At 72.2% G+C, this 208,031-nt stretch carries 201 protein-coding genes, 1 pseudogene and 1 riboswitch; of the genes and pseudogenes, 107 read left to right on the forward strand and 95 right to left on the reverse strand.

The window, feature by feature from the left end:
- Positions 1-742: 742 nt before the first annotated feature.
- Entirely contained in the window at positions 743-1,048 is a 306-nt protein-coding gene (locus tag ACFVXG_RS22420) for a hypothetical protein (protein ID WP_387930017.1), read from the reverse strand.
- A 238-nt stretch (positions 1,049-1,286) separates the two neighbouring features.
- On the opposite strand from ACFVXG_RS22420, the gene ACFVXG_RS22425 reads away from it, so the two are divergent.
- A complete protein-coding gene (locus ACFVXG_RS22425) occupies positions 1,287-2,138 on the forward strand; it encodes a helix-turn-helix domain-containing protein (RefSeq protein WP_387930019.1) in 852 nt (283 codons plus the stop codon).
- Positions 2,139-2,151: 13 nt separating this feature from the next.
- Positions 2,152-2,349, forward strand: coding sequence for a DUF397 domain-containing protein (locus ACFVXG_RS22430; protein WP_387930021.1), 198 nt, complete (start codon positions 2,152-2,154; stop codon positions 2,347-2,349).
- A gap of 297 nt (positions 2,350-2,646) precedes the next feature.
- On the opposite strand, the gene ACFVXG_RS22435 is transcribed toward ACFVXG_RS22430, so the two are convergent.
- On the reverse strand, positions 2,647-3,180 hold the full coding sequence (locus ACFVXG_RS22435; protein WP_387930022.1) for a GNAT family N-acetyltransferase: 534 nt from the start codon (positions 3,178-3,180) through the stop codon (positions 2,647-2,649).
- Between the two features lie 10 nt (positions 3,181-3,190).
- Positions 3,191-4,147 (reverse strand): hypothetical protein, encoded by a 957-nt coding sequence (locus tag ACFVXG_RS22440; RefSeq protein WP_387930024.1) that lies wholly within the window; start codon positions 4,145-4,147, stop codon positions 3,191-3,193.
- A 538-nt stretch (positions 4,148-4,685) separates the two neighbouring features.
- Here ACFVXG_RS22440 and ACFVXG_RS22445 point away from each other — a divergent pair.
- The 5 genes from ACFVXG_RS22445 to ACFVXG_RS22465 all read left to right on the forward strand — a co-directional run bounded on the left by ACFVXG_RS22445 (position 4,686) and on the right by ACFVXG_RS22465 (position 9,796).
- Entirely contained in the window at positions 4,686-4,853 is a 168-nt protein-coding gene (locus ACFVXG_RS22445; protein WP_387930026.1) for a hypothetical protein, read from the forward strand.
- Positions 4,854-4,971: 118 nt separating this feature from the next.
- A complete protein-coding gene (locus ACFVXG_RS22450) occupies positions 4,972-5,898 on the forward strand; it encodes a hypothetical protein (RefSeq protein ID WP_387930028.1) in 927 nt (308 codons plus the stop codon).
- A 36-nt stretch (positions 5,899-5,934) separates the two neighbouring features.
- The gene (locus ACFVXG_RS22455; protein WP_387930030.1) at positions 5,935-7,179 is read left to right on the forward strand and encodes a tetratricopeptide repeat protein; all 1,245 of its coding nucleotides are present in this window, start codon (positions 5,935-5,937) and stop codon (positions 7,177-7,179) included.
- A 344-nt stretch (positions 7,180-7,523) separates the two neighbouring features.
- Positions 7,524-8,915 carry a helix-turn-helix domain-containing protein gene (locus ACFVXG_RS22460; protein ID WP_387930032.1) on the forward strand — a complete coding sequence of 464 codons (1,392 nt, stop codon included), beginning with the start codon at positions 7,524-7,526 and terminating at the stop codon, positions 8,913-8,915.
- The gene (locus ACFVXG_RS22465; protein WP_387930034.1) at positions 8,912-9,796 is read left to right on the forward strand and encodes a phosphotransferase enzyme family protein; all 885 of its coding nucleotides are present in this window, start codon (positions 8,912-8,914) and stop codon (positions 9,794-9,796) included. Before ACFVXG_RS22460 ends, ACFVXG_RS22465 begins: the two co-directional genes overlap by 4 nt.
- A gap of 42 nt (positions 9,797-9,838) precedes the next feature.
- Here ACFVXG_RS22465 and ACFVXG_RS22470 read toward each other — a convergent pair whose 3' ends face one another.
- Entirely contained in the window at positions 9,839-10,312 is a 474-nt protein-coding gene (locus ACFVXG_RS22470; protein ID WP_387930035.1) for a hypothetical protein, read from the reverse strand.
- A gap of 210 nt (positions 10,313-10,522) precedes the next feature.
- Complete coding sequence (locus tag ACFVXG_RS22475) at positions 10,523-11,749, reverse strand: helix-turn-helix domain-containing protein (RefSeq protein ID WP_387930036.1); 1,227 nt, start codon at positions 11,747-11,749, stop codon at positions 10,523-10,525.
- A 412-nt stretch (positions 11,750-12,161) separates the two neighbouring features.
- Between ACFVXG_RS22475 and ACFVXG_RS22480 the strand changes: the two genes are divergently transcribed.
- On the forward strand, positions 12,162-13,448 hold the full coding sequence (locus tag ACFVXG_RS22480) for an Ig-like domain-containing protein (protein ID WP_387930038.1): 1,287 nt from the start codon (positions 12,162-12,164) through the stop codon (positions 13,446-13,448).
- 66 nt (positions 13,449-13,514) lie between these two features.
- Here the strand turns inward: ACFVXG_RS22480 and ACFVXG_RS22485 are convergent, their stop codons facing one another.
- Positions 13,515-14,675 carry a mechanosensitive ion channel family protein gene (locus ACFVXG_RS22485; RefSeq protein WP_387930039.1) on the reverse strand — a complete coding sequence of 387 codons (1,161 nt, stop codon included), beginning with the start codon at positions 14,673-14,675 and terminating at the stop codon, positions 13,515-13,517.
- Between the two features lie 548 nt (positions 14,676-15,223).
- Between ACFVXG_RS22485 and ACFVXG_RS22490 the strand changes: the two genes are divergently transcribed.
- Positions 15,224-15,868 carry an HNH endonuclease gene (locus ACFVXG_RS22490; RefSeq protein ID WP_350507530.1) on the forward strand — a complete coding sequence of 215 codons (645 nt, stop codon included), beginning with the start codon at positions 15,224-15,226 and terminating at the stop codon, positions 15,866-15,868.
- 133 nt (positions 15,869-16,001) lie between these two features.
- Here ACFVXG_RS22490 and ACFVXG_RS22495 read toward each other — a convergent pair whose 3' ends face one another.
- On the reverse strand, positions 16,002-19,973 hold the full coding sequence (locus ACFVXG_RS22495; RefSeq protein WP_387930041.1) for a beta-N-acetylglucosaminidase domain-containing protein: 3,972 nt from the start codon (positions 19,971-19,973) through the stop codon (positions 16,002-16,004).
- A gap of 236 nt (positions 19,974-20,209) precedes the next feature.
- On the opposite strand from ACFVXG_RS22495, the gene malQ reads away from it, so the two are divergent.
- Both malQ and ACFVXG_RS22505 read left to right on the forward strand, forming a co-directional pair.
- Positions 20,210-22,342: a 4-alpha-glucanotransferase gene (gene malQ, locus ACFVXG_RS22500; protein ID WP_387930043.1), complete on the forward strand. Its 2,133-nt coding sequence runs from the start codon at positions 20,210-20,212 to the stop codon at positions 22,340-22,342.
- A 74-nt stretch (positions 22,343-22,416) separates the two neighbouring features.
- On the forward strand, positions 22,417-22,641 hold the full coding sequence (locus ACFVXG_RS22505) for a hypothetical protein (protein ID WP_188303613.1): 225 nt from the start codon (positions 22,417-22,419) through the stop codon (positions 22,639-22,641).
- Between the two features lie 79 nt (positions 22,642-22,720).
- Here ACFVXG_RS22505 and pepN read toward each other — a convergent pair whose 3' ends face one another.
- Complete coding sequence (gene pepN / locus ACFVXG_RS22510; protein WP_387930045.1) at positions 22,721-25,300, reverse strand: aminopeptidase N; 2,580 nt, start codon at positions 25,298-25,300, stop codon at positions 22,721-22,723.
- Positions 25,301-25,446: 146 nt separating this feature from the next.
- Entirely contained in the window at positions 25,447-27,009 is a 1,563-nt protein-coding gene (locus ACFVXG_RS22515) for a PQQ-binding-like beta-propeller repeat protein (RefSeq protein WP_387930047.1), read from the reverse strand.
- A 549-nt stretch (positions 27,010-27,558) separates the two neighbouring features.
- Between ACFVXG_RS22515 and ACFVXG_RS22520 the strand changes: the two genes are divergently transcribed.
- The 3 genes from ACFVXG_RS22520 to ACFVXG_RS22530 all read left to right on the forward strand — a co-directional run bounded on the left by ACFVXG_RS22520 (position 27,559) and on the right by ACFVXG_RS22530 (position 32,602).
- Entirely contained in the window at positions 27,559-28,737 is a 1,179-nt protein-coding gene (locus tag ACFVXG_RS22520; protein ID WP_350509307.1) for an ROK family transcriptional regulator, read from the forward strand.
- A gap of 258 nt (positions 28,738-28,995) precedes the next feature.
- A complete protein-coding gene (gene dxs, locus ACFVXG_RS22525; RefSeq protein WP_387930049.1) occupies positions 28,996-30,900 on the forward strand; it encodes a 1-deoxy-D-xylulose-5-phosphate synthase in 1,905 nt (634 codons plus the stop codon).
- 175 nt (positions 30,901-31,075) lie between these two features.
- Positions 31,076-32,602: an ArnT family glycosyltransferase gene (locus ACFVXG_RS22530; protein ID WP_387930051.1), complete on the forward strand. Its 1,527-nt coding sequence runs from the start codon at positions 31,076-31,078 to the stop codon at positions 32,600-32,602.
- Between the two features lie 114 nt (positions 32,603-32,716).
- On the opposite strand, the gene ACFVXG_RS22535 is transcribed toward ACFVXG_RS22530, so the two are convergent.
- The 5 genes from ACFVXG_RS22535 to ACFVXG_RS22555 all read right to left on the reverse strand — a co-directional run bounded on the left by ACFVXG_RS22535 (position 32,717) and on the right by ACFVXG_RS22555 (position 39,523).
- Entirely contained in the window at positions 32,717-34,864 is a 2,148-nt protein-coding gene (locus tag ACFVXG_RS22535) for a 3-hydroxyacyl-CoA dehydrogenase NAD-binding domain-containing protein (RefSeq protein WP_387930053.1), read from the reverse strand.
- Between the two features lie 2 nt (positions 34,865-34,866).
- Positions 34,867-36,084, reverse strand: coding sequence for a thiolase family protein (locus ACFVXG_RS22540; protein WP_387930055.1), 1,218 nt, complete (start codon positions 36,082-36,084; stop codon positions 34,867-34,869).
- A 260-nt stretch (positions 36,085-36,344) separates the two neighbouring features.
- Positions 36,345-37,604, reverse strand: coding sequence for a ribonuclease D (locus ACFVXG_RS22545; protein ID WP_387930057.1), 1,260 nt, complete (start codon positions 37,602-37,604; stop codon positions 36,345-36,347).
- 220 nt (positions 37,605-37,824) lie between these two features.
- The gene (locus ACFVXG_RS22550) at positions 37,825-38,541 is read right to left on the reverse strand and encodes a LuxR C-terminal-related transcriptional regulator (protein ID WP_387930059.1); all 717 of its coding nucleotides are present in this window, start codon (positions 38,539-38,541) and stop codon (positions 37,825-37,827) included.
- A gap of 319 nt (positions 38,542-38,860) precedes the next feature.
- Complete coding sequence (locus ACFVXG_RS22555) at positions 38,861-39,523, reverse strand: DUF3000 domain-containing protein (RefSeq protein WP_350509313.1); 663 nt, start codon at positions 39,521-39,523, stop codon at positions 38,861-38,863.
- 236 nt (positions 39,524-39,759) lie between these two features.
- Here ACFVXG_RS22555 and hemE point away from each other — a divergent pair, with 236 nt between their 5' ends.
- Positions 39,760-40,773, forward strand: coding sequence for a uroporphyrinogen decarboxylase (hemE, locus tag ACFVXG_RS22560; RefSeq protein WP_387930343.1), 1,014 nt, complete (start codon positions 39,760-39,762; stop codon positions 40,771-40,773).
- 48 nt (positions 40,774-40,821) lie between these two features.
- Here the strand turns inward: hemE and ACFVXG_RS22565 are convergent, their stop codons facing one another.
- Positions 40,822-41,562, reverse strand: a complete 741-nt coding sequence (locus ACFVXG_RS22565) for a DUF4349 domain-containing protein (protein WP_387930062.1) — start codon at positions 41,560-41,562, stop codon at positions 40,822-40,824.
- A 537-nt stretch (positions 41,563-42,099) separates the two neighbouring features.
- On the opposite strand from ACFVXG_RS22565, the gene hemG reads away from it, so the two are divergent.
- Both hemG and hemQ read left to right on the forward strand, forming a co-directional pair.
- Positions 42,100-43,542 (forward strand): protoporphyrinogen oxidase, encoded by a 1,443-nt coding sequence (gene hemG, locus ACFVXG_RS22570; protein WP_387930064.1) that lies wholly within the window; start codon positions 42,100-42,102, stop codon positions 43,540-43,542.
- Positions 43,539-44,264 carry a hydrogen peroxide-dependent heme synthase gene (gene hemQ / locus ACFVXG_RS22575; protein WP_387930066.1) on the forward strand — a complete coding sequence of 242 codons (726 nt, stop codon included), beginning with the start codon at positions 43,539-43,541 and terminating at the stop codon, positions 44,262-44,264. The genes hemG and hemQ overlap by 4 nt, the downstream gene beginning before the upstream one ends.
- A 61-nt stretch (positions 44,265-44,325) precedes the next feature.
- Here the strand turns inward: hemQ and ACFVXG_RS22580 are convergent, their stop codons facing one another.
- The 3 genes and pseudogenes from ACFVXG_RS22580 to ACFVXG_RS22590 all read right to left on the reverse strand — a co-directional run bounded on the left by ACFVXG_RS22580 (position 44,326) and on the right by ACFVXG_RS22590 (position 47,613).
- The gene (locus tag ACFVXG_RS22580) at positions 44,326-45,108 is read right to left on the reverse strand and encodes a TIGR04222 domain-containing membrane protein (protein WP_387930068.1); all 783 of its coding nucleotides are present in this window, start codon (positions 45,106-45,108) and stop codon (positions 44,326-44,328) included.
- 69 nt (positions 45,109-45,177) lie between these two features.
- A complete protein-coding gene (locus tag ACFVXG_RS22585) occupies positions 45,178-46,260 on the reverse strand; it encodes a TIGR04222 domain-containing membrane protein (protein WP_387930070.1) in 1,083 nt (360 codons plus the stop codon).
- A gap of 28 nt (positions 46,261-46,288) precedes the next feature.
- Positions 46,289-47,613: pseudogene (locus ACFVXG_RS22590) on the reverse strand (DUF692 domain-containing protein).
- A 266-nt stretch (positions 47,614-47,879) separates the two neighbouring features.
- Here ACFVXG_RS22590 and ACFVXG_RS22595 point away from each other — a divergent pair.
- From ACFVXG_RS22595 to ACFVXG_RS22630, 8 genes are all read left to right on the forward strand, one after another.
- Positions 47,880-48,806, forward strand: a complete 927-nt coding sequence (locus ACFVXG_RS22595) for a GNAT family N-acetyltransferase (RefSeq protein WP_387930072.1) — start codon at positions 47,880-47,882, stop codon at positions 48,804-48,806.
- 115 nt (positions 48,807-48,921) lie between these two features.
- The gene (locus tag ACFVXG_RS22600) at positions 48,922-49,725 is read left to right on the forward strand and encodes a hypothetical protein (protein WP_387930074.1); all 804 of its coding nucleotides are present in this window, start codon (positions 48,922-48,924) and stop codon (positions 49,723-49,725) included.
- Between the two features lie 121 nt (positions 49,726-49,846).
- Complete coding sequence (locus ACFVXG_RS22605) at positions 49,847-50,857, forward strand: MBL fold metallo-hydrolase (RefSeq protein WP_387930075.1); 1,011 nt, start codon at positions 49,847-49,849, stop codon at positions 50,855-50,857.
- Between the two features lie 169 nt (positions 50,858-51,026).
- Positions 51,027-52,811 carry an ATP-binding protein gene (locus ACFVXG_RS22610; RefSeq protein ID WP_387930077.1) on the forward strand — a complete coding sequence of 595 codons (1,785 nt, stop codon included), beginning with the start codon at positions 51,027-51,029 and terminating at the stop codon, positions 52,809-52,811.
- Positions 52,808-53,284 carry a roadblock/LC7 domain-containing protein gene (locus ACFVXG_RS22615; protein ID WP_387930078.1) on the forward strand — a complete coding sequence of 159 codons (477 nt, stop codon included), beginning with the start codon at positions 52,808-52,810 and terminating at the stop codon, positions 53,282-53,284. Before ACFVXG_RS22610 ends, ACFVXG_RS22615 begins: the two co-directional genes overlap by 4 nt.
- Complete coding sequence (locus tag ACFVXG_RS22620; protein ID WP_387930080.1) at positions 53,281-53,634, forward strand: DUF742 domain-containing protein; 354 nt, start codon at positions 53,281-53,283, stop codon at positions 53,632-53,634. The genes ACFVXG_RS22615 and ACFVXG_RS22620 overlap by 4 nt, the downstream gene beginning before the upstream one ends.
- Positions 53,635-53,716: 82 nt before the next feature.
- Complete coding sequence (locus tag ACFVXG_RS22625; protein WP_387930345.1) at positions 53,717-54,277, forward strand: ATP/GTP-binding protein; 561 nt, start codon at positions 53,717-53,719, stop codon at positions 54,275-54,277.
- Complete coding sequence (locus ACFVXG_RS22630) at positions 54,274-55,467, forward strand: cytochrome P450 (protein ID WP_387930082.1); 1,194 nt, start codon at positions 54,274-54,276, stop codon at positions 55,465-55,467. Before ACFVXG_RS22625 ends, ACFVXG_RS22630 begins: the two co-directional genes overlap by 4 nt.
- Positions 55,468-55,531: 64 nt before the next feature.
- Here the strand turns inward: ACFVXG_RS22630 and msrB are convergent, their stop codons facing one another.
- The 4 genes from msrB to ACFVXG_RS22650 form a co-directional block, all read right to left on the reverse strand.
- Positions 55,532-55,942 (reverse strand): peptide-methionine (R)-S-oxide reductase MsrB, encoded by a 411-nt coding sequence (gene msrB, locus ACFVXG_RS22635; RefSeq protein WP_387930084.1) that lies wholly within the window; start codon positions 55,940-55,942, stop codon positions 55,532-55,534.
- 22 nt (positions 55,943-55,964) lie between these two features.
- Complete coding sequence (gene murC, locus ACFVXG_RS22640; RefSeq protein WP_387930086.1) at positions 55,965-57,374, reverse strand: UDP-N-acetylmuramate--L-alanine ligase; 1,410 nt, start codon at positions 57,372-57,374, stop codon at positions 55,965-55,967.
- 113 nt (positions 57,375-57,487) lie between these two features.
- Positions 57,488-57,949 (reverse strand): indole-3-glycerol phosphate synthase, encoded by a 462-nt coding sequence (locus ACFVXG_RS22645; RefSeq protein ID WP_387930088.1) that lies wholly within the window; start codon positions 57,947-57,949, stop codon positions 57,488-57,490.
- Between the two features lie 51 nt (positions 57,950-58,000).
- Positions 58,001-58,792, reverse strand: coding sequence for a pyrimidine reductase family protein (locus tag ACFVXG_RS22650; protein WP_387930090.1), 792 nt, complete (start codon positions 58,790-58,792; stop codon positions 58,001-58,003).
- A 168-nt stretch (positions 58,793-58,960) separates the two neighbouring features.
- Here ACFVXG_RS22650 and zapE point away from each other — a divergent pair, with 168 nt between their 5' ends.
- From zapE to ACFVXG_RS22680, 6 genes are all read left to right on the forward strand, one after another.
- Positions 58,961-60,010, forward strand: a complete 1,050-nt coding sequence (gene zapE / locus ACFVXG_RS22655) for a cell division protein ZapE (protein WP_387930347.1) — start codon at positions 58,961-58,963, stop codon at positions 60,008-60,010.
- Between the two features lie 94 nt (positions 60,011-60,104).
- Positions 60,105-60,482, forward strand: coding sequence for a type II toxin-antitoxin system RelE/ParE family toxin (locus ACFVXG_RS22660; RefSeq protein ID WP_387930091.1), 378 nt, complete (start codon positions 60,105-60,107; stop codon positions 60,480-60,482).
- The gene (locus ACFVXG_RS22665) at positions 60,482-60,790 is read left to right on the forward strand and encodes a helix-turn-helix domain-containing protein (RefSeq protein WP_387930093.1); all 309 of its coding nucleotides are present in this window, start codon (positions 60,482-60,484) and stop codon (positions 60,788-60,790) included. Before ACFVXG_RS22660 ends, ACFVXG_RS22665 begins: the two co-directional genes overlap by 1 nt.
- 44 nt (positions 60,791-60,834) lie before the next feature.
- The gene (gene uvrB / locus ACFVXG_RS22670; protein ID WP_350509331.1) at positions 60,835-62,925 is read left to right on the forward strand and encodes an excinuclease ABC subunit UvrB; all 2,091 of its coding nucleotides are present in this window, start codon (positions 60,835-60,837) and stop codon (positions 62,923-62,925) included.
- A gap of 244 nt (positions 62,926-63,169) precedes the next feature.
- Positions 63,170-63,748: a TerD family protein gene (locus tag ACFVXG_RS22675; RefSeq protein ID WP_387930095.1), complete on the forward strand. Its 579-nt coding sequence runs from the start codon at positions 63,170-63,172 to the stop codon at positions 63,746-63,748.
- A gap of 189 nt (positions 63,749-63,937) precedes the next feature.
- The gene (locus tag ACFVXG_RS22680) at positions 63,938-64,927 is read left to right on the forward strand and encodes a TerC family protein (RefSeq protein WP_387930097.1); all 990 of its coding nucleotides are present in this window, start codon (positions 63,938-63,940) and stop codon (positions 64,925-64,927) included.
- Positions 64,928-65,000: 73 nt separating this feature from the next.
- On the opposite strand, the gene ACFVXG_RS22685 is transcribed toward ACFVXG_RS22680, so the two are convergent.
- Together ACFVXG_RS22685 and ACFVXG_RS22690 are read right to left on the reverse strand one after the other, a co-directional pair.
- The gene (locus tag ACFVXG_RS22685; protein ID WP_387930099.1) at positions 65,001-65,654 is read right to left on the reverse strand and encodes an MBL fold metallo-hydrolase; all 654 of its coding nucleotides are present in this window, start codon (positions 65,652-65,654) and stop codon (positions 65,001-65,003) included.
- A 57-nt stretch (positions 65,655-65,711) separates the two neighbouring features.
- The gene (locus tag ACFVXG_RS22690; protein WP_387930101.1) at positions 65,712-66,446 is read right to left on the reverse strand and encodes a maleylpyruvate isomerase family mycothiol-dependent enzyme; all 735 of its coding nucleotides are present in this window, start codon (positions 66,444-66,446) and stop codon (positions 65,712-65,714) included.
- A 268-nt stretch (positions 66,447-66,714) separates the two neighbouring features.
- Between ACFVXG_RS22690 and uvrA the strand changes: the two genes are divergently transcribed.
- The 11 genes from uvrA (at position 66,715) to ACFVXG_RS22745 (ending at position 79,747) form a co-directional block, all read left to right on the forward strand.
- Positions 66,715-69,696 carry an excinuclease ABC subunit UvrA gene (gene uvrA / locus ACFVXG_RS22695; protein WP_387930103.1) on the forward strand — a complete coding sequence of 994 codons (2,982 nt, stop codon included), beginning with the start codon at positions 66,715-66,717 and terminating at the stop codon, positions 69,694-69,696.
- Between the two features lie 123 nt (positions 69,697-69,819).
- Positions 69,820-70,263, forward strand: a complete 444-nt coding sequence (locus ACFVXG_RS22700; protein WP_387930105.1) for a Rieske (2Fe-2S) protein — start codon at positions 69,820-69,822, stop codon at positions 70,261-70,263.
- A gap of 42 nt (positions 70,264-70,305) precedes the next feature.
- Positions 70,306-72,363, forward strand: a complete 2,058-nt coding sequence (gene uvrC, locus ACFVXG_RS22705) for an excinuclease ABC subunit UvrC (RefSeq protein WP_387930107.1) — start codon at positions 70,306-70,308, stop codon at positions 72,361-72,363.
- Positions 72,364-72,481: 118 nt separating this feature from the next.
- Complete coding sequence (gene rapZ / locus ACFVXG_RS22710; RefSeq protein ID WP_375888361.1) at positions 72,482-73,366, forward strand: RNase adapter RapZ; 885 nt, start codon at positions 72,482-72,484, stop codon at positions 73,364-73,366.
- A gap of 66 nt (positions 73,367-73,432) precedes the next feature.
- Positions 73,433-74,518 carry a uridine diphosphate-N-acetylglucosamine-binding protein YvcK gene (yvcK, locus tag ACFVXG_RS22715; protein WP_387930109.1) on the forward strand — a complete coding sequence of 362 codons (1,086 nt, stop codon included), beginning with the start codon at positions 73,433-73,435 and terminating at the stop codon, positions 74,516-74,518.
- Positions 74,509-75,489, forward strand: a complete 981-nt coding sequence (gene whiA / locus ACFVXG_RS22720; protein ID WP_188308910.1) for a DNA-binding protein WhiA — start codon at positions 74,509-74,511, stop codon at positions 75,487-75,489. Before yvcK ends, whiA begins: the two co-directional genes overlap by 10 nt.
- A gap of 288 nt (positions 75,490-75,777) precedes the next feature.
- Positions 75,778-76,782 (forward strand): type I glyceraldehyde-3-phosphate dehydrogenase, encoded by a 1,005-nt coding sequence (gene gap, locus ACFVXG_RS22725; RefSeq protein ID WP_387930111.1) that lies wholly within the window; start codon positions 75,778-75,780, stop codon positions 76,780-76,782.
- A gap of 152 nt (positions 76,783-76,934) precedes the next feature.
- On the forward strand, positions 76,935-78,140 hold the full coding sequence (locus tag ACFVXG_RS22730; protein ID WP_387930113.1) for a phosphoglycerate kinase: 1,206 nt from the start codon (positions 76,935-76,937) through the stop codon (positions 78,138-78,140).
- 4 nt (positions 78,141-78,144) lie between these two features.
- The gene (gene tpiA / locus ACFVXG_RS22735) at positions 78,145-78,930 is read left to right on the forward strand and encodes a triose-phosphate isomerase (RefSeq protein ID WP_387930115.1); all 786 of its coding nucleotides are present in this window, start codon (positions 78,145-78,147) and stop codon (positions 78,928-78,930) included.
- Between the two features lie 87 nt (positions 78,931-79,017).
- Complete coding sequence (gene secG, locus ACFVXG_RS22740; protein WP_375888373.1) at positions 79,018-79,254, forward strand: preprotein translocase subunit SecG; 237 nt, start codon at positions 79,018-79,020, stop codon at positions 79,252-79,254.
- Between the two features lie 205 nt (positions 79,255-79,459).
- Positions 79,460-79,747: an RNA polymerase-binding protein RbpA gene (locus ACFVXG_RS22745; protein ID WP_254553118.1), complete on the forward strand. Its 288-nt coding sequence runs from the start codon at positions 79,460-79,462 to the stop codon at positions 79,745-79,747.
- 129 nt (positions 79,748-79,876) lie between these two features.
- On the opposite strand, the gene pgl is transcribed toward ACFVXG_RS22745, so the two are convergent.
- The 5 genes from pgl to tkt all read right to left on the reverse strand — a co-directional run bounded on the left by pgl (position 79,877) and on the right by tkt (position 86,731).
- Entirely contained in the window at positions 79,877-80,665 is a 789-nt protein-coding gene (pgl, locus tag ACFVXG_RS22750) for a 6-phosphogluconolactonase (RefSeq protein WP_387930118.1), read from the reverse strand.
- Positions 80,662-81,801: a glucose-6-phosphate dehydrogenase assembly protein OpcA gene (gene opcA, locus ACFVXG_RS22755; RefSeq protein ID WP_387930119.1), complete on the reverse strand. Its 1,140-nt coding sequence runs from the start codon at positions 81,799-81,801 to the stop codon at positions 80,662-80,664. Before opcA ends, pgl begins: the two co-directional genes overlap by 4 nt.
- Positions 81,798-83,354, reverse strand: a complete 1,557-nt coding sequence (gene zwf, locus ACFVXG_RS22760; RefSeq protein ID WP_387930121.1) for a glucose-6-phosphate dehydrogenase — start codon at positions 83,352-83,354, stop codon at positions 81,798-81,800. Before zwf ends, opcA begins: the two co-directional genes overlap by 4 nt.
- A 61-nt stretch (positions 83,355-83,415) precedes the next feature.
- The gene (gene tal, locus ACFVXG_RS22765; protein ID WP_387930122.1) at positions 83,416-84,534 is read right to left on the reverse strand and encodes a transaldolase; all 1,119 of its coding nucleotides are present in this window, start codon (positions 84,532-84,534) and stop codon (positions 83,416-83,418) included.
- A 97-nt stretch (positions 84,535-84,631) separates the two neighbouring features.
- Entirely contained in the window at positions 84,632-86,731 is a 2,100-nt protein-coding gene (gene tkt / locus ACFVXG_RS22770; RefSeq protein WP_387930124.1) for a transketolase, read from the reverse strand.
- A gap of 463 nt (positions 86,732-87,194) precedes the next feature.
- On the opposite strand from tkt, the gene ACFVXG_RS22775 reads away from it, so the two are divergent.
- Positions 87,195-88,142 (forward strand): heme o synthase, encoded by a 948-nt coding sequence (locus ACFVXG_RS22775; protein WP_387930126.1) that lies wholly within the window; start codon positions 87,195-87,197, stop codon positions 88,140-88,142.
- A 64-nt stretch (positions 88,143-88,206) separates the two neighbouring features.
- Here ACFVXG_RS22775 and ACFVXG_RS22780 read toward each other — a convergent pair whose 3' ends face one another.
- Positions 88,207-88,848 (reverse strand): DUF2461 domain-containing protein, encoded by a 642-nt coding sequence (locus ACFVXG_RS22780; protein WP_387930128.1) that lies wholly within the window; start codon positions 88,846-88,848, stop codon positions 88,207-88,209.
- A gap of 72 nt (positions 88,849-88,920) precedes the next feature.
- On the opposite strand from ACFVXG_RS22780, the gene ACFVXG_RS22785 reads away from it, so the two are divergent.
- Positions 88,921-89,259 carry a hypothetical protein gene (locus ACFVXG_RS22785; protein WP_387930130.1) on the forward strand — a complete coding sequence of 113 codons (339 nt, stop codon included), beginning with the start codon at positions 88,921-88,923 and terminating at the stop codon, positions 89,257-89,259.
- Positions 89,260-89,470: 211 nt separating this feature from the next.
- On the opposite strand, the gene ACFVXG_RS22790 is transcribed toward ACFVXG_RS22785, so the two are convergent.
- From ACFVXG_RS22790 to ACFVXG_RS22810, 5 genes are all read right to left on the reverse strand, one after another.
- Positions 89,471-89,770 (reverse strand): hypothetical protein, encoded by a 300-nt coding sequence (locus ACFVXG_RS22790; protein ID WP_387930131.1) that lies wholly within the window; start codon positions 89,768-89,770, stop codon positions 89,471-89,473.
- A 219-nt stretch (positions 89,771-89,989) separates the two neighbouring features.
- Positions 89,990-91,189, reverse strand: a complete 1,200-nt coding sequence (locus ACFVXG_RS22795; protein WP_387930132.1) for a methyltransferase domain-containing protein — start codon at positions 91,187-91,189, stop codon at positions 89,990-89,992.
- On the reverse strand, positions 91,186-91,320 hold the full coding sequence (locus ACFVXG_RS22800) for a hypothetical protein (protein WP_387930134.1): 135 nt from the start codon (positions 91,318-91,320) through the stop codon (positions 91,186-91,188). Before ACFVXG_RS22800 ends, ACFVXG_RS22795 begins: the two co-directional genes overlap by 4 nt.
- A 72-nt stretch (positions 91,321-91,392) precedes the next feature.
- Positions 91,393-91,554 (reverse strand): hypothetical protein, encoded by a 162-nt coding sequence (locus tag ACFVXG_RS22805; protein ID WP_387930136.1) that lies wholly within the window; start codon positions 91,552-91,554, stop codon positions 91,393-91,395.
- Entirely contained in the window at positions 91,551-92,024 is a 474-nt protein-coding gene (locus ACFVXG_RS22810; RefSeq protein ID WP_387930138.1) for an ATP-binding protein, read from the reverse strand. Before ACFVXG_RS22810 ends, ACFVXG_RS22805 begins: the two co-directional genes overlap by 4 nt.
- A gap of 150 nt (positions 92,025-92,174) precedes the next feature.
- Between ACFVXG_RS22810 and ACFVXG_RS22815 the strand changes: the two genes are divergently transcribed.
- Positions 92,175-93,440 carry a helix-turn-helix domain-containing protein gene (locus ACFVXG_RS22815; protein ID WP_387930140.1) on the forward strand — a complete coding sequence of 422 codons (1,266 nt, stop codon included), beginning with the start codon at positions 92,175-92,177 and terminating at the stop codon, positions 93,438-93,440.
- On the forward strand, positions 93,437-93,949 hold the full coding sequence (locus ACFVXG_RS22820; RefSeq protein ID WP_387930142.1) for an NUDIX domain-containing protein: 513 nt from the start codon (positions 93,437-93,439) through the stop codon (positions 93,947-93,949). Before ACFVXG_RS22815 ends, ACFVXG_RS22820 begins: the two co-directional genes overlap by 4 nt.
- A gap of 72 nt (positions 93,950-94,021) precedes the next feature.
- Here the strand turns inward: ACFVXG_RS22820 and ACFVXG_RS22825 are convergent, their stop codons facing one another.
- Positions 94,022-95,002 (reverse strand): heme A synthase, encoded by a 981-nt coding sequence (locus ACFVXG_RS22825; RefSeq protein ID WP_387930144.1) that lies wholly within the window; start codon positions 95,000-95,002, stop codon positions 94,022-94,024.
- 185 nt (positions 95,003-95,187) lie between these two features.
- Between ACFVXG_RS22825 and ACFVXG_RS22830 the strand changes: the two genes are divergently transcribed.
- The gene (locus tag ACFVXG_RS22830) at positions 95,188-96,498 is read left to right on the forward strand and encodes a choice-of-anchor A family protein (protein ID WP_387930146.1); all 1,311 of its coding nucleotides are present in this window, start codon (positions 95,188-95,190) and stop codon (positions 96,496-96,498) included.
- A gap of 338 nt (positions 96,499-96,836) precedes the next feature.
- Positions 96,837-97,499, forward strand: coding sequence for an LAETG motif-containing sortase-dependent surface protein (locus ACFVXG_RS22835; protein WP_387930148.1), 663 nt, complete (start codon positions 96,837-96,839; stop codon positions 97,497-97,499).
- A 79-nt stretch (positions 97,500-97,578) separates the two neighbouring features.
- Here ACFVXG_RS22835 and ACFVXG_RS22840 read toward each other — a convergent pair whose 3' ends face one another.
- Positions 97,579-98,298: an ABC transporter permease gene (locus ACFVXG_RS22840; RefSeq protein WP_387930348.1), complete on the reverse strand. Its 720-nt coding sequence runs from the start codon at positions 98,296-98,298 to the stop codon at positions 97,579-97,581.
- 41 nt (positions 98,299-98,339) lie between these two features.
- A complete protein-coding gene (locus ACFVXG_RS22845) occupies positions 98,340-99,269 on the reverse strand; it encodes an ABC transporter ATP-binding protein (RefSeq protein ID WP_387930150.1) in 930 nt (309 codons plus the stop codon).
- Positions 99,270-99,433: 164 nt separating this feature from the next.
- On the opposite strand from ACFVXG_RS22845, the gene ACFVXG_RS22850 reads away from it, so the two are divergent.
- The 8 genes from ACFVXG_RS22850 to ACFVXG_RS22885 are packed head-to-tail and all read left to right on the forward strand — an operon-like array spanning position 99,434 to position 106,326.
- Positions 99,434-100,249, forward strand: coding sequence for a helix-turn-helix transcriptional regulator (locus ACFVXG_RS22850; protein ID WP_387930151.1), 816 nt, complete (start codon positions 99,434-99,436; stop codon positions 100,247-100,249).
- Between the two features lie 49 nt (positions 100,250-100,298).
- Positions 100,299-101,714, forward strand: coding sequence for a Fe-S cluster assembly protein SufB (sufB, locus tag ACFVXG_RS22855; RefSeq protein WP_350506656.1), 1,416 nt, complete (start codon positions 100,299-100,301; stop codon positions 101,712-101,714).
- A 57-nt stretch (positions 101,715-101,771) separates the two neighbouring features.
- On the forward strand, positions 101,772-103,019 hold the full coding sequence (sufD, locus tag ACFVXG_RS22860) for a Fe-S cluster assembly protein SufD (RefSeq protein ID WP_387930152.1): 1,248 nt from the start codon (positions 101,772-101,774) through the stop codon (positions 103,017-103,019).
- A 5-nt stretch (positions 103,020-103,024) separates the two neighbouring features.
- Positions 103,025-103,342, forward strand: a complete 318-nt coding sequence (locus tag ACFVXG_RS22865; RefSeq protein ID WP_350506658.1) for a bifunctional 3-phenylpropionate/cinnamic acid dioxygenase ferredoxin subunit — start codon at positions 103,025-103,027, stop codon at positions 103,340-103,342.
- A 6-nt stretch (positions 103,343-103,348) separates the two neighbouring features.
- Complete coding sequence (sufC, locus tag ACFVXG_RS22870) at positions 103,349-104,113, forward strand: Fe-S cluster assembly ATPase SufC (RefSeq protein WP_350506659.1); 765 nt, start codon at positions 103,349-103,351, stop codon at positions 104,111-104,113.
- Positions 104,114-104,169: 56 nt separating this feature from the next.
- Entirely contained in the window at positions 104,170-105,417 is a 1,248-nt protein-coding gene (locus ACFVXG_RS22875; RefSeq protein ID WP_387930349.1) for a cysteine desulfurase, read from the forward strand.
- A gap of 20 nt (positions 105,418-105,437) precedes the next feature.
- The gene (sufU, locus tag ACFVXG_RS22880; RefSeq protein ID WP_387930155.1) at positions 105,438-105,890 is read left to right on the forward strand and encodes a Fe-S cluster assembly sulfur transfer protein SufU; all 453 of its coding nucleotides are present in this window, start codon (positions 105,438-105,440) and stop codon (positions 105,888-105,890) included.
- A gap of 22 nt (positions 105,891-105,912) precedes the next feature.
- Complete coding sequence (locus ACFVXG_RS22885) at positions 105,913-106,326, forward strand: metal-sulfur cluster assembly factor (protein WP_387930157.1); 414 nt, start codon at positions 105,913-105,915, stop codon at positions 106,324-106,326.
- A 374-nt stretch (positions 106,327-106,700) separates the two neighbouring features.
- Here ACFVXG_RS22885 and ACFVXG_RS22890 read toward each other — a convergent pair whose 3' ends face one another.
- The 4 genes from ACFVXG_RS22890 to ACFVXG_RS22905 form a co-directional block, all read right to left on the reverse strand.
- Positions 106,701-107,813 carry a transglycosylase family protein gene (locus ACFVXG_RS22890; RefSeq protein ID WP_387930158.1) on the reverse strand — a complete coding sequence of 371 codons (1,113 nt, stop codon included), beginning with the start codon at positions 107,811-107,813 and terminating at the stop codon, positions 106,701-106,703.
- A 114-nt stretch (positions 107,814-107,927) separates the two neighbouring features.
- Positions 107,928-109,193, reverse strand: a complete 1,266-nt coding sequence (locus ACFVXG_RS22895; RefSeq protein WP_387930160.1) for a hypothetical protein — start codon at positions 109,191-109,193, stop codon at positions 107,928-107,930.
- Positions 109,194-109,351: 158 nt separating this feature from the next.
- Positions 109,352-109,669: a hypothetical protein gene (locus ACFVXG_RS22900; protein WP_387930161.1), complete on the reverse strand. Its 318-nt coding sequence runs from the start codon at positions 109,667-109,669 to the stop codon at positions 109,352-109,354.
- Between the two features lie 7 nt (positions 109,670-109,676).
- Complete coding sequence (locus ACFVXG_RS22905; protein WP_387930162.1) at positions 109,677-109,811, reverse strand: hypothetical protein; 135 nt, start codon at positions 109,809-109,811, stop codon at positions 109,677-109,679.
- Positions 109,812-110,211: 400 nt separating this feature from the next.
- Between ACFVXG_RS22905 and ACFVXG_RS22910 the strand changes: the two genes are divergently transcribed.
- From ACFVXG_RS22910 to ACFVXG_RS22925, 4 genes are all read left to right on the forward strand, one after another.
- Entirely contained in the window at positions 110,212-111,183 is a 972-nt protein-coding gene (locus ACFVXG_RS22910) for a LuxR C-terminal-related transcriptional regulator (RefSeq protein ID WP_387930164.1), read from the forward strand.
- Between the two features lie 99 nt (positions 111,184-111,282).
- Positions 111,283-111,768 (forward strand): Uma2 family endonuclease, encoded by a 486-nt coding sequence (locus tag ACFVXG_RS22915; RefSeq protein ID WP_387930166.1) that lies wholly within the window; start codon positions 111,283-111,285, stop codon positions 111,766-111,768.
- A gap of 197 nt (positions 111,769-111,965) precedes the next feature.
- Positions 111,966-112,619: a hypothetical protein gene (locus tag ACFVXG_RS22920; protein ID WP_387930167.1), complete on the forward strand. Its 654-nt coding sequence runs from the start codon at positions 111,966-111,968 to the stop codon at positions 112,617-112,619.
- A gap of 39 nt (positions 112,620-112,658) precedes the next feature.
- Positions 112,659-113,441 carry a BTAD domain-containing putative transcriptional regulator gene (locus ACFVXG_RS22925; protein WP_387930169.1) on the forward strand — a complete coding sequence of 261 codons (783 nt, stop codon included), beginning with the start codon at positions 112,659-112,661 and terminating at the stop codon, positions 113,439-113,441.
- Positions 113,442-113,810: 369 nt separating this feature from the next.
- Here ACFVXG_RS22925 and ACFVXG_RS22930 read toward each other — a convergent pair whose 3' ends face one another.
- Positions 113,811-114,497, reverse strand: coding sequence for a pentapeptide repeat-containing protein (locus ACFVXG_RS22930; protein WP_387930171.1), 687 nt, complete (start codon positions 114,495-114,497; stop codon positions 113,811-113,813).
- A gap of 216 nt (positions 114,498-114,713) precedes the next feature.
- Here ACFVXG_RS22930 and ACFVXG_RS22935 point away from each other — a divergent pair, with 216 nt between their 5' ends.
- The gene (locus ACFVXG_RS22935; protein WP_387930172.1) at positions 114,714-115,373 is read left to right on the forward strand and encodes a Uma2 family endonuclease; all 660 of its coding nucleotides are present in this window, start codon (positions 114,714-114,716) and stop codon (positions 115,371-115,373) included.
- Positions 115,374-115,496: 123 nt separating this feature from the next.
- Here the strand turns inward: ACFVXG_RS22935 and ACFVXG_RS22940 are convergent, their stop codons facing one another.
- From ACFVXG_RS22940 to ACFVXG_RS22965, 6 genes are all read right to left on the reverse strand, one after another.
- Positions 115,497-116,384, reverse strand: coding sequence for a hypothetical protein (locus ACFVXG_RS22940; protein WP_387930174.1), 888 nt, complete (start codon positions 116,382-116,384; stop codon positions 115,497-115,499).
- A gap of 152 nt (positions 116,385-116,536) precedes the next feature.
- On the reverse strand, positions 116,537-116,968 hold the full coding sequence (locus tag ACFVXG_RS22945) for an NUDIX domain-containing protein (protein WP_387930176.1): 432 nt from the start codon (positions 116,966-116,968) through the stop codon (positions 116,537-116,539).
- A gap of 33 nt (positions 116,969-117,001) precedes the next feature.
- Positions 117,002-117,796: a 3-oxoacyl-ACP reductase FabG gene (fabG, locus tag ACFVXG_RS22950; RefSeq protein WP_387930177.1), complete on the reverse strand. Its 795-nt coding sequence runs from the start codon at positions 117,794-117,796 to the stop codon at positions 117,002-117,004.
- Positions 117,774-118,904, reverse strand: a complete 1,131-nt coding sequence (locus ACFVXG_RS22955) for a hypothetical protein (protein ID WP_387930179.1) — start codon at positions 118,902-118,904, stop codon at positions 117,774-117,776. Before ACFVXG_RS22955 ends, fabG begins: the two co-directional genes overlap by 23 nt.
- Complete coding sequence (locus tag ACFVXG_RS22960) at positions 118,901-120,823, reverse strand: nucleotidyltransferase domain-containing protein (protein ID WP_387930180.1); 1,923 nt, start codon at positions 120,821-120,823, stop codon at positions 118,901-118,903. Before ACFVXG_RS22960 ends, ACFVXG_RS22955 begins: the two co-directional genes overlap by 4 nt.
- A 736-nt stretch (positions 120,824-121,559) precedes the next feature.
- Positions 121,560-122,099, reverse strand: a complete 540-nt coding sequence (locus ACFVXG_RS22965) for an ATP-binding protein (protein ID WP_387930350.1) — start codon at positions 122,097-122,099, stop codon at positions 121,560-121,562.
- On the opposite strand from ACFVXG_RS22965, the gene ACFVXG_RS22970 reads away from it, so the two are divergent.
- The 8 genes from ACFVXG_RS22970 to ACFVXG_RS23005 all read left to right on the forward strand — a co-directional run bounded on the left by ACFVXG_RS22970 (position 121,996) and on the right by ACFVXG_RS23005 (position 127,438).
- Positions 121,996-122,385: a hypothetical protein gene (locus ACFVXG_RS22970; RefSeq protein WP_387930354.1), complete on the forward strand. Its 390-nt coding sequence runs from the start codon at positions 121,996-121,998 to the stop codon at positions 122,383-122,385. The two genes, ACFVXG_RS22965 and ACFVXG_RS22970, sit on opposite strands and share 104 nt — an antisense overlap.
- A 221-nt stretch (positions 122,386-122,606) precedes the next feature.
- On the forward strand, positions 122,607-123,692 hold the full coding sequence (locus ACFVXG_RS22975; protein ID WP_387930181.1) for a hypothetical protein: 1,086 nt from the start codon (positions 122,607-122,609) through the stop codon (positions 123,690-123,692).
- 64 nt (positions 123,693-123,756) lie between these two features.
- Positions 123,757-124,374, forward strand: coding sequence for a YdcF family protein (locus ACFVXG_RS22980; protein ID WP_387930351.1), 618 nt, complete (start codon positions 123,757-123,759; stop codon positions 124,372-124,374).
- Positions 124,319-125,086: a WbqC family protein gene (locus tag ACFVXG_RS22985; protein WP_387930183.1), complete on the forward strand. Its 768-nt coding sequence runs from the start codon at positions 124,319-124,321 to the stop codon at positions 125,084-125,086. The genes ACFVXG_RS22980 and ACFVXG_RS22985 overlap by 56 nt, the downstream gene beginning before the upstream one ends.
- A gap of 379 nt (positions 125,087-125,465) precedes the next feature.
- Positions 125,466-125,873 (forward strand): GNAT family N-acetyltransferase, encoded by a 408-nt coding sequence (locus ACFVXG_RS22990; RefSeq protein WP_387930186.1) that lies wholly within the window; start codon positions 125,466-125,468, stop codon positions 125,871-125,873.
- Between the two features lie 102 nt (positions 125,874-125,975).
- Positions 125,976-126,539: a GNAT family N-acetyltransferase gene (locus ACFVXG_RS22995; RefSeq protein WP_387930188.1), complete on the forward strand. Its 564-nt coding sequence runs from the start codon at positions 125,976-125,978 to the stop codon at positions 126,537-126,539.
- A 282-nt stretch (positions 126,540-126,821) separates the two neighbouring features.
- On the forward strand, positions 126,822-127,235 hold the full coding sequence (locus tag ACFVXG_RS23000; RefSeq protein ID WP_387930190.1) for an NUDIX hydrolase: 414 nt from the start codon (positions 126,822-126,824) through the stop codon (positions 127,233-127,235).
- Positions 127,236-127,240: 5 nt separating this feature from the next.
- Positions 127,241-127,438, forward strand: a complete 198-nt coding sequence (locus ACFVXG_RS23005; protein WP_387930191.1) for a hypothetical protein — start codon at positions 127,241-127,243, stop codon at positions 127,436-127,438.
- A gap of 77 nt (positions 127,439-127,515) precedes the next feature.
- Here ACFVXG_RS23005 and ACFVXG_RS23010 read toward each other — a convergent pair whose 3' ends face one another.
- Positions 127,516-127,950 carry an NUDIX hydrolase gene (locus ACFVXG_RS23010; RefSeq protein ID WP_387930193.1) on the reverse strand — a complete coding sequence of 145 codons (435 nt, stop codon included), beginning with the start codon at positions 127,948-127,950 and terminating at the stop codon, positions 127,516-127,518.
- Between the two features lie 418 nt (positions 127,951-128,368).
- Positions 128,369-129,700 carry an MFS transporter gene (locus ACFVXG_RS23015; RefSeq protein WP_387930195.1) on the reverse strand — a complete coding sequence of 444 codons (1,332 nt, stop codon included), beginning with the start codon at positions 129,698-129,700 and terminating at the stop codon, positions 128,369-128,371.
- A 329-nt stretch (positions 129,701-130,029) separates the two neighbouring features.
- Here ACFVXG_RS23015 and ACFVXG_RS23020 point away from each other — a divergent pair, with 329 nt between their 5' ends.
- A complete protein-coding gene (locus ACFVXG_RS23020; protein WP_387930197.1) occupies positions 130,030-131,658 on the forward strand; it encodes a hypothetical protein in 1,629 nt (542 codons plus the stop codon).
- A gap of 110 nt (positions 131,659-131,768) precedes the next feature.
- On the opposite strand, the gene ACFVXG_RS23025 is transcribed toward ACFVXG_RS23020, so the two are convergent.
- Positions 131,769-132,227, reverse strand: a complete 459-nt coding sequence (locus ACFVXG_RS23025; RefSeq protein ID WP_387930198.1) for a VOC family protein — start codon at positions 132,225-132,227, stop codon at positions 131,769-131,771.
- A 148-nt stretch (positions 132,228-132,375) separates the two neighbouring features.
- Between ACFVXG_RS23025 and ACFVXG_RS23030 the strand changes: the two genes are divergently transcribed.
- Positions 132,376-133,581, forward strand: a complete 1,206-nt coding sequence (locus tag ACFVXG_RS23030; RefSeq protein WP_387930200.1) for a hypothetical protein — start codon at positions 132,376-132,378, stop codon at positions 133,579-133,581.
- Between the two features lie 48 nt (positions 133,582-133,629).
- Here the strand turns inward: ACFVXG_RS23030 and ACFVXG_RS23035 are convergent, their stop codons facing one another.
- Complete coding sequence (locus tag ACFVXG_RS23035) at positions 133,630-135,231, reverse strand: PucR family transcriptional regulator (RefSeq protein WP_387930202.1); 1,602 nt, start codon at positions 135,229-135,231, stop codon at positions 133,630-133,632.
- A gap of 144 nt (positions 135,232-135,375) precedes the next feature.
- On the opposite strand from ACFVXG_RS23035, the gene ACFVXG_RS23040 reads away from it, so the two are divergent.
- The 4 genes from ACFVXG_RS23040 to ACFVXG_RS23055 all read left to right on the forward strand — a co-directional run bounded on the left by ACFVXG_RS23040 (position 135,376) and on the right by ACFVXG_RS23055 (position 140,172).
- Entirely contained in the window at positions 135,376-135,972 is a 597-nt protein-coding gene (locus ACFVXG_RS23040; protein ID WP_387930204.1) for a PadR family transcriptional regulator, read from the forward strand.
- Entirely contained in the window at positions 135,969-137,210 is a 1,242-nt protein-coding gene (locus tag ACFVXG_RS23045; RefSeq protein WP_387930205.1) for an FAD-dependent oxidoreductase, read from the forward strand. Before ACFVXG_RS23040 ends, ACFVXG_RS23045 begins: the two co-directional genes overlap by 4 nt.
- A 248-nt stretch (positions 137,211-137,458) precedes the next feature.
- Entirely contained in the window at positions 137,459-139,087 is a 1,629-nt protein-coding gene (gene pruA / locus ACFVXG_RS23050; RefSeq protein ID WP_387930207.1) for an L-glutamate gamma-semialdehyde dehydrogenase, read from the forward strand.
- 155 nt (positions 139,088-139,242) lie between these two features.
- Positions 139,243-140,172, forward strand: a complete 930-nt coding sequence (locus tag ACFVXG_RS23055; protein ID WP_387930209.1) for a proline dehydrogenase family protein — start codon at positions 139,243-139,245, stop codon at positions 140,170-140,172.
- A gap of 62 nt (positions 140,173-140,234) precedes the next feature.
- On the opposite strand, the gene ACFVXG_RS23060 is transcribed toward ACFVXG_RS23055, so the two are convergent.
- Positions 140,235-140,828 (reverse strand): Uma2 family endonuclease, encoded by a 594-nt coding sequence (locus ACFVXG_RS23060; RefSeq protein WP_387930211.1) that lies wholly within the window; start codon positions 140,826-140,828, stop codon positions 140,235-140,237.
- Positions 140,829-140,977: 149 nt separating this feature from the next.
- Here ACFVXG_RS23060 and ACFVXG_RS23065 point away from each other — a divergent pair, with 149 nt between their 5' ends.
- Positions 140,978-141,670: an RraA family protein gene (locus ACFVXG_RS23065; protein WP_387930213.1), complete on the forward strand. Its 693-nt coding sequence runs from the start codon at positions 140,978-140,980 to the stop codon at positions 141,668-141,670.
- Between the two features lie 5 nt (positions 141,671-141,675).
- Here ACFVXG_RS23065 and ACFVXG_RS23070 read toward each other — a convergent pair whose 3' ends face one another.
- The 5 genes from ACFVXG_RS23070 to ACFVXG_RS23090 form a co-directional block, all read right to left on the reverse strand.
- Positions 141,676-142,164, reverse strand: coding sequence for a GNAT family N-acetyltransferase (locus ACFVXG_RS23070; RefSeq protein WP_387930214.1), 489 nt, complete (start codon positions 142,162-142,164; stop codon positions 141,676-141,678).
- Positions 142,165-142,196: 32 nt separating this feature from the next.
- Positions 142,197-142,772: a GNAT family N-acetyltransferase gene (locus tag ACFVXG_RS23075; RefSeq protein ID WP_387930216.1), complete on the reverse strand. Its 576-nt coding sequence runs from the start codon at positions 142,770-142,772 to the stop codon at positions 142,197-142,199.
- Between the two features lie 83 nt (positions 142,773-142,855).
- Positions 142,856-143,821 carry an SGNH/GDSL hydrolase family protein gene (locus tag ACFVXG_RS23080; RefSeq protein WP_387930218.1) on the reverse strand — a complete coding sequence of 322 codons (966 nt, stop codon included), beginning with the start codon at positions 143,819-143,821 and terminating at the stop codon, positions 142,856-142,858.
- 204 nt (positions 143,822-144,025) lie between these two features.
- Positions 144,026-145,342: a TerD family protein gene (locus ACFVXG_RS23085; RefSeq protein ID WP_387930352.1), complete on the reverse strand. Its 1,317-nt coding sequence runs from the start codon at positions 145,340-145,342 to the stop codon at positions 144,026-144,028.
- 158 nt (positions 145,343-145,500) lie between these two features.
- The gene (locus tag ACFVXG_RS23090; protein WP_387930220.1) at positions 145,501-146,865 is read right to left on the reverse strand and encodes a hypothetical protein; all 1,365 of its coding nucleotides are present in this window, start codon (positions 146,863-146,865) and stop codon (positions 145,501-145,503) included.
- A gap of 329 nt (positions 146,866-147,194) precedes the next feature.
- Here ACFVXG_RS23090 and ACFVXG_RS23095 point away from each other — a divergent pair, with 329 nt between their 5' ends.
- Entirely contained in the window at positions 147,195-147,695 is a 501-nt protein-coding gene (locus ACFVXG_RS23095) for an SsgA family sporulation/cell division regulator (RefSeq protein ID WP_387930222.1), read from the forward strand.
- Between the two features lie 23 nt (positions 147,696-147,718).
- Here the strand turns inward: ACFVXG_RS23095 and ACFVXG_RS23100 are convergent, their stop codons facing one another.
- The 3 genes from ACFVXG_RS23100 to ACFVXG_RS23110 all read right to left on the reverse strand — a co-directional run bounded on the left by ACFVXG_RS23100 (position 147,719) and on the right by ACFVXG_RS23110 (position 151,131).
- Complete coding sequence (locus ACFVXG_RS23100) at positions 147,719-149,206, reverse strand: GAF domain-containing protein (RefSeq protein WP_387930224.1); 1,488 nt, start codon at positions 149,204-149,206, stop codon at positions 147,719-147,721.
- Positions 149,207-149,527: 321 nt separating this feature from the next.
- Complete coding sequence (locus ACFVXG_RS23105) at positions 149,528-150,661, reverse strand: M48 family metalloprotease (RefSeq protein ID WP_387930226.1); 1,134 nt, start codon at positions 150,659-150,661, stop codon at positions 149,528-149,530.
- The gene (locus ACFVXG_RS23110; RefSeq protein WP_387930228.1) at positions 150,661-151,131 is read right to left on the reverse strand and encodes a BlaI/MecI/CopY family transcriptional regulator; all 471 of its coding nucleotides are present in this window, start codon (positions 151,129-151,131) and stop codon (positions 150,661-150,663) included. Before ACFVXG_RS23110 ends, ACFVXG_RS23105 begins: the two co-directional genes overlap by 1 nt.
- 124 nt (positions 151,132-151,255) lie before the next feature.
- Here ACFVXG_RS23110 and ACFVXG_RS23115 point away from each other — a divergent pair, with 124 nt between their 5' ends.
- From ACFVXG_RS23115 to ACFVXG_RS23125, 3 genes are all read left to right on the forward strand, one after another.
- A complete protein-coding gene (locus ACFVXG_RS23115; RefSeq protein ID WP_387930230.1) occupies positions 151,256-151,942 on the forward strand; it encodes a DedA family protein in 687 nt (228 codons plus the stop codon).
- Positions 151,942-152,610 carry a phosphatase PAP2 family protein gene (locus ACFVXG_RS23120; protein ID WP_387930232.1) on the forward strand — a complete coding sequence of 223 codons (669 nt, stop codon included), beginning with the start codon at positions 151,942-151,944 and terminating at the stop codon, positions 152,608-152,610. The genes ACFVXG_RS23115 and ACFVXG_RS23120 overlap by 1 nt, the downstream gene beginning before the upstream one ends.
- A 146-nt stretch (positions 152,611-152,756) precedes the next feature.
- The gene (locus tag ACFVXG_RS23125) at positions 152,757-153,272 is read left to right on the forward strand and encodes a pyridoxamine 5'-phosphate oxidase family protein (protein ID WP_387930234.1); all 516 of its coding nucleotides are present in this window, start codon (positions 152,757-152,759) and stop codon (positions 153,270-153,272) included.
- A 1-nt stretch (position 153,273) separates the two neighbouring features.
- On the opposite strand, the gene ACFVXG_RS23130 is transcribed toward ACFVXG_RS23125, so the two are convergent.
- Positions 153,274-153,927, reverse strand: a complete 654-nt coding sequence (locus tag ACFVXG_RS23130) for a hypothetical protein (RefSeq protein WP_387930236.1) — start codon at positions 153,925-153,927, stop codon at positions 153,274-153,276.
- 137 nt (positions 153,928-154,064) lie between these two features.
- Between ACFVXG_RS23130 and ACFVXG_RS23135 the strand changes: the two genes are divergently transcribed.
- Together ACFVXG_RS23135 and ACFVXG_RS23140 are read left to right on the forward strand one after the other, a co-directional pair.
- Positions 154,065-155,246 carry a hypothetical protein gene (locus ACFVXG_RS23135; RefSeq protein ID WP_387930238.1) on the forward strand — a complete coding sequence of 394 codons (1,182 nt, stop codon included), beginning with the start codon at positions 154,065-154,067 and terminating at the stop codon, positions 155,244-155,246.
- Between the two features lie 9 nt (positions 155,247-155,255).
- Complete coding sequence (locus tag ACFVXG_RS23140) at positions 155,256-155,369, forward strand: DUF397 domain-containing protein (protein WP_387930240.1); 114 nt, start codon at positions 155,256-155,258, stop codon at positions 155,367-155,369.
- A 93-nt stretch (positions 155,370-155,462) separates the two neighbouring features.
- Here ACFVXG_RS23140 and ACFVXG_RS23145 read toward each other — a convergent pair whose 3' ends face one another.
- The 12 genes from ACFVXG_RS23145 to ACFVXG_RS23200 all read right to left on the reverse strand — a co-directional run bounded on the left by ACFVXG_RS23145 (position 155,463) and on the right by ACFVXG_RS23200 (position 165,142).
- Positions 155,463-155,714, reverse strand: coding sequence for a hypothetical protein (locus tag ACFVXG_RS23145; protein ID WP_387930242.1), 252 nt, complete (start codon positions 155,712-155,714; stop codon positions 155,463-155,465).
- Between the two features lie 30 nt (positions 155,715-155,744).
- Positions 155,745-156,305 carry a hypothetical protein gene (locus ACFVXG_RS23150; RefSeq protein ID WP_387930244.1) on the reverse strand — a complete coding sequence of 187 codons (561 nt, stop codon included), beginning with the start codon at positions 156,303-156,305 and terminating at the stop codon, positions 155,745-155,747.
- A gap of 20 nt (positions 156,306-156,325) precedes the next feature.
- Positions 156,326-157,954 carry a hypothetical protein gene (locus ACFVXG_RS23155; protein ID WP_387930246.1) on the reverse strand — a complete coding sequence of 543 codons (1,629 nt, stop codon included), beginning with the start codon at positions 157,952-157,954 and terminating at the stop codon, positions 156,326-156,328.
- Between the two features lie 30 nt (positions 157,955-157,984).
- Positions 157,985-158,317, reverse strand: a complete 333-nt coding sequence (locus ACFVXG_RS23160; RefSeq protein ID WP_387930248.1) for a WXG100 family type VII secretion target — start codon at positions 158,315-158,317, stop codon at positions 157,985-157,987.
- Between the two features lie 95 nt (positions 158,318-158,412).
- Entirely contained in the window at positions 158,413-159,042 is a 630-nt protein-coding gene (locus tag ACFVXG_RS23165) for a hypothetical protein (RefSeq protein ID WP_387930250.1), read from the reverse strand.
- Between the two features lie 315 nt (positions 159,043-159,357).
- Positions 159,358-159,849 (reverse strand): hypothetical protein, encoded by a 492-nt coding sequence (locus tag ACFVXG_RS23170; RefSeq protein ID WP_387930252.1) that lies wholly within the window; start codon positions 159,847-159,849, stop codon positions 159,358-159,360.
- Positions 159,850-159,936: 87 nt separating this feature from the next.
- A complete protein-coding gene (locus tag ACFVXG_RS23175; RefSeq protein WP_387930254.1) occupies positions 159,937-160,257 on the reverse strand; it encodes a DMT family transporter in 321 nt (106 codons plus the stop codon).
- Between the two features lie 7 nt (positions 160,258-160,264).
- Positions 160,265-160,957: an HAD family hydrolase gene (locus ACFVXG_RS23180; protein ID WP_387930256.1), complete on the reverse strand. Its 693-nt coding sequence runs from the start codon at positions 160,955-160,957 to the stop codon at positions 160,265-160,267.
- A gap of 64 nt (positions 160,958-161,021) precedes the next feature.
- A complete protein-coding gene (locus tag ACFVXG_RS23185) occupies positions 161,022-162,107 on the reverse strand; it encodes an ABC transporter ATP-binding protein (protein ID WP_387930258.1) in 1,086 nt (361 codons plus the stop codon).
- Positions 162,108-162,138: 31 nt separating this feature from the next.
- A complete protein-coding gene (locus ACFVXG_RS23190; RefSeq protein WP_387930353.1) occupies positions 162,139-162,948 on the reverse strand; it encodes an ABC transporter permease in 810 nt (269 codons plus the stop codon).
- The gene (locus ACFVXG_RS23195) at positions 162,948-163,961 is read right to left on the reverse strand and encodes an ABC transporter permease (RefSeq protein ID WP_387930260.1); all 1,014 of its coding nucleotides are present in this window, start codon (positions 163,959-163,961) and stop codon (positions 162,948-162,950) included. Before ACFVXG_RS23195 ends, ACFVXG_RS23190 begins: the two co-directional genes overlap by 1 nt.
- 8 nt (positions 163,962-163,969) lie before the next feature.
- Positions 163,970-165,142 (reverse strand): ABC transporter substrate-binding protein, encoded by a 1,173-nt coding sequence (locus ACFVXG_RS23200; protein ID WP_387930262.1) that lies wholly within the window; start codon positions 165,140-165,142, stop codon positions 163,970-163,972.
- 408 nt (positions 165,143-165,550) lie between these two features.
- Here ACFVXG_RS23200 and ACFVXG_RS23205 point away from each other — a divergent pair, with 408 nt between their 5' ends.
- Complete coding sequence (locus ACFVXG_RS23205; protein WP_350506701.1) at positions 165,551-166,330, forward strand: GntR family transcriptional regulator; 780 nt, start codon at positions 165,551-165,553, stop codon at positions 166,328-166,330.
- Between the two features lie 40 nt (positions 166,331-166,370).
- Here the strand turns inward: ACFVXG_RS23205 and ACFVXG_RS23210 are convergent, their stop codons facing one another.
- A complete protein-coding gene (locus ACFVXG_RS23210) occupies positions 166,371-167,948 on the reverse strand; it encodes a phosphonate degradation HD-domain oxygenase (protein WP_387930264.1) in 1,578 nt (525 codons plus the stop codon).
- 167 nt (positions 167,949-168,115) lie between these two features.
- Here ACFVXG_RS23210 and ACFVXG_RS23215 point away from each other — a divergent pair, with 167 nt between their 5' ends.
- Entirely contained in the window at positions 168,116-168,727 is a 612-nt protein-coding gene (locus tag ACFVXG_RS23215) for a hypothetical protein (protein ID WP_387930266.1), read from the forward strand.
- 6 nt (positions 168,728-168,733) lie between these two features.
- On the opposite strand, the gene ACFVXG_RS23220 is transcribed toward ACFVXG_RS23215, so the two are convergent.
- From ACFVXG_RS23220 to ACFVXG_RS23230, 3 genes are read right to left on the reverse strand one after another with little or no spacing between them, the layout of a single operon-like run.
- A complete protein-coding gene (locus ACFVXG_RS23220; RefSeq protein WP_387930267.1) occupies positions 168,734-168,928 on the reverse strand; it encodes a hypothetical protein in 195 nt (64 codons plus the stop codon).
- The gene (locus tag ACFVXG_RS23225) at positions 168,928-169,119 is read right to left on the reverse strand and encodes a hypothetical protein (protein ID WP_387930269.1); all 192 of its coding nucleotides are present in this window, start codon (positions 169,117-169,119) and stop codon (positions 168,928-168,930) included. Before ACFVXG_RS23225 ends, ACFVXG_RS23220 begins: the two co-directional genes overlap by 1 nt.
- The gene (locus tag ACFVXG_RS23230; RefSeq protein ID WP_387930271.1) at positions 169,116-169,475 is read right to left on the reverse strand and encodes a hypothetical protein; all 360 of its coding nucleotides are present in this window, start codon (positions 169,473-169,475) and stop codon (positions 169,116-169,118) included. Before ACFVXG_RS23230 ends, ACFVXG_RS23225 begins: the two co-directional genes overlap by 4 nt.
- A gap of 105 nt (positions 169,476-169,580) precedes the next feature.
- On the opposite strand from ACFVXG_RS23230, the gene ACFVXG_RS23235 reads away from it, so the two are divergent.
- The 4 genes from ACFVXG_RS23235 to ACFVXG_RS23250 all read left to right on the forward strand — a co-directional run bounded on the left by ACFVXG_RS23235 (position 169,581) and on the right by ACFVXG_RS23250 (position 172,643).
- The gene (locus tag ACFVXG_RS23235) at positions 169,581-170,414 is read left to right on the forward strand and encodes a helix-turn-helix domain-containing protein (RefSeq protein WP_387930273.1); all 834 of its coding nucleotides are present in this window, start codon (positions 169,581-169,583) and stop codon (positions 170,412-170,414) included.
- Positions 170,407-170,610 (forward strand): DUF397 domain-containing protein, encoded by a 204-nt coding sequence (locus tag ACFVXG_RS23240; protein WP_387930275.1) that lies wholly within the window; start codon positions 170,407-170,409, stop codon positions 170,608-170,610. Before ACFVXG_RS23235 ends, ACFVXG_RS23240 begins: the two co-directional genes overlap by 8 nt.
- A 15-nt stretch (positions 170,611-170,625) precedes the next feature.
- A complete protein-coding gene (locus ACFVXG_RS23245; protein ID WP_387930276.1) occupies positions 170,626-170,829 on the forward strand; it encodes a DUF397 domain-containing protein in 204 nt (67 codons plus the stop codon).
- A 173-nt stretch (positions 170,830-171,002) separates the two neighbouring features.
- Positions 171,003-172,643, forward strand: a complete 1,641-nt coding sequence (locus ACFVXG_RS23250) for an APC family permease (RefSeq protein ID WP_387930278.1) — start codon at positions 171,003-171,005, stop codon at positions 172,641-172,643.
- A gap of 51 nt (positions 172,644-172,694) precedes the next feature.
- Here the strand turns inward: ACFVXG_RS23250 and ACFVXG_RS23255 are convergent, their stop codons facing one another.
- Complete coding sequence (locus tag ACFVXG_RS23255; protein ID WP_387930280.1) at positions 172,695-173,774, reverse strand: pyridoxal-phosphate-dependent aminotransferase family protein; 1,080 nt, start codon at positions 173,772-173,774, stop codon at positions 172,695-172,697.
- A gap of 175 nt (positions 173,775-173,949) precedes the next feature.
- Here ACFVXG_RS23255 and ACFVXG_RS23260 point away from each other — a divergent pair, with 175 nt between their 5' ends.
- The 4 genes from ACFVXG_RS23260 (at position 173,950) to glnII (ending at position 178,162) form a co-directional block, all read left to right on the forward strand.
- Positions 173,950-175,041 carry an amidohydrolase family protein gene (locus ACFVXG_RS23260; RefSeq protein WP_387930282.1) on the forward strand — a complete coding sequence of 364 codons (1,092 nt, stop codon included), beginning with the start codon at positions 173,950-173,952 and terminating at the stop codon, positions 175,039-175,041.
- A gap of 109 nt (positions 175,042-175,150) precedes the next feature.
- A complete protein-coding gene (locus ACFVXG_RS23265) occupies positions 175,151-175,828 on the forward strand; it encodes a uracil-DNA glycosylase (RefSeq protein ID WP_387930284.1) in 678 nt (225 codons plus the stop codon).
- A 200-nt stretch (positions 175,829-176,028) separates the two neighbouring features.
- On the forward strand, positions 176,029-176,952 hold the full coding sequence (locus ACFVXG_RS23270; RefSeq protein ID WP_387930285.1) for an SCO1860 family LAETG-anchored protein: 924 nt from the start codon (positions 176,029-176,031) through the stop codon (positions 176,950-176,952).
- 187 nt (positions 176,953-177,139) lie between these two features.
- Positions 177,140-178,162 (forward strand): glutamine synthetase, encoded by a 1,023-nt coding sequence (glnII, locus tag ACFVXG_RS23275; protein WP_387930287.1) that lies wholly within the window; start codon positions 177,140-177,142, stop codon positions 178,160-178,162.
- A gap of 63 nt (positions 178,163-178,225) precedes the next feature.
- On the opposite strand, the gene ACFVXG_RS23280 is transcribed toward glnII, so the two are convergent.
- Both ACFVXG_RS23280 and ACFVXG_RS23285 read right to left on the reverse strand, forming a co-directional pair.
- The gene (locus ACFVXG_RS23280) at positions 178,226-178,672 is read right to left on the reverse strand and encodes a hypothetical protein (protein WP_387930289.1); all 447 of its coding nucleotides are present in this window, start codon (positions 178,670-178,672) and stop codon (positions 178,226-178,228) included.
- Positions 178,673-178,686: 14 nt separating this feature from the next.
- Positions 178,687-180,198, reverse strand: coding sequence for a restriction endonuclease fold toxin-2 domain-containing protein (locus tag ACFVXG_RS23285; RefSeq protein ID WP_387930291.1), 1,512 nt, complete (start codon positions 180,196-180,198; stop codon positions 178,687-178,689).
- A gap of 297 nt (positions 180,199-180,495) precedes the next feature.
- On the opposite strand from ACFVXG_RS23285, the gene ACFVXG_RS23290 reads away from it, so the two are divergent.
- From ACFVXG_RS23290 to ACFVXG_RS23305, 4 genes are all read left to right on the forward strand, one after another.
- On the forward strand, positions 180,496-181,593 hold the full coding sequence (locus ACFVXG_RS23290) for an LLM class flavin-dependent oxidoreductase (RefSeq protein WP_387930293.1): 1,098 nt from the start codon (positions 180,496-180,498) through the stop codon (positions 181,591-181,593).
- A gap of 100 nt (positions 181,594-181,693) precedes the next feature.
- Positions 181,694-182,230, forward strand: a complete 537-nt coding sequence (locus tag ACFVXG_RS23295; protein WP_387930295.1) for a hypothetical protein — start codon at positions 181,694-181,696, stop codon at positions 182,228-182,230.
- A complete protein-coding gene (locus ACFVXG_RS23300) occupies positions 182,227-182,766 on the forward strand; it encodes a hypothetical protein (RefSeq protein ID WP_387930297.1) in 540 nt (179 codons plus the stop codon). Before ACFVXG_RS23295 ends, ACFVXG_RS23300 begins: the two co-directional genes overlap by 4 nt.
- Entirely contained in the window at positions 182,760-183,572 is an 813-nt protein-coding gene (locus ACFVXG_RS23305) for an MOSC domain-containing protein (protein WP_387930298.1), read from the forward strand. Before ACFVXG_RS23300 ends, ACFVXG_RS23305 begins: the two co-directional genes overlap by 7 nt.
- Positions 183,573-183,599: 27 nt before the next feature.
- On the opposite strand, the gene cobC is transcribed toward ACFVXG_RS23305, so the two are convergent.
- Together cobC and ACFVXG_RS23315 are read right to left on the reverse strand one after the other, a co-directional pair.
- Positions 183,600-184,646: an Rv2231c family pyridoxal phosphate-dependent protein CobC gene (cobC, locus tag ACFVXG_RS23310; protein ID WP_387930300.1), complete on the reverse strand. Its 1,047-nt coding sequence runs from the start codon at positions 184,644-184,646 to the stop codon at positions 183,600-183,602.
- The gene (locus tag ACFVXG_RS23315) at positions 184,643-186,007 is read right to left on the reverse strand and encodes a cobalamin biosynthesis protein (protein WP_387930302.1); all 1,365 of its coding nucleotides are present in this window, start codon (positions 186,005-186,007) and stop codon (positions 184,643-184,645) included. Before ACFVXG_RS23315 ends, cobC begins: the two co-directional genes overlap by 4 nt.
- Positions 186,008-186,247: 240 nt before the next feature.
- Between ACFVXG_RS23315 and ACFVXG_RS23320 the strand changes: the two genes are divergently transcribed.
- The 4 genes from ACFVXG_RS23320 (at position 186,248) to ACFVXG_RS23335 (ending at position 190,548) form a co-directional block, all read left to right on the forward strand.
- Complete coding sequence (locus ACFVXG_RS23320) at positions 186,248-187,183, forward strand: alkaline phosphatase family protein (protein WP_387930304.1); 936 nt, start codon at positions 186,248-186,250, stop codon at positions 187,181-187,183.
- A 5-nt stretch (positions 187,184-187,188) separates the two neighbouring features.
- Complete coding sequence (locus tag ACFVXG_RS23325; RefSeq protein ID WP_387930306.1) at positions 187,189-188,529, forward strand: MFS transporter; 1,341 nt, start codon at positions 187,189-187,191, stop codon at positions 188,527-188,529.
- Positions 188,526-189,560: a TolB family protein gene (locus ACFVXG_RS23330; RefSeq protein WP_387930308.1), complete on the forward strand. Its 1,035-nt coding sequence runs from the start codon at positions 188,526-188,528 to the stop codon at positions 189,558-189,560. The genes ACFVXG_RS23325 and ACFVXG_RS23330 overlap by 4 nt, the downstream gene beginning before the upstream one ends.
- A gap of 97 nt (positions 189,561-189,657) precedes the next feature.
- A complete protein-coding gene (locus ACFVXG_RS23335; protein ID WP_387930310.1) occupies positions 189,658-190,548 on the forward strand; it encodes a hypothetical protein in 891 nt (296 codons plus the stop codon).
- Between the two features lie 72 nt (positions 190,549-190,620).
- Here ACFVXG_RS23335 and ACFVXG_RS23340 read toward each other — a convergent pair whose 3' ends face one another.
- Positions 190,621-191,562 carry an EamA family transporter gene (locus ACFVXG_RS23340; RefSeq protein WP_387930312.1) on the reverse strand — a complete coding sequence of 314 codons (942 nt, stop codon included), beginning with the start codon at positions 191,560-191,562 and terminating at the stop codon, positions 190,621-190,623.
- Between the two features lie 166 nt (positions 191,563-191,728).
- On the opposite strand from ACFVXG_RS23340, the gene ACFVXG_RS23345 reads away from it, so the two are divergent.
- From ACFVXG_RS23345 to ACFVXG_RS23355, 3 genes are all read left to right on the forward strand, one after another.
- Entirely contained in the window at positions 191,729-192,241 is a 513-nt protein-coding gene (locus ACFVXG_RS23345; protein WP_387930314.1) for a MarR family winged helix-turn-helix transcriptional regulator, read from the forward strand.
- 92 nt (positions 192,242-192,333) lie between these two features.
- On the forward strand, positions 192,334-192,789 hold the full coding sequence (locus tag ACFVXG_RS23350) for a hypothetical protein (protein WP_387930315.1): 456 nt from the start codon (positions 192,334-192,336) through the stop codon (positions 192,787-192,789).
- Between the two features lie 7 nt (positions 192,790-192,796).
- A complete protein-coding gene (locus tag ACFVXG_RS23355) occupies positions 192,797-192,970 on the forward strand; it encodes a hypothetical protein (protein WP_387930316.1) in 174 nt (57 codons plus the stop codon).
- 13 nt (positions 192,971-192,983) lie between these two features.
- Here the strand turns inward: ACFVXG_RS23355 and ACFVXG_RS23360 are convergent, their stop codons facing one another.
- From ACFVXG_RS23360 to ACFVXG_RS23370, 3 genes are all read right to left on the reverse strand, one after another.
- A complete protein-coding gene (locus tag ACFVXG_RS23360) occupies positions 192,984-193,640 on the reverse strand; it encodes a class I SAM-dependent methyltransferase (RefSeq protein ID WP_387930318.1) in 657 nt (218 codons plus the stop codon).
- A gap of 250 nt (positions 193,641-193,890) precedes the next feature.
- Positions 193,891-194,367, reverse strand: coding sequence for a hypothetical protein (locus tag ACFVXG_RS23365; protein ID WP_387930320.1), 477 nt, complete (start codon positions 194,365-194,367; stop codon positions 193,891-193,893).
- Between the two features lie 93 nt (positions 194,368-194,460).
- Positions 194,461-195,636 carry an FAD-dependent monooxygenase gene (locus ACFVXG_RS23370; RefSeq protein ID WP_387930321.1) on the reverse strand — a complete coding sequence of 392 codons (1,176 nt, stop codon included), beginning with the start codon at positions 195,634-195,636 and terminating at the stop codon, positions 194,461-194,463.
- A 130-nt stretch (positions 195,637-195,766) separates the two neighbouring features.
- Between ACFVXG_RS23370 and ACFVXG_RS23375 the strand changes: the two genes are divergently transcribed.
- From ACFVXG_RS23375 to ACFVXG_RS23385, 3 genes are all read left to right on the forward strand, one after another.
- The gene (locus ACFVXG_RS23375) at positions 195,767-196,396 is read left to right on the forward strand and encodes a TetR/AcrR family transcriptional regulator (RefSeq protein WP_387930323.1); all 630 of its coding nucleotides are present in this window, start codon (positions 195,767-195,769) and stop codon (positions 196,394-196,396) included.
- A 54-nt stretch (positions 196,397-196,450) separates the two neighbouring features.
- Positions 196,451-198,139 (forward strand): serine/threonine-protein kinase, encoded by a 1,689-nt coding sequence (locus tag ACFVXG_RS23380; protein WP_387930324.1) that lies wholly within the window; start codon positions 196,451-196,453, stop codon positions 198,137-198,139.
- 252 nt (positions 198,140-198,391) lie between these two features.
- Positions 198,392-198,910, forward strand: coding sequence for a hypothetical protein (locus ACFVXG_RS23385; RefSeq protein WP_387930326.1), 519 nt, complete (start codon positions 198,392-198,394; stop codon positions 198,908-198,910).
- Positions 198,911-199,029: 119 nt separating this feature from the next.
- Here the strand turns inward: ACFVXG_RS23385 and ACFVXG_RS23390 are convergent, their stop codons facing one another.
- Genes ACFVXG_RS23390 through ACFVXG_RS23420 form a run of 7 tightly spaced genes read right to left on the reverse strand, consistent with a single transcriptional unit; the run spans position 199,030 to position 206,841 of the window.
- A complete protein-coding gene (locus ACFVXG_RS23390) occupies positions 199,030-199,506 on the reverse strand; it encodes an OsmC family protein (RefSeq protein ID WP_387930328.1) in 477 nt (158 codons plus the stop codon).
- Between the two features lie 39 nt (positions 199,507-199,545).
- Positions 199,546-200,118, reverse strand: coding sequence for a chloramphenicol phosphotransferase CPT family protein (locus ACFVXG_RS23395; protein WP_387930329.1), 573 nt, complete (start codon positions 200,116-200,118; stop codon positions 199,546-199,548).
- Between the two features lie 25 nt (positions 200,119-200,143).
- Complete coding sequence (locus ACFVXG_RS23400; RefSeq protein ID WP_387930331.1) at positions 200,144-201,535, reverse strand: cobyrinate a,c-diamide synthase; 1,392 nt, start codon at positions 201,533-201,535, stop codon at positions 200,144-200,146.
- 4 nt (positions 201,536-201,539) lie between these two features.
- On the reverse strand, positions 201,540-202,145 hold the full coding sequence (cobO, locus tag ACFVXG_RS23405) for a cob(I)yrinic acid a,c-diamide adenosyltransferase (RefSeq protein WP_387930333.1): 606 nt from the start codon (positions 202,143-202,145) through the stop codon (positions 201,540-201,542).
- A 6-nt stretch (positions 202,146-202,151) separates the two neighbouring features.
- Positions 202,152-204,242, reverse strand: coding sequence for a putative cobaltochelatase (locus ACFVXG_RS23410; RefSeq protein WP_387930335.1), 2,091 nt, complete (start codon positions 204,240-204,242; stop codon positions 202,152-202,154).
- Positions 204,239-205,753 (reverse strand): cobyric acid synthase, encoded by a 1,515-nt coding sequence (locus tag ACFVXG_RS23415; RefSeq protein ID WP_387930337.1) that lies wholly within the window; start codon positions 205,751-205,753, stop codon positions 204,239-204,241. Before ACFVXG_RS23415 ends, ACFVXG_RS23410 begins: the two co-directional genes overlap by 4 nt.
- Positions 205,750-206,841 (reverse strand): cobalamin biosynthesis protein, encoded by a 1,092-nt coding sequence (locus ACFVXG_RS23420; RefSeq protein WP_387930339.1) that lies wholly within the window; start codon positions 206,839-206,841, stop codon positions 205,750-205,752. Before ACFVXG_RS23420 ends, ACFVXG_RS23415 begins: the two co-directional genes overlap by 4 nt.
- 98 nt (positions 206,842-206,939) lie before the next feature.
- A riboswitch (cobalamin riboswitch) is annotated at positions 206,940-207,070 on the reverse strand.
- A gap of 193 nt (positions 207,071-207,263) precedes the next feature.
- On the opposite strand from ACFVXG_RS23420, the gene ACFVXG_RS23425 reads away from it, so the two are divergent.
- Positions 207,264-207,956 carry a transcriptional regulator gene (locus ACFVXG_RS23425; RefSeq protein WP_387930341.1) on the forward strand — a complete coding sequence of 231 codons (693 nt, stop codon included), beginning with the start codon at positions 207,264-207,266 and terminating at the stop codon, positions 207,954-207,956.
- The last annotated feature ends 75 nt before the right edge of the window (positions 207,957-208,031 follow it).

Genomic DNA, 208,031 nt, shown 5'->3' on the forward strand with positions numbered 1-208,031 from the left:
ATATCCGTTGGGGCCCGGCGGGGGGTGGGGCCGGCCCCCCCCGCCCGACGCCATTGCCACGCCCCTGCGCAGGAAGTCGGTCGGGCCGACTTCCTGCGCCTGACCGGCCCGCATCAGAATATTCTCTGTGCCTTTTTTCGGTCTCTCAATTGTGAGATGGAGGCGCTATTTTTCCTTTTCTCTACTTCTCCCTTATGATGCCGCCTCGGCATGCCGAGGCGGCATTGCGATTCTGTATTTCTGGTGTCGCCCCTCGGCACACCGAGGGCGCCCCGTCGCCGCTTCGCACGGCTGAAGTGGCGACGGCGGCGTCCGGCCCTCTATACAGGAAGTCGGCCAGACCGACTTCCTGTGCAAGAAATGGGAAGGCTGTGGGTCAATCAAGGTTGCCTTCGCCGTTCCGCCGCGATCGTGATCGCGGTGGAACGGGGTGCGATGCAGGGTGAACCGGGAACGGATGAGAAGGGCGGGCCCGCGTCGTTGGACGCGGGCCCGCCCAGACATTGGACGCCCCATTCGCCCGCCCGCCCGCCGCCAAGTGGGCGCTCCCATCTGGCCAGACCTGCAAGCACAGCCATTCGTGGGCGGCCCGGCCGACAACGGCCGGGCCGCCCGAGCCCAGGGATAAGGAAGCGATCAGCGCAAACCGGGAAGGCCCGAGCCCAGGATCCGAGCCCGCGGCTTCCCTCGCGACCCCCTCGCGCCGGCTCCCCTGCTGGCAGACGTGCCAACAGGGTGGAGGTCAGGCGGCTTCGGCTTGGTTCAGCCTGGCGGTACCCGGTTGCGCGAGCCAGACCAGCCGCGAGGTGATCCCCGGCCGCCCGGCGAAGTGGCGCAAGGCTCGTTCCGGAGCCGTGAGGGTCATCCGTGTCCGCCCGCCGATGCCGATCACATGTGTCGGCCCGTCATTCTCGACGATCCCCCAGGCAACGACCCATCCGTCGGCGTCTGCGCGACCCTCGCCGCACACCTGCACGACGGCGAAAAGCTGGGGTGCGGTGTCGAGTACGAGCCCGCACAGCTCCTGGTCGAAGGTCAGGTCGACCACCGGGCCAGGCGTGAGCGGGCGAGTGTTTGGCGAGGGCGTAGCGGTCATGGAAGTCTCCTACGCAAACGGGAGTTGGACGCCGCGCTGCAGCCAGCAAGGGGGCAGCGGTGGTCCCTGACGCAGAATCAAAAGTAGCCAATCGGTAGTATGTAGTCCACCGCCGCCAAGAAACTCATATCACTGTCACTCCAAGGGGTGACGGCACTGACGACGGTGGTCCAGAGTGAGGAGACAGCGGATGCCGCCCAGCAAGATCCCGCCGAGCATCCGGCAGCGGCGACTCGGCACGGAGTTGCGCCGGTTGCGCGAGCAGGCAGGACTGTCGGTCACGCGAGCCGGGGAACTGCACGGCACCCCGCAGTCCCGGATCAGCAACATCGAATCCGGTGGATATCCGGTGAGCGCGGACCGGGTACGGACCCTGGCCCGCCTCTACGGCTGCGTGGATGAAGCCCTGATCGAGGCGCTGACCCACATGACCGGTGGTCGCACCCGGGGCTGGTGGGAGGAGTACCGCGAGATCCTGCCGGCCGGAGCGCTCGACCTGGCGGAGGTCGAGCACCATTCGCAATCGATGCGGATTGCAACGGTGATCCACATCCCCGGCCTTCTCCAGACCCCCGAGCACGCTCGCGCGCTCTTCCGGGATGTGGTGCCGCCCTTGTCGCCGCCCGAAGTGGAGCACCTTGTCTCCCATCGCATCAAGCGGCAGGCGGTGCTTTACGGCGAGCAGCCGAGCCCGCTGTCGGCCGTAGTCCATGAGGCCGCTCTGCGCATCGGCTTCGGTGGTCCAGAGGTTGCCCGCGATCAGCTGGAGCACCTGCTGAAGATGAGCGATCACCCGCAGGTCGACCTGCGGGTGATCCCGTTCGGCACCGGTAGCTTCCCCAGCTCCGGCGCCGGGATCGTGTACTTCGCCGCCGAAGTCGCCCGGTTGGACAGCGTGCAGGTCGATGGGGACCGGTACGACTTCATTGACACCGAGCCGCAGCTGATCAAGTATCGAGCCGTGTTGGACCGGCTGGAGGCGAGCGCGCTCGAGCCTGACGCGTCCCGCGACCTCATCAGCCGTATCGCCCAAAGCATTTGAGGTGGGAGCAATCATGGCTGTTCAGAGCTGGCAGAAGTCCTCATTCAGCGGCGACACCGCCAACTGCATCTATCTCGCCGCAGCCCCCGACAGCAGCGTCAAACTCCGCGAGAGCGATGACCCCGACATCGTCATCACCACGTCGCCCGACGGGCTTCGTGCTTTCCTGTGTGGCGTCAAGGCAGGCGAGTTCGACCATCTGACCACGTAACGAGAGTCGACGGGGGAACCATCGCAGCATGAGTGAACGCTCTGGTGTGGTGCGACATGACGACGACGCCCGGCGGCGCCCCGACCGCAGTCGAAGCATGCGTGGACGAGATCGTCGGCCGCCACCGCGCGGACAGCATCGTTGGGCGGATCCGTCGGGCGTCGCCGGTAGTCGCCGATCTGCTGGCGCAGGCTGGGGTGGATGCCGTACCGGTCAAGGTCGGCGGGCCGGACGAAGCCGCGAGCGTAGTTGTCGAACCAGCCGGTGGCGTCCGCTCGCCTGAGCTGGAGCAGCGGGCTATCGGACCATGTAGCGGTACACCGGGGCCCCCTCCCAGGCCGGGGGTTTGTCGCCCAGGTCTCGATAGCCGAGGGCTTCGTACATCTTCATCGCAGCCTGTGCTTCGGGTCGGACCGCCAGCGTCACACGCTCCACCCGGGCCCCTTCGAGTACGGCTGTGTGCAGTTCCCGGCCCAGCCCCCGTCGGCGCTGCCCCGGAGCCACGGCGATTTCCCGGATCACGAACGTCCGGTGTCCGTCCTCGCGGGTGAAGCCGTCGTCCAAGCCGAGGCCGTTCCACCAACCGCTGGCCGGCTGGAGCAGGACACCGAAAGCGAATCCGACCAACGTGGCACCTGAACGAGCCAGCACCAGCCGGAAGCCGGGCATGGTCCGGAAGGCCTCGTAGCCCTCCAGGAACCCGGCCAGGTCGCGGGGCCCCTCGAAGTAGGGCGGCTCTGCGAACACCTGCTCGTACAACGGCGCTAGCTCGTCCAGCACTCGGGCAGCGGCATCCGGATCCGTAAAGGTCTCGAAGGCGGGTGTCTGCACGGTTCTCCTTCTAGGCGATCAGGTGGGCGGTGCTGGCGGCGGCCAGGGAGGGATTCAGGAGCTTCAGGTGGGAGTGCGCCTCCTCCATCGATGTACGGGCCCGGCCTGACGACACCTCGGTCAGCAGGACGGCCCCCGAGGTGAGTTCGTGGGCCGACTCCTCGGCCTCACCTGCTTGTGCGAGCGCCCCGGCGAGGCTGAACCGCACCAGCGCCTCGTTCCGCGCGTAGTTCGTCTCCTGGTGCTGGAGCGAGCGCCGCAGCCAGTCCGCGGCTGCCTTGTGGTGCCCCGCCTCCGTGAAGAGGGATGCCTGCGCCAGCGCCAACTCCGCTGGCCCGTGGAACACCGCCCAGTCGGGTACCGGCCGCTCGTTGCGTTCTTGCTCGAAGGTGCGAGTCGCCTGCGCCAAAGTGGATCGGGCCCCGACAGGGTCGCCCATCATGGCGAGCGCGCGGGCCTCCCGGGTCATCAGGATGGACATCAATGAGGGAGGCGCCCACGACGCGGCCTTCGTCTGCGCTCCGCGAGCGAGGTCGAGCGCGGCAGCAGGATCGCGCTCTCGAAGACTCATCAGGGCCATGGACGCCATCACAACCACGGCGAGTGAGTTGTCCTGTAACTCCTCGGCTCGGGTGAGTGCGTGTTCCCAATGCGTCCGGGCCCGGGTGTTGTCGCCGGCGTCGAAGGCCAGCCACGCCACGTGTTCCGCAGTCTCCCCGGCTATCAGTCGGAGCTGACGGCCGATCGCACCCGGGTAGCTCCTGGTGGCGATCAGCCGTTCGACCCGAGCGAGGTGGGCTCGGGCGAGGGGGCCGACTGTCGCGCCGCCAAACCGGTCGTCCAGCCCGTACAAGGAGGCGAGCCCGGCGCGAAGGTCCATGACGGTCTCGGCCCCGATTCGCGGCGGCGTCAGCTTGGCGGACACGGCGGCACCGCCGGCCAGGGCGATGAAGGATCGGCGGTTCACGTCTTCTGACTCTTCTCGTGGCGTGGGTGGTGTTCCTGATCGACGGTGTGGCGGCACGGTGAATCCCGCCTGCTCCAACGGGATACCCAACATCGCTTCGAGGACCCGCTGGCGTGCCGGATGGGGGCATGGCGGTAGCGGCTGTCGCCAGCGGTGGTACTGGCGGCTGCTCACCTCTTCGTCCTCTCCGAGCTTGCGTGCCGTCGCGGCGTACACCTGTCTGAACCGGGCCGGGCTACTCCAGCCGAACTCTGCACACAGGCAGGTGAATTGTGTCTCCACATGGCAGACGGTAGCTCGCGGGTCGCTGACCGTGCAGAGGTCCACCAGCGAAAAAGTCCGTCGAAAAGTCTGTCGGTCAGCAGCCGTTGATCTCGCCGTGGCGGTCAACTTGTCCCTGCCCGTCGGAGTGACGGAGCGACTACTCGCTGATGTGCAGAGTTGGTTGCGCTTCGGGGATCGCCGGTTGCGCACGGCGGCCTTCGACAGCCCACCACCCCTGCGCCTCTCAGTGGGCGATACGGAAGGAGTGCACGGCATGGACGACAAGAACGGCACCAGCAGCGGGTCGGGCGACCACAACGGTGACAAGCCGAAGAGTGAGGGCGGCAGCTTCGTCACGGAGACGGGGGTCGAGTCCCTGACCCGCCGACTGGACCACTCGGTCCCGGACGGCGACTTCGCCCCGGTGGGTACCGAGGCCTGATCGCAGTTCCGAACTGATGCCGGTCGGTTGACGGCATGGGCGGGTCGGCGCGGGTGATCATCCGCGCCGACCCGCCGCCCGGCGTCGCACACACTTCCCCAATCAAGGAGAGTCCGCAGTGAAGACCGCCATCGCCACCCGCGTCCCCGCCGGCTCCTTCTTCGACCTCGACCGGAAGGACCCGGTGCTGATCCGGCTCCGCGAGGAGGGGGCCGAGTTGGCCCTTCCGTTCGCCCTGATGGAGCGCCTGGTGAGGTCGGGCGCCCCTTACGCCGAACATGCCCGCTCCCTGCGCAGCGAACCCGTGACCGTGGCCGGAGCGACCTTCGACTGGTTCGACGCCGAGCTGCCCGAAGAGATCGCCGACGAGATCAACCTGGCGGACTACGGGATCGTCGAACACACTGACGAGCGCCGCGCGGCGCTGACCCAGGCCCTGGACCACCTGTCTCTGATCCACCCCGAGGGCTTCGCCCGCGTGCGCGAGTTCGTCCGAGGGCTGCTGTGGGTGGGCCTCAAGCCCGGCGTCCGCATCTCCTCGCTGACGAGCTCCAGCGACCCAGCGCTCCCGTACATCATCACGTTCTCCGACAAAGCGCGCCGCCACATTCCGCCGAACACGGTCAGCGGGCAGCCGTCCCCCCTCTTCTTGGCGGAGAACCTGCTGCACGAAGGCGTGCACCAGTCGATCAGCTTCCACGTCCTCCAGTACCGGGTGTTCGCCGACGGGTACTCGTCCAAGACCTCTCCCAAGATTGAGATCAAGTGGCGGGCCGGGCAGGGAGAGGGCCGCAACCAGTACTGGGAGATCGACAGGGCCTTCCACGCGACCTGCGTGTACAACCAGCTGCTGCGGTTCCGCCGGACCGAACTGCGCCGCGACGACCTCACGCCCACTGAGCGTGCGAACTTCCGGAGTGCCTACGAGGAGGGCCTGCCGGCCGTCCGCTACCTCATGCGCGAGCTCGAGCTCCTGCGTGAGCACTTCTCCCCGCACGGGGTGGAGCTGCTGGCCGACCTGCGCCACCAGACCGACCAGCTGTAGTGCCATGCCGAGCGGAAACGAACCACGGAGGGTCACGTGCTCGATCACCTCATCACTCACGACGACAACCTGCGGATGGTCCCTACCGACCGGAACGAGCTGATCGCCGCGGTCGGCCAACTCGATGAGGAGCTACGGGCCTTGCCCGAGGAGTGCGACCTCGCACGTGTTCGGGTCCTGACCAGGTGGATCGGCATCGGCCGGATGTGCCTGGGGCACCACGAGGAGGCCCGTGCGTTCCTCCGGCAGTCGCTCGACCTGGCCGCAGCGATCGGCAACACCCGGGCCGTCGTCGCCACCGGGCTCAACCTCGCCGACGCGCACCGTTACGCCGGTGACGTGCAGACTGCGGAGGCGCTCTACCGCAGCGCCCTGAACACCGCGCGAAGCCAGCACCTGGAGCTCGTCGACTTCGCGCTCCAGCACACCGGCAAGCACCTCATGGAGCGCGGCGACCTCGCGGATGCCCGGGCTCATCTCCAAGAGGCGCTGCGCTTGCGGATCGCCAAGGAGGACACCGGGCTGATCGAGTCCACGCAGGCCGCACTCGCCCGGGTCGAGCTGTTGATCGGCCGGCCCGACGCATCGGCCGCAGACGGCGCGGTGCCGTGCGAGTGGAGCGGTCAGTGGACCTCATGGCTCCAGTCCCGCACCACGGCCCGGACGCGGGCCCGATGGGCAGAGGACTTCCCCGACCTCCGGGACGCCGTGCGTGGGCTCACCGCACATCAGCGAGTGCACCCGTGCCACCTGCGTGATCAGTCGTTCCCCGCCGAGCTGATCGCCGCCATGGCGGAGGAGGCCGAGAAGGCCGTCGCGGCTGACGGATACCTCCACAACGGCAAGTGGAACGCGGCCGTCGGTGACGCCGCGACCCGCTTCGCTGCCCAGATCGATCTCGCCGCAGTCGTGGCACGGTCCACCGGTCTGGAGGTCGCGCAGCCGCACACCGCCGTCTACATCGCCTACCTGGAGGAAGGCCAGTTCCTCGACTTCCACGTGGACGAGTCCGGCTTCGGTGAGGCCAACCTGATCCTCTGCCTCAAGCACGAGCGCCCCACCGGCCGGTCCAAGGCCAGCACTACCGTGTTCATCAAGGCCGACGGCTACCTCGAATGCGATCTCGCCGCAGGTGACTGCGTCGTGTTCGACGGCGCGCTCACTCCTCACGGCCGAACGCCGCTCAGTGCCGGAGAGAGCGTCACCCTCATCAGTTTCGGGTTCCGCGTGCGTGATCAGGCTCCGCGCACGCTCCCTAACGTCCCGCCGGCCCCCAGGTAGGGAACGTGCTCGGTCGATCCGAAGCCCCTTCCCGCCACCCGCCAGGGCTCTGAGGAACGGCCCCCGAGCAAGTCCGCTACCACTTCACCCTCCCCGGCACCAGGTGACCAACTGGGTCCGCCAACTGCGCGGCAAACCCGGCTATTTGATGGCGGGCGTCGCGCCGGGCCGGGCTTGCCAGACCGGCTGCGTCGCGCCTGTGCCGAACACCCGCACGCCAGACCCGTAGCAGTGTGTAATGGGTGCTGAACGCTTGGAGACATTCAGCCTTGCCGGTGAGTCGCCCGGCCAGTGCCGGATTCGGACAGCAGTCGCTGTCCACTAGAGACGCCGTGGGGGATCAAGTGCCGCGACCACTGAAGCCGCTGGACCCCTCCCGGTCCGCTGCCGACTGGTTCGGCGCGGAGCTTCAATACTGGCGGAAGCTCAGGAAGCTGAGCCAGGATGACCTCGGGCGGCTGGTCCACGTCAGTGGGGACCTGATCAGCAAGATCGAGCGGGCGGTACGGCCCTGCAAGCTCCCCCTCGCCCAGGCGTTGGACGCCGCCTTGAACACGGGCGGAGTTCTGGCGCGGAGCCTGGTATTGGCTCAGGCCGAAATGGACAACCGTTCCGGGGAAATGGACAAACGGCTCGGTGTGGCCGTCAGCGCGCCCCTGAAGGCTCGGCTCGGAGGCACGCTGGAAGGACCACCGCCCGCCTTCGAGTGGAACGAGTCCGATCCCATGGAGCGACGAAACTTCCTTGCTGTAACCAGTGCAGCTCTCGCCGCAAGCCCAGTGGCCCAACTGCTTACCGCCACCCCAGCCACGGCCCTGCCCTCAGTGGTCCGGTCCACCGACGTCGAGCAGATCCGTACTGCGGCGACCACGCTGCGCAGCTGGGACAACCTCTACGGCGGCGCCGGTGTTGTCCGCGACGCCGCGCTCGCTCAACTCCGCTGGGCTGCTGGTCTCCTGAACGGCCGCTGCCCCACACCGCTGCGGGCTGAACTGTTTGGTGCCGTCAGTCGCCTGGCGACCGTGGTCGGCGCCTCGGCCTTCGACGCCTTCGCTCACGACGACGCGCACCGCCTCTTCGCGTTCGCCACCTCGTGTGCCGAGGAAGTGGACAACTGGCCGTTGCGGGCCATCTCCTACAACCTGCGCTCTCGCCAGGCCACCTGGCGCGGCGATCCCGACGCGGGTCTCACGCTCGCGGAACTCGGCCTCGCCCGCTCCGACCGCCTCTCCCCAGCCGAACAGTCCATGCTGCACAACGCCCGAGCCCGTGCCCTGGCCAAGATGGGCCGTACCCAGCAGACCCTGGCCGCGATCGGCGCGTCCGACGACTCGTTCGCCTCCATCGTCCCGGCAACCGAGGGGTCGTGGATGGTGTACTACGACAGCGCGCAGCACCACGGCGACACCGGACACGCCCTGTTCGACCTCGCCCTCGCCGGTCACCCTCCAAAGGAGGCGCTCCAACGCCTGCAGACTGCCGTGAGTAGCCATGGCGACGGCTTCGCCCGGTCCCGCGCGTTCTCACGCACCAAGCTCGCCACGCTCCAGATGGCAACCAGCGACCCCGAGCAGGCCCTGGCAGAGGGGCATACCGCAGTTGCCGAGGTCAGCGACCTCCGCTCGTTGCGCGCAAACCATGAGCTGGCCGAGCTGGGTCATGTAGCCCACCGTCACCGCAACCTCTCCGACGTCCGGGACCTGCGGGCGCAGATCGCCACTACGGTGACGACGTGAGTGACATTGAGGACTCCCGTGCTCTGCTGCTCAACGCGTGTGCCGCAGCCGGACTGTCGGCGGCGGGGGCCGAGCCGATCCGGATCGGTGAGAACGCGCTGTGGCGGTTGCCGCTTCGGATAGTTGCCCGCATCGGCCGCCCCGGGCAGTCGCCCGCCGCCGCGCGCGAACTGGCGGTCGCCCGATGGCTGCACGACTGCGGGGTACCTGCGGTGCGCCCGCTCGATCAGCTACGGGAGCCGCTGGATGTGGACGGCAAGCCGGTCACTTTCTGGCACGAGCTTCCCCCGCACCGCCCCGGGACCGCCGCCGACATAGCGCCGCTACTCCGACGCCTCCACGAACTTCCTGTCCCAGCCCTGCCATTGGGCCGCCTCGATCCGTTCGTCCGACTGGCCACCAGGATCGATGGTGCGGCCACCCTGCACGACGAGCAGCGGCAGTGGTTGCGCGATCGCCTGGCCGAACTCGAAGCGGTGTGGTCCAACCGTCCGGCAGGCCTGCCGGCGAGCGTCATCCACGGAGATGCCTGGCGCGGCAACGTCGCGGTCACGCCCACCACCACCTACCTGCTCGACTTCGAGCGAACCTCCCTGGGGCCTCCCGAATGGGACCTCACTGCCACCGCCGTCGGCTTCGGTACCTTCGGCACCGTTTCGGAGAGCGAGTACACGGCGTTCTGCAAGGCGTACGGCGCTGACGTGACGACCTGGGCCGGCTATCCGGTGCTCCGGGACATCCGTGAGCTTCGGGTCACCTGCTTCGCCCTCCAGCACGCGGCAGTCGATCCAGCCCGACACCAAGCGGAGGCCCACTACCGGCTCGCCTGCCTGCAGGGAGAGAACGGTCCACGACCGTGGGGTTGGACAGCCGTCAGCTGACGCTGGAACGGTGCATCGCTCCCAGCTTGACCGGCCGGAACGTTACGGCTTCTGGAGCGTCGGGTCGTCCGTCGGGGGCTTCGGCTGGGGGATCGGTTCGGCGGCGCGGTAGCGGGGGGAGGTGGGGTCGGAGAGGGCGGACGGCGGGGAGGGTTCCGCGGCGGTGATGGAGACGCCGGTGGCGACCGCCGCGGCCTCCTCCTTGACCTTGATCCCGGCCAGGTCGAAGGCCGTCTTGAGTCGCTGGCGCAGCGCCCGGGAGACGAGCGGCGCCTTGCCGGGGGCCGTCCGGGCCTCGATCCGCACCACCACCGAGTCGGCGGCCACCGACTCCACGCCCAGGATGGACACCGGCGCCCAGACCAGCTCGTCGTACGGTGCGTCCTTGGACAGCCCCTCGGCGGTCTCCTGGATGAGGTCCTCGACCCGCTGGAGGTCCTCCTTGTAGCCGACCTGCACGTCCACCGAGGCGGTCGCCCAGCCCTGGCCCGCCCAGACATTGGACGCCCCATTCACCCGCCCACCCGCCGCCAAGTGGGCGCTCCCATCTGGCCAGAGCTGCAAGCACAGCCATTGGTGGGCGGCCCGGCCGACAACGGCCGGGCCAGCCCCACCCCAGGAATGAGCAAGCGATCAATGCGAACCGGGCAGCGACGGGTCCGCCCCGGGCCACGCGCGGGGCGACTCAGCGAAGCGTCGGCGCGGCTCCGGGGCCCGGCTCGGCCGTCATCGCTGGAAGGGGCTGGGCTCCCAGGCCTTTCCGCCGGTCGGGTAGCTGTAGAGCGGCCGGCCCTTGAGCGCGCTGGTGCGGAAGGGCGTGCCCGCGTCGGGGCCGATGGTCAGCGTGCCCTTGCGGTTGCCGCTGGTCCACTCCAGTTCCAGGTACCAGCTGACGTCGTGGGAGGTGGTCGTGGCGGTCACCTCGATGACCTCCGGGTCCCGCTCGCTCACCTTGAGCGGCAGGCCGGTCCTGCTGTCGGTCACGACCGGACGGGGGCGGGCCGCGTCGAGGTCGAGGTCGTAGGAGTGGACGTCCATTCCGCCGCCGCAGCCATCGGCCATGGAGTAGGCGTTCCAGGGCAGCGGGGCCGCGATCCGGGCGATGCGGACGTTGAGGGCGGTCAGCACCACGGTCTCGCTGCCGGTGCCCTGCACGGTGAGCTCGACCGACTGGTAGTCGCCGGGGACCGCGCCGACCCGGGAGACCCAGGCCGGGACGTCCACCAGCGCGGGCGGGCGGGGGACTTCGGACGGCGGACGGTCGACCAGGTACCTGTCGCACTCGCGGTCCCAGCTCGAGGGGTGGACCGCGACGGTGATCGGGGCGCTCGCGCCCTGGTCCTCAGCACCGACGGCCTCGGCGGCAGGGGCCGGCGTCGGGGCTTCGGTGGACGGACGGGTGTCAACGGCCCGGGCGGGTACGGAGGTGGGCGGACCGTCCGCGCGGGTCTCGAGGCCGGTGGCGACGGCCCCGATGGCGGCGAGCACCGCTGCGGCCGTCACGGCGGCGAGTGCGCCCCGGCGCACGCGCCGTTGCGGCGGTACGGCGGGGGCACGCTCCGGGTCGGCCGCTGACGAAGCCTCCGCCGCAGGTGCGGGCTCGGGTTCAGCCGCGGGCTCGGGCTCGGGCTCGGGCTCGGGCACGCGTGAGGGTTCAGCCGCGGGCTCGGGCGCGGAAGCCTGCCGGTTCGCCCGCGCCGCGTGGGCGACGCCCCACAGCCGGTAGAGCTCGGTGCGCTCCTCCGGAGTCGCCCGGCACAGCCGCGCGAGGCGCTCCAGCGGGGCGAACTCCACCGGCATCACATCACCGTTGCAGTAACGGTGCAGGGCCGACGTGCTCACGTGCAGCTGCTTCGCCAGCGCGCCGTAACTGAGCCCCGACCGGCTCTTCAGCTCCTGGAGCAGCCGCGCAACCTCGTCCGCCTCCCGCAAATCCCCGGTCCCCTCTGGCACTGTTCCTCCCCCGACTCGTGAACCCCTTCGGCGGCGCCCCCGGCTCCGGCCGTCGCCGGCCACCGGACCACCCGGCCACCGAACCACCCGGCCACCGAACCACCCGGCCACCGGAGCACCCGGCCGCCGAACCACCAGGCCATCGGACCACCAGGCCGCCGGACCCCCCCGGACGCGGGCCGACACGAGCCCCGGCAGACAAGCACGCCGCAGACCGCCCCACGGTTCCCCCGAGGGCTCCTCCGGAGCCGGCCGAGCCCTCCCCGAGCCCCGCGAACGCGTCCCAGGAAGGTTACGTCTTCCCAGCTCAAACCGGGTAACGGCGTCCCCGCGTCCCTGATCGTCGGCCCACCGTTGCGGCCGGGACGAACCGGCGCACAAGCTGACGCCGAAACACCGAGAGGGAGCAACTGTGAGCACTGTTCGGGCGGCCCGGGCCGCGATACGCACCAGCGACCGTCTCCACCGCGGCGCGGTGGCACTGGCGATGGGCGGGATCCTGCTGCTGACCGCGGCCTGCGGCGACGGCAAGGGCGAGGGCGGCGGTGACGCCGCGCCGGCCGGCACCGCCGCTTCCGGGGCCGCTTCCGGAGCCGCCTCCGCAGTTCCCTCCGGAGCCGCCTCCGGCGGAGCGCCCGCCGTGGCGACGCCGAAGACGTCGACCGCGGTGCTGGACGTGGAGCCGAAGGACGGGACCCAAGGGGTCGCGCCGACCGCGCTCCAGGTGTCCGTCTCCCACGGCAAGCTCACCGCCGTCGACGTGACGGACAAGAACGGCAAGCCCGTCCAGGGCTCGATCGCCCCGGACGGCACCGGCTGGAAGCCCGCCGCCGCACTCGCCCCCGGCACGGCGTACACGGTGAACGCCCGGGCGACGGACGCCGACGGTCTGGTCGCCGCGGCCACCAGCGCCTTCACCACCGCCCTGCCCGGCAAGAAGGTGTCGACCAACGACAACATCGCCGACGGCCAGACCTACGGCGTGGGCATGATCGTCAAGGTGGACTTCAGCGGCAAGGTCGTGAACAAGGACGCCGTCGCCAAGGCCATCACCTTCGAGACGGACAACGGCACCGAGGTGAAGGGCCACTGGTTCGGCGACGACCGGATCGACTTCCGCCCGGCCGATTACTGGAAGCCGAACACCAAGGTCACCATCCACTACCGGCTGAAGAACGTCGAAGTCGCCCCCGGCGTGTGGGGCGACGTCGACAAGGACGAACCCTTCACCATCGGCCGCTCCCAGATCTCGACCGCGGACGCCGCCACCCACCAGCTGACGATCGTGCGGGACGGCAAGTCCACCACCGTGCCCGCCACCCTCGGCGACGACGAGCACCCCTCCTGGGGCGGCGTCATGGTCATCATGTCCAAGGAGCCGGTCACCCACATGGACTCCCAGACCGTCGGCCTGGGCAAGGAGTACGACATCCCGGACGCCCCGCACGCGATGCGGCTGACCAGGTCCGGCACCTACGTCCACGGCAACTACTGGTACAAGCGCGACCTGTTCGGCAAGGAGAACACCAGCCACGGCTGCGTCTCGCTCAAGGACGTGCAGGGCAGCAGCGACACCTCCGTCGCCGGATCGTTCTACAACAGCTCACTGATCGGCGACGTCGTCAAGGTCGTCAACACCAAGGAGAAGACCGTCGCCCCTGACAACGGCCTCGGCGGCTGGAACCTCACCACCTGGTAGCCCCGCCCCACCACGGCCCCGCCGCTCTTCACCCTCAGCGGCGGGGCATTCCGTACCGCAGAACCGTTACGGCTTCTGGAGCGTCGGGTCGTCCGTCGGGGGCTTCGGCTGGGGGATCGGCTCGGCGGCGCGGTAGCGGGGGGAGGTGGGGTCGGAGAGGGCGGACGGCGGGGAGGGCTCCGCGGCGGTGATGGAGACGCCGGTGGCGACCGCCGCGGCCTCCTCCTTGACCTTGATCCCGGCCAGGTCGAAGGCCGTCTTGAGCCGCTGGCGCAGCGCCCGGGAGACGAGCGGCGCCTTGCCGGGGGCCGTCCGGGCCTCGATCCGCACCACCACCGAGTCGGCGGCCACCGACTCCACGCCCAGGATGGACACCGGCGCCCAGACCAGCTCGTCGTACGGCGCGTCCTTGGACAGCCCCTCGGCGGTCTCCTGGATGAGGTCCTCGACCCGCTGGAGGTCCTCCTTGTACCCGACCTGCACGTCCACCGAGGCGGTCGCCCAGCCCTGGCTCATGTTGGCGATCCGCTTGACCTCGCCGTTGCGGATGTACCAGATCTCGCCGTTGGCCCCGCGCAGCTTGGTCACCCGCAGGCCGACCTCCAGCACGGTGCCGGTGGCCACCCCGGTGTCGATCTCGTCGCCGACGCCGTACTGGTCCTCCATGATCATGAAGACCCCGGAGAGGAAGTCCGTGACCAGGTTGCGGGCGCCGAAACCGATCGCCACACCGGCCACACCGGCGCTCGCCAGCAGCGGCGCCAGGTTCATCCCGAGCGCGGAGAGCACCATCAGCGCGGCCGTGCCCAGGATGGTGAAGGAGCACAGGCTGCGCAGCACCGAGCCGATCGCCTCCGAGCGCTGCTGGCGCCGCTCCGGGTTGACCACCCCGTGGTTGGCCAGCAGCCCGCCGAGCAGGCTCTCCTCCCGGTGGTGCTCGTGACTGCGCGCCATGCGCGCTATCAACTGGGTGACCAGCTTGTTCACCACGGCCCGCAGCACCAGCGCCAGCACGATGATGAGGACGATCCGGAGACCGCCCGCCAGCCAGCTCTGCCAGTGGGTGTCGAACCAGCTGGCCGCCTGCTTGGTGGTGTCGGTGACCTCCTGCGCGCTGGTGGGGATGCGCAGGTCCGGCAGTTGCGGCGTGGTGGCGGAGGGGGCCGGCGTCGGGGTGGAGAGCGTCGAGGACGCGTCGGTCGGACCGGTGGCGCCGGAGCGGAACACGTGCGGGACCTTCCTTGCAGGGGGTGTGACCGGTCCCGTGCCGCGCGAGCGGCCCGCGGACCGTGCGCGCTAGCCTATCCGGCACCGAACACCAGCCCGGACACGCCGACGGGCGTGCGCCACCACCCGGACGCCCCGTCAACGCCCCGGTGCGCTCCCCCCGAACAGCACCCCGACACCGCCCCGGCACCGTCCCGGAACCACCCCCGCACCACCCCGCACCACCGGCCCCACCTCCCCCGAAAGGCCGCGACCCGCCCGCCGTACGGGCCCGGGCGCTGCTCCGACCGGCCGAGCCGCACCCCCCGGCGGCCCGCCGCGCGCCGCCCCGACGGTGCCCGGGTGCAACCGGACCTTCCCCAGGGCATACCGGCTACGACCGGGTATGACGGAGGCCACACCCGGAGTTCACGTCAGGTCCGTTACACAGGAGTGGTGGCGCCGTACGAAGGCGTAAGGCGACACTGGGGGAGATCGCGCACGAGTTGCGCGATCCAACCGCTCGTCCCGGCGCGAGCCACGCGCCGCAGGCGTCCAAGGAGGCATCCGTGCCGCATGTCCTGGTCCTCAACGCGTCCTACGAGCCACTCGGCGTCGTATCGATGCGCCGCGCACTCATCCTGGTCCTCAACCACAAGGCGGTCAGCCTGGAGGACTCGGGAGTCACTCTGCACAGCGCCACCAGCGCCCTTCCGGCGCCGTCCGTCGTCCGTCTGACCCGTTTCGTGCGGGTCCCTTTCTGCGGGCCCGTCCCGCTCACCCGCCGGGCGCTGTTCGCCCGGGACCACGGCCGCTGCGTCTACTGCGGGGCCGCCGCAACCAGCGTCGACCACGTCATCCCGCGCAGCCGGGGCGGCCAGCACCGGTGGGACAACGTGGTGGCGGCCTGCCGCCGCTGCAACCACACCAAGGCCGACCGCCACCTGACCGAACTCGGCTGGCGGATGAAACGCCCGCCCGCACCGCCCAGCGGCCTCGCCTGGCGGATCATCGGCACCGGGATCAAGGATCCGCGCTGGCGGCCCTACCTGGAGCCGTACGGCGGCGGTGACCAACTGCGCGCCCCGCAGTGGGGCGAGTACGAGCACCACGACCATACGGAGTCGACCCACTCCGTCCCGATCGGCCGGGCGCACGTCGCCCACCCCACCCCCGTCCGCCGCGGCGAGCAGCCCGAACCGCTCTCCGCCTGACCGAAGCGACACAGGGCCGGCCCGTCACACCGTCGGAACGCGCCTCATGGGCCGCCGCGCCCCCCGGAATGGGGAGCCGGCGGCCCGCCGCTTTTCCTGGAGCCCGACTCGCCGCCCCCGGCCCGCCCTATGCCTACGGCTTCGTCGCCGGAGGCGCCGCCGGAGCGACCGGCGCCACCGGCGTGCCCGGCTGGCCCGAGGTCCCCGGCCCGCCCGGCGTCCCCGGCTGCCCCGGAGCGCCCGGCTGCTGCTGCGGCGGAGCGGCCGGCGCCGTGACGGCGTACAGCTCGATCCCGTACAGCGAGTAGCCGAACTTGGTGGCCCGCGCCACCCCCTGCATCCGGACGTACCGGACGTTCGAGGCGTCGAAGCGCACCGTCTCGTCCCCGCCCTTGCCGTTGTCCACCGTCGCGGCGTCCGTCCAGCTGCTGCCGTCCGAGGAGACCTGGATCTTGTACGACGAGGCGTACGCGGACTGCCAGTGCAGTACCGCCGCGCCCAGGTGGACGGCCTGCGGCAGCGCCAGCTGCACCCAGGCGTCGTCCTTGGCCGGCGAGGACCAGCGGGTCTTGGGGTCGCCGTCGGCGACCGCCGAGGCCGGGAAGTTCGGCGTCTCGTCGCCCGAGGAGGCCGCCTGGGCGCCGAGCGCCAGGTCCGGCCCGCCGGTCGGCGGCACCACGTGGACCTGCAGCACCTGCTTCACGGTGGTGCCGCCGGCCACGTAGGACACCGGCACCTGGTACGTCCCGGACGGCGTGCCCGGTGCGGCGGCGACCAGCAGCGGCACGCCCACCCGGCCGCCGCGCGGCACGGTGACCGGGCCGGCCGGGGTGACGGTGAGGCCCTTGGCGGCGGCCGGCACCTCGACCCGCAGTTCGCCGGTGGTGCCCTCGGGGCGGCCGGCCTCCACGGTGGCCTGGGTCTTCGCGGGCGCGGCGGCGCCGGTGACCACGTCCAGGGCCGGGTCGGCGAGGCTGAGCCGGGCCGCCGGGGCGTCGGCGTACCAGGGGATGACCTGGTTGACCACCGGCGGGTCGCCGCCGGGCTTCCAGGTGATCCGGAACGCGTCGGCGAGCTGCCCGCCGGCCGGCAGCTCGTTGTAGCCGGGCTGGATGACGCCGATGTCCGTCCAGCTGCCGTCGGCGCGCCGCACCGCGACGGTGGCGGTGGCGTGCACGTTGGGGTCGGTGAGGACGGTCAGCCGGTCCAGCGGGCGGGCGGCGCCGAGCTCGACGGTGAGCGGCTCGTCCTGCGCGGTGGGCGGCTTGGCCGCGCGGTACGCGGTGTCCGGGTTGCCGTCCAGGACGGCGGCGGCCGAGGAGCCGGGCAGTGCGGCGGGGCCGCCGCTGACGCTGGCCGGGGACTCGTCCGGGGCGGTGACGGTGAACTCGCGCACCGCGACGGCGGTCTTCTGGGCGGCGGTGGCCCGCAGCCGCACCGCGCGCACCACGGTGCCGGGCGGCAGCTGGGCGCTGACCGTCTTCTGGTTCTTCACCACGGCGAGCTGCTGCCAGCCGCCCGCGCCGGTGCTGTACTCCAGCACGCCGTCGCGGATGTAGTCGTCCACGGCGGTCTGCGCGTCGGGGCCGTTGCCCCAGCCGCCCATCAGCACGGTGACGCCGCTGATCGGCCGCCCGGCGCCGAGGTCGACGCCGACGGAGTCGCCGGGCTGCGGGGGAGCGGAGCTCCAGTAGAAGGTGTCGGCCTGGCCGTCGGTCATCAGCGCGGGCAGGTGGTCCTGCGCGGTGCCCATGCTGGTGGTCGGGGTGACCCCGCCGCTGACCACGCCGGACCAGTTGTCGGCGGCGCGCACGGCCCGGTCCAGGAAGGGCGCGAGCACGCCCGCGCCGATGGTCGCCGGGGCCTGGGCGAGCTGGGCGCGCAGCCGGTTGAGCTGCACCCGGGCCTTCCAGGCCGCCGCGCCGTCGCCGCCGTGCTGGGCCAGCAGCATGTCGAGGGCGGCCTGCCCGGCCAGTCCGTAGTCGCGCAGCGGGCCGAGCCAGGGGCCGGCCTCGGTGGCGAGCTGGGCGGTGGCGTCGGTGCCGGCCAGGGTCTGCTGGGCGCCGGCCATGGCGGTGAAGGCGTCCCGCAGCGGGCCGGCCGCCGCGATCAGCTTGGCGAGGTCCGGGGTGGCGCCGGAGGTGGGCTCGGCGTTGGCCCAGAACTGGTCGAGCAGCGGCTGGAGGTAGCCGGACTCCTGCTTGGCCAGCGGGGAGGAGGTGCTGTTGCCGGCCAGCGCCTTGACGGCGGACAGCGCCGACCCGGCCGGGGTGGCGCCGGCGCCGGTGGGCCCGGCGAGCGAGCGCACGGCGGCCTGCCAGGAGTCCTCGGGCTTGTAGCCGGCCGGGTTCCAGGCGAAGTCGCCGGCGGTGGCGAGGGCTATCCGGGAGGCCACCGGCTGCTGCATGGCGCCGGTCAGCAGCACCGCCGAGCGGGTCGCCACCTCGGGCTCGCGGCCGGTGTAGGCGCCGAGGAAGAGCCGGTCCGGGCTGGCGTCGTTGACCGGGTAGTTGTCCATGGTGACCAGCGGGTGCCCGTACAGGCTGCCGGTGTCCGAGGCCTGGGCGCCGGTGATCTTCTCCGGGATCGCCCCGCCGCCGCTCCAGGCGACCTGCACGCCGCCGGGCAGCGCGTCGGCCAGCGCCTTGCGGTACGGCGTGGAGCCCTGCTTGTGGTACTCGGTCGGGACGATCGACAGCGGCGCCAGCCCCGGGTTCTTGGCGATCAGCCGGTCCTGGACCTTCTTGACCAGCGCGGCCTGCGCCTTGGCGGCGGCGGCCGGGCCGGTGCCGTACTCGTCCCGGTCGTCGTCGCAGTGCCACTCGTCGTAGCTGACGTCCAGGAACTGCAGCTGGAAGGCGGTGAAGCCGAGCTTGCGCAGCCCGTCCAGCTTGGCGACCAGCGCGTCGACGTCCTTGCCGGAGCTGAAGCAGAGGGACTGCCCCGGGTCGATCGCGTAGCCGAGGGTGACGTGGTTCTGCCGGGCCCGGTCACCGAGTTCGCGCAGCTCGGACTGCTGGTTGGCGGGGTAGGCGTCGCGCCAGCGGCTGAGCCGGAACGGGTCGTCGCCGGGGGCGTAGAGGTAGAAGTTCTGCTTGGAGCGGCCCAGGAAGTCCACCTGGTCGAGCCGTTGCTGTGCGGTCCACGGGGTGCCGTAGAAGGCCTCGGCGGTGCCGCGCACCGCCGCGCCGCTGGACCAGTCCCGCAGGGTGATGCCGGGCAGGCCGAGCCCGGCCGCGCCGGGCCCCTGGCCCTGGCCGGCGGGGACGGCGGCGAGCAGCTGGCGCAGGCTCTGCGCGGCGTAGAAGGTGCCGGCCGCGTCGGCGCCCGCGAGCACCACCGCGCCGTACGTGCCGCCGCCCTGGGCGGGCAGCTGGCCGGCGGACAGCACGTAGCCGCCGGGCGGCATGCCGGCGGTGGACGGCGCGGAGCCGTCCTTGCCGCCGGCCGCGGCGGCCAGCTGGCGCAGCGTCCGGTCGACCTCGCCCTCGGCGCCCTCGGCGGGGCCGCCGATGTACACCACCAGGGAGCCGGCGGCGGGGGTGCCGCCGTCGGCCTGCGGGGTCACGGCGGTGGCCCCGGCGATGGTCATCACCTCGCGGACGGCGTCCACCGCGCCCCGGTCCACCTTGGGTGCGGTCACCAGTGCCACGGCGGCCGGCACGGTGACGGCCCGGCCCGCGACGGTCTGCTCCTGCGGGTGCGGGAAGACCTGGGGGTTCGTCACGCTGCCCAGCGGCGTCTGGGGCGCGGTGCTCACCACGTCCGTCCCGGGGGTCGCCGCGTACGCGGCCGAGGGCATCGGTCCGGCCAGCAGCCCGCCGACCACGGCGGCGGTCGCGACCCCGGCCGCGATCTGCATGGTCCGCCGCCCCGGCCGGCCGGGCGCGCGCTCCGCCCGGACCGAGGCCAACAGCGGCTCCGTCCCCTTGAGGTCGGCGATCAGCCGGTCAGCCGTCCGCGGCACCAGCTGACGGCAGGTCCGCGCCGTCGCCCGTCGCGCGGCCAGCGCCGCCGGATGGTGCAGTACCTCGCGCAACGCCGGACTCTGCTCCAACTGCTGACGCAGCCGCCGCCCGGCCACCACGGACACACGGGCTTGCACAGGGGCCTCCTCGCCAGGCCTGGACCACAATGCGGGCAAGCCCACCAGCTACCCAACCCGGTGTCAACGCCGTCGACGGCTATGCCTGGTTTGCGCCGAAATCTGCCGTTGTCCTGACTCTCCGTCAGCGCCCGATCCACCGCGCGCACTCGTGTCGCGCAGCGTCGCCGCGCGATTACCCGGGTAGGACTTGGGAGTCCTGACCAGGCGTTGCCGAGACATCGCAGGAGCCGCGAGTGGCCGCTTACCACGACAGTGACGGAGCCGACGGACTGAAGGTCCCCGCGCAGGACGCACCGCCACCGCCCGCCGAACTGGTCGCGCTGGCACGGGCGTACGGGGTGGACACCGACTACCCGGGCGCGGGCGGGCAGGCGGTGGGCGCGCGCACGCTGGTCGCCGTGCTGGCGGCGCTGGGGGTGGCGGCCGGCTCGCCGGAGGAGGTGCGGGAGGCGCTGGAGCGCCACCGGGCCGAGCAGCGGGGCAGGTTGCTGCCGCCCTGCGTGGTGGTGCGGCAGGGCCGCCGCACCGCGCTGGACGTGCCGGCCGACGCCCGGCTGCACATCGAGCTGGAGGACGGCGGCAGTTGGCGGCTCCCGCGGGGCCACTCGCACTGGCTGCCCGCCGACCTCCCGCTCGGCCGGCACACCCTCAGGGCCGAGACCGACGGCAGGTCCGCCCAGGCGCCGCTCATCGTCGCCCCGGAGCGGCTGCCCCGACTCCCCGGCCGCAGCTGGGGGTTCCTCGCCCAGCTGTACTCCGTCCTGTCCGACCGCTCCTGGGGCATGGGCGACCTCGGCGACCTCGCCGAACTCGCCGAGTGGGCCGGCGCCGCCCTCGGCGCGGGCTTCGTGCAGATCAACCCGCTGCACCAGGCCCTCCCCGCGGCCCCCGGCACGCCCTCCGACCCGTCCCCGTACCGCCCCTCCTCCCGCCGCTTCGCCGACCCGGTGCACCTGCGGATCGAGGCCGTCCCCGAGTACGGCCACCTCACCGCCGGCCGGCGCCGGCGGGCCGACGACCTGACCCACCGCGCCGCCCGGCTGCGCGAGGAGGTCCTCACCCACGACGGCCTGGTCGACCGGGACGCCGTCTGGGCGCTCAAGCGCGAGGCGCTCCAGCTCCTCCACGAGGTCCCGCGCGGCCCCGGCCGCCAGGCCGCCTACGAGGCGTTCCAGCGCCGCGAGGGCGAGTGGCTGGGCCGGCACGCGCTCTGGAACGCCCTGGCCGAGGCGCACGGCACCGACTGGCACCACTGGCCCAAGGGCCTGCGTCACCCGAACGGCCCACAGATCGAGCAGGCGGCCAAGGAGCTCCAGGAAACCGTCGAGTTCCACCGCTGGCTCGCCTGGCAGGTCGACCAGCAGCTCGCCGCCGCCCAGCGCGCCGCCCTCGACGCGGGCATGCCGGTCGGCCTGATCCACGACCTCGCCGTCGGCGTCCATCCGGACGGCGCCGACGCCTGGGCGCTCCAGGACGTCCTGGCCGGCGGCATCTCGACCGGCGCCCCGCCGGACGCCTTCAACGCCCACGGCCAGGACTGGGGCCTGCCGCCCTGGCGCCCGGACACCCTGGCGAAGGCCGGCTACGCCCCGTACGCGGACCTCCTGCGGGCGGCGACCCGCCACGCCGGAGCCCTCCGCATCGACCACGTGATGGGCCTGTTCCGCCTCTGGTGGGTGCCGAACGGCCACCCGCCCACCGAGGGCGCCTACGTCCGCTACGACGCCGAGGCGATGCTCGGCGTGCTCGCCCTGGAGGCGCACCGGGCCGGCACCGCGGTGATCGGCGAGGACCTGGGCACGGTCGAGCCGGGCGTGCGCGAGGAGCTGGCGGCCCGCGGCGTGCTCGGCACCTCCGTCCTCTGGTTCGAACGGGACTGGCAGTCCGACGGCCGCATCCTGCCCCCCGACCGCTGGCGCCCCGGCTGCCTGGCCACCCTCACCACCCACGACCTGCCGAGCACCGCGGCCCGGCTCTCCGGCGAGCACGTCGAGCTGCGCCACCGTCTGGGCCTGCTGGCCCACCCGCTCGCGGAGGAGCAGCAGGAGGCGGCCGACGAGCTGGCGGACTGGCGGGCCGAATTGACCGCCCTCGGCCTGCTCGCCCCCGGCGAGCCGCTGACGATGCCCGCCCTGTACCGCTTCCTGCGGGCGACCCCGGCCGAGCTGGTCGGCGTCTGGCTGCCGGACCTGGTCGGCGACCCGCGCCCGCAGAACCTGCCCGGCACCTGGGACCAGTACCCGAACTGGCGCCTGCCGGTCGCCGACGGCGCGGGCGACCCCGTCACCCTGGACCGCCTCGCCGCCGCCCCCGCCGCCCGCCTCCTCGCCCACCTCCTGGCCCCGCCCAGCCCCCGGAACCGGTAACCGGAACCGGTAACCGGAACCGTCGGCACCACCCCGACGCGCGCCGTCCCGTAAGCGGCGGGTAAGTTGGAATCGTGGACAAGAGGAACGCTTTGCGAGCCGGCGCGGTCTCCGCAACGGTCACGCTGATGATGCTGCTGTCGTCGCCCGCCATGGCCCTCACCAGGGACGACGGCGACGACCCGGGTGCCGGCCTGAGCGTCGGCCAGACCATCGGCCTGTACGTGCTGATCCCGCTCGCCGCGTTCGTCGTCATCGCGGCCCTCGCCGGTCTGCCGTACGGCAAGAAGAAGAAGTAGCCGAGTCCACCAGGACCCGCACGAACCCGAAGGGGCGCCGGACGATCCGTCCGGCGCCCCTTCGGGCGTTCACACCGGGTCAGCGGGCCCCGGCCGCCCGGTCGACCGCCTGGGCCTTGAGCGCGCGCTCGATCCCGGCCCGCGCCTCGACCACCTGACGCCGCAGCGCCGGAGCCGGCTCGGCCGCGGCCAGCCAGGCGTCGGTCGCCGTCAGCGTCTGCTCCGACACCTGCAGCGCCGGGTACAGCCCGACGATGATCTGCTGCGAGATCTCGTGGCTGCGGGTCTCCCAGATGCCCTTCACCGCGGCGAAGTACTTCTCCGCGTACGGCGCCAGCAGCTCCCGCTGGTCCGACTGCTGGAAGCCGGCGATCACGGCCTCCTGCACGTAGTTGGTGAGCTTGTCCGACTCCACCACCGAGGCCCAGGCCGCGGCCTTCGCCTCCGCGGTCGGGAAAGCCGAACGGCAGCTGGCGGCGTGCTCCTGGCCCGCCGCGGTGTTGTCCCGCTCCAGCTCCGCGACGACCGCGGCCTCGTCGGCCCGGCCGGTGGCGGACAGCCGGGCGAGCAGCGACCAGCGCAGCTCGGTGTCCACCGCCAGGCCCTTGAGCTCCACCGAGCCGTCCAGCAGCCCGGCCAGCAGGTCGAGCTGACCGTCCGTGCGGGCGACCGACGCGAAGGTGCGGGCCCAGGCCAGCTGGTGGTCGCTGCCGGCCTCGGCGGCCCGCAGGTGCTCCTCGGCGGCGGCGGCCCAGCGCAGCAGGCCCTGCTCGCGCCACTCCGGGTCGGTGTAGGCGTCCAGGGCCAGCCTGACCTGGCGCTGCACGGACTGCACCACGCCGATGTCGCTCTCCCGCGCGATGCCGGACAGCGCCAGCGACAGGTAGTCACGGGCGGCCAGCTCGCCGTCGCGGGTCATGTCCCAGGCGGAGGCCCAGCACAGCGCGCGCGGCAGCGAGTCGGTGAAGCCGCCGAGGTTCTCGCTGACGACGGCCATCGAGTCCTCGTCCAGCCGGATCTTGGCGTACGACAGGTCGTCGTCGTTCAGCAGCACGACGGCCGGCCGGTGCCGCCCGACCAGCTCCGGCACCTCGGTGCGCGGGCCGTCGACGTCCAGCTCGATCCGGTCGACCCGCACCAGCGAGCCGTCCACCAGCTCGTACAGACCGATGGCGATCCGGTGCGGGCGCAGCACGGCCTCGCCCTTGGCCCCGGCCGGCAGCGCGGGCGCCTCCTGCAGCACGGTGAACGACTCGATCTCACCGTCGGTGTTCACCACGATGGCGGGCCGCAGCACGTTGATCCCGGCCGTCTCCAGCCACGCCTTCGACCAGGCCTTCAGGTCCCGCCCGCTGGCCTCCTCCAGCGCCCCGAGCAGGTCGCTCAGCCGCGTGTTGCCCCAGGCGTGGCGCTTGAAGTACGTCCGCACGCCCTCGAAGAAGGCGTCCTGGCCGACGTACGCCACCAGCTGCTTGAGCACCGAGGCGCCCTTGGCGTAGGTGATGCCGTCGAAGTTGACCTGGACGTCCTCCAGGTCGTTGATGTCCGCCATGATCGGGTGGGTCGACGGCAGCTGGTCCTGCCGGTAGGCCCAGGTCTTCATCTGGTTGGCGAACGTGGTCCAGGAGTGCGGCCACTTGGAGCCGGGGGCCTCCGCCTGGCAGACGGCCTCGGCGAAGGTCGCGAAGGACTCGTTCAGCCAGAGGTCGTTCCACCACTCCATGGTGACGAGGTCGCCGAACCACATGTGGGCCAGCTCGTGCAGGATCGTCGCGGCGCGCGACTCGTACGCGGCGTCGGTCACCTTGGAGCGGAACACGTACTGGTCGCGCAGGGTGACGGCACCCGCGTTCTCCATCGCGCCGGCGTTGAACTCCGGGACGAACAGCTGGTCGTACTTGGGGAACGGGTACGGGAAGTCGAACTTCGCCTGGAAGTAGTCGAAGCCCTGCTTGGTGACCGCGAAGATCGCCTCGGCGTCCAGGAACTCGCGCAGCGAGGGGCGGCAGTAGACGGCCAGCGGCACCCGCTGCTCGCCGTTCTCGTACGTGTCGAAGACCCCGACGTACGGGCCGGCCACCAGCGCGGTGATGTAGCTGGAGATCCGGCCGGTGGGCTCGAACGTCCAGACCTGGGTGGCGCCTTCGCCGACCGGCTCGGGGGTGGGCGAGTTGGACACCACGACCCAGCCGGTCGGGGCCGTCACGGTGAACGCGAACGTGGCCTTCAGGTCCGGCTGTTCGAAGTTCGCGTAGACCCGACGGGCGTCCGGCACCTCGAACTGGGTGTACAGGTAGGTCTCGCCGTCGACCGGGTCGACGAACCGGTGCAGACCCTCACCGGTGTTGCTGTAGGCACAGTTCGCGACGACCCGCAGCTCGTTCTCGGCCGCCAGGCCGGGCAGCGGGATGCGGCTGTCGGCGAAGCTCGCCGGGTCGAGCGCAGTGCCGTTGAGGGTGATCTCCTCGACGCCCGGGGCGACGAGGTCGATGAAGCTGTCGGCGCCGGGGGTCGTGGCGGAGAACCGGACCACGGTCGTGGACCGGAAGGTACCGCCCTCGCGGGCCGAGCCGAGGTCGAGCTCGATGTCGTACGCGTCCACCCGGATGAGGTCGGCCCGGGTACGGGCCTCTTCGCGGGTCAGGTTGGTGCCGGGCACTCGCTGCACTCCTTCGTCTGGCTGATGGACCGAATCCTCGCATGCCCGACGAGCCGCCCGACCGGAAAACCGAAGGCGGGGCGGCCCCGGACCCATCGGTCCGAACCCGCCCCGCCCCGACGCCGGAAGGCCTCAGCCCACCGCCGTCACTTCGACCACTTCGTCATCGGCGACGCGTAGCTGCTGCTGCGACGGTAGGCGACCACCTGGCTGTTGTCGTCGGGGATGAAGTACTGCGCCTGGCTCATCCCGATGTCCATGCCGCTCGGCATCGACATGGTGGCGATGTCGCTCATCGAGCCGTCGTTGGGCGACAGCGCGACCAGCTTGGCCGGCTTGTCGTAGCCCTGGCCGACGATGGCCCGGACCTTGCCGTCCTTGGTGGTGCCGGGGACCAGCCGCATGTCGTTGCTGATCGACGAGGAGCCGACGGACCACAGGCGCTTGCCGGTGCCCAGGTCGTACGCGTTGATGCCCGACTTGCTGCCGGTGATCTGGACGTACAGCGTCTTGCCGATGACCACGTTGTTGCTGATGGCGTCGGACTGGCCGGACAGGCGCAGGCTGTCCGAGCCGGCCTCCTTGGTCGACATCGGGTTCCCGGGCTTGTAGCTGTCGTCGAACGGCAGGATGTAGTCGCCGTTCGTGCCGCCGGAGATGAGGGCCACCAGCGGCTGGGCGCTGATGACCGCGTCGATGCGCTCGATCTGACCGTTGAGCGGGATCGCCTGGCTGACGGGATTGCCGGTCTCGGCGTTGACGACCTGCAGCACCGACTTCTGGAGGCCGCTGTCGTAGCAGCGGTCGCTGGCCACGATCACCGAGCCGGCCGCGGCGCCGTACACGCTGCAGTCCTTGCCGCGCCCCTTGAACTGCCAGACGGACTGTCCGTTGTCGATGTTCAGCGCGCCGAGGGAACCGACGGCGACCACCTTGTCGGTGACGCTCAGGGCCGGGCTGGACAGCTTGTCCGGGGTGGACTTGACGCTCCAGAGCAGCTTGCCCTGGGCGATGTCGACGGCACCGATGGTGGAACAGTCGTAGTCACCGGTGTTGAAGGAGACCGCGATGATGTTCTTGGCATTGCGCGAGCGGGAGGCGGTGCACAGCTCCTTGCTGCCGGACGGCACCGGGATGTTCCAGGCCTGCTTGCCGTCCGCCAGGTTGTACGCCCGGATGCCGGTGGTGTCCGCGCGCACGGCGAACGAGTCGGAGCCCGAGGTGGAACCCCAGACACCGAGCAGCTGCGAGGACGAGTCCGCGTTGGGGTCCTTGTCGGCGTTCCAGGCGACCTTCAACGTGGCGTTGGACGTGTCGGGCGTGGTGCCCCCGGTCGTCCCGCTGGTTCCGCCGATGGAGGTGCTGCTGCTGGTGCCGCCCGAATCGGCCACGGGGCCGGGGTTCGGGTTGGGCTTGGGGCTCGGCTGGAGCAGCACGACCAGCCCGATCACGATCGCGATCGCCAGCACACCGCCGATGATCCCGCCCCACAGCATCACGGGGTTGCGCTGCTTGGGCGCCTCCGGGTAGTACCCCGGCTGCTGCTGGTAGTTGTACCCGCCGCCGTAGGTCTGCCCGGCCTCAGCCCCGGCGTAGCCCCCACCGGGCACCGGGTCGTACGGCCCGACCGGAGCCCCGGCCGGCGGCGGAGCCTGCGCCGGCATCCCGGGCGCCGTCGCCGCGTACGCCCCGTAGTCGACCCCACCCACCGGAGGCTGCGCCGGGGGCGCCGGCGGCATCGGCGGCTGAGCCGGCGGCTGAACGCCCTGCCCCGGAACCGCCGAGCCGTCGAGCTGTGTCATCTGGTCCGCAACAGCGGCAGGATCCACACCACCTGCCGGCCGCCCGAACGAAACGCCCCGATTGTCCTGCGACGATGCATCGCCTGCACCCGGCGTAGGGTGATCCCCTGCCATCTGATTCCCCGTCATGTCTGGAAGCGTCCCCCTGCCGGTGCCATCCACGGCCCGGTGGGACGGGTGAGATTCGGCACCATGCTAGTGGCGCCCGCTTTTCCCCCGCCCCCAGGACCACCGAACCCGGACCCCCCACCCCCTCACCACGCAACACCTTCACCCCCCGACCACCCACCCCCCACGCCCGCACACCCAAGGCGAGAGGGAACCGCCCCCGGCCTCACCCACCCTCCCGAGAGCCCCCACCCCCACCAGCCCCCGCGCAGCGGCCCCCCGAGCCGTACGCTTCAGGAGTTGAAGGGGACACCCGGCGGAGGGTTCCCCACCCTGGGAGGGTGGATCATGTCGACGGACACACCGGGCTCACAGTCGTCCCTGCACCGGGCGAACCTGGAACGGGTGCTCCGCGCGGTGCGGATGGCCGGTTCGCTCACCCAGGCCGAGATCGCCCGAGGCACCGGCCTGTCCGCGGCCACCGTCTCCAACATCGTGCGGGAACTGAAGGAGAGCGGCACCGTCGTGGTCGCCGACACCTCCTCCGGCGGCCGCCGCGCCCGCAGCGTCTCGCTGAGCGGTGACGCCGGCATCGTGGTCGGGATCGACTTCGGCCACACCCACCTCCGGGTGGCCGTCGGCAACCTCGCGCACCGGGTGCTGGCCGAGGAGAGCGCCCCGATCGACGTGGACGTCTCGGCCGCGCAGGGCTTCGACCGGGCCGAGGCGATGGTCGACCGGCTCCTGACGCAGGCCGGTTTCCACCCGGAGAAGGTGATCGGCGTGGGCCTCGGCGTGCCCGGCCCGATCGACGTGGAGACCGGCGCCCTCGGCTCGACCGCGATCCTGCCGGGCTGGACGGGCATCGCCCCGGGCCGGGAGCTGGGGGAGCGGCTCGGCATGCCGGTGCACGTGGACAACGACGCCAACCTGGGCGCGCTGGGCGAGCTGGTCTGGGGGGCCGGCCGCGGCCTGAGCGACCTCGCGTACATCAAGATCGCCAGCGGGGTGGGCGCCGGCCTGGTGGTCAACGGCCAGATCTACCGCGGTCCGGGCGGCACCGCGGGTGAGATCGGGCACATCACCCTGGACGAGGCGGGCCCGGTCTGCCGCTGCGGCAACCGGGGCTGCCTGGAGACCTTCGTCGGCTCCCGCTACCTGCTGTCGCTGCTCACCTCCACCCTCGGCCCGGACCTCACCCTGCCCCGGCTGGTCGAGCTGGCCCACCAGGGCGACCTGGGCTGCCGCCGGGTGATCGCCGACGCCGGCCGCCAGATCGGTACGGGCGTGGCGACGCTGTGCAACCTGCTCAACCCCCGCCGGGTGATCCTGGGCGGCGACCTCGCCGAGGCCGGTGAGCTGGTGCTGGCCCCGATCCGCGACTCGGTGGCCCGCTACGCGATCCCCAGCGCCGCCCGTCAGCTCTCGGTCGTCCCCGGCACCCTGGGCGGCCGTGCCGAGGTGCTGGGCGCGCTGGCCCTGGTGATGAGCGAGATGGGCGAGTCCGGCGCCCTCGGCCGCCACTGACCGCCACCGCCCCCTCGTCCTCACCCACCCCCACCGACGAACACCCGTCCGTCAACAAGCATTGACCCGCGCCCCCCGACCGACCTCCCGGAATGGCGGTAACCGGTCGGCGGCACCGGGCGCGCCGCTCGGCGTCCGTGTAGCGGACATTAGACTCGACCGGTCGGTACCGGCCGCGACCACCGGCCTGCCGCCGGACCGGGCAGCGACGCCCGTCGGACCGTCCGTGGTCCGCGAACACTGAACGAGGAGGAACGGGTGGCCCTGCTGACCCGCATTCGGGGACCGCGCGATCTCGACCGGCTCACGCCCGGCCAGCTGGCCGCACTGGCCCAGGAGATCCGGACCTTCCTGGTGACCGAGGTCTCCAAGACGGGCGGCCACCTCGGCCCCAACCTCGGCGTGGTGGAGCTCACCATCGCGCTGCACCGGGTCTTCGACTCGCCGCGCGACCGCATCCTCTTCGACACCGGCCACCAGAGCTACGTCCACAAGCTGCTCACCGGCCGCCAGGACTTCTCCCGGCTGAAGATGAGCGGCGGCCTGTCCGGCTACCCCTCGCGCGCCGAGTCCGAGCACGACGTGATCGAGAACTCGCACGCCTCCACGGTCCTCTCGTACGCGGACGGCCTGGCCAAGGCCAACAAGATCCAGGGCAAGGCGGACCCGGTCGTCGCCGTGATCGGTGACGGCGCGCTCACCGGCGGCATGGCCTGGGAGGCGCTGAACAACATCGCCGACGCCAAGGACCTGCCGGTCGTCATCGTCGTCAACGACAACGAGCGCTCCTACTCGCCGACCATCGGCGGCCTCGCCAACCACCTCGCCACGCTGCGCACCACCCAGGGCTACGAGCGCTTCCTGTCCTGGGGCAAGGACGCCCTGCAGCGCACCCCGGTGGTCGGCCAGCAGCTGTTCGAGACGCTGCACGGCGCCAAGAAGGGCCTCAAGGACTTCATCGCCCCGCAGGGCATGTTCGAGGACCTCGGCCTCAAGTACATCGGCCCGATCGACGGCCACGACCTGACCGCCCTGGAGTCCGCGCTGACCAAGGCGCGCGGCTTCGGCGGCCCGGTGATCGTGCACTGCCTCACCGAGAAGGGCCGCGGCTACCACGCCGCCGAGAACAACGACGAGGACCGCTTCCACGCCGTCGGCGTGATCCACCCGGACACCGGCCTGCCGGTCAAGAACTCGGGCAAGGACTGGACCTCGGTCTTCGGCGAGGAGATGGTCGCGCTCGGCCACGAGCGCGAGGACATCGTGGCGATCACCGCCGCGATGCTCCACCCGGTCGGCCTGGCGCCCTTCGCCAAGGAGTTCCCGGACCGCATCTTCGACGTCGGCATCGCCGAGCAGCACGCCGTGACCAGCGCCGCCGGCCTGGCCACCAACGGGCTGCACCCCGTCTTCGCGGTCTACGCGACCTTCCTGAACCGGGCCTTCGACCAGGTCCTGATGGACGTGGCGCTGCACAAGCTGGGCGTCACCTTCGTGCTGGACCGGGCCGGTGTCACCGGGACGGACGGCGCCTCGCACAACGGCATGTGGGACATGTCGATCCTCCAGGTCATCCCGAGCCTGCGGCTGGCCGCCCCGCGCGACGCCGACCAGGTCCGCGCCCAGCTGCGCGAGGCCGTCCAGGTCGAGGACGCCCCGACGGTGGTCCGCTACTCCAAGGGTTCGGTCGGCCCGGCCGTCCCGGCGGTCGGCCGGGTCGGCGGGATGGACGTGCTGCGCGCCGCCGGGGAGCCCTCGGGCGCCCACCGCGCGGACGTGCTGATCGTTTCGGTCGGCGCGATGGCCCCGACCAGCCTGGAGGTGGCCGACCTGCTGGCCGCCCGGGGCATCACCGCCACCGTGGTGGACCCGCGCTGGGTCAAGCCGGTGGACGCGGCCCTGCCGGGCCTGGCCGCCGAGCACCGGGTGGTCGTCACGATCGAGGACAACGGCCGGGTGGGCGGCGTCGGCGCGGCCGTCGCGCAGGCGCTGCGGGACGCGGACGTGGACCTGCCGGTGCGCGACTTCGGCATCCCGCAGGAGTTCCTGGACCACGCCAGCCGGAACGAGATCCTGGCCGAGATCGGCCTGAACGCCCCGGACATCGCCGAGAAGGTGGGCGCCCTGGTCGCCAAGCTGGACGCGGCACCGGTCCAGGCCTGAGCCGCGCTCGACGCCTGAGTCGTGGTCGGCGGAACGGTCCGGCAACCCGCCGGCCGCTCCGCCGACGACCGATTGTCGTAACCCTGTAACAGTTCGTCACAGGACAAGCCGACAATCGCACTGAATGGCGGGACCGGCGCTCTCCGCGCCGATCCCGCCCGGTAGGTTGTCAACCGTGCCCACCCCCACCCGCCTCCGCCTCGCCGGACTGGTCGACCGCCTGCCCGCGCGCGCCCGTACCCACATCCAGCAGGGGTACTGGACGAGGCTGGTGCCGCTGCTCACCCTGGTCGCGGTGGCCACCCACATCCCGTCCTTCGCCCGGCCCGTCTGGAGCCCGGACGAGGGCTTCCTGGCCACCCAGGCCCGGATGCTCGCGGACGGCGGGGTGCTCTACGACACCGTGGTGGACCGCAAGCCCCCGCTGCTCCCCTGGCTCTACCAGGCCTGCTTCGCCGTCTTCGGCTCCGCCTCGCTGTGGCCGCTGCGCACCCTCGCGGTGGCGGCCCACCTGGTCACCGCGATCCTGCTGGCCTCGATCGCCCGCGGCCGCTGGGGCAACCGGGCCGGGGCCGGTGCCGGACTGCTCTACCTGCTGGTCTCCATCGGGCTCTCCCCGGAGGACACCCAGGCGGCGACCTTCGAGGTCTTCATGCTGCCCGCGATGGTGGCCGCCTTCCGGTACGCCGAGCGCCGCCGCTGGCTGGCCGCGGGCATCGCGGTCGCGCTCTGCTCGCTGACCAAGCAGACCGGCGGCGCGGTGCTGCTGCCGGTGCTCTGGATGCTGCTCCAGGACACCCGCCGGCGGGGGGTGCGCTGGCCGCCCGCCCTGTTCAAGATCGGCTTCGGCTTCGCCGTCCCGATAGCGCTGGTGGCGGTCATCCTCACCAAGCCCAAGGGCTTCCTGTTCTGGGTGGTCACCGGCAGCGGCGACTACGCCTCCTTCGGCGGCGCCTGGCTGCAGATGCTCGGCCGGGCCTTCGGCAACCTCGGCATCCTGGCCGCGGCGGGCCTCGGCTTCCTCTTCCCGGTCGGCCGCCGGCTCTGGTTCAAGTACCGCCACCGCCCGCTGCCGGTGGCCGGTGAGGAGCACGGCTCGACCACCGACCTGTGGGTCTGGCTGCTCTCCTCCGCCGTCGCGGTCAGCGTGGGCTTCCACTTCTTCGGCCACTACTACCTGCAGCTGATGCCCCCGCTGGTGCTGCTGGGCACCGGGGCGGTCGCCACCTCCGCGATCCGCTGGAAGCCCGTCCTGGTGTACACCACGGTCGCCGCCACGGTCTTCTGGGGCCTGGCGCTGGCCTGGCCGGGGGAGCAGATGAGCCGCAACACCGAGGTGGCCACCGCGGTCGCCGCCCAGACCACCCCCAAGGACACCGTGCTGGTCTGGGGCATGCACCCCGAGCTGTACTGGCTGGCCGACCGCAAGCCGGCCAGCCGCTACCTGACCGCCGGCTTCCTCACCAACTACAGCGGCGGCAAGGACGGCAGCGCCAACGTCGGCGAGCAGTTCAGCGTCAACAACGCCTGGCAGACCTTCGACAAGGAGCTCGCCAACGGCCTGCCCGAGGTCTTCGTGGACGACTCCGGCGTCGCCCCGTACCAGCCGGTGCTGGTCCCGCGGATCGAGAACCTGCTGGACACCCACTACGAGATGATCGGCGTCATCGGCGACACCGTCGTCTACCGCCTCAAGCACTGAGGCCCCGGGCCGCCCACGAAGCAGCCCCCGGAGCAGCCCCCGGAGCCCCGGAACCGCACACGAAGGAGCCCCCGGCGACCAGGTCGCCGGGGGCTCCTTGCGTAGCGCTACGCCTTACGCGGGCACCGAGGCCACGCCGGGGGCGAGGAACTTCTTGCCGTTCACCCGCTCCGAGACGCCCTCACGGTCCAGGTACGGGGTGATCCCGCCCAGGTGGAAGGGCCAGCCGGCACCGGTGATCATGCAGAGGTCGATGTCCTGGGCCTCGCCGACGACACCCTCCTCCAGCATCAGGCCGATCTCCTGGGCCACGGCCTCCAGGGAGCGGTTCAGGACCTGCTCCTCGGTGAGGACCGAGTCGCCGAAGGTCAGCAGCTCCAGCACCTCGGGGTCGAGGACCTGCTTGCCGTCCACCCAGGTGTAGAAGCCGCGCTTGCCGGCCTTGACCACCTTGCCGAGGTTCTCGGAGACGGTGAACCGCTCCGGGAAGGCGCCGGCCAGGGTCTCCGAGACGTGCAGGGCGATGGCCGGGCCGACCAGCTCCAGCAGCACGATCGGGGACATCGGCAGGCCGAGCGGCTCGACGGCCTTCTCGACGCTGGCGATCGGGGTGCCCTCGTCGATGATGTTCTGGATCTCGCCCATGAAGCGGGTCAGGATCCGGTTCACCACGAACGCCGGGGCGTCCTTGCACAGGACCGAGGTCTTCTTCAGCTTCTTCGACACGGCGAAGGCGGTGGCCAGCGACGCGTCGTCGGTCAGCTCGCCGCGGACGATCTCCAGCAGCGGCAGGATCGCGACCGGGTTGAAGAAGTGGAAGCCGACGACCCGCTCGGGGTGCTGCAGCTTCGAGGCCATCTCGGTGACCGACAGCGAGGAGGTGTTGGTCGCCAGCACGCAGGTCGGCGAGACCACCTTCTCCAGGTCCGCGAAGACCGTCTGCTTGACGCCCATCTCCTCGAACACGGCCTCGATGACGAAGTCCGCGTCGCCGAAGGCGACGGCCTTGTCCAGCGAGCCGGTGACCAGGCCCTTGAGGCGGTTGGCCTTGTCCTGGCCGATCCGGCCCTTGCCGAGCAGCTTGTCGATCTCGGCGTGGACGTAGCCGACGCCCTTGTCGATGCGCTCCTGGTCGATGTCGGTGAGGACCACCGGCACCTCCAGACGGCGGGCGAACAGCAGCGCCAGCTGCGAGGCCATCAGACCGGCGCCGACGACGCCGACCTTGGAGACCGGGCGGGCCAGCGACTTGTCCGGCGCACCGAACGGGCGCTTGGCCCGGCGCTGCACCAGGTTGAAGGCGTAGATGCCGCTGCGCAGCTCGCCGCTCATGATGAGGTCGGCCAGGGCCGCGTCCTCGGCGTCGAAGCCGGCCTGGAGGCTGGCCTTGTCGGCGAGGTCGGCGTCCTTGACGGCGGCGATGATGTCGAGCGCCTTGTACGCGGCCGGAGCGGCCCCGTGCACCTTGGCGTCGGCGACCATGCGGCCCCAGAGGACGGCGTCGTCCCAGGCCTTGCCGCGGTCGATCGCCTCGCGCTCGACGACCAGGTCGCCCTTGACGACCTGGGCGGCCCACAGCAGCGACTGCTCCAGGAAGTCGGCCGGCTCGAAGATCGCGTCGGCGATCCCCAGCTCGAACACGTCCTTGCCCTTGAGCTGCTTGTTCTGGTTCATCGAGTTCTCGATGATGACCTTGACGGCCTTACCGGCACCGATCAGGTTCGGCAGGATGGTGCAGCCGCCCCAGCCGGGGACGAGGCCGAGGAAGACCTCGGGCAGCGAGAAGGCCGGAACGCCCGCGGACACCGTGCGGTAGTCGCAGTGCAGGCCGACCTCGACGCCGCCGCCCATGGCCGCGCCGTTGTAGAAGGCGAAGGTCGGGACGGGCAGCGCGGCGATCCGCTTGAAGACCTCGTGGCCGCCCTTGCCGATGGCCAGCGCGTCGGCGTGCTGCTTGAGCAGCTCGACGCCCTTGAGGTCGGCGCCGACGGCGAAGATGAACGGCTTGCCGGTGATCGCGGCGCCGACGATCTTGCCCTCGGCGGCCTCGGCCTCGACCTGGTCCAGCGCCTCGGACAGCTTGAGCAGCGAGCCCGGGCCGAAGGTGGTCGGCTTGGTGTGGTCGAAGCCGTTGTCGAGGGTGATCATGGCCAGCTTGCCGGCCTGCAGCGGCAGGTCCAGGTGGCGCACGTGCGCGGTCGTGACGACCTCGCCCGGGAACAGCTCGGCGCCCTGCTGGAGCAGCTCAGTGGTGTTGCTCATGCTCACTTACCACCCTCGAAGTGCGGGTTCTCCCAGATGATGGTGCCGCCCATGCCGAAGCCGATGCACATCGTGGTGAGGCCGTAGCGGACGTCCGGGCGCTGCTCGAAGCGGCGGGCCAGCTGGTTCATCAGGCGCACGCCCGAGGAGGCCAGCGGGTGGCCGAAGGCGATCGCGCCGCCGAACGGGTTGACCCGCTCGTCGTCGTCCGCGATGCCGTAGTGGTCGAGGAAGGACAGCACCTGGACGGCGAAGGCCTCGTTGACCTCGAAGGCCTGGATGTCGTCGATGGTCAGGCCGGCCTTGGCCAGGGCCTTCTCGGTGGCCGGCACCGGGCCGATGCCCATGACCTCGGGCTCGACGCCCGCGAAGGCGTAGGAGACCAGGCGCATCTTGACCGGGAGGCCGAGCTCCTCGGCGACGTCCTCGGCGGCCAACAGCGAGGCGGTGGCACCGTCGTTCAGACCGGCCGAGTTGCCCGCGGTGATGTTGCCGTGCGGGCGGAACGGGGTCTTGAGGCCGGCCAGCGACTCCATCGTGGTGCCCGGGCGCATCGGCTCGTCCACGGTGGCCAGGCCCCAGCCGGTCTCGCCGACCTCGGGGTTGGTGTTGCGGATCGTGATCGGCACCAGGTCGGGCTGGATGTCGCCGTTGGCGTACGCCTTGGCGGCCTTCTCCTGGGAGCGCACGGCGTAGGCGTCGCAGCGCTCCTTGGTGATGTGCGGGAAGCGGTCGTGCAGGTTCTCCGCGGTCATGCCCATGAACAGGGCGGACTCGTCGACCAGCTTCTCGGAGACGAAGCGCGGGTTCGGGTCCACGCCCTCGCCCATCGGGTGGCGGCCCATGTGCTCGACACCGCCGGCCACGACCACGTCGTACGCGCCGAAGGCGATGCCGCCGGCGGTGGCGGTCACGGCGGTCAGGGCGCCGGCGCACATGCGGTCGATCGAGTAACCGGGGACGGACTTGGGCAGGCCGGACAGCAGGGCGGCGGTGCGCCCGATGGTCAGACCCTGGTCGCCGATCTGCGTGGTGGCCGCGATGGCGACCTCGTCGATGCGCTCGACGGGCAGGTTCGGGTTCCGGCGCACGAGCTCCCGGATGCACTTGACGACGAGGTCGTCGGCGCGCGTCTCGTGGTAGATGCCCTTCGGGCCGGCCTTGCCGAACGGGGTGCGGACGCCATCGACGAAGACGACGTCCCTCGCGGTACGAGGCACGGGGGCTCTCCTCCCAGGGACCAACATTTGAGGTGGGCAGGCTGCCGCCGGAGGAATCCGAGCGGCGCCGCGTCCCAGCCATGCTACCGGTCGGTAACCAACCTGCCCAGGCCCCTCGGAGGGTTCTGACCATGTGTCCCGCGACACGTCCGGCACCGTTCCGACCAGGAATGCTCCCCGGAAACGCCGAAGGGGACGCCGTCCGTGCGGACGGTGTCCCCTTTTCGGAGTGCAGTCGGCGGAGTCGGGCTCCGGCCGGATCAGGCCTGGGCGGTGTCGGCGGTGGCGGTGGCGGCGGTGGCGAAGGCGGTGGCCACCACCGGCGCCACCAGGTCGACCTGCCACTGCCGGGCGCCGAGCCGGCGCAGCGCGGCGGCCACACCGTCGGCGTTCGGCTCGGCCGGCGGCTCCCAGGAGACCCGGCGCACCAGGTCCGGGGTGATCAGGTTCTCGGCGGGCAGGTTGTGGCGCTCGGCCAGCTCGCTGACCGCGGCCCGGGCACCGGAGAGCCGGGCGGCCGCGACCGGGTCCTTCTCCGCCCAGGCCCGCGGCGGCGGGGGCCCGTCGTGCGGGGCTGCGGCCGGCGGCAGCTGGTTCTCCGGGACCTCCCGGCCGCGCTGCACGGCCGCCAGCCACTGGTCCAGCTGGCGCCGGTGCAGCCGCGGGCCGAAGCCCTGCACGGCCTGCAGCGCGGCGATGTTCAGCGGCATCGCGAGCGCCGCGTTGACGATCGCGGCGTCGGAGAGCACCCGGCCGGGGGAGACGTCGCGCTCCTGGGCCATCCGGTCGCGGGCCAGCCACAGCTCGCGCACCACGGCCAGCTGACGGCGCCGGCGGACCTTGTGCAGCTGGGAGGTGCGCCGCCACGGGTCGGTGCGCGGGGCCGGGCGGGGCGCGGCGGCGATCGCGGCGAACTCCTCCAGGGCCCAGTCGAGCTTGCCCTGGGCGTCCAGCTCCTGTTCGAGTGCGTCGCGCAGCTCGACCAGCACCTCGACGTCCAGAGCGGCGTAGCGCAGCCACGGCTCGGGCAGCGGACGGGTGGACCAGTCGACCGCCGAGTGCTCCTTGGCCAGGCTCAGCCCGAGCACGTTCTCGGTCATCGGCCCCAGGCCGACCCGGGGGAACCCGGCGATCCGCCCGGCCAGCTCGGTGTCGAACAGGCGCTTCGGTCTCATGCCCACCTCGGCGAGGCAGGGCAGGTCCTGGGTCGCGGCGTGCACCACCCACTCGGCGTCCGCGACGGCGTCGCCCAGCCCGCTGAGGTCGGGGCAGGCGATCGGGTCGATCAGGGCGGAGCCGGCGCCGGAGCGCCGCAGTTGGATGAGGTACGCGCGCTGCCCGTAGCGGTAGCCGGAGGCTCGCTCGGCGTCGACGGCCACCGGTCCGGTGCCCGCGGCGAAGGCGGCGACGACGGCTGCCAGCGCCTGCTCGTCCGCCACGACGGGCGGGATCCCCTCCTTCGGTTCGAGGAGCGGGACCGGGGCTGCTTCTTCTGGGATGGCTGCTACGGCGTCGGTCACCCACCAAGGGTACGACGGTCACCGGAACTGGGAGTGTTGTCGGACTGGTCAGACTGTTGATCGCCCGCCCGATCGTCTGCCCGACCGCCCGGCTGACGGTCCGGTTGACGGGTTGCCGGGCCCGGTGTCCCGGGTGCTGCCGGACGAGCGTGCGGCGGCCCAGGAGGAACGTTCCTCCTGGGCCGCCGCAGGTTCGACCGGTGGATCGGCTCGGGCCGGCTCAGTGGATGATGCCGGTGCGCAGCGCGACCGCCACCATTCCGGCGCGGTCGCCGGTGCCGAGCTTGCGGGCGATCCGGGCCAGGTGGCTCTTCACGGTGAGTGCGGACAGGCCCATCGCCACGCCGATCGCCTTGTTCGACTGGCCCTCGGCGACCAGCCGCAGCACCTCGACCTCGCGGCCGGACAGCTCGCGGTAGGCGGACTGCTGCGGGCCCGGCGCACCGGGGGCCCCGGGCGCGCCCGGAGCGCCGGCGGCGCCCGGCATGCCCGGCATCCCGGGGCGGCGCATCCGGCCGGCCAGTCCGGCGGCACCGAGCGGCAGGCCCGGGCGGCCGGGCATCGCGACGTTGGTGCGGGTGCCGGTGACCACGTAACCCTTGACGCCGCCCGCGAGCGCGCTGCGGACCGCGCCGATGTCGTCGGCGGCGGACAGGGCCAGGCCGTTGGGCCAGCCCGCGGCGCGGGTCTCGGCGAGGATGGTCAACCCGGAGCCGTCCGGCAGGTGGACGTCGGCGACGCAGATGTCGCGCGGGGTGGAGACCCGGGGGCGGGCCTCGGCGATCGAGGACACCTCGATCACATCGCGGACGCCGAGCGCCCAGAGGTGACGGGTGACGGTGTTTCGGACACGGGGATCGGCGATGACCACCATGGCGGTGGGCTTGGTCGGGCGGTAGGCGACCACGTTTGCGGGGTGCTCAAGAAGGACCGACACCAGGCCTCCTGCGGGGAGTGGCGGACGGAACCCCGAGGGGGCGGTCGGAGTGTTCCGCGTTCGGAAAGGGTCACAGTCTGCTTCGGCAGCTACCGTGCCCGGCTTTAGCGAAAGATCACGATCTAGTGAGTAACAATACGGACAAATCGCGCATATGACTGATGCGACATGCCTGGTATTCGTACAAAATCGATCAGATTCGTCACAGATCGGTCGGCTCTGACCGGTTAATTGACACAGAGCAGGGCCGAAGTCACACTCCGTCAGTCCTGGGGGTGGCATCGGGGCAGGCGGTGCCGCCCGGACCGGACGCCACCCTTCAGTGCGACCGGGGGCGTCGCCGCGCGGGCATCGGGACCACTCCACCGAGTGACGTGACCTCGGTCGGCGACTGCGGGGCCGGGCTGGCCGGGGGCAGCCCGGCACTGATGCAGAGCAGGTCCCCCCAGGCCGCCAGGTGCCGCTCGAACCGGCCGTCGGCCGGCGTCCAGGAGGCCCGGATCTCGATCTCGGTCGAGGACGGGCGGTCCGCCAGACCGCCGAAGTACTGCGAGGCGCAGCGGGTCACCGTGCCGGACGGCTCCGCGTACCCGGCGCCGTGCGCCTGCAGCGCGTCCAGCAGCCAGGCCCAGCCGACCTCGGAGAGCATCGGGTCGCCGGCCATCTCCGGCTCCAGCTCGGCCCGGGTCATCGTGACCACCCGGAACTCCCCGTTCCAGGCCTCCTGCCCGGCCGGGTCGTACAGCAGCACCAGCCGGCCGTCGGCCAGCTCCTCGTCGTCCACCTCCACGGTGGCGGTCAGCGCGAACGCGTACGGGGCCAGCCGGCGCGGGGCCGGCGCGGGGGAGAGCTGGAGCTCAGGCCGCAGCCGAGCCCCGTCGAGGGCCTCCACGGCCGCCCGGAACTCGCTCGGCGCCCCCTCCCGACCCGTTCCGCCACCTGTTCCGCCACCCTGTGCGGGGTGCCCGCCGACCGCTGCCATGACCCGAAGACTAGGTCGAAAACCCGGGTTATCGCCGCAACTTCCGTCCGAGCGGCGTGCCGGAACGGCAAACCCGGCCAGATCTTGGAGGAACCGACGAGACCGCCCGAGAAGGGCGCCCCCGCGCGCGTGCGAAGATTTGACCCGTGAGCGAGACTACGGCAGACCCGACGGCGGCCACCCTCGACGGCCGAACCACCCCCGCGCGCCGCGGCGCCGCGCACGACTCCGCGTTCCTGCGCGCCTGCCGGCACGAGCCGGTGCCGCACACGCCGGTGTGGTTCATGCGCCAGGCCGGCCGCTCGCTGCCCGAGTACCTGAAGGTCCGCGAAGGCATCCCCATGCTGGAGTCCTGCATGCGGCCCGAGCTGGTCAAGGAGATCACCCTCCAGCCGGTGCGCCGGCACAAGGTGGACGCGGCGATCTTCTTCAGCGACATCGTGGTGCCGCTCAAGGCCGTCGGCATCGACGTGGACATCAAGCCCGGCATCGGCCCGGTCATCGCCGACCCGATCCGCACCTTCGAGGACCTCCAGCGGCTGCGCCCGCTCGAGCCCGACGACGTCCCCTACGTCACCGAGGCCGTCGGCCTGCTCGTCGACGAACTCGGCGAGACCCCGCTGATCGGCTTCGCGGGCGCGCCGTACACGCTCGCCAGCTACCTGATCGAGGGCGGGCCGTCCAAGAACCACGAGAACACCAAGGCCATGATGTACGGGCAGCCCGAGCTGTGGGCCGCCCTGCTGGACCGGCTCGCCGACATCACCTCCGCCTTCCTCAAAGTGCAGATCGAGGCCGGCGCCTCCGCGATCCAGGTGTTCGACTCCTGGGTCGGCGCGCTCGCCCCGGACGACTACCGCCGCTCGGTCATGCCCGCCAGCACCAAGGTCTTCGACGCCGTCGCCTCCTACGGGGTGCCGCGGATCCACTTCGGCGTCGGCACCGGCGAACTGCTCGGGCTGATGGGTCAGGCCGGTGCGGACATCGTCGGCGTCGACTGGCGGGTGCCGCTGAACGTCGCCGCCGAGCGGGTCGGCCCCGGCAAGGGCCTCCAGGGCAACCTCGACCCCGCGGTGCTGTACGCGCCCACCAAAGTCGTCGAGACCAAGGCCCGCGAGGTGCTGCACGCCGCCCAGGCGCTCGGCGTCAGCAGCCACATCTTCAACCTCGGCCACGGCGTCATGCCGTCCATGGACCCGGACGCGCTCAGCCGCCTGGTCGCCTTCGTGCACGAGGCCAGCGCGCGCTGACGCCCCGCGGCGGCGGGCCCCCGGACGCGGGGGGCCCGCCGCCGTGCGTCACTCCCCGGGCCCGGTGGGTTCTTCGGGCTCCCCGGGCTCTCCGGGTCGGAAGGGCTGCGGGCGGGTCCGGCGCCAGTACCGGTAGAGCAGCGCCGCCGGGACCCCGAGCACCAGCAGGAACGGCGCCACCGCGGCCAGCGCCACCACCAGCGCGGAGCCGATGGCCACCAGCACGTGCCAGCCGCCGCCGAGCGCGGACCCGACCGAGTCACCGAAGCCCTTCCCCTCGGGCTTCGGCTTGGGGGTCGGCGCCACCGCCTCGCGGCGGACGTCCAGGGTGACGGTCGAGTACGACGTCCGGGCGGACAACTCCTTCTGCTGCTTCTGCAACGACTCCAGATCCGCCTCCCGGCGGCTCAACTCGCCCTCCAGCGAGGTGATGTCGCTGAGCGACTTGGCCTGCGCCATCAGTGCGCGCACCCGGTCCACGCTCGCCTGCTGGGTCTGCACCCGGCTCGCCACGTCCGCGACCTGCTGGGTCAGGTCGTCCGCCTGGCTCTTGCGCGTCAGCACCTCGCCCAGGGCGGCCAGCTGCTCCAGGGTCTGCTGGTAGGCGGTGGACGGGATCTTCAGCGTCAGCTGCCCGAACTCGTCCGGCCCGCCGCCGCTGACCACCTCGCCACCCACGTAGCCACCCGAGGCGGTGGTCAACTCCCTTGCCTTGCCGAGCACTTGCCCGACGTCCTTGGTGCGCAGCTCCAGCTGCGCGGTGTACGAGATCAGCCGGGTGTCCGCCACCGGGGCGACCCCGGCCGCCGCCGGCCCACCGGACGGCTGAGCGCCCCCCGCGGCCGGCGCCGCCGCGGCGGGCGGATTCGCCGCCTTCGCCGGCCCTGCGGCCGAATCCCGCTGCTCCGTGCCGCCGCCCGCGCTGCAGCCCCCCACCAGCAGCACCGCCACGGCCACCGCCGCCCCCAATGCCCCGGCTCTCGCCCGTCTCCGCATTCCCGGCCCCTCCCCAAGTCCTTTGGCAGTCCTGGCCATTGGACGTAAGAGCCTGCCCCACGGACCCACCCGGCAGATCGCGAGTCCATCACAGCTCGGCGCCGGGACGGACACGACCTACCGGGCACCGACCCCGGGCGGGCGCTACGGAGCGTGGTGGATCCACTACGGTGGGCCCGTGGATGAACTCCCGAGGGGCGACACATGTGTACGTCCCGGATCGGGTCTTCCGGGGCACGCTCGAACGGCCGGTGCCGTTCCCGATCTTCATCGACCTGAACGCGTTGGCGGATTGAGGCATCCGTGTAAAGACCTGCGAGACTGCGAGGCATGTCGGATGCACAGGTCGTCGTCGTCGGTGGTGGGATCGCGGGGCTGGCTGCGGCTGCCTTCCTGAGCGGGGCGGCCGGGGGGGCGGCGCGGGCCCGGGTGACGCTGCTGGAGGCGTCGGGGCGGGTCGGCGGGAAGCTGTGGGGCGGCGAGGTCGGCGGGGTCCGGGTGGACCTGGGGGCCGAGTCGGTGCTGGCGCGGCGGCCGGAGGCGGTGGAGCTGGCGCGGGCGGTCGGGCTGGGGGCGGAGCTGGAGCCGCCGACCACCGCGAAGGCGGCGATCTGGACCAGGGGCGCGCTGCGGCCGCTGCCCGGCGGGCAGGTGATGGGCGTCCCGGGTGACCTGGAGGCGCTGGCCGCCTCCGGGGTGCTGACCGCCGAGGGGCTGGAGCGGGCCCGGCACGAGCAGGACACCGAGGTCGGGGCGGACGTGGCGATCGGCCGGTACGTCGCCGACCGGCTGGGCCAGGAGGTGGTGGACCGGCTGGTGGAGCCGCTGCTGGGCGGCGTCTACGCCGGTCGCGCCGAGGAGATCTCGCTGCGCGCCGCCGTGCCGCAGCTGCTGCCGATCGCCCAGGGCGGCGGCTCGCTGGTCGAGGGGGTGCACGCGCTGGCCTCCCGGCCGCAGGTGGTCGGCACCCCGGTGTTCCAGGGGCTGCGCGGCGGCCTCGGCACCCTGCCGGAGGCGGTGGCCGCGGCGTGCGTCAAGGCGGGCGTGGACCTGCGCACCGACACCCCGGTGGAGGAGCTGCGCCGCACCCCCGAGGGCTGGCGGGTGGTGGCCGGCGGCGAGGTGCTGACCGCGGACGCCGTGGTGCTGGCCGTGCCGGCGCCGGCCGCGGCCCGGCTGCTGCGCGCGGACGCCCCGGCGGCGGCCGCCGAGTTGGACGCCGTCGAGTACGCGGGCATGGCGCTGGTGACCCTGGCGTTCCGCCGCGCTGACCTGCCCGAACCGCCCAGCGGCAGCGGGTTCCTGGTGCCGCCGGTGGACGGCCGCCGGATCAAGGCCTCGACTTTCTCCTCCAACAAGTGGGGCTGGCTGGAGCGTTCCGCCCCGGACGCCTTCCTGCTGCGCACCTCGCTGGGCCGGCACCGCGACGACGAGGCGCTGGGGCTGCCGGACGAGGAGCTGGTGGCCCGCTCGCTGGCGGACCTGGGGGAGGCGATCGGCCTGACCGCCCGGCCGTACGACACCTTCGTGTCGCGCTTCACGGCGGGCCTGCCGCAGTACCCGGTGGGGCACCCGGACCGGGTGGTCCGGGTGCGGGCGGCGGTGGCGGCGGTGGGCGGGCTGGCGCTGTGCGGCGCCGCGTACGACGGGGTGGGGATCCCGGCCTGCATCGGTTCCGCGGCCGCGGCCGTGGCGGCCGTCGGCGGGCACATCGACAGACTGTTGACCCCGGCGACCGGGGACGGTTCCACGGAGAGGACAATGGGCGCATGACTGAGAGCGTTGAGCGGGAGCCCGAGCAGCGGCCCGAGAAGAAGAAGGCGCGCGACCTGAACCAGGTCATCCGCTACACCATGTGGTCGGTGTTCAAGCTCAAGGGCGCCCTGCCCGAGGACCGCACCGCCCTCGCCGCCGAGGTGGACGAGCTGTTCGCGCAGCTGGACGCCAAGGACGTGACGATCCGCGGCACGTACGACGTGTCCGGGCTGCGCGCGGACGCCGACCTGATGATCTGGTGGCACGCCGAGGACTCGGACGACCTCCAGGAGGCGTACAACCGCTTCCGCCGCACCGGCCTGGGCCGCCAGCTGGAGCCGGTCTGGTCGAACATGGCCCTGCACCGCCCGGCCGAGTTCAACAAGTCGCACATCCCGGCCTTCCTCGCCGACGAGCGCCCGCGCGACTACGTCTGCGTGTACCCGTTCGTCCGCTCCTACGAGTGGTACCTGCTGCCGGACGCCGAGCGGCGCGCGATGCTCGCCGAGCACGGCCAGATGGCGCGCGGCTACCCGGACGTGCGGGCCAACACGGTGGCCTCGTTCGCGCTCGGCGACTACGAGTGGCTGCTCGCCTTCGAGGCGGACGAGCTGCACCGGATCGTCGACCTGATGCGCGACCTGCGCCCCTCCCGGGCCCGGCTGCACGTCCGCGAGGAGGTGCCGTTCTTCACCGGCCGCCGCAAGCCGGTGAGCGAGCTGCTGAACGGCCTGGCCTGACCCTCGCCGTACCGGAGGCCGGCTCCCCCCGCTGGGGTGGGGCCGGCCTCCGGCCTTTGCCTCAGGTGCGGTGGGGGCGCAGGGCGGCGCGCAGGCGGGCGTCGGGGAGGACGGCGGGGCCGTTCATGGCGACGGCGGTGAGCAGTTGGCGCTCCTCGTCGTCGGCGAGGCCGCGCTGGCGGGCCGGGCGGACCTCGCGCAGCACCTCCTGGCCGATCGGGGAGGCCCAGCGGGTGTACGGGTAGACGTCGACCCGGGCCATCAGCAGGGTGCCCGCGGTGAGGATCAGCGGCAGCGAGAACCAGGCGAGCGGGGCGAGGGTGTCACCGCCGGTGAAGCCGCTGAGGGACAGCGCGGCGGCGAGCAGGACGACCGTCAGCAGCATCGCGTGCCGGACCTGGCGGACCACCACCACGGTGTTGCGCTGGACCAGCGCCGGGGTGGCCAGGCCGGCCAGCGAGAGCCGGGCGCCGATCTCCAGCACGGTGGGGTGCTCGCCCATCGCCCGGCGCAGCTCGTCCGTACGGCACTGGCCCTCGGGGCCGACGGTGGCGATGATCGCCCGTTCCAGCCGGCTGCGGCCCTTGGGGTCGACGACGGTGGTCCAGCCGGTGTGGGCGAGGTGCAGGCGGCCGCGCCCGGCCATCAGGACGAGGGCCAGCTCCACCACCCGGTCCGGGCCGCCGGCCAGGTAGGCCGTCTCGTAGAGCCCGATGCCGACGGCCTCCGGCGGGCGCAGCCCGTCCAGGTCGGCGAGGGCGTCGGCGGTGGCGGTCATCCGCACCAGCCGGAGGCAGGACAGCACCGCCGCGACACAGGCCGGTATCAGGAACAGCAACCACATGGGCTTGTTCTATGCCTGGGGCCATGGCGTGGGGAACGGCTTCCCGGACCGCGATACCGAACTGTGACGTCAGGAGCCGCAGCTGCTCCCGCAGCTCGAACCGCAGCTGGAGGAGGAACTGCAGCTGGACGAAGAGCCGCAACTGGAGGAGGAACCGCAGCTGGAGTGCGAGGAGCCGCACGATGAGTGGTGCGAGGACCCGCAGGAGGAGTGGTGGGTCGAGCCGGAGTCCGAGGAGCCGCAGGAGACGGTGGCGGCGGCACCGCAGGAGGAGCTGCTCGACGAGGAGGACGAGGACGAGGAGGAGCTGCCCGACGAGGAGAAGAAGGACGAGGACGACGCCTGGGTCTGCCGCACCGCCTCCTCCTCGGCCGCCGCGGCCAGCATCGCGGCCTCCAGCTCCTGGTTGTCCAGCGCGGCCGCGGCCAGTCCGCCGAGGGCGACCGCGCCCAGCATCGCGCCGCCCGTCAGCCGGGGCGAGACGCCGGCGGCGGGCGTCCACGGGGTGGTGCCCTGCATCAGGTTGAGCTGGCGGTGCCCGGCCGGGGTGACCCGGCCGTCGGCGGGGAGGGTGACCAGCAGGGTGACGGCGCCGACCAACAGCAGCAGGCCCGGGTACCAGAGGTTGGGCCGGTCGTAGCGGGCCCGGTCGTCGTCGAGCAGCAGGGCGAGCCCGGCGGAGAGCACGACCACGAGCATCGCCGGCCAGAGCAGCCGGCGCGCCGTCCGGGCCTGGTGCAGCCGCGCGGGGCGGCGCATCAGCCCGCGGTCGGCGAGCCGGTCGCCGATCTCCTGGACGGCGGCGGAGCGCATCACCATGCGGCGCAGCGTGCCGAGTTCCCGGCTGCCGGTCGAGCCGACGGCGTCGTGGATCGCCTGGTCGACGGCGTCGTAGGGCTTGGCGCCGGTGAGGGTGACCAGTCCGGCGCGGTTGATCACGACCTGCTCGCCGAGGTGCATCCGGATCAGCGCCGTGTCGAAGACCCGGCCCGGGCCGCCGGCCAGGAAGGCGGTGTCCAGCAGCGACAGGCCGCGGCCGGGCAGGCCCTGCGGGTTCGGGACGTGGCGGACCCGCTGCCGGGTCCGTGCGGCGTACAGCACGGCCGCGGCCAGCAGCAGGGCAGGGATCAGGAAGTAGCTGTTGTGCCACATGGGCGGTTCCCCCGAATGAGACGTCGGATCAGTGGCCGCGCAGGGCCCGGCGCAGGCGGGCGAGCGGGCCCGGCGGCCGCTCGGGCGCCTGGTGGAGCCACTGCTCCAGGGCGCGGCGGTGGTCGGCGGCGGGCGGGCCGCCGTCGGTGAGCACCCACGCGGCGAAGGCCCGGGCGTCGGCGCGGTAGCCGTCGGTCTGCGGGTGGGTTCGCGCGTAGGCGAGGAAGAGCGGCCCGTACTGCGCCCCGAGCAGGCGGGGCAGGTCGGGGACGACCTTCGCGGTGGTGTCGCGCCGTTTGGCGGCGAGGCCGGTGGACTGGGCGCGGACCTGGTCCGGGTCGAAGCCGGGCGGGACGGGCCCGCCGGCCACCAGGGCGGCCAGCAGCTCCGCCTGGCGCCGGGCGAGGCGCCCTCTTGCGTCCTCGCCTTCAGCAGGCCCGTTCGGCTCGACGCGGTCCAGGTCGCTCATCGCCGGGTGCTCCCCTCCAGCACCCGACGGATGGCGTCCAGTTCACCGGCCAGTTCGGAGGGCGGCGGGAAGTCGGCGTCCCGTTCCAGCAGGACGCCGGGCGGTTCGACCCGCGCGCAGAGTTCGGCCAGCACCTCCAGCACCGGTTCGGTGACGGGGTGGGCGTGGGTGTCGTGCCACACGCCGTCGACCAGGGTGCCGCCGGCGACGTGCACGTAGGCGAGCGCCTCCAGCGGCAGGCGGTCGAGTTCGGCCGCCGGGTCGGTGCCGAGGTTGACCCGGTTGGTGTGCAGGTTGGCGACGTCGATCAGCAGCCGGACGCCGGTCCGCGCGACGAGTTCGGCGAGGAACTCGCCCTCGGTGAACTCGTCGTCGGGCCAGGCGAGTTGGGCGGCGATGTTCTCCAGGGCGAGTGGCACCGGGAGCTGGTCCTGGGCGATCCGGACGTTCTCGGCGATCACCCGCAGCGAGTCCCGGGTGCGCGGGACCGGCAGTAGGTGGCCGGCCTCCAGGCCGCCGGCCCGGACGAAGGCCAGGTGCTCGGTGACCAGCGGGGAGCCGAGCGCGAGGGCCGCTCCGGCGAGCCGGCCGAGCCGGTCGGGGTCGGGCCGGTCGGCGCCGCCGAGACCGAGGCCGACGCCGTGCGGGACGACGGTGACGCCGCGTTCGCGCAGGACGGTGAGCGAGGTGGGCAGGTGGTCGGCGCAGATGTTCTCGGCGACCACCTCGACCCAGTCCAGGCCGGGCTGGCGCTCGACCACGGTGTCGATCTCGCTGCGCCAGCCGAGGCCGACGCCGAGCCGGGGCGCGGCGGTGTCCACCGGTGCGGTGGTGTCCGCCGTGGAGGTGGCGGAGCCGGGCAGGGCCAGGGCAGGGGAAGTCATCGGTTCGCCCCCTTCGGAGGGCTGGACGGGGAGGCCGTCGGGCGGTGCGGGCGTCGTCGCCAGGACCGCGCGGCCGTGCTGCTGAGGATGTCCCCGGGCGGGGTGGCTGCCAAGCCTCACCCGGTCTTCTCAGAGCATTATTTGAGCTTGCCGTCCTGGTGATCAAGGACTCTAGCCCCTTGTCCGGGCCGATTCCGCAGGTGGGGTGGCCTGTCGACGGGAAAATCGGAGGCGGCGACGGGCCGGCGCGGATAGCGTGCGAATCCATGACCGAGACTGGACTGACGATCCGAGACTTCCGCCCCGCCGACGCCGAGGCGGTGGCCGCCGCCCACCGGGCCGGGCGCGAGCACCTGGTGTGGACGGCCGAGGCCCTGCTCTGGGCGAACACCCGGCAGAACCCCGACGAGCACTTCCGTACCTTCGTCGCCGAGTCGGACGGCCGGGTGGTCGGCGCGGTGCGCTGCGGGGTGGTGCTCGGGACGACGACCACCGGCGTCGGCTACGCCAACGGCAGTGTGCTGCCCGGGTTCCGGCGCCGCGGCGCCGCCACCGCGCTGCTGGCCGCGGCCGAACGGCACCTGGCCGGCCACGGGGTGACCGAGCTGCACACCTGGCTGGACGACGAGCCCGCCGCCCTGGCCTTCGGCGCCGCCCGGGGGTACCAGGTGGGGCGTGAAGCGCACTTCGGCGGGCGGGACTTGACGCTGCCGCTGCCGTCGGCGCCCGAGCTTCCGGCCGGTGTCGAGCTGCGCCCGGCCACCGACTGGGCGGACGATCCGCGCCCGCTCTTCGTGGTGGAGGCGGACGCGATCCGGGACGAGCCCGGCGAGGTGACGATGGACGCCCTGGACTACGAGGAGTGGCTGCGGGGCGACTGGGCCCGGCCGGACCTGGACCGGGCGCTGACGGTGGTCGCCGTGGTGGACGGCGAGCCGGCCGCGTTCACCCTGGCGCAGACCGACGGGGTGGACCGCTACTGGTCCGCGTTCACCGCCTGCCGCCGGGAGTTCCGCGGCCGCGGGCTGACCAAGCTGGCCAAGCTGGAGTCGCTGCGGCTCGCGGCGGCGGCGGGCTACCTGCGTGCGTACACCAGCAACGACGCCACCAACGCGCCGATGCTGGCGATCAACGCCTGGCTGGGCTACGAGCGCTGTGCGGGGGAGCGCAGGGGGATCAAGCGCCTGGGGTGACCTCCGGTGCGGCGATCCGGGCGGGCCGATTTGCCGTGGAGGGGGGTATTTTCGGCCATGGGCGGGGACATGACCAGGGCGCACAGTTCGTGCCCGACTTCCCCCGGGGGATCATATGGAGATCCTGCTCCAGGTGCTGATCGCATCGGTGCCGGCCGTGATCGGCTTCCTCACGGCCCGTTCCCTCGCCCGTACCAGACTGTTCCTCCGCTACGGCTTCCTGCGGGCGCTGCTGGCGCCGTACGGCCGGGTGCAGATCGTCATCCCGAGCCTGGAGGTGGCGGAGTTCGCCTTCACCTCGGACGGCTGCCAGCTGAGCAGCCGCGGGCCGAAGAACGTGCTGTTCGTGCCGATGGCCGAGGCCAGGGCGATAGCGGAGCTGACCGACCTGCTGCGGAAGGTCAACCGGAAGGCGACCATCGAGCTGGTGGTGGCGGGGGCGCAGGACCCGCGGATGCCGACCTTCTCGATCGGGGGCCCGAGCGTCAACTCCTACTCCGGCGCGGTGTTGGACGCGGTGTTCCCGGACTTCGCCGTCGAGTACCCGGACGAGGCCCGCGCCCGCTGGGGCGGCATGACCTTCGAGGCGCTGTACAGCCCGGCGGGGGAGCTGATCCGCGACCACGGCTTCATCTTCGTCACCCGCACGCCCCGGCAGGCGCCCTGCGTGGTGCTCTGCGGGGTGTTCGCCTTCGGTTCGGCGATGGCGGTGGAGGCGTTGACCTCGGCGAACCGTAGCTCGGCGCTGGCGGCGCTGTTCCGCTCGGGGGAGAAAGGATTCGTCGCGGTGGAGGGGCGGGTGATCGGGCTGGACACGGTGGACGTCACGGTCGAGGTCTGCCGGCTCCTGCCCACCCAGCGGTCCGACGTCCCGTCGGGTTTCCGGGGCGAGGTGTCCACCAGTCGTCCCGAGCAGTGAGACGATTGGTCTCGACCACGTGGTGCGAATCGGGACAGTGCGGGAGGGATCGGGGCACTAACTCCAGCTGGCAGTACAGGTTTTGCCCCATCCCTGACACAACATGGGCATAATCGCGCGCATGACGATCAACCGTGCGAACGTGAGCGCGATTGCCGAGGACCTGTATGTGTGGCTCCCCCCGAAGCGGGGCTGGGGCCTGGCCAACTGCGGCCTGCTGGCCTCCGAGACCACCGCGCTCTGGATCGACACCCCGTACGACCCCTCACTGGCCGGGGAGTTCCTGGCCGCCAGCCGGCGCCTGCTGCCGACCGGGGTCGACATCGACCGGGTGGTCGTCACCCACGCCAACGGCGACCACCTGTGGGGCGCCGGAGTGCTCCCCGACGCCGAGGTGATCGCCACCCGCGAGGCGCTGGAGCACATCCACTGGGAGCCCACCCCCCAGCAGCAGCACGCCCTGCTCGCCAACAGCGACCCGGACTCCCCGCTCGGCGGCTACCTGCGCGAGCACTTCGGCCGCTTCGACTGGTCCACCACCGAGCCGGTGCACCCGGACACCGTCTTCACCGGCGAGCTGGAGCTCAAGGTCGGCCGCTACCCGGTGCAGATCACCAGCCTGCCCGCCGCCCACACCGGCGGCGACCTGATGGTCCACCTCCCGCACCAGCGCGCGGTGTTCACCGGCGACGTGATCTTCTCCTCGACCTCCGAGCAGCCCGGCGACCACCCCTCGCACTGGGCCGGCCCGCTGGAGAACATCATCGGCGCCTGCGAACGGGCCCTGGCCACCGGCGCGGAGATCTTCGTCCCCGGCCACGGCCCGGTGCTCGACCGCGACGGCGTCCAGGAGCACATCGGCTACCTGGCGTACGTCCGCGAGCGCGCCCACACCCTGCACGCCGCCGGGATACCCGCGCTGGACGCCGCCCGGCGGGTGATCGCCGAGCAGCGCCACCCCGAACTCGGCCTGCCCGAGCGGCTGGTGCTCACCGTCGCGGCCGAGTACCGGCACCTGGACGGCTCCGAGCTGCCCGGCATCCTGGACGCCATGGGCCAGGTCGCCCTGGTTGCCCGGGAGCTGGCCGAGGAGGCGGCCCGCGTCCCGCGCCCGCGCTCCGTCCGGAACTGAGCACCGCGCCCGCCCCAACCGACGCCCCCGGGCGCCGGCGGGCACCCGCGCCGGCGCCCGGCCCGGGTACCCGCGCCAGCACTCCGTCCGGCACCCGTGCCGGCACCCCGTACGGCCCCCGACCCCGGGCGACGGCCCGGGCCAAGCAGCGAGGACACCCGAGTACTCGATGACGCAGATCGCGCTGATCGCCCTGGCGCTGGTCGCCGCCGCGGCCACGGTCGTGCTCGCCCGCAGCCGGGCCGGGGCCGTCACCCGGGCCGCGGCCGCCGAGGCGGCGCTCGGCCACGACGCCCAGCAGGCCCGCGCCGCGGAGGCCAAACTCGCCCGCGCCGAACGCCAGTTGAACGAGGCCCAGGAGGCCGTACGGAACTCCGCCGAGCAGGCCCGGCGGGCCGAGGAGCAGGCCAGGGCCGCCGATCAGCGGGGTGCCGCCGCCAACGCCCGCGCCAAGCAGGCGGCCGTCGACGCCGAGGAGGCGACCGCCCGCGCCGAGGAGGCCGGTGCCCGGCTCGCCGCCGCCGAGTGGCAGGCCGACGCGCTGCTCGCCGAGATCGGCCACCTCGCCCAGGAGCGGGTCTCCGCCACCGCCGTCCGGCTGACCCACGTCAACGCCCAGCAGGTGGGCCCGCTCGACGCGCAGGCCGTCGGTCCCGAGGCCGTCCGGGCGCTGCAGTCCGTCCTGGACGCCGCCACCGCGGCCCTCGCCGACGAGCGCGAGCGGGTCGACGCCGCCGCCCGCGCCGCCATGCGCGGCGCCACCTCCCGGATCCAGACCCTGCTGTACCAGATCCAGAGCCTGGTCCAACAGCTTCAGCACGACAACGACGACCCCCGGCTGCTGGAGGTCGACTTCCGCAACGAGGTCGCGCTGCGCCGGATCCAGACCGTCGCCGTGCTCTGCGAGGCCTGGCCGGGCCTGGCCCGGACCGACTCCCCGCTCGCCGAGGTGGTCGTCGGCGCGCTCTCCCGGGTGCCCGGCTACGCGCGGATCAAGGTCGCCAACCACCTGCGCGAGCAGCGGCTGGCCGTGGCCGCCCGGGCCGCCGAGCCGATCGCCATCGCGGTTGCCGAGCTGCTCGCCAACGCCACCGCCTACTCCCACCCGGAGACCGACGTCCCGGTCACCATCCAGCAGGGCGGCCGCGGCGCGCTGGTGATCATCGACGACAGCGGCATCGGGATGGACGAGGACCAGCTGCGCCGGGCCCGCCGCCTGCTGGCCGGCCCCTCGGACGTGCTGCTCACCGAGCTGGGCAACCCGCCCAAGACCGGTTTCGCGGTGGTCGGCAAGCTGGCCCGGCAGTACGGCTTCACCAGCCACATCGAGCCCTCGCCGTACGGCGGCATGCGGACCATCCTGCGCATCCCCGCCGCCCTGGTGACGGTGGTGGACGACGAGCAGCCGCTCTCGGTGCTCACCCCGCTGCCGCTGCGGGCCGGCAGCGGCCCGGCGCCGGCGCCCGCCGTCGCGGCCGTCCCGCCGATGCGGGACGCCGACGAGCAGGACGGGCCGGTGCTCGCCGACCGCCACCACCAGCCCGGACCGCACCCGGCGCCCGCCATCCGCGTGGTCCCCGACCCGGACGCGGGCACCGCCCCGGGCGCTGACCCGGGCGGGGACGGCAGCGGCCTGCCCAGTCGGCGCCGCCGCCGCCCGCTCACCGCCGAGGAACCGGCGACGGGCGGGGCGGCACCGGGAACGGGGACGGGGACGGGGACCGGCCCGGGGGAGCGCCCCGCGCCGTACGTCCGCAGCCCCGAGCAGGCCGCCGCCCACTGGCAGGCGCTCCAGCAGGGCACCGACTCCGGCCGGGCCGCCGCCGCGCAGGCCGACTCCGGCAGCGCCGGGACCACCGGGACCGGCGAGACGACCAGCACCACCGACACCACCGCCGGCCGCGACACCGGTGACCACACCACCGGACCGACCTTAGAAGGAGCCGAGCAGTGAGCAGCAGCTCGCCCAGCCCGACCGCCACCGAGATCTCCTGGGTGCTGAACCCGCTGCTGGAGCTCCCGGGGGTGCTGCACGCGGTGGTCGCCAGCGGTGACGGCCTCGTCGAGGCCGCCTCCGACAGCCTCGGCCGGGCCTCCGCCGAGCGGGTCGCGGCGATGACCGCCACCGTGCACGCCGCGTCCCGTGCCTTCACCACCGCCTTCACCGACACCGAGCGGCCGCGGCTGGCCCAGACCGTGGTGGAGTCCGACCTCGGCTACGCCATCGTCGTCCCAGCCGGGGAGAACACCTCGCTCGCCGTGTTCACCGCCCCGGACGCCCAACTCGGCAACGTGGCCTACCAGATGCAGCTCCAGGTCACCGCCCTGGGCCGGGCCCTCGCCAGCCCGTCCCGGCAGCAGGGGGCCGGCGCGCAGGACGCGGGCACGCAGGGCACCGGCTCGCAGGACGCTCCGACCGGGTCATGACCGCCGTCCCCCGCAGGCGGATGGTGCCCGCCTACCTGGCCACCGGCGGCCGCAGCCGCCCCGGCACCGACGGCTTCGAGCGGCTGACCGTCCTGTACGCGGACCGCGTCGAACCGCCGGCCGAACTCGAACCCGAGCACCGCCGGCTCTGGGAACTGCTGCGCCCCGGCGCGCTGACCGTGGTGGAGGCCGCCGCCCACCTGCGCCTGCCGGTCAGCGCCACCGTCTTCCTCGCGGCCGACCTGGTCGAGGCGGGCTGTCTGCGCGCCCGCGCGCCGATCCCGCGCGCCCAGCAGACCGACCGCTCCATCGTCGAGAGGCTCCTCGTTGGACTCCGTGCACTCCGGTGACCCCGGGACCGGCCCTGGCTCCGGCCTCCCGGCCGGGCGGTCGAGCCGGGTGGGCTACCTGCCCGACCGGGACCAGCTGCTGATGAAACTGGTGGTCGCCGGCCCGTTCGGGGTCGGCAAGACCACGCTCATCCGCACCCTCTCCGAGATCGCCACCCTGCACACCGAGGAGGCGATGACCGAGACCGGGCGCCCGGTGGACGACCTGGCCGGCCTGCCGGAGAAGACCACCACCACCGTCGCGGTGGACTTCGGCCGGCTCACCCTGCCCGGCAACACGGTGCTCTACATGTTCGGCACCCCCGGCCAGCGCCGCTTCTTCCCGCTCTGGCAGGACATCGCCCGCGGCGCCCTGGGCGCCCTGGTGCTCGCCGACACCCGGCGGCTGGCCGACTCCTTCGAGATCATGGACATGGTCGAGGAGCAGGGCCTGCCGTACGCGGTCGCCGTCAACCGCTTCCCGGACTCCCCGGACCACCCGCCCGAGGTGCTGCGCGCCCACCTCGACCTGCACGCGGCCACCCCGCTGCTGCTGTGCGACGCCCGCGAGCGCGGCAGCAGCCTCGACGCGCTGATCGCCCTGGCCGAGCACGTCCTCGACACCCTGCCCGCCACCGCCACCGATCCCCAGGAACGCCCGTGACCGTCGAGACCCGACCGACTCCGATCTACGGCCCGGTCTTCGCCGCCGACCCCCAGCTGGTGTACGAGCGGCTGCGCCGCCACGGCGCGGTCGCCCCGGTGGAGATCGCCCCCGGCGTCGAGGCCCTGCTGGTCACCGACTACCAGGCCGCGCTGGACCTGCTGCGCGACACCGACACCTTCTCCAAGGACTCCCGCGCCTGGCAGGCGACCGTCCCGCCGGACTCCCCGCTGCTCCCGGTGCTCGGCTACCGCCCCACCGCGCTGTTCAGCGACGGCGCGACCCACGCCCGCTACCGCGCGGTGATCACCGACGGCCTGGCCCTGTTCGAGCCGCACCGGCTGCAGCGCCAGGTCGCCGAGGTCGCCCACCAGCTGATCGACCGCTTCGCGGCGGTCGGCCACGCCGACCTGATCGCCGAGTACGCCCGCCAGCTGACCGCCTTCGTGCTGACCACCGGCTTCGGCGTGCCGGAGGAGGAGCACGCCGAGGTGGTGGCCGCCATCACCGGGCTGATCGAGTCCACCGCCCGGGCCGGCGCCGCGTACGGCAAGCTCGTCGCGGTGGTCACCGCGATGGTCGCCGAGCGCCGCGCGCGGCCCCGGCACGACCTGGCCTCCTGGTTCGTCACCCACCCGGTCGGGCTGGACGACGACGAGGTGATCCGGCAGATCACCCTGACCATGATCGCCGGGCACGAGCCGACCACCAACCTGATCGGCAACGCCCTGCTGCGCCTGCTCACCGACGCCCGCTACGCCGGCTCGCTGTTCGGCGGCGCGATGACCGCCCACCAGGCGATCGACGAAGTGCTGTGGCACGAGCCGCCGATGGCCAACCTCTCCGCCCACTACCCGCGGTACGACATCACCTTCCACGGCCGCGAGATCAAGGCCGGCTCGCTGGTCCTGGTCTCGTACGCGGCCGCCAACTCCCAGGCCGCGCCGCCCACCGACGGCGACGGGCTGCGCAGCGGCGAGAGCGCCCACCTGGCCTGGGCGGCCGGCCCGCACGCCTGCCCGGCCCGGGACCCGGCCCTGCTGATAGCGATCACCGCCATCGAGCAGCTGACCAGCCGGCTCAGCGACCTCGAACTGTCCACCCCGGCCGACGAGTTGCTGTGGCGCCCGGGCCCCTTCCACCGCGCCCTGGTCCACCTCCCGGTCCGCTTCGCCCCGGTGGCGGGCTGAGGCCGGAGAACGCCGGAGGGGCCCGGACGGCAGCTGCCGTCCGGGCCCCTCCGTACTACGCGGCTCAGTCCGAGTCGGCGGGCCGCAGCGTCAGCGAGATGCTGTTGATGCAGTACCGCTGGTCCGTCGGCGTGCCGTAGCCCTCGCCCTCGAAGACGTGGCCCAGGTGCCCGCCGCACTTGGCGCAGCGCACCTCGACCCGGCGCATGCCGAGCGTGGTGTCCTCGATGTACTCGACCCGGTCGCCGGCCAGCGGCGCGTAGTACGAGGGCCAGCCGCAGTGGCTGTCGAACTTGGTCTCGGAGCTGAACAGCTCCGTCCCGCAGGCCCGGCAGGCGTAGACCCCGACCGTCTTGGTGTCGGTGTACTCGCCGACGAACGGGCGCTCGGTGCCCGCCTCGCGGAGCACGTGGTACTCCTCGGGGCTGAGCTGGTCGCGCCACTCGGCCTCGGACTTCTGGATCTCGTAGCTCATCACGACTCCCGCTCGGCGTACGTCAGACGTTGGAAGCAACGTTCGCGAGGTGCTTGAGAATTTCGGGCCCCAGGTTGGTGACGTCGCCGGCGCCCATGGTGAGCAGCAGGTCGCCCGGGCGGGCCAGGCCGGCCAGCAGGGCGGGGGCGGCGGCGAAGTCGTGCTCGGGGGTGACGTCGGCGTCGGCCCGGCGGGCGGCGTCGATGATCAGCTCGCTGGTGACGCCCGGGATCGGGTCCTCGCGGGCCGGGTAGATGTCCAGCACCACCGAGGCGTCGGCCAGCGCCAGCGCCTGGCCCATCTCCTCGGCGAGCTGCTGGGTGCGGCTGAACAGGTGCGGCTGGAAGACCACCAGGACGCGGCCCTCGCCCTCCAGGCCCTCGCGGATCGCCTCCAGGTCGGCGGTCATCTCGGTCGGGTGGTGGGCGTAGGAGTCGATCACCTGGACGCCGGCCGCCTCGCCCTTGAGCTGGAGGCGGCGGCGCACGCCGGTGTAGGCGCCGAGCGCCTTGGCCAGGTCGGTGGCCGGGACGCCGAGGGCGACGCCGGCGGCCAGCGCGGCCACCGCGTTGTGGGCGTAGTGCCGGCCGGGCACCGAGACGGTGAAGGCCAGCTCGGCGCCGTCCAGGAGCACGGTGACCTCGCTGGTCATGCCGTGGGCGACCACCGAGAGGACGCGCAGGTCGGCGTCCTCGGCGGCGCCGACGGTGACCACGTTGAGGCCCTCGCGGGCGGCCACCCGGGAGGTCAGCTCGCGGGCGCCGTCGTGGTCGGCGGAGACGACCAGGGTGCCGCCGGGGGTGATCCGGCCGACGAAGGTCTCGAAGGACTCGTAGATCTCGTCGATCGAGGCGTAGTTGGCGTGGTGGTCCAGCTCCACGTTGAGCACGATCGCCACCTCGGGCGCGTACTTGTGGAAGCTGCGGTCGCTCTCGTCGGCCTCGGCGACGAAGATCTCGCCGGTGCCGTGGTGGGCGTTGGAGCCGGGCGCGTCGAGGTCGCCGCCGATCGCGTAGGACGGGTCCAGGCCCAGTTCGCCGAGGGCGACGGCGAGCATGCTGGTGGTGGTGGTCTTGCCGTGGGTGCCGGCCACCGCCAGCGCCCGGCGGCCGCCCATCAGCGCGGCCAGCGCGTCGGAGCGGTGCACCACCGGGATGCCGCGCTCGTGGGCGGTGACCAGCTCCGGGTTGTCGGCGCGGATCGCGCTGGAGACCACGATGCTGCTGGCGCCGTCCGGCACGTGCTCGGCGGCGTGGCCGACGTGCACGGTGGCGCCGAGGGCGCGCAGGGCCAGGACGGTCTCGGACTCCTTGGAGTCGCTGCCGGAGACGCTGGCACCGCGCACCGCGAGGATCTTCGCCAGGCCGGACATCCCGGCGCCGCCGATGCCGATGAAGTGCGGGGCGTGCAGGTCGTGCGCGGCGTCGTTCAAGGCGTGGCTCCGTACGGGCGGGATCTGGTGGGCAGGCGGACGGATGCGAATCGTCCTCGCGGGCGGACCGCAAGGACGATTCTGCACCACTGGCGCGCAGAGCTGGAGCGGAGCTAGGAGTCGCTGGCGAACAGCCTGAGCACCGGCACCCCCACCTTGTGCCGGGCCTGGGAGGCCCAGTCGCGGTGGAAGAACTCCTCCACGAAGTGCGGTGAGGTGAGCACCACCACCTCGTCCGCCTCCTGCTGCTGGACCACCGCGCGCAGTCGGTCCAGCGGCTTCTCCTCGACCAGTTCGCCGGTCGCCTCGGCCCCGGCCGCGCGCAGGTGGCGCAGGCTGTGCTCCAGCGATTCGCCGGCCACGGTCGGGCCGCTCTCGGACTCGTCGTGCTCGTGCACCACCTTGTCGAGGTGGCCGAGGGCGACGTCGTCGAGCGCCCGCAGCAGTTCGTCCTGCTTGCCGCGCGGCTGCATCAGGACGACGAAGGACACCTTCTCGTCGCTGTGGAGCGTGGTGACGAGCTCCACGTCCGCGTCCGAGAGCGCCTTTTCGATCATCAGTACCGTCTTGAACACGTGAGTCCCTTCCAGTGGCCGGCCCCCGGGCCCCGGCATCGCATAACGGGATCACGATCGGGGGGTCACGGGGTCATCCGAACCCAGGTGACGCAGGTAGCGGGTGAAGAGGAATCCTTTCTGCTCGATCAATGAGACCAGCCGCATCCGCTGCACGTCAGGCATTTCCGCATCGCGGACGATGCGCGGCGCGTCGCCGCCGGTGACCAGCGGGGCCAGCGACAGGCACAGCTCGTCCAGCAGGCCCGCCGCCGCCAGCTGCCCCAGCAGCCGCGGTCCGCCCTCGGTCAGCAGCCGCGTCCAGCCCCGCTCCACCAGGGCCGCCACGCCCGCCCGCAGGTCCACCGAGCCGCGCCCGGCGAGCACCAGGTCGGCCACCTCGGCGACCTCCCGGCGGCGCTCCTCCGGGGCGTCCTCGACGGTGATCACCACCGTCCTGACCAGCGGTTCCGTGAACAGCGGCGCGCCCAGGTCGAGGTCCAGCGAGCGGCTCACGATCGCGATCGCCGGGGCCGCGGACTGCCCCGCCGCCGCCCGCGCGGCCGCGAACTCCTTACGGGCCCGGGCCGGCCGGTAGCCCTCCGCCCGGACCGTCTCGGCGCCCACCAGCACCACGTCCGACAGGGCCCGCAGCACACCGAAGATCCGCTTGTCGGCGTCCCCGGAGAGGCCCTCGGAGAGGCCGTCGAGCCGTGCACCGCCGTCCAGCCCCGCCACCATGTTGGCGCGCAGCCACGGACGCCCCCGATTCACCTGGTCGGGGTACGCGTAGACGGCGGCGAGCGATTCCAGGTCGGACGGATCGGCGACCGGAACGCCCAGCGGGCTGATCAACTGTTGCATGTCCCCAGTCTTCCACCGCGGGCCCCGCGGGGGCCTTGCGCGGGCCCCGCCCGGGCTCTGCGCGGGCCTTTCGCGGCCCGACCGGAGCGGGTTCGGAGGGCGCGGGGGCGAGGCGTACCCTCTACTAACGTGCCCGCAGCCTCCCGCCCCGCCACCGCGACCGAGTCGATAGCCGCCGCGAGCCCGGCCGGCGCCCCGATCGCGCTCTCCGACCGCCGCCCCGTCGTACCCGCCGAGCGGCTGGTCGCCGAGATGGTCCCGCCGCCCCGGTTCGCCGAGGTGAGCTTCGGGACGTACATCCCGGACCAGACCCAGCCCAGCCAGTACGAGGCCGTCCAGGTCCTGGAGCAGTTCGCGGGCACCCTCGGCGGAGGAAACGGTTCCGCGCCCAAGCGCAGCTGGTTCCGGCGCTCCGCCCCCGCCCCCACCGGCCCGGCCGGCGTGTACCTCGACGGCGGTTACGGCGTCGGCAAGACCCACCTGCTCGCCTCGCTCTGGCACGCCGCCCCCGGCCCCAAGGCCTTCGGCACCTTCGTCGAGCTGACCAACCTGGTCGGCGCGCTCGGCTTCCAGCAGGCCGTCCGGACCCTCTCCGGGCACACCCTGCTCTGCATCGACGAGTTCGAACTGGACGACCCGGGCGACACCGTGCTGGTCTCCACCCTGCTCGGCCGACTGGTCGAGAACGGCGTCAAGCTGTGCGCCACCTCGAACACCCTGCCGGAGAAGCTGGGCGAGGGCCGCTTCGCCGCCGCCGACTTCCTGCGCGAGATCCAGGGCCTGTCCGCGCACTTCCGCCCGATGCGGATCGACGGCCAAGACTACCGCCACCGCGGCCTGCCCGACGCCCCGCCGCCGTACCCCGACGACACCGTCGAGGCCGTCGCCGCCCGCACCCCCGGCGCCTCGCTGGACGACTTCGACGCCCTGCTCGCCCACCTCTCCGCCGTCCACCCCAGCCGCTACGGCGCGCTGCTGGACGACGTCAGCGCGGTCTGCCTGCGCGGCGTGCGCCAGGTCGACGACCAGTCCACCGCGCTGCGCCTGGTCGTCCTCGCCGACCGGATGTACGACCGCGAGCTGCCCATCACCGCCTCCGGCCTGCCCTTCGACCAGGTCTTCCCCGAGGACATGCTGCGCGGCGGCTACCGCAAGAAGTACCTCCGCGCCGTCTCCCGCCTGGTCGCCCTCGCCCGCGACAGCGAGAAGCTGCGCTGAACCCCGCCCGGCCCCCCCGCCTGCATCCGCTGCGCGGGGGGCCCGTAACCCCCGCCCCGGTCGGGCGTTGATCCCTTGCGGATCGGAGGGGCGCATGGCCGACAGCGGGGCGCGGACGGGATACACGGTCGAGATCGAGCCCGAAGTCCGGGAGTGGCTCAGCGGCTGCACACTCACCGAGTACCGGGCGGCCGAGCGCGCCGCCGACCGCCTGGCCGAGGACGGCGAACTGCTGCCCTTCCCGTTGGCCAGCCACCTCGGCGGGGCGCTGCGGGAGTTGCGGATCGGGCCGATCCGGATCACGTACTGGCTCGCCCCCGGGCGGCGGGCTGTGCTGCTGACGGTCTTCCGCAAGACTAGGAACCGCGAGACCGATGAGGTCGAGCGCGCCCACCGAGCCCAGAAGGTGTGCGAGGCCGAGCACGCGCCGGCCGAGGACCACGAGGTCTACGACAGGGACGAGGAGCGGTGATGAGCAGCGGCTACCACACCCGTTGGTCCGTGCCGGCGGAGCACCGCGAGAGCGAGGAGTACCGGGCGGCCGGTCGGCGGATGGCGCTGGCCGAGGCCGTGTACGCCCGCCGCTCCGCGCTCGGCTGGACGCTCGCCGAACTCGCCGAACGGGCCGGGCTCGACGAGGAGACCGTCGAGAGCATCGAGGAGAGCGGGGTCGACCCCACCCTGCCGCTGATCGAACTGCTCGCCGCCGCCTTCGACGCCGCGGTCCGGATCGACCCCGCCCGCGAGCCCGCCATAAGGTTCGAGGCCCACGCGGCCTGAGCGGAACGGCTTCGGTTGTCGGTGGGGGGTCGTACGGTGGAGGCGTGCGTCCCATCACGAGTATTGAGCGGTCCGTGGCGCCCTTCGAGGTCGTCAGTCCCTTCCAGCCGAACGGTGACCAGCCGGCGGCGATCGCCGATTTGGAACGGCGGATCAGGGCGGGGGAGAAGGACGTCGTGCTGCTCGGTGCCACCGGCACCGGCAAGTCCGCCACCACGGCCTGGATGATCGAGAAGCTGCAGCGCCCCACCCTGGTGATGGCGCCGAACAAGACGCTGGCCGCGCAGCTGGCGAACGAGTTCCGCGAGCTGTTGCCGAACAACGCGGTCGAGTACTTCGTCTCGTACTACGACTACTACCAGCCGGAGGCGTACGTCCCGCAGACGGACACCTACATCGAGAAGGACTCCTCGATCAACGAGGAGGTCGAGCGGCTGCGGCACTCGGCGACCAACTCGCTGCTCACCCGCCGGGACGTGATCGTGGTCGCCTCGGTCTCCTGCATCTACGGCCTCGGCACCCCGCAGGAGTACGTGGACCGGATGGTCCCGCTGAAGGTCGGCCAGGAGATCGACCGCGACGTGCTGCTGCGCCGCTTCGTCGACATCCAGTACGCGCGCAACGACGTGGCCTTCACCCGCGGCACCTTCCGGGTCCGCGGCGACACCATCGAGATCTTCCCGGTCTACGAGGAGCTCGCCGTCCGGATCGAGATGTTCGGCGACGAGATCGAGTCGCTCTACACCCTGCACCCGCTCACCGGCGAGATCATCAGCCAGGACGAGCAGATCTACGTCTTCCCCGCCTCGCACTACGTGGCCGGCCCCGAGCGCATGGAGCGGGCGATCACCGGCATCGAGCAGGAGCTGGAGCAGACGCTCGCCAAGCAGGAGAAGCAGGGCAAGCTGCTGGAGGCCCAGCGGCTGCGCATGCGCACCACCTACGACATCGAGATGCTGCGCCAGATCGGCACCTGCTCGGGCGTCGAGAACTACTCGATGCACTTCGACGGCCGCGAGCCCGGCTCCCCGCCGAACACCCTGCTGGACTACTTCCCGGAGGACTTCCTCCTGGTCATCGACGAGTCGCACGTCACCGTCCCGCAGATCGGCGCGATGTACGAGGGTGACGCCTCGCGCAAGCGCACCCTGGTCGAGCACGGGTTCCGGCTGCCGTCCGCGATGGACAACCGCCCGCTCAAGTGGGAGGAGTTCCTGGGCCGGATCGGCCAGACGGTGTACCTGTCGGCGACGCCGGGCCCGTACGAGCTGTCGCGCGGCGACGGCCAGGTGGAGCAGATCATCCGCCCGACCGGTCTGATCGACCCCGAGGTGATCGTCAAGCCGACCGAGGGCCAGATCGACGACCTGGTGCACGAGGTCCGCAAGCGGGTCGAGAAGGACGAGCGCGTCCTGGTCACCACGCTGACCAAGAAGATGGCCGAGGACCTCACCGACTACATGCTGGGCCTGGACATCCGGGTCCGTTACCTTCACAGCGACGTGGACACCCTGCGCCGGGTGGAGCTGCTGCGCGAGCTGCGGGCGGGCCGGTACGACGTGCTGGTCGGCATCAACCTGCTGCGCGAGGGCCTGGACCTGCCCGAGGTGTCGCTGGTGGCGATCCTGGACGCGGACAAGGAGGGCTTCCTGCGCTCCGGCACCTCGCTGATCCAGACGATCGGCCGCGCGGCCCGCAACGTCTCCGGCCAGGTGCACATGTACGCGGACCGGATCACCCCGTCGATGGAGAAGGCGATCGACGAGACCAACCGGCGCCGGGCCGTGCAGCAGGCCTACAACAAGGAGCACGGGATCGACCCGCAGCCGCTGCGGAAGAAGATCGGCGACATCCTGGACACCCTCGCCCGGGAGGACGTGGACACCGACGAGCTGCTCTCCTCCGGCTACCGCAACCAGGGGAAGGGCAAGGCCCCGGTGCCGGCGCTGGGCGCGGAGCGCAAGCCCGCGAAGTCGCTGCCGGCCGCCGAGCTGGCGGAGCTGATCCAGGAGATGACCGACCGGATGCACACGGCCGCCGCCGACCTCCAGTTCGAGGTCGCGGCGCGGCTGCGTGACGAGGTCAAGGAGTTGAAGAAGGAGCTGCGGCAGATGCGCGAGGCGGGTGTGGCCTGACGGGCGTGCCGGGTTTGGCCGGTTCGGCACCGGTCAAGCCCGGCGGTGTCTCAGCCTTGCCACAAACCGGGTAACTCGGAGGAGTCGCGGGTGCCGCAGGCCCTAGGCTGGCCTGCGGCATCGCGCCCCCGGGACGGGGTCGCGGGCCGCCAGCAGAGGGGGCCTCAGCCGGGGGACGGCGACGGGGTGTTCCACCGGGGAGCCGTGCGGCAGCGACCGCGCGGCCGGCAGAGAGGACAACGTCGTGTCGGTGAACCTTGCCAAGGGGCAGCGGGTCAGCCTCCAGAAGGGCGCGGGCGCCGCCCTGACCGTGGTGCGGATGGGTCTGGGCTGGCAGGCCGCCCCCAAGCGGGGCCTGTTCGGCAGCCGGACCAGGAAGATCGACCTGGACGCCTCGGCGCTGCTGTACGCCGAGCGGACCCCGTCCGACGTGGTGTTCTTCCAGCACCTGGAGTCCACCGACGGCTCGGTGCGGCACACCGGGGACAACCTGGAGGGCGGCTCGGGCGACGAGGACGACGAGGCGATCCTGGTCGACCTGCTGCACGTGCCGCCGCACATCACCCAGGTGGTGTTCACGGTCAGCTCGTACACCGGGCAGACCTTCGCCGAGGTGCGCCAGGCGCACTGCCGGCTGGTGGACGAGGCCACCGGGGTGGAGCTGGCCCGGTACGAGCTGGCGGGCGGCGGGCCGCACACCGGGCAGATCATGGCGAAGGTGGTCCGGGACGGCAACGGCGGCTGGGAGATGCAGGCGATCGGCGCCCCGGCGAAGGGGCGGACCTTCCAGGACCTGCTGCCGGCGATCGAGCCGTTCCTCTGACGGTTCTTTACCTTCTTTACCTTTCCTTGCCTCCCCTGTTACTCTCGATGGCAGCGGAGGGGAGTATTCCTCGACAGCCGACCCCGTCATCACGGGTGCCCGTCGTGGCACCCCGGGGCGCTGGCCCGATGGGCGGAAGAGACCTCCGGCAGTGACGACCTGTCTCGCCTAGCTGCCGGAGGAGCAGTAATGGACGTTTCCGTAACCATGTGGGCCACCACGATCGGTGTGCTGATCGCACTGATCGCGGCGGACTTCTTCATCGGAGGGCGCAAGCCGCACGAGGTCTCGATCAAGGAGGCCGGGATCTGGACGGTCGTCTGGGTCGTGCTGGCGCTGCTCTTCGGCGGCTTCCTCTGGTGGCACTCCGGCGCGCAGCCGGCCGGTGAGTTCTTCGCCGGCTACATCACCGAGAAGTCGCTCAGTGTCGACAACCTCTTCGTGTTCATCCTGATCATGGGCAAGTTCGCGGTGCCCAGGATCTACCAGCAGCGCGTGCTGATGTTCGGTGTGATCATCGCGCTGGTGCTGCGGGCGGTGTTCATCGCCGGCGGTGCGGCGCTGGTCACCCAGTTCTCCTGGGTGTTCTTCATCTTCGGCGCCTTCCTGATCTGGACGGCCTGGAAGCTGATCAAGGAGGCCCGGGCCGACGAGGAAGAGGAGGAGTTCGAGGAGAACCGCCTGCTCAAGTCGATCACCCGGCGCTTCCCGGCCACCGAGGACTACCGCGGCACCAGGCTGTTCGTCCGGGAGAACGGCCGCCGGCTGATCACCCCGATGCTGATCGTCATGCTGGCGATCGGCACCACGGACGTGCTGTTCGCCCTGGACTCGATCCCGGCCATCTTCGGCCTCACCCAGGACCCGTACGTGGTCTTCACCGCCAACGCCTTCGCCCTGATGGGCCTGCGCCAGCTGTACTTCCTGATCGGCGGGCTGCTGAAGAAGCTGGTCCACCTGAGCTACGGCCTGTCGGTGATCCTCGGCTTCATCGGCGTGAAGCTGGTCCTGCACGCCGCCCACGAGGCCGGCGCGCACGTCCCGGAGATCGGCATCCCGTTCTCGCTCGGCTTCATCGTGGTGGTGCTGGCCGTGACGACGGTGACCAGCCTGATGGCCTCGAAGAAGGCCGTGCAGGCCGAGCAGGCCGAGCGGGAGCCGGAGAAGCTGGACGCCTGACCCGCCCGCACGACGTGCCGGGGCCCCGCGACGCAGACCGCGTCGCGGGGCCCCTTCGCGTTGCTCGGGCGCGCTACCAGCCGCGCTCGCGCCACTCGGCGAGGTGCGGGCGCTCCGCGCCGAGGGTGGTGTCGTTGCCGTGGCCGGGGTAGACCCAGGCCTCGTCGGGCAGGACGTCGAAGACCTTCTCGGTGACGTCCCGGTAGAGGCTGTCGAAGGCCGCCGGGTCCCCCCAGGTGTTGCCGACGCCGCCCGGGAAGAGGCAGTCGCCGGTGAACACGTGCGGGTGGCCCTGGGGGTCGTCGTAGACCAGCACGATCGCGCCCGGGGTGTGCCCGACCAGGTGCCGGACGGTGAGCCCGACCTCCCCGACCCGCAGCGTGTCGCCGTCCGCGAGCCGCAGCTCGGTGGGCACGTCGATGCCCTCGGCGTCGTGCTCCCCGGCGGCGGTCCGGGCGCCGGTGACGGCGACCACCTCGGCCAGCGCGCCCCAGTGGTCGTGGTGCCGGTGGGTGGTGACCACGGTCGCGAGCTCGTCCCCGACCGTCTCCAGCAGCACCGGGGCGTCGGCGGCCGCGTCGATCAGCAGCTGCTCGTCGGTGGCCCGGCAGCGCAGCAGGTAGGCGTTGTTGTCGTACGGCCCCACGGCCACCTTGGTGATGATCAGGTGGGCCAGCTCCCGCACGTCCGGCGGTCCGCCGACCTTGACCGCTCCGTGGTACGTCATCCGTCCGCTCCTCGTCCGGGTCCGGCTACAACAGGGTTCAGGATCATCCTCGCGCCCTCAGCCCAGCGGGGGAAGCTGAGGGAGCGCGGTGTCGGGGGTGCGGGTCAGGTCGGCGCCGGCGGAGCGGCCGGAGAGCCAGGCGAGGAGGGAGCGGACGGGGCCGCGGACGGTCAGGGCGGGCTCGCCGGTGCCGATCAGGCCGGTGTCCCCGGTGTCCTCGGCGACCAGCTCGACGGCGGGCAGGTCGGCGCCGGCCAGCCTGGCGACGAGCTTGCCGAACTCGGCCACGGCGAAGGTCTCCGACCAGCGGGCGGGGGTGTAGCCGCCGTCCAGGTCGACCAGGTGGTACTCCAGCTCGCCGAGGCGCTTCCAGATGAGCTCCCAGGCGGGGAAGACCGCGCCGGAGCGGTGCCGCACCTCGACGGCCCAGTCCTCGTCGGTCATCAGCGCGGCGGCGGCGAGGAAGCGCTCGTGGGACTCGCGCAGGTCGGCGAGCTGCCCGTCCAGCGGGCGGCCGGCGCCCTCCTGGATGCCCTCCTCGCGGGCGTGCTCGCTGGCGTACTGCGGGATGTCGGTGCCGGTGCGGGCGCCGGTCAGCAGGTTGACCAGGGAGTCGGCGTTGCGGGAGATGTGGGCCAGGACGTGGCCGCGGGTCCAGCCGGGGAGTGCGGAGGGCTCGGCGACGGCCTCCGGCTTGAGCTCGGCGACGGTCTGCAGCAGCTCCCGGGTGCCGGCCTCCACCAGGGCGAGCCGCTCGGCGGCGTGGGCGGCTGCGGACTGCGGGTCGGTCATCGAATCTGCCTTCTGTGCGGGGCGGTGCGTTGCCCGGAGCGGGCCTCGCTCGTTGACCAGTCGACGCTACCGCCGATTCCCGCCCCCTGAGCAGGGGTTTTTCGGTCCGGGTACGGACGGTCCGGCGGGCGCTCTCACTCGTTCGGGTGGACTCGGCTGGACAAAGTCGAGATTCGAACGTCTGAGCTATAGGCTGGCTGCCGCATCCTGGAAGAAGAACACCCCCCACACCGCAAGCCATCTCGTCCGGAGAAAGGCGCCAGAAGCAGTGGCCGACCGCCTCATCGTCCGCGGTGCTCGTGAGCACAACCTCAAGAACGTCTCGCTCGACCTGCCCCGCGACTCCCTCATCGTCTTCACGGGCCTCTCCGGCTCCGGCAAGTCCTCGCTCGCCTTCGACACGATCTTCGCCGAGGGCCAGCGCCGCTACGTCGAGTCGCTGTCCTCCTACGCCCGCCAGTTCCTCGGGCAGATGGACAAGCCCGACGTCGACTTCATCGAAGGCCTCTCCCCGGCCGTCTCGATCGACCAGAAGTCCACCAACCGCAACCCCCGTTCGACCGTCGGCACCATCACCGAGGTCTACGACTACCTGCGCCTGCTGTTCGCCCGGATCGGCAAGCCGCACTGCCCGCACTGCGGCCGCCCGATCGCCAAGCAGTCGCCGCAGGCGATCGTGGACAAGGTGCTGGAGCTCGCCGAGGGCACCCGGTTCCAGGTGCTCAGCCCGGTGGTGCGCGAGCGCAAGGGCGAGTTCGTCGACCTGTTCGCCGACCTCCAGTCCAAGGGCTACTCGCGCGCCCGGGTCGACGGCGAGACGGTCCAGCTCGCCGAGCCGCCGAAGCTCAAGAAGCAGGAGAAGCACACCGTCGAGGTGGTCATCGACCGCCTGACCGTCAAGGAGAGCGCCAAGCGGCGGCTCACCGACTCGGTGGAGACGGCCCTGCGGCTCTCCGGCGGCATGGTCGTGCTCGACTTCGTCGACCTCCCCGAGGGCGACCCGGAGCGCGAGAAGATGTACTCCGAGCACCTCTACTGCCCGTACGACGACGTGTCGTTCGAGGAGCTGGAGCCGCGTTCGTTCTCCTTCAACTCGCCGTTCGGCGCCTGCCCGGACTGCTCGGGCCTGGGCAACCGGATGGAGGTGGACCCGGAGCTGGTCGTGCCGGACGTCGAGCGCTCGCTGGACGAGGGCGCGATCCACCCGTGGTCGGCCGGGCACGCCAAGGAGTACTTCCAGCGCCTGATCGACGCGCTGGCCGGGGAGCTCGGCTTCCGCACCGACATCCCCTGGGCCGGGCTGCCCGCGCGCGCCAAGAAGGCGCTGATGTACGGGCACAAGCACCAGGTGGAGGTCCGCTACCGCAACCGCTTCGGCCGCGAGCGCTCGTACAGCACGGGCTTCGAGGGCGCCGTCCCGTTCATCCAGCGCCGGCACACCGAGGCGGAGAGCGACAGCAGCCGCGAGCGCTTCGAGGGCTACATGCGCGAGGTGCCCTGCCCGACCTGCCAGGGCACCCGGCTCAAGCCGGTGGTGCTCGCGGTCACCGTCGAGGACAGGTCGATCGCCGACGTCTCCTCGATGTCGATCAGCGACTGCGCCGAGTTCCTGGGCGCGATGAAGCTCAACGACCGGGACAAGCAGATCGCCGAGCGGGTCCTCAAGGAGGTCAACGAGCGGCTGCGCTTCCTGGTCGACGTCGGCCTGGACTACCTGTCCCTGGACCGCGCGGCCGGCACCCTGTCCGGCGGCGAGGCCCAGCGCATCCGGCTGGCCACCCAGATCGGCTCCGGCCTGGTCGGCGTGCTGTACGTGCTGGACGAGCCGTCCATCGGCCTGCACCAGCGGGACAACCACCGGCTGATCGAGACGCTGGTGCGGCTGCGCGACATCGGCAACACCCTGATCGTGGTCGAGCACGACGAGGACACCATCAAGACCGCGGACTGGGTGGTGGACATCGGCCCGGGCGCCGGCGAGCACGGCGGCAAGGTGGTGCACTCCGGCGCGTTGAAGGGGCTGCTGGCCAACAAGGAGTCGCTGACCGGGCAGTACCTCTCCGGCAAGCGCTCCATCCCGATCCCGGCCGCCCGCCGCGACCGGGACAAGAAGCGCCAGCTGACGGTGCACGGCGCCCGCGAGCACAACCTCAAGGACGTCACGGTCGGCTTCCCGCTCGGCACCTTCACGGCGATCACCGGCGTCTCCGGCTCCGGCAAGTCCACGCTGGTCAACGACATCCTGTACACCCACCTCGCCCGGGAGCTGAACGGCGCCCGCAGCGTGCCCGGCCGGCACACCCGGATCACCGGCACCGACCTGGTGGACAAGGTGGTGCACGTCGACCAGTCGCCGATCGGCCGCACCCCGCGGTCCAACCCGGCCACCTACACCGGGGTGTTCGACCACGTCCGCCGGCTCTTCGCGGAGACCCAGGAGGCCAAGGTCCGGGGCTACCTGCCCGGCCGGTTCTCCTTCAACGTCAAGGGCGGCCGCTGCGAGAACTGCACCGGTGACGGCACCATCAAGATCGAGATGAACTTCCTGCCGGACGTCTACGTCCCGTGCGAGGTGTGCCACGGCGCCCGGTACAACCGGGAGACGCTGGAGGTCCACTACAAGGGCAAGTCCATCTCCGAGGTGCTGGACATGCCGATCGAGGAGGGGCTGGCCTTCTTCGAGGCCGTCCCGGCGATCGCCCGCCACCTGCGGACGCTCAACGACGTCGGCCTCGGCTACGTCCGGCTCGGCCAGTCCGCGCCGACGCTCTCCGGCGGCGAGGCGCAGCGCGTCAAGCTCGCCTCCGAGCTGCAGAAGCGCTCCACCGGGCGGACGGTCTACGTGCTGGACGAGCCCACCACCGGCCTGCACTTCGAGGACATCAGCAAGCTGATCAAGGTGCTCAGCGGGCTGGTGGACAAGGGCAACACGGTGATCGTGATCGAGCACAACCTCGACGTGATCAAGACCGCCGACTGGGTCGTCGACATGGGCCCCGAGGGCGGCTCCGGCGGAGGCACGGTGGTCGCCGAGGGCACTCCGGAGCAGATCGCGGCCGCTTCGGAGAGCCACACCGGCAAGTTCCTCCGGGACATCCTGCCGGGCGACTTCGCCGACGCCCCGGTCACGGCGCCGGCCAGGAAGGCGCCCGCCAAGAAGGCGGCCGCCAAGGCGGTCGGCACGACGGCCGCCAAGACGGCGGCGGCCAAGAAGGCCCCGAGCAAGCGGGCCGCGGCGGCGAAGAAGTAGCCCCTGCCGGCCCCTGCCGCTCCCGGACGTCCCGCCCTCCCGGACATCCCGGGAGCGGCGGGGCGGGTGCGGCATAGACTTCCGTGGTCCCTCGCAGCAGCAGCACACCGTAGGAGCGCACCGATGTCCGAGGCCCCCGAGACCAGCCCCGCCACCTCCCGCCGCACCCTGCTCTGCGGGGCCGCGGCTGTGTTGGCGGCCGGCGGCACCCTGGCGGTCAGCGGCTGCAGTTCCTCCGCCGGCTCCTCCGACTCCACCAGCGCGCCCAAGGGCCCGGTGGACCTCGGCCCGGCCTCGGCCGTCCCGGTCGGCGGCGGCACGGTGTTCCGCGAGCAGAAGATCGTGGTGACCCAGCCGACCGAGGGCCAGTACAAGGCGTTCAGCGCCAAGTGCACCCACGCCGGCTGCATCGTGGACCAGGTGAAGAAGGAGCAGATCCAGTGCCCCTGCCACGGCAGCCGGTTCGGCATCGCCGACGGCGCGGTGCAGGACGGCCCGGCCCCCAGCCCGCTGCCCGCCTACGCCGTCACGGTCGAGGGCGGCAACCTCAAGGTGACCCCGAGCTGAAGCAGTTGATCGACTTCGAGCCGAACTCGGTACGGTGGACCCATGGCTGACCCGAGCACCTACCGCCCGGCGCCGGGCGCGATCCCGACCTCCCCGGGCGTCTACAAGTTCCGTGACGCCCACGGCCGGGTCATCTACGTCGGCAAGGCCAAGAGCCTGCGGCCGCGGCTGTCGTCCTACTTCCAGGACCTGGCCGGCCTGCACCCGCGCACCGCGACCATGGTCACCACCGCCGCCTCGGTGGAGTGGACCGTGGTCGCCACCGAGGTCGAGGCGCTCCAGCTGGAGTACTCCTGGATCAAGGAGTTCGACCCGCGGTTCAACGTCAAGTACCGCGACGACAAGAGCTATCCGGAACTGGCCGTCACCCTCAACGAGGAGTACCCGCGGGTCCAGGTGATGCGCGGGGCGCACAAGAAGGGCGTGCGCTACTTCGGCCCCTACGGGCACGCCTGGGCGATCCGCGAGACGGTCGACCTGCTGCTGCGCGTCTTCCCCGTCCGCACCTGCTCCAACGGCGTGTTCAAGCGTGCCCGGCAGGTCGGCCGCCCCTGTCTGCTCGGCTACATCGGCAAGTGCGCCGCCCCCTGCGTCGGCAAGGTCTCTCCGGACGAACACCGGGCGCTGGCCGAGGACTTCTGCGACTTCATGGCCGGGCGCACCGGCAACTACCTGCGCCGGCTGGAAGAGCAGATGCAGGAGGCCGCCGCCGAGATGGAGTACGAGAAGGCGGCCCGGCTGCGGGACGACATCGGCGCCCTCAAGCGCGCGATGGAGAAGAACGCCATCGTGCTCGCCGACGCCACCGACGCCGACCTGCTGGCCGTGGCCGAGGACGAACTGGAGGCCGCCGTCCAGATCTTCCACGTCCGCGGCGGCCGGGTGCGCGGCCAGCGCGGCTGGGTCACCGACAAGGTCGAGGACGTGGACACCGCCGGCCTGGTCGAGCACGCCCTCCAGCAGCTCTACGGCGGCGCCGGCCCGGACGAGCGCAACGAGTCCGTCCCGCGCGAGGTGCTCGTCCCCGCCCTGCCCGAACCGGCCGCCCCGGTCCGGGAGTGGCTCAGCGGGCTGCGCGGCAGCCAGGTCGACCTGCGGATCCCGCAGCGCGGCGACAAGAAGGACCTGATGGCCACCGTGCAGCGCAACGCCCAGCACGCGCTGGCCCTGCACAAGACCAAGCGCGCCTCCGACCTCACCACCCGCAGCCGCGCCCTCCAGGAGATCGCCGACGCGCTGGAGCTGGACTCCGTCCCGCTGCGGATCGAGTGCTACGACATCTCCCACCTCCAGGGCGAGGACGTGGTCGCCTCGATGGTCGTCTTCGAGGACGGCCTGGCCCGCAAGAGCGAGTACCGGCGCTTCCAGATCAAGGGCTTCGAGGGCCAGGACGACGTCCGCTCGATGCACGAGGTGATCAGCCGCCGCTTCCGCCGCTACCTCCAGGAGCGCGAGCAGACCGGCGAGTGGGCCGTCCCGGAGGAGCCCGACGAGGACCAGCCCGGCGACGGCCCGCGCACCGAGGACGGCCGCCCCAAGCGCTTCGCCTACCCGCCGCAGCTGCTGGTGGTCGACGGCGGCCAGCCGCAGGTCGCCGCCGCCAGGCGCGCCCTGGACGAACTCGGCATCGACGACGTCGCGCTGTGCGGCCTGGCCAAGCGCCTGGAGGAGGTCTGGCTGCCCGGCGAGGACGACCCGGTCGTGCTGCCCCGCTCCAGCGAGGGCCTCTACCTGCTCCAGCGGGTCCGCGACGAGGCCCACCGCTTCGCGATCGGCTACCAGCGCGCCAAGCGTTCCAAGCGACTCACCGCCGGGGAACTGGACTCCGTCCCGGGCCTCGGCGAGACTCGCCGCCAGGCGCTGCTCAAGCACTTCGGCTCGCTGAAGAAGCTCCGGGCCGCCACCGTCGACGAGCTCTGCGCGGTACCCGGCATCGGGCGCCGCACCGCGGAGACTGTTGCGGCGGCGTTGTCGTCCCGTACACCCGCCGCACCCGCGGTCAACACCGCGACCGGCGAGATCATCGAGGACGGGGCTGACGAAGCCGCTGAGCCGGTGGCCGCAGCACCCCAGACCGCACCATCCCAGGAGACGCCATGACGGCCGACGCCGCCCGTCTGTCGGCGCGCCCCGACCCCGCCCGGCTGTCCGGAACGGGGAAGGGCGGCCGTGCCGTGCGCGTTCTCCCCAGCAGAAAGACCGAGAGCGGGGAACCGAAGTGACCGTGTCAGACGTGGCCGAGAACGCGCCGGAGCTGGTGATCATCTCCGGCATGTCCGGAGCCGGCCGCTCCACCGCCGCGAAGTGCCTGGAGGACCTCGGCTGGTTCGTGGTGGACAACCTGCCGCCGGCCCTGATCCCCACCATGGTCGACCTGGGCGCCCGCTCCCAGGGCAACGTCGCCCGGATCGGCGTGGTCGTGGACGTCCGCGGCCGCCAGTTCTTCGACGACCTGCTCACCTCGCTGGACGAGCTGGAGAAGCGTGGCGTCCGGCTCCGGGTGGTGTTCCTGGACTCCTCCGACGACGCGCTGGTCCGCCGCTTCGAGAGCGTGCGCCGCCCGCACCCGCTGCAGGCCGACGGCCGGATCGTGGACGGCATCGCCCAGGAGCGCGACCTGCTGCGCGACCTGCGCGGCGAGGCCGACCTGGTGATCGACACCTCCAACCTCAACGTGCACCAGCTGCGCGCCAAGCTGGACGCCCAGTTCGCCGACCACGACGAGCCCGAGCTGCGCGCCACCGTGATGTCCTTCGGCTTCAAGTACGGCCTGCCGGTCGACGCCGACCTGGTGGTGGACTGCCGCTTCCTGCCGAACCCGCACTGGGTGCCCGAGCTGCGGGCCCGTACCGGCACCGACTCGGACGTCGCCGACTACGTGTTCCAGCAGCCCGGTGCCAACGAGTTCCTGAACGGTTACGCCGAGCTGCTGCGCATCGTCACCGAGGGTTACCGCCGGGAGGGGAAGCGCTACATGACGCTTGCCGTAGGCTGCACCGGTGGCAAGCACCGCAGCGTCGCCATGTCCGAGCGTCTGACCAAGCGTCTCATCGCCGACGGAGTCGAGACGGTGCTCGTCCACCGTGACATGGGTCGGGAATAACCGCCGCCTTCCCTGCCGGAGACCCCGGCGGAGCCGGTGGCGGCGCCGAGGAACGCGAGGTGATGTGTGGCGGGATACGTGCCCGGGCGGCAGCCGCAGAGCAGGACCGGAGAACGGGTGGGAAGCCCTTCGCCGAGTCGTCCGCGGAGCAGTCCCGCCCGGGCCAATCCGGCCCCCAGGATCACCGCGCTCGGCGGCGGCCAGGGCCTGTCCGCCTCGCTGTCCGCGCTGCGCCGGCTCACCAGTGACCTCACCGCGGTGGTCACCGTCGCCGACGACGGCGGCTCCAGCGGGCGGCTGCGCGAGGAGCTGGGGGTGCTGCCGCCCGGTGACCTGCGCAAGGCGCTGGCCGCGCTGTGCGGGGACGACGACTGGGGCCGCACCTGGTCCGAGGTGATCCAGCAGCGCTTCACCGGCAACGGCGAGCTGGGCGGCCACGCCGTCGGCAACCTGCTGATCGTGGCGCTGTGGGAGAAGCTCGGCGACCCGGTGGCGGCGCTGGACTGGGTCGGCCGGCTGCTGAACGTCCAGGGCCGGGTGCTGCCGATGTCGGCGGTGCCGCTGGACATCGAGGCGACCGTGCGCGGCCACGACCCGGCCCGCCCGGCCGAGGTCACGGCCGTCCGCGGCCAGGCCGACGTGGCCGTCACCCCCGGCACGGTGCAGTCGATCCGGCTGCTGCCGGACGAGCCGCCGGCCGTCCCGGAGGCGGTCACGGCGGTCCGGGAGGCGGACTGGGTGGTGCTCGGACCCGGTTCCTGGTTCACCAGCGTGCTGCCGCACCTGCTGGTGCCCGAGCTGGCCAAGGCGCTGGTCGAGACCCGCGCCCGCCGCCTGCTCACGCTGAACCTGGCCCCGCAGCCGGGGGAGACCGAGGGCTTCACCCCGCAGCGTCACCTGGAGGTCATCGCCGACCACGCTCCCGACCTCGCGGTGGATGCGATCCTGGTGGACGAGCGCGCCGTCACCGGCGGCGCCTTCGGCCAGGCGGACCTGGCCGGACTGGAGAAGGCCGCCGAGCGGATGGGCGCCGCTCTGGTGCTCGGCACGGTGGCCCGCACCGACGGCACCCCGCGACACGACCCGGAGCTGTTGGCAGCCGCGTACGACCGGATTTTCCGGACACATGGAAGGATCGGGCCATGGCGATGACTCCAGCGGTGAAGGACGAGATCAGCCGGCTCCCGGTCACCCGGGCCTGCTGTCGCAAGGCTGAGGTGTCGGCGATCCTGCGGTTCGCGGGCGGGCTGCACATCGTGAGCGGCCGCATCGTGATCGAGGCGGAGCTGGACACCGGCGCGGCGGCGCGGCGGCTGCGCAAGGACCTGCTGGAGATCTTCGGGCACTCCTCCGACCTCGTGGTGATGGCGCCCGGCGGGCTGCGGCGCGGCAGCCGCTTCGTCGTCCGGGTCGTCAAGGACGGCGAGCTGCTGGCCCGCCAGACCGGCCTGGTGGACGGCCGTGGCCGGCCGATCCGGGGCCTGCCCCCGGCGGTCGTCTCCGGGGCCACCTGCGACGCCGAGGCCGCCTGGCGCGGGGCCTTCCTGGCGCACGGCTCGCTCACCGAGCCGGGCCGCTCCTCCTCGCTGGAGATCACCTGCCCCGGCTCCGAGGCGGCGCTGGCCCTGGTCGGCGCGGCCCGCCGGCTCGGCATCCCGGCCAAGGCCCGCGAGGTGCGCGGGGTGGACCGGGTGGTCATCCGCGACGGTGACGCGATCGGCGCGCTGCTGACCCGCCTGGGGGCGCACGAGTCGGTGCTCGCCTGGGAGGAGCGCCGGATGCGGCGCGAGGTCCGGGCCACCGCCAACCGGCTCGCCAACTTCGACGACGCCAACCTGCGCCGCTCGGCCCGCGCCGCGGTGGCGGCCGGCGCCCGGGTGCAGCGCGCGCTGGAGATCCTCGGCGAGGAGGTGCCCGAGCACCTCGCCGCGGCCGGCCAGCTGCGGATGCAGCACAAGCAGGCCTCGCTGGAGGAGCTGGGCGCGCTCGCCGACCCGCCGCTGACCAAGGACGCGGTGGCCGGCCGGATCCGCCGCCTGCTGGCGATGGCCGACAAGCGCGCCGCCGAGCTCGGCCTGCCGAGCACCGAGGCCAACCTGACCGACGAGATGGCGCTCAACTGAGCTGACCGATCTACGGCCGGTGTCCGGATTCCGGGCACCGGCCGTCGTCGTGTCCGGGGTCGGACGGGGGTCGGACGGCGAACCGAAATTGGTCAAGACCACTTGACCAGGACCAACGGCCCGGGTGGGCAAGGACGGAGGGCCCCGCAACTCGCCACGCCGCGTCTTGCCAGGTGGCGCGATGTGCCCTCCCAGGGTCCGGAGAGGTAGGGTCGTAGGCGGTCGGGGACTTCCCAAATCTCATCCCCGTCGGCTCAGCGCCGGCGTACCTAACGAGGAGATCGGTTCGTGACGATCCGGGTAGGCATCAACGGCTTCGGCCGCATCGGCCGCAACTTCTTCCGCGCTGTCAAGGCCCAGGGCGCGGACATCGAGATCGTCGGTGTCAACGACCTCACCGACACGAAGACCCTGGCCCACCTGCTCAAGTACGACACCACCCTGGGGACCCTCCAGGCCGAGGTCTCGCACACCGACGACAGCATCACCGTCGACGGCCACACCTTCAAGGTGACCGCCGAGCGTGACCCGGCCAACCTGCCGTGGGCCGCCCTGGGCGTCGACATCGTCGTCGAGTCCACCGGCATCTTCACCAAGGCCGAGGCTGCGAAGAAGCACCTCGCCGCCGGCGCGAAGAAGGTCATCATCTCGGCCCCCGCCACCGACGAGGACGTCACCATCGTCCTGGGTGTCAACGACGAGAAGTACGACGCCGCCAACCACCACATCATCTCCAACGCCTCCTGCACCACGAACTGCGTGGCGCCGATGGCGAAGGTGCTGAACGAGAGCTTCGGCATCGTCAAGGGTCTGATGACCACCGTCCACGCGTTCACCAACGACCAGGTGACCCTGGACTTCCCGCACAAGGACCTGCGCCGTGCTCGTGCGGCCTCGCAGAACATCATCCCGACCTCGACGGGTGCCGCCAAGGCGACCGCCCTGGTCCTGCCGGAGCTGAAGGGCAAGCTGGACGGCACCTCGCTGCGCGTCCCGGTCCCGACCGGTTCCATCACCGACCTGGTCGTCACGCTGGAGCGCGAGGTCACCAAGGAGGAGGTCAACGCGGCCTTCCAGAAGGCGGCGGAGGGTTCCCTCAAGGGCATCCTGGCCTACACCGAGGACCCGATCGTGTCGTCGGACATCGTCAACGACCCGGCCTCCTGCATCTTCGACTCGCAGCTCACCATGGTCCAGGGCAACCAGGTCAAGGTGCTCGGCTGGTACGACAACGAGTGGGGCTACTCGAACCGCGTCGTGGACCTGGTCACCCTCGTCGGTGGCCAGCTCTGACGCAGTGGGAGCTGACGTGATGTAAGGGCGAGGGCCCGGACGGCGACAACGCGCCGACCGGGCCCTCGTTCTGCGTACTAGGACTTCTCAGGCGGCCCCTGCGCCGTGCCGCCTCTGCGCATCAACCATCTCCCCAGGAGACAGAAGAACCCGTGAAGACCATCGAAGACCTGGACGTCGCCGGCAAGCGCGTCTTCGTGCGCGCCGACCTCAACGTCCCGCTGTCGGACGGCCGGATCACCGACGACGGCCGGATCCGCGCCGTGGCACCGACCATCGCCAAGCTCGTCGAGCGCGGCGCCAAGGTCGTCGTCGCCTCCCACCTCGGCCGCCCCAAGGGCGAGCCGGACCCGCAGTTCTCGCTCGCCCCGGTCGCCGAGCGCCTCGGCGAGATCCTCGGCAAGCCGGTCGCCTTCGCCGCCGACACCGTCGGCGAGTCCGCCGCGGCCGCCGTCGCCGGGCTGGCCGACGGCGAGGTCGCGCTGCTGGAGAACCTGCGCTTCAACGCCGGTGAGACCAGCAAGGACGACGCCGAGCGCAAGGCCTTCGCCGAGCAGCTGGCCGCCCTGGCGGACCTCTACGTCGGCGACGGCTTCGGTGCCGTGCACCGCAAGCACGCCTCCGTCTACGACCTGCCCGGCCTGCTGCCGCACGCCGTCGGCGACCTGATCGCCACCGAGGTCGGCGTGCTGAAGCGCCTCACCGAGGAGGTCGAGCGCCCGTACGTGGTGGTGCTCGGCGGCTCCAAGGTGTCGGACAAGGTCGGCGTGATCGACAACCTGCTCGGCAAGGCCGACCGCATCCTGATCGGCGGCGGCATGGCGTACACCTTCCTGTACGCGCTGGGCAACGAGGTCGGCATCTCGCTGCTGCAGAAGGACCAGGTCGACACCGTCCTGGAGTACCTGGAGCGGGCGAAGCAGAACGGCGTCGAGTTCGTCCTGCCGGTGGACGTCGCGGTCTCCGCGTCCTTCCCCGACACCAAGACCCACGCGCCGGTCGAGGACTTCGAGATCGTCGACGCGGACAAGATCCCCGCGGACAAGGAGGGCCTGGACATCGGCCCGAAGACCCGCGAGCTGTTCGCCTCGAAGCTGGCCGACGCCAAGACCGTGTTCTGGAACGGCCCGGTGGGCGTCTTCGAGCACCCGACCTTCGCCGAGGGCACCAAGGCCGTCGCCCAGGCCCTGGTCGACAGCGACGCGTTCACCGTGGTCGGCGGCGGCGACTCCGCCGCGGCCGTCCGCATCCTGGGCTTCGACGAGAACGCCTTCGGACACATCTCGACCGGCGGTGGCGCGAGCCTCGAGTACCTGGAGGGCAAGACCCTCCCCGGTCTCGCCGCCCTGGAAGGCTGAAAGCATGACTGAGCGTCTCCCGCTGATGGCGGGCAACTGGAAGATGAACCTCAACCACCTCGAGGCCATCCAGCACACCCAGAAGCTGGCGTTCGCGCTGGCCGACAAGGACTACGAGGCCGTCGAGGTCGCCGTCCTGGTGCCGTTCACCGACCTGCGGTCGGTGCAGACCCTGGTCTTCGGCGACAAGCTGAAGATCAAGTACGGCTCGCAGGACATCTCGCAGCACGACGGCGGCGCCTACACCGGCGAGGTCTCCGGCCCGATGCTGGCCAAGCTCCAGTGCACCTACGCGGTGATCGGCCACTCGGAGCGCCGCCAGTACCACGGCGAGGACGAGGCGATCGTCAACGCCAAGGTCAAGGCCGCCTACCGGGCCGGGGTCACCCCGATCCTGTGCATCGGCGAGCCGCTGGAGATCCGCAAGGCCGGCACCCACGTCGCGCACACCCTGGCCCAGCTGGACGGCGCCCTGGAGGGCGTCCCGGCGGACCAGGCCGAGTCGATCGTGGTCGCGTACGAGCCGGTCTGGGCGATCGGCACCGGCGAGGTGGCCACCCCGGAGGACGCGCAGGAGGTCTGCGCCGCGATCCGGGCCCGTCTCGCCGAGCTGTACAGCGCCGAGCTGGCCGACAAGGTCCGTGTGCTGTACGGCGGTTCGGTCAAGTCGTCGAGCGCGGCCGGCCTGATGGCCAAGCCCGACATCGACGGCGGTCTGATCGGCGGTGCCTCGCTGGACGCCGATGAGTTCGTCAAGATCGTGCGCTACCGTGAGCAGGCAGTAGGCTAACGCCGCCGCAGCAACGTAGGCTTTGGGGCCGGACCGCCGACAGCGGTCCGGCCCCGTCGCCGAAGATACGAGAGAGTTGGTCCGGTCGTGGTTCTCGGGTTCTCGATTGCCCTGATCATCTTCAGCCTGCTGATGATCCTGCTGGTGCTGCTGCACAAGGGGAAGGGCGGCGGCCTGTCGGACATGTTCGGTGGCGGTGCCATGTCCACCGGTGGCGGTTCGGCGGTGGCCGAGCGCAACCTGGACCGCATCACCATCGTGGTCGGCGTCGGCTGGTTCGCCTCCATCATGGCGCTGGGCCTGGTCCTGAAGTACAAGAGCTGACGCAGCCCTGACGCCCCGTCGCCCGAGCGCCTATCCTGGGACGGTCGGGGGCGGAGGCGATGGTGGCGGAGGCTTAAGTCCTGCTTACACTAGGACGACTTTCGCCACCGACGCGCACCGCGGCGGGTCGGCGCACCAGTACGCAGGGAGTCAGACCGTGGCAAGTGGCAACGCCATCCGTGGGAGCAGGGTCGGGGCAGGCCCGATGGGGGAAGCGGAGCGCGGCGAGTCCGCTCCGCGCAGCAGGATCTCCTTCTGGTGCGCCAACAAGCACGAGACGCGCCCCAGCTTCGCCGCCGAGGCCGTCATCCCGGAGACCTGGGACTGCCCGCGCTGCGGCTTCCCGGCCGGGCAGGACGAGCACAACCCGCCGGCGCCCTCGCGCAACGAGCCCTACAAGACCCACCTCGCCTACGTCCGGGAGCGGCGCACCGACGCCGACGGCGAGGCGATCCTCGCCGAGGCGCTGGCCAAGCTGCGCGGCGAGATCTGACCTCGCGGGCGGGCTGCGCGCGAGCGGGCCGGAGGTGTGCGCGAGCGGGCTGAACGGGCGCGCAGGAGCGCCTGAGACGCGGAAAGGGCGCCACCGTCGAGTGACGGTGGCGCCCTTCGGCGTTCTCCGCTAGGCCGAGGCCGGCGGGTACAGCTGGGCCGGGATCCGCTCCGCGGCGGCGCGGTCCAGCAGCCACAGGGTGCGGCTGCGGCCGTACGCGCCGGAGGCGGGCGCCTGGAGCTCACCGGGGCCGGACAGGGCCAGCGCGACCGCGCCCGCCTTGTCCTCGCCGGCGGCCAGCAGCCAGACCTCGCGGGCCGCCCGGATCGCCGGGAGGGTGAGCGAGATCCGGGTCGGCGGGGGCTTGGGGGCCCCGCGCACGCCGATCACGGTCAGCTCGGTCTCCCGCACGCCCGGGTGCTCCGGGAAGAGCGAGGCGACGTGGGTGTCCGGGCCGACGCCGAGCAGCAGCACGTCGAAGGCCGGGACGCCGAACCGGTCGCCCGGCTCGGCGGCCTTCGCCAGCTCCTGCGCGTAGCGGGCGGCGGCGGCCTCCACGTCCGAGCCGTCCACCCCGTCCGAGGCGGGCATCTCGTGCACCCGCGCCGGGTCGAGCGGGACGGCGTCCAGCAGTTCGGCGCGGGCCTGGACGGCGTTGCGGTCCGGGTCGGCGGCGGAGACGAAGCGCTCGTCGCCCCACCACAGGTCCAGCCGGCCCCAGTCGACCGCGTCGCGCGCCGGGGAGGCGGCGATCGCGGCCAGCAGGGCGTTGCCGTTGCGGCCGCCGGTGAGCACCACCGAGGCGGTGCCGCGGGCGGCCTGGGCGTCCACGATCCGGGTGATCAGCCGGGCCGCGGCCGCCTGGGCCATCAGCTCCTTGTCCCGGTGGACGACCAGCTGCGGGGTCGCGGCCGTCATGCGCTGCCCTTGGCGGCGCGCTTGCCCGCGGGCTTCTTGGCGGTCGGCTTGTCCGCGTCGGCGGTCACCCGGGCCGGATTGGCCACCGCGCCGTCGGCCACCGGCTCGGCCGCGGCCGGGTCGGCCGCGGCCGGGTCGGCCGCGGCCGGGTCGGCCCCCGCCGGGTCGGCGTCGGCCGCCGGGTCGGCCGCCGAGGTGCTCGCCCCGGAGGGCTCGCGCAGCCGGTCGACGGGCGTGCGCACGGCCGTCGAGTAGATGTCGTCCGGGTCGAGCCGGCGCAGCTCCTCGGCGATCAGCTCGGCGGTCTCGCGCCGCTTGAGCGCCACCTGGCGGTCCGGCGAGCCGGGCATCGAGAGGGTGCCCATCAGGCCGTCCGGGCGGTCCAGGGTGATGTCCCCGTCCTTGGTGCGCAGGTGCACCGCGGTGATGCCGGGGCCGCCGGTGACGACCCGCTCGACCGGCACGTGCAGCCGGTTGAGCAGCCACAGGCCGAGCAGCTCGACGCTGGGGTTGTAGGACTCGCCCTCGACCACCACCGAGTGGATGGCGGACGGCCGCTGGTCCAGCGCGGCGGCCAGCATGGAGCGCCAGCCGGTGATCCGGGTCCAGGCCAGGTCGGTGTCGCCCGGGGTGTAGCTCTGGGCCCGCTGGGCGAGCTGGCCGACCGGGGACTCGGCGGTGACCGTGTCGGTGATCCGGCGCTGGGCGAGCGCGCCCAGCGGGTCCTGAGCCGGGTGCTGCGGCGCGTTGTCCGGCCACCAGACCACGGTCGGGGCGTCCGGGAGCAGCAGCGGCAGGACCACCGACTGGGCGTGCGAGGCGAGTTCGCCGTGCATGCGCAGGATGACCGTTTCTCCGGAGCCGGCGTCCGTGCCGACCAGGATCTCGGCGTCCAGCCGGGTCTCGGCGCGGGCCCGGGGCGAGCGGCCGGCGCGCTTGATCACCGCGAGGGTGCGCATCGGGTGCTCGCGGGAGGCGTCGTTGGCGGCCTTGAGGGCGTCGTAGGCGCTGCCCTCGTCGGTCACGATCACCAGGGTGAGCACCATGCCGGCGGCGGTGGAGCCGCTGGTCCGGCGCGCCTCCATCAGCGCGGCGTTGATCTTGCTGGACGTCGTGTTGGTGAGGTCGATCTTCATGGCCGGCGCCAGCTCCTGCCGTCTCGTGCGAGCATCTCGTCCGCCTCGGTGGGGCCCCAGGTGCCCGCCGCGTACTGGGCGGGCTTGCCGTGGGCGTCCCAGTACTTCTCGATCGGGTCGAGGATCTGCCAGGAGAGCTCGACCTCCTGGTGCCGCGGGAACAGGTTGGCGTCGCCGAGCAGCACGTCGAGGATGAGCCGCTCGTACGCCTCCGGGCTGGACTCGGTGAAGGACTCGCCGTAGGCGAAGTCCATCGTGACGTCCCGGACCTCGAAGGAGGTGCCCGGCACCTTGGAGCCGAACCGCACCGTCACGCCCTCGTCCGGCTGGACCCGGATGACCAGGGCGTTCTGCCCCAGCTCCTCGGTCGCGTAGGAGTCGAACGGCAGGTACGGGGCGCGCTGGAAGACCACCGCGATCTCGGTGACCCGGCGGCCCAGCCGCTTGCCGGTGCGCAGGTAGAACGGCACGCCCGCCCAGCGGCGGTTGTTGATCTCCAGCTTGATGGCCGCGTAGGTGTCGGTCTTGGAGTCCGGGCTGATGCCGTCCTCGTCCAGGTAGCCGACCACCTCCTCGCCGCCCTGCCAGCCGGCCGCGTACTGGCCGCGCACGGTGTGCCGGCCGAGGTCGGCCGGGAGCTTGACGGCGCTGAGCACCTTGAGCTTCTCGGCCACCAGCGCCTTCGGGTGGAAGGACGCGGGCTCCTCGATGGCGGTGAGCGCCATCAGCTGCAGCAGGTGGTTCTGGATGACGTCACGGGCGGAGCCGATGCCGTCGTAGTAGCCGGCCCGGCCGCCGATGCCGATGTCCTCGGCCATGGTGATCTGCACGTGGTCGACGTACGACCGGTTCCAGATCGGCTCGAACATCTGGTTGGCGAAGCGCAGCGCCAGGATGTTCTGGACCGTCTCCTTGCCCAGGTAGTGGTCGATCCGGAAGACCTCGTCGCGAGGGAAGACCTCGTGGACGACCTTGTTGAGCTCCTGGGCGCTCTCCAGGTCGTGGCCGAAGGGCTTCTCGATGACGGCGCGGCGCCAGGAGCCCTGCGGCGGGTCGGCCAGGCCGTGCTTCTTGAGCTGCTGGACGACCGTCGGGAAGAACTTCGGCGGGACGGACAGGTAGAAGGCGAAGTTGCCGCCGGTGCCCTGGGCCTTGTCCAGCTCCTCGATGGTCTCGCGGAGCTTGTCGAAGGCCTCGTCGTCGTCGAAGGTGCCCTGGACGAAGCGCATGCCCTTGGCGAGCTGCTGCCAGACCTCCTCCCGGAACTGGGTCCGGGCGTGCTCCTTGACCGCGTCGTGGACCTCCTTGGCGAAGTCCTCGTCCTCCCACTCGCGGCGGGCGAAGCCCACCAGGGAGAAGCCCGGCGGCAGCAGACCCCGGTTGGCCAGGTCGTAGATGGCCGGCATCAGCTTCTTGCGGGACAGGTCGCCGGTGACCCCGAAGATGACCAGGCCGGACGGCCCCGCGATGCGCGGGAGCCGCCGGTCGGAGGGGTCACGAAGCGGGTTGACGGGGGCGGGCGGGAGGTCGTCCGCGTCCGATTCCGACGTCAACTCAGGGAAATCAGTGCTCACTTGGTGTGCTCCGCTTTCGTGCTGGCTGTGTGAGCAGGGGTCACTTCTCGCTGGCGAAAGAGGCCAGCGAGGCGGTGACGGTGTCCAGCAGCTCCTGCCAGGACTGCTCGAACTTCTGCACGCCCTCGTCCTCCAGCACCTGGACCACGTCGTCGTAGTCCACGCCGGCGGCCGCGATGGCGTCCAGGACGGCCTTGGCGTCGGCGTAGTTGGGGACGATGGTGTTGCCGGTGATCACGCCGTGGTCGGCGGTGGCCTCCAGGGTGGCCTCGGGCATGGTGTTGACGGTGCCCGGGGCGACCAGCTCGGTGACGTACAGGGTGTCCGGCAGGGCCGGGTCCTTGACGCCGGTGGAGGCCCACAGCGGGCGCTGCGGGTTGGCGCCGGCGGCCTCCAGGGCCGTCCAGCGGGCGCTGCTGAAGACCTCCTCGTACGCCTGGTAGGCGAGGCGGGCGTTGGCCAGCGCGGCCTTGGAGCGCAGGTCCTTGGCGTCGCCGCCGATCTTGTCCAGGCGCTTGTCGATCTCGGTGTCCACGCGGGACACGAAGAAGGAGGCGACCGACTCGATCTGGGAGAGGTCCAGGCCGTTGGCCTTGGCGGTCTCCAGACCGGTCAGGTAGGCGTCCATGACGGCCTTGTAGCGCTCGAGCGAGAAGATCAGCGTGACGTTGACGCTGATGCCCAGGCCGATGACCTCGGTGATGGCGGGCAGGCCGGCCTTGGTGGCGGGGATCTTGATCAGGACGTTCGGGCGGTCGACCAGCCACCACAGCTGCTTGGCCTCGGCCACGGTCGGGGCGGTCTGGTGCGCCAGGCGCGGGTCGACCTCGATGGAGACCCGGCCGTCGCGGCCGTTGGAGGCGTCGTAGACCGGGCGCAGCACGTCGGCGGCGTCGCGCACGTCCGAGGTGGTGATCATGCGGATCGCCTCGTCGGTGGTGACCTTGCGGACGGCGAGGTCGCGCAGCTGGCCGTCGTAGGAGCTGTCGCCGCTGCCGGCGATGGCCTTCTGGAAGATGGTCGGGTTGGTGGTGACACCCACCACGTGCGAGTCCTGCACCAGCTCGGCCAGGTTGCCGGAGTTCAGCCGCTTGCGGCTGAGGTCGTCCAGCCAGATCGCCACGCCTTCGTCGCTGAGGCGCTTCAGTGCGTCAGTCATGGTGCTTCAGTCCCTTTTTCTTCTGCTTCGTGGGGTAGTCAGAGGGGGCCGCGTGCCCGCGTGCGGGCGGGCACGCGGCCCGGACGCGTCGGACGCGTTAGCGGTTGACGGCTTCGAGGGAGCGCAGGGCGTTGTGCGCCTCGGCGACCACGCGCTCGGCGGTCAGGCCGAACTCCTCGAACAGCACCTGGTAGTCGGCGGAGGCGCCGAAGTGCTCCAGCGAGACGATCCGGCCGTGGTCGCCGACCAGCTCGCGCCAGCCCTGGGCGATGCCGGCCTCGACCGAGACGCGGGCCTTGACCGACGGCGGCAGCACGCTGTCGCGGTAGGCCTGGTCCTGCTCCTGGAACCACTCGAAGGACGGCACCGAGACCACGCGGGTGGCAATGCCCTCGGCCTCCAGGACCTCGCGGGCCTTGACGGCCAGCTGGACCTCGGAGCCGGTGCCCAGCAGGATCACCTGCGGGTCCCCGTTGCCGGCCTCGGCCAGCACGTAGGCGCCCTTGGCGGTGCCCTCGGCGGAGGCGAAGACCTCGCGGTCGAAGGTCGGGACGTTCTGGCGGGTCAGCGCGAGGCCGACCGGGCCGGGGTGGCTGGTCTGGCGCTCGATGACGGTGCGCCAGGCGACGGCCGTCTCGTTGGCGTCGGCCGGGCGGACCATGGACAGGCCCGGGATGGCGCGCAGCGAGGCCATGTGCTCGACCGGCTGGTGGGTCGGGCCGTCCTCGCCGAGGCCGATCGAGTCGTGCGTCCAGACGTAGGTGACCGGCAGCTTCATCAGCGCGGCCAGGCGGACGGCCGGGCGCATGTAGTCGGCGAAGACCAGGAAGGTGCCGCCGTACACGCGGGTCCTGCCGTGCAGGGCGATGCCGTTCATGGTCGAGCCCATGGCGTGCTCGCGGATGCCGAAGTGGATCGTCCGGCCGTACGGGCTGGCCGACTTCAGCGGGTTGCCCTCGGGGAGGAAGGAGCTGTCCTCGTCGATGGTGGTGAGGTTGGACTCCGCGAGGTCGGCCGAGCCGCCCCACAGCTCCGGGATCACCGCGCCGAGCGCCTTGAGGGTCTCGCCGGAGGCCTTGCGGGTGGCGACGTCCTTGCCGGCCGGGAAGGAGGGGACGGCCTTCTTCCAGCCCTCGGGCAGCTCGCCGGCCTGGATGCGGTCGAACTCGGCGGCCCGGTGGGCGTTCGCGGCGCGCCAGGCGTCGAAGCCCTGCTGCCACTGGTCGCGGGTGGCCTTGCCGCGCTTGATGACCTGACGGGCGTGCTCGATGACCTGGTCGCTGACCTCGAAGGTCTTCTCCGGGTCGAAGCCCAGGACCTTCTTGGTGGCGGCGATCTCGGCGGCACCGAGCGCGGAGCCGTGCGCCTTGGCGGTGTTCTGCGCGTCCGGGGCCGGCCAGGCGATGATCGTGCGCATCGCGATCAGCGACGGGCGGGCGGTCTCGGCCTTGGCCGCGGCCAGCGCACCGGCGAGGGCCTCGACGTCGATGTCGCCGTTGGCCTTCGGGGTGACGCGCTGCACGTGCCAGCCGTACGCCTCGTAGCGCTTGAGGACGTCCTCGGAGAAGGCGGTCTCGGTGTCGCCCTCGATCGAGATGTGGTTGTCGTCGTACAGGGCGACCAGGTTGCCCAGCTTCTGGTGGCCGGCCAGCGAGGAGGCCTCGGCGGAGATGCCCTCCTCCAGGTCGCCGTCGGAGACGATGGCCCAGACGGTGTGGTCGAAGGGGGACTCGCCGGCCGCCGCCTCCGGGTCGAACAGGCCGCGCTCGTAGCGGGCGGCCATCGCCATGCCGACCGCGTTGGCGATGCCCTGGCCGAGCGGGCCGGTGGTGGTCTCGACGCCGGCGGTGTGGCCGTGCTCGGGGTGGCCCGGGGTGCGGCTGCCGGCCACGCGGAAGGCCTTGAGGTCGTCCAGCTCCAGGCCGTAGCCCGAGAAGTACAGCTGGGTGTAGAGCGTCAGGCTGGTGTGCCCGGGGGAGAGGACGAAGCGGTCGCGGCCGACCCAGGCCGGGTCGGTCGGGTCGTGGCGCAGGAAGCGCTGGAAGATCAGGTAGGCGGCGGGGGCCAGCGACATGGCCGTCCCGGGGTGCCCGTTACCGACCTTCTGGACAGCGTCCATAGCCAGGACCCGCGCCGTGTCAACCGTGCGCTCGTCCAGGTCGCTCCACTCGAATGCGTTCTTCGGCGCAGTGCTCACCCTGTCTCAGGGCTCCTTCCATTGTGAAGAGTGACCCCGTGAATGGGGACCGGGTCGGCCACGGCGCTGTGGTCCCGACTGTGGATGGTGCCGGTCACGGAGGGTAGATCCCGCTTCTGCGTGCGAGCCTACCGTCCGGGCCGGGGCTCACCCTCCGTGCCGGGACAACCGGGATTTCCGCATGGTGATTCCCACTAGGGCGTTCTGATCCGTTTCGTCCCAGACTCTCCTGATTCGACGGGGCCCGCCGCCCGGGAGGTCGGGACGGGTTGCGGGGACGCGGCGGAGGCGCTTCGTGGCTTCACCCAGTCGGTCGACCCGGGGGCGGGCCGTCCGCCCCGCCGGGGGACCCCGGAGCCGGTTGGGATGTATGGAGCGTCTATGGTGTCGTGGTACGCGCAGAGCGGACGATTCGGGACCCTTCGTTCCTGTGGACGCCTGCGAAGTTTCATCTTCAGTTGGGGTGTTAGTGACCGCCGTCGAAACCCGTCCCGCCGGGGTCACCGGGGCGACTCCTGCGCACCGGCCCATCGGGGCCCGTGTCGGCGCGTTCGTCGCACTGACCAAGCCGCGGATCATCGAGCTGCTGCTGATGAGCACCGTGCCGGTGATGTTCCTGGCCCAGCAGGGCGTGCCGAACATGCTGCTGGTGCTCAAGGTCGTGGTCGGCGGCTACCTGTCGGCGGGCGGCGCCAACGCCCTCAACATGTACATCGACCGCGACATCGACGCGCTGATGACCCGCACCGAGCGGCGGCCGATCGTCACCGGGATGGTGTCGCCGCGCGAGGCGCTGGTCTTCGGCATCACGCTCGGGGTCCTCTCCACCCTGATGCTCGGCTTCGGCGTCAACTGGCTCTCCGCCGGACTCGCCCTCGGCGCGCTGCTGTTCTACGTGTTCGTCTACACGCTGGGGCTCAAGCGGCGCACCTCGCAGAACATCGTCTGGGGCGGCATCGCCGGCTGCATGCCGGTGCTGATCGGCTGGTCGTCGGTCACCAACTCGGTGTCCTGGGCGGCGGTCGCGCTGTTCCTGGTGGTCTTCTTCTGGACCCCGCCGCACACCTGGGTGCTGTCCATGAAGGTGCGCGACGACTACGAGCGGGCCGGCGTGCCGATGCTGCCGGTGATCAAGGGCAACGTGGCGGTCGGCAAGCAGGTCGTCGCCTACTCCTGGGTCATGGTCGCGGTCTCGCTGGCGGTCTGGCCGCTCGGGCACATGAGCTGGCTCTACCCCGTCGCCGCGGTGCTGCTCGGCGGCTTCTGGCTGCGCGAGGCGCACGCGCTGTACGGGCGGGCCAAGGCCGGGATCGTGGGCGCCAAGCTCAAGGAGATGCGGCTGTTCCACTGGTCGATCACCTACCTGTCGCTGCTGTTCGTGGTGTGCGCGATCGACCCGTTCGTGAAGTAGGACGTCCCTGACGCTTCTGACGTCGAAGAGCCCCGGTCCTGGTGGACCGGGGCTCTTCGCGTTGTCACCGTGCCGGGAGTTCGGAGGGGCCGACGTGGTCGTCCAGCCAGTCCTTGAGCGGCTGGGAGGCGTGCAGGAAGGCGGTGATCCGGGTGTGGGCGGTGCGGGTGCCGAGCCACTTCGCGGGGGCCCATTCCTGCCAGGCGACCAGGCCCTTGTGGCGGAGCAGCTCGATCCGCGGGTGGTCCTTGGGGAAGCCGCGCGGGGCGGTCTTGAGGGAGTCCCGGCCGAACACCTGGGGGCCGTCCTTCTCCACCGCGGCGATCACCCGCTCCAGCTCGGCACCGCTGACGTCCTCGGCGACGGCGGCGCGGTAGCGGTCCAGCTGGTCCGGCGCGAGCTGGTACATCCCGTTGCCGCAGGCCAGGCCGTCGGCGGAGAGCTGGATGTAGCCACCGGCCTCCAGGTGCGCGCCGATGTGCGTCTTGTACGGGGACTTGTCGGCACTGAACCGGACGTCGCGGTTGGGGCGGAAGATCTTCCCCGGCCCGAACTCCGGCTCCAGCTCGGCGAGCAGCAGCTCCATGGGCGCCCGTACGACGTCGTCGTACTGCTCCTTGTGGGCCTGCCAGAAGGTCTTGGAATTGTCGGCTTCGAGGTGCTCGTAGAAGTCGAGCGCCTCGGCCGGCCAGCCGGAGAAGGTCACGCATCCAGTATGTGGCCCGGTGCACAGGGCGCTCCCGTCGCCAGCACGACTACCGGTGGGTAGCATGCGGGCATGAGCAGCGCAGAGACCGCCACCGCCGCCGCGCCGGACGCCCGCACCGAGCGCCGCGCCAAGCGCATCGCCAAGCACCTGACCAGCTTCGCCCAGCAGCACGGCGGCAGCGCCGACGCGGTCGTCGAGTACGTCGGCGCCGTGGCCACCCGCATCGTCGTGGTCGGCGCGGACGGCGCCTGGGGCGACCAGGTGGCCCCCACCTACGCCGTCGGCCGCCGAGCCGCCGAGCTGGCCGGGCTCACCCTGCACGACGACTTCGAGGGCGAACTGGGCCTCAAGGTCAAGACCAGCGCCTATGAGTGGAAGCGCATGGCGGGCCTCCAGCTCGGCGGCTGAGCACTCCTCTGCCGATGCCGACGGCCCGGCTCCCCACCTGGGGAGCCGGGCCGTCGTTTCGGTTGGAGAGCATGGATCAAAGTGGGATGACCCGGGTCAGTCGTACGACGTGGTTGTCGCTGTCGATGACGTACTCGACCAGGCCGCGCCCGTGAGGGATCGGAAGTCGGCGCCAGTCACCGGCGGTGTCGCCAGGTCCTCCGGATCGATGTCACTCACCTGGCAGTTCTCCGCCCCGCTCCCGGCGCAGCCGGACGATGTCGGCCATGGTGACGGTGGGCAGGGTGCCGGCGCGGGCCGCGGCGATGATGCGGTCCTGCTCAGGGTCGGCATCCATCTCCGCCTCGCACCACCAGCGGTTCAGGACCTGCTCGACCTGGCCGATCGGGGCTTGGCCGAGTTCGCGGTAGAAGGCCATGCGGCGGGCGCCGGTGAGAGCTTCGGCGATGCCGTCCGGGGTGCGTGGCACCCGCGGCTGCTGTTCCTGGTGGTGTGCGGGCTGGACGCTCATCCGATCCTCCTGCTGCTCGACACCACCGTATCGGTTGTCTCCTCGGCTGTGGCCGCTGTGCTTCCGGGCTCGCGCCGGAAGAACGGCCATGCCCCCGGAGCGGTGATCGCGTAGTTCCCGGTGCACGTGTCCACCAGGGCGGCGCGGGGTTGTTCTGATGGGCTCATCCCTCCGTGCCTTGCGCTGGCTGGTCGGCGATGGCATGAGCGATCGCCCTGGTCACAGCACCCTCTGGTCGGGTGCCCGGACGGGGTGGGTGGGGTGGTCGAGCCAGGGCCATTGGCTGTCCGCGGTGACGGTGAGGCCGAAGCGGTCGGGTGTCGGGCGGTCGTGCTGCTCCCACCAGTGGTGGGCGGCTTCGACCTCGTCCCAGAGGCGGCGGGGGCCGTGCTGCCAGACGGTGAAGTGATCGGTTTGGTCGTCGGCGTGGTCGACGGCGGCCCAGGAGCGGGCGTCGGTGGTCGCGATCCAGAGCCGGGTGTCGACGCCGTCGACGCCCGGCTCGTCCTCCCAGGCGGTCCACACGTCGCCCAGTCGGAGGCCGAGGGCGAAGCGGGCCTCCCAGTGGTCGCCCGTGATGCTCCACGGTGGCAGCGTGGTTACGGATTCCTTCGGTACGTGGTCGTCCCGGACGACATCGCGGAAGATCCGCAGGTCCTGCCGCTGGTTGCGCATCAGCATGAACGCGGAGTGCGGGCTGAAACGGCCTTGGGCGCGGTCGTGCTCGACCGTGAGCTTGAGCAGGCCCCAGCACACCAGGGGGTTGTCCCAGGGGGTGAGGATGATGCCGCCGGGGCGGGTCTGCTCGATCCAGGCCCAGGGCACGCGGCGGACCGAACAGGTGGAGATGATCCGGTCGTACGGGTGCCGGCGGGGCCAGCCCTGGGCGCCGTCTCCGCAGACCAGGTCCACGTCCAGACCGGCGGCGTTCAGGGCGGCCCAGGCCTGTTCGGAGACCTCGGGGTCGATCTCGATCGAGGTGACGTGCCCAGGGCCGAGGCGGTGGGCGAGCAGGGCGGCGTTCCAGCCGGTGCCGGTGCCGACCTCCAGGACGTTCATGCCGGGCCGGACGTCGAGGTCGCGGAGCATGCGGACGACGATCGAGGGGGCCGAGGCGGAGGAAGAGGGCCAGGCATCGGCCGGATCGGCCGATGCCTGGCCGTCGTTGACCTGGGTGACGACGGGCGCGTCGGCGTAGGCCGCCTCGAACCAGCGGTGGTGGTCGGTCGAGAGGGCGCAGGGCTGGTAGCCGCCCTGGTCGTCCTCCAGCCAGATCCGCTCGGGGAGGAAACGGTGGCGAGGGATCGCGGTGACCGCTTCCTTCCACTCGCGGGGGACCGGGCCGTCGAGCGCTTCGCCGACGGCCCGGAGCAGGCCGCGCACGGCGGCCTGCTCCGGTCGATGCACGGGGTCCGTCACTTGTTGCCCTCGTCCTTCTTGTGCTTCGGGTCGGGCGCCGGGCGCTGACCGTCGGGGGACGGCTTGCTCGTGCCGGGGTCCTTCTTGCCCCCGTGCTTGCCGCCGCTGGGCTTGTCGGTTCCCCAACCCATGGGTCCTCCTTGAATGTTGACGCGTATTGGTGATCCCGTCCGCGCCGCCGGGCCGGCGGCGCGGACGGGAGTTCAGTGGGAGCGGTTGATCAGGATCAGGGCCGCGGCGACGACGTGCAGCCCGGCTGCAGCGGACACCCCGTAGGCGGCCCACACCCGGTTGGGGTCGGGGACGGGCGGGGGCGGCGGCGCATCGTCGGACTCGTAAGTGTCGTCCGGCGGTGGTGAGTTCACCGGGGGATCGGGGAGGGCGTCGCAAGGTCCGCGTGGACGACCTTGCCGAAGGGGAGGGGCGTGACGCCCCAGCGGCCGCGGGTGAGGCGGTGGACCATCGCCAGGCCCCGGCCGGATGTGGCGTCGGGGCCGGCCTGGACCATCACTGGCATCGAGCGGGACCCGTCCCCGACGAGGATGCGCAGGGTCCGGTCGGTCGGCCGGCGGATGCCGACGAGCATGCGGGTCCGGCAGCAGGTCTCGACCGCGTTGGTGGCCAGTTCGCTGACGATGACGACGGCGTCGTCCACCAGGTCGTCCAGCCCCCATTCCCGCAGCTTCGTGCGCACGAAGCTGCGGGCGATGCCCACCGACTCGGGCCGATACGGCAGGCATATGGTCGCCGGCGCAGTGAGTCGACCGGCAGCGGGCACTGCTGCTTGCCCGGTGTCGTCGATCACCCGGACTGGCACTGCAGTGAGTTGAGGCATCGGACTGCTCCCGTGGGTGGATCAGGGTGGCTGATCCACATTCAAGGCCGTCTCGTCTGCCCCGGAGACTCCGAGGAGGTGACTCCAAATCGGAGTCAGCATCGACCTCATGAGCCTACGATCGATACACATCGTGAAGGAGGCGAAACGGTGGGTGTTCAGCCGGGCCTGTATGAGGTGGTGGCAGGTCTGCTCCAGGAGCAGCGTCTCCTGAGAGCATGCGAGGCCCGTGACATGGGCGCTGTGTTTCGGCTCCTCAACGCGCGCGGTGTCAGTACCCGGCGCATTGCCGCAGCTGTGGAGATCAGCCAAGGGCGGCTGTACGACTACATGAATGGCAAGACCAGGGTCGAGAAGTTGGCGCTGTTCGAGCAGATCGCAGACGCCTTCCACATCCCCGGAGAGTTGCTCGGCCTTGCCCGCAGATCCTGGGAACCAGATCTGGCCTCCGAGTCCTCAGCTCCTTCGGCGGCTCCTCCGGAGGCCGAGAGCGGCAGCGACTTGGCCACCATGGAGGCCTTCCGTCGTGCAGATCGGCAGGCGGGAGGTGGGCGCCTGTACTCAGCCGTGCTTCACCACCTCTCGGGCCAGGTGGCGCCGCGTCTGGTTGATGTTGCGAGTAGCCCACACGTCTTCGCTGCCGCTGCTGCGCTCACCGAAATGGCCGGTTGGATGGCGCACGATTCTGGCCGTGACGACCTTGCTGCTCGGCACTTCGCTCGTGCACTTCCTCTCGCGCGTGCTTCCGGCGATCTGCCGTTGACGGCGCACGTGGCAGCCAGCACCAGCCATCTGTGCCTCCAGGTCGGCGATCAGGCGAAGGCCGTTCACTGGGCCACCGTCGGGATTGAATTGGCTGGCCGGGGTCCGCATCTGCCAACCCTCATGGCTCGCCTGAACACCATGCTGGCCCGAGCGTTGGCAGCCTCGCGGCACTACGGTCCGGCCTCGCAAGCACTTGATCATGCTTACGCGGCTCTTGTGGGCGGAGCCGATGATGAGCACCCATGGTTGAGCCCGTTCGACGACGCCACCCTTGCCAGCGAGTCGGCGCTGGCATTCAGTGACCTCGGCCTGCCAAAGGAGGCTCTTCGCCATGGGGAGCAAGCTGTCGTGCTGCGCGAGGAGGGGCGTGCCCGTTCGCTGACCTTCAGCCGCATCACCCTTGCCCGTATCCATGCCGATCGCGGCGACTTGGATGCCGCGATCGGCGTCGGAACCGATCTTCTCGACACCAGCCCGACGCTCGGGTCCGTCCGGGTCGTTCATCAGATGGATGACCTCCGTGAACTTCTCGGAAGGCACCGCGACTACGGTCCGGTCGGTGAGTACCTGGCACGATTCGATGAGGCGCGCAGAGCCCGGCAACTCATGCTCGCTGACATCATCCCGTCGCCTCGGGGAGGTTCAACGTGAGGCCTGTACCTGCCGATACCGAAGCTTGGAACGCCTACCTCGCCGAGGGCAATGCGAGACAAGCCCGCAAGCGCGTGTCGGCGGACGTGATCCTGCGCGACCTGACCGGTCGCATCCTGACCGTCAACCCGACCTACAAGGAGGGTTGGGACCTGCCTGGCGGCATGGCGGAGGAGAACGAATCACCGGACGCGGCTGCTGTGCGGGAACTGCGTGAGGAACTGGGCCTGGAGATCACCATCCGTCGCCTGCTGGTCGTGGACTGGGTTGCACCGCACGGCCCGTGGGACGACCAGATCGCGTTCATCTTCGACGCGGGAACCCTTCCGCCCGCTCAGGCCGCGAGGGTTCGCCCACACGACGACGAACTGTCCGAGGCCACATTCCTGCCGGTTGCGGAGGCAGCCAACCGGCTCCGAATCCGCCAGCGGAATCGGTTGAATGCTGCTGCCAGGGCAATCTCGGACGGCAGCACGCGGTACCTGCGGGACGGGGTGGAGGCGTGGTGATGCTGGGAACGCAGCTGTTGTGACACGGCGAAGGCCCCCATCCGAATCGGATGGGGGCCTTCGCGACGGTGCTCAGACTGCGGCGGCCTGGGGGGCCTGGGTGGGGAGTTCGTCGACGACTGCTTCGGCCTCGCGGGTGCGGAGGGCGAGGGGGATGCGCAGGGCGGCGATCCACGTCAGGGTGGCGCCGAGCATGTGGAGGCCGACCATGAGCTCGGGGGCGTCGGTGAAGTACTGGATGAAACCCAAGACGCCCTGGAGGAGGAGGACGGCCAGCAGTTCCTTGGTGCGGGCCTTGGCTGCCGGGGGAGCCTTGATCGCGGCGAAGACGAAGATCATCGCGATGGTGAGGCCGACCGAGACGAAGGCGAGGTCGGCGTGGAACTGCGCGAGCCTGTCGTAGTCGATCGGGATGCGGGGGACGATCTTGTTGTCCTGCGGGGTGCCCGGGTGGTGGCCGGCTCCGGTGACCAGGGTGCCCGCCGCGACCAGGAGGCCGACCACGGTGACCAGGACGTAGGAGAGCTGGTGGATCGGGCGGGCGACCGCGAGCTTGGGGGCGCCGTCGCCTTCCTTCGACCGCTCCCACATGAGGAGGGCGACCCAGACCAGCGCCATCGCGGCGATCATGTGCAGCGCCACCGTGTACGGGTTGAGGCCCGTCAGCACCGTGATGCCGCCGAGCACCGCGTTGCTCATCACGAGCCAGAACTGGGCCCAGCCGAGCTTGGTCATGCTGCGCCGCCACGGGCGGTGGCAGCGCGCCGCCAGGATCGCCCAGCCGACCGCCGCGCTCAGCACGTACGTCAGCATCCGGTTGGTGAACTCGACGATGCCGTGGAAGCCCATCTCCGCCGTGGGCGTCAGGCTCTCGGCGGTGCAACGGGGCCACGTGGTACAGCCGAGGCCGGAGGCGGTGAGGCGGACGGCGCCGCCGGTGACGACGATCACCACGCTCATCACCAGCGCGGCGAACGTGGCGCGCCGGACCATCGCGGCGGTGGGCTGCCAGCGCTCGGCGAGCAGGGAGAAGGGGTTCAGCACGGGCTCCATCGTAGGCGGCTTTACGGGCGATCTTGGGGCGGGGCGCGGGCTGCACCGGCCGGTGAGCAAAGCGGACTGTTCGGGCAAGCCGGTCAGTGGTCTTGACCATTCACCCGTTTGGCCGAAAGAGTGCGGATTGGTCCATACCTTTTTCGGGCCTCTCCCACTCCTCCCGCACAAGCGGAGACCCGCACATGCGCATTTCCACCTCCGCCGCCGCGCTCGCGGTCGGCGGCTCGCTCGCACTCGCGAGCCTGATCGCCCCAGCTGCCCAGGCCGTCGGCACCACCGGCACCGATGAGCAGTGCCGCACCCTCGGGGTCGCCAACCTCTACGGCGAGTTCATCGAGGGCGATGACACCCACACCCCCGACGCCGAGGGCGCCGTCGCGGTCGGCGGCAACGCCGACTTCACCGGTGGCTTCTCCGTCGGCCAGGAGCTCACCTCCGCCGAGGTCGACGCCCTGCCCGGTAAGAACGCGCTGGTCGTGGCCGGCCGGATCACCGGCCAGAACACCCAGGTGATGAAGGGCAACGGCGTCTACGGCTCCAAGGCCGACAACGTCGTTGTTCAGGCCCACGCGGGCAGCATCGCCCAGGGCGCGTCGCCGATCGACTTCAAGGCCGAGTTCGCCAAGCTGCGCGCCGCCGCCACCTCGCTGGCCGCCGTGCCGCAGACCGCCGGGGCCACCGTCCAGGCCAAGGGCGCCGAGCTCACCTTCACCGGCGGCGACGCCAAGTACAACAGCTTCACCGTCGACGCCGGGAAGCTTCAGGGTGCCAAGGACGTCTTCGTCAAGGTGCCGGCCGGCTCGGTGACCGTCATCAACGTGACCGGCGGCTCGTACGACATGGCGGCCGCCGGGACCACCGGCTTCCACCTGTGGGACGAGGGCAAGTCGGCCTTCCTGCTGGACGACAAGAACCAGAGCGCGGCGGGCGGTGCGATCCGGGCCAAGCTGCTCTGGAACTTCCCCACCGCGACCAAGGTGGTCAAGAACAGCGGGGCCGCCTGGGCGGGTACCGTGCTCGCGCCGAACGCCGCCTTCGACCTGGGGAGTGGGGGACCGGTCAACGGATCGGTCATCGCGGCCTCGCTGACCGGCAAGGGCGGCGCGGAGACCCACCACTACCCCTTCACCGGCTGCCTGCCCGGCACCGTCGTGCCGACCCCGACCGGTACGCCGAGCGTGCCGCCGGTGGTGCCGAGCGGTTCGCCGACCAGCCCGGTGACGCCGAGTTCCTCGGCGAGCCCGTCCGGCTCGCCGAGCGTTCCGGCGACCGGCAAGCCGAGCGCGAGCGGTTCGGCCAGCCCGTCCGCCTCCGGCACGGCGGCCGTCCCGAGTGCCTCGGCCAGCCCGTCGGCCCAGGCGAACGAGGGCGGCAACTTGGCGCACACCGGCTCCGGCCCGGTGCTGCCGCTGGCGATCGGCGGCGCCGTGGTGCTCGCCGCCGGTGGCGGGATCGTGGTGGCGGCCCGGCGAAAGGCCGCGAAGCGGGCCTGAGAAAGCCTGAGAGGCCCGAAGGGGCCTGAGCAGCCCGGCTGTTCGTCGACGTGTCGACAGGCGCCCCCGGTGATTGAACCTGATCACCGGGGGCGCCGTTCTGTTCTGAAGGTGACGAAGTTCATTCAAGTTTGCCGATTCCGCGTTCTGCGAGGTGGCAGCTGTGATGGGCTGGTCATGCACATCCAGGAACGGACCGACAGACGAAATCCGGTCGCACGGCGGGGTGTGGTGAGGTGTGGAAGTGCCGGTAGAGTCCCCCGGACATGTCGTAGTGGGCCTCCACGAACCACTTCAACCCGCCTGCTGCGCAAGACCGTTCGGAGGGGAACAGGGTAATGGCGCGACAGCAGCGGCACATTCGGATGGGCGCGGCGGCACTCGCCGGTACGGCGGCGGCCGGAATTCTCCTGCCGCTGGCACTGGCCACCAACGCCTCGGCGCACGTGCCGACTTGGTCGGTGACCTGCGACAAGGTCGTGATCGACCTGATCAACTACAGCGGTAAGAAGGACGTGCAGAACACCGTCAGCCTCACCGTCGGCGACGAGAAGGTCCTGGACGGGAAGACCTTCCCCGAGGAGTTCCACGGCACCTTCCCGGTGAAGGACCACGACGCCCCGGTCACGGCGCACCTGGTGGTCAAGACCACCGAGACCCCGGCCGAGAAGGGGTGGAGCATCGACGAGACCAAGACCATCGCGCCGTGCCACACCCCCACCCCGACCCCGACCGAGACCCCCACCAAGACCCCCACGCCTACCCCCACCCCGACCAAGACCCAGACCCCGACGCCGAGCGCCACCCCGACCCCCTCGGTGACCCCCACCCCCAGCAAGACCCCGGCCGTCCCGGCGCCCAGCACCAGCGCCCCGGCGCTGGCCCAGACCGGTAGCAGCGACGCCACCCCGATGATCGCGGCGGCCGGCGGCGGCGTGCTGCTGGTCGGTGGCGCGCTCGTGCTGCTCGCCCGCAAGCGGCGCGGTGGCAGCCAGGGCTGACCCTCGGCGATCGGCTGAAACGCGCGACGCCCCCGGCCTCAAGAGGTCGGGGGCGTCGCTGCGTTGCGAGGGGGCGAGGTCACTCCCAGCGGAAGAACCGCGCGGCCGCGGCCAGCCCCAGGACGGCCCAGCCGGCCAGGATGCCGAGGTCCGACCAGGGCACCCCGGCGCCGTGCTGGAGCACCGAGCGCAGCCCGTCCGAGAGCGCCGAGATCGGCAGCAGCTCCAGCACGGACCGTACGGCCTCCGGGAACTTGGTGAGCGGCACGATCACCCCGCCGGCCAGCAGCAGCAGGATGAACACCAGGTTGGCGGCGGCCAGGGTGGCCTCGGCCTTGAGGGTGCCGGCCATCAGCAGGCCGAGCCCGGAGAAGGCGGCGGTGCCCAGGACCAGCAGCGCGGCGACGGCCAAGGGGTTGCCGTGCGGGGACCAGCCGAGCGCCAGGGCGATCACCGACAGCAGGGCGACCTGCAACACCTCGGTGACCAGCACGCAGCCGGTCTTGGCGGTCAGCAGGGTCCCCCTCGGCAGCGGGCTGGCGCCGAGCCGCTTGAGCACGCCGTAGCGGCGCTCGAAGCCGGTGGCGATGGCCTGCCCGGTGAAGGCGGTGGACATCACGGCCAGCGCGAGCAGGCCGGGCGCCAGGAAGTCGACCCGCTTGCCGGGGCCCTCGACGGCGACGACGTCGACGGCGGAGAACAGCACCAGCAGCACGGTCGGGATGACCACGGTGAGCAGCAGCTGCTCGCCGTTGCGCAGCAGCATCTTGGTCTCGAAGGCCGTCTGGGCGAGCAGCATCCGGCCGACCGGGGCCGCACCGGGCCTAGGCGAGTAGTCGGTCACGAGCGGAGCTCCCGTCCGGTCAGGTCGAGGAAGACGTCTTCGAGGCTGCGGCGCTGCACCGCGAGCCGTTCGGGCAGGACGCCGGAGGCCGCGCACCAGCCGGTGACGGTGGCCAGCAGTCGGCTGGGGTCGAGCGGTGCCTCGACGCGGTAGCTGCCGGGGGCGGTCTCGGTGGCGGCGGCGCCCGCGGGCAGTTCCTTGAGCAGCGGGCCGAGGTCGAGGCCGGGCGGGCCGTCGAAGCGCAGGGCGTCCTCGGCACCGCCGCGGCACAGCTCCTCGGTGGTGCCGCCGGCGATGACCTTGCCGCGGTCGACGATGGCGACGTGGTCGGCGAGCTGTTCGGCCTCGTCCATGTGGTGGGTGGTGACCACCACGGTGACGCCGTCCCGGCGCAGGTCGCGGACCAGGTCCCAGGTGGCGCGGCGGGCCTGGGGGTCGAGGCCGGCGGTGGGCTCGTCCAGGAAGACCAGTTCGGGGCGGCCGACCACGGCCATGGCCAGGGCGAGCCGCTGCTGCTGGCCGCCGGAGAGCCGGCGGTAGGTGGTGCGGCCGCAGGAGCCGAGGCCGAGGCGTTCGACCAGGGCGTCCACGTCCAGCGGGTGGGCGTGCAGCTTGGCGGTGTGGCGCAGCATCTCGACGGCGCGCGCACCCGCGTACACCCCGCCGGACTGGAGCATGACGCCGATCCGGGGCCGCAGGGCGGCGCTCTGGGCGACCGGGTCGAGGCCGAGGACGCGGACGGTGCCGGCGTCGGGGCGGCGGTAGCCCTCGCAGGTCTCGATGGTGGTGGTCTTGCCGGCGCCGTTGGGGCCGAGCACGGCGGTGATCGCGCCGCGTGCGATGGTGAGGTCGAGGCCGTCCACCGCGGCTTTGTCGCCGTAGCGCTTGACCAGCCCGGCGACCTGGACCGCGGGTTCGGAATGCATACCGGCGAGTCTAAGAGGGCCGAACGCGCAGGCCGTCCACCGGCCTTGGTGATCGTTTTCGCAGCTCAGGTAAGGCTTACCTGCGTGACAGATGCCACGGGTGAGGCCTGGATCACGGCTTGTCCTGCCGGAAGTAATTACGCAACACTGGTGTTGTGAAAAACATGCGCGAGCACACCCCGCAGCAGGAGGCCGAGTCGGCCCCCGGCTGTGACGTGCCCGTGACGGCGGCCGAGGTGCTGCTGGAGGGCCACCGGGCCACTCGGGACCGGGTCGCCCGGTCGATCCTGGACCACGGCCCCTCCTCCGCCGCCGACCTGGCGACCCGGCTCGGCCTCACCGCCGCCGCCGTCCGCCGCCACCTCGACGGCCTGGCCGCCACCGGTTTGGTCGAGTCCCGCGAACAGCGGGTCTACGGCAGCCGGGGCCGGGGCCGTCCGGCCAAGGTCTTCGCCCTCACCGACGCCGGTCGGGACGCCTTCTACCAGGCGTACGACCAGCTCGCCGCCGACGCGCTGCGCTGGATCTCCGACGCGGTGGGCGGCGGCAAGGCGGGCGAGGAGGCGGTCGCCGCCTTCGCCCGCGCCCGGTTCGGCAAGCAGGGCGAGAAGTACCGGGAGACACTGCGGGGGGCCGACGCCCAGGAACGCCCGGAGGCCCTCGCCCAGGCGCTGAGCGCGGACGGGTACGCTGCCACGGTGCGGCGTGTCCCGTCGGCCGTGGCCAAGGCCCCGGCGGGCGCCCAGCTCTGCCAGCACCACTGCCCGGTCGCGCACATCGCCGAGCAGTTCCCGCAGCTCTGCGAGGCGGAGACCGAGGTCTTCTCCCAGCTCCTGGGCACCCATGTGCAACGGCTGGCCACCATCGCCCACGGCGACGGGGTCTGCACCACCTATGTGCCGGCACCCGGTGCCGCATCGTCGCCCGCCCAGCCCCCCGCGGGCCGCGGCTCCGATGCAGTGCCGACTGCCAGTACATGAAAACTCCGCGTCCACCGAAGATTCAGCGTCCGCGCGTTAGGAAGCTCGCATGACTGACACCGTTTCGCACCCCGAGCTCGAAGGCCTCGGCAACTACGAGTACGGCTGGGCCGACCCGGACACCGCCGGTGCCACGGCCAAGCGCGGGCTCAGCGAGGACGTCGTCCGCGACATCTCGGCGAAGAAGAACGAGTCCGAGTGGATGCTGAACCTGCGGCTCAAGGGCCTCAAGCTGTTCGGCAAGAAGCCCATGCCGACCTGGGGCTCCGACCTCACCGGCATCGACTTCGACAACATCAAGTACTTCGTCCGCTCCACCGAGAAGCAGGCCGAGTCCTGGGAGGACCTGCCCGCGGACATCAAGGCCACCTACGACAAGCTGGGCATCCCGGAGGCGGAGAAGCAGCGCCTGGTCGCCGGTGTCGCCGCCCAGTACGAGTCCGAGGTCGTCTACCACCAGATCCGCGAGGACCTGGAGGAGCAGGGTGTCATCTTCCTGGACACCGACACCGCGCTGCGCGAGCACCCGGAGATCTTCAAGGAGTACTTCGGCACGGTCATCCCGGCCGGCGACAACAAGTTCGCCGCGCTGAACACGGCCGTGTGGTCCGGCGGCTCGTTCATCTACGTGCCGAAGGGCGTGCACGTCGACATCCCGCTGCAGGCCTACTTCCGGATCAACACCGAGAACATGGGCCAGTTCGAGCGGACGCTGATCATCGTCGACGAGGACGCCTACGTCCACTACGTCGAGGGCTGCACCGCGCCGATCTACTCCTCCGACTCGCTGCACTCGGCGGTCGTCGAGATCATCGTCAAGAAGGGCGGCCGCTGCCGCTACACGACCATCCAGAACTGGTCGAACAACGTCTACAACCTGGTCACCAAGCGCGCCGTGGCGTACGAGGGCGCGACCATGGAGTGGGTCGACGGCAACATCGGCTCCAAGGTCACCATGAAGTACCCGGCCGTCTACCTGATGGGCGAGCACGCCAAGGGCGAGACCCTGTCGATCGCCTTCGCGGGCGAGGGCCAGCACCAGGACGCCGGCGCCAAGATGGTGCACATGGCGCCGAACACCTCGTCCAACATCGTCTCCAAGTCGGTGGCGCGCGGCGGCGGCCGCACCTCCTACCGCGGTCTGATCGAGATCGGCGAGGGCTCGAAGGGCGCCAAGTCCAACGTGCTGTGCGACGCGCTGCTGGTCGACACCATCTCCCGCTCGGACACCTACCCGTACGTGGACGTCCGCGAGGACGACGTGTCCATGGGCCACGAGGCGACGGTCTCCAAGGTCAGCGAGGACCAGCTGTTCTACCTGATGAGCCGCGGCATGACCGAGTTCGAGGCCATGGCGATGATCGTCCGCGGCTTCGTCGAGCCGATCGCGCGCGAGCTGCCGATGGAGTACGCGCTGGAGCTCAACCGGCTGATCGAGCTGCAGATGGAGGGCTCGGTCGGCTGACCCCCGACCGCTGTCGCCGTCCACTGATTTCCGAAGAAGAGAGCACTACGAACAGCCATGGCTGACACGCCTTTGAATGTCGCTGGGAACACCACCGGGGCGACCACCGCCGGTTCGATCGAGGTCGGCACCGCGGGCGCGGGCGCGCAGCTCGCCGGCCCCGGCACCGGCCGGACCACCGTCCAGCAGCCGATCGACGCGCGCGTCGCGGTCAAGCCGTCCTTCGACGTGAACGACTTCCCGGTGCCCACCGGCCGCGAGGAGGACTGGCGGTTCACGCCGCTGCACCGCCTCGGCGGTCTGCACGACGGCACCGCCGCCGCCGGCGAGCGGGGCGAGGACAAGGTCGAGTTCACGCTGCCGGACGGTGTCACCACCGAGACCGTCGGCCGGGACGACGCCCGGCTGGGCAAGGCCGGCACGCCGGTCGACCGGGTCGCCGCGCAGGCGTTCAGCGCCTTCGAGCAGGCGCTCGTGGTCACCGTCCCCAAGGACGCGGTACTGACCGAGCCGGTCCGGATCGACGTGCGCGCCGAGGGCGGGGTCCGCTTCGCCCACGTGGTGATCGACGTCAAGCCGTTCGCCGAGGCCGTCGTGGTGCTCAACCACGAGGGCACCGGCACCCGGGCCGCCAACGTCGAGCTGCTGGTCGGCGACGGCGCCAAGCTCACCTTCGTCTCCGTCCAGGACTGGGACCGGGACGCCGTCCACACCGCCCAGCACAGTGCGCTGGTCGGCCGGGACGCCTCGTTCAAGTCCGTGGTCGTCACCTTCGGTGGCGACCTGGTCCGCCTGCACCCGCGGGTCAACTACGCGGCCCCCGGCGGCGAGGCCGAGCTGTTCGGCCTGTACTTCGCCGACGCCGGCCAGCACCTGGAGCACCGCCTGGTCATCGACCACGACACGCCGCACTGCCGGTCGAACGTGGCGTACAAGGGCGCGCTGCAGGGCCAGGACGCCCACGCGGTCTGGGTCGGCGACGTGCTGATCCGCGCCGCCGCGCTCGGCACCGACACCTACGAGCTCAACCGGAACCTGGTGCTCACCGACGGCGCCCGGGTCGACTCGATCCCGAACCTGGAGATCGAGACCGGCGAGATCGTCGGCGCCGGCCACGCCTCGGCGACCGGCCGCTTCGACGACGAGCAGCTGTTCTACCTGATGGCCCGCGGCATCCCCGCCGACGAGGCCCGCCGCCTGGTGGTCCGCGGCTTCTTCGCCGAGCTGCTCCAGCAGATCGGCGTGGCCGAGGTCCAGGAGCAGCTCATGGAGAAGATCGACGCCGAGCTGGAAGCGGCGGTCTGATCCCGATGAGCTTCCTCCGTGCCTGCGCGCTGAGCGACCTCCAGGAGGACGTGCCCAAGCGCGTGGACCTCAACGGCGTGCCGGTCTCGGTCGTCCGCACCGACGAGGGGGTGTTCGCGATCAACGACACCTGCTCGCACGCGAACGTCTCGCTCTCGGAGGGCGAGGTCGAGGACTGCATGATCGAGTGCTGGCTGCACGGTTCCAGCTTCGACCTGCGCACCGGCAAGCCCTCCGGCCTGCCCGCCACCAAGCCGGTCGCTGTCTACCCCGTAAAGATCGAAGGGGACGATGTGCTCGTCTCCGTCAACCAGGAGTCCTGAGTACACATGGCAACCCTTGAAATCCGCGACCTGCACGTCTCCGTCGAGGCCGAGAACGGCCCGCGCGAGATCCTGAAGGGCGTCGACCTGACCGTGAAGCAGGGCGAGACCCACGCCATCATGGGTCCGAACGGCTCCGGCAAGTCCACCCTGGCCTACTCGCTGGCCGGCCACCCCAAGTACACCGTCACCGGCGGCACCGTGCTGCTGGACGGCGAGGACGTCCTGGAGATGTCCGTCGACGAGCGCGCCAAGGCCGGCGTCTTCCTGGCCATGCAGTACCCCGTCGAGGTCCCCGGCGTCTCGGTCTCCAACTTCCTGCGCACCGCCGCCACCGCCGTCCGCGGCGAGGCCCCCAAGCTGCGGCTGTGGGTCAAGGAAGTCAAGGAGGCGATGGCCGCCCTGCAGATGGACCCGGCGTTCGCCGAGCGCAACGTCAACGAGGGCTTCTCCGGCGGTGAGAAGAAGCGCCACGAGATCCTCCAGCTGGAGCTCCTCAAGCCGAAGATCGCGATCCTCGACGAGACCGACTCCGGCCTGGACGTCGACGCGCTGCGGATCGTCTCCGAGGGCATCAACCGGGTCCGCTCCACCGGCGAGGTCGGCACCCTGCTGGTGACCCACTACACCCGCATCCTGCGGTACATCAAGCCCGACCACGTCCACGTCTTCGCGGGCGGCCGCATCGTCGAGTCCGGCGGCGCCGAGCTGGCCGACAAGCTGGAGAACGAGGGCTACGAGGCGTATGTGAAGGGGGGCGCTTCCGAGTGACCCATACCCCGCTGTCCGGTGCTCCGCTGTCCGGTGGCCCGCTGTCCGGTGCTCCGCTGTCCGGCCTGCTGGACACCGACGCGATCCGCAAGGACTTCCCGGTCCTGCAGCGGCTGCTCCACGAGGACAAGCCGCTCGTCTACCTGGACAACGCGGCCACCTCGCAGAAGCCGCGCCAGGTGCTCGAGGCGCTGACCGGCTACTACGAGCGGCACAACGCCAACGTCCACCGCGGCGTGCACGTGCTCGCCGAAGAGGCCACGGCGCTGTACGAGGGCGCCCGCGACAAGGTCGCGGCCTTCGTCAACGCGCCGAGCCGCAACGAGGTGATCTTCACCAAGAACGCCTCCGAGTCGCTCAACCTCGTTGCCAACATGCTCGGTTGGGCCGACGAGCCGTACAAGGTCGACGCCGACTCCGAGATCGTGATCACGGAGATGGAGCACCACTCCAACATCGTCCCGTGGCAGCTGCTGTCGCAGCGCACCGGTGCGAAGCTCAAGTGGTTCGGGCTCACCGACGAGGGCCGGCTCGACCTGTCGGACATCGACGAGCTGATCACCGAGAAGACCAAGGTGGTCTCCTTCACCCTGGTCTCCAACCTGCTCGGCACGATCAACCCGGTCGAGACGATCGTCCGCAAGGCCCAGTCGGTCGGCGCGCTGGTCGTCATCGACGCCTCGCAGGCCGCGCCGCACATGGTGCTCGACGTGCAGGCGCTGGAGGCCGACTTCGTCGCCTTCACCGGCCACAAGATGCTGGCCCCGACCGGCATCGGCGTGCTCTGGGGCCGCCAGGAGCTGCTGGAGGACCTCCCGCCGTTCCTCGGCGGCGGCGAGATGATCGAGACCGTCACCATGGGCTCGTCCACCTACGCCCCGGCGCCGCACAAGTTCGAGGCCGGCACCCCGCCGATCGCCCAGGCGGTCGGGCTCGGCGCGGCCATCGACTACCTGTCGGCGATCGGCATGGACAAGATCGCCGCGCACGAGCACGCGATCACCGAGTACGCGGTGGAGCGCCTGCTGGAGGTCCCCGACCTGCGGATCATCGGTCCGCGCACGGCCGTGGACCGCGGCGCCGCGATCTCCTTCACCCTCGGCGACATCCACCCGCACGACGTGGGCCAGGTGCTGGACGAGCAGGGCATCGCCGTGCGCGTCGGACACCACTGCGCACGTCCGGTCTGCCTCCGGTACGGAATTCCGGCGACCACGCGGGCGTCGTTCTACCTGTACTCGACGCCGGGCGAGGTCGACGCGCTGATCGACGGCCTGCACCACGTCCGGAACTTCTTCGGCTGACGGGACAGGGCAGGACGATCATGAAGCTCGACTCGATGTACCAGGACATCATCCTGGACCACTACCGCAACCCGAAGGGCAAGGGGCTGCGGGACGGCGACGCCGAGGTGCACCACGTCAACCCGACGTGCGGCGACGAGATCACCCTGCGGGTGAAGCTCGACGGCGCGACCGTGGCCGACGTCTCGTACGAGTCCCAGGGCTGCTCGATCAGCCAGGCCAGCGCCTCGGTGCTGAACGAGCTGGTCGTCGGCAAGACCGTCGGCGAGGCCCAGGCCGTCCAGGAGGCCTTCCTGGAGCTGATGCAGAGCAAGGGCCAGGGCGAGGGCGACGAGGAGGTGCTGGAGGACGCGGTCGCGTTCGCCGGCGTCTCCAAGTACCCGGCCCGGGTCAAGTGCGCGCTGCTCAGCTGGATGGCCTGGAAGGACGCCACCGCCCAGGCGCTCGCCAATCACCCCGTCGTGAACGACTGATCCTGCAGAGGAGGACAAGACCATGAGTGACGAGAGCACCACCACCGCCGACGCCACGGCCTCCGCTGCGGACACCGCCGCGGAGGAGCAGCCGAACGGCGTCGTCATCGTCGGCACCACCGCCGGCACCGTCTCGGTCGAGGACCTGACCGAGGCCCTGATGGACGTCGTCGACCCCGAACTGGGCATCGACGTCGTCAACCTGGGCCTGATCTACGGCATCCACATCGACGAGTCCGACGTGGCCACCATCGACATGACGCTCACCTCGGCGGCCTGCCCGCTGACGGACGTCATCGAGGACCAGGCCAAGACCGCCACCGACGGCCTGGTCCAGGACCTGCGGATCAACTGGGTCTGGATGCCGCCGTGGGGCCCGGACAAGATCACCGACGACGGCCGCGACCAGCTGCGGGCGCTGGGCTTCAACGTCTGAGGTCTTCGCCGCCGTACCGAACGCCGCTGCCCGGGACTCCGGGCGGCGGCGTTTCGGCGTTCTCCGGTGGACACCCGCGCGTGATCCGCTTTGCTGGGCAGGTTCAGCGCCGTTCCCCACCGTCCACCCCCCACCCGTCGTGCCTTGTTCCACCGGTTCGGCCGGGCGCGGCCGAGTGCCTGGGCCCGAGAACCCGGGCGATCCGGGCCACCCTCGCCAACGGCCGGGCCGCGGCGACGGTGCGCTGTCGACCAGGTCCCAGCCGGAACCGGGCAGCCGGCCGGCCACAGGAAGGCGATGGCCCTGCACCACGTGGTGCAGGGCCATCGCCTGGTAGTTGCTCAAGTGCGTCGGACTCGACGGGATCGTGAGGCTCAGGACCAGGTGCCGCCGTTGCCGTAGGTGAAGACGGAGTCGGCGGTGCCGGCGTAGGCGGTGCTGAGGGCGAAGGTGGCGTTGCCGGGGCGGTAGACGCCGTAGGTGGTGCGGCCCTTGTTGGCCCAGTCGCCGGTGACGGGGAGGTCGCCCTTGACGCCGTAGGCGGCGGTGGTCACCGAGCCGTCGTCGTGCCGCAGGGCGATGACGTTCTGGTCGCCGGTGTTGGTGCCGGGGCGGAAGACGCCCATCTGGGTGTGGCCGACGCCGTCCCAGTCGCCGACGATCGGGGTGTCCCCGGCCTGGCCGAGCGCGGCCGTTGAGACGCTGCCGTCGTCGTGGCGGACGATGAACGTGCCGGTGCCGGGGCGGTAGACGGCCATCTGGGCGTGGCCGTTGTGGTCCCACATGCCGGGGACGGGGATGTCGCCGTTCTGGCCGAATGCGAGCGAGGTGGCGCTGGCGTCGTCGTGGCGGACGGTGAAGGTGTTGGTGCTGGGGCGGAAGATGCCGAGCTGGTCGTGGCCGACGCCGTCGAAGTCGCCGGTCATCGGGAGGTCGCCGGCCTGGCCGAAGCCGACGGGGGTGGTGTTGCCGTTGGTGTCGCGCAGGGCCCAGGTGCCGTCGCGGAAGACACCGACGGTGGTGGCGGAACCGTTGCTCCAGCGACCCGATACGGGCAGGTCGCCGCTGTACGTCAAGGGCTTGGTGGCCGTCGGGAAGGCGGGGGCCGGGCCGTCCTTGGTGAGACCGGCCTTCACAGAGCAGACCGGCCAGGCGCCCGGGCCCTGGTCGGCGAGGACCTTTTCGGCGATGGCGATCTGTTGGTACTTGGTGGCGAGGTTGGCCTGCGGCGCGTAGTCGGTGCCGCCGTACGCCTTCCAGGTGCTGGAGGAGAACTGCAGGCCGCCGTAGTACAGCCCGTTGGCGCTGACGATGCTCCAGTTGCCGGTGCTCTCGCACATGGCGACCCGGTCCCAGGTGGTCACGGACGCGGCTGAGGCGGTGCCGGCGGTGAGGACCGGGGCGGCGGCGGCAGCGGCGCAGGCGACGAGCAGGGCGGCCTTGCCCAGACGGGCGGTGGCGGACGGGGTCGACGGCTTGGCGGGCATGGAGGATCTCGCTCTCGGGTGCGGTGCGGAGGGAAGTCGCGGGCGGGGGAGCCTGGTTGGAGGCTCACCGGGGGCGGAGGTGGTGCGGCCCGCCCCCGGTGGTGTGACCGGTCGTCAGGACCAGGTGCCGCCGTTGCCGTAGGTGAAGACGGAGTCGGCGGTGCCGGCGTAGGCGTTGCTGAGGGCGAAGGTGGCGTTGCCCGGGCGGTAGACGCCGTAGGTGGTGCGGCCCTTGTTGGCCCAGTCGCCGGTGACGGGGAGGTCGCCCTTGACGCCGTAGGCGGCGGTGGTGACGGTGCCGTCGTCGTGGCGGAGGACGACGAGGTTCTGGTCGCCGGTGTTGGTGCCGGGGCGGAAGACGCCCATCTGGGTGTGGCCGACGCCGTCCCAGTCGCCGACGATCGGGGTGTCCCCGGCCTGGCCGAGACCGGCGGTGCTCACCGTGCCGTCGTCGTGGCGGACCACGAAGGTGTTGGTGCCGGGGCGGTAGACGGCCATCTGGGCGTGGCCGTTGTGGTCCCACATGCCGGGGACGGGGATGTCGCCGTTCTGGCCGAAGGCGAGCGAGGTGACGGTCGTGTCGTCGTGGCGGACGGTGAAGGTGTTGGTGCTGGGGCGGAAGATGCCGAGCTGGTCGTGGCCGACGCCGTCGAAGTCGCCGGTCATCGGGAGGTCGCCGGCCTGGCCGAAGCCGACGGGGGTGGTGTTGCCGTTCGCGTCGCGCAGGGCCCAGGTGCCGTCGCGGAAGACGCCGACGGTGGTGGCGGAGCCGTTGCTCCAGCGGCCGGACACCGGCAGGTCGCCGCTGTACGTCGAGGGCCCGGTCGGGTCGTCGATGATGTTCTTGTAGCGCAGGGCCTGGTAGTTGCTGTTCGCGTGGCTGTCGATCGTGGGGTCGTTGATCGACTTGCCGGTCACGTACTTCACCGGGGTCGAGCCGAAGGAGTAGTAGGAGAACTTGGTGTGGGCGTCGTCGTCCCACTTGGCGAAGAGCAGGACGTGCTCGTAGTACGAGTTGAGGACGTCGCCGGGCCGCAGGTCGCTACGGGAGATCGGGACAGTGAAGGAGTCTGCGATTCCCTGGGTGTTGGGGCTGCTGGCGAGGTGCCAGGCCATCGAGACGTAGCCCGAGCAGTCCGTGCGGTAGCTACGGCCGGAGGAGTCCGTGGAGGCACCGTTCTGGTCGTACGTGAGGGGCTTGCCCAGCCAGTACTGGGCGCGGGCGAGGACCTCGCTGCGGGTTATCTGGCCGCCCACGGAGGACGTGGTGGTTGCCGCCTGCGCGGTGGTCGGGGCGAACACGGCGACGGTGGCCGCGCCCGAGGCGGCGATGGCGGCGGCCAGGGCGACGCGGGTGAGCTTCGAGGCGAAGGAAGACATGGCGGTACTCCGAATCGGCGGGGAGAGGCGTGGGGTGCGGCCGGCGTCCTATGACGCGTGGGTGTTCACACGCGTGCGCGCCGGAGTGTCCCGCTGCGGCGGGACGGACCCGTCGGGCGGGCCGGAAGTCTGGGGTGCGAACGGGCGGTGGGCCCCCGTCACGGGTGGGTGGGCGCCGCCGCCGAGGTGAGCAACTCCGGTGGCAGGTAGTGCCGGTGGAGCAGCGGGGAGAGACGGTGGCTGCGGGCGATCAGTCCGTGGGCGCGGTGGAGCGGGCCGGGGCCACCGGAGGGGTCCGTGGTCAGCAGGAAGAGCAGGAGATCGACTCGTCCGGGTTCGCGGCGCGCGCTGACGTGCTGGAGCCCGTCGTCGGGCAGGGCGTGGGCCCACAGGGCGTCCACGACGTCTGCTTCGTGGCCGGGCCGGGCGCCGTCGTCGGACTGCCGGCTGGTCAGGCTGGCGTAGATGATCTCCATGGGTGGCTCAGCCGCCCCATCCGAGGCTCGCCAGGGTCACGGTCGGAGCCGGAGCCGCTACGGCGGTGGCGGAGGCGGCCGTGATGGCGGCGAGGGCGAGGGTGGCGACCGCGGCGGCCTGGACGATACGGGTGCGGAGCATGGCGGGAGTCCCTCACTGTCGATGGGTGTGGCTGTCCTGTACCGGTCGTACGTCCCGCGGTTGACGCTTCGTCCGGCTGTCGCTCCGGGGCGTTCCCCGGCGGCGATCACCAGCTTCGCCCCTGGTGAGCACCCTCGGAAGACGTTTCCGGTGTCGGCAATCGGCCTGTCCGGATCCGGACAATGCGTCATGGACATGCCAGCAAACTCCGGGCAATCGCGCACGAGGCGGCGCGGGTTCGTCATGCCGGGGCGGGGTGACGGTGGACTCAATCGCCCGGTGAATCGGATGAAGCATCACAAAAGCCTTCGAAAAGATCTTGAAGGAAAAGGGTGGTCGCTGTTTGGATACGACCCGAGAGTTCGACGGGCGTACCGCTGCTGACCTGGGGGAATCACAAATGCTGGAAGTGCTGGGGCTGACCGCCGGAGCCGTGGCGGTGTACCGGTCGATGCTGGACCACCCCCGCTTCGACCTGGCCGAGATAGCCGTCCACTGCGGCCTCTCGCAGGTCGAGGTGCACGAGCACCTCGACGAACTGAGCCGGCTCACTCTGGTGCGGGTCTCCGCCGAGCGGCCCGGCCAGATGCGCGCGGTGAGCCCGGAGATCGGCCTCGCCGACGTGCTCGCCGACCAGGAGGCCGAACTCGCCGCCCGGCAGGCCCGGTTGGCCGCCTCGCGGGCCGCCGTCACGCGCATGGTCGCCGAGCGCGCCGAGCACCGCAGCACCCACGGCGAGCGACTGACGGGCATGGACGCCATCCACAACTGCCTTGAACAGATGGGCCGTTCCGCCACCACCGAGGTCCTCAGCAGCCAGCCCGGCGAGCAGCGCCCCGACGACCTCGACGCCAGCCGCCCCGCGGACGCCGAAGCCCTCAACCGGGGCATCGCCATCCGCACGCTCTACCAGGACTCCACGCGCAACCAGCCGCACGTCACCACCTACGCCCAGTGGCTGCTCAGCCAGGGCGGCGAGGTCCGAACCGCCCCCACGATCCCCCAGCGACTGGTCGTCGTCGACCGCGTGCAAGGCCTCGTCCCCATCGACCCGACCGACAACCGCAAGGGCGCGCTGCACGTCACCGAACCCGGCATCCTCGCGGCCCTCCTCGACTTCTTCGAACAGGCCTGGAACGCCGCCGTCCCCCTCGGCGCCACCACCCCCGAGGACCCGCGCACCGGCCTGACCGCCACCGAGCGCGAACTGCTGCGCCTGCTCGGCTCCGGCCTCACCGACGACGCCGCCGGCCAGCGGCTCGGCATCTCCTCGCGCACGGTCGGCCGGCACATGGCCTCGATCATGGAGCGCCTCGGCGCGGGCAGCCGCTTCGAAGCAGGCATCAAAGCCGCTCACCAGGGCTGGCTCTGAACCACCCGCGCAGCGTGCCGGCCCGGAGTACCTGGACGGGGTGCGGCTGGTGGGCTGAGCTTGTCATGGCGGGTTCCTTCGGTGGTCGCTGCCTGAGGGATGTTGCGTGTCAATCTGCTGCCACACAAACCGCTCCTTCGGAGGAAGCGGTTGTGCGGTAGTGGTACATCTGCGAGCGGGCGGCCAGGCTGGTGCCGCGACGGCTACGTCCCCGATATGGTCGGCGTGCAGAAGGACATCGACGCGGAGAAGCGCGCTGAAGACGTCCTGCACCTGCACCCGCGCGATCTGGCGCTGGTGGTCGAGGTGACCTCATCGTCCAACGCCCGTCACGACCGTCGGCCCATGTTCGGTCGCCAGGTCAAGCCCACCAAGTGGAGCGGGTACGCGCGGACAGGGGTGCCGTACTACTTGCTGGTCGATCGTGATCCGCGTCAGCCCGGCGTCACGTTGTTCGGCGAGCCCAACAAGGCCGAGGGAACGTACGAGTCCTTGGGTGAGTGGAAGTTCGGGGAGTCCGTTCGACTCCCCGAACCGTTCGAGGTCGAGATCGTCACCGATGCCTGGAAGCCCTGGAGCTCCTAGGCATGGGAACGCCCCTGCCCGGGACTTGCCCGCCCCAGCCCTCGCCGGCGCTGCTCAGCCCGCTGGATCGCATCCAGCGGGCTGAGGAACGGGGACGTACGAGGTGTTGGCGTTCCGGTGTTCAGTCGGCCCCCGTCACAGCGGTGTGACGGGGGGCGGCGCAGGCTGGGCGCAGGTTCTTCGAGGAGGTGCGGACGATGAGCACTCGACGGATCCTGCGGGCCGGGGCGAGCACGGCTGTGGCCGCGGTCCTGGCCCTCGGCGGCGGCGCGCTGGGCGTGACCACGGCGCACGCCCAGGACTTCGGCCCGGACACCTGCCGCCAGGGCTTCGTCTGGCGGGACGCCCGGCCGGGGGACCACGTCTGCGTGACCCCGGACATCCGGTCCCAGGCGGCGTTTGACAACAGCCAGGTGCCCTTCCGGACCCAGCCGGACGGCTTCTGCGTCCAGGGCTTCGTCTGGCGCGAGGCCTGGGTCGGCGACACCGTCTGCGTGACGCCGGAGACCCGCTCGCAGACGCGCTTCGACAACGGGCAGGCCGACGATCGGCGGCTGGCGGTGCGGATCTGGGCCGACGACTCGAACGGCCGACTGAAGTTCAACGGTGACCACTTCAACGTCGACGGCCGGGTGCGGGTGCAGATCATCCTGAACTCGACCGGCACCGTGGAGTGGTCGCAGACCGTGACGGCGGTGCGGAACGCCGGGTTCGCGGGCGGCAGCTTCGGCGAGGTCACCGGCAACCCGTTCAACTGCGGGACGAAGAACGCCACCGCGCGGGCGATCGACCTGACCTCCGGCCGGGTCACGGCGTCGATCCCGGTCGGGTACTGCGTCAACTTCGACTGAGTTCGGCTGAGGTCGACAGCGTGCGGCATGCGGAGCAGCATGGAGGAGAGGCTCGTCCGTACGCGAAGAGTGGGTGGTTCGATGGCCTGCGGCGATCGGCGCCCGCAGGGGAGTGGCGCGGGCGTTCGGCTGGGTCTGCTCGGCGGCTTCGCCCTCTCGGCGGGCGGCGGGCCGGTGACCGTGTCCGCGGGGGCGGAGCGATTACTCGCGTTCGTCGCGCTGTGCTGCAACGGGAACGTGCCGCGCGGGCTGGTCGCCGGGACGCTGTGGCCGGACGTCACGGAGCGCTGCGCGCTGGCCAGCCTGCGCTCGGCGCTGTCCCGCCTGCCGGCGGCGGGCCGTGCGGCGCTGGAGATCGGCCCGGCCGAGCTGAGACTGGCCGACGGCGTTGTCGTGGACCTGCGCGACGCCCGGTCGCTGGCCCGCCGGATCCTGGCCCCCGGTGCGGCGCCGGGCCGGGACGCCTTCGGGCTGGCCGCGGTGGAGGACCTCTCGGCGGACCTGCTGCCGGGCTGGTACGAGGATTGGGCGCTGCTGGAGGCCGACAACTGGCGGCGCCTGCGGGTGCACGCCCTGGAGGCCCTGGCCCGCGCGTTCGTCGGAGCCGACCGGTTCCCGGAAGCGGTGGCCGCGGCCGGCGCCGCCGTCCGCGCCGACCCGCTGCGCGAGAGCAGCCAGGCGTGCCTCATCCGCGCCCACCTCGCCGAGGGCAACCCCGGCGACGCCCTCCAGGACGTCGCCCGCTACGAACGCCGCCTGCGCACCGAACTCGGCCTCCCCGCCCCGTCCCACCTGTGGAGCCTGGTCGCCCGGGCCCGCTAGGGCCCGGGCCCCGCTTCGCCCGTCGTCGGGTGAACACCCGCGCGTGGTCTGCTTTGTTGGGTAGTTCTACCGCCGTTCCCCACCGTCCACCCCCCACCCGCCTGCCGGCGGGTGCCCGCCCCCGGCCGGAGCCTGTCCCAGTTGTCGATGTGCAGGCCTATACGGCGGCCGTCCTGGTAATTCGGGGTGGTGGTGAGGGCCTTCGTGGCAGTGAGGGGCTGCCAGGAGCCGGCTGGGAGGACGGCCCCGTTTTCGTACTCGGGCTCGCCGCGGGCGGTGCGGATGCCGGTGCTGTCGCACCTGGCGGTGAGGGCGGCGGTATCGGTGTGGGCGATGGCGAGAGTCACGCGGGTTCCTCCCAGGCGTGGCTCACCGGTCGTCGAGGGTGTCGGCGAAGGTCACGTCCAGCTCGGCGACCAGGGCTTCGGCGAGTTCGGCCTGCTGGGTGCGGTCGATGAGGACCTTGCCGAGGTTGGCGACGCCTCTCAGCGTGGTGAGGTCGTTGTGTCGCAGGTCAAGGCCCTGGTACTTGCCCCGGCCGAACTCGGTCAGTCGCAGGACGCAGGTGTCGAGGACCGCGCCGCCGAGGTCGCAGCCGGTGAACGACGCCTCGGTGAGCCCGCACTTGGAGAAGGCGACCGGGCCGGTGGCGCGGATCTGCTCGAAGGTCGTGTAGTCGAGCTTGCAGTTGTCGAAGAGGACGTTGTCCAGGGTCACGCCGTTGAGCCCGGCGCCCATGATCTTGCAGTTGCGGAAGACGACGCGGGAGAGCTTGCTGTCGGTGATGCGGGCGGCGGCGAGGTCGCAGCTGTCGAACTCGACGGAGTCGAGGCGGACTTGGTCGAGTTGCACGCGGTCGGCCCGCACGTTGGAGATGCGGCCGGTGATGAGGCGGGTCTCGGCGAGGTCCAGGGCCCGCAGCTCGGCGTCGCCGTACTGGAAGTCCTGGACCATGCCCCGGGCGGAGTCCAGGGTGGTGACGTTGGACAGGTACAGACCGGGCTCGTTGAGGTGGGGCAGGGTTACGGTGACACGGCCGAAGGTGAGGCTGTCCATGAGGGGCTCTGTTCTCTCGAGGGCCGGGCCGGCTCCGCAGTGGTTGGTGGCTGAGGTGATCATGGCGGGGTTCATTCGATGGTCACTGCCTGGGCTACGTCGAGCGTCAATCTGTTGCCGCGCAAACCGCTCCTTAGGAGGAAGGATTTGCGCGGCAGTGGTATATCTGCGACCGGGCGGCCAGGCTGGTGCCGCGACCTCGGAGGGAGCGAAGTCATGTCGGTGATTGCGTTTGCGCAGTTGCTTCTGCCTGACTCGCCGTACGCCATGTGGGTCCGGGGAGAGCTGGAGGAATACCTCCGGCTACCGGACGATGGCACGCGAGTCGAGGTGGTCGGAGGGGAGATCATCGTGTCGCCGGCGCCGGTATACGCCCACGGGGGAATCCTTTCGGATATCCATCGGGGCTTCGAGCGTGCGTGGTTCACGGATGACGACTTCCAGTGGCGGGTCGTACAGGCCATCAACCTGGACCTTATCGAGATCGGGGACGGCTACGTCCCCGACATGGTCGTCGTGCAGAAGGACATCGACGCGGAGAAGCGCGCTGAAGACGTCCTGCACCTGCACCCGCACGATCTGGCGCTGGTGGTCGAGGTGACCTCATCGTCCAACGCCCGTCACGACCGTCGGCCCATGTTCGGTCGCCAGGTCAAGCCCACCAAGTGGAGCGGGTACGCGCGGACAGGGGTGCCGTACTACTTGCTGGTCGACCGTGATCCGCGTCAGCCCGGCGTCACCTTGTTCGGCGAGCCGAACAAGGCCGAGGGAACGTACGAGTCCTTGGGTGAGTGGAAGTTCGGGGAGTCCGTTCGACTCCCGGAACCGTTCGATGTCGAGATCGTCACCGACGCCTGGAAGCCCTGGAGTTCCTAGGCACGGGAACGCGCTACTGCCCGGGGCTCCGTGAGGAGTTCCGGGCAGCGGCCTTTCCGCGGTTCCTCTGCCCGGCGTTGGGTGAACACCCGCGGGTGACCTGCTTCGTTGGGCAAGCGTGTCTCAGGCGGCGCTCTGTGCAGGCCGACAGCCGGTTACCGCAGAGCGCAGGGCAGTTCGGACTCGGGCGGCACCTGCGGCGGCCACGTCCGCGCCCTCGCGGGCCGTGGGGGTTCGGGTGGTCAAGCCGGCGCACGGGCGGCAGATGCCGGGTCGGGGCACGGGGTCGTGGCACTTGACGCACTCGGCGTACCGGGCCGGTGGCTGTGCAACGGGTTGGGCGGGCGGCATCTTGTGCTCCAGGCGGTAGCGGAGCACGGCGACCGCCGAGTGCACCGGGGTGGGCAGGCCCGGCAGCAGGGCCTGGGCGAGGTCGGCAGGGGCCGCGCCGCGTTGCAGCCACTGTGCGACGAGGGGCGCGAGTTCGGCGGCTTCGGCCTCGCCCAGGCGCAGCCGGGGCTCGGGGTGGATCACCCGGAACAGCGTGGCGACCGCCTCGCGGATCTCCGGTGGTTCCTCCTCTCCTCCCCGGTTGCTTTCGTCAGCCGGGCTCGTGGGGAGGGAGGGTTCTTGCTGCCGGTCCTTTACAACAGGGCTGCCAGCAGGGCCGGTTGCCGCCTCACCGGGCGCCGGACGGGTGGTACTCGGCGGCGCCGTGAGGTGTGGGGTGTCGTAGACGTGGGTCTCGGTGATGATCGTGCCGTCGGGCATGCGGATCTTCTCGACCCGGTAGTACCCGGCCTCGGTCAGCTCCTTCAATGCCTTGCGGACGGCGCCACGCCCCTGGGGGCTGGTGTCGGCCATGCGCCGTCCGTCCTCGCGCCAGCCGTCGGGGCGGGAGAGGAGGTCCGCGAGCAGGCCTCGGGCGGTGTAGCTCAGCCGCCGGTACTGGAGCAGGGCGTTGGGCAGCACGGTGAAGTTGCGCACGTGGGCGCTACGATGGATCCGCATCGGGAGTTGTCGCTCCTGTTGCCGGACCCCGGAGCGTTGGCGCGCTGCCGGGGTCACCTGTTTTCGGTTAGATCACGGAACGTACCACGGCATTTGACGTAGCATCATGCACTTGTGGCATTCAGTGCGCTCGCTTGGCTGCCGGTCTGCGGCTACCTGGCGGCGAGGAGGTCCCCGCGTTCGATCGCTTCCCGGAGGACCGTGGCGATCTCCTGGGGTAGGAGGTCGATTGCGTCGAGGGCCTCGGTGGTGAGGGGGATCTCCTCCAGGAGGTACTCGCCTCGGCCTTCCTGGCTGAACTCGGGGCCGGTCCGGTCCGCGAAGCTCCACTTCTCGATGGCGGCGAGGTAGAAGTCCTCGTGGTCGGTGCCGGTTTCGATGGTGTGGAGGTGGCTGACGACCTGGGCCTCGCCCGCGATCTCCTCGCGGACCTCGCGCAGCAGGGCCTCCTCAGGGCTGGCGTCGGTCGGTTCGATCTTGCCACCGACGATCACCCAGTACGGGTCGATGCCGGGGCGGATGCGCTTGATCAGCAGCATGGTGTCGTTCGGGGTGAGGAGGACGGCGCGGACGCGGTGCTGCATGGTGGCCTGCTTCCTGTTCGGTGGGACGGGCGGTCAGTGGAGGAGCCAGCCGCCGTCAACATGCAACGACTGGCCGGTGATGAAGGACGCGCTGGGGCCGACGAGGAAGGCGACCGCGGCGGCGACGTCCTCGGGGCGTCCTCGGCGCTGGACGCACTGGCGGCGGATTTGGTCCTCGGGTCGGGCTCGGTGGTGGGCGGGCAGGTCGTTCTCCGCCTCGACCTGGATGGCCCCGGGTACGACAGTGTTCACGCAGATCCCGGCCGGTCCAAGTTCCCTGGCCAGCGACCTGGTGAGGCCGAGGAGTCCGGCCTTGGCGGTGCTGTAGGCGGTGAGTCGGGGGCGGCCGGCGCGGGCGTTGACGCTGCCGATGTTGACGATCCGGCCCCATCGGCGCTCGGTCATGCCCGGGGTGATGGCCCGGCAAGTGCGGTAGTGGATGGTCAGGTTGGACTCGATGGCGAGCGCCCAGTCGTCCTCGCCGAGCCTGTCCCACGGGATGCGCGGGTAGGCGCCCGCGTTGTTGACGAGGACGTCGACCGGCCCGAGTTCGGACTCGACCTGACTGACCAGCGCGGCTACGGCGTTCGGGTCAGTCAGGTCGGCGCTGACCTCAATGCCGCTGCGGCCCTCGCGCCGCACGTCGGCGAGCACGGTGCGAGCCTGGCGGATCTGCGCGAGGTGGTTGATGGCGACGGCAGCTCCGGCGGCGGCCAGGGCTCGGCCGATCGCGGCGCCGATCCCGGTGGCTCCGCCGGTGACCAGCGCGACCCGACCTTGGAGCGGCAGGGCGGCGATGGGCAGTTCAAGCGGCGTGGGTGTGGTCATCGTCGGTCCGATCGTCGGGGCCGGTGGCCGGCGCGGGCTGGGTGCGGGTGAAGGTCTCGCAGACGGTCTCGGGCTGCTGGGTCTCGGCGAGCTTGGCCAGGAGCAGGAGGAGGTCGTAGCCGGTGAGGCGGCCGGGCGGGATGACGCCAAGGATCCGCAGTGTGAGGAAGTGGCGGATCTGGGCGAGGAAGCGGTCCGGGGCCAGTCCGGCGGCGGGCGCGAGGTCGGCGCGAACGCGCTTCAGCAGGCGATCGATTGCGGCCCGGCGCCCGGCGCCGACCGCCCAGGTGTAGCGGACTTCCAGGCGGCGGTGGCGCTCGTCGTGGTCGACGTGTTCGAGGTGCGGGGTGCTGACCGGCGGCAGGTGCAGCGGGAGGGTGCGGGCGTACACGTCAGGCTGGTAGGTCGGTACGAGCCAGCCGCCCATGCCGAGCAAGTACCAGAGGAGGATGGTGATTTCCCCGGCGACCGTGTTGCGGCCGGCGTACTGGAAGTCGAGCCAGCACAGCGGGTCGGCGATGTTCGGTTCGGTCGGGTCGCCCTGGGTGAGCGCAGTGACCCAGGTACGGACGGAGCAGAGCGCTTCGCGGGCTTCCCAGATGATGGCGGGCAGGTCGAGGCGCATCGGGACGCCGTTGACGACGAGGATGTGACCGGTGAGGGCATGCACGGGCAGCCGCTGGTCGGTGCGTGGGGCAGGGACGGTGAGGCTGCCGGACAGGTACCAGGTGTCGATCCGCCCGCCGGGGCGGATACGGTCCAGGTAGAGGCCGGGCACGCAGTCCGAGAGCGGCGCGGTACTTCCGCTGTCGGCGACGGCGGCGAGCAGGCTGTCGCAGACGGCGTCGATCAGCGCGGTGACCCTAGGCAGGGCGCTCGGGTGCCGGTCGGCGGTGGCGATGACGTCGCCGAGCAGCATGGTGCAGCGGCCGGCGGCGAACACGTCCTCGTAGCTCACGACGTGCTTGCCGCCTGCCCGGCTGTGGCCCAGTAGTTGGGGCACCGGCAGCGTGCGGGCGGTGGCCTGCCAGCCCTGGACCTCGGCCTCCGCTGCGGCGGGGGCGAGGATCTTGCGGAAGGCTGGGACAGAGGCGGCGGGGCCGTTCATACGCGGCTCGTCGGCAGAGCGATGGTGGCCAGCCAGTGGCCCAGCACGATGTTGGCCAGCTCCACCGCCTTCTCGCGGTCCTCGCGGGCCTGGCGACGCAGGTCGGCGTCGATAGCGGGCTCGCGGTCGAGGAAGACACCCAGCGCATCGTCGTCCGAGGCACGCTCGGTGCCCTCGAAGCGCAGCATCACCTTGGCCAGCAGGGCGGTGATCTTGAACAGGGCGCGGAGGTCGGGCGCTCCCTTGAGGATCTGGCGGCGGATCTCGAAGGCGGCCTGCACGCCGGCCTCGACGCTGGCCGCCACGTCGCCGGCCGCGTCCGGGGCAGGGAGGGCCAGGCCGGGGCGGCACCACAGCGGCACGAGGGAGCCGGAGCCGATCAGCATGAGGACGTGCAGCAGGCGGGAGGTGACCGCCCCGGTGCGGCACTCGTCCTGGGTCAGCACGGTCAGGCCGAGCTTGACGCCTCCGAGTTCGGCTTCGAGTTCGGCGAGGGCCTGCCGGAGCCTGGGGAGGCCGTCCTGCTCGGCGACGACGAAGACGTCCAGGTCGGACCACCCATGCTGGTACTTGCCGCGGGCTCCGCTGCCGGTCACGGCGAGGAGGTCGATGACGGGCGGTGTCTGGACGGTGGTGCGGTCGAGCAGCTCGGACAGGTAGGACTCCAGGTGGACGGGCAGGCCCAGCGTGTTCACCGGCGTGGTGGCCGGCCTGCGCAGCGGCCACCGGCGGGCCAGGGCGATCCCGTCGAGGCGGCGCTCCAGATGCAGGCGGGTGTGGTTGTTGTCGATGACCTCCTGCGCGAGCGAGGCAATCCCGGCTGCGCCACGGCGGGCCTTGACGGCGTCGCGCTCGACCACGTCCTCAGGCCCAGCGGTGCCGCGTTCAGCACGGACCTCCGGCGTCGCGTCGACGTACACGACGGTCAGCTGCTCGCCGAGCATCCGCCGCAGCTCGGCGGTCGCGTCCTGGTCGTGCAGCGACTCGATGGTGACGTGGTCGAGGAAGTGGTGGGCCGCGCAGTAGCGGTCGAGGCCGTCGACCAGCAGCTCGGCCCGCACCACAGCCGGGAGCTCATACGGGTCGGCGGTGCCGGCGCGCTGGGCGGCGTCCTCGATCAGGTAGCCGATCTTGAGGCGGGCGTACCCGTGCCTGACCCGCAGGTACTCGCCCGCCGTGCTCTTGCCACTCTCCGACATGCCACCGAGCGCGATCACCCGCACCCCGGGCAGGGCGCGGGGCGGCACGAGCGGGGCGACCGGGTGTAAGCGCTGGCGGATCTCGTCCTGGACGGCCATGACCCGGCGCTCGCCGACCACGATGGTCTCCGCCCACCTGCCCTCGGCGATGAGCCGGTGCATCTGCAGGTGGAGGTGTCGCTGGTAGTCCGCGTAGGTCGGGGTGACGTGTCGCTCGTGGGAGAGGCTACGGGAGGTGCCGATCACCGAGTCATCGTCGTGCAGGAGCACGGTGCCGTGCTCGGCGGCCTCGGCGGCTCGCACGTCGGAGGCGTAGGCGTCGAGCAGCTTGCGGGCCCGGTCGGCAGCCTCGTCGGGGCTGAGACGCTCGCGCACCGCGACGGTGGCGGCCAGCGAGGCTTCCAGCATCGGCATGCCCCGGTCCATCAGCCGCACGGGCGCGGCGGCAGGCCTGCGGGAGCGCTCCAGGTAGGAGCTGGCGAGGACGTCGGCGACCTCTTCGATCGGGCCGAGCTCGAACCACCAGGCGCTCATGCCCCTCGCCTTGATGGCGTCCCAGCGCGGGTCGTAGTCGTCCAGCCGTCCGGTGGCGTGGGCGGCGGGGCCGAGGCGGCGAGCCAGAATGCCGATCTGCTTGGTCTTGCCGACGTTGTCGGGACCGCTGATCGCGATCGTCACGGGCTGGGAAGGCGTGGGGTCGTGCTCAAGGGAGATGGACACGATTTCCTCCGAGGGCTGCGCAATGTCTGTGGGGCGGTTGGCGGCCCTCGGCCGGACGCCACGAGGGCGCCCGGCCGAGAGCCGGATCGGGCTACCGGCCCGGGTACGGCGGCTGCGGGACCGGCGGGGCCGGGGGCGGAGGCGGCGGGGGCGGCGGAGGCTGGGGAGCCTCCAAGATCGGAGCGGCGGTTTGCGGCACGGCGAATCTCCCTTCGGCGTGACGGGTTTCCGGCCCGGCGGGTCGCCGAGGCCGGCGAAGGTGGGCGGCTCCGGCTGCGGGGGTTCACCCGGAGCCGCCGGTCCCGCCTCGGGCCGGTGTGCGATGCCTGTCGAGGCGGGGTACTGGGGGTAGACGGGTGGCGACGTGTCCGCCCCCGATGCGGAGGAATCGGGGTGGCTCGTGGCCCCCGCCTCGACGTGCTGCTGGAGCAGGAGCGACGGTGCGGCCGACGAGGAGGCCGATCGGCACGGTGGTCACGCAGGTGCCGGTTTTCGTCCGGGGTCGGCGGGTCGTGAAGGGGGCGGCCTAAGGGGAGGTCCGGCTCTGTGTGTCGGGGGCCAAGTCGAGAACAGACCGGTTCGTTCGGCCGGATCGGCGTCTGGGTGAATACGCGGGGCCGGTCTGCAGTGAGGGCTGCACCTGTCGGAGCGGCGGTCCGACGCTCTCCCGCGGCCCGCTCTCGTCGGGCGGGTGCTGTGGAGCCCGGCCGCAGGCCGGGGCTCAGTGGTCAGGCGGTCACGCCGCCGGTATTCGTTCCAGGGCCACCGGGTCCTGTGGCGGTGCTGGCACCGTCCGTCGGCGCCGGTCCGCCCGCGCGGCGGCCGCAGTGACCGTGGTGGCCGACGCGGCCCGGGCCGGGGAGAGCAGGTCGAACTCCGCCCACACCGACTTCCCGCCTCTGGCGGGGGAGTCGACGCCGAACCGGTCCGTCAGCGCGAGGACGAGCGCGAGCCCGCGCCCGCCCACGGCTTCCCGGTCCACAGCCCGCATTTCGGGCAGCCCGGCCCCGGGGTCGCTGATGCACACCCGCAGCGCACCGTTCTCGGTGAGTCCCAGCGCCGCATCCAGCGTCACATCTGGCCGTCCGCCCTCGCAACCGTGGACGACCCCATTGGTGGCGAGCTCGGACAGCACGACCTTCACATCACCTGTAAGGGATATCAACTCCTCATTGCCCAAGCCGAGTTCCTCTATCACGCGCTGCGCCCAGTGGCGGACGGAGCTGATACTCGCCCGGTCGGCCGGGAACCTCATCGTGACGGTTCGTGGTTCCATGAGCCGCCTCACTCGCTCGGGGTCGGGAAAAGGTCCTGGGGCCTCGTGCGACGAGGAGTCGTATGTCGGCGTCGGCGAGGTACCTGAGCCGACGGTCGGCGTCCGCGTGGCTGCCGAGGTGCGCGATCGTGGGCACGACCACGGCGTACAGGTGAGCCCGCTCCTCGATGCGGGTGAGAAGGGCGTCGGGCTCGGTGTCGTCATCCAGAATCACCTCGGCGAGACGAAGCTCCCGCCGCAGACAGAAGTCGCCGAGGACCCCGGCCAACGCCCGCCGACGAGGTAGTTCCGCAGCGACGGCTCCACGCAGGAGTCCGACCGCCACAGGCTGTGGGACGGGGAGTTGCTCAGTCAGCATCCGCTTCCTTCCAGTCGCTGAGGTTGCCTGCTTCGAGACTGCCTGAGCCCGGGGCTTCACGGAATCGCGTTCCGTGGCAGTTCCGTGGCAGTTCTGGTGCACCGTCACTGCCTCTGGTGCTTCCATGACTCCCGGAGCAGGAGGTGGCGATGACAGCAGTGATCGTGTGGACCGGGCTCGAAGCGAAGGCTCTGCGGGTGGCATGCCGCAAGTCCGTGCGGGAGTTCGCCGCACTTCTCGGCATGTCGGTGCGGGCGGTGACGAACTGGGAGAGGCTGGGGGTGGGCACCCGGCCCCGGCCGGACACCCAGGCGATCTTTGACACCGTGCTGCGGCAGTGCGATCCCGGGGCTCGGATACGCTTCGAAACGCTCGTAGCGCAGCAGACCGGTACTCCGATGCATGCGGAGATGCAGGCAGGACCTCGGGCATGGGAGTACGAATCGTGGGCGGAGGATATCGAGCGGGCGGTCCTTGCTGCGGCTCGGCAGGACTTCGCGTTCGCCGGAAGCCTGCTGGAACGTTGGCGATCGCGCTGGGCCGTGCGGGAGCTCGACGAGCGAGGTCTCTATCTGTTGGCCCGTTCGAGCGCGCTCGTGGGTGATCTGCGCCGCGACCAAGGGGTGCTGCTCGGTCCGTTGTCGGCTTCGACGTCGTACAGCCAGGCGCGATCGTTGTTCACCCAGCTTGATATTCCGAGGCGGACCGCGCAGTTGGATCTATCGTTGGCTGTGGTCACGGAAATGTCGGGGAAGCTCGGTGAGGCGGCGGCCCGGTACTCGGAATTGGCCGGCGATGTCCGTCTCAGCCCGCGGGACCGGGCGAGGGCGGCCCTTTGGGTTGGCACCGCGTTGGACAAACGAGGGCGGCACGAGCAGGCCATCGGCATCACGGAGTCGGCGATCCAGGCGTTCGAGAACCTCGGGGAGGTGGAGGACTGGGCGACAGCGCACCAGAAACTCGCGCTTGCGCACCGGGGTACGGGGAACCTTGGGGAGGCGGTACGGCAGATCGAGATCGCGGGGTCGAACGCGACCGGCTCGGTTCCGATGCATGACGTTCGTCTGACCACTGCCCACGGCCACATCCTGCTCAGCGATCGTGCGACGGCCGGTGAGGGGCTCGTCCTGCTGGACCGGGCCGAGGCCTTGGCGGCCAAGTACGGTATGACCCACCAGCAGAGGAGCATCCAAGGCATCCGGGCCGGGTTCCAGCGGAAACCGTGCCTCCAGTGAGCGGGAGAACGACGTGGCGGACACTCGGCAGCGCGAGATCACCGACCGGCAGTGGGCGGACGCCATGCTGATCTGGGAGTACCACCAGATGGGGCACCGGCGGCAACCGTGTGATGTGGCGATCGGCCTGGGCTGCCACGACCTCGGGGTCGCCGCCGTGACGGCCGCATTGTACCTGGACGGTCTGGTGTCCAGGATCGTGTTCACCGGCGGGCCGAACCCCTCCCGGCCGGATCACTTCCCCCGCGGGGAGGCCGTGCACTTCACCGAGCATGCCCTGGCGCTCGGCGTGCCCGGTCACGCGATCCTCCAGGAGCCGCGGGCCCGCAACACCGGGCAGAACATCCAGTTCTCCCGGGAGGTTCTGGAGGCTGCCGGCCTCGACGTGCGTTCGGTGCTGCTGGTGAGCATGCCGTACATGGAGCGCCGAGCGTACGCCACGTGCCGCCAGGTGTGGCCGCAGGTCGAAGCGGTGTGTGCCTCGACCCCGATGAACCTGAACGACTATGTGAAGACGATCGGCGACGACGCTCTTGTGATCGACGGCCTCGTGGGAGACCTCCAACGGGTGATCGAGTACCCGGGGCTCGGGTTCGCTGTTGCCCAGGACGTTCCGGAGAACATTCGTGACGCGTATCAGCGGCTTCTGGCCGACGGATTCGACAGCAAGTTGCTCACCTGACATCGCATCAACCGATGGACTGGTGTGTGCCGTCCATCAGCCGAATCTGTTTCCCCGCCTGTCTACTCTCGCCAAGCTGTTCACCGCGGACGTGTGGATCGTCCTGGACGACGTGCAGTTCGCCCGCCGCGACTACCAGCACCGCGCCCTCCTCGCACCGACCGTAGGCGCACCGGGGCCGAGCCGTTGGCTGAGCATCCCCACTCGCCTTCCGGCGGGGCGCGCGACCCTGATCCGGGACGCCAGGATGGCCGAACCGGTGCGCAGCCGCCGCCGAACCGCGGACCTGCTGCGCGAGCACTATCGGACCACACCGTACTGGGCTGTGTTCAAGGAACGGCTGGATCGACTCCTCGACCTTTTCGAACGTACCGACCGGACCGGGACCGTGGCGCAGGAGTCGACACTTCTCCTCCTGTCGATGGTCGGCTGGACTGGCCGGGTGGTGGTCAGCAGCGATCTGGAAGCAAGTACTGGCCGCTCCCAACGCCTCGTAGACCTTTGCTCGGCGGTCGGCGCCGACACCTATCTGTGCGGAACGGGCGGAATGCGCTACATCGAGCCTGCGGTGTTCGACCGCGCCGCCATCGAGCTTCGGCCCTTCACTGTCCAGAACGGCAGCCTCTGGAACGGCGCGTCCCGAACGAGCGCGGTCGCCGCGCTCACCGCTTACGGGCCGCAGCGACTGGCCGAACTCCTGCGCCGAGGCTGAGGAAGTATGGAGCGTCCTCGGCAATGTCCGCTCCACCCGCAGCCGACCTGCCTGCGCACGCTCACCACCGCCCTGACCCCCTGGCGTAACGAGTCCCGTCACCGCTGCCGTGCTGCTACTGGCTGCTCGCCGCCTCGGCATTACCTGGTGCCACGGAGTCGCCGCCGACCCTGTCCGCCTCCACGCCCGTCCTAGCCCTTGGAGCCTGCCATCGCCACCAGCCCTGACCCGATCATCTGGGTCCGTGACAACACCTGCGGCCTCGGCCCCTACCGCGCAGATCTGGTCGAGACGTACTGGCGCTGGGAACAGGACCCGGCCCTCCTCGTCGGCTACGGCCGCCAGCGACCCGAATCGTTGGAGGCCCGCACCGAAGGCAATGGCCGCCCAACTGCGCGGCGACAACATCCGCTTCATCGTCTACGACCTCGCCGGAGAGGCGCCCGTCCCGGTCGGCGTCGTCACGCTGCTGCCCGATCCGGCCGTGCGCACCGCCGAGTACGTGATCATGCTCGCCCCGGAGTCACGAGGGAAAGGCCTGGGCACCGCCGCGACCCGGCTCGTCCTCGACTACGGCTTCCACATCACCAACCTGTGGATGATCTGGCTCAAGGTCCTCGCCCCCAACGCGGCAGCCGTCCGCGCCTACGAGAAGGCCGGGTTCCGTGCTGTCGGCAGCCTCCGTCAAGCCGGGTACTGGCTCGGCCAGGTCTGCGACGAGCTGATCATGGATGCCCTCGCTGACGAGTTCCCCGGCCCCTCGGCGATCACGTCTCTTCTGACATAGGCCACGAGGACGATCCGCGCAGCGACATGGCGTGGAGGCCACCGGCAGCGGCCCGGACCGCACCTGGACGGCGTACGCCCACAACACTTGGAGGACCACCGGGTGACTGTCGAACTCCGCCACCACAGCACCCTGCCCCCCGAGGCCCGGCGGGACCTGCTGGATGTGTACGCCGACGTGCGGGCCCCGCTGCTGCACCTGCCGAACTACCGCGTCGCCGTGTTCGCCGAACGCCTCGACCGGCATGCCGCCGAGCCCGGCTTCGGGCTCGTCCTGGGCTACGACGACGAAGTACCGGTCGGCTACGCCTACGGCAACACGATTGAGGCGGGTGACCGGTACTGGGAGCGCATGGCCGAGCCCCTTCCGGACGGCTACACGGAGACCCCGGCTCTGGCCATCAAGGAGATCGGTGTCCGGATCCCATGGCGGGGCACGGGTGCCGCCCGCCGAATCCACGACGACCTGCTGCGTTGCCGAGTTGAGGGCCGTGTCACCCTCCTGGTCAACCCGCTCGCCGGGGACGGCAAGGTCCAGCGGCTCTACGAGACCTGGGGCTACCTGGCGTTCAACGCGCAACAGCCCTCTCCGGACTCGCCCCGGCTGACCGCGATGATCCGCCCGATTTCGCTGAACCCTGGGGCGGTGGCGCCTGGTAGTGCGTGAGGCGACGCGGCCGACGCCCGGTCTGCCCGGCTGGCGCGGCCACTGGGCTGCGCGGGCGGAGCCTTCGCGGGCGCCGACAGGCGTCGGCCGGGAATCGTGGATGACCTTGCCGCGCGGCCATACGGTCGCGCTCCGTGGGCCTCGCCGGAATCGCCATGCGTGCTCCGGGCTGCGGCGAACTCGACGTGATGTGAGTGGGTCCCTCGGAACTCGGTGCCCTGCTTTCATCGAATCGCTACGGTCTTCTCATCCATCCATCCATCTCGCTCTGGAGGAACAGACGTGACACGGCAGACTGCGGAGGAACGCCCGGGCATTGCCGCTGCGATCGTGGTCCACGAAGGCCGCGTCCTGATGGTGAGGCGACGGGTCAGTGAGGGTCAGCTCTCCTGGCAGTTCCCGGCCGGTGAGGTCGAGGCCGGTGAGTCGCCGGAGGAGGCGGCCGTGCGCGAGACCGCAGAGGAGACCGGACTGGCTGTGGCCGTCGTCAGTTTCCTGGGTGAGCGGGTGCATCCGAAGACCGGTCGGCTGATGTCGTACACGGCCTGCGAGGTCGTCGGCGGCACCGCCGAGGTGGTGGACACGGACGAACTGGACGCCCTTGCGTGGGTGGCCCTCGCCGAGATCCCCGAGTACGTGCCGTACGGGCTCTTCGAGCCGGTGCAGGCATACCTGGACATTGTGCTCGTTGCCTGACCGAGGTGGACGGCGTCGGGGTCGCCGAGTTGGTCGGCGAGGGTGGCCAGCGGCGGGCCGTCGGCGCTCCGCCCGGTCGGGAGGACGGCCCCGCATTCGTCATCGGGCTCGCCGTGAGCGATACGAAGATTGCCGTAGAGCTGTCGCTGGAGTTGGACCAGGCCGGGCAGGAGCTCAGCAGCGCATCGGCAGTAACTTTCTGAGCCGCAGCAGGTCGTCTCGACCGTGGAGTGGCGGGGCCCCTCGGGGAATCCGAGGGGCCCCGCCACCCTCGTGCACCTCAGCGTGTGATCAGCTCGCGAACCGCGTCGCTCACCTCAGGCAAGTCACTGGGGAGGGCCCACTGGTGGGCGTCGTGCTCGGTGAGGACAACCGGTTCGGTCTTCTCGACTGTGACGGCGAAGTTGAACTGGCGGGTGGTGCCGCCTCGGCTGTTCTTGTAGTCGAAGTGCCCGATGTAGCCGGTGACCTGGTCGATGATGAGGCCGGTCTCCTCGGCGGTCTCCCGATGGAGGGCGTCCAGGATGGTCTCCCCGGGCTCGACCGTTCCGGAGGGGATCTCCCACAGGCCGCCCAGGTAGTCGTCGGGGTTGCGGCGTACGAGCAGGATGCGGCCGTCGTGGTTGATCACGGCGGCGGCGACGAAGCCGGTGATTCCGGCGGTTTCGGCCTCGGCCGCCAGGCTGGCGGCGAACTCGGGGGAGGTGACGGTCACGGCAGCTCCTTGTGATGGTCGCTGATCTTGATGGCCGCGCGGACGTACTGTTCGGCCAGTCGCAGATCCTGCTCACGATGCCAGGCCGGGAGCTTGATCGTCTGGGCGTGTGCGCGCTCGGCAGCCCGCCGAGCTCGTCCGGCCGGTAGATGAGCGTCAACCCGTACCAGGGCGGGACCACCCCTTCGGGCAGCTCGGTGGCCTCCGGGCCCTCACTGGCTTCCGGCAGGGCGGCACGCCCGGGCCGGGGGCGGGCACCCGCCGGCAGGCGGGTGGGGGGTGGACGGTGGGGAACGGCGGTGAACTTGTTCGACGAAGCGGATGATGCGCGGGTGTTTAGCTGGTGGGGGAAACGCCGCTGCCCGGGGCTTCCGAAGGGGAAGTCCCGGGCAGCGGTGGTTGTGCGTGGGTGCGGGCGTCAGGCCGGGCGCGGCTTGCGGGCGACGGCGAGGGCCAGGGCGGTGCAGAGGAGGGCGGCGACGGTGGCGAAGCCGCTGATGGCGGGGAGGAGGCCGTAGCTCTTGACCAGGGCGCCGACGGCGATGATGGGGGCGGAGCTGCCGAGGTAGACGATGATCCAGAGGGCGGAGAGCTCGGAGCCCCGGCGTTCCGGGTTCATCGCGGCGACGGCGGTGGTGAACAGGGAGCGGAAGGCCACGCCCTGGCAGGCGCCGCCGAGGACGCTGCCGATGAAGAGCAGGGCGGGGGTGCCGGTGTACCCGGCGGCGACGACGAGGCCGAGGCCGGCGGCGAGGCCGGTCATGCCGAGGGCGATGACCGTACGGTCGGAGGTCGGCGGGACGAGCAGCTGGGCGATCGCGGAGGAGCCGAGCAGCAGGGCGGCCACGATCGCGCCGGTGAGGTGCGAGGGGGTGTGCAGCAGCTTGGCGGAGAAGGCGGGGGCCAGGCTGAGGTAGACGCCGAAGACGGCGTAGGAGATGAAGCCGGCCGAGGCGGCGAGCAGGAACTCGCGGCGCCCGGTGCGGGGCAGCCGCAGGCGCTGGGGGCGCAGGTGGGCCGGGGTGGTGATGCGCGGCGGCGACGCGGGCGGGCGGTTGCGGCCGGGCATCCGGGGGTGGACCACGGCCAGCGGCACGCAGAGCGCGAGCAGGGCGACGGCGTGCAGCAGGAAGGGCGTCAGCAGCGGGTCGGAGCCGCCGGACAGCAGGGCGCCGACGATCGGGCCGAGGGCGACGCCGCCCGCGGAACAGGCCAGGGTGAGCTTGGCGGCCAGCGTCGGGTGGTCGGGCAGCAGGTCGCCGAGGGCGGCTCCGGCGGCGCCGGTGGACAGGCCGACGGCGATGCCCTGGACGGCGCGGCCGAGGGCGAGCTGCCAGAAGCTGCCGGAGGTGGCGAACACCACGTCGCCAGCGGCGGCCAGGACCACGGCGGGCAGGATCAGGGCGCGCCGGCCGAGGTGGTCGGACCAGTGGCCGACCACGGCCAGTACGGGGACCAGCGCGAAGACGTAGATCGTGAAGAGGATCGTGGTGTCGAGCGGGCCGAGGCCGAGGCGCTGCTGGATCATCGGGTAGATCGGCGTCGCCAGGTTGGCACCGATGAGCATGAACAGCAGGGCGCTGGCGACCAGGCCGACGCGTATGCCGCGCAACGCGTTCCAGCGGCTGATCGCGGCGAGCTGGAGCTGGGCGCGGGGCGCGAGCTCCAGGGGGAGCAGGGCCTCCGACAGTCGGCGTCCGTCGAGCTGCGCGGTGCGCAGCACGGAGCCGGCGGGGGAGAGGTCCGCCATGGCAGGGGTCTCCTGTGGCCGGGCACCACCGGGGTCGGCGGGGTGTGCCGGCGCGCCCGTCCTGAGGCGCTGTGGTGGTGGCCGCGGTGCGGGGCTCCCTGGTGGAGCGGGTGAGCTGAGAGAAGGGGGGCTTCGTTGCCCGATGGCCCGCGCGGGGTTGTGCGCGGTGCCAATGCGAAGGATAAGGGGTGGGCGCACGGAAGCGGCGCGCGCCCCTGTGCGCGCCCCGTGAGGCCGGGCATCGGGGGTGCCCGGCCTATACGCTGAGGTGGTAGATCGACACGCGGAGCTGTTCGAGCTGACCGCTGGCTGAGGGAGAGCACACGACGATGGCCGGACGACGTCGGAAGAACGCGGGGGCTTCGGCCGGAGAGGGCGCGGCCGAGGCGGTCCTGCCCGCGGACCTGGAGCTCCAGGACCTCTACGGGGCGTTCGCCGCGCACGGTCTGGACGACGAGGACCTGGACGACGCGGCGGTCCTGGTACCGCCGGTGAAGCTGCCGTCCGAGACGGAGCTGGCCGAGCAGGCGAAGGCCGTGCCGATGTTCGGCTACGCGCTGGCGCTGGCCCGCTGGGCGGCCCCGCACCGGGTGGTGGACGAGTTCGGCGACCTGGTCGAGGAGGACCGGGCGCCGGTCGCCCGGCTGCTCGGGCTGGCCCCGGCCGAGGGCGAGGTGCCCGAGGAGGCCGAGGTCGAGGCGCTGCGGGCCTGGTCGCTGGCCTGCGACCTGGACCTGGTGGAGCTGGGCACGACCAAGGACGGCGAGCACGTCGCCGTGCCGGGCCCGGACCTGGAGCCCGCTGAGCAGGGGGACGCGGAGACCGTCCTGGAGCTGTGGCTGACGGCCGCCGGGATCGTCCGGGAGCTGGCGGTGGAGGCGGACTCGCTGCCGGAGGAGGAAGCCGGCGAGGACGGGGAGGAGCGGGCCGAGGGGGCGGACGAGGAGGACGAGGACGCCCTGAGCGAGGTCGAGGAGGCCCGGGACGCCGCCGCCGAGCTGCTCGACGAGGCGCTGCAGGTGCTGTACGAGACCACCGCCTTCGCCGAGCCGGGCAACGAGACCGTCCCGCTGGGCGTGCTGGCCGCGCTGCTGGTGGTGCCGGAGGGCGAGGAGCCGAGCGAGGAGCTGCTGGGCGACATCACCGATGTGATGGTCGCCCTGGACCCGATGCTGGGCGACCTCGCCGAGCTGGGCCTGCTGGAGTACCGGCCGATCGACCCGGAGCTGTTCGACGAGGAGGAGGGCGAGGAGCCCGCCGTCGTCGGCGAGGAGCCGCTGGACGAGGAGGAGTCGGCCCGCTTCGGGCTGGTCCGGCTCACCCCGCTCGGCCAGTACGGCATCCGGCAGTGGCTGCTGGAGGACGGCTACGACGCGCCGCTGGTCGGCGAGCTGGCCCAGGGGGACGCGGCCGACCTGCTGCGCGGGGTGTGCGAGGCGGCCAATGTGCTGCCGGAGGAGGAGCTGCGGGTCTGGACGGCCGGCCGGGAGCCGGAGCCGGCGGCGCGCGAGCTGCTGGCGGCGGCGCGCGGCGACGACGCGTACGGGCCGCTGCGCCGGATGCTGTGCGTCTCGGCGCTCAACCTGCTGGGGGCGGGCGCCGAGCCGGCCGTCCGGGAGGTGCTGGACGACCCGGAGCTGGGCGGCGCGGCCCGGGCCTGGCTGTCGGCGCTGGGTGCGTCGGACGTGCCGGTGCCGGACCGGACGATGGCGCTGTGGACGGTGGTCGACACCTTCGCCGCCCAGCTGCTGGACAGCGGCGGCGACGCGGCGCTGCTGCGCGAGCTGATCGCCGACCTGCCGGTGAAGGGCGATCCGGCGTCGTGGTTCGGCGAGCTGTGGCGGGTCGACCACCCGTACACGGCGGACGTCCTGGAGGCGATCGGCGAGCTGCACACGGACCGGACGCTGGCCAAGGAGGCGCGCAAGGCGGCCTTCAAGGCGCGGTCGAAGGGCTGAGGGCCGCGAGGGCCGGGGGCGTCAGGGGCTGAGGAGGGCAAGGGCTGAGGACGGCAGGGGCTGAGGAGGGCAAGGGCTGAGGACGGCAGGGGCGCTGAGGCCCGCGCGGGCTACGGGAGGTCCAGCGAGCCGTCCTCGGTGAAGGGGAAGAACGGGTTGTGGGCCAGCTCCCACAGGTGCCCGTCCGGGTCCTCGAAGTAGCCGGAGTAGCCGCCCCAGCTGGTCGGGACCGGCGGCTTGACCACCACGGCGCCGGCCTCGACCGCGGTGAGCAGCGCGGCGTCCACCAGCGCGGGGGACTCCAGGTTCACTGCGAGGGTGACGCCGCGGAAGGAGGGCTCGCCGGTCGCGGGCACGCCCGCGTCGGCGGCCAGCTCCTCGGAGGGGAAGAGGCCCAGCACCGAGTCGGCGGTGCGGAACCAGACGATCTCGGGGCTGGAGGCGGAGGAGCGCTTCCAGCCGAGGTCCTGGTAGAAGCGGGCGCTGCGGTCGAGGTCGGCGACGCCGAGGGTGACGATGCTGATCCGGGCGGGGAAGGCGGGCTGGGCTGCGTCGTTCTGTGCTGTCATGCCGCCAGCGTAGGGAGGGCGGCTGACATCCTGGCCGATGGACACGGCCACTGCCCCCGTACGGCAGTGGAGCTGATGACCCGGCAGCTCCGGGCACGTAAGGTGGCGTCAGCGGTGCGGGCGCGAGGACTCGGGGGTGCGGCGGAGGATGGCGCGGGAGAGCGGCGGAAGGCCCCGGAAGGGGAGCGTCGAGCGGTCGGGGCCGGAGCGGCCGGACAGGCAGGATCGTTTCGCCGACCAGGAGGAGTTCTCCCGCCGGACCCTCGCCGCGGTGGACTTCCCGGTGTACGGGGTGGCCGGGCCGGCGGGCCGGGGCGAGGCGCTCGCGGCCTTCGAGACCTGCGGCGGCGAGCTGCGCTGGGTCGAGGTGCAGTGCGGCGACTGGACGACCGCGGCCGGACCGTACGTGACCGTGCGCACCTACCGGCCGGGGGCCGACGGCTGTGAGGTGCTGCCCGAGCTGGAGGACGTGGTCGAGGACGAACGGGACCGCGTCTACGAGCAGTTGGGCGTCGACGAGGGCGACGGGCCGGGCCGGGTGCGGGCGCTGCGCGAGTGGATCACCGTGAACGGCGAGCCCTGCGCGGTGGAGGTGCACGAGGACTGGCCGGTGCCCGGCGGGCTGACCGGCGCCCCGGCCGGCGGGAGCGGGAGCGGCGGGAGCGCCCCGGCCGGCGTGGCCGGGCCGGTGTGGGCCGGGCGGCTGCGGGTCGACGGGCAGGCCGTCACGGTGTGCGGGCGCGGGCTGCCCCCCGGCGGGGTGGAGCTCGGCGGGATCGGGGACTTCGAGTGCTACCTGCGCGGACGTACCGAGCTGCTGCGCGACCTGGCCTCCCGGCGGGCCCGCTACGTGCCGGTCGAGGAGCGTGAACTGCCGCCCGCGGTGGGCCTGGAGGCACACCGGGAGCTGATCTCCCAGAGCATCGCGGAGGCCGCCGCGATCGAGGCGCAGGTGCGGGTCGGGCGGACGCCGAGGCTGCCGCGCGGGCTGCGCGGGGACGTCTGTGCGGTGCGCTGGGAGGCGGCGGTGCGCCAGCAGATGCGGCTCGCCACGGAGACCCGGGAGGAGGCCGCGGCGGCGGTGACCTCGATGGTCAACCACCTCAACCGGCTCTCCCAGCAGACCCATTGGCTGGTCGGCACGCCGGAGGGGGAGGCGGCGGTCGAGGAGGCGATCCGGTACACGGTGTTCGCCAGCGAGGTGGCGAGCCTGTCGGCGCAGCGGGCCTGGGAGCAGCTGTGGCGGGAGCGGCCGGGGAGTGCCGGGGCGGGCGGCTGGGAGGAGCACCGGCTGGTGGAGCAGCTGTGGCTGGCGGCCTGGGAGCAGTGGCGGGCCGCGCGGGTCGGGTCCTAGCGGCTGAGGACGGGTTCCCGCCTGAGAGTCCGAAGACGGGCCCCGGCCCTAGTCGTCCGCGGGCAGCCGCAGTTGCAGCATCGCCAGCAGCCGTTGCTGCGGCTGGGCGAGGTCGACGCCGGTCAACTGCTCGGCGCGGCGCACCCGGTAGCGCAGGGTGTTGGGGTGGATGTGCAGGGCGTCGGCGGCGACCCGGACCTCGCCGAGCGCGTCCAGCCAGGCGAGCACCGACTCGGCGAGCCGGGTGCCGTGCCGGCGGTCGTACTCGGTCAGCGCGGTGAGCCGCGGGTCGCGCAGGCCGGTGCGGTCCTGGAGCAGCGCCAGCACCTCGCTGACCAGCACCTCGGCCTGGACGTCGATCAGCGCCGCGACGTCGAGGTCCACCCCGCCGCGGCCCATCGCGTCCAGGATGCGGTCGGCCTGGGCCCGGGAGTCCGGCACCTGGGACAGGCCCTCGACGGTCGAGCCGATCGCGGCGCGCAGCGGGACGCCGAGGTGCTCCCGGGCGGCGGCGACCACCTCGGCGGCCCAGCCGCGCACGGTGGTCATCGGCAGGCCGGGCGGCAGTTCGGGCAGCAGCACGTAGACCCGGGACTCGATCGGGGCGAGCAGGGCGGCGCGGTGCCGGGCGGCGGTGTGCACCGAGATCAGGCCGGTGACGTCGGAGCGGTGCAGCGCCTCGGTGGTGTGGGCGCCGTAGGCGAGCACGGTGGCCGGGCGGCGCAGGTCCAGGCCGAGGTGGGTGGCCAGTGACTGGGGGCCGGTGGAGCCCTCCAGCAGTCCGGTCAGCAGGGTCTGGGTGAGCCGGACGTCCGCGGACAACTCGCGACGGCGGCGCACCAGTTGGGCGGCCGCGACCCGGGCGGCGCCGACCAGGGCCTGTTCGGCGTGCGCGGCCAGCGGCTGGGCGCCCTCCTGTACCCAGATGGTGCCGAGCGGCTGCGCCCCGGCCCGGATGCCGACCGCCAGGCGGCGGCGCAGGCCCAGTTCGGGGTGGGGCTCGACCGCGATCGGGGTGTCCGAGCTGCGCAGGTGCTGGAAGATGCCCCACTCGCGGAGCTTGGACAGGTACGGCTCCGGGCCCTGCCAGCCGAGGATGGAGAGCCGGCGCAGGTCGTCGACCTCGTCGGAGTCGGAGGAGCGGGAGTAGGCGAGGACCCGGCTGGAGGTGTCCTCGATCGAGACGATGCCGTTGGTGAGCACGGCGACGGTCTGGGCGAGGGAGAAGAGGTCGCCCGCGTTGGGTTCGGGGGCGCCGGGGGCGGCCGGGGCGTCGGGGCCGGCGATGATCGCCCGGGCGAGCGAGTCGAGGTGTTCCCAGCGGGTCTCCCGGCGCACCGAGAGCAGGGCGACGCCCGCGTCGGTGGCGGCCTCGCGCAGGGCGTCGGCCTGGCCGGGGGCGTCCAGCTTGACCGCGACGGCGGCGGCGCCGGCCCGGCCGGCCGCGCGCAGGGCGGGCAGGGCGGCGCGGCCGCGGGCGCCGATGGCGAGGACGAGTTCGCCGGGGGAGGCGGTCGGCGGGTCCTCCGGGTCGAGGATGGCGACGTCGCGCACGGGGACGTCCAAGCCCAGTGGGGCGGCCTGGAGTTCGACCAGGGGCTCGCCGAGCGACATCAGCAGCTGGCGGAGTGGAAGGCCGGGGGTGGTCACTCCGGGCCTCCTTCATCCGCTCGGACAACGGTGTGTGGTTGATTTTAGCCGGACGGACAGGGTTGAGGTCCGTCATTCGTAAATAGTTGACTCTGACTATTCAGGGATGGATAGTCGGTACTGACCAAGAGATGAGGATGTCTCGTGGCGAAGCGACGCAAGGTGTCGAACCCGCTGGCTCTCGCGGTCCTGGCCGAACTCCTGGCCGGGCCGATGCATCCGTACGAGATGGGTCGCCGGCTCAAGGAACACGCCAAGGACCGCAACATCAAGTACAACCGCAGCTCGCTGTACATGGTCGTGGAGCAGCTGCGGAAGGCCGGGTTCGTCGCCGAGCAGGAGACCGTCCGCGACACCCAGCGGCCCGAGCGCACCGTCTACGCCCTCACCGGGGAGGGGAAGGCGGAGCTCTACGACTGGATGCGCGAACTCGTCGCCGAACCGCAGCACGAGTACCCCGCGTTCGGGGTCTCGCTGTCGCTGCTCATGGTGCTCCCGCCGGCCGAGTCCGTGGAGCTCCTGGAGCGGCGCCGGGCCGCCCTGACCGCCGAGGTGGCGGAGATCCGGGCGGCGCTGCGCAAGGCCACCGAGGAGGGCGTCGGCTGGCTCTTCCTGATCGAGGAGGAGTACCGGGTCGGCGGCCTGGAGACCGAGATCGCCTTCGTCGAGCGCCTCGTCACCCAGCTCCAGGAGCCGGACTTCGTCCGGACCTGGCAGGAGTACTTCGGGAGTCTGCAATGAGCGCACCGCGTACACCCAGGAAGGCCCTGGTCATCGGCGGCGGCATCGCCGGACCGGTGACGGCGCTGGCCCTGCGCCGGGCCGGCATCGAGGCGGAGGTCTTCGAGGCCTACGAGACCTCCGCCGAGGGCATCGGCGGAACCTTCATGATCGCCCCCAACGGGCTCGGCGCCCTGGCCGCCGTCGGGCTGGGGGCCGAGGTCGACGGGATCGGCCAGCCGATCGGGCCGATGCTGATCGAGGACGGCAAGGGCGGCGTCCTGGCCGAGTTCACCGGCCTCGCCGACCTGCCCCGCGGGCGGGTGATGCGCCGCGCCGAGCTGTACCGGGTCCTGCAACGGCGGCTGGCCGAGGCCGGTCTCCAAGTCCGGTGCGGCAAACGGCTGGTGGGCGCGGAGGAGAGCGCCGACGGGATCACCGCGCGGTTCGCCGACGGCACCAGCGCCACCGGCGACCTGCTGATCGGCACCGACGGCACCGGCTCCACCGTCCGCACCCTGATCGACCCGGCCGCGCCCGCCGCCCGCTACACCGGCCTGCTCGGCGTCGGCGGCTACAGCCCGTACCGGCTCCCCGGCCGGGCCGGACGCGGCGAGACCATGCACTTCGCCAACGGCGCCCGCGCCTTCTTCGGCTACTGGGCCCTGCCCGACGGCGCCGGCACCGCCTGGTTCAGCAACATCCCGCAGCCCGAGCAGCTCACCGCCGAACAGGCCCGCGCCGTCAGCCGGGAGGACTGGCTGCGCCGCTGCCGCGAGCTGCACGCCGACGACCTGCCCGCCCGCGAGGTGCTGCGGACGGCCGACGCCGGGACGGTCGAGACCTTCCCCCGGCTGGAGATCATGCCGTCCGTCCCGCACTGGTACCGCGGCCGGATGGTGCTGGTCGGCGACTCGGTGCACGCGCCGTCCAACAGCTCCGGCCAGGGCGTCTCGCTGGCCGTCGAGAGCGCCGTCGAACTCGCCCGCTGCCTGCGCGACCTGCCCGACCACACCGAGGCCTTCGCCGCGTACGAGGCGCTGCGCCGGCCCCGGGTGGAGAAGATCGCGGCCGACGCCGAGCGCACCAACAACCAGAAGGCCTCCGGGCCGGTCGGGCGGCTGCTGTTCCGGCTGGTCGCGCCGATCATGATGCGGACCTTCATGAGCCCGGAGAAGATGCTCCGGCCGGTGCACGGGTACCGGATCGACTGGGAGCGGCGGGTGGCGCCGGTGGGTCGGGCGGCGTCGGTGGGGTAGGCGGGGCAGGCAGGGCAGGCAGGGCAGGTGGGGCGGGCGGGGCAGCGGGGCCGGGCCGGGCGGGCCGCCTGACGGGCGGTCGTGACCGTCGCGTGACCGCTTTCGTCGGGCCGGACAACGCCGTACGGGGGACTTTAGCCGCCCGGCCAATCAAGTGGCCGGGCGGCCAGGAATAGCGTTCGTGCTGTGGCCTGGGCGCGACCCGCGCAGGCCTTCCCCCGCACAGAACGAAGGAGAGCGTGCGCTTCATGGATGCTGTGACCCAGGTCCCCGCGCCGGTGAACGAGCCGGTCCACAGCTACGCCCCCGGCAGCCCCGAACGGGCTCGCCTGGAGGCCAAGCTGAAGGAGCTGGGCGGCCAGGAGCCGGTCCAGCTGACCATGACGATCAACGGTGAGCGCCGGATGGGCGGCGGCACCGAGTTCCACGTCGTCCAGCCGCACAACCACGCGGCTCGGCTCGGCACCCTGCGCAACGCCACCCAGGCCGACGCGCAGGAGGCCATCGACACTGCCCTGGCCGCTGCCCCGGCCTGGCAGGCGCTCTCCTTCGACTCCCGCGCCGCGATCTTCCTCAAGGCCGCCGACCTGCTGGCCGGCCCCTGGCGCGAGACCCTGGCCGCCGCCACCATGCTCGGCCAGTCCAAGACCGCCCAGCAGGCCGAGATCGACACCCCCTGCGAGCTGGTCGACTTCCTGCGCTTCAACGTGCACTTCGCCCGCCAGATCATGGCCGAGCAGCCGATCTCCTCGGACGGCGTGTGGAACCGCAGCGACCACCGCCCGCTGGAGGGCTTCGTCTACGCGATCACCCCGTTCAACTTCACCGCGATCGCCGGCAACCTGCCGACCGCGCCCGCGCTGATGGGCAACGTGGTGCTGTGGAAGCCGTCCCCCACCCAGCAGTTCTCCGCGCACCTGCTGATGCAGCTGCTGGAGGAGGCCGGGCTGCCCAAGGGCGTCATCAACATGGTGACCGGCGACGGCCTGGACGTCTCCGCCGTCGCGCTCAAGCACCCCGCGCTGGCCGGCATCCACTTCACCGGCTCCACCGCCACCTTCCAGCACCTGTGGCGCTCCGTGGGCGAGAACATCGCCGGCTACCGCACCTACCCGCGGATCGTCGGCGAGACCGGCGGCAAGGACTTCCTGGTCGCCCACCCGTCCGCCGACCCGGCCGTGCTGAAGACCGCGATGACCCGCGGCGCCTTCGAGTTCCAGGGCCAGAAGTGCTCGGCGCTCTCCCGCGCCTACGTCCCCGCCTCGCTCTGGGCCGGCCTCAAGGACGAGTTCGCCGCCGAGGTCGACGGCCTCACCATGGGCGACGTCAGCGACCTGTCCAACTTCATGTCGGCCGTCATCGACGAGCGCGCCTTCGCCAAGAACAAGGCCGCCATCGACCGCGCCCAGGCCGACGCCTCCGTCGAGGTCCTCGCCGGCGGCACGTACGACGACTCGGTCGGCTACTTCGTCCGCCCGACCGTCCTGGTCTGCCAGGACCCGGCCTCGGAGTACTTCCGCGAGGAGTACTTCGGCCCGATCCTCGCCGTGTACGTCTACGAGGACGAGAAGTACGACGAGATGCTGGCCCAGATGGAGTCCGTGTCGGCCTACGGCCTGACCGGCGCCATCATCGCCCAGGACCGCGCCGCGGCCCAGGACGCGATGCACAAGCTGCGCTTCGCCGCCGGCAACTTCTACATCAACGACAAGCCGACCGGCGCCGTCGTCGGCCAGCAGCCCTTCGGCGGCGGCCGCGCCTCCGGGACGAACGACAAGGCCGGCGCCAAGCAGAACCTGGCGCGCTGGACCTCGACCCGCTCGGTCAAGGAGACCTTCGTCCCGCCGACGGACTACCGCTACCCGCACATGGGCTGACCAGCCCCCCCGACCGCTCTGCGCCAGTAGCCAACGGTCACCCGCGACGCCCGGCCCCGCAGCCGGGCGCCGCCCCGCCGGGGCGGCGGCTCACCCCCGTACCGCCGCCCCGGCCCTTTCTGCCACCCTTGGAAACACCAGCTCCAGGAGTCACGATGCTCCGTTCCGCCCTTCTCGCGGCCTCCCGGTCCCCCCAGGTCCGCACCGTGGTCGAGAAGTTCCCGCCGACCCACGCGATAGTCGAGCGCTTCGTCGCCGGTGACGTCCTCGACGACGCCGTCACCGCGACCGACGACCTGGTCGCCACCGGCCGCAAGGTCACCCTCGACCACCTCGGCGAGGACACCAAGGACGCCGCCCAGGCCGCCGGCACCGCCGAGGCCTACGAGCACCTGCTCACGGCCCTCAAGGAGACCGGCCTCGCGGCCGGCGCCGAGGTGTCCGTCAAGCTGTCGGCCGTCGGCCAGTTCCTGCCGGTGGACGGCGAGAAGATCGCGCTGGAGAACGCCCGCCGCATCTGCGAGGCCGCCGCCGACGCCGGCACCACGGTGACCCTCGACATGGAGGACCACACCACCACCGACTCCACCCTCGCCATCGCGCGTGAGCTGCGGGCGGACTTCCCCTGGCTGGGCGTCGTCCTCCAGGCCTACCTGCGCCGCACCGAGGCCGACTGCCGTGAGTTCTCCGGCGCCGGCTCGCGCGTGCGCCTGTGCAAGGGCGCCTACAAGGAGCCCGAGTCGGTCGCCTTCCAGGGCAAGCACGAGGTCGACCTCGCGTACGTCCGCGCGCTCAAGATCCTGATGGCCGGCGAGGGCTACCCGATGATCGCCTCGCACGACCCCAACATGATCAAGATCGCCGGCCAGCTGGCCCAGTGGAACAACCGCACCCGGGACTCCTTCGAGTACCAGATGCTGTTCGGCATCCGCCCCGAGGAGCAGCTGCGCCTCGCGGAGGAGGGCAACACCATGCGGGTCTACCTCCCGTACGGCCAGGAGTGGTACGGCTACTTCATGCGCCGCCTCGCCGAGCGCCCGGCCAACCTCACCTTCTTCCTGCGCGCCATGGCCACCCGTAGCTGACCACGGCGGCAGGTGGGAACGGCCCGCACCCCTGACGGGGGGTGCGGGCCGTTCCGTTTTCGTCAGAGGAAGTCCTTGGTGTCCAGCTCGAACTCGAACGGGGCGGGGAGGGCGAGCGGCTCGCCGAATGCGGCCAGGTGGACTTCGGTGTACTCGTCCCGATGAGGCTTGCAGAACAGGCTGAGCTGGGACTTCTCGCGGTCGACGAGGAGGTAGAGGGGGATTCCGGCCCGGGCGTAGCAGTGCCGCTTGGCGATGCGGTCCAGATCGGGCTTGGCCGAGGTGACCTCGGCGACCAGGGCCACGCCGTCCGGTTCCATCCAGGACGGGGCGCCGCGGAACAGGCGGAGTTCCCTGGGAGCAAAGGTGGCGTCCGGGATGACGTGGTTCTTGGGGCAGAGGCCACCGCTCACCAAGCGGAGGCCCTTGCCGCCGGACACTTGCATATGGACCTTGGACTTTGCCTTCACCTGGTCGATCAGCAGGTCGATGTAGTCCTCGTGATCGCCGTCCGGCGGTGGTGCCACGATGATCTCTCCCTCGATGAGCTCAGCCCGGAAGCCTTCGGGGGAGTGCAGGCTCAGGAAGCTCTCCAGCAGGATGTCGGCCTGCGATGGGGAGTTCGTGATCGGTTGCTCATGCGCCACAGCACTCATGATGCCCCTCCTTCGGATGGACGTCACGCTATTCGCCCTTCGATCGGGTTATGCAGGACACGGCGGACTTTCACCCGATGGTGTGAGTTTGAGGTCCGGCATAGGATTTCGATGCTGGTCAACCGGGCTTTGTGTGGGAGGAGTTGGGGATGCAGAGGGAGTTCGAGGGGTTGTCGACGCCGTTGGTGGCGGACGCCTGTGTGCGGCTCGGGGTGGGGGTGCGGGCGGCGCCGGTGGGGGTGGGGGCGGTGGTGGCCGGGGCGCGGGTGGCGGGGCGGGTGCTGCCGGTGCGGCACTACGGGAGCGTGGACGTGTTCCTGGAGGCGTACGGGGCGGCGCTGGACGGGGACGTGCTGGTGATCGACAACGGCGGGCGGACCGACGAGGCCTGCATCGGGGACCTCGCGGTGCTGGAGGCGCGGGCCGCCGGGGTGGCCGGGATCGTGGTGTGGGGGCTGCACCGGGACACGCCCGAGCTGGTGGCGATCGGGCTGCCGGTGTTCAGCTACGGCGCGCTGCCGGTGGGGCCGCTGCGGCTGGACGGGCGGGAGCCGGAGGCGCTGGAGTCGGCGCGGTTCGGGCCGCACCTGGTGGGCGTCGGGGACGTGGTGTTCGCGGACCCGGACGGGGTGCTGTTCGTGCCCGCCGACCGGGCCGGGGAGGTGCTGGAGACGGCCGCGGCGATCGCCGCCGTCGAGCGGGCGCAGGCGGAGCGGATCGTCGCCGGGGACACCCTGCGGAAGCAGACCCGCTTCGAGGAGTTCCTGGAGCGGCGCGCCGCCGACCCGTCGTACAGCTTCCGGCAGCACCTGCGGCGGGTCGGCGGCGCGATCGAGGAGTGAGCCGCCTACAGCGGGCGGTACATGACGTGCAGGCCGACGTAACCGTCGACCGGGTGGTGGAAGGCCTCGGGGACGGTGCCGACGACCTCGAAGCCCAGCGACCGGTAGAGCGCGACGGCGTGGTGGTTGTTGGCGACCACGGCGTTGAACTGCATGGCGCGGAAGCCCGCCGCTCGGGCCCAGCCGAGGGTGTACTCGACCAGGGCCCGCCCGACGCCCTTGCCCTGGTGCGCCGGGTCGACCAGGTAGCTGGCGCTGGCCACGTGCCCGCCGTTGCCGGGGCGGTTGCGGTTCATGGTGGCGGTGCCGAGGACCGTGCCGTCCTCGTCGACGGCGACCACCGTGCGGTCGGGGGCGGTCTTCATCCACCACTCCCGGCCCAGCTCGGAGGGCATGTCCAGGGGGTAGGGGAAGGTCTCGCCGGCGGCGACGACGGCCTGGAAGAAGGGCCAGATGGCCGGCCAGTCCTCGGGGGTGGCTTCGCGGATGATCATCCGACCAGGATGAGCCCGAACGGGCGGTCGGGCTACCGGTTTTCCGCGGCCAGGTCCGCACGGGTGAGGGCGTACTCGACGTCGCCGTGCTCGGAGCCGGGGATCGGGTCGGGCCAGTCCGTGGTGAAGGTGCGGACGTACCGGAGCCCGGCCTTCGCCAGGACCCGGCGCGAGGCGGTGTGGACGGCCATGGTGGTGGCGACCACCCTGGGCGCGCCCAGCTCGTCGAAGGCGTGCCGGACGAGGGCCCGCACCGCCTCGGTGGCGTAGCCCTGGCCCCAGGCGGTGGGCCGGAGCCGGTAGCCGAGCTCGCTGCCGGTGTACTCGCTCAGGCCGGGGCTGTTCGCGGGGCGCAGTGAGACCCAGCCGAGGAAGTCGCCGTCGGAGCGGGTGGCGATGACGAACCAGCCGTGGCCGGGCGGGAGTTGGGCGTAGCTGCGGAGGATCGCCGGGAGGGTCTCGGCGAAGACGGTCTCGGGCCGGGCCGCCCAGCCGTCGTCGATGAAACGCATCACGGCCGGGTTCGCGTGCAGGGTGGCGAGGTCGTCGGCGTCCGCGGGGGTGAAGCGGCGCAGGACCAGGCGGTCGGTGGTGAGGAGCGGGGGCACGGGGGGATTGGAGCACCGGGCGGCGGGCGGGGCAACGGGATTTCGGCGCCTGCCCGCCCGCTCGCCGGGTGCGGTGCGGTCGGTCAGTCGCCCCGGAGGGCGTCCTCGAGCCGGGCGGCGGCGTGGGCCTGGCCCTTGGCGTTCGGGTGCACCAGCGCGTACTTGAGCGGGACGATGCTGGTCAGCACGCCGTCCAGCCAGTGGTCGGTGTCGCAGGCGCTGTGGCCCTCGGTGGAGGAGTAGAGGTTCACGAAGGTGTCGCCGTGGGCGGTGGTGTCGTGCGCGATGAGCGCGTTGAGCGGCTCCAGGATGCCGGAGCGGGCCCAGGCGAGGTCCCCGGTGGTGAAGGTGGCGAACTGGAGCAGGTCTCCGTACTTGCAGAGGGTCGCGTCCTCGGGGATGAGGTGCGGGTAGCCGACACTGACGAGCCTGGCGAACGGGGCCTTGACGTGCAGCGCGTCGAGCATCCGGTTGTGGTCCGCGCGCAGCTGGTCGAACCGGCCGGGCAGTTGGGCGTCGTACTTGTCCTTGCAGGGCGTGCCCTGGCCGAAGTTGGTGGCACCGAGCTCGACGCAGTCCTTGAGGATCTGGCCGAAGCCGAGGTCGTTGCCGCCGATGCCCACGGTGATCAGTTCGGTGTCCGGGGTGACGGCGTCGATCTGCGGCGGGACGGGCGGGTAGGGGGCGTTGGGGTCGGTGCCGAGCGGCGGGAGCGGGCGGCCGAGCGGGCTCTGCTTGTTCGCGTAGACGTCCGGGGTGGCGGCGCCGCTGCAACTGACGTTGTGGAGGTCGACCAGGGAGCCGAGGTCGCGGCGGAGGAGCTCGGGGTAGGAGCCGGTGGTGCGGGCGCAGCCGTCCTGGGGTGCGGTCAGCTCGCCGGTGGCCTCGATGATGCCCGCGGTGTACGAGTCGCCGAGGGCGACCCACTCCAGCGCGGTGGCGCGGACGGCGGGCTTGGCGGCGGCGTGGGCGGCGGTGGGGGTGATCAGGCCGAGGGTGAGGGCCACGGCGGTGCCGGCGACGGCGAGGCGGGACGGGAAGCGGGGCACGGTCTCTCCTCCACGGGTGCACGGTGTTGCGGGTGCAGGACTGCGAGGGAGAGCGCGATTCACCCCCCGGAGAGTCAATCGAGTCGATCCGTGGACGACTTGATGCCTCAGGAGGGTGAATTCGCGGGCGTGGCTTTGACGTTCGGAGTCAGTCGGTCGGGATCAGGCGGTCGGGATCAGGCGGTCGGGCTCAGACGTTCAGGATCAGAGGAGGGCGGCGGAGGGCTCGATCATCGCCCGGGCGGTCTTGCCGTCGACGAACTCGCCGAGCGCCGTCATCTCCCACTCGCCGGTGGGGCGGCGGACCAGCTTGCACATCACCACGCCGGTGCGCGGCTCGGACTGGGTGAGGTCGAAGCGGACCAGCTCCTCCTCGGTGCGCGCGTCCACCAGGCGGCAGTAGGCGTTCCGCAGCTCGGTGAACTTCTGGCCGGAGAAGGAGTTGACCACGAACACCAGCGCGTGGACCTCGGCCGGCAGGCCGTCCAGGTGGACGGTGATCGCCTCGTCGTCGCCGCCGTCGCCGCCGACCAGGTTGTCACCGGAGTGGGCGATCGCGCCGTTGAAGATGGTCAGCTTCATGAACCAGGCCGTCTCCAGGCGCTGGTGCTTGGCGTCGAAGGCGAGGCAGGAGGCGTCCAGGTCGATGTCGCGGCCGCGGGCGGCGGACTCCCAGCCGAGGGCCATCCGGACGGAGGAGAGGAAGGGGCGGCCGTTTTTCACCAGGGAGACGGAGCTGCCCTTGACCAGGCTGACCCGACCCTTGTCCAGGGTGACCTTGGGGCGGTCGGCGGGGGTGGCAGCGGGGGCGGGGACCGGTGCCGGGGGCTCCGGGGGCGCGGCGGGCATGGACGGGACGGTGGCCAGGGCGATCCGGGGGTCGAGCGCGGGGACCGGCGGGACCGGCGGGACCGGGGGCACGGGCGGAACCGGCGGGACCGGCGGTACGGGAGGCAGCGGCGGGGCGGCCGGGGAGTGCATCTGGACGGTCGGTGCGCTCGGCTGCGCGGCCGGGGGCGGGGTCGGGGAGTCGTCGACCGTGACGCCGAAGTCGGTGGCGATGCCCGCCAGGCCGTCGGCGTAGCCCTGGCCGACCGCGCGCACCTTCCAGACCCCGTTGCGCCGGTAGACCTCGACCACGATCAGCGCGGTCTCCAGGCCCAGCCGGGGCGGGGTGAAGGTGACCAGCACGGCGCCGGTGTCGGCGTCCCGGACGGTGGCGGTGGGCTCGATCCCGGCGAAGGTCGCGGACTGGTCGGCCGGGCTGGCGGTGACCACGACCTTGCTGATGTCGGCGGGGACGCTCAGGGTGTCGACGGTGATCGCGTCCGGTGCTCCGGCGGAGGCCGGGCGGAGGCTGACGCCCGGGCCGTGCGGGGCGTTGAAGAAGACGAAGTCGGCGTCCGAGCGGACCTTGCCGGCGTCGGTCAGCAGCAGGCCGGAGACGTCCAGCGCCTTGGGCGCGGTGACCTCGACGGTCACCCGCGCGGCGGTCAGCGGTGCGTTGCCGCCTTGGGTCAGGACGGTGGACAAGGACTCCTCCTCGGGTGCGGAACGACGGCCCGGGCCGGGGCCGGTGGGGCCGCCGGGCCGGGTGCTGCTCACAGTAACGAACGGGGGTACGGGGATGAGCCCGGGAGCCGGCCGATCGTCGGACGATCGGACCGGCCGAGGGGAGGTCAGCGGGTGCGGGGCGCCGACGGCGGGACGGCCTGGGGTGCGACGCGCTGGGCGGGTCGCGGCGCTGACTGCTGGACGGGCTGCTGGACGGCCTGCGGTGCCGACTGCGGTGCCGACTGCGCCGCCGACGGGCCGAAGCCGCCGAGTGCGGCGACCGCCCGGGGGTGGTCGATGCCGAAGGCCGCGGCGTTCCAGCTCTCCTGCGGGGCCGGCTTGCGCAGCGGGCCGTGTGGCTCGGCCGGGCGGGTGCCGCGCACCACGAAGCCGTAGCGGCCGGGCTCGACGTCGGTGCCGGGCGGGGTGGTGAAGCGGTAGACCAGGGTGCCGCGCTCCTGCTGGGTGGTCACCACGGCGCCCGGCAGGTTGGTCCAGGCGGTGCCGGTGGCGGAGGCCAACTCGCCCGGGGCGAGCCGGAATTCGGCCTGTAGTGCGGTGACCGGCTCGGCCACGGTGAGGTGGAGCGCGTGCCGGAGGCCGTCCCGGCCGACGGCGGTGGTCAGGCCGGTGCCGGCCAGGGCCTGGTCGGCCTCCGGGTCGGCGGAGTCGGCGGCGTCGGTGTTGCCGAAGGCGCCGGGGGTGGCTCCGCCGGTGGCGGCGTCGGTGCCGGAACCGTCCGGTCCGGAGCCCGTGTTCGGGCCCGGGACGGTGAGGGGTGGCGGCAGCGGGCGGCTCGGGCCGGGGAGGGCGGCGCCGGGGCGGCCCGGCCCGGCCGGCTGGAGTGCGGGCGGGTGGAGCGTGGGCGGGTGCGGGGACTGCCCGGCATCGGCCGTCCCCGCGTCCGGCTGCCCGGTGCCCGGCTGTCCCGTACCCGGCTGTCCGGTGCCGGGCGTGGCCGGGTCGGCGGACGTGGGCGGCTGGGTGGAGGGGGAGGCCCCGTCCGCCGGGGTGCTGGTCGAGGGGTGCGGGTCGTGCCCGGCGGAGGCCTGACCGCCCGTCGACGGCGTGACCGGGGCGGCCGTCCCGGCGCGCAGGCCGGAGGGCGGCGTGGCCGCGGCGTTGGCCGGAGCGGACGGGTGCGAGGAGGGGTGCCCTGAGGGCTTCGGCTCGTGCGGACGGCCGGAGGGCGGGGGAGTGTCCGTGGTGCGCTCGGAGGCGGCCTCGGCCTGGTCGGTGCCGCTCGGGCTGGGCGGCGGGGTGGTGCCGACCCGGGCCACGCCGGCCCGACGGCCGATGCCCTGCTGCTCGTTCAGCAGGAGGGTGGTGGCGATGCTGATGCCGACCACGGTGGACATCGCCATCGCGGCGCCGGAGAAGCGCAGGGTGGGCAGCCGGAGCCGGCCGCCGAACGGGCGCGGCCGACCGTGTCGACCCTGCCGTGCGGGTTCGTGCTGCACGTCCCGCGTGGTGTCCCCACGCACAGCCACCGGACCCCTCCCTCCCCGAAGCCGCCGTCGCGTCGCCGCATTCTCCCACGCAGTGCCACCGGGCCCGGATCCGGCCGCCCCGGACCGGTCCCGCCGCGGGCCCGCGTCGGGAGGGGGAGAGCGTACCAGCGGGTGGCCGGACGGCGGACAGAATCCCTCCATTTTCCGGACATCCGTTCGATGAGCGGAAGTTGACGGTCCGTCTGATATTCCTGGTAAGGGGTGGTCGGCCCGGAGAGGGGTTATTGCAACCCCCTTGCAACCCTTGCCCGCCCGGCCGCGGGTGGCGCAGGCTGATGGCATCCCGCGCCGTTCCCGGAGAGACCGTCATGCCGCCCGACCCGCTGTCCGCAGCCTCCAGTGCCCCCCTCGCCGCCACCCCCACGGGCGGCGATGGGGGCGGCTCCACCGCCGCTCCGGCGGCGGTGGAGGAGGTGCTGACGCTGCGGATCTCGCTGGGCGACGAAGTGATCGGCGAGGTGCGCACCCGGTTCCGCTTCGAGGCCGCACGTCCCTACGAGGTGCTGCTGACCTTCCACCTGGGGCGTCCGGACGAGGCGGACTGGGTGTTCTCCCGCGACCTGCTGCGCGACGGACTGCAGACGCTGAGCGGCCAGGGCGACGTCAAGCTGTGGCCTGCCTACTGCCCCTGCCACGGCTCGACGCTGCACCTGGCGCTCGAATCCCCGCACGGCAGCGCCCTGCTGGAGGCCTCCAAGCCCCGGGTACAGGCCTGGCTGGACCGCACCTACGCGCTGGTCTCGGTCGAGGCCGAGCGCGACTGCGGGCCCACCGACGCCCAGTTGGCCGCGCTGCTCGCGGGCGGCTGAGGGCCGGAGCCGCCGTTCGCGGCCTATCCGGCCGAGGTCGGCGCGCCCGCGACCGGGCCGCCCGCGACCGGCGGGCCCGAGACCGGCGGGCCCCCGCCGTGGCGCGGTGACGGCACGGGTGCCGCCGCACCGGGCAGCCGGACCAGGCCCGCCACCAGGTCCGTCCGCAGCCGCCGTACCGCGGGCGCGGTGGAGGCGGGCAGCAGGTCGAACGGATCCGCCGGCCCCTCCACCGTGACCACCACCGAGTCGGCGAAGCGGTACGGCCGGTGGGCCAGCAGGCCGCCCAGGTAGCGGCGCAGCCGGGACAGTTCGGCGCGGACCGTGACCGTCCGCCCCGCGTCGCCGAACAGCGCCTCGGCCAACTGGGCCGCGGTGCTGCCCTCGCGGGCGGTGGCGAGCAGCAGCAGCAGTTCGGCGTGGCGCGGGCTGACCGGGTGCGACCAGCTGTCGGCGGCGCCCCGGACGGACAGTTCGGGACGGTCCGGCCGGCGCAGGTCGAGCCGGAGCCGGGCGCCCTCGGCCCGTTCGGCGGTCACCGTGCCGGAGCCGTCCGCCTCGGGCGGGCGGACGGGCCGCACCAGCCAGCCGTCCGCGAGCGGCTCCAGCACGCACTCGCCCAGGCCCGGCACCCAGTGCACGGCAGCCGGCGCCCAGCCCTCGCTGGGGATGCGCAGCCGGCCGCGCGGCGGCAGCCCGGCCGAGGCGGCGGTCCAGCCGGCCGCGTCCACCACCAGGGCCGGTCCGCCGACCCGGGCGAGCAGCGGGGCGGCCAGGGTGCGCAGCTGGTTCAGCGCCTCCAGGCGGTGGGCGCGCAGCTCGGTCTCGGCGAGCCGGGCGGCGGTGGCGGTGAGCTGGAGCAGGTACGGACGGACGTTGTGGGCCGGGCCGCTGAGGTTGATGGCGCCGACCAGCAGGCCGGTGGCCGGGTCGTGCACGGGCGCGGCCACGCAGGTCCAGGTGTGGTGGCTGCGCAGGTAGTGCTCGGCGGAGTGGACGTGCATCGGGCGCTGGGCGCGCAGCGCGACGCCGATGCCGTTGGTGCCGACGGTCTCCTCGATCCAGCGGGCGCCCGTGACGAAGCCGATCCGGTCGGCGCTGCGGCGCAGGCCCCGCTCGCCCTCCTGCCAGAGCACGTGGCCCTCGGCGTCGGCGATGGCGAGGATCAGCGGCGCCTGGCCGACCGGTTCGAGCAGGGTGTCGCGCAGCACCGGCATGACGTTGTCGAGCCCGCTGGCCCGGCGGCGCTGCTCCAGTTCGGCGGGGCCGAGCAGCACGGAGGCGGCGCCGGCGTCGGGGTCGAGGCCGAGGCGGCGCAGCCGGGCCCAGGAGTCGCCGATCTCGGGGCGGGGTTCGAGCCGGCCCGGCGTGCCGGGGGCGCCGGGCTCGGGGAGGGCGAGTTCGCGGGCGGCGGCGTCGGCGAGGGTGCGCTCGTGGACCTTGGCCAGCTCCGCCGCGGTCGGCGGGGTGCGGCGCTCTGGTCGTCGGGACTGCCGTCCGGTCTGCCGCACTCGCGTTGCTCCTCGCCGCCGTTCGAGGCCGCGCCGGGGTCGACGCGCTGACGAAAGCGTACGGGGGCGATGGGCGTGTGGGGATGGGGTCTGCCAAGTCCGGATACCGGTCGGTACGGAAACGGCTCCGAGGTGGTGCGGGGCTTCGTGCCGGGACCGATCGGGGGCCGTGCCGTGGCGCGGCGAGGGGCCTTGAGGTGACCGGCCGAGGGGCCTTGCCGTGCCCCTTGCGGTGCTCCGTGCCGTGCCCCTTGCCGTGACCGGCCGAGGGCCCCGGGCCGTGGCCGGCCGGGGCCCCTGCCGGGCTCCGGGCGCGGGCGGCTAGCGCTCCGTGCCGGGTTCGTGCTGGGCGGCCTCGACCGTGTGGTGGAGGTCGGCGGTGGCCTCCAGGGTGGCGCCGGTGGTCAGGGCCAGGCAGGCGGCCAGGGCCAGGGCGACGGCCCGCAGCCGGGTGGCCGGGGTGGTCGAGGGGCGGGGCTGGAGGAGGGCGGCGACCCGGCGCGGGACCGGGCCGGAGTGGGCGGCGGCGACCAGCCGGGGGCGGGCCGGCCAGGGTGAACGGCTCGCGGCGAGGGCGGCCCGGCCGACCGCGCGGGCGGTCACGGTGCGGTCGCCGACCCGGGCGGCGGCCACCTCGTCGGCCCAGCGCTCCAGGTGGTACCCGAGGGGCGCGCGCAGTCGGCGGAGCGCCGGGTGGAGGTCGGCGGCGTGCTCGGCGAGGGCGAGGAAGACGTGGTGCCGACCGGTCAGGTGGGCGCGTTCGTGGGCGAGCAGGGCGGAGCGCTCGGGCCCGTCGAGGGCGCGCAGCATCCCGGAGGTGACCACGATCCGGCCGGGCTCGCCCTCCCGACCAGGGCGGCCCAGGCGGCCGGGGAGGGCGAAGGCGTCGGCGCGCTCGTCGTCCAGCACGGTGAGCGGGTGGTCGGCGGGGTGCCGGAGCCGGGCCAGGGCCTGCCGGACGGCGTCCTGCGGCCCCCGCGCGGCGCGCGCCGGGCGCATCGGGGCGCGCCGGGGGCGCATGTCCGGATGCTGGTCGCCGTTCGTCCCGGCGCGGTTTGACTCGGCGCTGTTAGCCTCGGCGCCGCAAGGCAGGCCCGGGACGGGCAGTGCGGCCCGGGCGGTGCGCAGTTCCAGGCGTCGGCGGCGGGCCGTCCGCACCGCCAGCGCGGCGAGCGCGGCCAGGGCGAGGCCGGCCACCGCGGCCGCGAGCGGGGCGCTGGGCGCGGCGGCGGTGAGCCAGGGCAGCGAGAGGTGGCCGAGGGCGGCGACCGGGGGCAGCTGGAGCAGTCCGGCGGCGGCGAGCAGCCCGAGCGAGCAGAGGGTGCCGCCGGCCAGGACGGTGGCGGTGCCGGCCAGCAGCCAGGCGGCGGCCCGGGGCGCCAGCGCCTCGGCGAGCCGGCGGGCGAGCGGGACGGCCAGGAAGGGCAGCAGCAGCGGCGCCCAGACGGCGATCATCACGGTGCGCCCGCCGATCCCGGCCCGCCCACCGATCCGGTGCCGCCGCTGACGGTGCCGGTGCCGTGGCCGGTGCCGTGGCCGTTGCTGCCGCCGCTGCCGTCGCCGTCGCCGAGCAGGTCGCGCAGCAGCTGCTCGTCCTCGGCGGAGAGGTCGGAGACGAAGCGGGCGAGCACGGTGGAGCGGTCGGCCTCGCGGCCGAGCTCGGTGTGCATCCGGCGGGCGGCGAGGCCCGCGGTGTCCTGGACGGTCGGGGTGTAGGCGTAGGCGCGGCCGGCCCGGGTGCGCTCGACCGTCCCCTTGTCGTGCAGCCGGGCCAGGATCGTCGCGATGGTGGTGCGGGCGAGGTCCCCGCCGAGCGCCGTCTGGACGTCCTGCGGGGTCATCGGCTGCCGGGCCGACCACAGGGCGGCCAGCACCTCGGACTCCAGCTCCCCGGCGGGCCGGCGGGCGGACGGTACGTCGGACATGGCGGCGCTTCCTCCAGTTATCGTCTACAGTCTTGTAGACCGTCTACGTCACTGTAGACGGTCCTGGGCGGGTCCGCCGTGGTTTCGCGCGACCGCCCCCCAACGTACGGGAGGTCCGCCAGCCTTGCTCCAGTTCCCCGCCGATCCGGCCGTTCACCTCGCGGTGGGTACCCACCTCGCCGTGAACCCGCTGGACGCCTCCTCGCTGCTCGCCGCCTTCGGCGCGTTCGGCATCGCCGTGGTGCTGTTCGCCGAGACCGGCCTGCTGGTGGGCTTCTTCCTGCCCGGCGACTCGCTGCTGTTCACCGCGGGCCTGCTCTGCGTGCCCGGCGCCACCAAGGGCCCGCAGCTGCACCTGTGGCAGGTGCTGCCCGCCGCCCTGGTCGGCGCGCTGGCGGGAGCCCAGGTCGGCTACCTGATCGGCCGGCGCGGCGGCCGGGCACTGCTGAGCCGCACCAAGCGCAAGAGCCTGCTGGAGGGCGCGGCGCGGGCCGAGGAACTGCTGGCCAAGTACGGGCACGGCAAGGCGATCGTGCTGGCCCGGTTCATCCCGGTGGTCCGTACGGTGCTGAACCCGCTCTGCGGCGTACTCGAAGTGCCGGTCCGCTCGTTCACCTTCTGGCAGGTCGCGGGCGGCGCGGTCTGGACCGTCGGCGTGGTGCTGGCCGGGTACGGGCTCGGCTCCTCGATTCCCGGGATCGACCAGTATCTGCTGCCGATCATCGGTCTGGTAGTAGTTGTCTCCGTGCTCCCCATTGTTCTCGAACTGTTCCGCGCCCGTAAGGCGCGCCGTCACGGAGGTGACGTGTGATGTCCTCTCGGGCTCTCGCCGTGTACGACGGCAGTGGCATCGACGGCGGTCTGTACACCCAGGTGAACAAGTGGGCGCAGTCGGCCCCGCACTGGCTGGACGACGTGATCAAGGTCTGGTCCGCGATCGGCCTCGGGCTGTTCGCGCTGTTCATGCTGTACGCCTGGTGGCGGGCGCGCGGCGCCGACTCCACCGTGATGGCCAAGGTGCTCGCCTCCCCGGTGATCGTGGTCGTCGCGTACGGCATCAACTCGGTGCTCAAGGGCATGGTCGAGGAACTCCGGCCGTGCGCGCAGATCAAGGGCAGCATCGCGCTGGAGACCTGCCCGACCGCCGGTGACTGGTCCTTCCCCAGCAACCACTCGGTGATCGCCTTCGCCGCCGCGATCTCGCTCTGGTTCGTCAGCCGCCGGCTCGGCCTCGTCGCCACCGTCTTCGCGGCCCTGATGGCCGCGTCCCGGGTCTGGGTCGGCGTGCACTACCCGCACGACGTGGCGGTCGGCGCCCTCGTCGGCACCCTGGTCGCCCTGGCGCTCGCGCCGCTGGCCGGACGCTGCGGGCCGCTGGTCGACAAGATGCGGTCGGGCGCGCTGCGCCCGCTGCTCGGCCCCGGCGAGCCGCCGGTGGTGGCCCGCGGGTACGCCTCGCACCGGGCACGGCAGTACTGATTTCGTAATCCGCACCGCCCTTGTCCGGTTTCGGACGGCGGGTGGAGCATGTGAGCCGGGCGTGTGGCCCCCGACGGGGGCGGCCGCCCGGCTCAGTCGTGCTCGGGGCGCGAAGGCACCGGGCGTGCCAGCGGAGGGAGTGCCGAATGCCGTACCGACTCGACATCACGCAGGGGGACTGGCCGGGCGACCTGCTGCACAAGGGCGTCGAAGGGCTGCTCGCCGAGGCCATGGTGCTCACCCTCGCCACCGCCGGCCACGAACACGGGCCGCACGCCAACCTCGCCTTCTTCGCCTACGACGAGGACCTCGTCCTGTACTTCGTCAGCGAGCGCTCCACCCGGCACAGCCACCACCTCGCCGAGGAGGCCCGCGCCGCCGCCACCGTCTTCCTGCCGCCGCCCGTCTTCGGCGAGCAGCTGCGCGGGCTCCAGCTGACCGGCAGCGCGAGCGAGGCCTGGGGGCGGCAGGCGGAGGCCGCGTTGGCGGCCTACCAGGGGCGGTACCCGGCCTTCGCGCAGGACGAGGACGTCCGGCGGCAGTACCTCACCGGGGGCGGGGCGGCGGCGCTGTACCGGTTCCAGGTCGAGGAGCTCACGGCGGTCGACGAGCCCAACTTCGGGCGGCGCAACTACCTGCGGGCGCGGGTGCTGCGGGAGTAGCTCAGCGGGTGGCGTCGCGGGGGCCCCCGCCGATCACGAGCCCGCGGCGGTACGGCACCCGGCGCGGGCGGCCGTTGCGGACCACCGATACGCCGAGGCCGACGGTCGCGGCCATCAGCGCGGCTTCGAGGCCGAGGGCGATGGCCGCGTCCCTGGGGGAGTCGACGTTCTCCGGCAGGCGCGCCTCCGCGACGCCCCTCGGGTCGTAGCGGACGGTGAGCCGGTCGCCGACCACGTGCGAGCGCAGGCCCGCGGCCACCATGCCGTTCGGGATCGGCACGCCGTGCTCGTCCGCGAGGTCGTAGGTCGAGTCCGGCCGCTTGCCCTGCGGATGGTCGAACGCCGCCGTGACCCGGGCGGTGGCGGTCACCCCGGAGGTGCTGAGGATCACCGCGTCCCGGGCGGAGGCCACCGCCCCCAGCGTCATCAGCCACAGGAGCGCGCCGAAGGCCGCCAGCCAGCAGCCCGCCCCCGCCCCGAGCAGCCGGACCATGCCCACGACCCAGGCCACCCCGATCGCCAGCCCGAGCAGCGTCGCCGCGCCGAACCCCACGTACGTGCTCACCGCCACCAGCCCGACCGTCCCGGCCGGCACCGCGGCCACCAGCGCGGCCGTCAACGCGATGGCCCCGCGTCTGCTGCTCGGTCCTGCCACGGCTTCCCCCGCTCCTCGGTGTGACGGGGTGGAAGCGTACGCCCGGATCCGGACGGCCTCCGGGCGGGGTGCCGGCCGCTCCTACGGAGGCATCGGGAAGTACCGCATGTCAGCGGTGCTCGGCAGCATGCCGGGTGGTGTCCGTGAACTCGGGCTGCTTCTCGATCGCGGAGGCGATGATGGTTCGGCTGTACCTTCAGATCCACCCCTGGCTGATCGGCGGGGGGATCCCCGTGCTCCTGCTCCTGACAGCTCTTGAAGCGAGGCTCGCGGCGCTGGGCAGCCGCCGGGCCGGCCGGATCCTCGGGCGCTCCTCGAGGGCGAAGGCAAGAGCCGTCGCGAGAGCAGCCGCGGGCTGCAGTCAGTTGGATCGGGGGATGAGCGAGGCGGGCACTCTGTCCAAGGAAATCGCCTCCCTGAAGCGACTTCGGGACGAGCTCGTGGCCTGGGAACTCGCCAAGAGAGGGCAGTTCTGGGCGACGGCGCCGACGATGTTGATCGTCTTCCCGGCCTTGGCGGGTGGGGCGCTCGTGACGGTTCACGCGATCGGCAACCCGGTTGCCTGGGAGTGGGTGTTCGCCCCGGTGGCGATCCTTTTCGCCGTGACACAGGTCTTCCTCCGCCTCGACTCCCTGGCGCTGCGCCGAGGGCATGTCGTGGGACTCATGGCTTCCGCGGCGGCGGATGTGTTCGCGGCTTCCCGGCAGCACGAGGATGAGCCCGGCCCGGCCAGCGAGGGGGAGTTGCATCGGGCGGTTGCCGCACTGAACCGGGCGCTCCTTTCGTACGGCCGGTTCGGCCCCTACCGCAGTGCGGCGGCGCGCCGGGAGTACTTCGGGCATGCCGTCGCCATGGCGGGGAAGATCGATTCCGCTGCCCGGGATGCCCTTCGAGATTCTGCACAAGTGCTGTTCCTGGACCACCACGTCGCACACACGATGGCGGCGGTCATCGAAGGGCGGCCGCTCGCGCTGGTCAGTGAGGATGAGGCCGCAGAGGCGGCGCAGGGCTACCGCGAGAGGAACGACGTACGGCGGACCATCGCGGCCGGGGCGGTGTCGCTGACGGTGGGCGTTCTGGTGCTGAAGGCACTGCAGTCGAGCGGAATCGACGGTGCCGACACCCTGACACTTCCGTTGGTGGGACTGCTCATGGGCGTCCCTTTCAGGCTGCTGAGGCAGTCGGCGCCGGAGCTGCCGACCGTGACGAGCGGCGCGCCGGAGAGTGGGTCTCGCAGCGGTCAGGCTGAAGCCGAAGCCGATGTCGATCGGCGTGAGCGCTGGTGGGTACGTCTCCTGCCACGCCAAGCTCGTCGATGACGGCGCCGCGTGCTCGGGATCGCGATCCGCGACTCGAAGGACAAGAGTGGCCCGAACCGACAGTTCACCCCGGAGGCCCGGCAGAGCCTCGTTGCGGGCATCAGGGCCGGCGAACTCGGCTAGTTCGGGGCGTGGGCGGCTCCGGCCCGGCCGGAGCCGCCCACGAAGGCCTTGCAGAACGCCGTGGTCGGCACCTCGGGTTGTTGCGGGCCAGTGTCACTCGTGGTCCAGGGCGTCCAGCGCGGCGAGGTCGAGGGCGGTCGCGGGCTCCGGCTGGACTTCCGGGGCGAGGGCCCCGGCAATGTCGAAGCTCGGCCACTTCGGCGGACCACCCAGCATCTCGGCCCAGAGTGAGGCCCGGCGGAGGTACTCGATCATCAGTCGGGACATGGAGGCCACGTGCGCGTTGTGGCCCTGCATGTTGGTCCACCTGATGGCGGCCAAGCGGTCCAACATTGCCGTGCTCATGCCGTGTAGGCCCCTTCCCGAAGGGGCTGGTCAGCTGTGGTCGGTCGACTGGTTGCTGCCATCTGCCAGTGCGTTGAACTCGGCCCACTTGCGCTCGTCCAGCGAGTCGAGGGCTTCGTCGTTCAGCTCGACAACGGGGGTCGGGGACAGGTGCATGCGCCAGTTGCCACGCGGGACCATGATCATGCCGAAGTCGATGAAGCCGTTGGTGAGGCGGAAGCCGGCGCCGCCGCGCTCGTAGAGCCGGAGCAGGGGCTCGAACGGGTCGGGCAGCGGGCGCAGTTGCACCCCGGGCGTGCTGGTCAGGGCTGCCCACTGGACGGCGGCCGCGCCGCTGTCCATGGCGTAGGACGAGCCGGAGGCGTCATCGATGAAGTTCTCGATGTCCGCGATCACCGCCGGCTCGGCGCGGACGGCGGGGTCCACGATGGCGGCGAGGTCCAAGAAGGGCCAGTACTTGGTATCTCCGTAGGCGTCGAGCCAGAGCGCAGCCCGCCGGAAGTACTCCTCCATCAGCGCGGCGCGTGAATAGCTCTTCTCCATGGCCTCGGCAGGCGACCTCCAGCTGATGGCCTTGAGACGACCAACCATTGACAGCACGGCATCGGAACTCACTTGAGGTCGTGACCTTTCGCGCGAATGTGGGATTTGATTGCGTCGACCAGAACGTCGAGATTCGAGAGGTCGTCGGCAATCGGAACGGGCGGAACCTCGATGCCGTACTTCCTCCAGATCCAGAGCGAGCTGACTATGGTATCACTTGAGAAGTCAAGCTTATTGAAGCTATTGGGTGCCATTTGGTGGGCGCTGAAATGTTCGGGGTGGGGGATCGGCCTGCCGCCGTCCTCCCAGCAGTCGGGGTGGCTGGGCAGGTACGGAAGCCCGGCTTCGAAGAGCTTGGCCTCCACGTACTCGTGGGCTATGACAGTGCGAAGGATGTCGATGGTATCGCTCGGTCCTGGGATTCCTTTCACGGCGGCGTTCCAGCGCCGCGCGATCTCCCACTCGGGTTCAAAGTAGACGTCCTTCATGACGTTTTCCTCGCCGGGGCCGACCTGAACGTCATGGCGGTTCACCATGAGATTGTTCTTTGCGACGTCGACGATTCGAGGGTCGATTTTTGTCTCCGTCGCCACCTCTGCAACGTCGTCGGTTCTGGCGCGGTAGTCCTCATACATCTTCACGGCCTTGATGTTGATGGGCTCACTGCTGTTCGGATCGTGTACATATGGTGATCCGGACTCGGACACCCACGGTTCGGGAGCGCCATCCGGCTTGCGGGAAAAGCCGTTCGCCTCGGCCCCGCTGAAGCTGGGGCGGCGCTTCGGGGGGCCGCTTCCCGGGGCGGCCGCGGCGCCGACGGCGCCGAGGATGAGGTCGAGGGGCATGACCGGGCCGGTCTTGAAGGCGGCGTCGTAGCCGTAGCTGAGGCCGGCGCCGGTGACCATGCGGCCGGGGAGGGTGTCGGCGGCGTTCGCGACCTTGGCGAGGCCGGCGAGGGCGACGGAGGCGCTCTCGGCGCGTTCGGCGGCGTTGGCGACGGCGCGGCCGCCGGCGCCGAGGCCGCCGCCGGCGGCGCCCATGAGTTCGCCGGTCTTGCCGGAGTCGATGGCCTCCTGGAGGCTGTAGCCGCCGTCGTCGAAGAACTCGACGCGGATGGGCTGGGCGACGGCGAGGTCGACGGTGATGGCCTCGACGGCGCCGAAGGCGGCGCCGACCAGGACGGTGGCGGCGATCAGGGCGATGGTCTCGGAGACGGTCACGCCCAGGGTCGCGGCCGCGGCGACGATGCCCGCGGAGGCGGTGAGGGCGGCGCCCTCGGAGATGCCCAGGGTGAAGAAGGCCAGCGCGGTGCCGGCGATCAGCGTGCCGCCGACGATCGCGGCCTCCTCCTCCAGTTTCTTGATCGCCTTGTCGACCGCGTCGGCGAACTCGCGCAGGGCCTTGGCCAGGGCGCGGCAGGCGTCGGCGGTCTCGGGCAGCCAGCCCTTGCCCTTGCCCGCGGTGTCCTTGCCGCCGTAGTACTGGCCCCAGAACGTGCCGAAGGCGTCGATGGCGGGGCCGTGGTTGTTGGCGACGATGGCGGCGGCGGCCTGGTTGGTGGGGACGGTGACGTTGTCGAGGGCGGTGGCCATCGCCTCCCACGCGTCGGCGACCTTGCGCAGCTTGTCGGAGTCGGCGTCGGGCCACCACATCCCGGTGAGTTTGCGGACGGCCTTCGCCGCCGTGGACTCACCCACGTTCCGGCCCCGTCCGGGGGCGGCGGCCGGTCATGGCGTCAGGCCCTTTTTGGCGTGGTTGTCGGCACCGGTGTGGTTGTCGGCGTGGGCGTTCAGTCCCTCGCCGATGCTGGACAGGCCCTTGACCAGGACGTCGAGCGCGGAGAGCACGTGGTCGTGCGGGGTGTGGTAGGCCGCCGCGAACTCGTTGCCCTGCTTGTCGCTGCCCCACGGGCTGCCCGCGTCGGTGAGGCTCTGCTTGAGCTTGTCGAGCGCCTCCTTGAGCGCCTTGCTCTGGTTCTCGAAGGTCGGCGCGGCGTCCTTCAACTGCCCCGGCCGGATCTTGAACTCCGGTCCGCCGGCCTTCGCCGAGTCATCACCCACGGCATGCTCCCCCGTACTGTCCGTTCATCAGAAACGCGCGAAGGACAGGACGGCGGGCCGCCCGACGGGGTTTCAGCGCGGGGGAGTGAGGTGGGTCACGCGTCTGGGGGGGCGGGTGTGCGGCGGGAGGTGAGGCCGACCCACAGGACCGTGGTGGAGGAGGCGAGCAGGACGGCGGCGGCCCAGAAGAGGTCGGTGCCTAGGTCGATCTCCTCGGGGAGTTTGGGGCGGGCGGTGCCGTCGGGGGCGATGCGGACGGTGACCTGCTCACCGATCCGCAGGGCCTGGGTGCGCTGGTTGAGGGTGCCGCCGGGGACGGGGGCGCCGTCGGCGGTCATCAGGCGGTAGTCCCAGGAGGGGTCGCGGTTGCCGGGGGTGCGCTCGACGTCGACGACGCGGGCGGTCACCGTGCGCCCGGCGCCGAGCACCATGTCGTCACGGACGTTGTGCGCCGCGGAGGCCGCGATGAGGAGTGCGAGCGGGGCGATCAGGGCGGTGAGGCAGCCGCGGGTGCCGTCGGTAAGGCGGCCGAGTCCCGCGGCCAGGACGGCGGTGCCGAGCGCCAGGACGGCCAGGCCGGCGGGCCAGCCGTACGAGCCGTAGGCGGCGGCCGTGCCGGCGATGGAGAGCGGCGCGGCGAGGGCGAGGGCGACGGTCAGCCGGATCGGGCTCCTGACGCGGGCCGTGGCGGTCCGGGCCAGGGCGGTCCGGGCCGTGGCGGTCATCCGAAGGCCTTGCGGACGGTGTCCCACCGCTCGGGCGGCGGGTCGCCGGGGGCGGGGTCGAAGCCGAGGCCGGACCAGTCGGGCTCGGTGCCGGTCACGGCTGCCCTTGCGCGGGGGTGAGGGTCTTGGTGAGTTCGGGACTGACCGTGAAATCGGCCACTTTCTCCCCCGATGCGTCGGTTGTCGGACCGCCGAGCATAACGCCGGTTGGTACGTGGGCGATCCGCGTCGGAGGCCACCGCCCTGCTGCGTACCGGACTTTGACGGGGGAGGAAGGGCCGTTGGGCCCGTCGGTTCGAAGGCGGGCTGCCGGGGTCAGCGGCGCCAGAAGCCGCGCTTCTTCGGGGCGGTGAGCTGGATGACCGCCGTGACGAAGTGGTCGGCGACGGGGGAGGGGCCCTGGCCGTGGTTGAGGTGGTTCTGGGTGGTCCACTCGCCGAGGACGGTGCCGGGGGTGCCGTCGAAGGGGTTGACGGCGTGTTCGAGGGTGAGGTAGCGGATGGCCTTGGCGCCCTGGGGGAGGACGGCGGCGGCGAAGTAGGCCTCGGGGGTGACGGCCGGGGTGGGCAGGGTGACCAGTAACAGGCGGTGGCCTTCGACTTCGAGGTGCCGGGAGTCGAGGCCGTGGCTGGGCAGCCGGTCCTCGGGCGGGAGGGTTTCGCCGAGGGTGTCCCAGAGTTGGACGAGGGCGGGCAGCAGGCTCTTGCCGCTGGGCGAGGGGCTGGTCACCTGGGGGCCGAATTCCAGCAGCTGGCGGGCGAGTTCGCGGTGCGCGAAGCGGTAGTGGTGGGGCCTGGGATCGGTCATGGGAACACGGTAGCGAACGGGCCGGGTCGGGGCGCCGAAAACACCGGTGCCCCGACCCGGCCCGGGGCCAGGCGAATTGACGGAGGATCAGTGACCGCCCTTGAGGTTGAGAACGACCACCCCGACGATGATCAGCGCGATCCCGAGGATCTGCAGCTTCCCCAGCGACTCGCCGAAGGCGACCACGCCTATCCCGGCGACCGCCGCCGTCCCGGCGCCCGACCAGACGGCGTAGGCGACCGAGACGGGTATGTGCTTGAGCGCGCGGCCGAGCAGGTAGAAGGACAGCGCGTAGCCGACCCCCACCCCGAGGCTGGGCCAGAGGCGGGTGAACCCCTCGGTGAGTTTGAGGCAGCTGGTGGCGCAGACCTCGCTCAGGATGGCGAGGGCGAGCAGAACGTAAGGCATGTCGCTGTCAAACGGCCGGGGCGGTGCTGAGCTTCCCCAGCAGTGCGAGGTCGGCCCGTTCCAGGCTGTCCAGCAAGGTGATCCGCCCGCCGTCGGGCATCGGGACGGCGGTGGAGGGCACGGCGAGCACCGCGCAGCCGGCCGCGGCGGCGGAGGCGACCCCGGTGGGGGTGTCCTCGACGGCGACGCAGGTGGCCGGGTCGAGGCCGAGCCGCTCGGCGGCGGCCAGGTACGGGTCCGGCGCGGGCTTGGTGCGGGGGGTGTCCTCGGCGGCCATGGTGACGGCGAACCAGTCGCGGCCGATGGAGGACAGCACGAGGTCGACCACCAGGCGCGGGGAGGCGGAGACCAGCGCGGTGGGCACCCGGGCCTCGCGCAGGGCCGCGAGCAGGTCGAGCGCGCCGGGGCGCGGAACCGTTTCGGCGGCGACCTTGGCGGCGAAGGACTCGCCCAGGACGGCGGCGAGCTCGGCCTCGGGGCGGCCGGTGCCGCTGACCTTGTGCAGGTGGGCGGCGGTGTGCTCGACGGCCTGGCCGAGCACCTCGGGCGCGTCCTGGTCGGTGAGCGGGTGGCCCAGCTCCTCGGCGAGTTCGGCGGCGGCCTTCCACCACAGCTGCTCGGTGTCGACCAGGGTGCCGTCCATGTCGAAGAGGACGGCGGCGGGCAAGGGCGTGGGAATGGACGGGACGGCTTCAGGCATGGCGGTACCTTCGGTGGTTCTTCCGTGGGTGCAGAGGCGGTACTGAGGATCCCAGACGGGCTGCTCAGACGGTGCGGCGGTCCACCAGGACCGGGCGCTCCGGCAGCGTGAGCTCGGCGCGCGCGCCGGCCGGCAGGGCGGCGGCGGCCTCGGTGGGCAGGTCGGCCTTGACCTCGGTGCCGTCGTCCAGGCGGACGGTGAGCCGGGTGACGGCGCCCAGGAAGGACGCGGTGACCACCTGGGCCGGGCCGGTCGCGGACGGGGTGAGGATGACGTTCTCCGGGCGGACCAGCACCTGCAGCTCGCCGTCGGCCGGCGCCGTGCCGTCCACCGCGTGCCGGCGGCCGAGCACCTCGACGCCCTCCGCGGTGCGGGTGCACGGGATGCGGCTCATGGTGCCGACGAACTCGGCGACGAAGGCGGTGGCCGGCCGGCCGTACAGCTCGGACGGGGTGGCGCACTGCTCCAGCTTCCCGGCCCGCAGCACGGCGACCCGGTCGGCCATGGACAGCGCCTCCTCCTGGTCGTGGGTGACGAACAGGGTGGTGATGCCCAGCTCCTGCTGGAGGCGGCGGATCTCCTCGCGCAGCTGGAGGCGGACCTTGGCGTCCAGCGCGGACAGCGGCTCGTCCAGCAGCAGCACCCGCGGCTGGAGGGCGAGCGCGCGGGCGAGCGCGATGCGCTGCTGCTGGCCGCCGGACATCTGGTGCGGGTAGTGCTCGGCGCGGTGCGGCAGGCCGACCAGCTCGAGCAGCTCCAGGGCGCGCTTGCGGCGCTCGGCCTTGCCGGTGCCGCGCATCCGCAGCCCGAAGGCGACGTTGTCCAGCGCGGTCAGGTGCGGGAAGAGGCTGTACGACTGGAACACCATGCCCGCGTCGCGCTTGTGGGCGGGGATCGAGGTGATGTCCTGCCCGTCGACCAGCACCTCGCCGGAGTCGTGCTGCTCGAAGCCGGCCAGGATGCGCAGCGCGGTGGTCTTGCCGCAGCCGGACGGGCCGAGCAGGGCGAGCAGCTCACCGGGCTGGACGGTCAGGTCCAGGCCGTCGAGGGCGGTGGTGGCGCCGAACGCGCGGCGCAGCGAGCGGAACTCGACGGTGGCGCCGCCGGCGGCGGTCGCGGCCCGGGAGGCGGTGGCGGTGGCCGTGGTCATGGCTGGTAACTCCTGGAGAACGGGGGGTGGTTCAGGACCGGGCGGCCTTGCGGCCGCGGCCGACGGCGGACATCAGCAGCAGGACGAGCCAGACGATCAGCAGGCTGAGCATCGACACCGCGACGGACATCTGGCCGTCGCTCTTGCCGTTGGAGTTGATCCACACCGAGAAGGGGGAGAAGCCGAGGATGGAGGCGGTGGTGAACTCGCCGAGCACCAGGGCGACGGTGAGGACGGCGGCGTTCAGCAGCGCGCTGCGCAGGTTCGGCAGGACGACGGTGAACACCGCGCGCAGCCAGCCGGCGCCGCAGTTGCGGGCGGCCTCGACCAGGGTGACCACGTCCACGCCGCGCAGTCCGGCGTCGATGGCCCGGTAGGCGAACGGCAGGGCCATCAGCACGTAGGCGATGATCAGGACGATCGGGAAGTTCGGGTCCTGGATCGCCACGATGGTCTGGAAGAGCGGGGTGTCCTGGAGGTAGTCCGGGCCCCAGCGCAGCACGCCGATGATGCCGGTGGTGAGCGCGACGACCGGGACGACCAGCGGCATCGAGCACATGATCTCGATCACCGGGCGCAGCTTCGGCGCGCCGAGCCGGGCGGCGAGCACCGCCGGGACGAGCAGGAGCAGCAGCACCACCACGGTGACGGCGGCCAGTTCGAGGCTGAGCACCAGGCTGTCGCTGAAGCCGGGGGCGTTCAGCAGCTCGGTGTAGGCGCGGAAGCTGGTGCCGTTCTTGTGGTCGTCGACGCTGAAGACCACCGAGGAGACCAGCGGGACGGCGAAGTAGATCCCGCAGAGCAGCAGGACCAGGCCGCGGCCGAAACGGATGCGATTGATCAGGCGAGCCACTTGGCACTCCGGCGCTGAAGGGGCAGGTACACGGCCATCACCAGGCAGGCGACCACGATCATGTCGAGGCCGAGCGCGAGGGCGAGATTGCCCTGGCCGACCAGGACGTTGCCGGACAGCGCGTCGCCGATCTGCATCGAGATCAGCGGCACCGAACTGCCCACCATGGCCTCGGCGGTGGCGTACGCGGCGAAGGAGGCGCCGAACAGCAGCACGAAGCCGCCGAGCAGCGAGGGCAGCAGGACGGGCAGCGCCACGTGCCGCCAGTACTGCACGCCGGTGGCGCCGTTGTTGTACGCGGCCTCGCGCCACTGGGCCTTGAGGCCCTCCAGGGCCGGGGTGATGGTGATGACCATCAGCGGCACCAGGAAGTACAGGTAGACCACGGACAGGCCGGAGAAGGTGTAGAGGTTCCAGCCGTGCTTGGTCAGGCCGAACTTCTGGGTGACCTCGCCCGCGTTGCCGAGGGTGGCGACGAACATGAAGGCCAGCGGCACGCCGCCGAAGTTGGCGAGCACGCCGGAGGCGGACATCACGGCCTCGCGGAAGGCGCGGAACCGGGAGGTCGCCACGGCCTGGGCCAGCGGCAGGCCGACCACGGTGGCGATCAGCGCGGTCAGCAGGGAGAGCTTGACGCTGCCCCACAGGGCCGTCCAGTACGCGCCCTGGAGCGAGCCGGTGAGGTTGTCCAGGGTGAAGGTGCCGCCGCCGTCGGGGGCGTCCGTGGAGGTGGTGAACGCGCCGATGGCGATCGCGATCGCGGGCAGGCCGAAGCCGATCGCGAAGAAGAGGATCAGGGGGAGGGCGGCGAGCCAGGCGCGGCTGCCGCCGGACCGGCGCTTGGTCCGGCTCTTGGCCGGGCTCTTGGTCGGGCGGGGGGCCTCGGCGTGCACCGTGGTGGCGGTGGCCGGGGCCGTTGCGGGGGTAGCGGGGCCGGGGGCGCCCCCGCCGCTCTGGGCGGCGGAGGCGTCGGAGGGCACCGGGGTGGGAGCCGTAGTCATCAGTCAGATCAGCCCGAGATCGCCTTGGCCCAGTTCTCCGTCACGACCTTCTTGGCCGCGGTGGTCTGGTCGTCGGTCGGAAAGGTGGTGAAGGGCTTCTCGATGGCCGGGAGCTTGGCGGCGGCGGCCGCGTCCAGGGTGCCCGCGGCCTTCATGGCGTCGAACAGGGCCGGGGTGGCGTAGCCGCCCAGGTAGCCGTTCTGGCCCTCCGCGCTGTAGAGGTACTCCTCCCACAGGCGGGCGGCGGCCGGGTGCGGCGCGTCCTTGTTGATGGCCTGGTTGTAGAAGCCCGCGTAGATGCCGTCGGACGGGATGCTGACCTGCCAGTCGATGCCCTTGTCCTTGAACTTGTCGGTGTAGCCGGCGTTCAGGTAGGACCAGTCGACGCTGATCGGGGTCTCGCCCTTCTCGATGGTCGCCGGGGTGACCTCGACCGGGTTGAAGTTCCCGGCCTGCTTCAGCTTGCCGAAGAAGTCGATGCCGGGCTGGATGTTGTCCAGCGAACCGCCGTTGGCCAGGGCGGCGGCCATGACGGCGCTGTACGCGGCGTTCGCCTTGGTCGGGTTGCCGTTGAGCGCGACCATGCCCTTGTAGTCGGGCTTCAGCAGGTCGGCGAAGGTCTTCGGACAGACCGAGACCTTCTTGGCGTCGCAGGCGATCGAGACGTAGCCGCCGTAGTCGTTGTAGCTCAGACCGTTGGCGTCCTTCATGGAGGCCGGGATCTTGTCGAAGTCGGTGACCTTGTACGGGGCGAACAGGCCCTGCTTGCCGCCGGAGGTGGCGAACGCGGCACCCAGGTCGACGACGTCGGGGGCGCGGTCCTGGCCCTTGCGGGAGGTGATCGCGTTGATCTCGTCCTGGCTGGAGCCGTCCGGGTTCTCGTCCTCGATGTCGATGCCGTACTTCGCCTTGAAGCCGTCCATCAGCTTGCCGTAGTTCGCCCAGTCGCGCGGCAGCGTGATGACGTGCAGCTTGCCCTCCTTCTTGGCAGCGGCGACCAGGGCGTCCATGCCGCCGAAGTCGGCGACGGAGGTGGCGGTCTTGGCGCTCTTGCCGCCCGCGAGGTCGTTGCTGCCGGCCTTGGCGGACGACGAGCCGGCGGAACCGCAGGCGGTGAGGGACAGCGCGGCGGCGGTCAGGACGGCCGCGAAGGCGGCGGAGCGGGCACGGTGCACGGACACGGGTCAGTCTCCTGATCGGGTGTACTGCGAAAGGGGTGCTGCAGGGGAGGGGTGTCGGATCTGATCGGGGGATCGATCGTGCGAGTGGCCGTGGCGCGGATCCGTCCGGTGTGGGTCAAGTCCGTCCGGCGTGGGTCAAGGGTCCTGGTCGAGTTCGTCCGGTATCCGTTCGGAACCGTCCGAGTTGACTAGCCAACTTCGCTGACGGAGGTAAGTAACCCGGAGTTCGGTGACGGGAAGGTGAACGGACGGCCCAGAACCGGGGTCGGCTGCGGGAACGGTGGAATCCGGCCATCGGAGCGTGATCCGTTCGGTGCGATGCTCGAACGGCGCAGCGGGATAAGGTCGGGCTGTCCGTGCCGGTACGGCTGCGCTGGACACCGCCCCTGGAGGGACGAATTGACTGACGTGGCAGTGGAGCCCGGGCGCCCCGTCGAGCGTGCGGCCGGAGCCCTGTACCGCAAGGTGGCCGCCGATCTGCGCGAGGCCATCACCACCGGCGCGTACGGCGAGGCCGGCCGGCTGCCCGCCGAGGGCGCGCTGGCCGAGCAGTACGGCGTCTCCCGCGGCACCGTCCGCCAGGCGCTCGCCGTACTGCGCTCCGACGGACTGGTCACCTCCCGCCGCGGCACCCGGCGGGTGGTGCTCGGCGGCGCCCGGGTGCAGAGCTTCAGCGAACTGCTGAGCTTCACGCACTGGGCGTACTCGATGGGCGAGGAGCCCGGCGGCATCCTGGACTCCCTGGTGCGCCGACCGGCCGACGCCGCCGAGCGCGAGCAACTGCGCCTGGAGCCCGGCGCCGAGGTGTACGTGACCGTCCGGCTGCGGACCCTCTCCGGCACGCCGGTGATGGTCGAGCGCACCATCTACCCGCCGCGGGTCGGCGAGATCGTCGCCGAGCTGCCGCCGGACGTGGTCTCGCACACCGAGGTGCTGCGCGAGCACGGCATCCTGTTCACCGACGCCGACCACACCATCGACATCGTCGCGGCCAACGCGGAGGACGCCCGGCTGCTCGGCTGCCGCCGGGGCGGCCCGCTGCTGCGCGAGCGGCGGCGCACCACCGACCCGACCGGCACGCCGGTGGAGTGGTCCCAGGACCGCTACCTGCCCGGGACGGTGGCCTTCAGCGTGCACAACTCGCTGGCCACGTCGGCGCTTTCGCGGCACGCCCGGGAGCTGGACTGAGCGTTCGCCCCCGGGCGTCTTCGGCATTCTTCGCGGCGTATCAGCGCATGAGGGCGGCGAGCAGCGGGCGGTAGTGCTCGAAGTCCGGGGTCTTCAGGCCCGGCTCCTTCGCCTGCTCGTCCCAGCGTCGGACGGCCACCGCGTCGACGGCGCCCGGGAGTTCGGCGAAGGCGGCGGCCTCGTCCTGGTCCATCGGGCCGCCCTGGACCTGGAGGGTGTACTCGGAGGCCTCGGAGAGCTTCGCCCGGTAGCCGGGCTCGACCGCGCACAGGTAGCGCTTGGCGGCCACGTGCAGCCGGACCGGCTCGGTGACCTCCGGGCCGAACCAGCCGGTCAGCCAGTCGGCGCCGGTGTGGCTGTGCCGGTTGTCCTGACCCTCCATCAGATCCCGTCCGTGCAGCGCACCTTGGAAGTGGCCCACATCGTGCAGCAGCGCTGCGGCGATCAGGTGGTCGGGCGCCCCGGCGGCCTCGGCGGCGGCCGCGGCCTGCAGCATGTGCTCGGCCATGGTGACCGCCTCGCCCAGGTACTCCCCGGCGCCCTCGCCCGCGAACAGCTCGGCGAGCTCGTCCAGGGCGGCGGAGCGGCGGTGCAGCACGGCGAGGGTGGAGGAGAGCGAGTCGAGGTCCGCGTAGCAGCCCTGGAGGTGCCGGTGGCCGTCCTGCTGGAAGGCCGTACGGGCGTGCAGGAGGCGGGTGTTGTCGAAGACGAGGCAGTCGCCGGGGCCCAGGCGGAAGGTGAGCTGGAGGGCCGGTCGCAGGGTGATCGCGGCGAAGCGGCGGTAGGCGGTGTAGAAGGCGTCCCGGTTGCCGCTGCGGAGGGTGCCGATCGAGCGGTTGTTGAACCGGACCTCGCGGATCCGGCCCAGTGGGTCCACGTCGATCAGCGGGCGGTCGGCGCGCAGTTCGGTGCGGCGGTCGCGGAAGACGAAGGGGACGGGGGTGCGAGTGAGCGTCGCGAAGTGCTCGGGGGCCTCGTCTCTCAGCAGGGCTGCCGCCTTGAAACCGTCCACCAGGCCGGAGTCGCCGCCGGTCGCCGAGTTCTCCAGGCAGTGCAGCAGTTGGAGCGTCGGCACCGGGTCGCGGTACGGGTTGTCGGTGTGCGGGGCGATGGCCTTGTTCGTGAACGCGAGGTTGTTGGGGTCCGGCTCGACCCGGACGTCGAACAGCTCGCCGTAGTTGGTGACCCGGACGTAGCCGAAGCTCTCGGCCACCCGCAGCACCTGCCCCTCCACCGTGGGCACCCCGCGCAGGACGGCGAAGCCGCTGCGCCGTACGGCGGCCAGGACGGCGGCCTGCTCGGCGGGGTCGGTGAGGTACGTCCCCCAGTCGGCCTCGGGGATGCCGCGGGCGAAGTCGGCGGCGGCCCAGAGCCGCTTGCCCTGCTCGGTGCGGCCGTCGCCGCCGTCCTCCCCGGCCAGCCAGTCGAGCGGGTAGCGGGAGCGGTGGCCGTCGGACCAGAGCACCTCCAGGTGGCCGTCGAGCTCGGTGCTCGCGGCGACGGCGAGGTCCGGCGGCAGGTCGTCGATCTGGAACAGCTTCTGCCCGTTGCGCGGGTCCCGGCACTCGGCGCAGGGGCAGTTGTCGCGCAGCCAGTACGGCGGCGGTTGCTCGGTCACGGTCTCCTCCTCGGCGGGAAGTTGTCTAGCCAACTTCAGCTCTGGGCGGAGCCTGCCGGTCCCCGGTGAGTTCCGCGTGCCGGGCGGGTGAACGCTGCGGGAACTGTGCCGGAGACGGTGGCCGAAAGCCGTTGCGCGAGGTGGTCCAGACCTGCTCTCATCTGCGGGTGCCGGAAAACGATCACCCCCAGCCCACCGACCTCCTGGTCGACGTCACCCCCGCCGCCCCGCTGCCGCGCTCGCGCCGCAAGTTCTGGCTGGGCGCCGCCGTTGTCGGTGTTCTCGCCGTGGCGGCCTTCGGTGTCGTCTTCGCCGACAACTTCGCGAACCTGGGGGCGTACAAGTACAGCCCGCCGACCCACTTCGACGGGCTCCAGATCGCCCCCAAGGCCTCCCGGTCGAAGGTCGTCAGGCTCAACTCGGACTCCGGCGTCTCGGCCACCACCTACCTCGGTGGCGAGGACGGGCGGACGATCTTCCTCACCGTCAGCGAGCAGCACATCTTCACGCCCTCCTCGGAACTCGACGACCTGGTCGCCCGCCAGCGCTCCAACGGCGTGACCTTCACCGACCTGCACGACGTCGACCCCGGCGAGCGGGGCGGCGTGATGAAGTGCGGCACCACCGACTACGAAGGCCACCCGGTCGCGGTCTGCGATTGGGCCGACGGCAGCATGTGGGGCGTCTACGACGAGATGGCCGAAGACGGCGCCATCGACCCCGGCGGCCTCGCCGCCCGCGCCCGGGACTTCCGCAAGCTGGCCGAGGTCCCGTCCTGAACTGCGCTACAGGGAGCGGAGATGGGCCTCGGCGGCGGCGCGGCTGTAGAAGCGCCTGATCCGGTCCGAGGCGCCGTGCACCCGGAGGTATCGGTGGCGGTCGCGGTCCCACAGGCCCCAGCTCTCCAGCAGGAGGAAGTGCGGGCTGCGGGAGCCGATCAAGCGGATCTCGTACCGCTTGCGGGAGAGTGTGCTGGTCATCAAGCGACCTCGGGCTGCTCGTTGGCGCGCACCCAGCGCTCGGCCTGGTCGTAGGAGTAGAAGCGGAGCGGCTCGGGGCGGGGCGGGAGCGCCTTCACCAGGCGGTCGGTGCTGTGGTCGTGGATGACCCAGACCGGGTAGTCGGCGCCGGTCGGGGCGTCGGCGGGGACGATCCCGTAGCGGGCGCTCATCGGTGGACCACCTGGAGGAAGCCGCCGGCCTTCTCGACCTCGGCGGCGAAGTCGTCGAACTCGCCGTCGATGGGGGAGATGGCGGCCCTGGAGGGGGTGAGGATCGCGCCGGCGGTCCGGTCGGTGATGGTCTTCAAGGCGGCGAGGAGCAGGGGGCGCCGGTCCGGGGGCTTCTCGGTCTCGTCGTCCAGGACGGTGAGGGTGACGTCCCAGCGGTGGAGGAGCGCGTACTCCTCGCAGCTGCGCATCTCCAACTCGGGGAAGGTGGGGGAGGGTTTGGCCAGGTAGATCACCACCTGGAAGGGGACGGTGGGGATCTGGGGCGTGGGGGCCGGCGGGGTGCTGTGCAGCTTCAAGGCCCGCTCCTCTCAGTAGTGAGATGACTACCCGGGGTGCCAACTGTGGGCTAGGATCTGGACCACTTCAACCTGTTGTCCAGGAAGGAAGGGCCTCCAACGATCATGAATCGCAAGGAACTTGATCCGGATGCTTCGCCCGCCGCCAAGTTCGGCGCGGAGCTTCGCGCGCTACGAGAGGCGAGGGGCTGGACGCAGGACCACCTGGCGGAGCTCACTGGATACTCGGCCGTTCATGTGTCCGCCGTTGAAACTGGTCGCAAGCCTCCAACCCAGCGATTCTCAAGAAGACTTGACATTGCATTCGAGGCGCCTGAGCGATTCGAACGAGAGTGGCGCAAGTCGGGGCAGAGAGTCATGTTCGAGGGATTCGGTGACTACCTGCGCTGTGAGGCGGCCGCCGTGGCTCTGCGGCTGTTCGAAATCAACATCATTCCGAGCCTCTTCCAGACCCCTGCCTATGCGAGGGCCTACCAGGAAGCACGAGTTCGGCGAGGGTGGGCAACTCAACAGCAGGCTGAAGAACGACTCTCGCTGCTGCTGCATCGACAGCAACGTCTGAGCCAGCATCCGGCGCCCCGGGTCCACGCGGTCATAGACGAGGGCTGCCTGCGCAGAGTCATCGGTGGCCGAGAGGTCATGCTGGAGCAGCTCGTACACCTTGAGGAGCTGGCCCTTCAGCCTCAGGTCGTTGTGCAGATCAGCCCGTTCTCGCTCGGCGAGGACAGGCCGTTCGGGCTTCCAATTACCTTGCTGACTCTCCCGAACAGGACCATCGTGGGGTACGGCGAGACACAACGAAGGGGCTTCCTTGAGCGGGAGCCAGACGTTCTGGCCGAGTGGGCTGGTGAGTACGATCAACTGCAAGTCGAGGCGTTGTCCCGCTCAGCGAGCCGAGAGTTCATCCGGCAGGTTCGGAGAGGTTTTGAAGATGGATGACCTGACAGGCGCCACATGGCGCACGAGCAGCTACAGCGTCCAAGAAGGCCAGTGCGTTGAGGTCGCGGACGGGCTCCTCGACCGGGTGCCCGTAAGGGACAGCAAGGATCCCCACGGCCCCTCACTGGTCTTCCCTGCCGACGCCTGGTCGGCCTTCGTCTCCGCCGTGCGCAGCGGGGAGTTCGGTACCGTCTGATTAGGGGGAACTACCGTGACCGCCGAACCGCAGTGGTTCAAGTCTTCGTACAGCAGCAACGGCGGCGACTGCGTGGAGGTAGCGGGGAACTTGGTCCCCTTCGACGCTGTTCCCGTCCGTGACTCGAATGACCCCGAGGGTCCCTCCTTGGTCTTCGCGGCTGACGAGTGGTCGGCTTTCGTCTCCGCCGTGCGCAGCGGGGAATTCGGCGCGGCCTGAGCGAAGGGTTTTCGGGCCCGCCCCGAGGGGTCTCGGGGCGGGCCCGTGTGGTCTCACCCGTACCGGCCGTTCGGGTGAGGGCGCAGGTCGGAGGGTGTTTCGGGGGAGAGGAGTGGTAGAGGCTGCGGCACTGTCGGGGTGGATTTCTCCCCGATTCGAGAGGTGGCTGCGCCGTGGCCCAATCCGATACCACGTCATCTCCCCCCACCGGGCACAGCGGGCTCAAGCGTGAGGTCGGCGTCGCCGGGCTGCTCTTCGCCTCGGTCGGCGCGATCATCGGCTCCGGTTGGCTGTTCGGGGCACAGAAGGCGGCCGTGGCGGCCGGGCCGGCCGCTCTGCTGTCCTGGGGCATCGGCGCGGTGGCGATCATCCTGCTGGCGCTGATCCACGCCGAGCTGGGCGGACTGTTCCCGGTCGCCGGCGGCACGGCCCGCTACCCCCACTACGCCTTCGGTGGCTTCGCCGGGATGTCCTTCGGCTGGTTCACCTGGCTCCAGGCGGCGACCATCGCGCCGATCGAAGTCCAAGCAATGATCAACTACGCCCGGCACTGGACCTGGGCGGACGGCTTCCTCAACAAGGACCTGACGCTGACCGGCAGCGGGTTCGTGGTCGCGGCCGTACTGATGGGCGTGTTCGTCGCGATCAACTTCCTCGGCGTCCGACTGCTCGCCCACACCAACAGCGTGGCCACCGTGTGGAAGGTCGCCATCCCGATCCTGGCGATCTTCGCGCTCGGCATCCAAGACTTCCACGGCTCCAATTTCTCCGTCCACGGCTTCGCCCCGGACGGCGCCAAGGGCGTGCTCGCGGCGATCAGCACCAGCGGCGTGATCTTCGCGCTGCTCGGCTTCGAGCAGGCCATCCAGTGGGCGGGGGAGAGCCGCAACCCCCGCCGGGACATCCCCCGGGCCGTCCTCGGCTCGGTGGTGATCGGTACGGTCATCTACGTGCTGCTCCAGGTGGTCTTCATCGGCGCCCTGCCGCCGGAGACCTTCGCGGGCGGCTGGGCCAAGCTCGACTACCCCGGGATCAGCGGCCCGTTCGCGGGCCTCGCGACCTTGATCGGGCTCGGCTGGCTGGCGACGATCCTCTTCATCGACGCCGTGATCTCGCCCGCCGGCACCGGCCTGGTCTACATCACCTCCAGCTCCCGGGTCACCTACGGCCTCAGCCGCAACGGCTACGCGCCGCCCGCCCTCCAGTACACCGACCGCAACTCGGTGCCCTGGCTGGGCCTGATCATCGCCTGGGCCGCCGGCGTCATCTGCTTCCTGCCGTTCCCGAGCTGGCAGAAGCTGGTCGGCTTCATCACCTCGGCCGTCGTGCTGATGTACGCGGGCGCGCCGCTGGCCTTCGGGGTGCTGCGCAAGCGGCTGCCCGGGATGGAGCGCTCGTACCACCTGCCGGGCGGCGAGATCATCTCGCCGATCGCCTTCGCGGTGGCGAGCCTGGTCATCTACTGGTCCGGCTGGGACACCCTGTGGCGCCTCGGGCTGGCGATCCTGATCGGGTACGCGTTGCTCGGCGGGTACTCGGCGTACGCCGCCTCGAAGGGGGTGCCGAACGCGCCGCGGATGGACTTCAAGGCCGGGCAGTGGCTGCCGGTCTACCTGGTCGGCATGGGGATCGTCTCGTGGCAGGGCACCTTCGGCGTGGGCGCCCAGGGGAACCTGCCGCTGTGGTGGGACATCGGGGTCGTGGTGGTGTTCTCGCTGGTCGTCTACTACTGGGCGCTGGCGGTGGCGCTGCCGGCGGAGGAGATCGAGCGGAACATCCGGGGCGTCGAGGTGGTGGACGCGGGCGGGCACTGAGCGTTTGGACGAGGAGCGGCCTCGGTCTGTTGACCGGGGCCGCTCCGTGTCTCAGACGGTCGCGGCCCACGCCGCCTCGGCGGCCTGCAGGGCCGCGTCGACGTCGCCCCCGGATGCCTTGGCGAGGCCGGTCAGGCAAGCCCGGACGGTCTCCAGCGAGGCCGCCTGGCCGTAGTGGTTGACGCGGAGCATCTCCGAGGCCAGCGCCCCGCCGCCGGGCTGGACGGGCAGCGCCGGGTCGAGGGCGGCGGCCAGTTCGGCGGCGTGCACGCCGGCCGGGGTGCGCAGGGTGGTGGCGACCGGGGCGGCGTGGGCGTCCTGGTGCACGTACGGGCTGACGGTGCCGAGGGCGCGGGCGCCGGCCCGGGTGGCGGCGGAGGCGGCGCGGTGCCGGGTGATCACGGCGGGCAGGCCGTCGGCGGCGATCCGGTCCAGGCAGGCGCCGAGCGCGAGCATCTCCAACTGGGCCGGGGCGTGCGGCAGTACGGTGCGACCGGCGTCCGTCCAGCGCTCTTTCCAGTCCAGCAGGGAGAGGTAGGAGCGGCGCGGGGCGGCCGGGTTGGCGGCGATCCGCTCCCAGGCGCGTTCGGAGACGGAGACGGCGGAGACCCCGGCCGGGCCGCCCATCGCCTTCTGGCCGCCGATCACGCACAGGTCGATGCCCCACTCGTCGGTGAGCAGCGGCTCGGCGGCGACCGAGGCGACCGCGTCGAGCATCAGCAGGGCGCCGTGCTCGCGGACCACGGCGGCGATCCCGGCGACCGGGTTGGTGTTGCCAGTGGCGGCCTCGGCGTGCACCAGGGAGACGAAGTCGATCTCCGGGTGGGCTTCGAGCGCCTCGGCGACCTGCTCGGCGCTGACCGCGCTGTCGAAGGGCACCGCGAGGTCGACGACCGTCGCGCCGCAGGAGCGCAGCCAGTTGCCGAAGGTCTGGCCGTACGGGCCGGTGACGATGTTGAGCGCGGTGGAGCCGGGGTGCGCGGCGCCGCGGATCGCGGCCTCCAGCGGGAGCAGGGCCTCACCCTGGGTGACGATGACGTCGGCCTCGGTGTGCAGCAGCGCGGCCACCTGGTCCTCGATCGCCGCGAACCCGGCGGCGCTGAGCGGGGGGAGGTCGAGGAAGGGGCTCACGCGCCCGCCTCGCTTCGCTCGACGGGGGCGTTCGCCCACGCGTTCCTCTTGATGGTTCGCTCGCTGCGCTCTCTCACGGCTTCACGGCCTTTCGCGGGGCGGATGGTGGGTGCGGCAACGAGTCTGCCGCATGCGTACTACTTACACGGAACCCGCCCGTCGGTAGAGTGCGGCCATGACTGAAGGCGCGGTGCTGCACGTCCGGGGTCGGGTGCTGGTCGGCCCGGAGGAGGTCCGGGACGAACTCTGGGTGGTGGACGGCCGGGTGAGCTTCACCCGCCCGCCGACGGCCGGGGACGTCCGGACGGTCACCGGCTGGGTACTGCCCGGCCTGGTGGACGCGCACTGCCACGTCGGCCTGGACGCGCACGGTGCCGTGGACGCCGAGACCAGCGAGAAGCAGGCGCTCACCGACCGTGACGCGGGCACCCTGCTGATCCGCGACGCCGGCTCGGCCGCCGACACCCGCTGGATCGACGAGCGCGAGGACCTGCCCCGGATCATCCGGGCCGGCCGGCACATCGCCCGCACCCGCCGCTACATCCGCAACTACGCCCACGAGATCGAGCCCGGCGACCTCGCCGCCTACGTGCGGGCCGAGGCCCGGCGCGGCGACGGCTGGGTGAAGCTGGTCGGCGACTGGATCGACCGCGACCGCGGCGACCTCGCCGCCTGCTGGCCCGGCGACGCGCTGGCCGAGGCGATCGCGGCGGCCCACGAGGAGGGTGCCCGGGTCACCGCGCACTGCTTCGCGGCCGAGTCGCTGCCGGACCTGCTGGCGGCCGGGATCGACTGCGTCGAGCACGCCACCGGGCTGACCGAGGAGCTGATCCCGGCCTTCGCCGAGCGCGGGGTGGCCATCGTCCCGACCCTGGTCAACATCGCCACCTTCCCGGAGCTGGCCGCCGGCGGGGAGTCCAAGTTCCCGGCCTGGTCGGCGCACATGCGGCGGCTGCACGAGCGCCGCTACGACACCGTCGGGGCCGCGCACGACGCGGGCATCCCGGTGTTCGTCGGCACGGACGCGGGCGGCTCGCTCGCCCACGGGCTGGTCGCGGACGAGGTGGCGGAGCTGGTGAAGGCGGGGCTGAGCCCGGCGGAGGCGCTGTCGGCGGCGAGTTGGGGCGCGCGGGAGTGGCTCGGGCGGCCGGGGCTGGAGGAGGGCGCGTCGGCCGACTTCGTGGTGTACGAGGAGGATCCGCGGGCGGACGTCCGGGTGCTCGCCGACCCGCGCGCGGTGGTGCTGCGGGGGCGGCCGGTGGGGTGACCCGCCCGGTGAGCGGTCGCCTGACCGGTCGGGCGAGCGGTCGCGGCGGTCGTTTGCCGTGGTCAGCTGAGGTGACGCCCTGTCGGTATCGGCCGATAGGGTGACGCCCATGGCACCGCGTCCACTGAATGAGATCGTCGAGCCCGGTTGGGCCACCGCCCTGGAGCCCGTCGCCGGGCAGATCGCCGCGATGGGGGACTTCCTCCGCGCCGAGATCGCGGCGGGCCGCACCTACCTGCCGTCCGGGCCGAACGTGCTGCGGGCGTTCCAGCAACCGATCGCCGACGTCCGAGTACTGATCGTCGGGCAGGACCCGTACCCGACGCCCGGGCACGCCGTCGGCCTGAGCTTCTCGGTGGCGCCGGACGTCCGGCCGATCCCGCCGAGCCTGATCAACATCTTCCGGGAGTACGGCACCGACCTCGGCCTGCCGCAGCCGTCCAACGGGGACCTCACGCCCTGGACGCAGCAGGGCGTCCTGCTGCTGAACCGGGCGCTGACCACCCAGCCGCGCAACCCCCGGGCCCACAAGGGCAAGGGCTGGGAGGCGGTCACCGAGCAGGCGATCCGGGCGCTGGTGGCGCGCGGCGGCCCGATGGTGGCGATCCTGTGGGGCAGCGACGCCCGCAACCTGCGTCCGCTGCTGGGCACCATCCCGACGGTGGAGTCGGTGCACCCGAGCCCGATGTCGGCGGACCGCGGTTTCTTCGGGTCGCGGCCGTTCAGCCGGGCGAACGAGCTGCTGGTGCAGCAGGGGGCGCAGCCGGTGGACTGGCGTCTGCCGTAGGGGAGTTGCTGCCGTAGCAGATCCGGGTCAGTGCGGAGCGTCAATCTCACTCCAACGAGTGAAATGACGCTCCGTGAGGCTCATGTGACGGATCGTTTGAGAAGACTGGCGGCTCATCGTTTCACCTGTGTGGGGGTTCCGCCTTGTCTTCCTCTTCTCGGCCGTCGCCGTCTCGCCGAATCGTTTCCGCATCCGCCGCCGTGGTGGTGAGCACCCTGCTCACTGCCGGGCCCGTCCAGGCCGCGCCCTCGGCACCGGCCACGACCACCACGTCGGGCAAGGCGCGTGCCGTCACCGCCGAACTCGCGTTGGACGTCAGCTTCCTGAACAAGGCCGTCGACGTCCCGGTGGACATCGCCCTCAACAAGGTGGAGACGCCGGAGCAGAGGGACGGCTCGGTGCTGACCGCCAAGGTGGCGGGCGTCGACCAGGCCGGCCCGGTCGAACTGGTCAAGGCCGACGTCGGCAAGTCCGTCACCCGGGTCGATGCCAAGGGCGCCACCGCCTCCGTCAAGCTGGTCAACGCCGACGTGCACGCCCCCGGCCTGCCCGCCACCGCGCTGCTCGGGCTGGAGGCGATGAGCGCCGAGGCCACCTGCCCGGTCGACGGGCAGCCGACCGCGGACGTGGTCGCGCCCGCCAAGCTGACCGTGCTGGGCAAGCCCGTCACCGTCGGGCTGTACGGCCCGACCAAGGTGGACGTGCCGCTGGTCGGCAGCGTGTCGGTGGAGTTCTCCAAGAAGAACACCACCACGACCACCGCCGCCGCCTCGGCCCTGGAGGTGAAGGTGGAGGTGAACCCGCTCAACCTGAACGTCGCCAAGGTCACCGGGACGATCACCGTCGCCTCGGTGAGCTGCGAGAAGCCGTCCGGCCCGGCCGCCACCGGCACCCCGAGCACCGCGCCGACGTCCGCGCCCGCCGCCCAGCCGGTCGCGGACGCCACCACCTCCCGGGCCGCCGTGCCGCAGGCGGCGGTGGAGAAGCCGGAGCGGCTCGCCAGCACCGGCGGCAGCAGCGCCACCGGCCCGCTGGCCGCCGGGGCCGCCGCCCTGGTCGCGGGCGGTGCGGCCGCGCTGTGGGCCACCCGGCGCCGCCGGGCCGCGCACGCCCGCCGGCCCTAGTAGTCCCGGTACTGCTCCGATACGTCACTCCGTACGGCGGGAGTGCCGCGCCCGGCACTCCCGTACCGTGACCGTGCCATCGCGGACGGTTGGTTCACATGCGCGTTACACGAGAGGAACAACCGGGAAACGGCGGCTTGCGACGCTACGCGGGCACCCACCACCCAGCAATGCGAGGGACCAAGCCGTGGCAATCAAGGCCGAGTACATCTGGATCGACGGCACCAAGCCGACCGCGAAGCTCCGTTCCAAGACTCGCGTCCTGCCCAACGCCGACAAGATCCCGACCTGGGGCTTCGACGGTTCCTCGACCAACCAGGCCGAGGGCCACGCCTCGGACCGCGTGCTGGAGCCGGTGAAGGTCGTCAAGGACCCGATCCGCGGCGGCGACAACATCCTCGTCCTCTGCGAGGTCCTGGAGACGGACGGCACCCCGCACGAGTCCAACACCCGCGCCCTGCTGCGCGAGGTCGAGGAGAAGTACACCGCGCAGGAGTCGATCTTCGGCATCGAGCAGGAGTACACCTTCTTCAAGGGCTCCCGCCCGCTCGGCTTCCCGGAGGGCGGCTTCCCGGCCCCGCAGGGCGGCTACTACTGCGGTGTCGGCGCCGAGGAGGTCTTCGGCCGCGAGATCGTCGAGCTGCACCTGGACCGCTGCATCGACGCCGGCCTGGCGATCTGCGGCATCAACGCCGAGGTCATGCCCGGCCAGTGGGAGTTCCAGATCGGCCCGGTCGACGCCCTGACCGTCTCGGACGACCTGTGGATCGCCCGCTACCTGCTCTACCGCACCGCCGAGGAGTTCGGCATCGACGCCACCCTGGACGCCAAGCCGGCCCGGGGCGACTGGAACGGCGCGGGTGCCCACACCAACTTCTCCACCAAGGCGATGCGTGAGGGCTACGACGCCATCATCACCGCGTGCGAGTCGCTCGGCACCTCCCAGGAGAAGGTGCTGGAGCACGTCACCCAGTACGGCGCCGACATCGAGTCCCGCCTGACCGGCAAGCACGAGACCGCCCCGTGGAACGTCTACAGCTACGGCGTCTCCAACCGCGGCGCGTCGGTCCGCATCCCGTGGCAGGTCGAGGTGGAGCAGAAGGGCTACATCGAGGACCGTCGCCCGAACGCGAACGTCGACCCCTACGTCGTCACCCGCCTGCTGATCAACACCTGCTGCGCCGCCCTGGAGAAGGCCGGCCAGGTCTGATCCCCGAGCTCCGCTCATCCCGCAGGCCCTTCCCCACCCGGGGAAGGGCCTGCGGGCGTTCGCTCACTCCTCGGCTTCGACCTCGGCGAGGTGGTCGGTGAGTACGGCGACGATCTGCTCGTAGGTGGCCGCCGCGGGGATCCAGTAATCCCGCTCGATGCCGACCTCGAACGCGTCATTGCTGCTGAACCGGATCCGCGCCCCGGCCGGGATCACCTCCTGCAGCCACAGGACGAACGCTGCGGCCGCGACCACCGGGAGATCCGCCAGGTAGAGCGACTGTCGCTCGGGTGCGAAGCTGCCGTCGAAGGCGAACTCGCCGGCCGGCACACCGAACCGCAGTTGACGGCCCCACCCCGGCAGACTGCCGCACTCCTCGTAACGTGTCGCAGGCCACTGCTCGGTCAGCCGCGCCGCGAACGTTTCGCTGGTGAATCCCCAGGTCTCACCGTCCGGCGCCCCGAAGTGGAACGTCGTGCACACCGCGAACTCCGGTGCATCATCGGTCATCGTCATCGTTCCCCTCACGGAGCCGGGATGTACCGGGCGTCGCCCGGCACGTGGTTGAGCGCCATCATGTACTGCCAGTAGACGACGCTTTCCGGGTCGTTGGTGGCGAGATCGACATGTCGGACCATGCCGTTCGACGTGGTGACGGCTGCCGCATAGTCCCGCATCTCGTTGAAGTCCTTCTCGGGCATGCCTTTCATGAGGAACGGCTTCTCCTTCGCGAGGGTTTCGAGGCCGTTCATGGAGCGCGGCGAGCAGCCCTGCTTCTTGACGTACTTGGCTTCGACGATGGCTCCGTCGTCGGCCCGGAGTCCGTCCGCCGCGACCACGCCCGAGGTCTTGGTGATGGACGGGGGCAGTGGCAGGTCGTACTCGGGGTACCCGGCGACGTACCGCTGATAGTCGTTGGCCGGCTTGTCGGCCGGCCCGCCACCCTGGAAGCCGTGGGTGTTGAGCGTCAGCTGCCACTGTTCGAACGCCTGCCGCTCCGCAGGGCTCAGCAGGGGAGTCCCCGGGGGCGGGGAGATCGGCTTCCTGGCCAGGTTCGGGTCCAGCGGTGCCACCGCCGGCACGATGTTGAGCCCGTTGCCTTTGTAGGTCGCCAGGACGAGTGGCACCGGCACTGGTACCGGAACGGGGAACGGGATCAACGGGAATCCCGGTCCTGACGGCGGGTCCGGCTGTTTCGGCTGCTCCGGCACCGGTATTCGGTGCCCTTCGAGGGCCGGCTGGATGTTGCGCAGCGACTGGATGCGGGTGTCGCCCGTGACGGCGTCGGTCAGGCCGTGGTCGGAGTCGACGAAGTCGCCGAAGAAGAAGCGCCCCCAGCTGTCCCGGGCGTCCTCGATGTGGTCGGCGTACGCGTCGCAGGCCTTGGCCAGCTGGCGGCAGGCGGCGACGAGGTTCGGGACGAGGGCCTCTTTGTCCGAGACCTCCCCCGGAGCGCCGTTCCAGCCGATGAACAGGTTGAAGTAGGAGGAGAAGCTCTGTCGGGCCGCTCCTTCCCAGTGCTCCTCGACCGTGCTCGTACCACCCTGGGCGCTGGTCATCACGTCCTCGACCAGATCCGCCGCCCTGCGCCAGAGTGCTGCGACGGCCCGGAGTTTGCCCGGGTCTCCTTTCGGGCCGGGGTGGAGGACGTTGCGGTCGACCCAGTCCTGTTCCTTGACGACCTTCGGCAGGTTGCGACCGTTGCCGACCTGGTCGCACTCGTCGGCCGAGCTGATCTGGAGGTAGTCGAGCTTGGGCTGGTGGTCCTTCAACCATGCGGCGGCCAGCTGGTCCTCCGCCGCCAGGTAGTTGAAGGCGCTCTGCATCAGGTTCTTCGCCGACTCGGCCATCACGAACGCGGCGAACGCGATCTTGTCGAAGGTCTCGGCCGCGGCGCTCTCGTAGGCGCCGGCGAACGCGTGGCCGCCCGCGTCGTTGCCCGCCATGTCGGCCGAAGCGCTCAGGTCGCCCATCAGGCCGGTGGCGATCTCCTCGATCCGGTGGCGAAGCCGGCTGTACCCCCGCGATGTCAGCACGAGTTGATCCGTCGACACACGATAATCCGACAACAGTGCCCCCCGGCTAGTTCGTCGTGAGTCGAATGGTATCGCTTCGTCGACTTCCCGTTCGATTGATCGGGGCTCTTGAAGGGGTGTGGGTGATGAACGGATAATCGGGTGCATGACCGCTCACCGCCCCCGCTACCTCGTGCGTCGGCTGCACGTGGACCTGGCGCGGGTGTGGACGGCCGGCTGTCGTCGTCGGTGAGTTCGCAGCTGCAGGACCGACCGACCGACCCCAGACAGCACCGGCCGCAGGAGTGTGTCCGTTCCATGGCTCTCACCTTCCACTGGTTCCTCCCCACCAACGGCGACAGCCGGCAGATCGTCGGTGGCGGGCACGGCTCGACGCCCGGGACGGCCGGCTCCGACCGGCCGCCGAGCATCGCCTACCTGGGCCAGATCGCCCGCAGTGCCGAGCAGTTGGGCTTCGAGGGGGCGCTCACCCCGACCGGCGCCTGGTGCGAGGACGCCTGGCTGACCACCGCGATGCTGACCCAGGTCACCGAGCGGCTGAAGTACCTGGTGGCGTTCCGGCCCGGGCAGCTCAGCCCCACCCTGGCGGCGCAGATGGCCGCGACCTACCAACGGCAGTCCGGCGGGCGGCTGTTGCTCAACGTGGTGACCGGCGGGGAGTCCGCCGAGCAGCGGGCGTACGGGGACTTCCTGGACAAGGACGCCCGCTACGCCCGCACCGGGGAGTTCCTGGACATCACCCGGCGGCTCTGGGCGGGGGAGACCGTCGACCACGACGGCCCCCGTCTGCGGGTCGAGCGGGCGAGGTTGAACCGGCTGCCCGACCCGGTGCCGCCGGTGTACTTCGGCGGCTCATCCCCGGCGGCCGGCGAGGTCGCGGCCCGCTCCGCCGACGTCTACCTGACCTGGGGCGAACCGCCCGCCCAGGTGCGGGAGAAGATCGACTGGATCCGTGGACTGGCCGCCGCCCGGGGCAGGTCGGTGCGGTTCGGGATCCGGCTGCACGTGATCACCCGGGACAGCTCCGCGCAGGCCTGGGCGGAGACCGAGCGGCTGCTCGCCGGCATGGACCCGCAGCGGGTCCGGGAGACCCAACGGGCGCTCGCCGAGAGCGAGTCGGAGGGGCAGCGCCGGATGATCGCGCTGCACGGCGGCTCGGCGGAGCGGCTGGAGGTGCACCCGGGGCTGTGGGCCGGCATCGGGCTGCTGCGCGGGGGTGCCGGAACCGCGCTGGTGGGCAGCCACCGGGAGGTCGCGGACCTGATCACCGAGTACCACGAGCTGGGGATCGACGAGTTCGTGCTGTCGGGCATGCCGCACCTGGAGGAGGCCTACTGGTTCGGCGAGGGCGTCCTGCCGCTGCTGGCCGCCCGGGGGCTCTGGCACCGGCCGTGACGTCGGCAGGCTGTGGCACCGGCGGACCGTGATCGACTGCACCAGTCGTCATCGGGCAAACCACTGGTCAATCCCGTTCACCCACCGGAGAATTCACGGCATGACTCGACAGCCGCTGCTCCTCCTCGATGTGGACGGACCCCTCAACCCATTCGCCGCGCCGAGGCTGCGGCGGCCGGACGGCTACCGGACGCACGAGCTGATGCCCACCTGGTGGGCGGAGCGGCAGACCCGCCGCGCCCCCGACGGCGAGCCGAAACCGCTGCGGGTCTGGCTGAACCCGGCGCATGGGCCCGAGCTGCTGGCGCTGCCCTACGAGTTGGTGTGGGCGACCACCTGGATGGCCGAGGCCAACGACCTCATCGGCCCCAACCTCGGGCTGCCCGAACTCCCCTACATCCCCTGGACGGAGCTGTTCGCCGAGGACCCGGACGGGCTGCACTGGAAGACCAGGGACGTGGTGGCCTGGGCGGACGGGCGGCCGTTCGTCTGGGTGGACGACGAACTCGGCCCGCAGGACGCCGAGTGGATCGCGGCCAACCACCCGGGCCCCGCGCACACCCTGCACGTCAACCCCCGGACCGGCATGCTCGCCGGGGACTTCGCGCTCCTGCGCGAGTGGGCGGCCGCCGCGTGACCGGCCTGCCGCTGCTCCTGATCGACGTGGACGGGCCGCTCAACCCCTACGCCGCGCCGGACACCCGCTGCCCCGAGGGCTACGGCACCCACCGGCTGCTGCCCGAGTCCTGGGTCGCACGGCACGCGCCGCAGCCGCGCGAGCAGGTCGAGCCGCTGCGGGTGTGGCTGAACCCGGCGCACGGGCCGGAACTGCTGGCGCTGCCGTACGAGTTGGTGTGGGCGACCACTTGGATGGCCGAGGCGAACACCTTCATCGGCCCCCGCCTCGGGCTGCCCGAACTCCCGTACATCCCCTGGACGAACCTGTTCGGCGAGGATCCGGACGGGCTGCACTGGAAGACCAGGGACGTGGTGGCCTGGGCGGACGGGCGGCCGTTCGTCTGGCTGGACGACGAACTCGGCCCGCAGGACATCGAGTGGATCGCGGCCAACCACCCGGCCGAGGCACTGCCGCTCTGGGTCGACCCCCGGGCGGGTCTGCGGGAACTGCACTTCGCGGCGCTGCGCGAGTGGGCGGAGGAGGAGTCGTGCTGACCGGTGGGACCGTCGGCCGGGTCGAGCGGCTGCTCCGCTACCCGGTCAAGTCGCTGCTGGGGGAGGAGCTCCCGGCGGCCGAGGTGTCCGCGCGGGGCCTGGCGGGGGACCGGGCGCGCGCCCTGCTGGACCTGGAGACCGGACGGGTGGCCAGTGCCAAGAACCCCCGCCGGTGGGCCGGGCTGCTCCGCTACTCCGCGGCGGCCGCGGCGGACGGCCGGGTGACGATCACCGGCCCGGACGGGCGCAGCGCGGACGAGGCCGGGCTGTCCGAGGCGCTCGGCCGCAAGCTCGCCCTGATCGCCGAGCGCCCGCCCGGCGCGGAGGTCGAGCGGGCCGTGCCGGAGGAGGTGCTGGCGCGCGGCATCGAGGCGGAAGTGGCGGTCACGGTGAACGAGTTGGGGCGGGCGGCGCCGGACGGTGGGTTCTTCGACTTCGCCCCGCTGCACCTGATCACCAGCTCCACGCTGCTGGCCGTCGGCGTCGAGGCCGAGCGCTACCGGCCGAACCTGGTGATCCGCACCGAGGGCGAGGGGTTCGTCGAGAATGCCTGGGTGGGGCGGGAGTTGACCGTCGGGGAGTCGCTGCGGCTGCGCATCGTGGCACCCACCCCGCGCTGCGCCGTCCCCACCCTGGCGCACGGCGCGCTGCCCCGCCGGACGGAGGCGCTGCGGATCCCGGCCGAGCGCAACCGGCTGGTGCCGCTGGAGGGCATGCCGGCGCTGCCCTGCACGGGGGTGTACGCCCAGGTGGTGGTGCCGGGGGCGATCCGGGCCGGGGACGCGGTCCGGCTGAACACCGACTGAGGTCCGGCTGAGCTCAGGCGGGCGCGGTCAGGCCGGGCCGAGCACCGTCTCCAGGGCGTTGAGGAAGCGGTCGGTGGTCCGCTCGTCCCGGACGGCGATCCGCAGCCAGTCCTCGCCGAGCCCGGGGAAGGTGTCCCCGCGCCGGACGGCGAAGCCGTGCTCGCGCAGCCGCTCGCGGACCGCCGCCGCGCCCGGCAGTCGGACCAGTACGAAGGAGGCGGCCGGCTCGCCGTACATCCGCAGCGCCGGGAAGGCGGCCAGGCCCTTCACCAAGTAGGCGCGCCACAGGGCGAGTTCGGCGGCCGCCCGGTCCGCCTCGGCGAGCGCCGAGGGGCCGCTGCAGACCTCGGCGGCGGCCAGCGCCGGGGTGGAGACCGGCCAGAGCGGCTGGGCGGCGCCGAGGGCGGCGATCAGCGGGGCGGGCCCCAGTGCGTAGCCGATCCGCAGTCCGGCCAGGCCCCAGGTCTTGGTGAGGCTGCGCAGGACGACGACCTGCCCGGGGAGGTCCCGGACGGCGGCGAGGGACTCCCGCTCGCCGGGCACGGTGTCCATGAACGCCTCGTCCACCACCAGGGTGCGCCCGGGGCGGGCCAGCGCGGCGACGGCCTCGGCGGGGTGCAGGACGGAGGTCGGGTTGGTCGGGTTGCCGAGGACGACCAGGTCCGCCTCCTCGGGGACGGCGCCCAGCCGGAACCCGTCCCCGGGGGAGAGCAGCACCCGGTGCACCCGGTGCCCGGCGTCCCGCAGTGCGGCCTCCGGCTCGGTGAACTGGGGGTGGACGACGACGATGTGACGGGACGTCAGGACGCGCGCGAGCAGCACGAAGGCCTCCGCGGCCCCCGAGGTGAGCAGCACCTCCTCGACCGGGCGCCCGTGCCGGGCGGCCACCGCGGTGCGGGCGGCGCCCTGGTCGGGGTAGGCGGCCAGGGTGCCGAGGGTGGCGGCGAGGTGCTCGCGCAGCCAGGCCGGGGGCGTGCCGGTGCGGACGTTGACCGCGAGGTCGACCAGGTCGCGGCCGTCCGCGCGCACCTCGGCGTCGCCGTGGTGGCGCAGGTCGGGTTCGCGGGCGGTCATGCGGACGCTCCATCCACGGGAAGGCCGGGCACCCGCAGGACGTCGTACGCGCCCGGCGGCACGGTGAGCGCGGCGCTGTCGCCGAGGGCGACCAGGGCGACGGCGTGCCCGTGCGAGGCCAGCTGGACGGCGGCCTCGGCGGGGTCCATCCGTACCCCGGCGTCGTTCGTCGCCACCCCGGCCCAGTCCAGCACCACTCCGCGGCCGTTGCGCACCGACCCGGGCTCCGGCACTGCGACCCGTCGCGTCCCCGGCCGGAGCAGCGCGGCCACCGCCTCGACCGCCTCCGGCCGGCCCACCACCACCGAGGCGCGGTGCAGTTCGGCGAGCGCGCGGGGCACCAGCAGGTCGTGCGCGCCCGGCCCGAGGCCGACCAGCGCCAGCCGGCCGCGCACCGCCGCCCGGGCGATCGCGACCGTCGCCGTCGCCGACTTCCGCTTGGGGACGACGAGTTCACCGCCGGTGGCGCTGGCCAGCGCCGCCGCCTCGGCGACGCTCGCGGTGCCGACGGCCGTACCGACGGCCTCGGACGGGTTCGGCACCGTGAGCCGGGCCAGCTCCTCCGCCGGGTGCTCGTCGACCGGCACGTTCAGGCAGCGCGCGGCCCAGCGCACCGCGGGGTGGTCCGCCTTGCCGGCCACCGTGGCGATCCGGCCGATCGCCGAGCGCAGGTAGCCGGTCTCCTTGAGCACCTCCATCAGCAGCCGCATGGCGTCGGCCGATTCGGTGCCGCTGCCCGCGCCGATGCCGACGACCAGGGTGCGCGGGACGACCAGGAGGTCGCCGTGGCCCGGGTCCTCCCGGTCGGTGATCCGGAGCACGGGGGCGTCCTCGGGGGCGTCCGGCCGGACGTTCGGGGGCAGGGCGGGCAGCGGGTACGGCACCTCGCTGACCAGCCGGACCGGCAGGCCCGCCGCCGCGGCCTCCGCGGCGGTGCCGGCGCCGGCCCGGCGGTAGCGGACGGCGTGCGGGGTCAGCACGTCGAGCGGGTCGCCCGGCCCGGGCAGCGGGCCGGTGAGCACCGGGGTGACGCCGAGGGCGGCCGCGACCTCCCCGGCCAGCTTCACCGCGGAGTCGGTGTGGCGCAGCGGGATCACCCAGCGCCGCCCCGGGTCCACGCAGAGCACCTCGGCACCGCGCGGGACGTCGACGCGGGGGTCGGTCAGCAGCCCGACGACGGCGGCGAGCGATCCGACGGCGATCACCTGGCGGTGGCGGTCGAGGGCGAACTGCATCGCCTCCGGCCCCTGGAAGCAGTTGCCGTGCGAGGCCCGGTAGGCGTGGGAGCTCTCCGGCCAGAGCTCCTGCAGTTCGTCGGTCAGCGGGCGGCCCGGCCCGTAGATGGCGACCAGTCCGATCACGTACCGCACTCCTTGCCGTCCCCGGCCCAGCGCTCGCGGGCCCCCGTGATCCCACCACGGGCGGAGGAGGGGGGTCAATCAGGGCGCGTGTGACGTCCGCCGCCGCCCGTGGTGCTCCGTACCGGCACCGCCTCGCAGCTGTTCTTCTGTTCTTCACTTCTCTTGTGCGGTACACGACACGCCGCGATCCTACTGTTCTCGGCGCTCCCGCCCCGGAAGCCCCGACTCTCGGAGGACCCCATGGCCTTCGCACGACTCCGCACCCCCGGCACCCCCACGGCCGGCCCGCGCCCCGCCCGTCGCCGCAGGCTCCGCCCGCTCACCGCTCTCGCCACCGGCCTCGGCCTGGTCGCCGGCTCCCTCGGCCTGTGGGCCGCGGGCGGCAGCGCGGCCGCCGACACCGCCGCCGGCCTGCCCAGCCCCGACCACATCATCGTCGTGATGATGGAGAACCACGCGTACTCCCAGGTCATCGGCAGCTCCAACGCGCCGTACTTCAACAACACCCTGGTGGCCGGCGGCGCGACGCTGACCCAGTCCTACGCGCTCACCCACCCCAGCCAGCCCAACTACTACATGCTGTTCTCCGGCAGCGCCCAGGGCGTCACGGACGACAGCTGCGTGGACGTCGGCGCCCTGCAGCAGCCCAACCTCGGCTCCGAGCTGCTCGCCGCCAACCAGACCTGGGCCAGCTACAACGAGGGCCTGCCCTCGGTCGGCGCCACCGACTGCCGCAGCGGCAACTACGCCCAGAAGCACAACCCGTGGTTCGGCTTCGGCAACGTGCCCACCTCCAGCGCCTACGGCATGGACGCGTTCCCGACCGACTTCACCACCCTGCCGAAGGTCTCCTTCGTCATCCCGGACCTCTGCGACGACATGCACGACTGTTCGGTCGGCACCGGCGACAGCTGGCTGCAGAACAACCTCGACGCCTACGCCCAGTGGGCCAAGGCCAACAACAGCCTGCTGGTGGTGACCTTCGACGAGGACAACCGGCTCGCCGGCAACCGCATCCCCACCCTCGTCTACGGCGCCCACGTCGCCCCCGGCAGCTCCACCTCCACCACCTACAACCACTACGACGTGCTGCACACCCTGGAGGACCTGGCCGGCGTCAACGCCCACGCCGGCAACTCCGCCAACGCCTCCGACATCACCGGCATCTGGAACTGACGCCCGTGTACGTCGCGGACTCCCGCAGCTCGAAGGCCCCCGTCGCACCGGCCACCGGCCCGGTGCGGCGGGGCGCCGCCCTGCGCTCAGTGCCGGGGGCGGTCCTCGCCCTCGGCGCCGTCAGCATGGTCACCGACATCTCCTCCGAGATGGTCAACGCCGTGCTGCCGCTCTACCTGCTCACCGGACTCGGCCTCTCCCCGCTCGGCTTCGGCCTGCTCGACGGCATCCAGAACGGCTTCAGCGCCCTGGTCCGCCTGGTCGGCGGCCACCTCGCCGACCGCCGCGGCCGCGACGGGGCCGCCCGGCACAAGGCCGTCGCCGCCGTCGGCTACGGGCTGTCCGCGGTGTGCCGCCCGCTGCTGCTGTTCGTCCACACCGTGCCGCTGATCGGCGCCGTGATCGCCGCCGACCGCACCGGCAAGGGCCTGCGCACCGCCCCCCGGGACGCGATGATCTCGCTGGCCACCGAACCCGCCCACCGCGGCCGGGCGTTCGGCGTGCACCGGGCGATGGACACGGCAGGCGCCCTGCTCGGCCCGCTCACCGCCTTCCTGGTGCTGCGCCTGGCCGGCGGCCCGATGCTCGCCGACGGCGGCGAACGGCACGGCTACGACGCGGTGTTCACGGTCAGCGCCTGCGTCGCCGCGCTCGGCGTGCTGATCCTGCTGCTGTTCGTGCCGAACCGGCAGAGCGGCGAGGCGCCGTCGACCGCCGCGCCCTCGCTGCGCAGCAGCCTCACCCTGCTGCGCCTGCCCGGACTGCGCCGGCTCACCCTGTGCGCCGTCCTGCTCGGGCTCACCACCGTCAGCGACTCCTTCCTGTACCTGCTGATCCAGCGCCGGCTCGGCCTGTCCGTCAACCTGTTCCCGCTGCTGCCGCTCGGCACCGCGGCCGCCTTCCTGCTGCTCGCCGTCCCGCTCGGCGCGCTCGCCGACCGGATCGGGCGCCGCCGGCTCTTCCTGCTCGGCCACGGGGTCCTGCTGCTCGCGTACGGGCTGCTGCTCTCGCCACTGCGCGGGCTGCCCGCGGTGCTCTGCGTGCTGCTGCTGCACGGCTCGTTCTACGCCGCCACCGACGGCGTGCTCGCCGCCGCCGCGGCCGACGCCGTCCCCGCCGGGCAGCGCGGCGCCGGGCTCGCCCTGGTCGGCACCGGACAGGCGCTGGCCCGGTTCGCCTGCTCGCTGCTGTTCGGCGCGCTGTGGAGCGCGGCGGGCGGCCCGACCGCGCTGGCCTGGTCCGCGGGCGCCCTGGCGCTGTGCGTGGCCGGGGCCGCGGTGGTGCTGGGCCGCTCGGAACCCGTCGCCGTGGACCCGGAGCCCGTCGCCGTGGAGGAGACCCCGTGAACCTGCAGAACAACCGCAGCCGGGTGATCGTGCTGCTGCTCGCCGTCCTGGTGCTCGGCGCGGTCGGCACCGGCGCCGTCCTCTACGCGGCCGACCGCGGCTCCGAGCGCGACCGCGCCCAGGCCGGCGGACCGGCCGTCGCGCCCGGCCCGGTCTCACTCCAAGTGCCCTCCGGCGGGCGCCAGTTGCTCTTCCGCAACATGGCCTGGGGGCCGCACCGGGACGAGATCACCACCGTCCCCGCCGACCACCCCGACGGCCCGCGCACCGCCTCCGGCACCCAGTGCCTGCGCTTCCACGCCGCCGCCGGCACCGGCATCTGCCTCCAGGCCCAGCACGGCGCGCTCGACGACACCTACCGCGCCGTCGTCCTGGACGACCACCTGCACGAGCGGCGCTCCTTCCCCGCCGCCGGCATCCCCACCCGCTCCCGGGTCTCCCCGTCCGGGCACCTCGCCGCCTGGACCGTCTTCGTCAGCGGCGACTCCTACGCGGGCACCAACTTCTCCACCCGCACCTCGATCGTCGACGTGCGGGACTGGAACCTGCGGGAGAACCTGGAGGACTTCGCCGTCGTCAAGGACGGGCACCCGTACCAGGCCCACGACGTCAACATCTGGGGCGTCACCTTCGCCGACGACAACACCTTCTACGCCACCCTCGCCACCTCCGGCCAGACCCACCTCGTCCGCGGCGACCTCGCCGCCCGCACCCTCACCACCCTGCACGACAACGTCGAGTGCCCCTCGCTCTCCCCGGACGGCACCCGCGTCGCCTACAAGAAGCGCGTCCCCGGCCTGTCGCCCGACGCCCCCTGGCGGCTGTACGTCCTCGACCTCGCGACCGGCACCGAGACCGCCACCGCCGAGCAGCGCAACATCGACGACCAGGCACTCTGGTCCGACACCGGGACCCTGCTGTACGCCCTGCCCGGGGACTACGGCGCCGACCTGTGGACCGTCCCGGCCGACGGCTCCGGCACTCCGCGGCTGGTCACCAAGGCCGCCGTCGCCCCCGCCTACCTGGGCTGAGGAACTCTCCGCTAACGTCCCACGTCGAGCAGAGTGCGACGTCCTGACCCGAGGTGCCGGTCGGACGTCCTGATCGGAGCGGGGGAACGAGCGAACCGTGGACGGCATCCCACCCGAGCGCGTGGTCACCGACTCCTGGCCGGCCCTGCACGGCCGACCGGTCCTGCGGCGCACCGTCGCCGTCGGACTCGTGCTGTGCGTGTCCGCCGGCGCGGCCATGATCGTGCGCGGCGTCAACGCGCTCACCGTCGGCCGGGTCGGGCGGGAGACCGACCGGGACCGCGCCGAGCGGCTGGCCGGGCTCCACCCCTCCCAGCACCCCGGGGCCGGGCGCTACTACGTCCCGGTCGGCGCCGTCTACACCCTCACCTCGGACGGCTCGCCCGTCGCCTACCTCCACTACCGGCTCGGCGGCGGCAAGGAGCCCGGCCTCGGCGACTTCCTGCGCACCTACGACCTCCCCGCGCCCGGGCCCGCCGCGCCGCTGCCGCCGGACCTCGCGGCCGCGCTCGGCGGCGACGAGCCGGCCGAGGCGCCGGAGCTGCCGGAGGGGCCGGTCGTGAGCCCGTCCTCGCCGTCCTCGCCGTCCTCGCCGGCGGTTCCGTCCGTTTCCGTCCCGGCCCCTTCCGTCCCGGCTTCGGAGCCCACGGCCGCGCCGGCGGCCGTCGCGGCGGAGCCGACCCCGACCGATGCCGACCCGGACGGCGATGCGGACGCCGTTCCGGACGACGGGGCCAGTGCGGACGCCGGGGCCGGTGGGGCCGTCAGGACCGGTGGCACCGCGCGCGTCCCCGCGGACACCGGTGCGGACGGCGCGCCCGAGGTCGGCACGCCCGACCCGGTCCCCACCCCGACCCCGACCTGGACGCCCACGGCCAGCCCGTCCGCCGTCCCCACCCACATCCCCACCGCCCGCCGGATCTACGTCGCCACCATCCCGGGCGGCCTTCCCGGCGCCGCCGACATCTACATCCGCGCCACCGGCTGAGCCGGCCGCCCGCCCGCCGGACATGCCGACGCCCCGCCGGGCACCGGCGGGGCGGGGTGGGGCGTCGGGTCGTCAGCGGGCGACGGCCGCCCGGGTTGCGGGGGCGGGCGCCGGGGTGGGCGCTGGCACCGGTGCCGATTCGGGCGCCGGGGCGGTCCGTCGGGCCGGGGCCTGGCCGACCAGCAGGGCGCCGAGCGCCAGCAGCAGGCCGAGCACCTGCCACGGGGTGAGGGTCTGGCCGAGCACGACCAGGCCGCCGATCGTGGCCACCACCGGGTTGATCAGCCCCAGGAAGGAGACCGGCCCGGCGCCGAGCCGCTCGATGCCGCGGAACCACAGCACGTACCCGACCGCGGTGCTGAGCAGCCCGAGGTAGGCGAAGCCCGCCAGGTTGGCGGCGCTCAGGGCCGGCGGCGCGCCCTCGACCAGCGCCGCGAGCGGGACCAGGAAGACCGAGCCGGCCAGCAGCTGCCAGGCGGTGAGGTCGACCATGGTGGCGCCCTCCGGGCGGCCCCAGCGGCGGGTCAGGACGGTGCCCATGGCCATCAGGCCGATCGCGGTGACCATCGCGGCGATCCCGACGCCGTCCAGCTTCGCCCCGCTCTTGAGCACCAGCAGGGCCACCCCGGCGACCCCGACGAGTCCGGCGAGCACCGCACGGCGCCCGGGCCGGACCCGGAGCACCCCGATCGAGAACCCGGCGACCAGCAGCGGCTGGATCGCCCCGATGGTGGCCGCGACGCCGCCGGGCAGGCGGTAGGCGCCGACGAAGGTGAGCGGGAAGAACAGCCCGATGTTGAGCATCCCGAGCACCGCCGCGCGCCCCCACCAGCGCCCCTTGGGCAGCTTGCGGCCGATCAACAGCAGCAGCAGCCCGGCGGGCAGCGCCCGCAGCGCGGCGAGCAGCAGTGGACGGCCCTCGGGCAGCAGCTGCGTGGTGACCAGGTAGGTGGTGCCCCAGGCGGCCGGGGCGAGTGCGGCGGTGGCGGCGATGGCTGCGCGCTTGCGGTCCATGGTGATCCCGATCCCCTCAACGTTGACTATCTGAACGTTGAGATATTTCTACGCCTGAGATCGGCGAACGTCAAGTATGTGAATGTTAAGATATCTGGACCGGCAGCCCACCGGCGCAGCAGTCCCGCAGACCCGCAGTCCAGCAGTCCGAAGGAGATGACAGGCCATGCAGCAGCGCGACACCGTCGACGACATCGCCGAGCAGTGGGCCAGGAACCGCCCCGACCTGCCCCTGGAGGCCATGGCCCTGATCGGCCGGCTGCGGCGGCTCAACGTCCGGGTCGACAACGCCCTGCGCGACTACTTCCTCACCTGCGGCCTGGACCCCTCCGAGTTCGACGTCCTCGCCACCCTCCGCCGCTCCGGCGAGCCCTACGAGCTCAACGCCCGTGCCCTGCTCAAGTCCGCGATGGTCACCTCCGGCGCCATCACCAACCGCGTCGACAAGCTCTCCGCCAAGGGCCTGGTCGAACGCAACCCCTGCGCCACCGACCGCCGCGCCGTCCTGGTCCGCCTCACCCCCGCCGGCAAGGACCTCATCGACGCCGCCCTGCCCGGCCACATCCGGAACGAGGAGAGCCTCCTCACCGCCCTCGACGCCGACGAACGCGCCCAGCTCGACACCCTGCTGCGCAAGCTCCTCATCGCCCACGGCGACACCGAACCGCTGATCGGCTGAGCCGCCGCCGGCGCCCCCTGGGCGGATCGCGTGTCCACGACCTTCCCCGCCGCGTTAACCCTCTCGGGACGACGTAGCGGAGGAGAAGGCCGATGAAGCACAAGACCCCCAGGGAGATCGCCGTCGACGACCAGCTGCGGGCGGCCGGGGCGGAGGGCGCCCAGTGGCTCGCCGCCGCCGGCTGGGGGCCGCCGGTCAAGGTGCCGCTGCAGAACGCGGCCAAATGGCAGCGGGAGACCCGGGAGCGGATGCTCGCCTCGCAGGAGGACGAGTCCTGCACCTGGTGCGACCACCTGCTGTACGGCGGCCCCCAGCCCGTCGTCGTGCACGCCGAACACCCGACCCACCTGATCTGCCGCGCCTGCTCGATCGCCGCCCGCCCCCACCGCCGCTGCGCGGACTGCGGCAGGCCCGCCGGCTCGGCCTCCCCGCTCGACGGCCGCGAGGACGTCTGCATGGGCACGGTGGCGATCTACACCCGCCTCCGCTGCCCCGCCTGCTTCCGCCGCGACCCGCTCAACGGGACTTTCGGCACGGGTGGGGGCTGAGTCGGCCTTGTTCTGGCTCAGGCACCTTTCGGCCGCCGAACGGCGCGAGTTGGTCGCCGATCTGCGTCGAGTGCTGATCGAATGGCGCGCCACCGCCCGAGTGCTCGCGGATCCCGAGCTGACGGCAGAGCTCAGCAGGCCCCTCCCCGGCGACGACCACGGCGAGGTGGTCGGGCCGTGAGTCGAGGCGCGGGTCAGAGCTGAGCGACCAGCGCGTAGCGCTCGTCCGTCACCGGGCCGCCCCACAGCTCCGCGTCCCCGCTGAGCGGCTCGACCCGCAGCTCCGTCACCAACGGGCGCACCGCCGCAGCGAGTTGGTCCGCGTCCACGCCGCCGCCCCAGGGCAGGTGTTTTGCCCCGGCGACGTACGGCTCCGGCTGCTCGCCCGCCTCGCGCCAGCGGCCCTCGACCAGCACCAGCCGCCCGCCGGGGCGCAGCAGCCGCACCCAGGCGCGCAGCGCTCGCTCCGGTTCGGGCAGGGTCCAGATCAGGTGGCGCGACAGGACCACGTCGAAGCCGCCCTCCCGCACCGGCGGCGCGCCCGCGTCCCCCACCAGGAACCGCCCCGCCAGCCCGGCCGCCGCCAGCTTCGCCCGGGCCCGCGCGACCATCCGCGGTGCCAGGTCCACCCCCGTCACCCGGTGCCCGTCCGCGGCCACCAGCTCCGCCAACGACCCCGTCCCGCACCCGACGTCGAGCACCTCCACCGGCCCGCCCGGCAACCACCCCCGCACCCGCCGCCCCCACGCCGCCCGCGTCGCCGCCGCCCGCAACCCGTGGTCCGGCTCCTCGTCGAAGGCCGCCGCGGCCGCGTCCCAGTAGTCGGCGATAACCCGCCCGGAGTCCGTCATGCCGCCCATCCTCCCCGCCCCCACCGACATCCGGCCCGGATCGGTGCGCCAGGGTCGCTAGGGCCTGTCCGGCGGATCTTGCCGGGCGCGCGACCCGCCCCCAGCCTTCGGCCGGGAGGTGCCCCCAGGCATCCCGCCTGGATGCACGGCCGAACCGCCCAAGTACGTCCAGTACGAGGCCGACTCGGGCGCACGCCCAGCCGGGCGCCCAACGCCGCGCGCTGATCCGCCAAGGTCCGCCGGACGGGCCCTAGCCGCCGATCGAGACGGGGATGCCCCGGCGGTCGCCGGACAGCGATCGGCGGATGGCGTTGACCAGTTGGACCTGGGCCCGGGCGGTCGGCTGTCGGGCCTGTTCGAACTCGTCGGGGCTCAGCGGTGCGGTCAACGGGTCGCGGGTGCGCGCCACTTGGTCGAGGAAGGTGTCGACGGCGTGGTCGAACCTGTCGATCTCGGCGGCGACTTCGGCCGGGGCGATGAGGCCGGCGTGCACCAGGGCCGTGCTCCACTCGCCCCAGTCGTAGTCCCAGCCGCGCCGCTCGCTGTGGGCGCGCCTGAGTTCCATCGTGAACTTGGCGTAGTGCGCGAGCAGTTCCCGGTAGGCGGCGAGCTGTTGGTCCCGTGACCATTGGCGGTCCTGGGCGCGACGGGTGACGAGGCCGCCGGCCACGACGCCCACGGTCGCGGAGAGCGCTCCGGCCGCCGTCGTCACCAGAACGTCCAGCATCGCGCCTCCCCGGGGTGCGTCCGTCGGTAGCGGTCCCAGGGTAGGCGTCGCGCGGTGCCGTGTCCGGCGGCTTTCCGCTGCTGCTCCCCGCCCTCAGGCTCCGGTGCGGAGGGTCGGGGGCTGCCAGCCGTAGATCGCCGTGGTGCGGCTGAGGAGGGTGCGGGTGGGGAGGAGGCCGGCCAGGGTGAGGGCGGTGGTGCGGAGGAGGGTGGCGGCGGGGGTGCGGAGGGCGACCAGGTTGCCGGTGCGGCGGGAGGCGGTGACCACGGCGGTGGTGCGGGGGAGGCGGGCGGCGGTGTAGGCGGGGAGGGTGGTGACGGGGTCGGTGGCGGGGGTGAGCGGGGCGGCGAGGACGAGGGCGTCCTCGATCGCCTGGCAGGCGCCTTGGCCGAGGAAGGGGCACATGGCGTGGGCGGCGTCGCCGAGGAGGGCGACCCGGCCGTGGTGGTACGCGGGCAGGGGGTCGGCGAGTTCCCGGACGTCGTTGCGGAGCAACCGGTCGGGTGCGGCGAGGGCGAACAGCTGGGGGACGGGGGCGCACCAGTCGCCGAAGTGCTGCTGGAGTTCGGCGTGTTCGTCGGCGGCGCGGTCGCCGGCCGGGGCGAGGGCGGCGCCGTAGACGTAGACCCGCTGGTCGGCGAGCGGGACGATCCCGGCGAGCCGGCCAGGGCCCCAGACCTCGCCGGCCGCGGCCGGTCGGGCCCCGGGGCTGACGATGGCGCGCCAGGTGGTGAAGCCGCTGTAGCGCGGGCCGGGGTGGTGGGGGAAGAGCAGGCCGCGGGTGGCGGAGTGGATGCCGTCGGCGGCGACGACGAGCGCGGCCTCCCGGTCGCCCTCGTCGGTGCGGACGACGGCGGGCCGCCGGTCGTCGCCCGGGTCGGTGACGGTGGCGGGGGAGCCGGTGCGGACGGTGCCTTCCGGCAGGGCGTCGACCAGGGCGGCGATGACCTCGGCGCGGGCGACGGCGGCGATGGTGTCGCCGAAGTGGGCCTGGACGGCGGCGCTGCTGGTGCGGACGAGCCAGCGGCCGGAGGGGTGGCGGATGCCGACGGCGGGGTGGGCGGTGGCGCGGGCGCGCAGCCGGGGGCCGACACCGAGCCGGTCGAGGGCGCGCAGGGCGTTGGGGGCGAGGGCGAGTCCGGCGCCGACGGGCTCCAGCGAGGCGGCGCGTTCGTGGACGGTGACGGGGATGCCCTGCCGGTGGAGGGCGAGGGCGGCGGTGAGGCCGCCGATCCCGCCGCCGATGACGATCGCCTGGTGCTGGCCCATGAGGGGGCTCCTGTTCTCCCACGATCCTGGCCACTACAGCTGTAGTGGCCGCTGCTCCAGCACCGTACTACACGTGTAGTGAGCCGTAAACTACGGCTGTAGTGAGCTGGCTGGTCCCCGAGGAAAGGCCATGATCGAACCCATGACGCCCCCACGCCTGACGTCCCCGGGCCTGACGCCCCCGCGCCCGACCCTGATCGCCGACGCCGCCATCGACCTGATCGCCGAGGCCGGCCTTCGCGGACTCACCCACCGCGCCGTGGACGACGCCGCCGGACTGCCCGCCGGCTCGACCTCCAACCTCGCCCGGACCAGGGCCGCCCTGCTGGAACTGGTGCTCACCCGGATCGTCGAGCGGGAGACCGCCGACTACCCGGTCTTCGCCGAGGAACAGCACCCCCGAGCGGCCGCACCGGCCCGCGCACTGCTGGTCGAGGTCGGCGCCGAGGTGCTCTTCCAGGCCCTCACCAGCGGCCGCAGGCTCACCCTGGCCCGCTTGGAGCTCGCCCTGGAGGCCACCCGCAGGCCCGAACTGCGCGCCGTCTACGACCGCCTGGGCGCCCGCTTCGCCCAGCTCGGCGCCGTCCTGCTCGCCGCCGCCGGCTCCACCGACCCCGAGGGCGACGCCCGCCGGCTGATCCGCTGGTGCGACGGCGTGCTGTTCAACGCGACGGCCGGCAGCGGGCACTGGCACGTACCGATGCCGGAGGAGCTGCGTGCGGAGATCGACCGCTACCTCGCCGCCCTGCTGGGCCGGTAGGGCCCGGGTCGCATCGGCCCTATACTCCGTGTGCTCGATCAGCCAGGGGGAAGCATGCTGAGTTCGCTCGAAGTCGTCGTACTGCTCATGATCGGTGCGGCGCTGCTGCTGCGACTGGCGACGCTGCCGGTGCTGGTGCGCGCCCAGACGGCCGCCCGCCGAAGGGCGTTGGCCGCCACCGGCGTGGACGCGGGCTCGGGTGCGCCGGGCGGGGTCGGCGCCACCGTCGGCGAGTTGGTGCTGGGCCTGCTGGGCATCGCCGGGGTGATGGTGTTCCTGTCCGCCAACGTCGCGGGCAACATGACCTTCAGGGGGCTGGGGCAGCCGTTCGACCCCGCCAACTCCAGGTACATCGCCTACCCGACGCACATGGACCGCAGCCTGGCGCAGACCCTGTACATCGCGGTCTTCGTCGTCTGCCTGCTGCTCGGCCTGCTGCTCTGCTACCTGACCCAGCGCAGGCTGCTGACCACCGACCTGCCCCCGCAGGCCTGGTCGGCGGGCGCGACCCAGGCCCGGGTGGTCGGCCTGCTGGTGCTCCGTGCGGTGCTCGCGGTGTTCGTCCTGCCGGCCGCCCTGGTCGTTCCGGCGCTGGTGTTCCAGCTCGTCGCCTTCTTCGTGAGCCGCCGGCCCAGGCAGGTCGGTGCGGAGTCGGGGAGCGCCCCGGAGGCCGGGGCCGCCCAGGCGTTCCAGGCGTACCTGGACGCGCAGAACCCGTACGCGCCCACCGCCCAGCCGCCGGCCACCCCGCCGCAGGGCCCGTACGTCCCCCCGCAGTTCACCCCGCCGGCCCCGCCCGCCCCGCCGACCCCGCCCGCCCCGCCGGTGGTGTCGGCCCCGCCCGTCGGCAGCCCCCTCACCCCGCACGAGCCCCGGACGATCGGCGGCTACCAGCTGCTCGGCCGGATCGGCGCCGGCGGCATGGGCACGGTCTACCTCGCCCAGCGCCAGGGCTCCGCCACCCAGGTCGCGCTCAAGACCATCAACCTCGAACTCCTCAACGACGACGACCTGTTGCGCCGCTTCCAGCGCGAGGCCGAGGTGCTGGCCATGGTCCCCGGCGCCTACACCGCCCGGGTGCTCGACACCGGCGTGGACGCCGGACGCCCGTACCTGGCCATGGAGTTGCTGGACGGCCGCCCGCTCGACGCCCACCTGCGCGAGCAGGGCCCGATCCGCTCCGCCGAGGCGCTGCGCGCCCTGGCGCTGGCGCTGGCCGTGGCACTGTCCGGGGTGCACCGGCTCGGCCTGGTGCACCGGGACCTCAAGCCCGCCAACATCATGCTGACCACGGCCGGCCCGCGCCTGCTGGACTTCGGCATCGCGGCGATCGTGGACGGCACCCGGCTGACCGCCACCGGCGGCGGGCCGGGCACCCTGACGTACATGGCGCCGGAGCAGTTCGGCGACGAGCGGGTCGGTCCGGCGGCCGACGTGTGGGCCTGGGCGTGCTGCGTGGTCTGCGCGGCGTACGGCGTCAGCCCGTTCGCGGCGACCAACACGGGCGCGGTGATCCGCCGGATCGTGGAGAGCGGGCCCGAGCCCACCGCGCTGGCGGCGGTCCAGGCCCTCGACCCGGCGCTCGCGGCCGTCGTCGCCCGTGCTCTGACCATCGACCCGGCCCAACGCCCGGCCGACGGTACGGCCCTGCTGGCCGCGCTCGCGGCCGCCCAGACCACGGCGCCGGACCCGGCGGCCGTCCACGAGCAGATCACCCGCGGCTGGCAGACCCTCACGCTCTGATCCGGACCCGGGACCGTCAACCGGGCCGCTGCGCCGACCGGGTGGCTTCCTGTCGCCCGTCCGGGTGGCGGCCGGGCCGAGAGGGCGACTCGGAACATCCGCTCACGAACGAAGATCCCGTGTCCCACCAGGGAAGCGGCCGCTTTCACCCGGATCGACGCGCGCGATCACGGATCGTAGTCATCCGCCCGTCGGCGTGATGGGATGCGCCCCGGCCACCAGGCCACCCCGGAACCGACCTCGGAGACTCCGTTGCAGCGACCCATCACCGTCAAGAGCTCCCTCGCCCTGGCCGCCGCGGCGCTCACCGTCGGCGTGGTCGCCGCGCTGAGCATGCCGGCCGTGGCCGCCGACACCCAGCCCCAGGCCGCCACCCACCGCTCGACCAGGGCGGTCCAGGTGCCGGACATGATCCTCGACAGCACGGGCACCGCCAACCCCGGCAGCGTCTCCCAGGGGGTCGGTCACGCCTTCGGCAGCAGGGCCGTGATGAAGGACGTCGACGGCAAGACCCTGGGCACCGCCTACGCCAACTGCGGCAAGGACGCGACCGGCACGACCACGGACGAGGTGCTGTGCACGAGCATCTTCAAGTTCACCGACGGAGCCCAGATCGCCCTCGACGCGGTCATCCCGATCCCGCATTCGGGGGCCGCCCCCAAGGAGTTCGACGGCATCGTCACCGGCGGCACCCTCAAGTACGAGGGCCTCACCGGCAGCGCCCACTTCACCCCCAGCTCCGTCGGGGTCTACGAGGTCACCTTCAGCTGACCACCCGGACCGCACCCCGCACCCCGCACCCCTCGACCCCGCTGCCGGGTCGAGGGGTGCGGGGTGTGCGGGGCGTGCGGGACGAAACGCACCCGGCCCTACCAGCCACAGACCAACGGCTAGCCCGCGACCCCCACCGTCACCTCGGCCTCGTGCCGCACCGGGAAGTTGACCGAGTTGGCGATGAAGCAGCCCCGGTTCGCCGCCGCATGCAGGGTGAGCGCCCGCTCCACCATCCCCGGTTCGGCGACCTCGACCCGCGGGTGCAACACCACCGAGGTGAAGCGGCAGCCCTCCGGGGTCACCGCCATGGTGCCCGCCGGCCGGTCGACGTAGGAGGTCACCACGACCCCGTTCACCGCGCACTGGTGCAGGTACGACAGCAGGTGGCACTGGGCGAGCGCGACCAGCAGCAGCTGCTCCGGGTTCCAGCGTGCCGCGTCACCGCGGAAGGCCGGGTCGGCGGAGCCGGGGATGCCCGGCAGGCCCTCGGCCGACACCTCGACGTCACGGGCGTAGGCGCGGTAGTCGCTGGTGCCGGTGCCCCGGTTGCCGGTCCAGTTGATCTCGGCGGTGTACTCGTACTGCCTGGCCATGGGCGCGTGCCTCCGCGGGAAGGGGATGTCCCCGGACAGTCAACCGCAACGGGCCGCCCGCGCGGGGCTCATCGGGGCCGCCGCCAGGCGTGCCAGGACCGCGTCGGCGCAGTCGTCCACCGAAGCCCGCGAGGTGTCGACCACCAGGTCGTAGGACACGCCCTCGTGCACCGACTCCGCCTGTACGGCGGCCATCCCGGCGACCCGGTCGCCGCGCGCGGCCTCCCGGGCCGCGGCCACCGCCGGGTCGCAGCGCACGCCGACCCAGAGCACGTCCAGGCCGTCCAGCGCCGCGCGCCACCGCTGCTGGGAGGCGGCGCCGCCGAGGAACACCTCGTCGACCAGGACCGGGGCACCGGCCCGGGCCATCGCCGCCACGCCGAGCGTCCAGGCGGCGTCCAGCCGGGCGAAGGCCGGCCCGACCTCCACCGTGCCGTCCCCGTCCGTCAGGCCGCCGATCCCGCCGTCGCCGCCGAGCAGCCACGGCGGCAGCGCGTCCACCATGGTGTCCGCGCCGAGGTGCAGCCACGGCTCCGTCAGCAGCTCCTGCAAGCGCCGGGCGATGCTCGACTTCCCGGAACTGGAGCCGCCGTTGAGCACGATCACATCCATGCGCGCATCCTAAAGAGGAAAGCCCTCAGGACGCCCCCGAATTGAACGCCGCCGCCGCTCCCGCGAACGACTCCGCCAACCCGGGTGCCCCGGCCCAGTGCAGGTGCAGGTACGAGGCGTGCACGTTGCCGCCCGCGAACCCCTCCATCCGCGGCCCGGTCGGCAGGCGCCAGCCCCAGGCGGGCTGTTCCCCGGCACCCGGTTCGCAGACCGTCCGGTGGAACTCGTGTCCGCGCAGCCGGGTGCCGGCGGGGGCGAGCGGGGAGTCGTGCAGGGCGACGGCCTCCCGGTAGCCGAGGGTGAGCCGCTCGGTCATCCGGGCGTCGGTGTCCAGCACCCCGCACATCGGCAGGCCGTCCAACTCACGCCCCAGGTACAGCAGTCCGGCGCACTCCGCAGCGACAGGACCGCCCGCCGCCGCGAAATCCCCGATGGCCCGCCGCAGTTCGGCGTTCCCGCTCAACTCCCGTACGTACAACTCCGGGAACCCGCCGCCGATGACCAGCCCGGCGGTGCCCTCCGGCAGCGCCGAGGCGTGCAGCGGATCGAACGGGACGACCTCCGCGCCCGCCGCGCTGAGCAGTTCGGCGTTCTCGGCGTACGAGAACGAGAACGCCGCGCCGCCCGCCACCGCGATCCGCGGCCGCCCGCCGACCGGCGTCACCTCCACCGCGGCGTCCCACGGCTCGGCGTCCAACTCCGGTGCCGTACGCGCGAGTTCCAGCACGGCGTCCAGATCCACCGAGGACGCCACCAGCTCGCCCATGTCCGCGACGGCCTTCAGGGCCTCCGCCGAGCGCTCCACCGCCGGGATCAGCCCGAGGTGCCGGGACGGCGTGGCCACGGCCGCCGAGCGGCGCAGCGCGCCCAGCACGGGCACGCCGGAGCCCTCCTCCAGGGCCTCCCGCAGCAGCTGCTCGTGCCGGTCGGAGGCGACCCGGTTGAGGATCACCCCGGCGAGCCGCACCTCCGGGTCCCAGGAGGCGAAGCCGTGCACCAGCGCGGCCACCGAGCGGGACTGCGAGGAGCCGTCCACCACCAGCACCACGGGGGCCCGCAGCAGCTTGGCGACGTGCGCGGTGGACGCCAACTCCCCACGCCCGGAGGCCCCGTCGAACAGGCCCATGACGCCCTCGACCACCGCGACGTCCGCCCCGGCCGCGCCGTGCAGGAACAGCGGCGCGATCCGTTCCGGCCCGCACATGAAGGCGTCCAGGTTGCGGCCCGGGCGCCCGGCGGCGAGCGCGTGGTAGCCCGGGTCGATGTAGTCGGGGCCGACCTTGTGCGGCGACACCGCCAGCCCGCGCGCGGCGAGCGCCGCGATCAGGCCGGTGGCGACGGTGGTCTTGCCGGCGCCCGAGGAGGGCGCGGCGACCACGATGCGGGGGACGTTCACAGGCGCGAGGACGTTGCTCAAGAGGTCACCACTCGATACCGCGCTGGCCCTTGCGGCCGGCGTCCATGGGGTGCTTGACCTTGGTCATCTCGGTGACCAGGTCGGCGACTCCGGTCAGCGCCTCGGGCGCGTACCGGCCGGTGATGACGACGTGCTGGCTTCCCGGACGGTCCTTGAGCACCGATACGACCTCCTCCGGGTCGATCCAGCCCCAGTGCATCGGGTAGGTGAACTCGTCCAGCACGTAGAAGCGGTAGGTCTCGGCGGCGAGGTCGCGCTTGACCTGCTCCCAGCCCTCCTTGGCCGCCTCCTCGCTGGTCATCTCCTGCTCGGCGGAGCGCTGGATCCAGGACCAGCCGGAGCCCATCTTGTGCCAGTCGACGGTGCCGCCCTCGCCGGAGGCGCCGAGCACGCGCAGCGCGTTCTCCTCGCCGACCTTCCACTTGGCGGACTTCACGAACTGGAACACCCCGACCGACCAGCCCTGGTTCCAGGCCCGCAGCGCCATGCCGAAGGCGGCCGTGGACTTGCCCTTCCCGGGGCCGGTGTGCACGGCGGTGATCGGCTGGGTACGGCGCTGGCGGGTCGTCAGACCGTCGTCGGGAACGCTCTCGGGGACACCCTTGGGCATGTCGGCTCAGGCCGCCTTTCGGATCGAGGTGGAGACGGGTCGGTTCGCGCGGACGAGCGAGGCCACGCCCTCCGCGCGCAGCTCGTCCAGGCTGACGGCGCTGCCGCCGAGCAGCCCGGCCAGGGTACGGGCCAGGCCCAGTCGGACCGGCCCGGACTCGCAGTCCAGCACCACGCTCGCGGTGCCCTGGGCGGCGAACAGCGCGGCCGCCCGCTGGGAGCGGGCGAGCGCGTCCCGCCCGCCGGTGGCCCGGCCGTCGGTCACCACGACCAGCAGCGGGCGCCGGTTCGGGTCGCGCAGCCGCTCGACCCGCAGCACCTCGTGGGCGCGCAGCAGGCCGGCCGCCAGCGGGGTGCGTCCGCCGGTGGGCAGCGTCTCCAGCCGGGCGGCGCCGACCTCCACCGAGGAGGTGGGCGGCAGCGCCAGCTCGGCGTCCGCGCCGCGGAAGGTGATCATGCCGATCTTGTCCCGGCGCTGGTAGGCGTCCATCAGCAGCGACAGCACCGCGCCCTTGACGGCGGTCATCCGCTGCCGGGCGGCCATCGAGCCGGAGGCGTCCACCACGAACAGCACCAGGTTGGACTCCCGCCCCTGGCGCACCTGTTCGCGGAAGTCGTCCTTGTGCAGCACCAGTGCCCGACCGGCCCGCCCGCGCGCCACCTGGTGCGGCGCGGCGGCCTGGAGAGTCGCGGTCAGGTGCAGCCGGCTCAGCGTGCCCTGCGGACGGCGGGCCCGGATGGTGTGCCCGCCGGTGGTCTCCGCGGGGGAGCGGCGGCCCTGGGCGCCGTGGCCGGTGCCCTGCACGGTGAACAGCCGCGTGCGGTACGGATCCCCGGCCGCGACCGGCGCCGACTCCCGCGCGGGGGAGGGGTGTTGGGCGGGTACGGGCTGCGGCCCGGGCGCCTCGGTGTCCTCGGGGGTGGAAGCCTCCGGGGTGCCGCCATCGGTCGGCTCGGGCGCGCCCCCGCCCTCCGGGCCACCGCCACCCGGGCCACCGTCCCCACCGCCGTCCGGACCGTCCCCGTCACCCTCCGGCCCGTCACCCTCCGGCTCCGGATCCGGCTCGGTCTCCGGCTCGTCCGGCTGGGTGTGCTCCTCCAGCGTGCGGTCCAGCTGCTCCTCGTCCAACCCCGGGGCGTCGAAGGGGTTCCGGCGGCGCCGGTGCGGCAGGGCCAGCTGGGCGGCCTTGCGGACGTCCTCCTCCAGCACCTCCGTCCGCCCGGCCCAGGCGGCCAGCGCGACCGCGGTGCGGGCCATCACGATGTCCGCGCGCAGCCCGTCCACCTCGAACGCGGCACACACAGCCGTGATCTGACGCAGCGCCACATCCGTCAGCTCGACCTTCGGCAGCAACTCCCTTGCCACCGTGATGTGTTCGGCGAGCGCCCGCTCCTCCGCCGCGAACCGCTCCGCGAAGCCCGCCGGGTCGGCGTCGTAGGCGAGCCGGCGCCGGACCACCTCGGCACGCTCCGCCGGATCCCGGGTGGCGGCGATCTCGACGGTCAGGCCGAAGCGGTCGAGCAGCTGCGGCCGCAGCTCGCCCTCCTCCGGGTTCATGGTGCCGACCAGCAGGAACCGCGCCGCGTGCCGCACCGACACGCCCTCGCGCTCGACGTACGAGCGGCCCATCGCGGCGGCGTCCAGCAGCAGGTCCACCACGTGGTCCTGGAGCAGGTTCACCTCGTCGATGTACAGCACACCGCGGTGCGCCTTGGCGAGCAGCCCGGGCTCGTACGCCTTGACGCCCTCGGCCAGCGCGCGCTCCAGGTCGAGCGAGCCGACGATCCGGTCCTCGGCCACGCCGACCGGCAACTCGACCAACTGGGACGGCCGTTCGCGACTCTCAACAGCGGCGTGCGGCCCGTCCGGGCACTGCGGGTCCGGCGCGGCCGGGTCGCAGGCGAACCGGCAGTCGTCCACCACGGCGATGGCGGGCAGCAGCCCGGCCAGCGCGCGCACCATGGTCGACTTGGCGGTGCCCTTCTCGCCGCGCACCAGCACGCCGCCCACGGCCGGGGAGACCGCGTTCAGCAGCAGCCCGAGCCGCAGGTCGGCCATGCCGACGATCGCGGTGAAGGGATAGCGGACCTCACTCATGCGTCACTCCCAGGTGCCCCGGGCGGGAGGAACGGCAGCGCTCCGGCCGCCGGCACCCCGCCCTCGATCAGCTTCCACAGCGCGTCGGTGTCCGCGTGTTCCTCGATCAGGTCGCCCAGCCGGTCCAGCCGGGCCTCGCGTGCTGCGGCGAAGGAGGTGTCCGGCGCCGGTACGAACGCCCGGCCCGCCAAGTCCGCGACCTCGCGCAGGAGTTCACGACGGAAGCCGTCGTTCTCCAGCGCGCCGTGCCAGGTGGTGCCCCACACCGAGCCGACCCGACAGCCGTCCAGGAACGGAGCGCCCCCGTCCACCGCCACCACCCCGTGGTGGATCTCGTAGCCCTCGACCCGCTGCCCGTACGCCTCACCGACCGGCCGTGCGAGCACCTTCTCGACGCCGAACCGCACGTCCGTCGGCAGCAGCCCCAGCCCGTCGACGACACCCGCCTTCGACTCCACCTCGTCCTCGATCGAGCGGGCCAGCATCTGGTAGCCGCCGCACACCCCGAGGACCGGCAGCCCGGCCGCCGCCCGCGCCTTCAGCGCCGGCTCCAGGCCGCGCTCGCGCAGCCAGGCGAGGTCCGCCACGGTCGCCCGGGTGCCGGGCAGCACCACCAGGTCGGCGTCGGCCAGCTCCTCCGGCCGGGTCGCCCAGCGCACCAGCACGCCCGGCTCCTGGGCCAGCGCGTCCAGGTCGGTGAAGTTCGACAGCCGGGGGAAGCGCACCACGGCGACCCGCAGCACGTCCGCCCCCAGCGGCCCGGGCCCGTCCACCCGGTCCACCACGGTGGACAGGTCCAGCGAGTCCTCGGCGTCCAGCCACAGGCCCGACAGCATCGGCAGCGTGCCCAGCACCGGCCGGCCGGTCAGCTCGTGCAGCATCTCCAGCCCGGGCGCCAGCAGCCGGGCGTCGCCGCGGAACTTGTTGACGAACCAGCCGGCCACATGCCGCTGGTCCTCCGCCGACAGCAGCGCCAGCGTCCCGTACATCGCGGCGAACACCCCGCCGCGGTCGATGTCCCCGACCACCACCACGGGCAGCGCGGCGGCCGTGGCCAGGCCCATGTTGGCGATGTCCCGGTCCCGCAGGTTGATCTCGGCGGGCGAGCCGGCGCCCTCGCACACCACCACGTCGTAGCGGGCGCGCAGATCCGCCAGGCACTCCAGCGAGCGCTCCAGCAGGACGGGCTTGCGCTCCCGGTAGTCCAGCGCGCCCACCTCGGCCACCGGTTTGCCGAGCAGCACCACCTGGCTACGGCCGTCCGCGCCCGGCTTCAACAGCACCGGGTTCATCGCCGCCTCCGGCTCCACCCGGGCGGCCTGCGCCTGCATCGCCTGGGCGCGGCCGATCTCGGCGCCGTCGGCGGTGACGAAGGAGTTCAGCGACATGTTCTGCGCCTTGAACGGCGCCACCCGCACGCCCTGGCGGGCCAGCCAACGGCAGATCCCGGCCGTCACCACGCTCTTGCCCGCGTCCGAGGTCGTCCCCGCGACCAGCAGTGCGTTCGTCATTCCCCGCCCTTCTTCCTCATCAGCATGCGCAGCAGGACGTGCCCCGCGACCGTCGTACCCAGCGCCAGCGCGCCCACCCGCCGGGACAGCGTGCAGGCCCGCTCGATGTCGTCCACCGTCACCGGCCGCAACTCCGCACCCAGCAAGGGCCGGTGCTCCACCCGCCCAGGTTGCTCCGCACTCGCCTCCGGGCGCTCCTGACCCGGAGCCGACGTTCCTCGCTCCGGCGCTCCCTCCTGCGTCGGTCGCTTGTCGCTCGTCGCTTTCGGCTCCGGCGCGCCCTTCGGCTCGTGCGGGTACTGCAACGTCCCACCCAACCGGACCCCGACCGCCCCGGCGAAAGCCGACTCGGCCTGGCCCGCGTTCGGGCTCGGGTGCGCGGAGCCGTCCCGGCGCCAGACCCGCCAGGCGGTCCGGGGCTCGGGCGCGGCGGCCACCGTCAGCAGGGCCGTCAGCCGGGCGCCCGGCCAGCCCGCGACGTCGTCCAGCCGGGCCGAGGCCCAGCCGAAGCGGGCGTAGCGTGGCGACCGGTGGCCCACCATCGCGTCCAGCGTGTTCACCGCGCGGAAGGCGAGCAGCCCCGGCGTACCGGCCATGGCACCCCACACCAGCGCGTTCACCACCGCATCCGCCGTGTTCTCCGCCACCGACTCGACCACCGCCCGGGCGATCTGCTGCCCGTCCAGCGCGCTCGGATCCCGCCCGCACAGGTGCGGCAGCCGCTCCCGGGCGGCCGCCAGGTCACCCGCGGCGAGCGAGCGGCCGATGGTGCGCGCCTCCCGGGTCAGCGAGGTGCCGCCGAGCACCGTCCAGGTCGCCGCCGCGGCCAGCGCGGCCCGGCCCACCGGACGGCGCCCGACCGTACGGTCCAGGGCCAGCGCGCCGGCCGCGACCGCACCCACGCACAGCGCGGTGTACCCGGTGCCGGCCGCCCGGTCGTCGCGCCACAGCCGCCGCTCCAGTCGGCCCGCGGCACTGCCGAACAGGGCGACGGGGTGGCCGCGGCGAGGGTCGGCGTACCGGGCGTCGGCGGCGTAGCCCGCGACGGCGCCCACCGCGAAGGCGGCGGCCCGGGTCAGCGGGCGCACAACAACGAAAAGCTGGGAATCCAACCGGGCTGGGCAGCCTGCATCGCGTGGGTGTCCTCACTCAGGGTCCGCGCCCTGGATCGACGTACCGGCGGCGAGAGTCTCCTGGCTTCCGGGTCGGACGCACCCCCGGGCCTTCCAGCGGCTCCTGACGGTCCGCCGTGGCATTTCCGAACGTGCTCCCCGGTGACAGTGGCGGGACCGCGCCGGACTCGCACCGGCTTCCTCTCCATGCCTCCGTTTGGCCCCAGGATCCCATCACGCGCCCGAACCGGGAGTCAACCGAGGTCACGGAGGGGTTGGTCACACGAACCGCACACCCCCACCCTGTGCGATCGCCCAGCGCCGCGAACGCCCCAGCACCCCCGCTTCGTGCGTTCGACGGCTGGGGCCGCACCGCAGGCCGCGCCTACGGTTCGCCCATGCGCCGCAGAAAGCCCCCCGCCGTCGCCCCCACCCCGGTGCCGTTCTCGCCGGAGGCCGCCCGCGCCCACCGGGCCGGCCTCGGGCTGACCCCCGAGCAGGTCGCCGAGGGCATGGCCGCACACGGCGTCCGGCTGCTGCCCGGTCACGTCCTGGCCTGGGAGGACGGCGTGCTGCACCCCGGCGAAGCCGAGTTCATCGCCCTGGCCCGCGCCCTCTGGTGCCCGGCCGCCGCCCTGATGCCCGGCCACCCGGTGAGCCTGCGCGACCACCGCCTCGCCCGGGAACTCCCCCCGGAGACCGTCGCCGAACGGGTCGGCATGCCCCTGCCCACCTACCGTCAGGCCGAACTCACCGGCCACTGGGACGGCGACCCGGACCAGACCCACGCCCTCGCCCAAGTCCTGGGCCTACGCCTCACCGAACTGGTCGAGGCCACCGGCCGCCGCGAGGCCCTCGACCGCCTCCTCCGCCAATGCGTGACCGGCCGCTGGCAACCCCACCTCCGCCCGCTCGCCGCCCTGGTCCCCGTCCCCGAACCCGACCTCGCCGCCGTCCTCCCCCTCCTCGCCCAGGAACACCACATCCCCTCCCACTGGGGCACCACCACCCAACCCACCACCCCCACCCCACCCCTCACCCCCCGCTTCTGGCAGCTCCTCAGCACCCACCACCCCGCCATCCCCGTCTGACCGACCCCACCCACCCCCCCTTTACGGGCGCGCGGGCCCCGCCCCGCGCGCCCACCACCAAAACCCACCCACCCC

The sequence above is a fragment of the Kitasatospora sp. NPDC058162 genome (assembly GCF_042884005.1).
GTDB lineage: Bacteria > Actinomycetota > Actinomycetes > Streptomycetales > Streptomycetaceae > Kitasatospora.

Excerpts from the sequence above, each read along its gene's own strand:
- ACFVXG_RS22425 (WP_387930019.1), top strand. The coding sequence starts at position 1,287 with ATGCCGCCCAGCAAGATCCCGCCGAGCATCCGGCAGCGGCGACTCGGC.
- ACFVXG_RS22430 (WP_387930021.1), top strand. The coding sequence starts at position 2,152 with ATGGCTGTTCAGAGCTGGCAGAAGTCCTCATTCAGCGGCGACACCGCC.
- ACFVXG_RS22445 (WP_387930026.1), top strand. The coding sequence starts at position 4,686 with ATGGACGACAAGAACGGCACCAGCAGCGGGTCGGGCGACCACAACGGT.
- ACFVXG_RS22520 (WP_350509307.1), top strand. The coding sequence starts at position 27,559 with ATGTCGACGGACACACCGGGCTCACAGTCGTCCCTGCACCGGGCGAAC.
- ACFVXG_RS22535 (WP_387930053.1), bottom strand. The coding sequence starts at position 34,864 with ATGAGCAACACCACTGAGCTGCTCCAGCAGGGCGCCGAGCTGTTCCCG.
- ACFVXG_RS22555 (WP_350509313.1), bottom strand. The coding sequence starts at position 39,523 with ATGGCAGCGGTCGGCGGGCACCCCGCACAGGGTGGCGGAACAGGTGGC.
- hemG (WP_387930064.1), top strand. The coding sequence starts at position 42,100 with ATGTCGGATGCACAGGTCGTCGTCGTCGGTGGTGGGATCGCGGGGCTG.
- hemQ (WP_387930066.1), top strand. The coding sequence starts at position 43,539 with ATGACTGAGAGCGTTGAGCGGGAGCCCGAGCAGCGGCCCGAGAAGAAG.
- ACFVXG_RS22580 (WP_387930068.1), bottom strand. The coding sequence starts at position 45,108 with ATGTGGTTGCTGTTCCTGATACCGGCCTGTGTCGCGGCGGTGCTGTCC.
- ACFVXG_RS22585 (WP_387930070.1), bottom strand. The coding sequence starts at position 46,260 with ATGTGGCACAACAGCTACTTCCTGATCCCTGCCCTGCTGCTGGCCGCG.
- ACFVXG_RS22595 (WP_387930072.1), top strand. The coding sequence starts at position 47,880 with ATGACCGAGACTGGACTGACGATCCGAGACTTCCGCCCCGCCGACGCC.
- ACFVXG_RS22600 (WP_387930074.1), top strand. The coding sequence starts at position 48,922 with ATGGAGATCCTGCTCCAGGTGCTGATCGCATCGGTGCCGGCCGTGATC.
- ACFVXG_RS22605 (WP_387930075.1), top strand. The coding sequence starts at position 49,847 with ATGACGATCAACCGTGCGAACGTGAGCGCGATTGCCGAGGACCTGTAT.
- ACFVXG_RS22610 (WP_387930077.1), top strand. The coding sequence starts at position 51,027 with ATGACGCAGATCGCGCTGATCGCCCTGGCGCTGGTCGCCGCCGCGGCC.
- ACFVXG_RS22620 (WP_387930080.1), top strand. The coding sequence starts at position 53,281 with ATGACCGCCGTCCCCCGCAGGCGGATGGTGCCCGCCTACCTGGCCACC.
- ACFVXG_RS22625 (WP_387930345.1), top strand. The coding sequence starts at position 53,717 with ATGAAACTGGTGGTCGCCGGCCCGTTCGGGGTCGGCAAGACCACGCTC.
- msrB (WP_387930084.1), bottom strand. The coding sequence starts at position 55,942 with ATGAGCTACGAGATCCAGAAGTCCGAGGCCGAGTGGCGCGACCAGCTC.
- ACFVXG_RS22650 (WP_387930090.1), bottom strand. The coding sequence starts at position 58,792 with ATGCAACAGTTGATCAGCCCGCTGGGCGTTCCGGTCGCCGATCCGTCC.
- ACFVXG_RS22660 (WP_387930091.1), top strand. The coding sequence starts at position 60,105 with ATGGCCGACAGCGGGGCGCGGACGGGATACACGGTCGAGATCGAGCCC.
- ACFVXG_RS22665 (WP_387930093.1), top strand. The coding sequence starts at position 60,482 with ATGAGCAGCGGCTACCACACCCGTTGGTCCGTGCCGGCGGAGCACCGC.
- ACFVXG_RS22680 (WP_387930097.1), top strand. The coding sequence starts at position 63,938 with ATGGACGTTTCCGTAACCATGTGGGCCACCACGATCGGTGTGCTGATC.
- ACFVXG_RS22685 (WP_387930099.1), bottom strand. The coding sequence starts at position 65,654 with ATGACGTACCACGGAGCGGTCAAGGTCGGCGGACCGCCGGACGTGCGG.
- ACFVXG_RS22690 (WP_387930101.1), bottom strand. The coding sequence starts at position 66,446 with ATGACCGACCCGCAGTCCGCAGCCGCCCACGCCGCCGAGCGGCTCGCC.
- ACFVXG_RS22700 (WP_387930105.1), top strand. The coding sequence starts at position 69,820 with ATGTCCGAGGCCCCCGAGACCAGCCCCGCCACCTCCCGCCGCACCCTG.
- uvrC (WP_387930107.1), top strand. The coding sequence starts at position 70,306 with ATGGCTGACCCGAGCACCTACCGCCCGGCGCCGGGCGCGATCCCGACC.
- whiA (WP_188308910.1), top strand. The coding sequence starts at position 74,509 with ATGGCGATGACTCCAGCGGTGAAGGACGAGATCAGCCGGCTCCCGGTC.
- tpiA (WP_387930115.1), top strand. The coding sequence starts at position 78,145 with ATGACTGAGCGTCTCCCGCTGATGGCGGGCAACTGGAAGATGAACCTC.
- ACFVXG_RS22745 (WP_254553118.1), top strand. The coding sequence starts at position 79,460 with ATGGGGGAAGCGGAGCGCGGCGAGTCCGCTCCGCGCAGCAGGATCTCC.
- pgl (WP_387930118.1), bottom strand. The coding sequence starts at position 80,665 with ATGACGGCCGCGACCCCGCAGCTGGTCGTCCACCGGGACAAGGAGCTG.
- opcA (WP_387930119.1), bottom strand. The coding sequence starts at position 81,801 with ATGAAGATCGACCTCACCAACACGACGTCCAGCAAGATCAACGCCGCG.
- tal (WP_387930122.1), bottom strand. The coding sequence starts at position 84,534 with ATGACTGACGCACTGAAGCGCCTCAGCGACGAAGGCGTGGCGATCTGG.
- ACFVXG_RS22785 (WP_387930130.1), top strand. The coding sequence starts at position 88,921 with ATGAGCAGCGCAGAGACCGCCACCGCCGCCGCGCCGGACGCCCGCACC.
- ACFVXG_RS22790 (WP_387930131.1), bottom strand. The coding sequence starts at position 89,770 with ATGAGCGTCCAGCCCGCACACCACCAGGAACAGCAGCCGCGGGTGCCA.
- ACFVXG_RS22800 (WP_387930134.1), bottom strand. The coding sequence starts at position 91,320 with ATGGGTTGGGGAACCGACAAGCCCAGCGGCGGCAAGCACGGGGGCAAG.
- ACFVXG_RS22810 (WP_387930138.1), bottom strand. The coding sequence starts at position 92,024 with ATGCCTCAACTCACTGCAGTGCCAGTCCGGGTGATCGACGACACCGGG.
- ACFVXG_RS22825 (WP_387930144.1), bottom strand. The coding sequence starts at position 95,002 with ATGGAGCCCGTGCTGAACCCCTTCTCCCTGCTCGCCGAGCGCTGGCAG.
- ACFVXG_RS22830 (WP_387930146.1), top strand. The coding sequence starts at position 95,188 with ATGCGCATTTCCACCTCCGCCGCCGCGCTCGCGGTCGGCGGCTCGCTC.
- ACFVXG_RS22835 (WP_387930148.1), top strand. The coding sequence starts at position 96,837 with ATGGCGCGACAGCAGCGGCACATTCGGATGGGCGCGGCGGCACTCGCC.
- ACFVXG_RS22840 (WP_387930348.1), bottom strand. The coding sequence starts at position 98,298 with ATGCTGCTCGCCCAGACGGCCTTCGAGACCAAGATGCTGCTGCGCAAC.
- ACFVXG_RS22845 (WP_387930150.1), bottom strand. The coding sequence starts at position 99,269 with ATGCATTCCGAACCCGCGGTCCAGGTCGCCGGGCTGGTCAAGCGCTAC.
- ACFVXG_RS22850 (WP_387930151.1), top strand. The coding sequence starts at position 99,434 with ATGCGCGAGCACACCCCGCAGCAGGAGGCCGAGTCGGCCCCCGGCTGT.
- sufB (WP_350506656.1), top strand. The coding sequence starts at position 100,299 with ATGACTGACACCGTTTCGCACCCCGAGCTCGAAGGCCTCGGCAACTAC.
- sufD (WP_387930152.1), top strand. The coding sequence starts at position 101,772 with ATGGCTGACACGCCTTTGAATGTCGCTGGGAACACCACCGGGGCGACC.
- ACFVXG_RS22865 (WP_350506658.1), top strand. The coding sequence starts at position 103,025 with ATGAGCTTCCTCCGTGCCTGCGCGCTGAGCGACCTCCAGGAGGACGTG.
- sufC (WP_350506659.1), top strand. The coding sequence starts at position 103,349 with ATGGCAACCCTTGAAATCCGCGACCTGCACGTCTCCGTCGAGGCCGAG.
- sufU (WP_387930155.1), top strand. The coding sequence starts at position 105,438 with ATGAAGCTCGACTCGATGTACCAGGACATCATCCTGGACCACTACCGC.
- ACFVXG_RS22885 (WP_387930157.1), top strand. The coding sequence starts at position 105,913 with ATGAGTGACGAGAGCACCACCACCGCCGACGCCACGGCCTCCGCTGCG.
- ACFVXG_RS22890 (WP_387930158.1), bottom strand. The coding sequence starts at position 107,813 with ATGCCCGCCAAGCCGTCGACCCCGTCCGCCACCGCCCGTCTGGGCAAG.
- ACFVXG_RS22895 (WP_387930160.1), bottom strand. The coding sequence starts at position 109,193 with ATGTCTTCCTTCGCCTCGAAGCTCACCCGCGTCGCCCTGGCCGCCGCC.
- ACFVXG_RS22900 (WP_387930161.1), bottom strand. The coding sequence starts at position 109,669 with ATGGAGATCATCTACGCCAGCCTGACCAGCCGGCAGTCCGACGACGGC.
- ACFVXG_RS22905 (WP_387930162.1), bottom strand. The coding sequence starts at position 109,811 with ATGCTCCGCACCCGTATCGTCCAGGCCGCCGCGGTCGCCACCCTCGCC.
- ACFVXG_RS22910 (WP_387930164.1), top strand. The coding sequence starts at position 110,212 with ATGCTGGAAGTGCTGGGGCTGACCGCCGGAGCCGTGGCGGTGTACCGG.
- ACFVXG_RS22915 (WP_387930166.1), top strand. The coding sequence starts at position 111,283 with ATGTTGCGTGTCAATCTGCTGCCACACAAACCGCTCCTTCGGAGGAAG.
- ACFVXG_RS22920 (WP_387930167.1), top strand. The coding sequence starts at position 111,966 with ATGAGCACTCGACGGATCCTGCGGGCCGGGGCGAGCACGGCTGTGGCC.
- ACFVXG_RS22925 (WP_387930169.1), top strand. The coding sequence starts at position 112,659 with ATGGAGGAGAGGCTCGTCCGTACGCGAAGAGTGGGTGGTTCGATGGCC.
- ACFVXG_RS22930 (WP_387930171.1), bottom strand. The coding sequence starts at position 114,497 with ATGGACAGCCTCACCTTCGGCCGTGTCACCGTAACCCTGCCCCACCTC.
- ACFVXG_RS22935 (WP_387930172.1), top strand. The coding sequence starts at position 114,714 with ATGTCGGTGATTGCGTTTGCGCAGTTGCTTCTGCCTGACTCGCCGTAC.
- ACFVXG_RS22940 (WP_387930174.1), bottom strand. The coding sequence starts at position 116,384 with ATGCGGATCCATCGTAGCGCCCACGTGCGCAACTTCACCGTGCTGCCC.
- ACFVXG_RS22945 (WP_387930176.1), bottom strand. The coding sequence starts at position 116,968 with ATGCAGCACCGCGTCCGCGCCGTCCTCCTCACCCCGAACGACACCATG.
- fabG (WP_387930177.1), bottom strand. The coding sequence starts at position 117,796 with ATGACCACACCCACGCCGCTTGAACTGCCCATCGCCGCCCTGCCGCTC.
- ACFVXG_RS22955 (WP_387930179.1), bottom strand. The coding sequence starts at position 118,904 with ATGAACGGCCCCGCCGCCTCTGTCCCAGCCTTCCGCAAGATCCTCGCC.
- ACFVXG_RS22965 (WP_387930350.1), bottom strand. The coding sequence starts at position 122,099 with ATGGAACCACGAACCGTCACGATGAGGTTCCCGGCCGACCGGGCGAGT.
- ACFVXG_RS22975 (WP_387930181.1), top strand. The coding sequence starts at position 122,607 with ATGACAGCAGTGATCGTGTGGACCGGGCTCGAAGCGAAGGCTCTGCGG.
- ACFVXG_RS22980 (WP_387930351.1), top strand. The coding sequence starts at position 123,757 with ATGCTGATCTGGGAGTACCACCAGATGGGGCACCGGCGGCAACCGTGT.
- ACFVXG_RS22990 (WP_387930186.1), top strand. The coding sequence starts at position 125,466 with ATGGCCGCCCAACTGCGCGGCGACAACATCCGCTTCATCGTCTACGAC.
- ACFVXG_RS23015 (WP_387930195.1), bottom strand. The coding sequence starts at position 129,700 with ATGGCGGACCTCTCCCCCGCCGGCTCCGTGCTGCGCACCGCGCAGCTC.
- ACFVXG_RS23020 (WP_387930197.1), top strand. The coding sequence starts at position 130,030 with ATGGCCGGACGACGTCGGAAGAACGCGGGGGCTTCGGCCGGAGAGGGC.
- ACFVXG_RS23025 (WP_387930198.1), bottom strand. The coding sequence starts at position 132,227 with ATGACAGCACAGAACGACGCAGCCCAGCCCGCCTTCCCCGCCCGGATC.
- ACFVXG_RS23030 (WP_387930200.1), top strand. The coding sequence starts at position 132,376 with ATGGCGCGGGAGAGCGGCGGAAGGCCCCGGAAGGGGAGCGTCGAGCGG.
- ACFVXG_RS23045 (WP_387930205.1), top strand. The coding sequence starts at position 135,969 with ATGAGCGCACCGCGTACACCCAGGAAGGCCCTGGTCATCGGCGGCGGC.
- pruA (WP_387930207.1), top strand. The coding sequence starts at position 137,459 with ATGGATGCTGTGACCCAGGTCCCCGCGCCGGTGAACGAGCCGGTCCAC.
- ACFVXG_RS23055 (WP_387930209.1), top strand. The coding sequence starts at position 139,243 with ATGCTCCGTTCCGCCCTTCTCGCGGCCTCCCGGTCCCCCCAGGTCCGC.
- ACFVXG_RS23060 (WP_387930211.1), bottom strand. The coding sequence starts at position 140,828 with ATGAGTGCTGTGGCGCATGAGCAACCGATCACGAACTCCCCATCGCAG.
- ACFVXG_RS23065 (WP_387930213.1), top strand. The coding sequence starts at position 140,978 with ATGCAGAGGGAGTTCGAGGGGTTGTCGACGCCGTTGGTGGCGGACGCC.
- ACFVXG_RS23070 (WP_387930214.1), bottom strand. The coding sequence starts at position 142,164 with ATGATCATCCGCGAAGCCACCCCCGAGGACTGGCCGGCCATCTGGCCC.
- ACFVXG_RS23095 (WP_387930222.1), top strand. The coding sequence starts at position 147,195 with ATGCCGCCCGACCCGCTGTCCGCAGCCTCCAGTGCCCCCCTCGCCGCC.
- ACFVXG_RS23105 (WP_387930226.1), bottom strand. The coding sequence starts at position 150,661 with ATGATCGCCGTCTGGGCGCCGCTGCTGCTGCCCTTCCTGGCCGTCCCG.
- ACFVXG_RS23110 (WP_387930228.1), bottom strand. The coding sequence starts at position 151,131 with ATGTCCGACGTACCGTCCGCCCGCCGGCCCGCCGGGGAGCTGGAGTCC.
- ACFVXG_RS23120 (WP_387930232.1), top strand. The coding sequence starts at position 151,942 with ATGTCCTCTCGGGCTCTCGCCGTGTACGACGGCAGTGGCATCGACGGC.
- ACFVXG_RS23125 (WP_387930234.1), top strand. The coding sequence starts at position 152,757 with ATGCCGTACCGACTCGACATCACGCAGGGGGACTGGCCGGGCGACCTG.
- ACFVXG_RS23145 (WP_387930242.1), bottom strand. The coding sequence starts at position 155,714 with ATGAGCACGGCAATGTTGGACCGCTTGGCCGCCATCAGGTGGACCAAC.
- ACFVXG_RS23150 (WP_387930244.1), bottom strand. The coding sequence starts at position 156,305 with ATGGTTGGTCGTCTCAAGGCCATCAGCTGGAGGTCGCCTGCCGAGGCC.
- ACFVXG_RS23165 (WP_387930250.1), bottom strand. The coding sequence starts at position 159,042 with ATGACCGCCACGGCCCGGACCGCCCTGGCCCGGACCGCCACGGCCCGC.
- ACFVXG_RS23170 (WP_387930252.1), bottom strand. The coding sequence starts at position 159,849 with ATGACCGATCCCAGGCCCCACCACTACCGCTTCGCGCACCGCGAACTC.
- ACFVXG_RS23175 (WP_387930254.1), bottom strand. The coding sequence starts at position 160,257 with ATGCCTTACGTTCTGCTCGCCCTCGCCATCCTGAGCGAGGTCTGCGCC.
- ACFVXG_RS23180 (WP_387930256.1), bottom strand. The coding sequence starts at position 160,957 with ATGCCTGAAGCCGTCCCGTCCATTCCCACGCCCTTGCCCGCCGCCGTC.
- ACFVXG_RS23185 (WP_387930258.1), bottom strand. The coding sequence starts at position 162,107 with ATGACCACGGCCACCGCCACCGCCTCCCGGGCCGCGACCGCCGCCGGC.
- ACFVXG_RS23195 (WP_387930260.1), bottom strand. The coding sequence starts at position 163,961 with ATGACTACGGCTCCCACCCCGGTGCCCTCCGACGCCTCCGCCGCCCAG.
- ACFVXG_RS23220 (WP_387930267.1), bottom strand. The coding sequence starts at position 168,928 with ATGACCAGCACACTCTCCCGCAAGCGGTACGAGATCCGCTTGATCGGC.
- ACFVXG_RS23225 (WP_387930269.1), bottom strand. The coding sequence starts at position 169,119 with ATGAGCGCCCGCTACGGGATCGTCCCCGCCGACGCCCCGACCGGCGCC.
- ACFVXG_RS23235 (WP_387930273.1), top strand. The coding sequence starts at position 169,581 with ATGAATCGCAAGGAACTTGATCCGGATGCTTCGCCCGCCGCCAAGTTC.
- ACFVXG_RS23240 (WP_387930275.1), top strand. The coding sequence starts at position 170,407 with ATGGATGACCTGACAGGCGCCACATGGCGCACGAGCAGCTACAGCGTC.
- ACFVXG_RS23260 (WP_387930282.1), top strand. The coding sequence starts at position 173,950 with ATGACTGAAGGCGCGGTGCTGCACGTCCGGGGTCGGGTGCTGGTCGGC.
- ACFVXG_RS23265 (WP_387930284.1), top strand. The coding sequence starts at position 175,151 with ATGGCACCGCGTCCACTGAATGAGATCGTCGAGCCCGGTTGGGCCACC.
- ACFVXG_RS23280 (WP_387930289.1), bottom strand. The coding sequence starts at position 178,672 with ATGACCGATGATGCACCGGAGTTCGCGGTGTGCACGACGTTCCACTTC.
- ACFVXG_RS23290 (WP_387930293.1), top strand. The coding sequence starts at position 180,496 with ATGGCTCTCACCTTCCACTGGTTCCTCCCCACCAACGGCGACAGCCGG.
- ACFVXG_RS23295 (WP_387930295.1), top strand. The coding sequence starts at position 181,694 with ATGACTCGACAGCCGCTGCTCCTCCTCGATGTGGACGGACCCCTCAAC.
- cobC (WP_387930300.1), bottom strand. The coding sequence starts at position 184,646 with ATGACCGCCCGCGAACCCGACCTGCGCCACCACGGCGACGCCGAGGTG.
- ACFVXG_RS23320 (WP_387930304.1), top strand. The coding sequence starts at position 186,248 with ATGGCCTTCGCACGACTCCGCACCCCCGGCACCCCCACGGCCGGCCCG.
- ACFVXG_RS23340 (WP_387930312.1), bottom strand. The coding sequence starts at position 191,562 with ATGGACCGCAAGCGCGCAGCCATCGCCGCCACCGCCGCACTCGCCCCG.
- ACFVXG_RS23345 (WP_387930314.1), top strand. The coding sequence starts at position 191,729 with ATGCAGCAGCGCGACACCGTCGACGACATCGCCGAGCAGTGGGCCAGG.
- ACFVXG_RS23350 (WP_387930315.1), top strand. The coding sequence starts at position 192,334 with ATGAAGCACAAGACCCCCAGGGAGATCGCCGTCGACGACCAGCTGCGG.
- ACFVXG_RS23360 (WP_387930318.1), bottom strand. The coding sequence starts at position 193,640 with ATGACGGACTCCGGGCGGGTTATCGCCGACTACTGGGACGCGGCCGCG.
- ACFVXG_RS23365 (WP_387930320.1), bottom strand. The coding sequence starts at position 194,367 with ATGCTGGACGTTCTGGTGACGACGGCGGCCGGAGCGCTCTCCGCGACC.
- ACFVXG_RS23370 (WP_387930321.1), bottom strand. The coding sequence starts at position 195,636 with ATGGGCCAGCACCAGGCGATCGTCATCGGCGGCGGGATCGGCGGCCTC.
- ACFVXG_RS23375 (WP_387930323.1), top strand. The coding sequence starts at position 195,767 with ATGATCGAACCCATGACGCCCCCACGCCTGACGTCCCCGGGCCTGACG.
- ACFVXG_RS23380 (WP_387930324.1), top strand. The coding sequence starts at position 196,451 with ATGCTGAGTTCGCTCGAAGTCGTCGTACTGCTCATGATCGGTGCGGCG.
- ACFVXG_RS23390 (WP_387930328.1), bottom strand. The coding sequence starts at position 199,506 with ATGGCCAGGCAGTACGAGTACACCGCCGAGATCAACTGGACCGGCAAC.
- ACFVXG_RS23395 (WP_387930329.1), bottom strand. The coding sequence starts at position 200,118 with ATGGATGTGATCGTGCTCAACGGCGGCTCCAGTTCCGGGAAGTCGAGC.
- cobO (WP_387930333.1), bottom strand. The coding sequence starts at position 202,145 with ATGCCCAAGGGTGTCCCCGAGAGCGTTCCCGACGACGGTCTGACGACC.
- ACFVXG_RS23410 (WP_387930335.1), bottom strand. The coding sequence starts at position 204,242 with ATGAGTGAGGTCCGCTATCCCTTCACCGCGATCGTCGGCATGGCCGAC.
- ACFVXG_RS23415 (WP_387930337.1), bottom strand. The coding sequence starts at position 205,753 with ATGACGAACGCACTGCTGGTCGCGGGGACGACCTCGGACGCGGGCAAG.
- ACFVXG_RS23425 (WP_387930341.1), top strand. The coding sequence starts at position 207,264 with ATGCGCCGCAGAAAGCCCCCCGCCGTCGCCCCCACCCCGGTGCCGTTC.